Genomic DNA, 226,221 nt, shown 5'->3' on the forward strand with positions numbered 1-226,221 from the left:
CCCTTCTGGGCCGCGGTCCTGGTCGGCGCGGCCGCCTCCCTGGTGTTCGGCGTCCTGATCGGCGCCCCCACACTGCGGCTGCGCGGCGACTACCTCGCCATCGTGACCCTCGGCTTCGGCGAGATCTTCCGGATCACCGCCAACAACCTGGACGGCACCTCGGGCCCGGACGTCACCAACGGCTCCAACGGCATCTCGTCCATCCCCGACCTCAAGATCCTCGGCTTCGACCTCGGTGTCTCGCACGACATGGGCGGCTTCACCCTCGGCCGGTTCGCCAACTACTTCCTGCTGATGCTCGTCATCACGGCCGTCGTCGTCCTCGTCTTCCGGCGCAGCGGCGACTCCCGCATCGGCCGCGCCTGGGTCGCCATCCGCGAGGACGAGACCGCCGCGCTCGCCATGGGCATCAACGGCTTCCGCGTCAAGCTCATCGCGTTCGCCGTCGGCGCCTCGCTGGCCGGACTGGCCGGCACCGTCCAGGCGCACGTCACCTACACCGTCACGCCCGAGCAGTACCTGTTCGCCGGCACCACGCCGCCCAACTCCGCCTTCCTGCTCGCCGCGGTCGTGCTCGGCGGCATGGGCACCATCGCCGGCCCGCTCATCGGTGCGGCGCTGCTCTTCCTGATTCCCAACAAGCTCCAGTTCCTCGACGACTACCAGCTCCTCGCCTTCGGGCTCGCGCTCGTCCTGCTGATGCGCTTCCGCCCGGAGGGCCTCATCGCCAACCGGCGCCGCAAGCTGGAGTTCCACGAAGAGGACGAAGCGCCCGCAGTCCTGAGCAAGACAGGGGCCTGACCACCATGACCACCGACACCACCACCAAGGACACCGCACCGGGCGCCCCCGCCCCCGGCACCACCATCCTCGACGCGCGCGGTGTCACGATGCGCTTCGGCGGACTGACCGCCGTGAACGGCGTCGACCTCACCGTGAACAGCGGCGAGATCGTCGGCCTGATCGGCCCCAACGGCGCCGGCAAGACGACCTTCTTCAACTGCCTCACCGGCCTCTACATCCCGACCGAGGGCGAGGTCCGCTACAAGGGCCGGGTCCTGCCCGCCAAGTCCTTCAAGGTGACCGCCGCCGGCGTCGCCCGTACCTTCCAGAACATCCGCCTGTTCGCCAACATGACGGTCCTGGAGAACGTGCTCGTCGGCCGGCACACCCGCACCAAGGAGGGCTTCTGGTCGGCCGTGCTGCGCGGGCCCGGCTTCCACCGCGCGGAGAAGGCGTCCCGGGAACGCGCCCTGGAACTGCTGGAGTTCGTGGGCCTCGCGCCCAAGGCCGACCACCTCGCCCGCAACCTGCCCTACGGCGAACAGCGCAAGCTCGAGATCGCCCGCGCGCTCGCCAGCGAACCGGGGCTGCTGCTCCTGGACGAGCCGACCGCCGGCATGAACCCCCAGGAGACCCGGGCCACCGAGGAACTGGTCTTCGCCATCCGCGACCAGGGCATCGCCGTCCTCGTCATCGAGCACGACATGCGGTTCATCTTCAACCTCTGCGACCGCGTCGCCGTACTCGTCCAGGGCGAGAAGCTCGTCGAGGGCGACAGCGCCACGGTGCAGGGCGACGAACGCGTCGTCGCCGCCTACCTCGGCGAACCCCTCGCCGACGACCCCGGCGCCGCGGAGGCCGCCGAGGTGGAGGCCGCCGAAGCCGCGCAGGCCGAAGCCGCCCGGGCCGACACCACCACGGACACCGCGGCCGGCAAGGAGAACGACCGATGACCGCACTGCTCGAGGTCGAGGACCTCCGCGTCGCCTACGGCAAGATCGAGGCCGTCAAGGGCATCTCCTTCAAGGTCGACGCCGGCGAGGTGGTCACCCTCATCGGCACCAACGGCGCCGGCAAGACCACGACGCTGCGCACCCTGTCGGGGCTGCTCAAGCCGGTCGGCGGCCAGATCAAATTCGGCGGCAAGTCGCTCAAGAAGGTCCCCGCGCACCAGATCGTCTCGCTGGGCCTCGCCCACTCGCCCGAGGGGCGGCACATCTTCCCGCGCATGACGATCGAGGACAACCTGCGCCTCGGCGCCTTCCTGCGCAGCGACCGGCCGGGCATCGAGAAGGACATCCAGCGCGCCTACGACCTCTTCCCGATCCTCGGTGAACGCCGCAAGCAGGCCGCGGGCACCCTGTCCGGCGGTGAGCAGCAGATGCTCGCCATGGGCCGTGCCCTGATGTCCCAGCCCAAGCTGCTCATGCTCGACGAGCCCTCCATGGGCCTGTCGCCGATCATGATGCAGAAGATCATGGCGACGATCGCCGAGCTGAAGTCCCAGGGCACCACCATCCTGCTCGTCGAGCAGAACGCCCAGGCGGCCCTGTCGCTGGCCGACCACGGCCACGTCATGGAGGTCGGCAACATCGTCCTGTCCGGCAGCGGCCAGGACCTGCTGCACGACGAGTCGGTCCGCAAGGCCTACCTGGGCGAGGACTGACAGCCGCCACGCAGCACCGTACGGCTGAGGCCCGCGCCCCCCACACCGGGGACGCGGGCCTCACTCGTACGTCGGAGCCTCAGCCCTTGGACGCCTTCTTCTCCTCGGCGTCCTGAATGACCGCCTCCGCCACCTGCTGCATCGACATCCGCCGGTCCATCGACGTCTTCTGAATCCACCGGAAAGCCGCCGGCTCGGTCAGGCCGTACTCCGTCTGCAGCACCGACTTCGCCCGGTCCACCAGCTTGCGGGTCTCAAGCCGCAGACTGAGGTCGGCGACCTCCTTCTCCAGCGCCTTCAACTCCGTGAACCGCGACACGGCCATCTCGATCGCCGGCACCACGTCGCTCTTGCTGAACGGCTTCACCAGGTACGCCATGGCCCCGGCGTCCCGCGCCCGCTCCACCAGGTCGCGCTGCGAGAACGCGGTCAGCATCAACACCGGCGCGATGCTCTCCTCGGCGATCTTCTCGGCCGCGGAGATGCCGTCCATCTTGGGCATCTTCACGTCGAGGATCACCAGGTCGGGCTTGTGCTCCCGGGCCAGCTCCACGGCCTGCTCACCGTCACCGGCCTCACCGACGACGGAGTACCCCTCCTCCTCCAGCATCTCTTTGAGATCCAGCCGGATCAGGGCCTCGTCCTCGGCGATGACAACACGGGTCGTCAGCGGAGGAACGTGCGACTGGTCGTCGTCGGTCACGTCGGCGGGCTGGGGCGACTCGGGGGCGGTCACGTGAGCTCCTCGTTCGGGGCAGGGGTACTGCTGACAAGAGCCTACCTAGCTGCGGTAAGGTGTACGCGCGGAGGGTCGGGGGAAACCTTCGATTCCGCGGGCCCCGGTAGCCCAATTGGCAGCAGGCAATGGATTCAAAACCCATACAGTGTCGGTTCGAGTCCGACCCGGGGCACTTTTCCTTCGTTTCCAAGGTTGTCATCAGCAAGTGGATGTCCACGTTCTCGTGAACATCCATTTTTTGCTGCGCCTCGCAATTCCCACACTCGCAAAGTGGTCGCATGTACGACATGAGCACGCGCGAGCGAGCACTGGCACTGGTGGCACAAGGACATAGCCTCAACCCGGTCAGCAAGACGACCGGCATGTCCCGCGCTGCCATCCGCTCGTGGCAGGCGCGCATCGAGCCTCTGCCACGAATGCGGCAAACACTCCGCTCGCTGTGCGGCCCAACAGCCGAGCCGCCCCGGAACCAGGCGGCATACGCCTACCTGCCAGGCCTTTGTCTCGGAGATGGCTGCATCAGTCCCGGCGTGCGGTCGGGCTACTTCCTCCGGATCGCGTGCGCCGATGCGTGGCGCGGCCTCGTCGATGCGTGCGCTGCCGCCATCGAGGCCATCAACCCCAGCGGCAAGGCCCACCGGGTCCAGGCCGTCGGATACTCCTCTGTGGTCGGCTACACCCGCAAAGCCTCCGTGGCCCTCATGGACGTTCACGTCGGTCCCAAGTACTGATCACTTGGGACCGTCGTCCTCCCCGATGTGGTGCACCCGCACCAGATTGGTCGTGCCCGACACCCCGGGCGGGGAGCCGGCCGTGATGACCACGACGTCGCCCTTCTCGCAGCGTCCGTAGCGGGTCAGAAGCTCGTCCACCTGGTCGACCATCGCGTCCGTGGAGTCCACGTGCGGGCCGATGAAGGTCTCCACGCCCCAGGTGAGGCTCAGTTGCGAGCGGGTCGCCGGTTCCGGGGTGAAGGCGAGCAGCGGGATGGGTGAGCGGTAGCGGGAGAGGCGGCGGACGGTGTCGCCGGACTGGGTGAAGGCGACCAGGAACTTGGCGCCGAGGAAGTCGCCCATCTCGGCGGCGGCGCGGGCGACGGCACCGCCCTGGGTGCGGGGCTTGTTGCGTTCGGTCAGCGGGGGGAGTCCCTTGGCGAGGATGTCCTCCTCGGCCGCTTCGACGATGCGGGCCATGGTGCGCACGGTGTCGGTCGGGTGCTTGCCGACGCTGGTCTCGCCGGAGAGCATCACCGCGTCGGTGCCGTCGATGACCGCGTTGGCGACGTCGGAGGCCTCCGCGCGGGTCGGGCGGGCGTTGTCGATCATGGAGTCGAGCATCTGGGTGGCGACGATGACCGGTTTGGCGTTGCGTTTGGCGAGCTTGACGGCGCGCTTCTGGACGATCGGCACCTGTTCCAGGGGCATCTCGACGCCGAGGTCGCCCCGGGCGACCATGATCCCGTCGAAGGCCGCGACGATGTCCTCGATGTTCTCGACGGCCTGCGGCTTCTCGACCTTGGCGATGACGGGGAGGCGGCGGCCCTCCTCGTCCATGATGCGGTGCACGTCGAGGATGTCGCGTCCGCTGCGCACGAAGGAGAGCGCGACCACGTCGAAGCCGGCCCGCAGCGCCCAGCGCAGGTCGTCCTCGTCCTTCTTCGACAGGGCGGGCACGGACATCGCGACGCCGGGCAGGTTGAGGCCCTTGTGGTCGGAGACCATGCCGCCCTCGACCACCCGGGTGCGCACCCGCGGACCGTCGACGCCGGTCACCTCCAGGCAGACCTTGCCGTCGTCGACGAGGACGCGTTCACCGGGGGTGACGTCCTCGGCGAGGCCCGCGTAGGTGGTGCCGCAGGTGTGGCGGTCGCCCTCGACGCCCTCCTCGACGGTGATGGTGAAGCTGTCGCCGCGTTCAAGGAGTACGGGTCCTTCACCGAAGTGGCCGAGGCGGATCTTCGGACCCTGAAGGTCGGCGAGGGTGCCGACGCTGCGGCCGGTCTCGTCGGACGCCTTGCGGACACGGTGGTAGCGCTCTTCGTGTTCGGCGTGGGTGCCGTGGCTGAAATTGAAGCGGGCGATGTCCATTCCGGCGTCGACCAGGTCCTTGATCTGGTCGTACGAGTCGGTGGCGGGCCCAAGAGTGCAGACGATCTTTGCTCGGCGCATGGTTCGAGCCTATGACTTACTGCCGGGTAGCGAATTGGCCACGCATGACCACTCAACAGCCTTTGAGTAAAGGGTTATTGACAAGTGTTGAATTGTGCGCACCTCCGCTCCGATGAGCATTCGGATGGTCCGCCACCCCTTGACAGGAGGCATGTTCAGGACAGAATCTACGCGCGTTGCCACTGTCTGCACGGGTCCCCGAGGAGAGTCAGTCATGCCGTTGAACCGCCGGAAGTTCCTGAGCAGGTCCGCCGTGACGGGGGCGGGGGTCGCCCTGGCCGGCGCGGCGGCGGCTCCGGCGGCCGAGGCCGCGGCCCCCGCGCACCGGGGCCACGGCCGGCCCAAGCGGTACGCGCTCACCGTGCTCGGCACCACCGACCTGCACGGACACGTCTTCAACTGGGACTACTTCAAGGACGCCGAGTACACGGACGCGGCCGGCAACGCGCAGGGCCTGGGCCGGATCTCCACCCTGGTGAACCAGGTCCGCGAGGAGAAGGGCCGCCGCAACACCCTGCTGGTGGACGCGGGCGACACCATTCAGGGCACCCCGCTGACGTACTACTACGCGAAGGTGGACCCGATCACCGCCGAGGGCGGTCCGGTGCATCCGATGGCGCAGGCGATGAACGCCATCGGCTACGACGCGGTGGCGCTCGGCAATCACGAGTTCAACTACGGCATCGAGACGCTGCGCAGGTTCGAGGAGCAGTGCGACTTCCCGCTGCTCGGCGCGAACGCGGTCGACGCGAAGACCCTGAAGCCCGCCTTCCCGCCGTACTTCATGAAGACGTTCCGGGTGAAGGGCGCGCCGCCGGTGAAGGTGGCGGTGCTGGGGCTGACCAACCCGGGCATCGCGATCTGGGACAAGGCGTACGTGCAGGGGAAGCTGGCCTTCCCGGGCCTTGAGGAGCAGGCGGCCAAGTGGGTGCCGAAGCTGCGTTCGATGGGCGCGGACGTCGTGGTCGTCTCGGCGCACTCGGGCTCGTCGGGCACGTCCTCCTACGGTGACCAGGTCCCGTACGTCGAGAACGCGGCGGCCAACGTGGCGCGGCAGGTGCCGGGCATCGACGCGATCCTGGTCGGGCACGCGCACGAGGAGATCACCGAGCTGAAGGTCGTCAACGAGGAGACCGGGAGGACCGTCGTCCTCTCGGAGCCGCTGTGCTACGCCGAGCGGCTGACCCTGTTCGACTTCGAGCTGGTCTTCGAGCGGGGCCGCTGGCACGTCGAGTCGGTGAAGGCGTCGCTGCGCAACTCCAACGCGGTCGAGGACGACCCGGGGATCACGAAGCTGCTGGCGGACGAGCACGAGAAGGTGGTGGCCTACGTCAACCAGGTGGTGGGCACCGCCACCGAGACGCTGACCACGGTCGAGGCGCGGTACAAGGACGCCCCGATCATCGACCTGATCACCAAGGTGCAGGAGGACGTGGTCAAGGAGGCGCTGGCGGGCACGGAGTACGCCTCGCTGCCGGTCCTCGCGCAGGCGTCGCCGTTCTCGCGGACTTCCGAGATCCCGGCCGGCGACGTGACGATCCGGGACCTGTCGAGCCTGTACGTGTACGACAACACGCTGGTCGCGAAGTTGCTGACGGGCGCGCAGCTGCGGGCGTACCTGGAGTACTCGGCGGAGTACTACGTGCGGACGGCCGCCGGTGCGCCGGTGGACGTGGACAAGCTGACGAACGCGAACGGCCGTCCGGACTACAACTACGACTACGTGTCGGGGCTGGCGTACGAGATCGACGTGGCACAGGCGGCCGGTTCACGGATCAAGAATCTGACGTACGGCGGTGCTCCGCTGGAGGACGCCCAGCAGTTCGTGCTGGCGGTGAACAACTACCGGGCCAACGGCGGCGGCGCCTTCCCGCACGTGGCGTCGGCCAAGGAGCTGTGGTCGGAGTCGACGGAGATCCGCACCCGGATCGCGGAGTGGGCGACCGCGAAGGGTGTGCTGGACCCGAAGGACTTCGCGTCGGCGGACTGGTCGCTGACGCGCGACGGCGTACCCGTGTTCTGACGCACGGGGCCCGAGGCGGCCCTGGATCCCTAGATCCCGTCCACCAGGGGGGTGAGTGCCCGGTGGTGGCGCGCGGACGGGATCTGGGGCAGGCCGCCGTCCAGGCCGAAGGTGGTGAAGGCGGTGCGGGCGGGCAGCGGGTACGGCTCCCGGCCGGTGAGGTCGTTGAGGATGGTCGCGCTGCGCCAGGCGGCTAGGCCCAGGTCGGGCGTGCCGACCCCGTGGGTGTGCGTCTCGGCGTTCTGGACGTAGACGGAGCCGGTGACGGAGGGGTCGAGGACGAGGCGGTGGCGGTCGTCGACGCGGGGGCGTTCGGAGCTGTCGCGTCGCATGTAGGGGTCGAGCCCGGCGAGGAGGCGGCCGAGCGGGCGTTCGCGGTGGCCGGTGGCGAGGACGACGGCGTCGGTGGTGAGGCGCGAGCGGGTCTTCTGCTGCTCGTGCTCCAGGTGGAGTTCGACCTGGGTGGCGGCGATGCGTCCCGCGGTGCGGACGTGGACGCCGGGGGTGAGGGTGGTGTCGGGCCAGCCGCCGTCGAGGGTGCGCCGGTACAGCTCGTCGTGGATGGCGGCGGTGGTGTCGGCGTCGATGCCCTTGTGCAGCTGCCACTGGGCGGCGACGAGGCGGTCGCGGACCGGTTCGGCCAGGCCGTGGAAGTAGCGGGTGTAGTCGGGGGTGAAGTGTTCCAGGCCGAGCTTGGAGTACTCCATGGGGGCGAGGGCGCCGGTGCGGCCGAGCCAGTGCAGCCGCTCCCGTCCGGCGGGGCGGTGGCGGAGCAGGTCGAGGAAGACCTCGGCGCCGGACTGGCCGGTGCCGATGACGGTGACGTGTCCGGCGGCCAGGAGCGTGTCGCGGTGGCGGAGGTAGTCGGCGGCGTGGACGACGGGGACGGCGGGGTCCTCGACGAGGGGTCTGAGCGGGTCGGGGACGTGCGGTTCGGTGCCGACGCCGAGGACGACGTTCCTGGTGTGGGTGCGGCCGAGGGCCTCGGCCTCCCCGCCGGCGTCGAGCTGGGTGTAGTCGACCTCGAAGAGGTCGCGTTCGGGGTTCCAGCGCACCGCGTCGACCTGGTGGTGGAAGTGCAGGGCGGGCAGTCTCTCGGCGACCCAGCGGCAGTAGGCGTCGTACTCGGCGCGCTCGATGTGGAAGCGCTCGGCGAAGTAGAACGGGAAGAGGCGTTCTCTGGCCCTGAGGTGGTTGAGGAAGGTCCAGGGGCTCGCCGGGTCGACGAGGGTGACGAGGTCGGCGAGGAAGGGCACCTGGACGCGTGCGCCGTCGATGAGCAGGCCGGGGTGCCAGCGGAAGTCGGGGCGCTGGTCGTAGAAGACGGCGTCGAGGCCGGTGAGGGGGTCGGCGAGGGCCGCGAGGGAGAGGTTGAAGGGGCCGATGCCGATGCCGACGAGGTCGCGGGGGGCGTCGGGGGTGTGGGGTGCCGGGGTGTTCATCGCGGGACGTGTCCTTCCACGAGCGTCAGGAGCGCTGCGAGGTCGTCTGGGCGGGTGTGGGGGTTCAGGAGGGTCGTCTTGAGCCAGAGCCGGCCGTCGGCGCGGGCGCGGCCGAGGACGGCGCGGCCGGTGGTGAGCAGCGTGCGGCGTACGGCGGCGACGTCGTCGTCGGTGGCTCCGGCGGGCCGGAACAGGACCGTGCTGATGGTGGGCGGGGCGTGCAGTGCGAACCCGGGGTGGTTGTCGACCAGCGCGGCGAACTCCTGGGCGAGCGAGCAGACCGTGTCGACGAGGGCGCCCAGTCCGGCGCGGCCCAGGGTCTTGAGGGTGACGGCGGTCTTCAGGACGTCGGGGCGGCGGCTGGTGCGCGGGGAGCGCCCGAGGAGGTCGGGGAGGCCCGCGTCGGTGTCGTCGTCGGCGTTGAGGTAGTCGGCGCGGTGGTGGAGGGCGGCGAGGTCGTCGGTGTCGGTGACCGTGAGGAGTCCGGCGGGGATCGGCTGCCAGCCGAGCTTGTGCAGGTCCAGGGCGACGGTGTCGGCGGCCTCCAGTCCCGCGAGCCGGGCGCGGTGCCGGTCGCTGAACAGGAGGCCGGCGCCGTAGGCGGCGTCGACGTGGAGGCGGGCGCCGTGGGCGGCGCAGCGGGCGGCGATCTCGGGCAGCGGGTCGATGAGCCCGGCGTCGGTGGTGCCCGCGGTGGCGGCGACCAGGTGCGGGCCGGGGACCTGGGTGAGGGCCTCGTCGAGGGCGGCGGGGTCGAGGGTGCCGGCGGGGGCGGGGACGACGACGGGCTCGGGCAGGCCGAGCAGCCAGGCGGCGCGGGGCAGCGAGTGGTGGGCACCGGCGCCGTGGACCAGCCGCAGGCCCGCGCCGTGCCGCTCGCGGGCGAGCAGGACGGCGAGCTGGTTGGACTCGGTGCCGCCGGTGGTGACGAGGGCGTCGGCGGCGCCGGTCTCGCGGGCGAGGGCGCGGGTGACGAGGGCTTCCAGCGCGGAGGCGGCGGGTGCCTGGTCCCAGGAGTCGAGGGAGGGGTTGAGGACGCTCGCGGCGAGGTCGGCGGCGGCCGCGACGGCGAGCGGCGGGGCGTGCAAGTGGGCGGCGCACAGGGGTGGGCGGGGTCGGCGGCGCCCTCGGCGAGCGCGGTGACCAGGACGCGGAGCGCCTCGGGGTCGCCCCGGCCGGGCAGGATCTCACCGGCCGCGTCGGCCACCCGGGCGGCGACGGCGCCGGGGCCGCCGACGGGCAGCGGGCCGCCGCGTGCGGCCGTGCCGGCACGCAGGGCGTCGAGCACGGTGTCGAGCAGGGGCCGCAGGGCGTCGGTGCCGTGCGGGCCCGAGGCGAGGGGCGGCATGCCCATGAGCTGTCCTCCGGGCACGGGGGCTGGGGTTCCAGCTTCCACGCGCAGGGGCGTGTACGCCCGGACAGCTCAGTGATCACAACCCGAAAGGGGTATCCCGGTGGCTCTCCGCCGGGGACGCGGCCGGTCCCGCCGCGCCACGCGCGCGGGGACCGGCCGCGGCCGGGTCAGTCGGTGTTCGCCTCGCGGACCCGCAGTGCGCGCGCCAGGTCGTCGAGCTGGTCGGTGAGCTTGCGGCGCAGGGCGGGGATCGGTTCGGCGTCGGCGAGGCACTCCTGGCCCAGGCGCAGGGTGTCGGCGTCGACGGCGTGGGCGGGGAAGGCCCAGCGGCCGGCGGCGTCGGCCATGGCGGGGCCGCGGCGGGCGGCGAGCGCGACGGCCTCGGTGTAGTAGCGCGGTACGTAGTCCCGGACCAGATCGGCCTGTTCGGGCTGCCAGAAGCCCTGGGCGGTGGCGGTGAACAGGTAGTTGGAGAGGTCGTCGGAGGCGAACATGGCCTCCCAGGCGCGGGCCTTGGCCTCGGCGTCCGGCAGCGCGGCGCGGCAGCGGGCGGCGCCCTCCTGGCCGGTCGCGCTCGGGTCGCCCGCCAGCTCGGCGGCGATGGCCTCCTCGTCGGTGGCGCCGAGGACGGCGAGCCGGGTGAGGATGCGCCAGCGCAGCTCGGGGTCGAGTTCGGGGCCGCCGGGCACGGTGCCGTCGGCGAGCCAGGCGGCGATGGTGTCGGGGTGGGCGGCGGTGGCGATGCGGTGCCGTACGGCGATCAGGCGCAGCCCGGGGTGGTCGCCGTCCTCGGTGCGGCGGATGAGGTCGCGGCAGAGGTCGGCGAGGGTGTGCAGGGCGGCGGGCCGCTGCTCTGGGGTGGCGTAGCGGTCGGCGATCTGGCCGGCGGCGAAGGCGAGGACGCCGTCGACGAGCGCGAGGTCGGTCTCGTGCGGGAGGTGGGCGCGGGCGATGTCGAGGTAGGTGGCGGCGGGGAGTTCGCCGTCGCGGACGGCGTCCCTGAGGGCGTTCCAGACGACGGCGCGGGTGAGCGGGTCGGGCAGGCCGGACAGGCTCTCGCGGACGGTCCGGAAGGAGTCGGTGTCGAAGCGGATCTTGGCGTAGCTCAGGTCGCCGTCGTTGAGCACGACCAGGGCGGGGAGCTTGCCGATGGGCCGGGGCTCGGCCTGGGGGACGTCGATGTCGAGGCGCTCGCGCGGGGTGAGGCGGCCCTCGTGGTCCGGGTTCTGGTCGTAGAGGCCGACGGCGATGCGGTGGGGGCGCTCGCCGGTGCGCCGGACGGTGAGGGCACGGCTGCCGTTGTCGCCGGTGACGGCCGGGACGAGGGTGTCGACGCCGGTGGTGCGCAGCCAGGCGTCGGCCCAGGCGTGGACGTCGCGGTCGGTGGCGGCGGCCAGCGAGTCGATGAAGTCGGCGAGGGAGGCGTTGGCGAACTTGTGCCGCTCGAAGTGGATGTTGATGCCGGCCAGGAAGTCCTTCTCGCCGAGCCAGGCGACGAGCTGGCGCAGGGCGGAGGCGCCCTTGGCGTAGGAGATGCCGTCGAAGTTGAGGAGGGCGGAGGCGGTGTCCTGGACGTCCTCGGGGGCGACGGGGTGGGTGGAGGGGCGCTGGTCGGCGTCGTAGCCCCAGGCCTTGCGGGTGACGCCGAAGTCGGTCCAGGTGTCGGTGAAGCGGGTGGCCTCGGCGGTGGTCTGGTAGCCCATGTACTCGGCGAAGGACTCGTTCAGCCAGATGTCGTCCCACCAGCGCAGGGTGACGAGGTCGCCGAACCACATGTGGGCCATCTCGTGGGCGATGACCATGGCGCGGGTCTGCCGCTGGGTCTCGGTGACGGCGGACCGGAAGACGAACTCGTCGCGGAAGGTGACCAGGCCGGGGTTCTCCATCGCGCCGGCGTTGAACTCGGGGACGAACGCCTGGTCGTAGGAGTCGAAGGGGTAGGGCTCGTCGAACTTCTCGTGGTAGCGGTCGAAGCAGGCCCGGGTGACCTCGAGGAGTTCGTCGGCGTCGGTGTCCAGGTGCGGGGCGAGCGAGCGGCGGCAGTGGATGCCGAAGGGCAGGCCGCGGTGCTCGGTGCGCACGGAGTGCCAGGGTCCGGCGGCGACGGCGACGAGGTAGGTGGAGATCAGGGGGGTGGTGGCGGCCTTCCAGCGGCCGTCGCCGGTGTGTTCGGTGACGCCGTTGGCGAGGACGGTCCAGCCCTCGGGCGCGGTCACGGCGAGGTCGAAGACGGCCTTGAGGTCGGGCTGGTCGAAGGCGGCGTAGACACGCTGGACGTCGTCCAGGAAGAGCTGGGTGTAGACGTAGGTCTCGCCGTCGCTGGGGTCGGTGAAGCGGTGCATGCCCTCGCCGGTGCGGGAGTACCGCATGGCGGCGTCGACGCGCAGCTCGTGCTCGCCGGGCGCGAGGTTCTTCAGCGCCAGCCGGTTCTCGTCGAGCGCGGCCGGGTCCACGGGTTGTCCGTCCAGGGTGACGGCGCGCAGCTCCGCGGGCTTGACCTCGACGAACGTGTCCGTGCTGTCCGTGTCGCCGCGGACGGTGAACCGGATCACGGTCCGGGAGTCGAAGGTCTCGTCCCCACGGGTCAGATCGAGGTCGATCGCGTAGTGGTGGACGTCGAGGAGCCGGGAACGGGTCTGCGCTTCGTCGCGCGTCAGTACGGACATGCACGACATGCTGCCTGATGCGGTGGGCAGGGCACAGAGGCGGTTCGGTACGCGCGGTATGTCCGGTCCGCCGCGTCGGCCGTCGTACTCCCCCGGCGTGCGCCCCCGTGGGCGGGGGCGCGCCGGACCTCAGCCGGTGGCCGGTGCGCCGCCGTCGGCGCCGCTGCCCTCCGCGATGCGCTCGTGGTGGTGGATCACCTCGGCGACGATGAAGTTCAGGAACTTCTCGGCGAACGCCGGGTCGAGCTTGGCGCTCTCGGCGAGGGTGCGCAGCCGGGCGATCTGCTGGGCCTCGCGGGCCGGATCGGCGGGCGGCAGCCGGTGGCGGGCCTTGAGATGGCCGACCTGCTGGGTGCACTTGAAGCGCTCGGCGAGCATGTGGACGACGGCCGCGTCGATGTTGTCGATGCTGTCCCGCAGCCGGGCCAGCTCCTCGCGGACGGCGGGTTCGACGGCACCGGTACCGGTGTTGCTGGTGGTCATGGGCGCACACCCTACGGGCGGGGGCCCGGCCGTCGCAGACCGTCTCAGGCGCTGAACGCCGTACGGCCCTCGTACGGCTCGTACAGTGGGGGCAGGGTTCAGGAGGCAGGGTTCAGGCGTCTTGGGGGTCGGACGTGGCGAACGGCGGACCGGTCGAGCACGGGTTCCCGCACCTGGAGACGGTGCGGGCGGCCGTCACGGCGCTGTACCGGCGGCTGTCGTACGACACCGTCCGGACGTTCTCGGCCAGTGTGGCCCCGGTGGACGTGGCGTTCTGCGACACGGACGACCTGTACCTGGGCGCGCAGCGGGTGGCCCACGAGCTGGTGCGGCACTACCGGCTGCCCGACGCCCGCATGATCGTCTCCTTCCGCGAGATGACCCACGCGGCGAACGTGGAACTCACGGCGGGCCCGGAGTACTTCATCGAGCTGAACGACCGCTTCCGCACCCATCGCCGGGACATCGGCGCGGCCCTCGCGCACGAGGTGATGCACGTGTACCTGCACCGCCTCGACCTGGCCTTCCCTTCCACCCGGGACAACGAGATCCTCACCGACACGGCGACGACGTACCTGGGCGCCGGGTGGCTGCTCCTGGACGCCTACCGGGAGGACGCGGCGTCCTCGCAGAAGCTGGGGTACCTGACCCCGGAGGAGTTCGGTTACGTCCTGGCCAAGCGGGCGCTGGTGTTCGGCGAGGACCCGTCGGTGTGGTTCACGAGTCCGCAGGCCTACACGGCGTACGGCAAGGGGCTGGCCCGGGCGCGCCGGGACGAGCAGCAGCCGCCGCTCACCGCGGCCGGCTGGGCGGGCCGCCGCCGCTACGCCCGGGACCGCCGGCACGCGCAGGACCCGCACGCCGCCGGGGCGGCGGCGGACGGCGGCCCCTACTCCTTCACCGCCCAGCCGCCCGGACAGCTGCGGGTGTCGTTCCCCTGCCCGACCTGCCACCAGCGGATCAGGGTGCCGGTGCGGGGGCGGGTCCGGGCGCGGTGCGGGCTGTGCCGGACAGTGCTGGAGTGCGACACGTAAGTCGCCGCGCGGGGTGCGGGGGCGCTGCTTCAATGCCCTTATGACACAGGCCATCGAAGAACCGTGGGGCATCAGCGTGTTCGGCTCGGGGACGGTGCGGGCCGAGCCGGCGCTCGCTCGGGTGCGGCCGGCGGTGGACGTGCTGGAGCCGTCGCCGGAGCAGGCCTTCCGGCGGGCCGGGGAGGCCGTGGTCCGGCTGCGGGAGGTGTTGCGGGGGCACGGCGTGCCGGACGCCTCGGTGTCGGGTTCCCGGCTGGGCCTCAGCTCGGAGTACGACGGTCACGGCGGTGGCCGGAGGCTGCTCGGGTACCGGTGCCAGGCCTCGTACTCGGTGGAGACCGGGGCGCTGGACGACCTCGAGCTGCTGATCGCGGACGTGGTCGAGGCGGGCGCGCACCGGATCGACGGCGTGGAGTTCGACGTGCGCGACAGGCCGGCGCTGCTCGACGAGGCACGGCGCCGGGCGGTGGCCGCGGCCCGCCGCAAGGCCCAGGTGTACGCGGAGGCGGCGGACGCGCGGCTGGGGCCGGTGCTGCACATCCAGGACGTGGAGTCGGAGCCCGTCGCCGCGTTCCGTGCCTCCGTGGGCGGCGGCCCGCCCGGCGCGCTGGCTCCGGGCGCGGTGGAGGTGTCCGCCCGGGTCGTGCTGGGCTTCTCCCTGCGGCACTGACCGCCGCGCTCGGGCGCCTTCAGGAGGGCGCCTTCAGGTGGGCCGCACGATCCCCTGGGCGCGTGCGGCCGCCAGCCACTGGGGGAACTCGCCCACCAGCCGGTCGTACAGGTCGGCGTCGGTCACCTTCCGCGGGTCGCGGCCCGCGTGGAAGAACCCGGCGTTGTCGACCACCCGCTTGCCGGGCACCGCGAGTTCGTCCAGCTTGCGCAGGTACTCGAACTGGCGGCTGTCCGGGTCGCCGAAGCCGACGAACTGCCAGAACAGCGGCAGCGGCGCCGCCTTGCACAGGTACCGCTCGGCGGCGAGCCGGTTGATCGGACCGCCGTCGGTCTGGAAGACGACCAGGGCGGGATGGCGGGCGCCGCTGTCCAGGTAGTGGTCGATGACGGCGTCCATGGCCAGGTGGTAGCTGGTCTTGCCCATGTGTCCGAGACCGGCCACGATTCGCTCGATCCGGCCCTGGTGGTCGGCGAGCGCGATCTCGGTGACGGCGTCGACGTCGGTGGAGAAGAACACCACCGGCACGGTGCCGTCGTCGTCGAGGTGGGCGGACAGGCTCAGTACCCGGTCGGCGAGCGCCTGCACGCTCCCGTCCTTGTAGTACGGCTTCATCGAGCCGGAGTAGTCGACGACGAGGTAGACCGCGGCCCGGGTCCCCTCCATGCCGTGCTTGGTGAGCGACACCCCGGCGGTCTTGTACAGATCGACCAGCGCGGGCGCCGTCTCCCGCACCTTGGTGAGACTGATCGCGGTCATGCGGACTCCCCCCGTCACCGCTGCCTGCGGCATCCGGATGCCGAGGCTACGGCACGGCGCACCCCGCCGCTCGGCCGGTCCCCCGGCATTCGCTATTTTGTTCGCCGCCGTCCCCACCGGCTCACCGTCCGCCCGTCCCCGAGGAGCCGGCCCCGTGGATTCCGAGTCCACCGCCACCACCTGCTACCGCCATCCCGCGGTGGCGTGCCACGTCCGCTGCACCCGCTGCGAGCGCTACATCTGCCCGGACTGCATGCGGGAGGCGCCCGTCGGCCACCAGTGTCCCGAGTGTGTGAAGGAGGGGGCGCGGTCGGTACGGCAGGCCCGGACCCTCGTCGGGGGCAGGATCTCGACGACGCCCGTGGTGACGTACGTGCTGTTCGCGCTGAACGTGCTGACGTATCTGGCGGAGGTGGTGCGGCCGGGGCTGGTGGACCGGTTCGCCATGGTGGGTTCGCGGCTGGTCGCTCCGGACGGCACCCCCCTGGCCGGCGACGGCGTGTTCCTGACCTCCGGGCCCCTGCGGGTGGAAGGTGTCGCCGGCGGTGAGTGGGAGCGGATGCTCACCGGCGCGTTCCTGCACCAGTCGCCCTTCGAGGGCACGTTCGGGATCCTGCACATCACGGTGAACATGATCGTGCTGTGGCAGTTGGGGCGGGTGGTGGAGCTGATGCTCGGCCGGTTCCGTTTCGCCGTCCTGTATCTGTTGTCGGCGCTCGGCGGTTCCGTCCTGGAGCTGGTCCTCACCGACCCCGGGCAGGCCTCGGTCGGCGCGTCGGGTGCGGTCTTCGGGGTGGGGGCCGCGTACTACGTGCTGCACCGCCGGCTGGGCGCCGACACGGGGCGGGTCAACCGCTTCATGGCCGGACTGCTGCTGTGGCTGGTGGTCTCCGCCTGGTTCACCTCGTGGCAGGGTCATCTCGGCGGCCTGCTGGTGGGCGGTGCGCTGGCGCTGGCGCTGGCGTACGCGCCCCGTGACGGGCGCCGGGTGGCGGTGCAGGCCGGGGCGGGTGCCGCGCTGGTGGTGCTGCTGGCGGTGACGGCGGCGGTGCGGGTGTCCGAGCTGACGGGCGGGAGTATCCCGCTGTGAGTGGTTTCGCCCTGTGAGTGGTTCCCCTATGAGAGGTGTCCCCCTATGAAACGTGCCGGAGTGCTGCTCCTCGGGGCGCTTCCCGTGATCGCCGCGGGCGTGTACTTCGCCGTGCCGGACGACCCGGCGGACACCGCGGCCGCCGCCTCCTCGTCGTCCTCGGCCACCGCCCGGTCGACCCGCGACGACGCCAAGGACCGGGCCGAGAAGGAGCGGGAGGCGGACGACGCGCTCATCGCCGACCTGCCGCCGGGGCTCGCCGCACCGGCCAAGAAGGACCTGGCCCAGCAGCTGGTGTCCAGCGCCGAGAACTCGACCACGAAGTGGCGCACCGCCTACGGCAGCATCGAGGACGTCGGGGACGGCGACGGGTACACCGCGGGCATCATCGGCTTCTGCACCGGTACCCACGACCTGCTCATGCTGGTCGAGCGCTACACCGAGGCCCACCCGGACAACGGCCTGGCGGCGTACCTGCCCGCCCTGCGCGAGGTGGACGGCAGCGACTCGCACGAGGGCCTGGATCCCGGCTTCACGGCGGCCTGGCAGGCGGAGGCGGAGGTCCCGGCGTTCCGCGAGGCCCAGGAGGAGGAGCGCGACCGGGTCTACTTCGAACCGGCGGTGCGCCTGGCCAAGCTGGACGGTCTGGGCACGCTGGGCCAGTTCGTCTACTACGACGCGATGGTCTTCCACGGCCCCGACACGGACGCCGAGGGCTTCTACGGACTGCGCGAGCGGGCCATGGCGGAGGCGAGGACGCCGGGGCAGGGCGGCTCCGAGAAGGCCTACCTGGACACCTTCCTGGACGTCCGCGAGCAGGCCATGCGGGCCAAGCGGCCGGGCATCGACACCTCCCGCGTCGACACCGCCCAGCGCCGGTTCCTGACGGCCGGGAACATGAAGCTGGCGACGCCGCTGGTGTGGGAGATGTACGGGGACACCTACCGGGTGCCCTGAGCGTGCGACGGCGCCTGCCCATGGTCCGGTCGGGGACGGGGCAGGCGCCATCAGTGTTCCGCACGCCTTTGTGCGGGACGTTCTTCGGTTGTTCCGCCCGTGGGGACGGTTGTTGCGTCCGTCAGACCGTGAGAGCGCGGTCGGTCGGGCGGATCGGGGCCGGCAGTTCGCTGGCTCCGGTCAGGAAGCGGTCGGCGCCGCGCGCTGCCGAGCGGCCCTCGGCGATCGCCCAGACGATGAGCGACTGGCCGCGGCCGGCGTCACCGGCGACGAACACACCCGGCACATTGGTCTGGAAGTCGGCGTCCCGGGCGATGTTACCCCGTTCGTCGAGCTCCAGGCCGAACTGGTCGACGAGACCGTTCTCCCTGTCGGTGCCGGTGAAGCCCATGGCGAGGGTGACCAGCTGGGCCGGGATCTTCCGCTCGGTGCCCGGCTTCGACGTGAGCTTCCCGTCGACGAACTCGACCTCGCTCATGTGCAGCCACTGGACGTTGCCGTCCTCGTCGCCCTCGAAGTGGGTGGTGGAGACGGCGTAGACCCGCTCGCCGCCCTCCTCGTGGGCGCTGGTGACCTTGTACAGCATCGGGAAGGTCGGCCACGGCTGGCGCACCGCGTCCCGCTCCTCGCCCGGCCGGGGCATGATCTCCAGCTGGGTGACGGAGGCCGCGCCCTGGCGGTGGGCGGTGCCCACGCAGTCGGCGCCGGTGTCGCCGCCGCCGATGACGACGACGTGCTTGCCCTCGGCGGTGACGGGGGCGGTGACGTAGTCGCCCTCCTGGACCTTGTTGGACAGGGGCAGGTACTCCATCGCCTGGTAGACGCCCTTGAGTTCCCGGCCGGGTACCGGCAGGTCGCGGGCGGTGGTGGAGCCGGCGGCGATGACGACGGCGTCGTACCGCTTCCTCAGGTCGGTCGCCTTGAGGTCGCGGCCGATCTCGACGCCGGTGCGGAAGCGGGTGCCCTCCGCGCGCATCTGCTCTATGCGCCGGTTGATGTGCCGCTTCTCCATCTTGAACTCGGGGATGCCGTACCGGAGGAGGCCTCCGACGCGGTCCGCGCGCTCGTAGACGGCGACGGTGTGACCGGCCCGGGTGAGCTGCTGGGCGGCGGCCAGGCCCGCCGGGCCCGAGCCGATGACGGCGACGGTCTTGCCCGACAGGCGCTCGGGGATGCGCGGGGCGACGTCCCCCGTCTCCCACGCCTTGTCGATGATGGAGACCTCGACGTTCTTGATGGTGACCGGCGGCTGGTTGATGCCGAGCACGCACGCCGACTCGCACGGGGCCGGGCACAGGCGGCCGGTGAACTCCGGGAAGTTGTTGGTGGCGTGCAGGCGCTCGGACGCGGCCGACCAGTCCTCGCGGTAGGCGTAGTCGTTCCACTCGGGGATCAGGTTCCCGAGCGGGCAGCCGTTGTGGCAGAACGGGATGCCGCAGTCCATGCAGCGGCTGGCCTGCTTGCTGATGATCGGCAGCAGGGAGCCGGGGACGTAGACCTCGTTCCAGTCCTTGACGCGCTCGTCGACGGGGCGGGTCCTGGCGACCTCGCGTCCGTGGTTGAGGAAGCCCTTGGGATCAGCCATTGGTCGCCGCCTCCATCATCTTCTCGGTGGTCTCGGTCTCGGAGAGACCGGCTCGCTCGGCGGCGTCCTTGGCGGCGAGCACTGCCTGGTACGTGCTGGGGATGATCTTGCTGAAGCGCTCCACGGCGACGGTCCAGTCGGCGAGCAGCTTCCCGGCGACCGTCGACCCGGTCTCCTCGGCGTGGCGGCGCACCACGTCGTGCAGCCAGTCCTTGTCGGCGTCGTCCAGGGCCCGGACCGCGTCGGCGTTGCCGACGTTGACGTTGGCGCGGTCGAGGTCGACGACGTAGGCGATGCCGCCGGACATGCCGGCCGCGAAGTTGCGCCCGGTCTCGCCGAGGACGACCGCGTGGCCGCCGGTCATGTACTCGCAGCCGTGGTCGCCGACGCCCTCGGAGACGACCAGCGCGCCGGAGTTGCGGACGCAGAAGCGTTCGCCGACCTTGCCGCGCAGGAACATCTCGCCGCCGGTGGCGCCGTAGCCGATGGTGTTGCCGGCGATGGTGGAGTACTCGGCGAGGTGGTCGGCGCCCCGGTCGGGGCGGACGACGATCCGGCCGCCGGACAGGCCCTTGCCGACGTAGTCGTTGGCGTCGCCCTCCAGGCGCAGGGTGATGCCGCGCGGGACGAAGGCGCCGAAGGACTGCCCCGCGGAGCCGGTGAAGGTGATGTCGACGGTGTCGTCGGGCAGCCCGCCGCCGCCGAACTTCTTGGTCACCTCGTGGCCGAGCATGGTGCCGACCGTGCGGTTGATGTTGCGGATCGCGACCTGGGCGCGCACCGGGGCGGCCTGGGTGGCGTCCGCGGCGGCCAGCGCGTCGGAGGCGAGCTTGATCAGCTGGTTGTCGAGCGCCTTCTCCAGGCCGTGGTCCTGGGCGACGGCCCGGTGGCGCACCGCGCCCTCGGCCAGTGCGGGCACGTGGAACAGCGGCTCCAGGTCGAGGCCCTGCGCCTTCCAGTGGTCGACCGCGCGGGTCACGTCGAGGGTCTCGGCGTGGCCGACGGCCTCCTCGATGGTGCGGTAGCCCAGCTCGGCGAGGATCTCGCGGACCTCTTCGGCGATGAAGCGGAAGAAGTTCACGATGTACTCGGCCTTGCCGGAGAAGCGCTCCCTGAGGACCGGGTTCTGGGTGGCGATGCCGACCGGGCAGGTGTCCAGGTGGCAGACGCGCATCATGACGCAGCCGGAGACGACGAGCGGCGCGGTGGCGAAACCGAACTCCTCGGCGCCGAGCAGCGCGGCGATGACGACGTCGCGGCCGGTCTTGAGCTGGCCGTCGGTCTGGACGACGATGCGGTCGCGCAGGCCGTTGAGCAGCAGGGTCTGCTGGGTCTCGGCGAGACCCAGCTCCCAGGGGCCGCCCGCGTGCTTGAGCGAGGTGAGCGGGGAGGCACCGGTGCCGCCGTCGTGGCCGGAGATCAGCACCACGTCCGCGTGTGCCTTGGAGACACCCGCCGCGACCGTGCCGACGCCGACCTCGGAGACCAGCTTGACGTGAATCCGCGCCTGCGGGTTCGCGTTCTTCAGGTCGTGGATCAGCTGGGCCAGGTCCTCGATGGAGTAGATGTCGTGGTGCGGCGGCGGGGAGATCAGGCCGACGCCCGGGGTGGAGTGCCGGGTCTTGGCGACCCACGGGTAGACCTTGTGGCCGGGCAGCTGGCCGCCCTCGCCGGGCTTGGCGCCCTGGGCCATCTTGATCTGGATGTCGTCCGCGTTGACCAGGTACTCGGAGGTGACGCCGAAGCGGCCGGAGGCGACCTGCTTGATGCTGGACCGGCGCGCCGGGTCGTACAGGCGCTCCGGGTCCTCGCCGCCCTCACCGGTGTTGGACTTGGCGCCCAGCTGGTTCATGGCCATGGCGAGGGTCTCGTGCGCCTCCTGGGAGATGGAGCCGTACGACATGGCGCCGGTGGAGAAGCGCTTGACGATCTCGGAGACGGGCTCGACCTCGTCGAGGGGGATCGGCTGCCGGTCCGACGTGAAGCCGAACAGGCCGCGCAGCGTCATCAGCCGCTCGGACTGCTCGTTCACGCGCTCGGTGTACTTCTTGAAGATGTCGTACGTGCCGGAGCGCGTGGAGTGCTGGAGGCGGAAGACCGTCTCGGGGTCGAACAGGTGCGGCTCGCCCTCGCGGCGCCACTGGTACTCGCCGCCGATGTCCAGGGCGCGGTGGGCCGGCGCGATGCCGCTGGCCGGGTAGGCCTTGGCGTGGCGGGCGGCGACCTCCTTGGCGACGACGTCGATGCCGACGCCGCCGATCTTGGTGGCGGTGCCGTTGAAGTACTTGGCCACGAACTCCTCGTCCAGGCCGACGGCCTCGAAGACCTGGGCGCCGCGGTAGGAGGCGACGGTGGAGATGCCCATCTTGGACATGACCTTGAGGACGCCCTTGCCGAGGGCGTAGATCAGGTTGCGGATGGCCTGCTCGGGCTCGCCGTCGTCGGTCTGCAGGAAGGTGCCGGCCCGGACCAGGTCCTCGACGGACTCCATCGCGAGGTACGGGTTGACCGCGGCGGCGCCGAAGCCGATGAGCAGGGCGACGTGGTGGACCTCGCGGACGTCGCCGGCCTCGACGAGCAGGCCCACCTCGGTGCGCTGCTTGGTGCGGATGAGGTGGTGGTGGACGGCGGAGGTGAGCAGCAGCGAGGGGATCGGCGCGTGCTCGGCGTCCGAGTGGCGGTCGGACAGGACGATCAGCCGGGCGCCGTTCTCGATGGCGGCGTCGGCCTCGGCGCAGATCTCCTCGATGCGCGCGGCCAGCGCGTCGCCGCCGCCGTGCACCCGGTAGAGACCGGAGAGGGTCGCGGCCTTGAAGCCGGGCATGTCGCCGTCGGCGTTGATGTGGATGAGCTTGGCCAGCTCGTCGTTGTCGATCACCGGGAAGGGCAGCAGGACGCTGCGGCACGAGGCGGCCGTCGGGTCCAGCAGGTTGCCCTGCGGGCCGAGCGAGGAGCGCAGCGAGGTGACCAGTTCCTCGCGGATCGCGTCCAGCGGCGGGTTGGTGACCTGGGCGAAGAGCTGGGTGAAGTAGTCGAAGAGCAGCCGGGGCCGCTCGGAGAGCGCGGCGATCGGCGAGTCGGTACCCATGGAGCCGATCGGCTCGGCACCGGCCTTGGCCATCGGCGCGAGGATGACGCGCAGCTCCTCCTCGGTGTACCCGAAGGTCTGCTGGCGGCGGGTGACCGAGGCGTGGGTGTGCACGATGTGCTCGCGCTCGGGCAGGTCGGACAGCTCGATCTCGCCGGCTTCCATCCACTCGCCGTACGGCTGCTCGCCGGCGAGCTGGGCCTTGATCTCGTCGTCCTCGATGATGCGGTGCTCGGCGGTGTCCACGAGGAACATGCGGCCGGGCTGGAGGCGGCCCTTGCGGACGACCTTGGCGGGGTCGATGTCGAGGACGCCGACCTCGGAGCCGAGGACGACGAGGCCGTCGTCGGTGACCCAGTAGCGGCCGGGGCGCAGGCCGTTGCGGTCGAGGACCGCGCCGACCTGGGTGCCGTCGGTGAAGGTGACGCAGGCGGGGCCGTCCCAGGGCTCCATCATCGTGGAGTGGAACTGGTAGAAGGCGCGCCGGTCCGCGTCCATGGAGGCGTGGTTCTCCCACGCCTCCGGGATCATCATCAGCACGGAGTGCGGCAGTGAGCGCCCGCCGAGGTGGAGCAGTTCCAGGACCTCGTCGAAGGAGGCGGAGTCCGAGGCGTCCGGCGTACAGATCGGGAAGATCCGCTCCAGGTCCGCGGACGAGCCGCCGTGTCCGTCGTCGGCAGAGCCGAACAGGTCCGACGCCAGCTGGGACTCGCGGGCGCGCATCCAGTTGCGGTTGCCCTTGACCGTGTTGATCTCGCCGTTGTGCGCGACGAAGCGGTACGGGTGGGCGAGCGGCCAGGACGGGAAGGTGTTGGTGGAGAACCGGGAGTGCACGAGCGCGATCGCGGAGGCGAAGCGGCGGTCGGACAGGTCCGGGAAGAACGGCTCCAGCTGGCCGGTGGTCAGCATGCCCTTGTAGACGATGGTCCGCGCGGACAGCGACGGGAAGTAGACACCGGCCTCGCGCTCGGCGCGCTTGCGCAGCGCGAAGGCGTGGCGGTCCAGGGCGATGCCCTGCGAGGCGCCGTCGCTCACGAAGATCTGGCGGAAGACCGGCATGGTGGAGCGGGCGGTGGCGCCCAGCATCTGCGGGGCGACCGGGACCTCGCGCCAGCCGAGGACCGTGAGGCCCTCCTCGTCGGCGATCGTCTCGATGCGCGAGACGGCGTCCTCGGTGCCGTCGACCGGCAGGAAGGCGATGCCGACAGCGTAGGCCCCGGCCTCCGGCAGCTCGAATCCGGCCACCTCGCGGAAGAACGCGTCGGGCAGCTGGGAGAGGATGCCGGCGCCGTCGCCCGAGTCGGGCTCGGAGCCGGTGGCGCCGCGGTGTTCCAGGTTGCGCAGCACGGTGAGCGCCTGGTCGACCAGGGTGTGGGACGCCTCGCCGGTGAGGGTGGCGACGAAACCGACGCCGCACGCGTCGTGTTCGTTGCGGGGGTCGTACATACCCTGCGCGGCAGGGCGAGCATCCATGAAGGACCAGTTCTGGCCACTCTCGGAGTGCTGGGACGGCTGGCGCGGCGTACGCATCGGCTCTCCCGTCGTCGTCATCTGGCATGTGGCAAGTGCCGAGGGACGACGTTGGCCCTCTGCGGTGGGTGCATCAGTGGCTGAAAAATTTGGTGCAGGCTACATGATGGATTGGTTCTCGGTAAACGGGACAATCCGTTCCAGCATGCGGACACCGACGGGGTGCGGTGGGGGTTCCGCACCTGCGGTGGAAGCTATGGCGACCGGGGCGAACAGATCGATGTCCGTCGGTCCGAGGGGAGCGGAAGGGGCGTCGTCGCCCACTCCGCGCGTGCACGGCAGGCTTCATTGCCCACAGCGCTTACGGCTCATGCCCGGAGATTACGCGCTCGAAACCAGCAAGTAACGGGTACTTATGCGGCCCATCGCATAAGTACGAGCCGGTCTATCCTACGGCCGTTCCGAACAGGCTGCCCAGGAGATACGTCACACCGGCCGCCGCACCACCGAGGGCGAGCTGCCGCAGGCCGCTGTACCACCAGCTGCGGGCCGTGACCTTGGCGACCACCGCGCCGCACAGGAACAGCCCGGCCAGCGCGAGCAGCACGGCGGGCCACAGCGCGCCGGCGCCGAGCAGGAACGGCAGGACGGGGAGCAGGGCGCCCAGCGCGAAGGATCCGAACGAGGACACGGCCGCGACCGTCGGCGAGGGCAGGTCGGAGGGGTCGATGCCCAGCTCCTCGCGGGCGTGTATCTCCAGCGCCTGCTCGGGGTCACTGGACAGCTGGCGGGCCACCTCGCGGGCGAGCTCCGGCTCGACGCCGCGCGCCTCGTAGAGCGCGGCCAGCTCGGCCTCCTCGTCCGCCGGGTGCTTGCGCAGCTCGCGGCGCTCCACGTCCAGCTCGGCCTCGACCAGCTCGCGCTGGGAGGCGACGGAGGTGTACTCGCCCGCGGCCATGGAGAAGGCGCCGGCGGCCAGTCCGGCGAGCCCGCTGATCACCACGGTCTGCTGACTCGCCGTACCGCCGGCGACGCCGGTCATGAGGGCGAGGTTGGAGACCAGTCCGTCCATCGCGCCGAAGACGGCGGGGCGCAGCCAGCCCCCGTTCACGTCGCGGTGGGTGTGGTTGTCACGGTGCGCCTCGTGCAGCGCCGCCTCGGTCTCGATGATGGCCATGCGGGTTCCCCCGGGAAGCTAGTCTGGACTCATTCCACTTTTTAACAACACCCAATCTACGCCGATCATTTCCGTCCCGCCAGCAAGGAAAGGCTGGGCTTACCTGCGGTTTTACCTCCCCACACTCATCCGTGATCTTGCCCGCTCATATGTCGACCGGGTGACACGGGCCCCGGTTCGGCTGCGGTGCACACCGCACCGGGGACAGATGTGCGGAGGGAGAGGAGAGGCCGCATGGCATCCACCGCCTGCATTCCCCCGGCCCCCGCGCCGCAGGACGCCGTCGGGCTCCGCGACCGGGCCCGGGGCGCGCTGCTCGGACTGGCCGTCGGGGACGCCCTCGGGGCGCCGGCCGAGAACATGAAGCCCTCCGAGATCCGCGCCCGCTGGGGCCGCATCACGGGGTACGTGGCCGACCGGCCCGCCGGTACCGACGACACCGAGTACGCGATCTTCTCTGGCCTGCTGCTGGCCCGCCACGGCAGCGCGCTCACCCAGGCCCATGTGGAGGCGGCGTGGCACGAGTGGATCGCGGACCGCGAGGAGGGCCCGTTCCGGGGCGCGGGTTTCAGTGAACGCGGCACCCTGGAGAACCTGCGCCGGGGGCTCGCCGCCCCGATCTCCGCCCAGCACCGGCACGCCTGGAGCGACGGACTGGCCATGCGGGCCGCGCCGCACGGCGTGTTCGCGGCCGGGCGGCCCGCCGAGGCGGCCCGGCTGGCGGCGATCGACGGCTCGGTCAGCCACGAGGGCGAGGGCATCTACGGCGGCCAGGCGGTGGCGGCGGGCGTCGCGGCGGCGATGGCCGGGGCGTCGACCGTCGCGGTGGTGGCCTCCGCCCTGGCCGTCGTCCCGGACGACTCCTGGACGGCGCGCTGTCTGCGCCGCGCGCTGACGGCGGCCCACCGCGGCGAACGCGCGGTGCGGTCCGCGGTGGTCATCGGCGGCTACCCCTGGACCGACCTGGCCCCCGAGGCGGTCGCCCTCGCCTTCGGCGCGTACGCGGCGGCCGACGGCGACTTCACGGACGCCGTGCTGACGGCCGTCAACATGGGCCGCGACGCCGACACCACGGCCGCGGTGGCCGGCGCCCTGGCCGGCGCGACCCGCGGCGTCCACGCCATCCCGGCCGCCTGGGCGGACGCGATCGGCCCGGCCCGCGGCTCCTGCCTGCCGACGATGGCCGGACACCACGTGCTGGAGGTGGCGGACCTGTTGACCCGGGCGGCACGACTGGCTCCGCCGGACCCGGCGCGGGTGCGGGTTGCCCCGGTGCGGTTCGCCCGGCCCCCCGCGCGGTTGCCGTCCGACCCGGACCGCGTACCGCCGGGCACGGAGGCCCTGCCACCGGCCGCGGTGCCAACGCCGTCGAACACGGCAACAGCACCACCGGACCCCGAGGAAGCCCCCCGGGCCACGCAACGGGTGGCATACGCCCCGGAGCCCGTACCCGTCGGCGCGGAAGTCCTGCCACCAAACGCCAGGCCGGCACCGTCGGCACCGGCACCGGCACCACCGGACGCGGAACGGGCACACCGGAACGCGGGACGCGTACCGGCGGGCGCGGCCCAGGTGCCGGGCGATGCGCCGTGGGTGCCGGGAATCCCCGGACGAGCACCGCGGGAGGTGGCGGAGACGCCGGTCAGGGAGCCGGTGCGGGCGACGCGGGGTCCCGGGACGGCTGCACCCGCCGTCCCGGGCGGACCGCCCGCCGACACCCACCCCGGCGGCAGTCGGCCGCCGTCCGACCCGGCCGCGCACGCACCCGTCCCGGAGGCCCACGCGGCGGGGGCCAACGCGGCGGAGGCAGGGCCGTGAGCCGGGCTCGGGGCGCGGTCGGGGCGACGGGCACCACGGCGTACGTCGAAGGGCCCGGTGTGCCGGAGGCGAGCGGGACCAGGGGGAGCGGGCACCGGCCGGGAACCGAGCCGGGGACGGCCGCCGGGTCCCGTGCGGTGCCGCTCTCCGACCGCGTCGAGGGCCTCCTCCTCGGGCTCGCCGCGGGAGACGCCGCCGGCTGGCCCGCCGCCAGGCACCGGGCCGCCCGCATGCCGGAGTGGACGCGGCGGCTCACCCGCGAGCTGGACACCTTCGCCGAGCAGAACGCGACGACCACCCTTCCCGTCCCGATCGCCCTGAACCAGCCCCCGGAACCGCTGCTGCTCGGCCCCTCGGACGACGCCGAGTGGGCGGCGTTCGCCGCGGAGGCCCTTCTGCGGGCAGGCGACGACAGCGTGCTCGGGGACCTGAGCCGGGACCGCCGGATGCGCGCCGCGATCGACCTGACCTGGAACGCCGTCGCCAGCGAGGTCGCCGCCGCCACGGAACGCGCCCCGGAGGCCGAGTCCGCGGTGCTGCCGCTGCGCGCCCGCATCTCGGTGCGGGCCGGGCTCGGCAACCTCGCCACCGGGCTGCGTCCGCCCGCCACCGGCCACGACAACCCGCACTACTTCGACGACGCCGCCTGCGTGCGGGCCTGCGTCCTCGCCGTCGCCCACCCCGGCGCCCCGCGCCTCGCCGCCGACCTCGCCGAGTTCGACGCCCGCTACACCCAGGACGGCGACGGCGTGCACGGCGCGCGGGCCATGGCGGCGGCGCTGGCCCGCGCCCTGGACGGCGCCGACGTGGACGCCTGCGTGACGGCCGCGCTCGCCGAGCTCCCCGAGGGGACGGAGATCGGCCGCAACGCCCGCCAGGCCCTGGCCCTCGCCGCGGACGCGGAGAGCACCTTCGCCCTGGTCCCGCTCCTGGAGCACCGCATCGTCGACCACGTCTACAGCTACGGCATCGCCGCCGCCGAGACCGTCCCGGTCGCCCTCGCCCTGGCCACCGCCGCTGGGGGCCGCCTCGCGGAGGCGGTACCGGCGGCGGCCTGTCTGTCCAGGGTCGCGGACTCCGCCCCGGCGCTGGCCGGCGCCCTCACCGGCGCGCTCGGCGGCGGCGCGTCGATCCCCGTCTCCTGGCGGGACGCCTGCCGCATCCTGCCCGGCTGCGTACTGCCCCGGCTCACCGGCACCGACCTGGTCGAACTCGCCGGTCTCCTGCACGCCACGCAACCGTCCCGACCGGAAGGACGAGGCACCACGCCATGACCCCCCTGACCCCGGACCACAGCACCACCGCATCCCTCGACGAGCGCGTCACCGGCGCTCTCGTCGGCGCGGCCGTCGGCGACGCCCTCGGCGGCCCCGTCGAGGGCTACTCCCCCGAGCAGATCGTCGAACGCCACGGCGGCCGCGTGCACGGCGTCGTCGGTCCCTGGAACGGCGACACCTGGCGCACCGCACGGCCCATCGCCCCGTACCACAAGGGCGACGGGCACGTCACCGACGACACCCTGATGACGCACGCGCTGGTCCGGGTCTACGGCACGGTCCGCGACCACCTCGACGCCTACGCGGTCGCCGAGCACCTGGTGCCGGACCTGATCACGAACCCGCGCTGGATCCCGGAACTGGAGGCCGAGGCGCTGCCGCTCCAGCGCATCTTCCTCGCGGAGAAGTGGCTGGTCACGCGGATCCACTACGGACACGTGGACCCGCGCGAGGCGGGCACCGGCAACATCGTCAACTGCGGCGCCGCGATGTACATGGCCCCGGTCGGCCTGGTCAACGCGGCCCACCCCGCGGCCGCCTACGCCGAGGCGCTGGACGTCGCGGGCGCGCACCAGTCGTCGTACGGCCGGGAGGCGGCCGGTGTGTTCGCGGCGGCGGTGGCCGCGGCCTGCGCGCCGGGCGCGACCCCGGACTCGGTGGTCGCCGCCTGTCTGTCCCTGGCGAAGGACGGCACCCGGGCCGCGATCGAGGCCGTGTGCGAGGTGGCCTCGGGACACCCGGACTTCGAGTCGGCGCTGGCCCCGCTGCGTGCGGCGGTGACCCCGTACGACACGGTGGGCCCCGACTACCGTGCCCCTTCGCTCGGCGCCCGCCGGCCCTCGCGTCTGCACGCGATCGAGGAACTGCCCGTCGCGCTCGGCATGCTGCTCGTCTCCGGCGGCGACTTCCGGCACGCGGTCCTCGGCGCGGTCAACTACGGCCGCGACTGCGACTCCATCGCCACCATGGCGGGCGCGCTGGCCGGGGCGCTGGGATCACCGGTGCCGGAGGACTGGGCCAAGACCGTCGCGGAGGCGAGCCGTCTGGACCTGTGGGAACCGGCGGCTGCGCTCGCCTCGGTCGCGCGGGAGGTCTTCGCGCGTGACGTGCGGCGCCGCCGGGCCCACGAGGAGGCGTTCGCCGCGATCGGGGGCGCGGGATGCTCCGACTGACCTGGGTCCAGCCCGAGGACCTGATCGGCCACGAGCTGCGCCAGGCACGGCTGGACGGCCGCGACGCGGCGGCGGTCGCGGTCCGCTGGCGCGCGGCGGGCGGTGGCGGGGCGCCGGCCCGGGCGGGCGCCTCGCCGGGGCCCGCCTCCCCCCTCCTCCGCCGCCTGGCGGAAGACCTCCTGGACGAACTGGCCGGCCTGCCCAGTCCCCTGGCGGAGGCCGAGCCGACGGAGTTCGACCGGATCAGGGCACTGTGCCCCGACTGGCCGTCGCCCCGTCCCGCCGCCCCGGTGTCGCCCGCCCGGCTGGAGGCCGCCTGGCTCGGCCGCGCCGTCGGCTGTCTCCTCGGCAAACCCGTCGAGAAGCTCCCCCTCACCGGTGTCCGGCTGCTCGGCCGGGCCGCCGGCAACTGGCCCCCGACCGCGTACTTCACCGCCCGGGGCGTCCCCCGCGACCTGCTCACCGCATACCCGTGGAACCGCCGCTCCGCGCCGACCTCCCTCGCCGAGAACATCGACGGCATGCCGGAGGACGACGACCTCAACTACCCGCTGCTCGACCTTCTGCTCCTGCGGCGCCACGGCAGGGCCTTCACCACCGACGACGTGGCCCGCGTCTGGCTCGACGAACTCCCGCCCGGCCGCACCTTCACCGCCGAACGCGTCGCCCTGCGCAACCTCCTCACCGGCCTCGAACCCCCTGACACCGCCCGCCACCGCAACCCCTTCCGCGAGTGGATCGGCGCCCTGATCCGCGCCGACGTGCACGGCTGGACCAACCCGGGCGACCCGGGCGCCGCCGCCGAGCAGGCGCATCGCGACGCGACCCTCAGCCACACCGCCAACGGTGTCTACGCGGCCATGTTCGCGGCGGCCGTCATCGCCACCTCCGCCCCCGCCGACGCACCCGGCGTCCACGCCTGTCTGCGCGCCGGACTCGCGGTCGTACCCCCCGGTTCGCGCCTCGCCGGGGCCGTCCGGCACGCCGTACGGCTCGCGGGCGCGCACGACGACTTCGACACGGTCGTGGACCGGCTCCACGCCGTCCACTCCCCGGCCCACCACTGGGTGCACGCCATCCCCAACACCGCCTTGATCGCCGCCGCCCTCACCCACGCGGACGGCGACTTCACCGGCTCGGTCTCCCGCGTCGTCTCCGGCGGCTGGGACACCGACTCCAACGGCGCCACCGCGGGCGGCGTCGCCGGACTGCTCGCCGGCTCCCCCGCCGCGCTGCCCGAGCACTGGACGGCCCCGCTGAAGAACCGCCTCGCCACCTCCGTCGGCGGCTTCGACGGCACCGGCTTCGACACCCTCGCCCACCTCACCCACCGGGAGGCCACCCGCCCATGCCCGAGCCCGCCGCCCCCGCCGCCCCTCCCCTGACCGGCCTGCGCGTCCTCGACCTCGCCACCCTCTTCGCGGGACCGCTCGCCGCCACCATGCTCGGCGACTTCGGCGCCGAGGTGATCAAGGTCGAGCACCCCACCCGGCCCGACCCCTCCCGGGGACACGGTCCCTCGAAGGACGGTGTGGGCCTGTGGTGGAAGCTGCTGGGGCGCAACAAGCGCACGATCACCCTGGACCTGTCGAAACCCGCCGGGCGCACCACCCTGCTCCGTCTCGCCGCCACCGCCGACGTCGTCGTCGAGAACTTCCGGCCGGGCACCCTGGAGAAGTGGGACCTGGGCTGGGACGAGCTGTCCGCCGTCAACCCGCGCCTGGTCCTCGCCCGGGTCACCGGCTTCGGCCAGTTCGGACCGTACGCGCGCCGTCCCGGCTTCGGCACCCTCGCCGAGGCCATGAGCGGTTTCGCCGCGATGACCGGCGAGCCCGACGCGCCGCCGACGCTGCCGCCGTTCGGCCTCGCCGACTCGATCGCGGCGCTGGCGACGGCGTACGCCGTGATGACGGCGCTGGCCGCCCGGGAGCGCACCGGCGAGGGCCAGGTCGTCGACATGGCGATCATCGAGCCGATCCTGACCGTGCTGGGCCCGCAGCCCCTCTGGTACGACCAGCTCGGCCACGTCCAGCCGCGCACCGGCAACCGCTCGCAGAACAACGCCCCGCGCAACACCTACCGCACCGCCGACGGCACCTGGGTCGCCGTCTCCACCTCGGCCCAGTCGGTCGCCGAGCGGGTGATGCGGCTGGTGGGCCGCCCGGAGCTGATCGACGAGCCCTGGTTCGCGACGGGCGCCGACCGGGCCCGGCACTCCGACGTGCTGGACGCGGCGGTCGGCGACTGGATCGCCCGGCACTCCCGCGCCGACGTGCTCGCCGCGTTCGAGAAGGCCGAGGCGGCCGTCGCACCGGTCCAGGACGTGCGGGACGTGATGACCGACCCGCAGTACCGGGCCCTGGACACCCTCACCACGGTCGACGATCCCGAGCTGGGCCCGCTGCGCATGCAGAACGTCCTCTTCCGGCTCTCCGCCACCCCGGGCGCGATCCGCTGGGCGGGCCGCCCGCACGGCGCCGACACCGAGGAGGTGCTGACCGGGCTGGGGCTCACCCCGGCCGACGTCAAGGAGCTGCGTGAGGAGGGCGTCGTATGACCGCACCCCCGCTGACCTGGCTGTACGTGCCGGGAGACCGGCCCCCGGTGGTCGCCAAGGCGCTGGCCGCCGGTGCCGACGTGGTGGTCGTCGACCTGGAGGACGCGGTCGCCGCCGACCGCAAGGAGTACGCCCGTGACGCCACGGCCGAGCTGCTCACCGAGCCGCAGCCGGTGCCGGTGCACGTCCGCGTCAACGCCCTGGACGGTCCACTCGCCGCCGGGGACCTGGCCGCGCTGGCCGCGCTGCCGGGCCTGTCCGGGCTGCGGCTGCCCAAGGTGACGTCGCCGGAGCAGGTGACCGCCGTCGCCGCGCTCACCGGCGGACCACCGCTGTACGCCCTGCTGGAGACGGCCCTGGGGGTGGAGCGGGCCTACCGGATCGCCGCGGCCCATCCGGCACTGCGCGGGATCGCCCTCGGTGAGGCGGACCTCCGTGCCGATCTGGGCGTGCGCGGGGACACCGGCCTGGACTGGTCGCGCTCGCGGGTGGTCGTGGCCGCGCGGGCGGCGGGCCTGGCGCCGCCGTCCCAGACGGTGCATCCGGACACCCGGGACCTGGAGGGCCTGGCGGCGTCCTGCGCCCACGGCCGCGCCCTGGGCTTCCTGGGGCGGGCCGCGATCCATCCGCGCCAGCTGCCGATCATCGAGCGGGCCTATCTGCCCACCGAGCGGGAGCTGGAGGAGGCGGAGACGATCGTCAAGGCGGCCACGGTCCAGCCGGGTGCGCAGGCGCTGCCGGACGGCCGGTTCATCGACGCGGCGGTGGTGGCGACGGCCCGGCGGACGCTGTCGCTGGCCCGGCGGCCCACCCTGTCCTGAGCACCCGCCCCGGCATACGCCGAGGGCGCCCGGAGAGTCCCGGGCGCCCTCGGCGGCGTACCTGGCGGGCGGGTCAGCCCTTCTTGGCGGAGTCGGCGCCGTTCGTCACGCCCTCGGCGTCCTTCGCGTCGTCCGCGTCGTCTGCTTCGTCCACGTCTGCTTCGTCCGCGGCCGACGTGTCCTCCGCGGCCTCGGTGGCGCCGGTGGCATCGGTCTTCTCCGCGGCGTCCGCGTCGTTCTCGGTGTCCTTGGCGTCCTTGGCGTCCTTGTCCGCTGCGGACCTGGTGTCACCGGCGGCGGACTGCGCGCCCGGCTCCACCACGGCCTCCCGGCCCGGCCGCTTCCGTGCCGACAGCACGATGTAGAGCACGGCGAGCAGGAACACGAAGAGCGCGGTCCAGTTGTTCAGCCGGAGACCCAGGATGTGGTGGGCGTCGTCGACGCGCATGTACTCGATCCAGAAGCGGCCCGCGCAGTACGCCGCCACGTACAGGGCGAAGGCACGCCCGTGGCCGAGCTTGAAGCGGCGGTCGGCCCAGATGACGAGCAGCGCGACGCCGATGCACCAGAGCGACTCGTACAGGAACGTCGGGTGGTAGGTGCCCGGCACCCGTCCGTCGGCCGTCGAGGTGATCTCCACGGCCCACGGCAGGTCGGTCGCCTTGCCGTACAGCTCCTGGTTGAACCAGTTGCCCCAGCGGCCGATGGCCTGCGCGAGGGCGATGCCGGGGGCGACGGCGTCGGCGTAGGCGGGCATCGGCACGCCCCGGCGGCGGGCACCGATCCAGGCGCCCACCGCGCCGAACGCGATGGCGCCCCAGATGCCGAGGCCGCCCTCCCAGATCTTGAAGGCGTCGACCCAGTCACGGCCCTCGCTGAAGTACAGCTGGTAGTCCGTGATCACGTGGTAGAGGCGTCCGCCGATCAGGCCGAAGGGAACGGCCCAGACCGCGATGTCGGCCACCGTGCCCGGCCGCCCGCCCCGGGCGATCCAGCGCTTGTTGCCGAGCCAGACGGCAACGAAGACGCCGATGATGATGCAGAACGCGTAGCCGCGCAGCGGGATGGGACCGAGGTGCAGCACCCCGCGCGACGGGCTGGGAATGAAGGCAAGTTCCATGGCAGGGTCGACGCTACCGTGTCGGACGGGGGCCGCGGCGGGCAGCCCGGCTACGGGTCCGTAACGAGCGGGCGCGCTACTTGTTGGCGTCCTCCACCGTCTGCTTGAGCTTGGCCGGGGTCATGGAGCGGTCCTGGTAGATGTTCTTGCCGTCCAGGAGCACGGTCGGGGTGCCGCTGAAGCCGCCGTTCTGGAAGGCCTTGTTGGACTTCTCCACCCAGCTGTTGTGCTTGCCGTTCTTCACGCACTCCTGGAACAGGGTGGTGTCGAGGCCGTCGACCTTGCCCGCCAGGTCGAGCAGCTTGTCCTCGTCGGCGAAGGCGTCGTCGGTCTCCGGCGGCTGGTTGTCGTACAGCACGTCGTGGTACGGCGGGAACTTTCCGGCGTCCTGGGCGCAGGCCGCGGCGTTGGCGGCCTTGCGGGAGCCGGTGCCGCCCATGTTGCCGTCGATGATGGTCGCCAGGTGGTACTCGACCTTGAGCTGTCCGGCATCGGTCAGCTCGTGGATGGTGTCGCGGTACGCCAGCTCGAAGGCCTTGCAGGCCGGGCAGCGGAAGTCCTCCCAGACGGTGAGCGTGGACTTGGCGCTCTCCTCGCCGACCGGGATCGCGAGGCCGTCCTTGCCCTGCGCCCCCGAGGGGGCCACGACCGGGCCCGCGGACTCGCTGCCGTCGTCCTTGCCCGCGTTCGCCGCGACCACGCCGATCACCGCCGCGAGTCCCAGCACGCAGACCACGCTCGCGCCGACGATCAGCGCACGGCGGCGCTTGTCCCTGGACCTCTGCTTCTCGCGCTCGGCCGCCAGCTTCTCGCGGGCGCCGCGCTTTCCCTGTCGGTTCTTCTCGCTCACACCCGCAGAACGAACCGGGGAGGCGCAGCGCGCCTCCCCGGTCCCAGGTCCACTCGTACGAGGGACCTCGCTCACGTGCTCGTCCGGCGGTGCCCGTCCGTCACGTGCTGGTGCTCACGCCTGTCCGCGCACGCCCTTCGCCAGGTCGGCGGCGAGCGCGCGGACGCCCTCCAGGCCGGCCGCGTCGTCGGGCGCGTCCAGCATCCGCTTGACGAAGGCCGAACCGACGATCACGCCGTCGGCGAAGCCGGCCACCTCGGCGGCCTGGGCCGCGTTGGAGACGCCGAGGCCGACGCAGACCGGGGTGTCGGTGGTGGCGCGGGTGCGCCGCACCAGGTCCTCGGCCTGTGCGCCGACCGACTCGCGGGTGCCGGTGACACCCATGAGGGAGGCGGCGTAGACGAAGCCGCTGCCGACCGCGGTGATCTCGGCGAGCCGTGCGTCCCTGCTGCTGGGCGCGACCACGAAGACGGTGGCCAGCCCGTGCTTGTCGGCGTGTTCCCGCCACAGCGCCGACTCCTGGACCGGCAGGTCGGGCAGGATGCACCCGGCGCCGCCCGCCTCGGCCAGCTCGGCGGTGAAGCGCTCCACGCCGTAGCGGTCGATGGGGTTCCAGTACGTCATGACGAGGATCGGCTTGCCGGTGGCCTCGTGGGCCTCGCGGACCGTGCGCATCACGTCGGCGATCCGTACGCCGCCGCGCAGGGCGATGTCGTCGGCGGTCTGGATCACGGGGCCGTCGAGCACCGGGTCGCTGTGCGGCAGGCCCACCTCGACGACGTCGGCGCCGCCGTCGAGCGCGGCCTTGATCGCCGCGATGCCGCCGTCCACGGTCGGGAACCCGGCCGGGAGGTAGGCGATCAGGGCGGCGCGGCCCTCGGACCTGGCGGCCGCGAGGGTGTCGTTCAGCAGCCGTACGTTCCCGCTCACTTGGCGTCCCCCTCGATCTCCGCGGCGCCGGTCCCGTCGGCGGCGACCTCGGCGTCGGTGTCGTACAGCCCGAAGTAGCGGGCGGCGGTGTCCATGTCCTTGTCGCCGCGGCCGGACAGGTTGACCACGATCAGCCCGTCCCTGCCGAGCTCCTGGCCGACCTCCAGGGCACCGGCCAGCGCGTGGGCGCTCTCGATGGCCGGGATGATGCCCTCGGTGCGCGACAGCAGGCGCAGCGCCTGCATGGCGGCGTCGTCGGTGACCGCGCGGTACTCGCCGCGGCCGGAGTCCTTGAGGTAGGCGTGCTCCGGGCCGATGCCGGGGTAGTCCAGACCGGCCGAGATCGAGTACGGCTCGGTGATCTGGCCCTCGTCGTCCTGGAGGACGTAGGACCGGGAGCCGTGCAGGATGCCGGGCTCGCCCGCGGTCAGGGTGGCCGCGTGCTCGCCGGTCTCCACGCCGTGCCCGGCGGGCTCGCAGCCGATGAGGCGGACGTCCGCGTCGGGGATGAAGGCGTGGAAGAGGCCGATGGCGTTGGAGCCGCCGCCGACGCAGGCGATCGCGGCGTCGGGCAGGCGTCCGGCCTGCTCCAGGAGCTGGCGCCGGGCCTCGACGCCGATGACGCGGTGGAAGTCGCGGACCATCGCCGGGAAGGGGTGCGGACCGGCGACGGTGCCGAACAGGTAGTGGGTGCGGTCGACGTTGGCGACCCAGTCGCGGAAGGCCTCGTTGATCGCGTCCTTCAGCGTGCGGCTGCCGGACTTCACGGCGACGACCTCGGCGCCGAGCATGCGCATGCGGGCCACGTTGAGCGCCTGGCGGCGGGTGTCGATCTCGCCCATGTAGATGGTGCAGTCGAGGCCGAAGAGGGCGCAGGCGGTCGCCGTGGCCACGCCGTGCTGGCCCGCGCCGGTCTCGGCGATGACGCGGGTCTTGCCCATGCGCTTGGTGAGCAGGGCCTGACCGAGCACGTTGTTGATCTTGTGCGAGCCGGTGTGGTTCAGGTCCTCGCGCTTGAGGAAGATCCTGGCTCCGCCGGCTTCGGCGGCGAAACGGGGGACCTCGGTGAGGGAGGACGGGCGGCCCGTGTAGTGGACGAGCAGGTCGTCCAGCTCGCGGGCGAACTCCGGGTCGGTCTTGGCCTTGTCGTACTCGACGGCGACCTCGTCGACCGCCGCGACGAGGGCCTCGGGGATGAACTTGCCCCCGAAGGCGCCGAAGTAGCCCTCGGCGGAGGGGACTTGACCCTCCGGGTCGGGGATGAAGAAGTTGCTGGGCATGCGTGAACCTCACGGTGAGTGTCTGGTTTGGACTAATCGCCGTGGGGGCGGGGACCAATTGTCGGCTACCGGCTGTGGGTGGGCTGGTCGCGCCCACGCGACGGAGTCGCAAATTCAACGGGGCCCCGCGCCCCTATGGGGCGCGTGAGCCATCGCATGCCGTTGACCTGCCCCGGTTCGTCTCCGATGACGTACCGCACCCGGCGGCCGTGGACCCGGCGGGCGGGGGCGCGGCAGCCGCGGGGGCGGCAGCCGCGCGCCAGGCGCGCGTAGGGGTCCCGGGACGCCGGGATCAGCGGGAGCGTCATGGGGTCAGCCTACCGGGGGTCAGCCCCGGCCGTGGCGGAGCGCGGGATGTTCGCCGGCCGCCACCAGGTCGGAGACCGCCGTCTTCGGGTCGCGGCCGGTGACCAGGGACTCGCCGACCAGCACGGCGTCGGCGCCCTCGTTGGCGTAGGCGATGAGGTCGTGCGGGCCGCGGACGCCGGACTCGGCGACCTTGACGATGTGCGCGGGGATCTCCGGAGCGACCCGCTCGAACGTACCGCGGTCGACCTCGAGCGTCTTCAGGTTGCGCGCGTTGACGCCGATGACCTTGGCGCCCGCGTCCACGGCGCGCTCGACCTCGTCCTCGTCGTGCACCTCGACCAGCGGGGTGAGTCCGATGGACTCGGCGCGCTCGATCAGCGACTCCAGGGCCGGCTGCTCCAGGGCCGCGACGATCAGCAGCACGAGGTCGGCACCGTGGGCGCGGGCCTCCCACAGCTGGTACGAGGTGACGATGAAGTCCTTGCGCAGCACGGGGATGTCCACGCGCGCGCGTACCGAGTCCAGGTCGGCCAGCGAGCCGCCGAAGCGGCGCTCCTCGGTGAGGACGGAGATGACGGCGGCGCCGCCCGCCTCGTAGTCGGCGGCGAGCCCGGCCGGGTCGGCGATGGCCGCCAGCGCGCCCTTGGAGGGGCTGGAGCGCTTGACCTCGCAGATGACCTTGACGCCGTCGCCGCGCAGCGCGGCCACGCCGTCCTTGGCGGGGCGAGCCTTGGCCGCGCGCTCCTTGAGCTCGTCGAGGCTGACGCGCGCCTGCCGCTCCGCGAGGTCGGCACGGACTCCGTCGATGATCTCGTCGAGCACACTCACGCGAGCGGCCCCCTTTCAGACGGCAAAACGTGTGGTCACTGTGATGGTATCCGCAGCCGGGCACCGGTCCCGCATCCGGCCGATCCGGGTCCCACTACCTGGACGTTCCATAAATGATCAAGGGTGGAGCCAGCCACCGAACGGCAGGTTCCGGACAACGGTGAAGACCAGCAGCAACGTCCCCAGCGTCCACAGGTGGACCGGTCCGAGGTCGATGCGTACGGGACGGCCCCGGGCCGCGCGGATCACCCAGACGGTCCACAGGACGGCGAAGCCCAGATAGGCGAGGACGGCGGGCGCGTTGGCGTGCAGCGCGGCCGTCAGGTCGCCGTGGACGAAGGCGTGGGCGCTGCGCAGGCCGCCGCAGCCGGGACAGTAGACGCCCGTGAAGCGCAGCAGGGGGCAGACGGGGTAGTGGCCGGGCTCGTAGGGGTCCACGCTCCCCACGTAGGTGAGGGCCCCGGCGACGGCCGCGAGCACTCCGGCCGGGACGGCGAGGCGGAGGGCCGCGCCACGGGGCAGGGGGATGCTGGTCCGGCTGGGTTTCCCGCTCTCGACGTCCACGCCCGCATTCTGCCCCCGGTGGGGTCCACCCGCACGTGAGGGGCGGTCCCGGCACGGTGGTGCCGATCCGCCCCTCGGGAACTCCGTGCCCGGGTCAGCCCTTGGCGCCGGCCGGCGCGTGCTCGCCCGCGACCTGGTGCACGGGGTGGTTCTGCTTCGGCTGGCCGAGGCCCATCATCTTCATGATGTAGCCGACGACACCACCGAGGAGCACGACGGCCATGCCGGCCCAGAAGCCCCACGGCTGGGCCGCCACCATGAACATGCCCGCGATGCAGAAACCGATGAAGGCGATGATGACACCGGTCCAGGCGGCCGGGGTGTGACCGTGGCTGCTGCCCGCCATTGCTTGCTCCTCGTTGCTGTGTGCCAAGTCTGAGCAGGACGCTCGCACCCATTGTCCCGCACGGGGACACGCGCCGTGAGCGGGGGTGCTCCAGTGGGTGAACAGCGGTCAGGCGCTGGTGGGGTCCTCGCCCCGGTCGATGGCCTTCCACAGGTCCTCGGGGCGGTCCGGGTCGACGGTCTGCGGCCTGCGCCGCGGGGCGCCGCTCCGTTCGTAGCGTCCGGACATCGCGGGCCACTGGCGGCCGTAGCGCAGCGCGAGCAGTCCGGCCAGCAGGAGCAGGGCGCCGCCCACGGCCGCGACGTACGGCCAGGCGGTGTGGGAGAGCGCGTCGACGGTGGCCGAGGTGTCGCCCGCCGCCTTCGCGGCCTGGTCGTCGAGCGCGGAGCTGTCGGAGGCGCCGGCCAGGGCGGCGGCGACGGTGCCCGCGCCGCTCAGCGCGAGCAGCGCGGCGACGGCGAAGCGGCCGGCCCGGCGGACGGCGAAGACGGCGACGAGCGCGGCGAGGCCGACTATGGCGAGCGACGCGGGTACGCCCGTGACGTCGCTGCCCCTGGCGGTCAGGGTGAACGCGCCGCCGGCCACCGTCGCGGTGCCCTCCGCCCACTCCTGCCGGGTGGCGAGCAGGGCGACGGCGGCGCCGAGCGCGCCGCACAGCAGGGCGACGGCGAGGCTCCGGCGGCCGGCCCGGGCGGGTCCTGCGGCTGGGGTACGGGGGTGAGGAACGGCTGTCACGTACTCCACTATCGCCCGAACCCCGGGCGAACCGTCACCCGGGGTTCGCATTGGGGGCGTGAGAATCGCCCCACCGGTTCGACCGGCTGGCCCTATTGCGCCAGCCGGTTGGCCGTGTGTACGGCCCTCAGCACGGCCGCCGCCTTGTTGCGGCACTCGGTGTCCTCGGCGACCGGGTCGGAGTCGGCGACGACGCCCGCGCCCGCCTGGACGTAGGCGGTGCCGTCGCGCAGCAGGGCGGTACGGATGGCGATGGCGGTGTCGGAGTCGCCGGCGAAGTCGAGGTAGCCGACGCAGCCGCCGTACAGGCCGCGCCGGGAGGGTTCGAGTTCGTCGATGATCTGCAGGGCGCGCGGCTTGGGCGCGCCGGAGAGGGTGCCGGCCGGGAAGCAGGCGGTGAGCACGTCGAAGGCGGTGCGGTCCGGGGCGACCCGGCCGGTGACCGTCGAGACGATGTGCATGACGTGCGAGTACCGCTCGACGGACATGAAGTCGACGACCTCGACGGAGCCCGGTTCACAGACCCGGCCGAGGTCGTTGCGGCCGAGGTCGACGAGCATCAGGTGCTCGGCGCGCTCCTTGGGGTCGGCGAGCAGTTCGTCGGCGAGGGCCTGGTCCTCCTGCGGGGTGGCCCCGCGCGGCCGGGTGCCGGCGATGGGGTGCACCATGGCGCGTCCGTCCTCGACCTTGACCAGCGCCTCGGGGGACGAGCCGACGACGTCGAAGCCGTCGAGACGGAGCAGGTACATGTACGGGGAGGGGTTGGTGGCCCGCAGGACCCGGTACACGTCGAGCGCGCTCGCCGTGCAGGGCGTCTCGAAGCGCTGGGAGGGGACGACCTGGAAGGCCTCGCCCGCGCGGATGCGCTCCTTGATGTCCTCGACGGCGTCCTGGAAGTCGGGGCCGCCCCACAGCGCGGTGTACTCGGGCAGCTCGGAGGGCGGCAGCGCGGCCGGTGGCTGGGCGACGGCCCGCGAGAGGTCGGCCTCCATGACGTCCAGCCGGGCGATCGCGTCGGCGTAGGCCTCGTCGACGCCGGTCTCCAGGTCGTTGTGGTTGATCGCGTTGGCGATCAGCAGGACCGAGCCCTCCCAGTGGTCCATGACGGCGAGGTCGCTGGTGAGCAGCATGGTCAGCTCGGGCAGCTTCAGGTCGTCGCGCTCCCCCGGGCCGACCTTCTCCAGGCGGCGCACGATGTCGTAGCCCAGGTAGCCCACCATGCCGCCGGTGAAGGGCGGCAGGCCCAGGTCGTGGGCGAGGTCGCGCGGGGTGTGCAGGGCCTCGACGGTGGCGCGCAGGGCGGCGAGCGGGTCGCCGTCGGTGGGGACGCCTACGGGCGGGGTGCCCTGCCAGTGGGCCTGGCCGTCCTTCTCGGTGAGGGTGGCGGCGCTGCGGACGCCGACGAAGGAGTAACGGGACCAGCTCCGTCCGTTCTCCGCGGACTCCAGGAGGAAGGTGCCGGGGCGCTCGGCGGCGAGCTTTCGGTACAGCGCCACGGGGGTGTCGCCGTCGGCGAGGAGCTTGCGGCTCACCGGGATCACCCGGCGGTCGGCGGCCAGCTTGCGGAAGGTGTCGAGGTCCATGTCATGCGTGACGTCCATGGCGGCAGACCCTACTGACCCGCGCCGGGCGCGTCGGCGGCCGCGGCGTCCTCGGCGGCCCCGGATCCCTCGGCGAGGAGCACGTCGGTGTCGAAGCAGGTGCGGGTCCCGGTGTGGCAGGCGGCACCCACCTGGTCGACCTTGACGAGGACGGTGTCGGCGTCGCAGTCCAGGGCGACCGACTTCACCCACTGGAAGTGACCCGAGGTGTCGCCCTTGACCCAGTACTCCCGGCGGCTGCGCGACCAGTAGGTGCAGCGTCCGGTCGTCAGCGTGCGGTGCAGCGCCTCGTCGTCCATCCAGCCGAGCATCAGCACCTCTCCGGTGTCGTACTGCTGGGCGATGGCGGGCAGGAGGCCGTCGGCGCTGCGCTTGAGGCGGTCGGCGATCTCCGGGGCGAGCGGGCCGGGGCGCCGGGGGCTGCCACCGGTGGGGGAGCTGCTGGTCATGTGCCCATTGTGCCGCGCGGGAAGGACACGCCCCCGGGACGTCCATTGGGCGGACCCGGCCCGCCGCCGTAGGCTGACGGCATGTCGACTTTCGCCAAGCGTGAACGACTTCTGCTCGCGGATCTGCTGGAGACGGCGGGTCCGGACGCCCCCACCCTGTGCGAGGGCTGGCGGACCCGGGACCTGGCCGCGCACGTGGTGGTGCGCGAGCGGCGTCCGGACGCGGCCGGGGGCACCCTGATCAAGCCGCTGGCCTCCCGCCTCGACCGGGTGATGGAGGAGTACGGCGCCAAGCCCTACGAGGAGCTGCTCCAGCTGATCCGCACCGGCCCGCCCCGCTTCTCCCCGTTCCAGCTCAAGCAGGTCGACGAGGCGGCGAACACGGTCGAGTTCTACGTCCACACCGAGGACGTCCGCCGGGCCCAGGACGACTGGTCGCCGCGCGAGCTGGACCCGGTCTTCCAGGACGCCCTGTGGTCCCGCCTGGAGCGGGCCGCCCGGCTGATGGGCCGCGGCATCCCGACGGGCCTGGTGCTGCGCCGCCCGAACGGCCAGACGACGGTCGCCCACCGGGGTACGCCGGTGGTGACGGCGACGGGCGAGCCGTCCGAGCTGCTGCTATTCGCCTACGGCCGGCAGGACGCCGCGAAGGTGGAGCTGGCGGGCGAGGAGAACGCGATCGCCAAGCTGCGGGAGACGAAGCAGCTGGGCATCTGACCTCCGTCGCTCACTTCGGCAGCTCGGCCCGCCGTACGCCCGGCGCGCACAGGGCGACGACCCCGCCGAGGCCGCAGACCGCGGCGCTGACGGCGAAGACGGGGCCGGTGCCCCAGACGCCGATGGCGGCGGCCGACAGGGGCATGCTCAGCGGGGCGATGCCCAGGCTGACGATCCCGGAGACCGCCGTGACGCGGCCGAGGAGGGCGGGAGCGGACTGCGTCTGGAGCAGGGCCCCGCAGAGGGCGCCGCTGAGGCCCGCGAGCAGTCCGATGAGCAGCGCCGTCCCGACGGCCACCGGAAGGGCGGGTGCCTGCGCCAGCGCGCCGATCGCGACCGCGCCGGGGACGAGGGCGCCGGCGACGACGTACCCGGCGTGCGGCACGCGCCCCCGGACGGTCAGCAGCAGGGCGGCCGCCCCGGCGCCGGCCCCGAAACCGGCGAGTACCCAGCCCATGCCCGAGGCTCCCCAGCCGCGTTCGTCGGCGAGCAGGGTCAGGCCGATGTTGAGCGGGCCGACGAAGCCGAGGTCGCCGAGGGCGATGACCAGCATCAGCGGCCCGAGGACGCGGTGTCGGCGAATGTACCGGAGCCCGTCCCGCAGGTCGCGCCACGCCGTGCCGCCCTCGGCGGCCACCGCATCGTCGGGTGGCAGCTCGCGCATCCTCACGGAGACCAGCAGCGGTACGGACACGGCGATCAGCACACCGGCGAGGGCGAAGGCCGCCGCCGCGCCGCCGAGTGCCACGCCGAGACCGCCGAGCGGGGCGCCCACGACGGAGGACAGGCGGACGGCGAGGCCGCGCATGCCCTGGACGCGGGCGAGCTGGTCCTTGGCGGTGATGCGCGCGGGGAGCGCCCCCACGGCGGGCATGAAGAGGGCGTCCACCGCGCCGAAGACGAGGGCGAGTACGGCCAGGAGCCACAGTCCGGGGTCGGTGGCGAAGAGCAGTGCGGCCACCGTGAGGACCGCGGCGCAGCGTACGGCGTCGCTGCCGATGACGACCCGGCGCGGCCCCAGCCGGTCGACGACCACTCCCCCGCCGAGCATGAGCAGCGCGCGCGGCACCGCGCTCACGGCCGTGACGATCCCGGCCTCGGCGGGGCTGCCCTGCCGCACGGCGGCCCAGGACAACGCGAGGAAGAAGACGCTGTCGCCGAGCATGGACGCGGTGTAGGCACCGACCCAGCGCAGCACGTTGGCGTCCCGGTGGGCGGGGGCCGAGGCGGCAGCGGGTATGTGCGCGTCCGTCACGGGCGCGGCCGCCTCAGACACGGAAGGGGAATCCGTAGACGTGCAGGGCGACGTTCTCGCGCCCCTCGGTGTCGCCGGCGGCTTCGGCGGCCCGGCCCCGCTCGTCGTACTTCTTCGCCAGGGCGAGCAGTTCCTCGCCCAGTTCCTTCAGGTCGGCGGGCGTGAGGCGCAACTGTGACTCGTTGTCGGGGGCTGCGGAGTTCCACTCGGGGCCCCAGGTGGAGCGTTCGTCGAGGTAACGGCGGTACATGTCGGCACGCTGCTCGTGGAAGAGCCGGGTGGCGGCGAGGTGAGCGGCGGCCCGCTCGGGGGCGTCGCGGAAGTTCTCGTCGCGGATGCTGACCCCGTCCGAGGACGGCTGCCACCACCGCTCCCGGCCATCCGCGCTCTGCGGTTCGGCCTCCTCGACCAGCCCGTACTCGGCCAGCTTGCGCAGGTGGTAGCTGACCAGGGAGACGGCCTCGTCCACCTGCTCGGCAAGCTGCGACGCGGTCGCGGTGCGCGCCACGGCGAGGTTGCGGTAGAGCCGGCTGCGCAACGGGTGGGCGAGGGCCTTGAGGGTGCCCAGGTCGGTGATGGGGCGGTTCTCCTGACGCGGCATGCGGCCAGACTAGATTACGAAAGAAAAATTGCGCAATGGACGTTGCGCAATTTTGCTTTCCTGGTCCGAGGGAGGCGAAGCCCTCTCCCGACGCCTGACCGCTGCAAGCAGGAGCTTCGGCAAGTCCGCCCCCGTCACCAACGAGCGCCTGCTCGAACTACCGAACGGGATGCCCCGCCCCCCGCAGTGCTTCCTTCACCTCGCCGATCCGCAGGTCGCCGAAGTGGAAGACGGACGCCGCCAGTACCGCGTCCGCGCCCGCCTCGACCGCCGGGGCGAAGTGGGCGAGGCTGCCCGCGCCGCCGGACGCGATGACCGGGACACTCACGTGCTTGCGGACCGCCGCCAGCATCTCCAGGTCGTAGCCGTCCTTCGTGCCGTCCGCGTCCATCGAGTTGAGCAGGATCTCCCCCGCGCCCAGCTCGGCGGCCCGGTGCGCCCACTCCACGGCGTCGATGCCGGTGCCGCGCCGGCCGCCGTGGGTGGTCACCTCGAAGGTGCCCGCCTGGGTGCGCCGGGCGTCGACGGACAGCACCAGGACCTGGCGGCCGAAGCGCTCGGCGATCTCGCGGATCAGGTCGGGGCGGGCGATGGCGGCGGTGTTGACGCCCACCTTGTCCGCACCGGCCCGCAGCAGCTTGTCGACGTCCTCGGCGGTGCGCACCCCGCCGCCGACGGTCAGCGGGATGAACACCTGTTCGGCGGTGCGGCGCACCACGTCGTAGGTCGTCTCGCGGTCGCCCGACGAGGCGGTGATGTCCAGGAACGTCAGCTCGTCGGCGCCCTCGGCGTCGTACACCTTGGCCATCTCGACGGGGTCGCCCGCGTCGCGCAGGTTCTGGAAGTTGACGCCCTTGACGACCCGGCCGTTGTCCACGTCCAGGCAGGGGATGACTCGGACCGCCAGGGTCATGAATCCACGGCTCCTCTATACGCTTCCACTTCGACCGACACCAGGACCCGCGAGTCGATGAAGCCCTCCACGACCAGCAGGGTCGTAGCCGGGCGGACGGAGTCGAACAGCTCCTTGTGGGCGCGGCCCACCTCATCGACATCGCGTGAATGTGCCAGGTACACACGGGTCCGGATCACGGACTCGATGCCGAGCCCGAACTCGGCGATCGCGTCGGCGGCGGTGGCGAAGGCCACCTTGGTCTGTTCGTACGGGTCGCCCTCGCCGTAGAGCATGTCGCCCTTGAAGGCGGTGGTGCCCGCCACGATGACACGATCACCCGCCGCCACGGCGCGGGCGAAACCGAAGGACTCTTCCCAGGGACTCCCGCTCTGCACGCGCCGCACGGCTTCTGATGTCATGACACGGTGTCCGATTTCACGACGTAGCCTCCAGGGCTTCTTCCAGGGTGAACGCCTTCGCGTACAGGGCCTTCCCGACGATGGCCCCCTCGACACCGGCCGGGACGAGCCCGGCGATCGCGCGCAGGTCGTCCAGGGAGGAGACGCCGCCCGACGCCACGACCGGGCGGTCGGTGGCCGCGCAGACGTTCTTCAGAAGCTCCAGGTTGGGGCCCTGCAGGGTGCCGTCCTTGGCGATGTCGGTGACGACGTAGCGGGCGCAGCCCTCCTTGTTCAGGCGGTCCAGCGTCTCGTAGAGGTCGCCGCCGTCGCGGGTCCAGCCGCGGCCGCGGAGCGTGGTGCCCCGTACGTCCAGGCCGACCGCGATCTTGTCACCGTGCTCCGCGATGACCTTGGCGACCCACTCGGGGGTCTCCAGGGCGGCGGTGCCGAGGTTCACCCGGGTGCAGCCGGTGGCCAGGGCGGCGGCGAGGGTGTCGTCGTCGCGGATGCCGCCGGACAGCTCCACCTTGATGTCCATCGCCTTCGCGACCTCGGCGATCAGCGCGCGGTTGTCCCCGGTCCCGAACGCCGCGTCCAGGTCGACCAGGTGCAGCCACTCGGCGCCGGAGCGCTGCCAGGCGAGGGCGGCCTCCAGCGGGGACCCGTAGGAGGTCTCGGTGCCGGACTCGCCGTGCACGAGGCGAACGGCCCGGCCGTCGCGGACGTCGACGGCGGGGAGGAGTTCGAGCTTGCTCATCTCTACCGGGCTCATCTCTTCTACCGGGCTCATCTCTAGAGGGTTTCGATCCAGTTGGTGAGGAGCTGGGCTCCGGCGTCGCCGGACTTCTCGGGGTGGAACTGCGTGGCCCACAGTGCGCCGTTCTCCACGGCGGCCACGAAGGGCTTGCCGTGGGTGGCCCAGGTGACCCTGGGCTCGGCGATCAGCGGGTTGTGCGATTCCTGGGCCCACTCGTGGACGGCGTAGGAGTGCACGAAGTAGAAGCGGGCGTCGGCGTCCAGGCCGGCGAAGAGCTGGGAGTCGGCCGGTGACTCGACGGTGTTCCAGCCCATGTGGGGCACGACGTCGGCCTGGAGCGGTCCGACCGTGCCGGGCCACTCGTCCAGTCCCTCGGCCTCCACGTCGTGCTCGATGCCGCGCGAGAAGAGGATCTGCATGCCGACGCAGATGCCCATGACCGGGCGTCCGCCGGACAGCCTGCGGTCCACGATCCAGTCGCCGCGGGCGGCCTTCAGGCCGTCCATGCAGGCGGCGAAGGCGCCGACGCCGGGGACCAGCAGCCCGTCGGCGTTCATCGCCCTGTCGTAGTCGCGGGTGATCTCGACGTCGGCTCCCGCGCGCGCGAGGGCACGCTCGGCGGAACGGACGTTGCCGAAGCCGTAGTCGAAGACGACGACCCGCTTGGCACGAGAGGCGGCGGAGGTCGCGGCGGTCGCGGCGGTCAACTCCAGACCTCCAGCCTCAGGACGCCGGCGAGCAGACACATGCCGGCGCCGATGGAGAGCAGCACGATGAGGCCCTTGGGCATCTGCTGCTTGGCGAAGGAGTAGATGCCGCCGAGGAAGAAGAGGCCGACGACGATCAGTGCGGTGGACGTACCGTTCATGGGTTACAGCGCGCCCTTCGTGGAAGGCAGGATGCCGGCCGCGCGCGGGTCGCGCTCCGAGGCGTAGCGCAGGGCCCGGGCCAGCGCCTTGAACTGGCACTCCACGATGTGGTGCGCGTTGCGCCCGTAGGGCACGTGCACGTGCAGGGCGACCTGGGCCTGGGCGACGAAGGACTCCAGGATGTGCCGGGTCATCGTCACGTCGTACTCGCCGATCATCGGCGCCATGTTCTCGGGCTCGGTGTGCACGAGGTAGGGGCGGCCGGACAGGTCGACGGTGACCTGGGCGAGGGACTCGTCCAGCGGGACCGTGCAGTTGCCGAAGCGGTAGATGCCCACCTTGTCGCCGAGGGCCTGCTTGAAGGCGGCACCCAGCGCGAGGGCGGTGTCCTCGATGGTGTGGTGGGAGTCGATGTGCAGGTCGCCGTCGGTCTTCACGGTCAGATCGAACAGACCGTGCCGGCCGAGCTGGTCGAGCATGTGGTCGTAGAAGCCGACGCCGGTGGCGATGTCGGTCTTGCCGGTGCCGTCGAGGTCGATCTCGACGAGGACCGAGGTCTCCTTGGTGGTGCGCTCCACGCGCCCTACGCGGCTCATGTGTGCTGCTCCTTCTTGACTTCACGTACCGCGTCGAGGAACGCGTCGTTCTCCTGCGGAGTGCCGGCGGTGACCCGCAGCCACCCCGGTACGCCGTTGTCCCGGACCAGGACGCCCCGGTCGAGGATCTTCCGCCAGGTCGCGTGGGAGTCCGCGAACCGTCCGAACTGGACGAAGTTGGCGTCGGACTCGGTCACCTCGTAGCCGATGGCGCGCAGTTCGGCGACCAGCCGGTCCCGCTCGGTCTTCAGCTGCTCGACGTACTTCAGCAGCGTGTCCGTGTGCTCCAGGGCGGCCAGCGCGGTCGCCTGGGTGACGGCCGACAGGTGGTAGGGCAGCCGTACGAGCTGGACGGCGTCGACGACGGCCGGGTGCGCGGCGAGGTAGCCGAGGCGCAGGCCCGCCGCGCCGAACGCCTTCGACATGGTGCGGGAGACGACCAGGTTCGGCCGGCCGTCCAGCAGCGGCAGCAGCGAGGCGCCGTGGCTGAACTCGATGTACGCCTCGTCCACCACGACCATGGACGGCTTCGCCGCCTGGGCGGCCTCGTGGAGGGCGAGGACCGTCTCGGCGGGGACCGCGTTGCCGGTGGGGTTGTTGGGGGTGGTGACGAAGACGACGTCCGGGCGGTGCTCGGCGATCGCCTTCTCGGCGGCGGGCACGTCGATGGTGAAGTCCTCGTGGCGCGGCCCGGAGATCCAGCCGGTGCCGGTGCCGCGCGCGATGAGGCCGTGCATCGAGTACGACGGCTCGAAGCCGATCGCGGTGCGGCCCGGTCCGCCGAAGGTCTGCAGCAGCTGCTGGATGACCTCGTTGGAGCCGTTGGCCGCCCAGACGTTGCTCACGTCCAGGGGGTGCCCGGAGGTGTTCGTCAGGTACTCGGCGAGCTTCGTGCGCAGCTCGACCGCGTCCCGGTCCGGGTAGCGGTTGAGGTCGCGGGCGGCCTCGCGGACGCGCTCGGCGATCCGCTCGACCAGCGCGTCGGGCAGCGGGTAGGGGTTCTCGTTGGTGTTCAGCCGTACCGGCACGTCCAGCTGGGGCGCGCCGTAGGGGGACTTGCCGCGCAGCTCGTCCCGTACGGGGAGATCGTCGATGCCGAACGTCACTTGCTTTCCGGGACCTTCCACTCGAACCTCGCCTTGATCGCCGCGCCGTGCGCGGGCAGGTCCTCCGCCTCCGCCAGCGTCACCACGTGCCGCGCGATCTCGGCGAGCGCGTCGCGCGTGTAGTCGACGATGTGGATGCCGCGCAGGAAGGACTGCACGGACAGGCCGGAGGAGTGGCAGGCGCAGCCGCCGGTGGGCAGGACGTGGTTGGACCCGGCCGCGTAGTCGCCGAGCGAGACGGGCGCCCAGGGGCCGACGAAGACCGCGCCGGCGTTCTTGACGCGGTCGGCGACGGCGGCGGCGTCGGCGGTCTGGATCTCCAGGTGCTCCGCGCCGTAGGCGTCGACCACGCGCAGACCCTCGTCCAGGCCGTCGACGAGGACGATCGCGGACTGGCGGCCGGCGAGGGCCGGGCGGATCCGGTCCTCGATGTGCTTGGTGGCCTCGACCTGCGGCTGGAGCTCCTTCTCCACCGCCTCGGCCAGCTCCACGGAGTCGGTGACCAGGACGGCGGCGGCCAGCGGGTCGTGCTCGGCCTGGCTGATCAGGTCGGCGGCGACGTGCACCGGGTCGGCCGTCGAGTCCGCCAGGACGGCGATCTCGGTCGGGCCGGCCTCGGCGTCGATGCCGATCTTCCCGGTGAAGAAGCGCTTGGCGGCGGCGACCCAGATGTTGCCGGGGCCGGTGACCATGTTGGCGGGCGGGCAGGACTCGGTGCCGTAGGCGAACATCGCGACGGCGGTGGCACCGCCGGCCGCGTAGACCTCGTCGACGCCGAGCAGGGCGCAGGCGGCCAGGATGGTGGGGTGCGGGATGCCGCCGAACTCGGCCTGCGCGGGCGAGGCGAGCGCGATAGACCCGACCCCGGCCTCCTGCGCGGGCACCACGTTCATGATCACGGAGGACGGGTAGACCGACCGGCCGCCGGGCACGTAGAGCCCGACCCGCTCGACCGGCACCCACTTCTCGGTGACCGATCCGCCGGGCACGACCTGGGTGGTGTGCGTGGTGCGGCGCTGCTCGCGGTGGACGAGCCGGGCGCGCCGGATGGACTCCTCCAGGGCCGCGCGGACGGCCGGGTCGAGCTCCTCCAGCGCGCGCGTGAGCGCGTCCGCCGGGACCCGGACCTGCTCCAGCCGGACGCCGTCGAACTGCTCGGTGAAGTCGATCAGCGCCGCGTCCCCGCGATGATGCACGGCCTCGCAGATCGGACGCACCTTCTCCAGGGCGACCGAGACGTCGAAGTCGGCTCGGGGCAGCAGGTCGCGCAGGGCGGGGCCCTCGGGGAGGGCGTCGCCGCGCAGATCGATTCGGGAGATCACGGAACCAATTCTCTCAGACCCGCGTCCGGCCCGGTCCGCGCGTATCAATGGCTGATACAGAACGCGACGGACCGCACGGCCCACGGTGAACTCGCGCGATCCGTGCTCACTTTGAGTGTTCAGCCGGTCACACAGTGGGCATGAACGGTTGTACGAAGCGTGAGCGACCGGCGAGTAGGTGGGGAGGGAGTGAAGCACCGTGACCGAGGGGGCCGGCCATCGTGACGGAGAGCTGCCGGACGACCTGACCACGGCGGAGGCCGGCATGTGGCAGGCCTTCCGCAACGGCAGCGTGTACGACCTGAGCAGCGGCGACGCGCTCGTCGACGACCCGCACGGCGGGCATCCGTGGGGGCCGGAGCGGACCGTGCGGGCCCGCGTGGTGTGCTGGCTGCTTCTCGACGGTCCGCCCGCGCTCGCGGGCCGGGTGTCCTCGCTGCAGTTGGTGGGGGTGCGGATCGGCGACACGATGGATCTGGCGGGCGGCACGGTGGTGCCCTACGTCGAGCTGCGGCGCTGTCGCTTCGAGCGGGAGGTGCTGCTGCCGGAGACCCGGTTCACGACGGTGCGGCTGGTGGACTGCGCGGTGCCGCGCCTGGAGGCGGCCCGGCTGCACACCGAGGGCGACCTGCACCTGCCGCGCTCCCGCTTCCCGGGCGGCATCCGGCTCACGGACGCGCAGATAGGCACCGACCTGCTGCTCAACCAGGCGATCGTGCACCGGGACCGCAGCGGGCGTTCCATCGCCGCGGACGGCATGACGGTGGGGCAGGACCTCCAGGCCGAGATGCTGGAGTCGCACGGCGAGGTGAGCCTGCGCAGCGCCCAGGTCGGCGTCTCGCTCAGTCTGCGCGGCGCCCGGCTGCTCAACCCGTACACGCGGCACGCGCTGAACGCCCCGCAGCTGACGGTGGAGCGCACGCTGTACCTGACCCCGGCGGGCCTGGGCAGCCCGCTGCTGCGCGGCACCACGCCCGCGCAGGGCACCCGGATCCAGCGTTTCGAGTGCGAGGGCGGGGTGCGGCTCGACGACGGGCGGTTCGGCGACGCGCTCGACCTGGAGCACGCCCGGTTCACCTTCACCGACGACCAGGAGCTGTCGCTGCGCCGGGTGCAGACGCCCGAGCTGCGCTTCCTGGGCGAGCGTCCGGCGCGCGGGCGGGTGGTGCTCTCGGGGGCGCGGGTGGTCAACCTGATGGACCGGGCGGACAGCTGGCCGGGCCCCGGCCGGCTGCACATGGGCGGCTTCGCCTACGAGAACCTGGTGCCGCGCGGGCCGTTCCCACTGGCGAAGCGGCTGCGCTGGGTGGGCGCCGCGACCGCCGAGTACCACCCGGAGCCGTACGAGCGCCTGGCCGCCGTGCTGCGGGCCGGCGGCGAGGACGAGGACGCCCGCGAGGTGCTGCTCGCCAAGCACCGCAGGCGCCGCGAGAGCCTGCCGGTCGCCGCGAAGCTGGTGGGCTACGCCCAGGACTGGACGGTCGCCTACGGATACCGGCCGGGCCGGGCGGCGGTGTGGATGGCGGTCCTGTGGGCCGCCGGCTCCCTCGCCTTCGCCCGCACGGACCCGCCCCCGCTGAAGAGCGGCGAACACCCGGACTGGAACCCGGCTCTCTTCGCGCTCGACCTCCTCCTCCCGGTGATCGACCTGGGCCAGGCCGGCTCCTGGCAGCTCCACGGCGGCTGGCAGTGGCTGTCGACGGCCCTGGTCCTGCTGGGCTGGGTCCTGGCGACCACCGTGGCAGCGGGCGCCACCCGCCTGCTCCGCCGGAGCTGACCCCTCCGGGGACGGACACGGCTCGCCCACGGCGACGGGACCGGCCCTGAGCACCCGTCTCCCGGAACGGGCACGCGGTGCCGGGCGCGTGTCGCACGTCCCCCGCCACGGGCGGCGCGCCCCCAACCGCCACCGGAAGGCCGCCGACGGCGGGAGGAGCCGCCAGGGGCCACCCGCACAAGCGGTGCGGGTGGGAACCCGAACGGCCGATGGCGGAGCCGAGGCCGCACAACCATCCCGAACCCTCGGCCGTCGTACTGGCCATGCTGCGCGCGTTCCTGCGGACCGCGGCTGCCCGGACCCGCTCCCGGTCGCCACGGCCCGCCCCAGACGACGACGTGCTCCTCGACGCCCCCGACGACCGCCTCGCCCCGGCCCTCGTCGCCGCGGCCCACGGCGAGCACGGCCCCGCGGCACGCCTCCTCGCCGGTACCCGCGACCACGCCGAATGGGACCACCGCGACCGTTACGCGACCCGGCTCGCCGCTTTCGCGCGCTTCCGCTCCGAGTGGCTCGACACCTGGCGCACCACCGCCCCGGACGACCCCGACGCCCTGCTGGTCGGGGCCCGTCTGGCGGTCCACCGGCACTGGGACTCACCGGCCCGCACCGAACTCCTGCGCCAGGTGATCCCCGCCGTGGTCGCCGCCGCCGAGGCCGCCGGCCCCGCCGACCCGGTGCCGTGGCGGACCGCGCTGGACGCCGCACGGGGCGCGGGCGCCGGGCACGCCGAGTTCGAGCACCTGTGGGAGCAGGCCGTCCGCCGCTGCCCGCATCACTACGGCAGTCATGTCGCCGCCCTCGAGTACCTGGCGGCCGCCTCGCCCGACGCCCACGGCGAGTGCCTCGACTTCGCCGAGACGGCCGCCCAGGAGGCCCCCGACGAGGCGCTCGTACGGGCCCTGCCGCTGCACGCGGCCTTCACCTGTCTGACGGCCACGGCCACGCGCACCGGTACCGGCACCGGACGCCACACCGGCGGTGCGACCGCGACCGCCGTACGCGCCCACCGCCCCCGACTGGACGCCGCCGCCGACCGCGCGATCGCCCTCTCGGCGGCCCACCCGGCGGCCGATCCCTGGGCGGCGGAACTGCGGAACCTGCTCGTCTACGTCCTCGTACGCCTGGAACGGCACCAGGACGCGGCGGAGCAACTGCTGCTGACCGGTCCGTACGTCACGTCCTTCCCGTGGGACCGGGACACGGACGACCCGCTCGGCGGCTTCCTGCGGGTGCGCTCGGACGTCCGTGCGCGCCCCGGGGACACGCCCTCCGCGGCCGGTACGGCGGCTCCGGGGCGCCCGCGGAACGGGCGCGGCGAACGCGTCCGCCCCGGCGACCATTAGGCTTCTGCGTCGTGACCACCGTCCGGCTCCCCCTCTTCCCCCTGAACTCGGTCCTGTTCCCGGGGCTGGTGCTCCCGCTCAACATCTTCGAGGAGCGCTATCGCGCCATGATGCGCGAGTTGCTGAAGACTCCCGAGGACGAACCACGCCGGTTCGCCGTCGTGGCGATCCGCGACGGCTTCGAGGTGGCCCAGACCGCCCCCGGCCTGCCCGACCCCACGGCGACCCTCGAGCGCGGGCCGGCGGCCGGGTTCGGGGCCGACCCGCTCAAGGCGTTCCACAAGGTGGGCTGTGTCGCGGACGCGGCGACGGTCCGGGAGCGGGCCGACGGCACCTTCGAGGTGCTGGCGACCGGCACGACCCGGATGCGGCTGCTCTCGGTGGAGGCCTCGGGGCCGTTCCTGACGGCCGAGCTGGAGCCGCTGCCCGAGGAGCCGGGCGACGAGGCGGGCGCCCTGGCGGAGGGCGTGCTGCGGTCCTTCCGGCAGTACCAGAAGCGGCTGGCGGGGGCCCGCGAACGGTCACTGGCGACCGGCGCCGACCTGCCGGACGAACCGGGTGTGGTCTCCTACCTGGTCGCCGCCGCGATGATGCTGGACACGCCGACGAAGCAGCGCCTGCTCCAGGCCCCGGACACCGCCTCACGGCTGCGGGACGAGCTGAAACTCCTTCGCTCGGAGACCTCCATCATCCGTACGCTGCCGTCCCTGCCCGCGCAGGAACTGACGCGCGGCCCGACGAGTCTCAACTGAGGTACTGGCCCGCATGGCGAGGAAGCCGAACAAGCCCGGCAGGGCGAAGAAGCAGCAGTCGGGCGGCACGCCCGCGACGGTGGCGCTCACGGCAGCCGGGGTGACGTACGCGGTCCACTCCTACGAGCACGACCCGGCCCACCCGTCCTACGGCGAGGAGGCGGCGGAGGCCATGGGCGTGTCGCCGGAGCGGGTGTTCAAGACGCTGGTGGCGGAGGTCGACGGCGCCCTGACGGTCGCGGTGGTGCCGGTGGCGGGCCAGCTGGACCTCAAGGCGCTGGCGGCCGCGGTGGGCGGCAAGCGCGCGGCGATGGCCGACCCGGCCCTGGCCGAGCGCACCACGGGCTATGTGCGCGGCGGCATCTCCCCGCTGGGCCAGCGCAAGCGCCTGGCGACGGTCCTGGACGCGTCGGCCTCCGAGTACGCCACGATCTGTGTCTCGGCGGGGCGCCGCGGCCTGGAGGTCGAGCTGGCCCCCGACGACCTGGCCGCGCTCACGGACGCGGTGCTGGCGCCGATCGGGCGCGCCTGACCCCGGCCGGACGTGCGCGCCCTCTCGACGGACGTCCGGTTGTCGGCCAATCAGACAGGACCTGTCGAAGCGAACGCGCAAACGCCGCCGGCGCACCAAGAAGGGCCGGGCGAACCACGGCCGCCGGCCGGCCTAGGCCGACTTGTCCCCGTACGGCGCCGACGGGTACTGCCCCGGTGCCGGCCAGGGGTCGGGCTCCGGGTCCCGGGGCCCGAACAGGCCGGTCAGCCCCAGGTGGACCACCAGTGCCGCGAGCGGCCACGCCAGCAGCGCTCCCTTGGCGCCCAGCTTGAGCGGGGCGGAGAACGCCACCCCTTTGCCCACGTCCTTGGCGTGCGCGATCACGTCCTGCGTCGGCCCGAGCCACACCCCGAGCCACCACGCCAGCAGCGATCCGAGCAGACCGCCGACACCGAGGGCCACCACCAGCGGCACGCCGCCGCGCCGCCGCAGCAGGAACACCACGACCGCGCTGAGCGCCCCGAACGCCAGCGCGAGCAGCGTGAACGTTCCGTCGACGCCGATCGCCTGCTCGCCCTCCGAGTCCTTCAGGTAGACGACCCAGCTGTCGTCGAGGATCTGACCCACCAGCGGCACGCTCGGTGCCAGCTTCCACCACAGCACGCCCAGCAGCGCACCGGAGAGCGCGACCGCCAGCGCGGTCACGGCGGCCTGCCGCACTTCGGTCAACATCCCGGGGCCGTCCTGTTCGCCGTACGTGCCGTAAGGGTCGTGAGAACCGCCGGGCGCGGCTCCCGTCGCGTGTGCGCCGACGGGCGGCGGCACCGGCCCGCCCTGGTACGACGGGCGTTCGTTCGGCGGCGGTGGCGGGGTCAAGGGTGCGGTCACCGTGCCATCGTGCCAAACCCGCCTGTGCGGCGCGTCACCGGACGGCGGCCCGGCGGTACGCCCAGGTGGCCACGGCCAGCGAGATCACCCCGACCGCGGCGCACACGGCGAGGTCGCCGAGGACGAAGCCCCAGTCGGGCCGCTCGCCGAAGGTGCGCGCGAAGGCCTCCACCCCGTACGTGGAGGGCAGCAGGTCCCGGGCCAGGCGGACCACCTGCGGCATCCGCTCGGGCGGCAGCACGCCGAGCAGCAGCGCCGCCGACATGCCGAGCTGGCCGAGGAGGGTGGCGAACTCGGGCCGGGGGGCGAGCAGCCCCAGCGCCGCGCCCAGTCCGGCGAGGGCGGCGCCCGCCAGCGGGATCACGGCCACCAGCACCCACAGGTGGGTCATCGGCAGCCCGAACAGCAGACATCCGAACACCGCGGTCACCACGGTCCCGGGCACGGTGAAGGACGCGTAGGCGCCCGCCGCGCCCAGCACCACCGCGGCCGGCGGCACCGGCAGGGTCGCGTAGTGGTCGAGGCCGCCGCTGGCGCGCAGCTGGCCGAAGTACTGGGCGAGGAGGTTCAGGGCGACGAAGGCCACGACGAGCACCGCGGACCCGGCGACCACGGCCTGTGCCTCGCCACCGCCGTCGACGACGCCGCGCATGAGGATCATGATGCCGATGGACTGGAAGGTCGCCACGAACAGCAGCGGGATGCGCGCGACCCGAGCCCGGGACAGCTGCGCGCGGTACACGGCCACCAGGGAGGGCCACAGCCGTGCCTTCGGCCCCAGCTCGGCCGGGCCGGCCACGCGCCGCCCCTCGGTCGCCGGCGCGGCACCCCGCAGGGCATCGGCGGGTACGACACTCACGTCGCGCAGCTCCCCTTCGCTCGGGTCGTTCGAAGCGGTCGCCCCGGCGGGGGCGGTCGCCCCGACGGGTACGGATGCGGCGGCCGGTGTTCTCAGCGCTCGCGTGCTCACGTCCTCACCAGTCCCTGTCGCGCGGCGCCGCCCAGCGCCAGGTACACGTCCTCCAGGCTGGGCGTGGCCAGGGTGAAGTCGTCCAGGGCGGCGAAGGCGGCGCCGCCGGTGACGGTGGCGACGACCGCGCGGGCCTCCTCGGGGGCGAGCCGCAGGGTCCAGCGGCGTCCCGACTCGACGACGCGGTCGCGCAGGGCGGCGACCTCCGGGACGTTCAGCGGCGCGCTCTCGCGCCACACCAGGTCGACGCGGACCTCTCCGGCGACCTGCTCCTTGAGCCCGGCGGGCGTGTCGCAGGCGATCACGCGTCCCCGGTCGAGGACGGCGACCCGGTCGAGGACGGTCTCGGCCTCGATGACGTTGTGGGTGACGAGCAGCACGGTGGCGCCGTGCTCGGCGCGCCGCCGGTCGACGGCCGACCACACCGCGCGCCGGGCCACCGGGTCCATGCCGGTGGTCGGCTCGTCCAGGACGAGCAGCGGGCGCTCCCCCACCAGTGCGGCGGCGAAGCAGGCCAGGCGGCGCTGGCCGCCGGAGAGCTTCTTGATCGGGCGGGCGGCGAGCCCGGTCAGGCCCAGCTCCTCGAGCACGGCGTCCCGCTCGGCGCGGGCCCGGCGCGCCTCGAGGCCGCGCAGCCGCCCGGTGGTCTCGGCGGCGAGCGACACGGTCAGCTCGTCCAGGGCGCTGGACTCCTGCCCCAGGTAGGCGAGGATCCGCGCGGCCCGCTCCGGGTGGCGCACGATGTCGTGCCCGAGGATCTCCACGCTGCCGCCGTCGGGCCGCATCAGCCCGGTGAGCTGGCGGACGAGGGTGGACTTGCCGGCGCCGTTGGGTCCGAGCAGTCCGAAGATCTCACCGCGGCGGATGTCCAGGGTGACGTCGTCGGTGGCCCGCACCTCGGGAGTGGCGGGGACCCCGCGTCTGCCGCGCACCGCCGGATAGGTCTTGGTCAGTGCGCGCACCACGCACACGGCATCGCCACCGGGTCGAGGTGCCTGTGCCGCGCGCGTACTCACAAGGGAGGAGACTACGGGGTCGGTCCCCTCGGCCCGCTCCCGGGTCCGCCCATAAGTGTCGATTCAGCAGGTGTCGGTCCGGCCGGGGAGCGCCGCGGAGAGCAGGGAGACGCCGGGGCGTCTCACTCGGCGGCGGGCGTGCGTTCGGTCGCCGTGCGCACGTCGATCTCCCGCCAGAACCCGGCCCGGATGGCATACCGGTCGTGCTCGTCGATCTGGTCGTCCTTGTGCGCGAGCAGTCCGAAGCGGGCCGCGTAGCGCAGCAGCTCGCCGTCGACGCGGTGCGGGATGCGCGGGTACATCCCGGACAGCTTCTGCAGGTGGCCGTGGTCGCCGAGCCGTTCCAGCCAGCGCCGGGCGAAGACCTGCCCCACCTCGTACGGGTCGCCGCCGACCGTGGTGATGTCCTCCTCGCGGTCGGCCCAGCGCTGCTCGGCCGTGGTGAGCTGGGCCAGTGTCGGCAGCGTGGCGGCCTCGGAGGGCTCGGCGGCGGGCCGGTCGACCCAGCCCTTGTCGGAGGACCAGCGCAGGGTGGCGTTGGCGGGCTGCGGGGCGGGGTGGGCGCCGGGGGCGCGCAGGGCGGCGAGGTCCTTGGGGGTGGGTACGCCCTTGGCCGGCGGTACCCGTTCCTCGGCTCCGGCCGGTCCCGCGGCGGCCGTGGTGGGGTGTTCGGGCGTCTCGGCGGGACGCTGGGCGGCGGAGAGCGCGGACTCGGGCAGCGGCGCGGAGAGGATCGCGGCGATCTCGGGGCGGGGCACGGGCGGCGGCGCGCAGATGCCGCCGAGTTCCTTGGCGCGTACGGCCTTCGTGATCCACGTACGGTCCAGGACGCGGCGTTCGTCGGCCTCGGCGACCAGGTCCTCGGACTGGTTGTAGTCGCCGTCGGCGGCCTGCACGGCCCACAGATGGACGGCGACGCCGTGTTCCTTGGCGGCCATCATGCCGGGCAGCAGGTCGCCGTCGCCGGTGACCAGGACGACGTCGGAACAGGCGCGGTTGCGGGCCAGTTCGGTCAGTTCGGCGTGCATGGCGGCGTCCACGCCCTTCTGCGCCCAACGCCCGTCACTGCGGGTGAGCGCGCCGAGCCGGACGGTGACCCGGGGCATCACCCGCAGCCGACGGTGTTCGGGCTGCGGGACGCGGTCCGGGGCGCCGTCGAACCAGTAGATGCGCAGCAGGGGCTGTTGCGTGTCGGACTCGGCGCGGTCGCGCAACCCCTGGATGAGAGCGGCGTGATCGACGGTGATGCGGGAACGCGAGGGTTCCCCCGCCAGGAGACTCGCGGCGGCCCCCAGCAGATACCCGGCGTCCACCAGGACGATGCAGCGGTCCACGCGGTCCACCCTCTTTCCGGGAGGTTTGCTTCGGGCTTCCTTCGAGTCTGCCCGACCACGCGGAGGTTAACGGCCCGAACTCGATCTTCGGCGTGGCGTTTCGGCACCCCGCGACCGCTCGAACCGCGTCACGGACGGTAATTGCCCGATATGCGTTCTTTGTTGGCCTATGTGAATCTGGTTCCGGCCCTGGCCCCTAGATCCCCCTCAGGAGGTAGATCACCATGGCCAAGAACAAGAACAACCGTGATCGTAAGCACCCGCAGGCCGAGCGCTCCCCGCAGGCCGCCGAGTCGGCCGTACTGGAGCGCGAGGAGCAGCACTCCCCGCAGCTGACGACGCCCGGCGACGCGGCCTCCCGCAAGCGGAACAAGCGCTTCGGCCACAACTGACGACCACGACGAGGGGCGCACCCGGCAACCGGGGGCGCCCCTCGCCCGTTTCTCCGCTCAGCCGGCCAGGCAGGACGGCCCGAGCAGCACCTTCAGGTCGCCGAACAGCGCCGGATCGGGCTTCACCCGGTGCCGGTCCAGGCGCAGCACCGTCGTCTTCGTGGGCCCCTGGAGCTTGATCCGCACCTCGCTGTCGCCCCGGTGGTGGGTGAGGATCTCACCGAGCCTGCTGACCATCGGCGGCGTGATGCGGGTCGCCGGGATGGTGAGGACGACGGGCGCGTTGGTGCCCGCGTGGGACAGGTCGGGGATCATCAGCTCCATCGCGACCAGCCTGGGGATGTCCTCCCGCTTGTCGAGCCGCCCCTTGACGAACACCACGGCGTCCTCGACCAGTTGCGTGGACACCAGCTGATAGGTCGCCGGGAAGAACATGCACTCCAGGGAACCGGCGAGGTCCTCGACGGTGGCGATGGCCCAGGCGTTGCCCTGCTTGGTCATCTTGCGCTGGAGGCCCGAGATGATGCCGCCGATGGTGACGACCGCGCCGTCGCCGAAGTCACCGCCGGTGAGCTGGGAGATGCCCGCGTCGGCCTTGTCGGACAGCACGTGCTCCAGGCCGAAGAGCGGGTGGTCGGATACGTAGAGACCGAGCATCTCCCGCTCCTGGGCGAGCAGATAGGTCTTGTCCCACTCGTCCTCGCCGAACACCACGTCGAGTCCGAAACCGGGCTCCTCGCTCTGCTCGTCGCCCATGCCGCCGAAGAGGTCGAACTGGCCCTCGGCCTCCTTGCGCTTGACCGCGACCACGTTGTCGATCATCGGTTCGTACTGCGCGGTGAGGCCCTTGCGGGTGTGTCCCATCTCGTCGAAGGCGCCCGCCTTGATCAGCGACTCCGTCGTCCGCTTGTTGCAGACGACCGCCTCCACCTTGTCCAGGTAGTCGGGGAAGGACGCGTACTTCCCCTTGGCCTTGCGGCACTTGATGATCGACTCGACCACGTTGGTGCCGACGTTGCGCACGGCGGAGAGGCCGAAGAGGATCACGTCGTCGCCCTGCGCGGCGAAGTTCGACATGGACTCGTTGACGTTGGGCGGCAGCACCTTGATGCCCATGCGCCGGCACTCGTTCAGGTAGACGGCCGACTTGTCCTTGTCGTCCTTGACCGAGGTGAGCAGGGCGGCCATGTACTCGGCCGGGTAGTTCGCCTTCAGGTAGCCGGTCCAGTACGAGACCAGGCCGTACGCGGCCGAGTGCGCCTTGTTGAAGGCGTAGCCGGCGAAGGGGACCAGCACGTCCCACAGGGCCTGGATGGCCTCGTCGCTGTAGCCGTTCTTCCGGGCTCCGGCCTGGAAGAGGACGAAGTTCTTCGCCAGTTCGTCGGGCTTCTTCTTGCCCATCACGCGGCGCAGGATGTCGGCCTCGCCGAGCGAGTAGCCCGCGATGATCTGGGCGGCCTTCTGCACCTGCTCCTGGTAGACGATCAGGCCGTAGGTGACCGCGAGGACCTCCTGGAGGGGCTCCTCCAGCTCCTTGTGGATCGGCGTGATCTCCTGGAGGCCGTTCTTGCGCAGCGCGTAGTTGGTGTGCGAGTCCATGCCCATGGGGCCGGGGCGGTAGAGCGCGGAGACGGCGGAGATGTCCTCGAAGTTGTCGGGCTTCATCAGCCGCAGCAGGGAGCGCATCGGGCCGCCGTCGAACTGGAAGACGCCGAGGGTGTCGCCGCGCTGCAGCAGGTCGAAGGTCGTGGGGTCGTCCAGTGGCAGGGACAGCAGGTCGAGTTCGACGCCCTTGTTGGACTTCACCATCTTGACGGCGTCGTCCATGATCGTGAGGTTGCGCAGGCCGAGGAAGTCCATCTTCAGCAGGCCGAGCGACTCGCACTGCGGGTAGTCCCACTGCGTGATGGTCACGCCGTCCGTGTGCCGGACCCAGATCGGGGCGTGGTCGACGATGGGCTCGCTGGACATGATCACGCCGGCCGCGTGCACGCCCATCTGCCGGACCAGGCCCTCGACGCCCTTGGCGGTGTCGATGACCTTCTTGACGTCCGGCTCGCTCTCGTACATCGAGCGGATCTCGCCGGCCTCGCTGTAGCGCGGGTGCGTCGGGTCGGTGATGCCGTTGAGGTCGATGCCCTTGCCGAGGACGTCGGCGGGCATGGCCTTGGTGAGCCGGTCGCCCATCGCGTACGGGTAGCCGAGGACGCGCGCGGAGTCCTTGATGGCGTTCTTCGCCTTGATCTTGCCGTAGGTGCCGATCATGGCGACCTTGTCGGCGCCGTACTTCTCCGTCACGTACCTGATCACCTCGACGCGCCTGCGCTCGTCGAAGTCGATGTCGACGTCGGGCATGGAGACGCGCTCGGGGTTGAGGAAGCGCTCGAAGATCAGGCCGTGCGGGATGGGGTCGAGGTCGGTGATGCCCATCGCGTACGCCACGATCGAGCCGGCCGCGGAACCTCGGCCGGGACCGACCGCGATGCCCTGGTTCTTCGCCCACATGATGAAGTCGGCGACCACCAGGAAGTACCCCGGGAACCCCATCTGGATGATGACGTCCATCTCGTACTCGGCCTGCTTCTGGCGGTCCTCGGGGACCTGGCCCGAGAAGCGGCGCTCCATGCCGCGGCGGACCTCCTCCTGGAACCAGGTGATCTCCGTGAAGCCGTCGGGGATGTCGAACTTCGGCATGAGGTCGCGCTTCTCGAACATGCCGGTGGTGTCGATCATCTCGGCGATCAGGCGCGTGTTGGCGCAGCCCTGCTGCCAGGCGTCGGAGGAGTCGATGGCGTACATCTCGTCCGTCGACTTCAGGTAGTAACCGGTGCCGTCGAAGCGGAAGCGGTCCGGGTCGGAGAGGTTCTTGCCGGTCTGGATGCACAGCAGGGCGTCGTGGGCGGTCGCCTCGTGCGCGTAGGTGTAGTGCGAGTCGTTCGTCACCAGCGGCGGGATGCCGAGCTTCCGGCCGATCTCCAGGAGCCCGTCGCGGACCCGGTGCTCGATCTCGATGCCGTGGTCCATCAGCTCCAGGAAGTAGCGGTCCTTGCCGAAGATGTCCTGGTAGTCGGCGGCGGCCTTCAGGGCCTCGTCGAAGTGGCCGAGGCGCAGCCGGGTCTGCACCTCGCCGGAGGGGCAGCCGGTGGAGGCGACGATGCCCTCGGACCACTGGCTGATGGTCTCCTTGTCCATCCGCGGCCACTTCTGCAGCCAGCCCTCGGCGTAGGCGTCGGAGGAGAGGCGGAAGAGGTTGTGCAGACCCTTGCTGTTCGTCGCCCACATGGTCTTGTGGGTGTAACCGCCCGAACCCGAGACGTCGTCCCGCTTCTGGTGCGGCTGGCCCCACTGGATCTTGCGCTTGTTGCGCCGGGACTCGGGCGCGACGTACGCCTCGATCCCGATGATCGGGGTGACTCCGGCCTTCTTCGCGGAGTGGAAGAAGTCGTACGCCCCGTGCAGGTTGCCGTGGTCGGACATGGCGATGTGCGACATGCCCATCTCGTTGCACGCGTCGAACATGTCCTTGAGCCGCGCGGCACCGTCCAGCAGCGAGTACTGGGTGTGGACGTGCAGGTGCGTGAACGGCGGCTTTGACACGTGCGGCCTCCTGGGAAAACTGGGGACGACTGGCGGCGGTCGATCCGGGGGGTCAGCGTCGAAGTCTATGCCTCTCCACTGACACTCCGAGGGCCACCACGCGTACCTTCTGGGGCGGGCACTCCCGCTCCGGCTCGAACGTTGGCCCGAGTGGAGATCCGCTCCATCCGTGAGGCACCACCCGCACCAGGAGGCACCAGGCATGTCGGTCCCGCAGCTCAACGAGGAGCACCGCGGCGAGGAGATCCTCGCCGTCTTCGACACCGCCTTCGGCCAGCTGCTGGCCGCGGATCCCGCGGCGTTCCGCGTGAAGTTCCGGAAGATGGCGGCCTCGGCCTTCGCGTTCTACCGCGGCACCGCGGGTCTCTTTTACCGCGATTTGACCGAGGATCCGGACTTCGGTGACCAGCCGGGCGGCGCCTACCTGGACGAGCGGACCTCCCGGGTGTGGATCCACGGCGATCTCCACGCGGAGAACTTCGGCACGTACATGGACTCCACCGGCCGGCTGATCTTCAACGTCAACGACTTCGACGAGGCCTACGTCGGCCCCTTCACCTGGGACCTCAAGCGCTTCGCCGCCTCCGTCGCGCTGATCGGGTACGCGAAGGCGTTCAGCGACGAGCAGATCACCGAGCTGGTGCGGGTGTACGCGGGCGCGTACCGCGAGCGGATCCACGCCCTGGCCACCGGCGCCAAGAGCGACGAGGTGCCGCCCTTCACGCTGGACACCGCGGAGGGTCCGCTGCTCGGCGCGCTGCGGGTGGCCCGCTCGCTGACCCGCTTCGGGCTGCTGGACTCGATGACCGAGATCCGCGACTTCGAGCGCCGCTTCGCCCCCGGCGGCGGCTCCATCGAGCTGGACGCCGCCACGCGCTACAAGGTGCTCGCCGCCTTCGACGGCTACCTGGAGACGCTTCCCGAGTCCTCCCTGGCCCGTCCCGACTCCTACCGCGTGAAGGACGTCGTGGGCCGCCGGGGCATCGGCATCGGCTCGGCCGGCCTCCCCTCGTACAACATCCTGCTGGAGGGAAACAGCGACGCCCTGGAGAACGACGTCGTGATCTACATCAAGCAGGCCCAGACCCCGGCCGTCTCCCAGCACATCACCGACCAGGCGATCCGGGACTACTTCCAGCACGAGGGCCACCGCACGGTGATCTCCCAGCGCGCCCTCCAGGCGCACGCCGACCCGTGGCTGGGCTGGACCGAGCTGGACGGCGCCGGGCAGCTGGTCGCCGAGGTCTCGCCGTACGCCGTCGACCTGGACTGGGGCGACATCGACGACCCCGAGGAGATCGCCGAGGTCGTCGCCGACCTGGGCCGGGCCACCGCGACCATGCACGCGGCGGCCGACGACCAGTCCGGGGAGTCCCTGGTGCCGTTCTCCACCGAGCGGGCCATCGACGCGGCCATCGCGGCCGACGAGGAGGGCTTCGCGCCGCTGCTGGTCGACTTCGCGCACCGCTACGGCGCACGCGCCCGTGCCGACCACCAGACCTTCGTCGACCTGTTCCGCAACGGCCGGATCCCGGGTCTGTGACCATTCCGGTTCGGTAACCGTCGGCTGTCTCACAGGAACCCTTTAGGGGTCCCTTACCGGACCCCGTGCCACACTCTTCTACTGCTATGGACATATCCGGAACCCCGCTCAGAGCCGTACGCGCGGCGCTGTTCACGGCACTCGCCGTGACCCTCAGCACCGCGTCGCACGTGCTGCTGTCCGGGGTTCCGCTGCCGCTGCCCACGGTGGCCGCGGTCGCGGCCGCCGTGTTCCTGATCGCCTACGCCCTGGCCGGGCGGCGCGAGCGCGGCTTCGGGCGGATCGCCGCCCTGCTGATCCCGCTGGAGCTGGCCGCCGACACGGTCTTCACCACCGGCCAGCACGTCTGCTACGGCCGGGCGGGCGGCCCGGTCGCGGGCCCGCTGCGCTCGGTGGGCTTCGACGTGCTGTGCGGCGACGGGACCGGTGTCCACGCCGGGGTGACCGCGCCGCTGACCCGGGTGACCGGGGCCGAGACCGACCGGATGGCGTCGGTGCTCGCCCAGGCCGCCCCCGGCACCGCCTGGCTGCTCCTTGCCGCGCACGTCGGGGTCGGGCTGCTCGCGGCGGCCTGGCTGCGGCGCGGCGAGCGGGCGCTGGCCCAGCTGCTCGGCGCGGTGGCCGCGACCACCTTCCGGCCGCTGCTGCTCGCCGTCGCGGCCGTGGGCGTACACCGGGCCCCGGCGGTGCGCCGCCCGGTGCCCCCGGTCCGCCGCGCTGCCGGCGCCCGCGAGCGGATCCTCACGCACTCCCTGGGACGCCGCGGACCGCCGCGCCCGGTGGCCGCCCTCGTCTGACCCGGCACCGGCCGAGTCGCACGGGCACCACCGAGCACGGCAGTCCCCCATACGCACTTCCGCACACCCCCGTGTGCGCGTCCCCGGAGAGATCACCAACATGAGCAAGCGGAACAGCCAGGCGGCGAAGACGGCGGCCCGTGAGCGTCTGCGCCAGGAGCGCGAGCGCCAGGCCAAGCGCGACAAGGTCAGGCGACAGGTCATCGTGGCCGCCTCCATCGTCGGCGTACTGGCGATAGCCGGCGGCATCAGCTACGCCGTCGTGCAGGGCAACAAGCCGAGCGGCTGGGACAAGGCCGCCGAGGCGAAGGTGGTGGCCCCGGCCAACACCTCCGGCAAGGACGGCACCACCGTCGTCATGGGCGAGTCCAAGTCCGACAACGTCGTCCACCTCTACGAGGACCCGCGCTGCCCGGGCTGCGCGGCGATGGAGCAGAGCATCGGCGAGACCGTCAACAAGGGCATGGAGGACGGCGACTACAAGCTCTCCTTCACCGTCGGCACCTTCCTCGACGGCAACCTGGGCGGCGAGGGCTCCAAGAACGCGCTGAGCGCGCTGGGCGCCGCGCTGAACGTCGGCCCCGAGGCGTTCGTCGACTACAAGACCGCGCTCTACTCCACGAAGTACCACCCCGAGGAGTCGACCGACGACTTCGCCAAGGACGACTACCTGATCAAGGTGGCGGACTCGGTCGACGCCCTGAAGGGCAACAAGAAGTTCCAGGACGCCGTGGAGAAGGGCACCTACGACGCCTGGGCGATGCGGATGAGCAAGTCCTTCGACAAGGCCGAGGGCGTCCAGTCCACCCCGACCATCAAGATCAACGACAAGGTGGTCGAGACCCCGAGCACGCCCGACGCGTGGCAGAAGGCGCTGAAGGACGCAGGCGTCACCAAGTGACCCGGTGATCCCGCCGCCGGTCCCGGCTGCCGGTTCCCCGGTTGCCGGTTCCGGTGATCGCCGTCTGACGAGTGGGCGAACTTTTGCGAGTTCGCCCACTCGCGCGCGTACCGATCAGTAACCTGATCGGCCGTGACCAGTCGACACAGAGCCTCCGAGAACTCCCGCACCCCGAGCCGCCGTACGGTCGTCAAGGCCGCGGCGGCCGGTGCCGTCCTGGCCGCTCCGCTCGCCGCGGCGCTGCCCGCCGGTGCCGCCGACGCGGCCCCCGCCTTCCTGCACGGCGTCGCCTCCGGCGATCCACTGCCCGACGGCGTGCTGCTGTGGACCCGGGTGACACCGGTGCCCGAGGCCATACCGGGCTCCGGGACCGGCCCGGACACCGACGTGAGCTGGGTCGTCGCCACGGACAAGGACCTCACGAACGTGGTCGCCAAGGGGTCCGTCACCGCCACGGCCGCCGCCGACCACACCGTCAAGGCGGACGTCCGCGGTCTCGCGCCCGCCACGGACTACTGGTTCCGCTTCTCCGCCGGCCCCACCGACTCCCCCGTCGCCCGCACCCGCACCGCCCCCGCGCACGACGCGGCCGTCACCGGCCTGCGCTTCGGCGTGGTCTCCTGCGCCAACTGGGAGGCCGGGTACTTCTCCTCGTACCGCCATCTCGCGGCCCGCGGCGACCTGGACGCCTGGCTGCACCTGGGCGACTACATCTACGAGTACGGCACCGGCGAGTACGGCACCCGCGACACCGTCGTACGCCCGCACGCGCCGGCCCACGAGATCCTCACCCTCGCCGACTACCGGATCCGGCACGGCCGCTACAAGACCGACCCCGACCTGCAGGCCCTGCACGCCACGGCGCCGGTGGTGGCGATCTGGGACGACCACGAGATCGCCAACGACACCTGGTCGGGCGGCGCCGAGAACCACACCGAGGGCGCCGAGGGGACCTGGGCGGCACGTCGGAGTGCCGCCAAGCGGGCCTACTTCGAGTGGATGCCGGTGCGCCCGGCCATCGCCGGCACCACCTACCGGCGGCTGCGGTTCGGCAAGCTCGTCGACCTCTCGCTTCTCGACCTGCGCTCCTTCCGCTCGCAGCAGGTGGCGCTCGGCAACGGCGAGGTCGACGACCCGGACCGCACCCTCACCGGCCGGGCCCAGCTCGACTGGCTCAAGGCGGGTCTCGCCGCCTCCGACGCCACCTGGCGGCTGGTCGGCAACCCGGTGATGATCTCGCCGTTCGCGGTCGGCTCGCTCCCCGCGGCGCTGCTCGGGCCGCTCGCCGAGCTGCTCGGGCTGCCGAAGGAGGGCCTCGCCCTCAACACCGACCAGTGGGACGGCTACACCGCCGACCGGCGCGAACTGCTCGCCCACCTGCGCGCGCACGCGATCCGCAACACGGTGTTCCTGACCGGCGACATCCACATGGCCTGGGCCAACGACGTGCCGCACAACGCCGGGACCTATCCGCTGTCCGCCTCCGCGGCCACGGAGTTCGTCGTCACGTCGGTGACCTCCGACAACCTCGACGACATCGTGAAGGTTCCCGAGGGCACCGTCTCGGCGATCGCCGCGCCGGTGATCCGGGCCGCGAACCGGCACGTGCGCTGGGTCGACACGGACCGGCACGGCTACGGCGTGCTGGACATCACCGCGGACCGGGCGCAGATGGACTACTACGTGGTCTCCGACCGCACCGACCCGCGGGCCACCTCCGGGTGGACCCGCTCCTACCGCACCCGCAGCGGCACGCAGCGGGTCGAGCGCGTCTACTCCCCCGCCTGAGCCTCCTGGAGGGACTCGAGGAAGCCGAGCGCCACCCGCCAGGTGGCCTCGGCCGCCTCCGCGTCGTAGTCGTCCAGCTCCGGGTCGGTGTACAGGTGACCGGCGCCGGGATATCTGTGCACCTCGACGTCGGCGCCGATCCGGCCCATCTGGAGGTACCAGGCGCTGAGCCAGTCGTCCGTCTCGAAGGGGTCCGGCTCGGCCACGTGCAGCTGGACCGGCAGCTCGTCGACCGAGGCGCTCGGCGCGAGGTCCGAGGTGCCGTGCAGGAGCAGCAGCCCGCGCGCCCGGTGGTCGCCGAGGGCGAGGGTCTGGGCGATGGACGCGCCGAGCGAGAACCCGGCGTAGACCAGTCCCCGCTCGGAATAGGGCGCGGCGGCCAGCACGGCCCGCTTCAGCAGCTCCTCGCGGCCGATCCCGTCCTGATGGACCATGCCCTCCTCGACCGTGTCGAAGGTACGGCCCTCGAAAAGGTCCGGGGTCCACACCTGGTGCCCGGCGTCGCGCAGCCGGTCGGCGGCCTGCCGCACCGCGGGCCTCGGGCCGAGGGTCGAGTGAAAGAGCACGATGTTCATGAGGCCATGGTGCCAGCCGGGTGTGACGGGCCCGCGCGCGGCGATACCCCGGGCGGGAGATACCTCACAGGTTCACAGCACCGCGCGGCCGGTTACGTTCGAGGGATGGAGACGATACTCCGCCCGCTGATCGTGGTCGGCGGCTCAATACTGCTGACCGTGGTCATCGGCTGGGCCACCGACCTGTTGCTGCGCAAGGCCGACGGACGCCACCCCGAGACACCGCTGTGGGGGCTGCTGCGGCGCGCCCGCCTGCCCTACCAGATCGTGCTCTGCGCGGGCCTGCTCAGAGGGTCGTACGTCGAGGCCGGTGTGTTCCCCGACCACCGGACCGGGGTCGGCCGGACGCTGACGCTGGTACTGATCGGCTCGGCGGCCTGGCTGGTGGTCCGGATCGCCGCGGCGGTCGTCGAGACGTCCTACTCGCGGTACGCGCACGCGCACGCCGAGCGGGATCCGGCCCGGGTGCGCCGGGTGCGGACCCAGGTGTCGCTGATCATGCGGGTGGTCACGGCGATCGTCGGCGTGGTCGCGGTGTCGTCGATGCTGCTGACGTTCCCGGCGATGCGGGCGGCGGGCGCCTCGCTGCTGGCCTCGGCCGGCATCATCGGCATCGTCGCCGGTGTGGCGGCCCAGTCCACGCTGGGCAATCTGTTCGCCGGGTTCCAGATCGCCTTCGGCGACATGGTGCGCATGGGCGACACGGTCGTGGTGGACGGCGAGTGGGGCACCGTCGAGGAGATCACGCTGACGTACCTGACGGTGCGCACCTGGGACGAGCGCCGGATCACGATGCCGGTGTCGTACTTCACCTCGAAGCCGTTCGAGAACTGGTCGCGCGGCACCCCGCAGATGACCGGGACCGTCTTCTGGCACCTCGACCACTCGGCGCCGATGGACCTGATGCGCGAGCGCCTGCGCGACATCCTGCGCGAGTGCCCGGCCTGGGACGGACGCAACTACAACCTGACCGTCACGGACACCACCCCGACCACCATGGAGGTGCGGGCCCTGGTGACGGCGAAGGACGCGGACGACATCTGGACGGTGCGCGTCACGGTGCGCGAGGGGATGCTCCGCTGGCTGACCGACGAGCACCCGTACGCGCTGCCGCGGGTCAACACGGCCGACGCGGCCCTGCGCCCGGCCCACGAAGGCTTCCCGCACGCCCGGAGCTCCTCCGAGGAGGACTCCCGCCGCCCTTCCGGGACGGACTCCCGCCGCTTCCCGGGCCGGCCGGCCAAGAGCCTGTGACCGCGGGCCCGCACCCGCGGGTCAGCGCAGGCTGCGCACGTCCAGGTGGCGCAGGACCCGGTCGACGATCTCCGGGTCGGCGCCGGGTTCGCTGCGGGCGGCCAGCACCTCGTGCCGGGCGGCGCTCAGCATCTCGCCCTGGATGCGCCGGACGCGTTTGAACCGCCGGGCCCGCTGCTCCTGCGCCTCCCGTCGCTCCTCGTCCCCGAGGTCCGGGCTGATGCGTACGCCGATGTCGAAGGCGCGCCGCAGCATCTGCTCGGACAGCTCCTCCGGCAGCTCCTCCACCGACTCGATCTCCTTGAGCCGCTGCTTGGCCGCCCGGGCCGCCCTGAGGGCCAGGGCCCGCTCGAACTCCTGCTCCCGCTCGGTGTCCGCCCGTACCCCCAGCCTGCCCACCAGCCAGGGCAGCGTCAGCCCTTGCAGCAGCAGCGTGCCCATGATCACCCCGAACGCGATGAAGACGATCTCGTCCCGGTGCGGGAAGGGCGCCCCGTCGTCCGTCTCCAGCGGGATCGCCAGGGCCAGCGCGACCGAGGCCACGCCCCGCATCCCCGCCCACCACATGACCACCGTCTCACGCCAGCTCGTCGGGATGTCCTCGTCCTGGTCGCGCCTGGCGTGCAGCCGCTGGGTCAGCCAGGTGGCCGGCAGCAGGTACAGCAGCCGGACCAGGATGACGACGACGAGGATCGCCGCCGCCCAGCCGAGCAGTTCGGTCCACCGGCCGGAGGCGGTGCGGACGGCGTTGTGCAGTTCCAGTCCGATCAGGCCGAAGGCCACCCCGGTGACCAGGGTGTCGACCACGTCCCAGACGGTGTGGCCGCCGAGCCGGGTCATCACGTCGTCGGCGTCCGAGGCGTACTCGGCGAGGAACATGGCGGTGGTGAGCACGGCGAGCACGCCCGATCCGTGCAGTTCGTCGGCGGCGACGTAGCTCACGAACGGCACCAGCAGGGTCAGCCCGATCTGCAGCGTCGGGTCGCCCAGCACGCTCATGAGCTTGTTGGAGCCCCAGCCCAGGACGAGCCCGATCGCGACGGCGACGACGGCGGAGAGCACGAGGTCGAACCCGGCCCGCCACGGCGAGAAGGAGCCGCCGACCGCCGCGGCGATGGCCACGTGGTACAGGACGATGGCCGTCACGTCGTTGAAGAGTCCCTCGCCCTCCAGGATGGACACCAGGCGGCGTGGGAGCCCCAGTTGCCCGGCGACGGCGGTCGCGGCGACCGGGTCGGGCGGCGCCACCAGCGCGCCCAGCGCGAAGGCGGCGGCGATCGGCAGCCCCGGCACGATCGCGTGGGCCACGGAGGCCACGCAGACCATGGTGACGAAGACCAGCGCGACGGCCAGCAGGAAGATGGGGCGCTTGTTGGCCGCGAACTGCCGCCAGGACGTGCGCCGCACGGCGGCGTACAGCAACGGCGGCAGCAGTCCGGGCAGGATCAGTTCGGGCGGGATGTCGACGTTGGGCACGAAGTCGAGCAGCGCCAGGACGATGCCGAGGAGCGTCATCAGCACCGGGGCCGGCAGCCCGAGCCGGGCACCGATCGGGACGCTCAGCAGGGCCCCGAGCAACAGCATGAACAACAGGGCCAGCTGATCCACGGTCACCGCTCCGGTGGGGTCTAGGGGCTGTGGTCCGGCCGTTCCCACGGCGAACCCCAAGCCTGCCACGCCACCGGTCCCACCAGCCGGTTCGGCACCCCCGCTACAGGGAGCGCCGCATCGCGCGGTGGGGGATCCCGGCGTCGGGGAACTCGGGTCCGTACGCCTCGTACCCCAGTCGCTCGTAGAAACCCAGGGCGTGGGTCTGCGCGTGCAGGTCCACGGCGGTGAGTCCACGCGCGCGTGCGGCGGCCTCCATGGCCCGCACCAGCGTGGCCCCGACACCGAGGCCGCGGGCCGCCGCGGTCACCGCGAGGCGGCCCAGGGAGCCGACGGCCGGGTCGCCGTCGCCGTTCTTCGCGGCGGCGGCCGCGCCGTGCAGCAGCCGGCCGGTGCCGAGCGGCACGCCGTCCTCGCGGATGGCCAGGACGTGCACGGCGTCGGCGTCGTAGGCGTCGTACTCGATGTCCTCGGGGACCTTCTGCTCGGCGACGAAGACGTCCTTGCGCACCGCGAAGCAGGCCTCGCGGTCGGCGGGGTCCTCGGCGACGCGCACCTCGTAGGCCGGGGCCGGGCTCGGGGTGCTCATCCGTAGGTCTCCTCGCGGACCAGGTCCAGGGCCTGCTGAAGGTCCTCGGGGTAGTCGCTGGCGTACTCGACCCAGTCGCCGGTGCCTGGGTGCTCGAAACCGAGCCGCACGGCGTGCAGCCACTGGCGGGTCAGCCGCAGTCGCTTGGCGAGGGTGGGGTCCGCGCCGTAGGTCAGGTCGCCGACGCAGGGGTGGCGGTGGGCTGCCATGTGGACGCGGATCTGGTGGGTGCGGCCGGTCTCCAGCTTCACGTCGAGCAGGGAGGCCGCGCGGAAGGCCTCGATGAGGTCGTAGTGCGTGACGGAGGCCTTGCCCTCGGCGGTGACGGCCCACTTGTAGTCGTGCTGCGGGTGGCGGCCGATGGGGGCGTCGATGGTGCCGCTGGTCGGGTCGGGGTGGCCCTGCACGAGCGTGTGGTAGCGCTTGTCGACCGTGCGCTCCTTGAACTGGCGCTTGAGCGAGGTGTACGCGCGCTCCGACTTGGCCACCGCCATCAGGCCGGAGGTACCGACGTCGAGGCGGTGCACGATGCCCTGGCGCTCGGCGGCGCCGGAGGTGGAGATGCGGTACCCGGCGGCGGCCAGTCCGCCGATGACGGTCGGCCCGCTCCACCCCGGGGACGGGTGCGCCGCGACGCCCACCGGCTTCACGATGACGACCACGTCCTCGTCGTCGTGGACGATCTCCATGCCCTCGACGGGCTCGGCGACCACCTGCACGGGCGCGGGCGCCTGCGGCATCTCGACCTCGAGCCAGGCGCCGCCGTGGACGCGCTCGGACTTGCTGACCACCGATCCGTCGACCTGCACCTTGCCCGCCGCGGCGAGCTCCGCGGCCTTGGTACGGGAGAAGCCGAACATGCGGGAGATGGCGGCGTCGACGCGCTCGCCCTCCAGGCCGTCCGGCACGGGCAGGGTACGGATCTCGGGAATCGTGCTCACCCGTCGAGTATGCCGGACGGACCGGACACTCCCGAACGCGCGCCCGGTCCCTGTGGACAACCGGTCCCCGTGGACAACCGGCCCCTGTGGACCGCCGGACAGCCGGAGGTCAGTCCTTGTGGACGGTCCCGTCCGGATCCAGGCCCCGGAAGGAGAGGATCACGATCAGGATGCCGCCACAGACGATCGCCGAGTCGGCGAGGTTGAAGACGGCGAAGTGCTTGGGCGCGATGAAGTCCACGACCGCGCCCTCGAAGACCCCGGGGGCGCGGAAGATGCGGTCGGTGAGGTTGCCGAGGGCACCGCCGAGCAGCAGGCCGAGCGCGATCGCCCAGGGCAGGCTGTGCAGCTTGCGCGCGAGGCGGGCGATGACGACGATCACCGACGCCGCGATCACCGTGAAGATCACGGTGAAGGCCTCGCCGAAGCCGAAGGCCGCGCCCGCGTTGCGGATCGCCGCGAACCGCAGCCAGTCGCCGATGATCTCGATCGGCTCGTGGTGCTCCAGCTTGGCGACCACCAGCATCTTGCTGCCCAGGTCGAGCAGGTACGCGAACAGGGCGACCGCGAACAGCACGGCGACCCGCCGCTTGCCCCGGGGACGCTCAGGAGCCTGCTCATGCTCCTGCTCGTGCTCCCGCTCCTGTGCGGCGTCGGGCCGCTCCTGCCCCTCCCCCGCCGCGTCCGGGGTCTCCGGAGTACCGATGATGCGCTCCGCCTCTGCCACGTGAGTCCCTCAGCCTAGGTCCTTGACTGAGCACGAGGGTACGGCACACTTCCCGTCCCGGCTGCGGCTCAGTTCCGGCGCTCCTGCTTCTGCTTGCACTCGACGCACAGGGTGGCCCGCGGGAATGCCTGCATCCGCGCCTTGCCGATCGGGTTGCCGCAGTTCTCGCACAGGCCGTAGGTGCCCGCGTCCAGGCGTTCCAGGGCCCGCTCGGTCTGGGTGAGCACCTCGCGCGCGGTGGCGGCCAGCGCCAGTTCGTGCTCGCGCGTGATGTTCTTGCTGCCGGTGTCCGCCTCGTCGTCGCCCGCGCCGTCGCCGGAGTCACGCATCATGCCCTGCAGCGACCGCTCGGAGGAGTCGATCTCGGTGCGCAGCCGGTCCGCCTCGGACTGCAGCCCGCCGCGCGCCTCCTCGACCTCCTGCGGGGTCCAGGGTTCCTCGCCGGGCCGTACCGCGAGGTCGCCGGGGTCCGCGGCGGCGGTGCCGCGGGCCTTGGGAACAGCGGTCTTGGCCGCCGTGGCCGTGCCAGGAGTCTTCTTCGCAACCACCGTCGTGGCTCCCGTCTGCTCCGCGGCCTCGGCCGCGCCCACTTTCTTGGCCGTGCTCTTCTTCGCCGTGCTCTTCTTGGCCGTGCTCTTCTTGGCCGTGCTCTTCTTGGCCGTGCTCTTCTTCGCCGGGCTCGTCCTCGCCGCCGTCTTCTTCGCCGCGGTCTTCGTCGCCGGGTCCTGCTCCGCGGCGCTGTCCTCGGCGGCGCTCTGTTTCGCGGCCGTCGTCTTCTTCTTCGCCACCATGGCCGCGGCCCCTTCACATATTGTGATCTTGCGCGCGAATCGTGCTGGGACGATAAATCGACTCCGGTCCCGCGGCAACGGGGCACGCCGCCCGATTCGCCCGCCCACCGTGCGCCGCGCGGCGAGCATGCATGCGTTGTGCCCAGCTCCCCGCCCGGTAATCCGCCGGAACGCCGCCCGGGCCGTCCGTGCGGGGACCGGCCCCCGGACGGCGGCATTCGGGTCACGCCGAAACCGGTCGGCCGTTGTCCGCGCGGCGCCGTACACTGGGCGCAGCGGAAAGCATGGATGGGGACGAGTAGCGGCGTCAGCAGCCCAGAGCGACCCGGGGACGGTGTGAGCCCGGGGGCGAGCGCGACGTGAAGATCACCCCGGAGCCGCCGGAAGAAAGCCGTGGCAGCACAGCCGCGGCGAGTAGAACCGGCTCGCGACCCCAATGAGGGGGCTCACCGGAGCACACGACGCACCGGCGGGCCAAGGAGGGTGGTACCGCGGGAGCACGGCTCTCGTCCCTCCGACGGAAGGCAGCACGTCCGCCGGAGGAAGCTCGTTGAATACGCAGCCGCAGTACCGCCAGGTGCCCGCCCAGGTCGACCTGCCCGCGCTCGAACACGCGGTGCTCGACTTCTGGCGTGAGCAGAAGATCTTCGCCAAGAGCCTGGAGCAGTCCGAGGGCCGCCCCGAGTGGGTGTTCTACGAGGGCCCGCCCACCGCCAACGGCATGCCCGGCGCGCACCACATCGAGGCGCGCGTCTTCAAGGACGTCTTCCCCCGCTTCCGCACGATGCGCGGCTACCACGTGGGCCGCAAGGCCGGCTGGGACTGCCACGGCCTGCCGGTGGAGCTGGCCGTGGAGAAGGAGCTCGGCTTCTCCGGCAAGCAGGACATCGAGGCGTACGGCATCGCCGAGTTCAACGCGAAGTGCCGCGAGTCGGTGACCCGCCACACCGACGCCTTCGAAGAGCTCACGACCCGCATGGGCTACTGGGCCGACCTCCAGGACCCGTACCGCACGATGGACCCGGAGTACATCGAGTCCGTCTGGTGGTCGCTGAAGGAGATCTTCAACAAGGGCCTGCTGGTCCAGGACCACCGCGTCGCCCCCTGGTGCCCCCGCTGCGGTACCGGCCTGTCCGACCACGAGCTGGCCCAGGGCTACGAGACGGTCGTCGACCCGTCCGTCTACGTCCGCTTCCCGCTGACCTCCGGCCCGCTGGCCGGCGAGGCCGCGCTGGTCGTGTGGACGACGACCCCGTGGACGCTGGTCTCCAACACCGCGGTCGCCGCGCACCCCGACGTCACCTACGTCGTCGCCACGGACGGCGAGGAGAAGCTGGTCGTCGCCGAGCCGCTGGTCGGCAAGGCGCTCGGCGAGGGCTGGGAGACCACCGGGCAGTCCTTCACCGGCGCCGAGATGGAGCGCTGGACGTACCGGCGCCCCTTCGAGCTGGTCGAGTTCCCCGAGCCCGCGCACTACGTGGTCAACGCCGACTACGTCACCACCGAGGACGGCACCGGCCTCGTCCACCAGTCCCCCGCCTTCGGTGAGGACGACCTCAAGGTCTGCCGCGCGTACGGGCTGCCGGTGGTCAACCCGGTCCGCCCGGACGGCACCTTCGAGGAGGACGTCCCGCTGGTCGGCGGCGTCTTCTTCAAGAAGGCCGACGAGAAGCTGACCGAGGACCTGGAGACCCGGGGCCTGCTCTTCAAGCACATCCCGTACGAGCACAGCTACCCGCACTGCTGGCGCTGCCACACCGCGCTGCTCTACTACGCCCAGCCGTCCTGGTACATCCGCACCACCGCCGTCAAGGACCGCCTCCTCCAGGAGAACGAGAAGACCAACTGGTTCCCGGACGCGGTCAAGCACGGCCGGTACGGCGACTGGCTGAACAACAACATCGACTGGGCGCTCTCCCGCAACCGCTACTGGGGCACCCCGCTGCCGATCTGGCGGTGCGCGGAGGACCACCTCACGGTCGTCGGCTCCCGCGCGGAGCTGACCGAGCTGTCCGGCACCGACCAGTCGGCCCTGGACCCGCACCGTCCGTTCATCGACGACGTGACCTTCACCTGCACCCACGAGGGCTGCTCCCTCGAAGCGCTGCGCGTGCCCGAGGTGATCGACGCCTGGTACGACTCGGGCTCGATGCCGTTCGCGCAGTGGGGCTACCCGTACAAGAACAAGGAGCTGTTCGAGAGCCGCTACCCGGCACAGTTCATCTCCGAGGCCATCGACCAGACCCGCGGCTGGTTCTACACGCTGATGGCGATCGGCACCCTGGTCTTCGACAAGTCGTCCTACGAGAACGTGGTCTGCCTCGGCCACATCCTCGCCGAGGACGGCCGCAAGATGTCCAAGCACCTGGGCAACATCCTGCAGCCGATCCCGCTGATGGACCAGCACGGCGCCGACGCGGTCCGCTGGTTCATGGCGGCCGGCGGCTCCCCGTGGGCGGCCCGCCGGGTCGGCCACGGCACCATCCAGGAGGTCGTCCGCAAGACGCTCCTCACGTACTGGAACACGGTCGCCTTCCAGGCCCTGTACGCCCGCACCTCGCGTTGGGCGCCGAGCGAGGCGGACCCGGCCCCGGCCGACCGCCCGGTCCTGGACCGCTGGCTGCTCTCCGAGCTGCACGCGCTCACCGACCAGGTGACGCAGGCGCTGGACGCCTACGACACCCAGCGGGCCGGCAAGCTGCTGTCCGCGTTCGTCGACGACCTGTCCAACTGGTACGTGCGCCGCTCCCGCCGCCGCTTCTGGCAGGGCGACAAGGCCGCACTGCGCACGCTGCACGAGGTCGTCGAGACGGTCACCAGGCTGATGGCGCCGCTGACCCCGTTCATCACCGAGCGGGTCTGGCAGGACCTGGTCGTGCCCGTCACCCCGGGTTCCCCCGAGTCGGTCCACCTGTCCTCGTGGCCGGAGGCCGACCTGGCGGCGATCGACCCGGAGCTGTCGAAGCAGATGGTCCTGGTCCGCCGCCTGGTCGAGCTGGGCCGTGCCACGCGTGCGGAGTCGGGGGTCAAGACCCGGCAGCCGCTCAGCCGCGCGCTGATCGCGGTGGCGGGCTTCGGCACGCTCTCCCCGGAGCTGCACACCCAGATCACGGAGGAGCTGAACGTCGAGTCCCTCGCCTCGCTGAGCGAGGTCGGCGGCAGCCTCGTCGACACGACCGCGAAGGCCAACTTCCGGGCGCTGGGCAAGCGGTTCGGCAAGCGCGTGCAGGACGTGGCGAAGGCCGTCGCGGCAGCGGACGCCGCCGCGCTGTCCCTGGCGCTGCGCGAGGGCACGGCCTCGGTGGAGGTCGACGGCGAGACGATCACCCTCGCTCCCGACGAGGTGATCATCACGGAGACGCCGCGCGAGGGCTGGTCGGTCGCCTCCGACTCGGGCGCGACCGTGGCGCTCGACCTGGAGATCACGGAGGAACTGCGCCGCGCGGGCCTCGCCCGGGACGCGATCCGCCTGATCCAGGAGGCCCGCAAGAACAGCGGCCTCGACGTCGCCGACCGGATCGCCCTGCGCTGGACGGCCACGGACCCGGCGACGATCGCCGCCCTGACCGACCACGCCGGCCTGATCTCCGACGAGGTCCTGGCGACGGACTTCGCGCAGGGCGAGGCGGACGACACGTACGGGGCACCGTTCTCGGACGAGGGTCTTTCCCTGGTGTTCCGCCTGCGGAAGCAGTAACCGAGCAAACGACTGGGCCCGGCCCCCCTCTCTCTGAGGGGAGCCGGGCCTTCACGGCTGCGGGCAGTCGTGCCTCCCCCAGCGCCTGAACGGCCTGGGAGCCACCCCCGCCCGCACCGGCACACAAAAGCGGGCCCCGGGTCAAAAACCCGGGGCCCGCCCTGAACGTTGCCGAAGGCTACGCCGTACTACAGATCAGTTGTCGTCCTCGTCGATCAGGAACCCGCGCATCGGCGAAGGCGCCTGCCCCATCGGCGACGGCCCCTGCGGCCGCACCGGTGCCATCGGCTGGGTCATCGCCGGCGACATCTGCTGCTGGCCGCCGTAGGACGGGCCCGACTGGCCCGGACCGCTGCCCATCGACTGGTTGCCGCCGTAGGACGGGGCACTGGCGCCGGCCGGGGCCATCGAGGGCGCCGGGGACGGCGGCAGGGACGGCGCGGCGCTCGTCGGCGTGCGCGGCGGAGCGAGCGAGTCGTCCGCCTGCGTCTCCAACTGGCGCAGCTGGGACTCCAGGTACGACTTCAGTCGCGTCCGGTACTCGCGCTCGAAGCCGCGCAGGTCCTCGACCTTGCGCTCCAGCGTGGCGCGGGCGGACTCCAGGGAGCCCATCGCGACGCGGTGCTTCTCCTGCGCGTCCCGCTCCAGGGCGTCCGCCTTGGCACGGGCGTCCCGCTCCAGACCCTCGGCACGCGAACGAGCCTCGCCGACGATCTTGTTGGCCTCGGAACGGGCCTCCGCGATCGCCTGGTCGGCGGTCTGCTGGGCCAGCGAGAGCACGCGAGCGGCGCTGTCGCCACCGGGGCCGCCCTGACCGGGCATGCCGGGACCACCAGGGCCCTGCGGGCCGCCCATGGGGCCGCCCATCGGACCGGGACCCATCTGACCCTGCATCGGACCCGGACCCTGGCCCATCGGCCCCGGGCCCTGGCCCATCGGCCCCGGACCCTGGCCCATCGGGCCGGGACCCTGCGGGCCACCCTGTCCGCCGGGGCCGGCGGGCAGCTGCGGGGCACCGCTCGGCAGCTGGGGCGGACCACCCATGGGGCCACCCATCTGCTGCTGCGGCGGGCCCGATATGCCGGCGGGCACCGGAGCGCCGGGACCTCGCATGCCCTGCTGCGGCATACCACCCTGCTGCGGGGGATGCCCCTGGTGCTGCGGCGGCTGCTGATCCTGCGGAGGTTCCGGAGGCTTGCGCATGTTCTGCTGGTTCTGCGCGGCCGCACGCGTCGCCGCGGCCAGCTTGGCGCGCAGGTCCTCGTTCTCGCGGAGCAGTCGGGTCAGTTCGGCTTCGACCTCGTCGAGGAAGGCATCGACCTCGTCCTCGTCATAGCCTTCTCGGAGGCGGACGGTCGTGAACTGCTTGTTCCGCACGTCCTCGGGGGTCAACGGCATCTCTTCACCTCAACGTTGTCGTCGGCATTCGGCAAGCCCGTATCTCTCTCATCGATCACAGCCGGCTCACGATCGAGATCAGGATGTAGACGATGATCATCAGTACGAAGAAGGACAGGTCGAGCGCCACGCCCCCGAGACGCAGCGGCGGAATGAACCGCCGCAGAAGCTTCAACGGTGGATCGGTGACAGTGTAGGTGGCCTCCAGAACGACCACCATCGCCTTGCCGGGTTGCCACGAGCGGGCGAACTGGAAGACGTAGTCCATGACCAACCGGAAGATGAGCACGATGAGGAAGCACATCAGCGCGATGTAGACGACATCCAGGACCACGCTCATGACCTGTGCTTCCCTCTCCCCTGAACCATCTCTCGGACCCTGTCCCGGGCCCGCGTTCTTGCTCTGTACCGGTGGTGCGTCTCAGCTCTGGTTGAAGAACCCGCCCTCTGCGATGCGGGCCTTGTCCTCCGCCGTGACATCGACGTTAGCAGGAGACAGCAGGAACACCTTCTGCGTCACCCGCTCGATACTGCCGTGAAGACCAAACACCAAACCGGCCGCAAAGTCGACAAGTCGCTTCGCATCTGTGTCATCCATCTCAGTGAGATTCATGATCACCGGCGTGCCCTCACGGAAGTGTTCCCCGATGGTACGGGCCTCGTTGTAGGTCCGGGGGTGAAGTGTGGTGATCCGGTAGGGCTCTCGTTCGGACACGACCTTGGGCATGATGACCGGTGCGCTCTTTTCCAGGCTTGCGCGTTCTTGTGTGATGGACGCCACGGGCGCGATGCGCGCCGGGCGGCCGGATTCCGCCGCGAGCGAAGCGGAACGGGGCATCGGCTCGCGCTGCGCGGGCGGTTGCACGACTCGTACCTCTTCGTCCCTTTGGGACTGATGCGCACCATGCGACTGGTGCGCCGGTTCGTGGCGTCGGTGATCCCGCTCGGGTTCCGGGTCCAGTTCGGGTTCGAAGTCGTCGTCGGGGTCGAACCCCCGGCCGTCGTACCCATCGTCCTCCACGAGGCCGAGGTAGACCGCCATCTTGCGCATCGCGCCGGCCATGCTCTGAGTCCTCCGCTCTGTGGTGGATCTGCTGACGACTCCAAGTGCCTGCGATCCACGAGGTCGTTGCGTCCGCCTTTCGGCGGTAATGACCATATTTTCTGCTGTGGTCCGACTTCTTGGCGACGTTACCCGAGCCTGGGTCGGACTCCGAGTACCGCAGTGCCGACGCGTACATGTGTCGCTCCGGCGGCCACGGCCTGTTCGAGGTCCGCACTCATCCCCGCGGAGACCATGTTCGCAGCCGGATGGGTTCGGCGCACGTAGGTCGACAAATCCATGAGGTGCTCGAACGCCGCCCGTTGGCGTCCGGCGTACTCGCCGGTGAGCGGCGCCACGGTCATCAGTCCGTCGAGGCGCAGCCCCTCCGATCCGGCGACCAGGTCGGCCAACTCTTCGATTCCGGCGGGCGGGACACCGCCGCGCTCCCCACGCCCGCCCTCCTCCGCGTCCAGCGCCACCTGGAGGAGACAGCCCACTTCACGGCCGGTCCGTACGGCCTCCTTCGAGAGGGCCGTGACCAGCCGCGCGCGGTCCACGGACTGCACGACATCCGCGTAACCGACCACGGACCGGACCTTGTTGGTCTGCAACTGCCCGACGAAATGCCACGAAAGCGGCAGATCCGAGCAGGCGGCGGCCTTGGGTGCCGCGTCCTGGTCGCGGTTCTCCGCGACGTGGCGCACCCCGAGTTCCGAGAGAATGCGCACATCGTCCGCCGGGTAGGTCTTGGTGACCACGATGAGGGTCACGTCCTCCCGCGGGCGTCCGGCGGCCGCACACGCGGCGGTGATGCGCTCTTCCACTTTCGCCAGGTTCGCGGCGAGTTCGTGCTTACGGTCCGTCATGCCCCATCAGTCCAGCCACACATAGCCCGCGAGCCGCCCGGTGGTGCGGTCGCGTCGGTACGAGAAGTGGTCCGCCGACTCCCGGGTGCACACCGGCGACCGCGCCCGGTCGTGCACCCCGAGGCGCTCGAGCTGCGCGTGCACTCCGGCGCTCACGTCGAGGGCCGGAGTGCCCCAGCTGGTCTCGGCGTACGCCGCCGGCTCGACGGCGGCCACCTCGGCGCGCATCTCCTCGGGCACCTCGTAGCACCGGCCGCACACGGCGGGCCCGGTGCGGGCCACGATCCTGGCCGGGTCCGCGCCGAGTTCGGTCATGGCCCGTACGGCGGCGGTCACGACCCCGGCGACCAGTCCGGGCCGGCCCGCGTGGGCCGCGGCGGCGACACCGGAGACCGGGTCGGCGAGCAGGACGGGCACGCAGTCGGCGGTGAGGACGGCGAGGGCGAGGCCGCGTTCGGCGGTGACGACGGCGTCGACCCGCGGGACCGGCCGGTCCCCCCAAGGTGCGTCGACCACGGCGACGTCGGCCCCGTGCACCTGGTTCATCCAGACCACCCGGGACGGGTCGACCCCCAGTGACTTGGCCGCCAGCTCCCGGTTGGCCGTGACGGCGCCGGGGTCGTCGCCGACCGCGCCGCCGAGGTTGAGCTCCTCGTACGGAACGGCGCTCACTCCGCCCCACCTGTCGGTGAAGCCGAAGTGCGCGCCGTTCACGGTGTCGCGCTGTCCTATCACTTCAGGAAGTCCGGCACGTCCAGTTCCTCGGCCGCGCTGTCCGAGTAGGTCCGCGACGGCGGAACCGGCGGCGGGGAGACCGGCAGGTCGGCGACCGGCTCCGGCGCGGGCGCCTGCTCCGGCTCCTCCTTCGGCTTGACGCTGCCGAGCGAGCCGAAGGACGGGCGGCTCTCGGACGGCCGGGCCGGGGTGGGCTCCTCGCGCTTGGCCGAGGAGGACCCGAGGACGTTGTCCCGCTTGGACGGCGGCTGCCCCCCGTCGAAGCCGGCCGCGATCACGGTGACCCGCACCTCGTCGCCGAGGGCGTCGTCGATGACCGCGCCGAAGATGATGTTGGCCTCGGGGTGGGCGGCCTCGCTGACCAGCTGGGCGGCCTCGTTGATCTCGAACAGGCCGAGGTCCGAGCCGCCGGAGATGGAGAGCAGCACGCCGCGGGCGCCGTCGATGGACGCCTCGAGCAGCGGCGAGGAGATCGCCATCTCTGCGGCGGCCACCGCACGGTCGTCGCCGCGGGCCGAGCCGATGCCCATGAGGGCCGAACCCGCCTCGGACATGACCGACTTCACGTCGGCGAAGTCCAGGTTGATCAGGCCGGGGGTGGTGATGAGGTCGGTGATGCCCTGCACACCGGACAGCAGCACCTGGTCGGCGGACTTGAACGCGTCGAGCACGCTGACCTGGCGGTCCGAGATGGACAGCAGCCGGTCGTTGGGGATGACGATGAGGGTGTCGACCTCTTCACGGAGTTCCGCGATGCCGTCCTCGGCCTGGTTGGCCCGGCGCCGTCCCTCGAAGGTGAACGGGCGGGTGACCACGCCGATGGTGAGGGCGCCCAGCGAGCGGGCGATGTTGGCCACGACGGGCGCGCCGCCGGTGCCGGTGCCGCCGCCTTCACCGGCTGTCACGAAGACCATGTCGGCCCCCTTGAGGACCTCCTCGATCTCCTCGCGGTGGTCCTCGGCGGCCTTGCGGCCGACGGCCGGGTTGGCTCCGGCGCCGAGTCCGCGGGTGAGTTCGCGGCCGACGTCGAGCTTGACGTCGGCGTCGCTCATCAACAGCGCCTGTGCGTCGGTGTTGATGGCGATGAACTCGACGCCCTTGAGACCGACCTCGATCATCCGGTTGATGGCATTGACACCACCGCCGCCGACACCGATGACTTTGATGACTGCGAGGTAGTTCTGCGGTGCTGCCACGTCGAAGGCCTCTCGCCTCGAGTTACGTGTCGCCCGACCGCCGAAGCACTGATGCCCCCGCGATCCGACGACTGATGCCGATTGGGACGGTCCGTAGCGCCGACCCGAACCCTAACGCTGAAGTTTAGGGTTACCAGTGTGTCTGTTCCTTGGACTCTTCCGAACAGGACACTAAGTCGACAAGTGGCGCACGTTCAACGAACACGCCGAACCTCCCGTTTTTCTTTTCACCCTATGTGATCAGCCGTAGCGCTGCCCAACCAGGGTGCTGGCCTGCGCGTATACCCGTCAACTCCCGGATGACGCCGGGGCGGTGGGGACACTCACGTCGAAGTGCCGCGCGCCGGGCGTCGCTTTCATGAGCGCGGTGAGTGCGCGGGCTTTCTGCACACCCTGCTCACCGCTCCCCCACGACACGGTCCGCTCTCCGCTCAACTCCAGCGAGATGTCGTCGTAGGAACGGACCTTGACGAGCCGTGTGTCCCGGGCGACCTTGCCGGGGAGCCGGCCGGCCACCCGGACCGCCTCGCGCACCAGGCGGTCGTCGTCGAAGCGGCGCAGGCTCGCCGCGGCCGAGCCGGAACGGGCCGGTTCCAATTCCAGCGTGGGCACGCCTTTCGGGGGCTTGGAAACCGTGGCGAAACGGACGCCTTCATCGTCCACTTCCACGAAGTTTCGGCCCTTTTGCACAATCAGGACCGGAGTACGCTCCGTCACTTTCAGTCCGATTCCGTGCGGCCAGGAACGCTCCACGCCGACCTCGTCAATGCGGGGCAGTTTCCGGCGCAGTCGGGCCTCGACCGCCTCCGTGTCGACCGAGATCAGCGGGTCCCCGACCGGCACGTCGGCGGCCTCGCGCACCTGCGCGGGCGTCAGGACGTTCGTCCCCGAGACCGACACCCGCTCCAGGCGCGTCCAGTTCGAGCCGTAGAGCACCCAGACGGTGCCGCCCGCGACGAGCACGAGCGCCACGGCGAGGATGATGATCGTACGAAGGCGGGGCGGGCGGAACCGGCGTGCCGGGGGCGGGCCGGACGACTCCTGCTGGCGTGCACCGCGCTCGGCGGTGGTCGGTCCGGCCACGCTCCCCTGCCTTCCGTCAGACGTGTCTAGCGGCGCGCACGGGCGGCGATCGCCTCGTACACCATGCCGACGAGGAGGTCGTCGGCGTCCCGGCGGCCGAACTCGGCGGCGGCGCGGGACATCTCGTACAGCCGGTGCGGGTCGGCGAGCACGGGCAGGACGTTCTGCTGGAGCCACTCGGGCGTGAGGTCCGCGTCGTCGACCAGCAGTCCGCCGCCGGCCTTGACCACCGGCTGGGCGTTGAGCCGCTGTTCGCCGTTGCCGATGGGCAGCGGGACGTAGGCGGCCGGGAGCCCGACGGCGGAGAGTTCGGCGACGGTCATCGCGCCCGCGCGGCAGAGCATCATGTCGGCGGCGGCGTACGCGAGGTCCATCCGGTCCAGATAACTTACCGGGATGTACGGGGGCATTCCCGGCATCTGGTGGACCTGCGGCAGTTCGTTCTTGGGTCCGACCGCGTGCAGGATCTGGATCCCGGCCTGCTGGAGCCAGGGCGCGACCTGCTGGATGACCTCGTTGAGCCGGCGGGCGCCCTGCGAGCCGCCGGTGACCAGCAGCGTCGGCAGGTTGGGGTCGAGCCCGAACATCGCGCGGGCCTCGGGACGCGCGGCGGCCCGGTCGAGGGTGGCGATGGAGCGGCGCAGCGGGATGCCGATGTAGCGGGAGTTGCGCAGCTTGCTGTCGGGAGTGGAGACGGCGACCTGGGCGGCGTAGCGCGAGCCGATCTTGTTGGCCAGGCCGGGGCGGGCGTTGGCCTCGTGGACGACGATCGGCACGCCGAGCCGCTTGGCCGCGAGGTAGGCGGGCAGCGCCACGTAGCCGCCGAAGCCGGCCACGGCGTCCGCCTTGGTGCGCTCCAGGATCTGCTCGGCGGCCTTGATGGTGCCGCGCAGCCGGCCCGGGACGGTGATCAGCTCGGGGGTGGGCTTGCGCGGCAGCGGCACGGCCGGGATCAGCGCCAGCTCGTAACCCCGCTCGGGCACCAGGCGGGTCTCCAGGCCGCGTTCCGTGCCCAGGGCCGTGATCCCCACGGTCGGATCCTGCCTGCGCAGGGCGTCCGCGAGGGCGAGCGCGGGCTCGATGTGGCCCGCGGTTCCTCCGCCGGCGAGTACGACATGCACCGAAATTCACCGCTCTCCGGACGAGCGCGCCGCCGAGGCGCGCCGTCGCATCGTGTTCCAACTCCCAGGGCTCCGCTTGGCCGCGGGTCCCCTGGCTCCCCGCTTTCTACCAAAGCGAGGTTGCCGCAACGCAAGCGCCGCCCGCGCACCGGGTTCGTCACGCGCGAAGGCGATCAGCAGACCGATGGCGAACATGGTCGGCAACAGGGCGGAACCCCCGTAGGAGAACAGCGGGAGCGGGACACCGGCGATCGGGAGCAGCCCGAGGACCGCACCGATGTTGATCACGGCCTGGGCCGTGATCCAGGTGGTCACGCCTCCCGCGGCATACCTCACGAAGGGGTCCTCCGTGCGTCCGGCCACGCGGATACCCGCATAGCCTAGAGCCGCGAACAGGGCGAGCACCGACAGCGTCCCCGCCAGGCCCAGTTCCTCACCGGTGACGGCGAAGATGAAGTCGGTGTGCGCTTCGGGGAGTTGACCCCATTTCTCCACACTGGCACCGAGCCCGGAGCCGAACAGCCCGCCGGAGGCGAGGGCGTAGATGCCGTGCACGGCCTGCCAGCAGGAGTCGCCGGGGCCCGGGTCGGTGGCACCGAGGCAGTTGAGCCGGGCCATCCGGTTCGCGCTGGTCTTGATGAGGATGAAGCCGAGCAGCAGGGCGATCGAGAGCACGCCCGCGAACAGCCGGGTGGGCGCGCCGGCCAGCCACAGCAGGCCGAACAGGATCGCCGTGAGGATGATCGCGGTGCCCATGTCCCCGCCGATCATGATCAGCCCGAGCAGCATGAACGCGGCGGGCACCAGCGGCACCAGCATGTGCTTCCACTGGGTCAGCAGCTTCTTGTCGTGCTTGCGGGCGAGCAGGTCCGCGCCCCAGAGCACCAGGGCCAGCTTGCCGAACTCGCTGGGCTGGATCTGGAAGGAGCCGCCCAGCGAGATCCAGTTCTGGTTGCCGTTGACCGCGACTCCTATCCCCGGCACCTGGACCAGGATCATCAGGAAGACGGCACCGGCGAGGATCGGATAGGCCAGCGCCCGGTGCAGTTTGACCGGCATCCTCATCGCGGCGACCAGGAGACCCGCTCCGATGAGCGCCGCGAGGGCCTGCTTGCGGAAGAAGTACGAGCCGGGCAGCGACAGCTGGAGCGCGGTGATCTGGGACGCCGAGTAGACCATCACGAGGCCGAGCACGGTGATCAGCAGGCTGCCGCCGAAAATCAGGTAGTACGCGGTCAGCGGCCGGTCCCAGGCGCGGCGCAGCCGGTGGTAGAGGCCGAGCACGCCGTTCTCGTGTCCCGGTCCCGGTGTGGCCGGTCGCTTGACGGTCCGCTGCACGGGCGGACGTCCGGTGCGGCTCTGGGGACTACCGGGCATCACGGCCTCCGCTGTACGTCGGCATGGACCGTCCCACGCGTCCTCCCGAGTTCATCCGGCGGCAGGAGGCGGCCGGGTCAGGCGCCGAGTTCGCGAACGGCCTGCGCGAACGCGTCACCGCGCTGGTTGTAGTTGGTGAACATGTCCATGGAGGCGCAGGCCGGGGCCAGCAGCACCGTGTCGCCGGGCCGGGCGAGCCCCCGCGCCTCCTGAACGGCCTGGAGCATCGCACCAGTGTCGGTCCGGTCGAGGTCGACCACGGGTACTTCGGGGGCGTGTCGCGCCAGGGCTTCACGGATCAGCGCGCGGTCGGCGCCGATGAGGACGGCGCCGCGCAGCCGCTTCGCCGCGCCCGTGACCAGTTCGTCGAAGGTCGCGCCCTTGGCCAGCCCGCCGGCGATCCACACGATCGACTCGTAGGCCGCCAAGGACGCCTCGGTGGCGTGGGTGTTGGTGGCCTTGGAGTCGTCCACGTAGGCCACGCCGTCCACGTCGGCGACGTGCGCGATGCGGTGGGCGTCCGGTGTGAAGGCCCGCAGTCCGTCCCGTACGGCGGCGGCGGGGACGCCGAAGGCGCGGGCGAGGCCCGCGGCGGCAAGGGCGTTGGCGATGTTGTGCGGGGCCGGCGGGTTGACGTCGGAGACCTCGGCCAGCTCCTGGGCGTTCTTGTGCCGGTCCTCGACGAAGGCGCGGTCGACCAGGAGGCCCTCCACGACCCCGAGTTGGGAGGGGCCGGGGGTGCCGAGGGTGAAGCCGACGGCCCGACAGCCCTCCTCGACGTCGGCGGCGCGGACCAGCTCCTCGGTCGCCCTGTCCGCGACGTTGTAGACGCAGGCGACGCGATTGCCCTCGTAGATACGCCCCTTGTCGGCGGCGTAGGCCTCCATGGAGCCGTGCCAGTCGAGATGGTCCGGGGCGAGGTTGAGCACGGCCGCGGAGTGGGCGCGCAGGGAGGGCGCCCAGTGGAGCTGGTAGCTGGACAGCTCCACGGCGAGGACGTCGTACTCCTCCTCGCCGGTGACCACGTCCAGCAGGGAGACCCCGATGTTGCCCACGGCGGCGGTACGCAGACCTGCCGCCTTCAGGATCGACGCGAGCATCTGGACGGTGGTGGTCTTGCCGTTGGTGCCGGTGACGGCCAGCCAGGGCGCGGGCTTCCGGCCGTCCAGGCCGCGCAGCCGCCAGGCCAGCTCCACGTCGCCCCAGACCGGGACGCCGGCCTGCCCGGCCGCCGTGAACAGCGGCTTGGTGGGCTTCCAGCCCGGTGCGGTGACGATCAGCTCGGTGCCTTCGGGCAGGGTGTCGCCGTCGCCGAGGCGCACGGCGACCCCGAGCGACTCCAGCTCCGCCGCCTGCGTCCGGGCCCGCTCGTCGTCGCCGTCGTTCACGACGGTGACGTGTGCGCCGAGACCGTGCAGCACCTTGGCCGCCGGGACGCCGGAGACGCCGAGCCCGGCGACGGTGACGTGCTTGCCGCTGAATTCCGAAGGCACCGAGGAGGTCACTTGTCCGTTGCCCATCCCGCGTAGAAGAGGCCGAGTCCGACGATCACACAGATGCCCTGGATGATCCAGAAACGGACCACGACAAGGACCTCGGACCAGCCTTTGAGTTCGAAGTGGTGCTGGAGTGGCGCCATCCGGAAGACCCGCTTGCCGGTGAGGCGGAAGGAGCCGACCTGGATGACCACCGACATGGTGATCAGGACGAACAGGCCGCCGAGGATGGCCATCAGCAGTTCGGTGCGCGAGCAGATCGCCAGACCCGCGAGCACACCGCCGAGCGCGAGCGAACCGGTGTCGCCCATGAAGATCTTGGCCGGCGAGGTGTTCCACCACAGGAAGCCGAGGCAGGCGCCCATCAGCGCGGACGCGACCACCGCGAGGTCGAGCGGGTCTCTCACCTCGTAGCAGGCGCCCGGGTTGGTCAGGGTCAGCGCGTTGGCGCAGGACTCCTGGAACTGCCAGACGCCGATGAAGGTGTAGGCGCCGAAGACCAGGACGGAGGCGCCGGTGGCCAGGCCGTCCAGGCCGTCGGTCAGGTTCACGCCGTTCGACATCGCGAGGATCATGAACAGCGCCCAGATGACGAACAGCACCGGGCCGATGGTCCAGCCGAAGTCGGTGATGAACGACAGCTTCGTGGACGCCGGGGTGTTGCCCCGGTTGTCCGCGAACTGCAGGGCGAGCACCGCGAAGGCGATGCCGACGGTCAGCTGGCCGATCATCTTCGCCCTGGCCCGCAGGCCCAGCGAACGCCGCTTGACGATCTTGATGTAGTCGTCGAGGAAGCCGACCAGGCCCATGCCCACCATCAGGCCGAGCACCAGCAGACCGGAGAAGGTCGGCCCCGCGTCGATGTCCGGGTCCAGATAACTGGTGATGCCCTTGGCCAGGAAGTACGCGGCGACCGTGGCGAAGATGAAGGCGATGCCGCCCATGGTCGGCGTACCGCGCTTGCTGGCGTGCTCGCGCGGTCCGTCGTCGCGGATGTACTGGCCGTAGCCCTTGCGGGCGAGCAGCTTGATCAGCAGCGGGGTGCCGACCAGGGTCAGGAAGAGGCCAATGACTCCTGCGAACAGGATCTGCTTCATCATCGGGCGGCAACCTCACCCTCGGTGCCGGTCTCGAGCAGCGCCGTGGCGACGCTCTCCAGACCCACCGAACGGGACGCCTTCACGAGCACGACGTCCCCTGGGCGCAACTCGCTGCGCAACAGGTCGACCGCCGCCTGTGCGTCGGACACGTGCACCGACTCCTCACCCCACGAACCCTCGTTATATGCGCCCAGTTGCAGCCATTGGGCTTCCCTGCCCCCGACCGCGACGAGCTTGCTGACGTTGAGCCGGACGGCGAGCCGTCCGACCGCGTCGTGCTCGGCGAGCGCCTCGTCCCCGAGCTCGGCCATCTTGCCGAGCACCGCCCACGTACGACGCCCCTTGCCGATGGCCACGAGGGCACGCAGCGCGGCCTTCGTGGACTCGGGGTTCGCGTTGTAGGCGTCGTTGACGACCGTCACGCCGTCCGGGCGCTCGGTGACCTCCATCCGCCAGCGGGAGAGGGAGCCCGCCTCGGAGAGCGCGGTGGCGATCTCGTCTGCGGACATGCCCAACTCGTGGGCGACGGCGGCCGCGGCGAGCGCGTTCGACACGTGGTGCTCACCGTACAGGCGCATGGTCACATCGCTTGCACCGGAGGGTGTGTGAAGGCTGAAGGAAGGCTGTCCGGTGTCCGTGAGTCGCACGTTCTCGGCGGACACGTCCGCTTCGCCGGACTCTCCGAAAAGGATCACCTTCGCCTTCGTTCGGGCGGCCATGGCCCGTACGAGCGGGTCGTCCGCGTTGAGGATCGCGGCGCCGCCCTCCTCGGCCGGCGGCAGCGCCTCCACGAGCTCGCCCTTGGCCTGGGCGATCTGCTCCCGGCCGCCGAACTCGCCGATGTGCGCGGAACCGACGTTGAGGACGAGACCGATCTTCGGCGGGGTGAGTTCCGTGAGGTACCGGATGTGTCCGATGCCGCGGGCGCCCATCTCCAGGACGAGGAACCTGGTCTCGTCGGTGGCGGTGAGCGCGGTGAGCGGCAGCCCGATCTCGTTGTTGAGGGAGCCGGGCGTGAACACCGTGGGCGCCTTGCGGCGCAGTACCTGGGCGATCAGGTCCTTGGTGCTGGTCTTGCCGGCCGACCCGGTGAGGGCCACGAGGGTGGTGCCCAGGCGTCGCACGACGTGCCGGGCGAGGGCGCCGAGGGCGGCCTGGACGTCGTCCACGACGATCGCGGGCACGCCGACGGGGCGGGAGCCGAGAACGGCCACCGCACCCGCTTCGACGACCTGCGCGGCGAAGTCGTGGCCGTCCACCCGTTCGCCGACGAAGGCGACGAAGAGGCTGCCGGGCCCCGCTTCCCGGGAGTCCCGGACGACCGGCCCGGTGACCTCGGCGGACGCGTCCGGTATGTCGTGCATCCGCCCGCCGACGACTTCTGCGATCTCGGCGAGTGAGAGGGTGATCACAAGTTCGTCCCCTGGATCAGGATCAGGATCGGCTGGATCGTTCGGGATCTCGTCCCTCGGATCATTCGGGATTTCATCCCCGGGTCTTCTTGATGGCTTCGCGCAGCACCTGGCGGTCGTCGAAGGGACGGACGACCCCGGCGATGTCCTGGCCCTGCTCGTGGCCCTTGCCCGCCACCAGCACCGTGTCGCCGGGCTCGGCCCGGGCGACGGCGGCGGCGATCGCGGCGGCCCGGTCCTCGAAGACCTGCACCTCGCCGCGCTCGTGCGCGGGCACGGACGCCGCGCCCTGGAGCATGGTGGCGAGGATCGCGAGGGGGTCCTCGGAGCGGGGGTTGTCGGAGGTCAGTACGGCGGTGTCGGCGAACCGGGCCACGGCGGCGCCCATCGGCTCCCGCTTGGTGGTGTCCCGGTCGCCGCCGCAGCCGAGCACGGCGTGCAGCTTGCCCTCGGTGACCTTGCGCAGGGCCCGCAGGACGGACTCGACGGCGTCGGTCTTGTGGGCGTAGTCGACCACCGCGAAGTAGGGCTGGCCCTCGTCCACGCGCTCGAGGCGGCCCGGCACGCCCGGTACGGCGGCGACGCCGTCGGCGGCGCTCTGCGGGTCGAGCCCGGCGGCGGCCAGGGCGACGATCGCGGCGAGGGTGTTCGCCACGTTGAACGGTCCGGCCAGCGGCGACTTGGCGGCGATCCGCTCGCCCTTCGGCCCGAGCACGGTGAACGTGGAGTCCAGCGGGCCGACCTCGACCTCGTCGGCACGCCAGTCGGCGTCCGGGTGGCCCTCGGCGGAGTAGGTGACGACCGGGACGGTGGCCTCGTTGGCGAGGCGCCGCCCGTACTCGTCGTCGACGTTGACCACGCCGAGCTTGCTGCGCTCGGGGGTGAAGAGCTGCGCCTTGGCCTGGAAGTAGTCCTCCATGCCGGAGTGGAACTCCATGTGCTCCGGGCTGAGGTTGGTGAAGACCGCGATGTCGAAGACGCAGGCGTCGACGCGGCCGAGTACCAGGGCGTGGCTGGAGACCTCCATGGCGACCGCCTCGGTGCCGCGCTCGCGCATCACCGCGAACAGCGCCTGGAGGTCGGTGGCCTCGGGCGTGGTCCGCTCGGACTTGATGCGCTCGTCGCCGATGCGCATCTCGACCGTGCCGATCAGCCCGGTGGACTTCGCCGTGCGCAGGCCGCCCTCGACGAGGTAGGCGGTGGTGGTCTTGCCGGAGGTACCGGTGATGCCGATCTGGAGGAGGTCGCGGCCGGGGTGGCCGTAGATCGTGGCCGCCAGCTCGCCCATCCGCGCGCGCGGGTCGTCGACGACCAGCGCCGGCAGCCCGGTGGCGGCGACGCGCTCCGCGCCGGCCGGGTCGGTCAGCACGGCGGCGGCGCCGAGGCCCGCGGCCTGGGTGACGAAGTCGGCGCCGTGGGCGCGGGCTCCGGGCAGGGCGGCGTACAGGTCTCCGGGGCGGACGGCGCGCGAGTCGTGGGTGATGCCCGTGACCTCGGCGGAGCCGTCCGGCGCGGTGGTACCCAGCTGATCGGCGAGTTCCGCGAGGGGTGTGGCGGAGATCCGCACCGGCCGGGGCGGTCCCGGGTATGTCACGGGGTGGCCCTTCTGGGTGGTTTGGGACTGATCAGGGTGTGGCACGGCGGTGAGCGTACCGGGAGTACCCGCCTGGGGGCGAAGCGAGGGGGAAGGGCTGTTCTGGTTCCCGGGGTCGGGGGTGATCGTCGTCACGGGTGGTTCCTGGTGGCTCGGTACTGAATCGGCGCTGGCTCGGTACGGCTCGGTGCGAGGGGCGGTACGGCTCGGGGTTTGCTCAGGGTTTGAAGGTGACCGGGAGCCTCGCGGGGGCGGCCCCGGTCGGCGGGACCTGAAGGGTCTTCAGGGCGAACTCCATGACCTGCTTGTAGATGGGGCCGCAGATCTGGCCGCCGAAGTAGCTGCCCTCGGTGGCGTTCTGGATGGCGCAGTAGACGGTGACGCGGGGCTTGTCGGCAGGGGCGAACCCGGCGAACGACGAGGTGTAGCCGTGGTACTTGCCGGTGGCCGGATCCACCCGGTTGGCCGTGCCCGTCTTGCCCGCCACCCGGTAGCCGGGGATCCGGGCCTTGGTGCCGGTGCCCTCCTCGTCGTCGACGACGGACTCCAGCATCTGCGAGAGGGTCTTCGCGGTCTTCTCGCTGGTCACGCGGGTTTTCTTGGGTTCAGGGGCCGGAGTGAAACGTCCGTCGGCGCCCTTCGTGCCGCGGACCAGGGTGGGTTCGATGCGGACGCCGCCGTTGGCGACGGTCGAGTAGATGGAGGCCGCCTGGAGCGCGTTCACGGAGACGCCCTGGCCGAAAGGGATCGTGTACTGCTGCGAGGTCGACCACTGGCCGGGCGGCGCGAGGATGCCCTTGGTCTCGCCGGGGAAGCCGAGCCCGCTGTACTCGCCGAGGCCGAACTTGCGCAGGTAGGAGTGGAGCACCTGGTTGGCCTCGGCCTGGGTCTTGCCCAGCTCACCGGTGGCCATGATCGTGCCGATGTTGCTGGACTTGGCGAGCACGCCGTTGAGCGTGAGGTACCAGGTCGGGTGGTCGATGTCGTCCTTGAAGAGCCGGTCGCCGCGCTTGAGCCGGTTGGGGACGGTGATGTGGGTGCCCGGCGTGGCGACGTTCTCCTCCAGCACGGCCGCCATCGACAGCACCTTGGCGGTGGAGCCCGGTTCGAAGGCGTCCTGGAGCGCGGCGTTGCCCAGCGCCGCCGGGTCGGCGTGGGCGAGGTCGCCCGGGTCGAAGCCGGGCGAGTTGGCCATGGCGAGGATCTCGCCGGTGGTGGTGTCCTGGACGATGACGTAGCCGCCGTCCGCCTTGGACTTCTCCACCTGCTCGCTGATCGCGTGCTGCGCGGCCCACTGGATGTCGCGGTCGATGGTCAGCTCGACGTCGCTGCCCGGCACGGCGGGCGTCTCGGTGGAACCGGCGGTGGGCACCTGGCGCCCGCCGGACTGCGCGTAGCGGATCTTGCCGTCCTCGCCGGCCAGCGTCTTGTCGAGCTTCCGCTCCAGGCCCCCGCCGCCCTTGCCGTCGGCGCCGACCCAGCCGAGGATGCCGGCGGCGAGGTCGCCGCCCGGGTACACCCGCTTGCTGCTGGGGTCGGCGAAGACGCCCGCGAGCACGTTGACCGTGGACCTGTCGGTCTCCGCCTTCGTGGTGAGCGCGGTCTTCAGGTCCTTGATCTGGTTCCAGACCTGGGGGGTCTGCCGGCGCGCGAGGCGGACGTAGCGCAGTTCCTTGTTCTTCGGGCGGAGCACCTTGGCCAGCTGCTCCTGGTCCTGGCCGAGGATCGGCGCGAGGAGCGCCGCCGCCTGCTCGGGTCCGTCGCCGACCTTCAGCCGCTCACGGGTGAACATCGTGGGGTCGGCGGTGATGTCGTAGGAGTCCACGGTGCTCGCGAGGGCGACGCCGTTGCGGTCGGTGATGCCGCCGCGTTCGGCGGGCAGGGTGTGCACGACGTAGCGGTTCTGCTCGGCCTTCGCCGAGTAGGTGCCGGCGTCGACGGCCTGCACCTGGAGGAGCCGTACGACGAACGCGGCCAGCACCAGGGTCAGCGCGAGGCCGATCATGCGCAGCCGGGGGCGCGGGCTGCCCAGCCGGAAGGCGCGGGGCGCCGGCCGGGGCGGTCCCGGCCTGCGGGCCGGCCGGGCGCCTGGCCCCGGGCGGCGCCCGCCGCCGGGGCGGACGGGCCTCGCGGGTCCGGGCACCCGGCGGCGCGGCGGTTCCCTGTCGGACACTTCCGTCACCTGCCGGGAGTCGGGGTCGGGGTGGGCGTCGCCGCGGTGGTGGGGGTGGCGGCTGCGCCGGGTGTGGCCGCGGTGGTGGGCGTGGGGGCCGGGCCGGAGGGCTCGGTGTAGGGGGACGGCGTGACCGTGGACGCGCCGGCGGACGTCGAGGCCAGCGCCTCGGGAGCGAGGACGAGCGGGGTGGCCGCGGCGGGGGCGGGGCTGGGCGAGCCCTTGACCGTGCCGTCGGGGTCGAGGAAGGCGGGGTCGCCGCCGGGCACCATGCCCAGTTCGCGGGCGCGGCGCTGGAGGGCCTGGGGGGCGGAGTAGGAGTCGACGTCCCGCTGGAGCGCCTGTTCCTCGTCGGTGAGCTCCTTGGTCCGCTGCTTGAGGTCGTCCAGCTGGAAGGAGCCCTCGCTCAGGGCGGAGTTCAGCACGAGGAGCCCGATGAGGCCGCCGCCGAGGAGGGCGACGACCAGGAGGACGAACGGCGCCCGGGCCGCCTGGCCGCGGGGGCCGCCGATGGGCAGGAGCCGGGCCAGCCGGGCCGCCCTGCCCTTCAGTTCGGGTTTCCTGCTCACACGCCCTCCCCTAGGGGGTGTCGTCCGCGCCGGTGCCCGGCCTGCCTCGCTCGTTCCGCCCGAGGGACTCCCTTCACCCGAGGGACTCCCTGATGCGCTCGGCGCCGCGCAGCCGTGCCGGTGCCGCCCGCCGGTTCTCGGCGATCTCCTCCTCGGTGGGGAGTTCGGCACCGCGGGTGAGCACCTTGAGCCGCGGTGCGTACTGTTCGGGGACGACGGGCAGACCGGGCGGCGCGGTGTTGGCGGCACCGGCCGCGAACACCTGTTTGACCAGCCGGTCCTCCAGCGAGTGGTAGGACAGCACGGCGATCCGCCCGCCGACCGCGAGGGACTCGACGGCGGCCGGGATCGCCCGCTCCAGGACGGACAGCTCGCCGTTGACCTCGATGCGCAGGGCCTGGAAGGTGCGCTTGGCCGGGTTGCCGCCGGTGCGCTTGGCGGCCTGCGGCAGTGCGGCGCGGATCAGCTCCACCAGGCGGGCGCTGTTGGTGAACGGCTCCTTCTCGCGCTCGCGCACGACGGCGGACACGATCCGCTTGGCCTGCTTCTCCTCGCCGTACGCCCGCAGGATGCGGACGAGTTCGCCGGGCGGGTAGGTGTTGAGGACCTCGGCGGCGCTCATGCCGGTGCTCTGGTCCATCCGCATGTCGAGGGGGGCGTCCTGGGCGTAGGCGAAGCCGCGGTCGGCCTCGTCGAGCTGCATGGAGGAGACGCCGAGGTCGAACAGCACGCCCTGGACGCGGGGGACGCCGAGCCGGTCGAGCACGTCGGGCAGTTCGTCGTAGACGGCGTGCACGAGGGTGGCGCGTCCGCCGTACGGGGCGAGCCGCTCGCCGGACAGGCGCAGGGCCTCCTTGTCGCGGTCGAGGGCGACGAGCCGGGCCCCGGGGAAGCGTTCGAGGAGCGCCTCGCTGTGCCCGCCGAGTCCCAGCGTGCAGTCGACGACCACGGCTCCCGGCTCCTGGAGGGCGGGTGCCAGCAGGTCCAGACACCGCTGGAGCATCACCGGGACGTGTCGACTCTGGCTCAAGTGGGGCGGCCTCTCAGGTCCGGCGCGGCGTCACGCACTGCCGGGTCCCCTCCCGCTCGCATCTGAAGGGGAGGCCTGCCGGCGCCAAAAGCGTCGGCCGGCCGGGAGCGGGAGGAGGCCGAGCCGTACGTACGCGCCGCGCACGTGGGGAGATCTGGCGGGACGTCGCCCAGGTCTCCGGGGATTTCAGTCCAGCAGGGAGGACCTCGCCTCCCGCTTCGCGTCACTTTAGTCCACCGTGTCGCCCGGTCAATCAACCGGCCTGCGCGTCGCGGACACCGGTGTCAGCAAACCGGCATCGCACGGCTTTTCACTCGTACGGCCGCAATCCCGCCACCTTGTGGGTTGGCTCACAACAAGCCTCGATGACGTTCTTTGTCCCGCTTCACAGCGGGCCACGGGCCGGGACGGCCAGTAACGTCATGGATATGACGACTTCTGCATCGGTACCCGCCGCCTCCGAATCCGCCATAGCGGCCGACCACACCGTCACCGACCGGCTCGTCGAGGCGAACGAACGCTACGCCGCGGCGTTCGCCGACCCCGGCATGGACGCCCGCCCCGTACAGCGTGTCGCCGTGGTGGCCTGCATGGACGCACGCCTGGACCTGCACGCGGCGCTCGGCCTGAAGCTCGGCGACTGCCACACGATCCGCAACGCGGGCGGTGTCGTCACCGACGACGTGATCCGGTCCCTGACCATCAGCCAGCGGGCGCTCGGCACCCGCAGCGTGGCCCTCATCCACCACACGGGCTGCGGCATGGAGACCATCACCGAGGAGTTCCGGCACGACCTGGAGCTGGAGGTGGGCCAGCGTCCCGCGTGGGCGGTGGAGGCCTTCCGGGACGCCGACCAGGACGTGCGGCAGTCGATCGAGCGGGTGCGCACCTCGCCGTTCCTGCTGCACACCGAGGACGTGCGCGGTTTCGTCTTCGACGTGAAGACGGGCCTGCTGCGTGAGGTCGACCCCGCCTGACCGGGTCCGTGGCCCATCCCGACGATCCAGCCGCGCAAGCTCCGCAAAGGCCGTAAGGGCCGACATATCGCGGCCAGTTGTCCACAGGCGAGTGACACGAATCGGTAACGGCGGCAAGAATGCGGGAAGTGGTGTCGCGCGGAACTTTTTCCGGGCGGTGTCCGTGATTCGGGGTGGGCCGGTCCGCGGTGCGGGGCCGGCCGGCAAGTTGGGGTACCCCCACTTCCCAGGGAGTGTGGGGAAAGGCCGAGGAGGGCCGGGTGACGACCTATGACGATCAGGCGAGCCGTGGAGGCACCGCCGCGCGAGCGTACGGGAGCGTGGGGGAAGATCTGACCGCTGTGGTCGAGCGGGTCCGTGACTCGGTCGAGGACGTGATCGAGGGTAAGCCCGAGGTCGTACGGCTCTCGCTGACCGTGCTGCTGGCCGAGGGACACCTGCTGATCGAGGATGTGCCGGGGGTCGGCAAGACCATGCTGGCCAAGGCGCTGGCGCGGTCCATCGACTGTTCCGTGCGCCGGATCCAGTTCACTCCGGACCTGCTGCCCTCGGACATCACCGGGGTGTCGATCTGGGACCAGCAGCGGCGGGACTTCGAGTTCAAGCCGGGCGCGATCTTCGCGCAGGTGGTGATCGGCGACGAGATCAACCGCGCGTCGCCGAAGACCCAGTCGGCGCTGCTGGAGTCGATGGAGGAGCGTCAGGTCACCATCGACGGCCAGACCTACGAGCTGCCCAGTCCCTTCATGGTGGTGGCGACGCAGAACCCGGTCGAGATGGAGGGCACCTACCCGCTTCCGGAGGCCCAGCGGGACCGCTTCATGGCCCGGGTCTCCATCGGCTATCCGAGCCCGGAGGCCGAGTTGCAGATGCTCGACGTGCACGGCGGGGCCAGCCCGCTGGACGACCTCCAGCCGGTGGCGCACGCGCACGACATCCTGAAGCTGATCGAGGCGGTCCGCGGCGTCCACGTGGCCGATCCGGTCCGGCGGTACGCGGTGGACCTGGTCGCCGCCACCCGCACCCACCCGGACCTCAGACTCGGCGCCTCGCCGCGGGCCACGCTGCATCTGCTGCGCGCGGCGAAGGCGTCCGCCGCCCTGAGCGGACGGGACTACGCACTGCCGGACGACGTGCAGGCCCTCGCGGTCGCCGTCCTGGCCCACCGGCTGCTGCCGACCGCGCAGGCCCAGCTCAACCGCCGCACCGCCGAGCAGGTCGTCCAGGAGATCCTGCAGCGCACCGCGGTGCCCGCGGAGCCCCAGCAGCAGACGGGCTTCGGCGTGGGCCGCGGCACGTCGGCGTACGGTCAGCAGCCGCCGCGGAGGCTGTGATGGACACCGGGGGGACGGACCGGTCCGGGACCGACCGGGGCGAGGGCGACCGGGGCGAGGGCGGCGGCATCCGGACCGCCCTTTCCGGTCTGACCACCCGCGGGCGCTCCTTCCTGGCCGCCGGCATCGCGGCCGCGGTCTGCGCGTACGTCCTGGGCCAGAGCGATCTGCTGCGCGTCGGGCTGCTCCTGGGTGCCCTCCCCCTGGTGTGCGCGGCCGTGCTCCACCGCACCCGCTACCGGGTCGCGGGCAGTCGCCGGCTCTCCCCCGGGCGGGTACCCGCGGGCAGCGAGGCCAGGGTGCATCTGCGCGTCGACAACGTCTCCCGGCTGCCCACCGGTCTGCTGATGCTCCAGGACCGGGTGCCCTACGTACTCGGTCCGCGCCCCCGCTTCGTGCTCGACCGGGTGGAGCCGGGCGGTCGCCGCGAGGTGTCCTACCGGGTCCGCTCCGACCTGCGCGGCCGCTTCCCGCTGGGCCCGCTGCAGCTGCGCCTGACCGACCCGTTCGGCCTGTGCGAGCTGACCCGCTCCTTCTCGACGTACGACACCCTGACGGTGATCCCGCGGGTGGAGGCGCTGCCGCCGGTACGGCTGAGCGGTGAGGCGAAGGGGTACGGCGAGGGACGGCAGCGCTCGCTCGCCCTGGCCGGTGACGACGACGTGATCCCGCGCGGGTACCGCTACGGCGACGACCTGCGCCGCGTGCACTGGCGCTCCACCGCGCGCTACGGCGAGCTGATGGTGCGCCGCGAGGAGCAGCCGCAGCGGGCGCGCTGCACGGTGCTGCTCGACACCCGGGTGGTGGCCTTCGAGGGCGCGGGCCCCGACTCGGCCTTCGAGTGGGCGGTGTCGGGCGCGGCGTCCGTGCTGGTGCACATGCTGGAGCGGGGTTTCTCCGTCCGGCTGCTCACCGGCAACGGCGACGCGGTGCCGGGCGAGGGCGCCGACGGCTTCGCGGGCGCGAGCCAGGGGACGGCCGACGCGGCGGGACTGATGATGGACACCCTCGCCGTGATCGACCACTCCGACGACACGGGTCTGTCGCGGGCGTACGACATGCTGCGCGGCGGGAACGAGGGGCTGCTGGTGGCGTTCTTCGGCGACCTGGACGAGGAGCAGGCCACGGCGGTGGCGAAGATGCGGCAGCGGGGCGGCGGCGCCGTCGCCTTCGTCCTGGACAGCGAGACGTGGGCCCGGGAACCGGCCGACGTGCCCGGCCCGCCGGCCGGGAGCGACGAACGGCTGCGGATGCTCCGCGAGGCGGGCTGGACCGCCGTGGCGGTCCCCCGGGGTGCCACCGTGGAGGAAGTGTGGCGCCTGGCCGACCGCGAACGCACCACCTTCGCGGCGCCGGCCGGCGGAGAGGGGGCGCGATGAGCGGGCGGGCGCGGTTGGCGGTGTGTGCCTGGGCGGCCACGTTGATGGCGGCTTGTGCGCTGTTGCCGTTGGTCGAACCGGCCACGTGGATCCTGCAGGCGGCGGTGCTGCTGGCGGTGCAGTCGGGGGTGGGCGCGGTGGCGCGACGGGTGCCGCTGGCGCGCCCGCTGACCATCGCGGTGCAGGCCGTGGTCACGCTGGTACTGCTGACCCTGGTCTTCGCCCGGCAGCAGGCGCTCGCCGGGCTGCTCCCCGGCCCACAGGCCTTCCAGCGCTTCGCCGACCTGCTCCAGCAGGGCGGCGACGACATCGCCCGGTACGCGATCCCGGCGCCGCTGGAGTCCGACGGCATCCGGCTGATGCTGGTCGGCGGCGTCCTGGTGATCGGGCTGCTGGTGGACACCCTCGCGGTGACCTTCCGCAGTGCCGCCCCGGCCGGCCTGCCCCTGCTCGCCCTCTACTCGGTGGCCGCGGGGCTGTCCGAGGGCGGCGCCGACTGGCTCTGGTTCCTGGTCGCGGCGGTCGGCTATCTGATGCTGCTCCTGGCCGAGGGACGTGACCGGCTCTCGCAGTGGGGCCGCGTCTTCGGCGGCTCCGCGCGCGCACCGGGCCCGGAGCAGGGGCGCGCCCTGGCCCCGGTCCGCACCGGACGGCGCATCGGCGCCTTCGCGCTGGGCATCGCACTGGTGGTGCCGCTAGCCCTGCCCGCGATGGACGGCGGGCTGCTGGACGGCGCCGGCGGCGGCGTGGGCTCCGGCACCGGTGGCGGCGGCACGATCTCCGCGGTGAACCCGCTGGTCTCCCTGCGGGACAGTCTGAACGTCGACGAGGACCGCCAGGTCCTGTCCGTCCAGACGGACTCCGAGGACCTGTCCGACCTGTACCTGCGCATCGTGTCCCTGGACGACTTCGACGGCACCACCTGGAAGCCGTCCAAGCGGCGCATCACCGCCGTGCCGGACGGCACCTTCCCCACCCCGGCCGGCCTCGGCCCCGACATCAGGCGCACGGAGACCCGGGCCCTGGTCTCGGCCGCCGACTGGTACGCCCAGGACTGGCTGCCGATGCCCTACCCGCCCAGCGGCGTGCGCGTCGCGGGCAACTGGCGCTTCGAACCCGTCGGCATGACGCTGGTCGGCGACCACGGCCAGAACACCCGCGGGCTGAAGTACGAGGTACGCAGCCTGAACGTGCAGCCGACGGCGGAGCAGCTCGCCGCGGCGCCGCCGCCGTCGCCGGCCCTCACGCGCGAGTACACGGAGCTCCCGGACTCGCTGCCCGACGTGGTCTCCCGGACCGCCCGCGAGGTCACCGCCGGCGCCGCGAACCCCTACGAGCAGGCGGTCGAGCTCCAGGAGTACTTCGCGGTCAACGGCGGCTTCGAGTACGACACCCAGGTCAAGGTCGGCAGCGGCTCGGAGGCGATCGCCCGGTTCCTGAAGGACAAGGAGGGCTTCTGCGTCCACTTCTCCTTCGCCATGGCGGCGATGGCCCGTTCCCTGGGCATTCCGGCCAGGGTCGCGGTCGGCTTCGCGCCGGGCTCCCCGCAGGCGGACGGCTCGGTGTCGGTGGGGCTGCGGGACGCGCACGCGTGGCCCGAGGTGTATTTCGAGGGCGTGGGCTGGACCCGCTTCGAGCCGACGCCGACGCGTGGCTCGACCCCGTCGTACACCATCACGGAACGGCCGGGCAGCTCGGTGCCGGACCCGGCCCTGCCGTCGCAGAGCGCGGAGTCGGAGCCGTCGGCGGCGCCCTCGAAGAGCGACACCTGCTCCCCGCAGGACAAGAAGCTGAATGCCTGCCCCAACGAGTCCGCGGTGGCCGTGCCCGTCGTCGGCGGCGACGGACCTAAGTGGTACGCGCTGCTGGCCTGGGCGCTGGCCGGGCTCGTGGTGCTGCTGCTCCCGCTCGCACCGATGCTGTGGCGGCTGCGCGCCCGGGCGGTACGGCTCGGGGCGCACGGCCGCGGTGCGGCGGACGTCGGCCCGCACACCCTCGCGGTGTGGCAGGAGCTGACCGACGCCGCGTGGGACCTCGGCATCCTGCCCCAGGAGTCGCAGACCCCGCGCAGGGCGGCGGCCCGCATCGTCCGGCTGGGCCGGCTCGAGCCGGCGGCGGCACAGGCGGTGCACCGGGTCGCGGACGCCGTGGAGCAGGTCCTCTACGCGCCCCGCCCGCGCCCGACGGCGGGGCTGGCGGAGGACGTCCGGCTGGCGACCGCCGGGCTGCGGTCCACGGCCGGCCGCGGAACGCGGCTGCGCGCACGGTTCGCCCCGCGTTCGGCCATCCGGGTGACGTGGACGGTGTCGGCCCGGTGGGCGGCCCTGAAGCGGCGGGCCGCGGCGGCCCGGCCGGAGTGGCGCAGGACGTCGGACCAGCAGGGCTGAGCCGGCCGAGGCGCCGGTCAGGGGCGCCGGCCCGCGGTGGGGTCGGCGCCCCTGACCGGCGCCTCGGCCGGTGGTGTCCCGGTCGGTGGTGTCCCGGTCGGTGTCTCGGGTCAGCACCCGGGTCGCTGTCTCGGCCCGTCGGCGGCGCTCATGGGTACGCGTGAGGGGGTGACCACCCGGACGGTGGTCACCCCCTCACGCGCATGTCGTGGTGAGCGGCTGCTCGGACGGCGCTACTACTGGCCGCCCTGCTGCTCGTCCCTGCGGCGCTGCCAGCGCTCGTCGATGCGGTCCATCATCGAGCGTTTCTGTCGTCCTTGGCGGCGGGCCGCCTGCGGTCCGGCACCGGCCGCCGGCTGCTGCTCGCCCGGTTTCGGGGCCTTGCGCCAGCCGGTCACGGCGAGCACCGCGCACCCCAGCATGACCAGGAAGCCCACCACACTGAGCCACACCTGCTGGGCGACCATACCGGCCATGAGGAGCGCAATACCTACGAGGAAGCCCGCGACCGCCTGGTAGACCCGTCGCCGGGTGTACGTACGCAGCCCGCTTCCCTCGAGCGCTGTCGCGAACTTGGGATCTTCGGCGTACAGCGCTCGCTCCATCTGCTCGAGCATGCGCTGCTCGTGCTCCGAGAGCGGCACGGAGTCCTCCTCATCGTGCAGTCGCCGGGGCGACCCGGGGGGTCCCTTCAGGATAGGCAGGGAATCGCCCCCGTGAAACCCGCCCCTCTGCGCCAATTGACCAACCGGACTCCGTCATGGCCGTACCGGCTCGCTGAGGTTCCCATTCCCCAGCGGCCGACCCGTCATGCCGGGCCGTCTCCCTCGATCATACGGCGACTGCCCCCCGTTCGGGGGGCCTGTGGCGTACTCCATCCGCAGTCGCGTCCCTGATCAGCGCCTTACCCCACCGGGCGCTCAGGCCTCGTCGGCCCCTCGCGTCTCGCCGAGCACATGGAGCTGGGTGGCCACGGAGTGGAACGCGGTGAGTTCGGCCGCCGCGGCCTCCAGCTTCAGCAGGGCGTCCATGGCACCGGGCTCGGTGTCCACGAGCACGCCGGGAACGAGGTCGGCGAAGACCCGTACGCCGTGCACGGCACCGATCCGGAGCCCGGCGGCCTCGACCAGCCCGGTGAGCTGCTCGGCGGTGAACCGGCGCGGCACCGGGTCACCCGTGCCCCAGCGGCCGTCCGGGTCGTCCAGGGCCTGCCGGGCCTCCGTGAAGTGGCCGGCGAGGGCGCGGGCGAGCACGGCCCCGCCCAGGCCGGCGGCGAGCACGCTGAGGACGCCGTCCTCGCGCAGCGCCGCCACCGCGTTGCGGACGCCCTCCGCGGGGTCGTCGACGTACTCCAGGACGCCGTGGCACAGCACCGCGTCGTAGCCGCCGCGCTCGACCACGTCGAACAGGCCGCCGGCATCGCCCTGGACGCCCCGCACCCGATCGGCGACACCGGCCTCGGCGGCGCGGCGCTCCAGGGCGAACAGGGCGTTGGGGCTGGGGTCCACGACGGTGACGCGGTGGCCGAGCCCGGCCACGGGCACCGCGAAGTTGCCGCTGCCGCCGCCGGTGTCGAGGACGTCCAGCGTGGGCCGGCCCGTTGCCTTCACCCGGCGGTCCAGGGCGTCCTGGAGGACGTCCCAGACGACGGCGGTGCGCAGGGCGGCCCGGGAACGAGAGGGCTCGGAGCGCGGAGCCGCCGTGTGCGGTCGGGGGTGGGAGGCGGGCGGGCGCATCGGGTCCGACACGGCAGTTGACTCCTCGGCGCGGCACCGCCCCGGACACGGGCGGAGCGAACGGGCTGCCGCCCCCGCCCGGTGCGGGGAGGGGGAGGCTTCAGGCGTCTCCCACCCTATTGCCTCCGATGCGCCCGTCGGGCACCCCGCTCGTCACCCGCTCATCCCGCGTCCGGCAGGTCCCTGCCCGGGTGACCGGCGTCGGAGCGGCGGGGCCGCTCGGCGCCCGGTGGGTCCGCGTCGGGGCGGGGCTGGGGCAGGACCGGCTGGAGGACCAGCATCCGCTCCACGAGGCGCAGGAACATCGCCACGTCGCGTATCAGGTCGTCGGCGTCCCGGCTGCCCGCCGCGCCCTGGATGCCCGCCTCGGCCCGTGCCCGGCGCCGCGCGCCGGAGGCGAACAGGGCGCTCCAGTCGGCCAGCTCGGGCGCGATCTCGGGCAGCACCTCCCAGGCGCTGCGGATGCGGGCCCGGGCCCGCGGGCTGGTCTCGGGGCGGCCGCGGGCGGCCAGCACGGCGGCGGCGGTGCGCAGGGCGGCGAGGTGGGCCGTCGCGTAACGCTCGTTCGGCGTTTCGAGGGCGGTGGCCTCCTCCAGTCCGGCCCGCGCCTGGGCGAGCAGGTCGAGGGCGGCGGGCGGGGCGGTCGTCCGGCGGAGCACGGGGTGCACGTCGCTCGCCGGTCCGGTCAGTGAGGGTGCAGGGCCGGCTGCGCGGGGCCGCCGGGCGGCGGCTGCGGACGAGTGGGCCATGACGATCCTCCTGTCGTCTCCGTGACGGCACGCTCCGGGCAGGAGGTGCCGTATGTGCCCATCGTGAGGTATGGCACTGACAATCCGTTCTGACCTGGACTTTTAATTCGATCGGCCGTTCGGTTCGGGGTGTGCGCGGGCCTGCGGTGACGTCGCCGCCCGGGGTGCTGTGAGAATCGGGACCATGGAAAGCAGCAGCACCGCCTCGCAGAGCGGCAGCCGTCGCGAGGCCACCCGGCAGAAGCTCTACGAGGCGGCGGTCACCCTCATCGCCGAGCAGGGCTTCTCCGCCACCACCGTGGACGAGATCGCCGAGCGGGCCGGGGTCGCGAAGGGCACGGTCTACTACAACTTCGCCAGCAAGTCCGTCCTCTTCGAGGAGCTGCTGCGGCACGGTGTCGGGCTCCTGGCCGCCTCGCTGCGGCAGGCCGCGGAACGGACCGCCCGGGAGGGCCGCGGCCGGGTCGACGCCCTGGACGCGATGATCCGCGCCGGGCTCGTCTTCATCGACCGCTACCCGGCCTTCACCCAGCTGTACGTGGCCGAGCTGTGGCGCACCAACCGGGCCTGGCAGTCCACGCTGCTGGTGGTCCGGCAGGAGGCCGTGGCCGTGGTGGAGGGCGTCCTGCGCGAAGGCGTGGCGAGCGGTGAGTTCAGTGCGGAGATCGACGTGCCGCTGACCGCCGCCGCACTGGTCGGCATGGTCCTGGTGGCGGCGCTGGACTGGAAGGCGTTCCAGCCGGAGCGCTCACTCGACGACGTGCACGCCGCGCTCTCACGACTGCTCCAGGGACGCGTGAGCGGCGGCGGCTGACCGGCCGGGGCTGACCGGCCGGAGCTGAGCGGCCGGGCCCAGGATGCCGGGCTAGCGGCCGGAGCCGACCCGGCCGGCGCGGGTGGTGCACGAAGAACGCCGGTCCGCCGTGGCCGCGTCCCCCGCGGGCCGCCGTCGGACCGGCGCCTTCTCCTGCTCCCCCGTACGTCCCCTCGTCGGGACCTCCGTCACCGGTCGTCCCTTCGGGCTCCCCCGTGTCTCGCTCCCGCCGACCCGGGCCGGCGGAAGGAGCGGATCGCGGGCCCGGCTCCGTTCCGGCGCCCCGTGCCGCCGGTGCCGGAGCCGTGCCCCTCTCCGTGTCTCCACTCTCTCGTTCCCGCAGGTCGGGGCCCATCCGCGCGCGTACTCATCTGCGGCACTAGGTACAGCTACTCAGCCCTGCGCACCCGGCCCCACGGCGCGGCGCCGCCGACCGGTCACCTGGACGTCCGTTCCGGTGCTCAGCCCTCGCAGGGGGGTGCGGGTGGCGGCGGATAAAGTCCCTGGCATGGCACGGATTGCGGTGATCGGCGCCGGGATGGGCGCGATGGCGGCGGCCGCCCGGCTGGCCGTCGCGGGCCACCGGGTGGTGGTGTACGAGCGGACGCGGACCTACGGCGGAGCCCTGGGCCGGTTCGAGCGGGACGGGTTCCGCTTCGACACCGGCCCCGGCGTGCTCCCGCTGCCCGCGGTCTGGCGCGATCTGTTCGTGAAGACCGGCAAGGAGCCGCTGGAGTCGCGCGTCGAGCTGGTCCAGGTCGACCCGTCGTCCCGGCACGTGTTCGCGGACGGCACGGAGGTCGCGCTGCCGAACGCCTCGCGGGCGGGTGTCGTCGCCGCCCTGGACGCGACGCTCGGTGCGGGCGCCGGGCGGCGCTGGGGCGACTTCCTGGTGCGGGCCCGGGAGACCTGGGACCGCACCCGCCGCCCGCTCCTGGAGGAGCCCCTGTGGCCCAACTGGCGGGTGCTGGCCCAGCGCGAGCCCTATCCGGCGGTCCCGCACAAGCGGCTGCTGCGCACCCGCCGGGCCGGCACGCTCGCCGAGGTCGGCGCGTGGGAGCTGCGCGACGCCCGGCTCGCCGCCCTGCTGGAGGGGCAGGCGCTCGCGTACGGCCTGGATCCCCGCACCGCCCCGGCGAACGCCGCGGTCCTGCCGTACATGGAGTACGCGTTCGGTGTCTGGTACGTGCGCGGCGGCGGTCTGCGGGAGCTGGCGCGGGCGGTGTACGAGCGGTGCCTGGCCCGCCGGGTCGAGTTCCGCTTCGGGGCCGAGGTCACCGGGATCGTCGAGAAGGACGGCCGGGTGGCGGGCGTGGAGCTGGCCGAAGGGGACGTGGCGGAGGCCGAGTTCGTCGTCTCCGGCGTGGCGCCGGGCGTGCTGGACCGCCTGTGCGGTGGAGCGCCGGTGCGCGGCGGGGACGAGGTGCCCCCGCAGCGCGGTGGGGCGAGCCGGCTGACGGTGCTGCTGGCACTGCGCGGCAGCCGTCCGGAGGGCACGGCGCACCGGACGGTGGTGCACGCGGCGGACCGTGAGGCGGAGTTGGACCGTCTGTTCGGCGCCGCCGACGGGATGGCCGCGCGGCCGACCGTCACCGTCCTGCGACCCGACGATCCGGCGCTGGTGCCCGACGCGGACCACGAGGCGGTGACGCTCAGCGCGGCGGTGCCCGCCCTGGGCGGCGCGTCGGAGCGGGCCACGGCCGAGCAGTCCGCCCGGCGGGCCGAGCAGCTGATCGACGTCGCCGGGCGGGCGGTACCGGGTCTGCGCGACCGCCTCCTGTGGCACGAGGTGCGCACCCCGGCCGAGGTCGCGGCGGACACCGGTACGGCGGACGGCGCGATTCCGGTGCCGTCGCTGGCGGGCGCCGACGGACGGCTGCTGCACCCGGCGAACGGCACGCGCACGGACGGTCTGTTCACCGTCGGCGGCTGGTCACACCCCGGCGGGGGTCTGCCGCACGCGGGGATGTCGGGCGCGCTGGTCGCCGGACTGGTGGTGGAGGGGCCGGAGTTCCGCGGCTCCCAGTGACCGGCCGGGTCCCTCAGAAGCGGTACTGCTCGTCGTAGCCCTGGCCCTGGCCCTGTGTCTGGCCGTTGCCCTGGTAGGGGTAGGGCTGCTGCTCGGGCGGGAGTTCGCCGCCGTAGGGGTCGTCGGTGCTGCGCTGCTGCGGCACCCACACGCCGCCGGCCGGGGTCTCGCCGCCGTAGCCGCCGGGCGCGCCGGTGGCGTACTGGTCCTGCCCGTAGCCCTGGCCCTGCTGGCCGTACTGCTGCTGCCCGCCGGTCGTGTCGTAGCCGCCCGTGTCGTACGCCCCGCCGCCGTAGGTGTGGGTGCCGATGTACGGGTCGGAGTAGGCGGCGTACTGCTGCTGGGCGCCGGTGTCGTAGCCGTAGCCCTGCTGCTGCCCGTAGCCCGAGTAGTCGTAGGCGTAGGTCTGGTCGGCGTCCGGTGCGGCCGCCGCCGGCTGCTGGCCGGTGCCGTACCCGGAGTCGGCGTACACGCCGTACGAGCCGGTGTCGTCCGGCATGGGCTGCGGCGCGTACACGGCGGTGCTCTCCGCGGCCGTGGGGTCGGCGGGGCGGGCCGGGGTGAAGACGTCGTCGCGGTCGTAGTCCTCGTGCCCGTACTGACCGGTGGCGTCCTGGCCCGGGGCGTGGCTCTGGGCGTGCGCGTCGTAGCCGTCGTGCCGGTCCTGGCCGCCCTCGGCGGGATCGAGCCCGGGGGCATCCAACGCCGGTTCCTGGCGGCCGCGTTCGGGGCGCCCGCGTTTGCCGACGAGGCTCGCCGGGGCGTTGACCGCCCAGCCGGCCTCGAAGCCGCGGCGGAACGACAGGGTGACGTAGGTCTGGCCGACCGCGAAGGCGGCGGCGCCGAGACCGATGACGAGCACGTTCGACATCAGCACGCCGGCGACGACGCCGACGAAGCCGCCGAAGGCCAGCAGCCGCCAGCGCAGCCGCGCCTTGTACTGCAGCAGCACCTCGCCGAGCAGCCACAGCGCGACGCCGCCGAACGCGATGTAGAGGACCGTCCAGCCCATGTACGCCCCTCTCCCAGTGGCCGTTACGCAGTGTGTCGCAAATACGTGCGGCCGGTCTAGGCCCGCGGTGGGTGGTGCAGGCCCAGGTTCTCGTAGATTTCCAGCGTCGCCGTGGAGTTGTTGAGCGTGATGAAGTGCAGTCCGGGCACTCCCTCGGCCAGCAGCCGTGCGCAGAACTCCGTTGCGAACTCGATGCCGATCGAGCGTACAGCCGCCGGATCGTCCTTTGCTGTGAGGATCCGCTCTTTCAGCTCCGCCGGGAACGAGGCGTTGCTGAGCTTGGGCAACCTCTCCAGCATCTTCACACTGGTCACCGGCATGACCTCGGGGATGACCGGGGTCGCGCAGCCTGCCGCGGCGACCCGGTCGCGCAGCCGGAGGTAGGAGTCGGGCTGGAAGAACATCTGCGTGATGGCGTAGTCGGCGCCGGCCCGGCACTTGTCGACGAAGCGTGTGACGTCCGTGTCCCAGTCGGCGGAGCGCGGGTGCATCTCGGGGAAGGCCGCGACGCCGACGCAGAAGTCGCCCGACTCCTTGATGAGCCTGACCAGTTCGGCCGCGTACGTCAGGCCCTCGGGGTGCGCGACCCAGTCGGCGTTCGGGTCGCCGGGCGGATCGCCGCGCACGGCCAGCATGTTGCGGATCCCGGCGTCGGCGTACTGGCCGATGATGTTGCGCAGCTCGGCGACGGAGTGGTCGACGGCGGTCAGGTGGGCCACCGGGGTCAGCGTGGTGTCGGCGACGATCTGCTGGGTCTCACGGACCGTGCCCGCGCGCGTGGAGCCGCCGGCGCCGTAGGTCACGGAGACGAAGTCCGGGGCCACGGCCTCGACCCGCCGCAGGGCGCTCCAGAGGTTCTTCTCGCCCTTGGGCGTCTTCGGCGCCGAGAACTCGAACGAGTACGTCGTCTTGCCGGTGGCGAGGATGTCACGCACCGTGCGGGCGCGATCCGTCCTCGTGCTTGCGGTTCCGAGGGCCATATGGGCAGGTTAGCCAGGGTGCGGCGGTCACCCAACCGGATGCGGGACTTTTGTCCACATTGTCGAGTTGTTGTCCACCCTTTGGACACCTGCCCGCCTGCCCGCCTGCCCGCCTGCCCGACTGCCCGCCTGCCCGCCTGCCCGACTGCCCGCCTGGGGGCGACTTCCTGCGGCGACGTGCGGCTACCCGTGTGCCGGGGCCTGCCGCAGGCGCTCGGCGAACTCGGCCGCCGCCGCGCCCGGGTCCTCGGCGGCGGTGATCGCACGCACGACGACCACGCGCCGGGCGCCCGCCTCCAGCACCTCGTCCAGGTTGCCGAGGTCGATGCCGCCGATCGCGAACCAGGGGCGGTCGGTGCCCAGCGCGGCCGTGCGGCGGACCAGGTCGAGGCCGGGTGCGTGGCGGCCGGGCTTGGTGGGGGTCGGCCAGCACGGACCGGTGCAGAAGTAGTCCACGCCCTCCTGGGCCGCGGCGGCGGCGGCCTCGGACTCGGCGTGCGTGGAACGGCCGATCAGCACGTCGTCGCCGAGGATCGCGCGGGCGGCGGGCACCGGCAGGTCGCCCTGGCCGAGGTGGAGCACGTCGGCGCGGGCGGCGTGGGCGACGTCCGCGCGGTCGTTGACCGCGAGGAGCTTGCCGTGGCGGGCGCAGGCGTCGGCGAGGACCGCCAGGTGCTCCAGTTCCTCCGCCGCCTCCATTCCCTTGTCCCGCAGCTGCACGATGTCCACGCCGCCGGCGAGTACGGCGTCCAGGAACTCGGGCAGGTCGCCCTGGCTCCGGCGGGCGTCCGTGCACAGGTAGAGCCGGGCGTCGGCGAGCCGGGCGTCGGCGAGCCGGGCGCGGGCGGCGGTCGGGGCGGTGTCGGGCATGCGGGTGTCCCCCGGGTCGTTCGGTGGCGTGGGCCCACGACGGGCCCCGCGATGGTGGCGTACGGGCACGGCGCCCGGCGTGCGTGGCCCGCACGCCGGGCGGTGTGGCGGATCGGTGGTGCCGGATCGGTGATGGGGTCAGACGGCGAGCGCCTGGGCGCGGCGCTTCACCTCCGTACCGCGATTCTCACTGAGCGCCTGGGCGGGGGTGCCCGGCAGGCTCGGGTCGGGCGTGAAGAGCCACTCCAGCATCTCCTCGGCCGTGAAGCCGTCGTCCCGCAGCAGCGTCAGGGTCCCGACCAGGCCCTTGACGACCTTGTCCTCGTCGATGAAGGCCGCGGGGATGTGCAGCGCGCGGTTCTCACCGCGGCGTACGGCGATGAGCTGGCCCTCCTTGATCAGCTGGCGTACCCGGGTCACCTCGACGCCGAGCATCTCGGCGATGTCGGGAACGGTGAGCCAGGCGGGCACGAGAGCATCGGTCTTTGCGTCAATCTCGGTCACGCCTCCAGCCTGCCACCTGGCACTGACAGTCGGAAACCTGGCTACGCCGTGGCCGCCGTCGCCGCCTTCAGCGGCTTCGCCGGGTCGGCCAGCAGGTCCGGGTCCATCGGCGTACCCGCCTGGATCAGGCGCCTGCCCTGCGCCAGGTCGCGGGGGCGGCCCACCGCGAGCAGGGCGACCAGGCGGCCCTCGCGCAGCCAGCAGACCGTCCACGCCGGGCTCGCGGGGTCGCCGCGCCACACGGTGGTGTCGGCGGCGGTGTGGTGACCGGCGTACTGGACGAAGCGGCCGAACTGCTCGGACCAGAAGTAGGGCACCGGATCGTAGGCCGCCGGGGCCTCGCCGCCCGGGGAGCCGACGATGTCGGCGGCGACCGCGCGCGGGCCCTGGAGGGCGTTGTCCCAGTGGTGCACCAGCAGCCGCTCGCCGTAGCGGGCGGAGGGGAAGGAGGCGCAGTCGCCGACCGCGTGGACGTCCGGCGCGGAGGTGCGCAGGCGGTCGTCGGCCAGGACCTCGCCGTGCGCACCGAGGGCGATGCCGGACGCGGCGAGCCAGCCGGTGGCCGGGCGGGCGCCGATGCCGACGACGACCGCGTCGGCGGTCAGCCGGGTTCCGTCGTCGAGCACGACCCGGCCGGACTCGCCGGGGCCGCCGGACTCGACGCGCGCCACGCGCGCGCGGGTGCGCAGTTCCGCCCCGGCGTCCGCGTACCAGCCGGTCATCGGCGCGGCGACCTCGGCGGGCAGCGCGTCGGCCAGCGGCCGGTCGGCGGCCTCCACCACGGTCACCGCGCAGCCCGCCTCGCGCGCGGCGGTGGCGAACTCGGCGCCGATCCAGCCCGCGCCGACGACCACGACGTCATGCTGCCGGGCGAGCACCGGCCGCAGCCGTTCCGCGTCGTCCAGGGTGCGCAGCAGGTGCACGCCGGGCACGCCCTCGGCGCCGGGGAGCCGGACCGGTTCGGCGCCGGTCGCAAGGACGAGGACGTCGTACGGCACGGGCCCCTCGGAGGTGTCCAGGACGTGCTCCGCGGGGCGGACGCCCAGGGCCTCGCAGCCCAGCCGCAGGGTGATGCCGAGCGCCTCGAAGTCGACGTCGAAGGCGGAGCCCTCCGCGGTGCCGAGCAGGACGGCCTTGGACAGCGGGGGACGGTCGTACGGCTGGTGCGGCTCCGCACCGATCAGGGTCACCGGGCCGGCGAAGCCCTGTTCCCGCAGGGCGACCGCGGTTTGTACGCCCGCCATCCCGGCGCCCACCACGACCGCGCGGCGCTCCGCGTCCGCCGCCGGTCCCTGTCCCCGTTCCCGCGTCTGCTCGCTCACCTGATCACCATAGACACCCGGCGTTTCGCCGGTCGGTGCCCGTGCGCGGTGAGCTGCTCCACCACGCTGGTCCCGCTGCCCGGCTGCGACTCCCACTCCCAGGTCTCGTCCAGTCGCACGCGCCCGTCCGGCAGTTCGACGACGGTGGAGACGCAGTGCCCCGACGACGTGCTGCCGTCGGTCTTGAGCTGCACGTACCGGAAGTCGAGGCGGTCGCCCTCCCGGGTGCCCACCAGCCGCCCGCGGACGACGTCACCCCCCTCGTACTCGGCCCACACGGCGCCGTCCTGCTCGTGGTAGGTGAACCGGGTCCGGGTGCCCACCTGGCCGGGCGCCTGGTCGGCGACGGGGGCGAGGACGAGACCGTCGAGTGAACGCGCCACGGGTGGAGGCTCCCTTACACGTGCGTTGCGCTGCGGGCTAGGGTGGCCAACGTAAGGCACTCGCGGGAGCCCGGACGCACCGGGCTGAGAGGGAGGCTGGCGGCCTCCGACCGTACGAACCTGATCCGGGTCATGCCGGCGAAGGGAGGGGCTGGACGCCCATGTCGTCTCCGTTGTCGTCTCCATCACACACACCTCCGCACACGCCTCGTACGCCTCGCACACCCGACGTGCTCGTCGTCGGCGGCGGCATCATCGGCCTCGTCACCGCCTGGCGGGCCGCGCGGCGCGGGCTGGTCACCGCGCTCGTGGATCCCGAGCCCGGCGGCGGGGCGGCCCAGGTGGCGGCCGGGATGCTGGCCGCCGTCACGGAGCTGCACTACGGCGAGGAGACGCTGCTCGCGCTGAACCTCGCCTCGGCCCGCCGCTACCCGGAGTTCGCGGCCGAGCTGACCGAGCTGACCGGTCACGACCTCGGCTACCGGCGCTGCGGCACCCTCGCCGTCGCGCTGGACGCCGACGACCGCGCCCACCTGCGCGAACTGCACGCGCTCCAGCAGCGCTCCGGCCTGGAGTCCGAGTGGCTGTCGGGGCGCGAGTGCCGACGTCTGGAGCCGATGCTCGCGCCGGGCGTGCGCGGGGGGCTCCGGGTGGACGGCGACCACCAGATCGACCCCCGCCGCCTCGCCCACGCGCTGGTGGCCGCCTGTGAACACGCGGGCGTGGTCTTCCACCGGGTGTGGGCCGAGCGGCTCACCGTCGGACGCGGGGAGCGGGCCACGGGCGTCGTCACCGCCGACGGCACCGCCCTGGAGGCCGGGCAGGTGGTGCTGGCCGGGGGCAGCCTGAGCGGGCGGCTCGACGGCGTGCCGGAGGCCGTACTGCCGCCGGTGCGGCCGGTGAAGGGGCAGGTACTGCGGCTGACCATGCCGCGGACGCCCGGGCCGCTGCTGAACCGGACCGTGCGCGCCGTGGTGCGCGGCAACCACGTCTACCTGGTGCCCCGGGAGAGCGGCGAACTGGTCGTCGGCGCCACCAGCGAGGAGCTGGGCTGGGACACGACGGTCACCGCGGGCGGTGTCTACGAGCTGCTGCGCGACGCGCACGAGCTGGTCCCCGGCATCACGGAGCTGCCCCTGACGGAGACCCGCGCGGGTCTGCGCCCAGGTTCCCCGGACAACGCGCCGCTGCTCGGCCCGACCGCGCTGGACGGCCTGCTGCTGGCCACCGGTCACCACCGCAACGGCGTCCTGCTCACCCCCGTCACCGGCGACGTCATGGCGGACGCCCTGACCGGCGGGGAGCTGCCGGAGGAGGCCCGTCCCTTCAGCCCGCGGCGCTTCAGTGCCGCCCCCGCACTCTCGGAGCAGCCCGCATGAACATCTCCGTCAACGGCGAGCCGCGCGAGGTGGCTCCCGGCACCGCCCTGGACGCGCTGGTGGGCACGCTCACCGCGGCCCCGTCCGGAGTGGCCGCCGCCCTGAACGAGACCGTGGTCCCGCGCGCGGTGTGGTCCGCCACCGCCCTGGCCGACGGCGACCGTGTCGAGATCCTCACCGCCGTCCAAGGAGGCTGACCATGGCCGACGATCCCTTCGTCCTCGGCGGCACGACGTACGCGTCCCGCCTGATCATGGGTACGGGCGGGGCGCCCAGCCTGGACGTGCTGGAGCGCGCGCTGGTGGCCTCCGGGACGGAACTGACGACCGTCGCGATGCGCCGGGTGAACGCCTCGGTGCACGGCTCGGTGCTGTCCGTGCTGGAGCGGCTCGGCATCCGGGTGCTGCCGAACACGGCAGGCTGCTTCACCGCCGGGGAGGCGGTACTCACCGCCCGCCTGGCGCGCGAGGCGCTCGGCACGGACCTGGTCAAGCTGGAGGTCGTCGCCGACGAGCGCACCCTGCTGCCGGACCCGGTCGAGCTGCTGGACGCGGCGGAGACGCTGGTCGACGACGGGTTCACCGTACTGCCGTACACCAACGACGACCCGGTGCTCGCGCGGAAGCTGGAGGACGCCGGGTGCGCGGCGATCATGCCACTGGGCTCGCCGATCGGGTCCGGGCTCGGGATCCGCAACCCGCACAACTTCCAGCTGATCGTGGAGCACGCGCGCGTGCCGGTGATCCTGGACGCCGGGGCCGGTACGGCCTCGGACGTGGCGCTGGCGATGGAGCTGGGGTGCGCGGGTGTGATGCTGGCCTCGGCGGTGACGCGGGCGCAGGAGCCGGTGCTGATGGCCTCCGCGATGCGCTCCGCGGTGGAGGCGGGGAGGCTGGCTCGGCGGGCCGGGCGGATTCCGCGGCGGCATTTCGCCGAGGCGTCGTCTCCTGCGGAGGGCTTGGCGGTGCTGGATCCGGAGCGGCCCGCTTTTGAGTGACCCGGCGCTCGTCCGGGGTCTTCTCCTCCACCCGCGCACCGCCCGTTCCCAGTCGGGCAGGAAGTGGACCACTCGCGTGGGGGTGCGCCGCCGGCGGCGGCGCTGGGTGCGTGGGAAGCGTCACAGATGCGCTGCAGTCCCGGTCCGATTCCGTTCGGCGACGCGGGGTGTCCGTGGTGGCTCGTAGACTCACCTGCGTGGACACGACCCTTCAGGACCCTCTCGTCGGGCAGGTGCTCGACGGCCGGTACCGCGTCGAGGCGCGGATCGCGGTCGGCGGGATGGCCACGGTCTACCGGGCCGTGGACACCCGCCTGGACCGCGTGCTCGCGCTGAAGGTGATGCACCCGACGCTCGCGACCGACGCCACCTTCGTCGAGCGGTTCATCCGCGAGGCCAAGTCGGTGGCCCGGCTCGACCACCCCAATGTCGTCCAGGTCTTCGACCAGGGGGCCGAGGGGGCGTACGTCTACCTGGCGATGGAGTACATCGCGGGCTGCACCCTGCGGGACGTGCTGCGCGAGCGCGGGGCGCTGAGGCCGCGGGCCGCGCTGGACATCCTGGAGCCGGTCCTCGCCGCGCTCGGCGCCGCGCACCGGGCGGGGTTCGTGCACCGGGACATGAAGCCGGAGAACGTGCTGATAGGTGACGACGGCCGGGTCAAGGTCGCCGACTTCGGCCTGGTCCGCGCCGTGGACACCGTGACCAGCACCACCGGTGCCGTCCTCGGCACCGTCTCCTACCTGGCGCCCGAGCAGATCGAGCACGGCACCGCCGATCCCAGGGTCGACGTGTACGCGTGCGGTGTCGTGCTGTACGAGATGCTGACCGGCGCCAAGCCGCACGACGGTGACTCTCCCGCGGCGGTGCTCTACAAGCACCTCCACGAGGACGTGCCGCCGCCGTCGGCCGCCGTGCCGGAGCTGGCGTACGAGCTGGACGAACTGGTCGCCGCGGCGACCGCGCGCAACCCGGAGATCCGGCCGCACGACGCCGTGGCGCTGCTGGCGCGGGCCCGCGAGGCGCGTGAGTCGCTGAGCGCGGATCAGCTGGACGCGGTGCCGCCGCAGGCGCTCGCCGCGGAGCACGACAACGCCGACGACCGCACGAGCGTGATCCCGCGCGCGCTGACCATGCCCCGGCCGCTGCCGGTCAACGAGGACGACGAGTCCGCCGGCCCGGACGGCCGCTTCGCCTCGGACGGCGTCAACCGCACCAGCCGGCTGGCCGCTCCCCCGCCTGCCCCCTCCCCGTCCCGCCGGCTGCGGCTGCGCCGTGGGCCGCTGACGATCGTCGTGGCCGTCCTGCTGGTGCTCGGGGTCGGCACGGGCGTCTGGTACATCAACTCCGGCCAGTTCACCAAGGTGCCGCCACTGCTGTCCAAGACCGAGGCGCAGGCCCGGGACCGGCTGGACGACGCCGGTCTGGACGTCGGCAAGGTGCGGCACGCCTACAGCGACACCGTGGAGCGCGGCAAGGTCATCAGCACCGACCCCGGGGTGGGCGACCGCATCCGGAAGAACGACTCCGTGACCCTCACGGTCTCCGACGGCCCCGACACCGTGAAGCTGCCGGACGTGACGGGCTACAGGCTGGACAAGGCCCGGACGCTGCTGGAGGACGAGGGGCTGGAGCCGGGCATGGTGACCCGGGCGTTCAGCGGCGAGGTGGCCAAGGGCTTCGTGATCTCCACCAAGCCCGGGTCGGGCACCACGGTGCGCGCCGGCTCCGCGGTCGCCCTGGTCGTCAGCAAGGGCAGCCCGGTCGACGTCCCGGACGTCACGGGCGACGACCTGGACGAGGCGCGGGCGGAGCTGGAGGGGGCCGGCCTGAAGGTGAAGATCGCCGACGAGCGGGTGAACTCGGAGTACGACAGCGGCCAGGTGGCAAGGCAGACGCCGGAGCCGGGCGGCCGGGCCGCCGAGGGGGACACGGTGACCCTCACGGTGTCCAAGGGCCCCCGGATGATCGAGGTCCCGGACGTGGTCGGCGACAGCGTGGACGACGCCAAGCGGAAGCTCCAGGACGCGGGCTTCGAGGTGGACGAGGACCGAGGACTGCTCGGGCTGTTCGGCGACACCGTGAAGAAGCAGTCCGTGGACGGCGGGGACACGGCTCCCGAGGGGTCGACGGTCACCATCACGATCCGCTGACCCGGCGTCCGGCCCCGCGCCGGACGCCGGAGCGGACGCCGCGCGCGGCAAGCGGCCGATCAGGCCGGACACCTGGTCGACGGGCCGGCTCAGGGCGGCGCCGGTGCAGACGTACCCTGAGCCGGGGTCCGTCCACACGTCCTGGCATCCTTGGTGCCGACATGAGCACCGCATCCTCCTCCCCCCTGCCGCGCAATCCCGTAGGCGGTCACGTCCCGGTGGCCGGCGGACTGCACTCCGTCGGGCTGTCCTACGCCCGTGAGCTGAAGGCGGAGACCGTGCAGGTCTTCGTCGCCAACCCGCGCGGCTGGGCCACCCCGGCCGGCAACCCGAAGCAGGACGAGGCCTTCCGCGAGGCCTGCGCGGCCGGATCGGTCCCGGCGTACGTGCACGCGCCGTACCTGATCAACTTCGGCTCGCACACCGAGGCGACGGTGGAGCGGTCGGTTCAGTCGCTGCGGCACTCGCTGCGGCGCGGGCGGGCCATCGGGGCGCTCGGCGTGGTGGTGCACACCGGGAGCGCTACCGGCGGACGGGAGAGGTCGGTGGCGCTGAAGCAGGTGCGCGAGCACCTGCTGCCGCTGCTCGACGAACTGACCCACGACGACGACCCGTACCTGCTGCTGGAGTCGACGGCCGGCCAGGGCGCCTCCCTGTGCTCGCGGACCTGGGACTTCGGGCCGTACTTCGAGGCGCTGGACGCCCATCCGAAGCTGGGCGTGTGCCTGGACACCTGCCACATCTTCGCGGCCGGCCACGACCTGACCGGACCGTCCGGCATGCACCAGACCCTCGATCTGCTGGTGGACACCGTCGGCGAGGGCCGGCTGCGGCTGATCCACGCCAACGACTCCAAGGACGTGGCCGGCGCGCACAAGGACCGGCACGAGAACATCGGCGCCGGTCACATCGGCGAGGACCCGTTCCGCGCGCTGATGACGCACCCGGCGACCGAGGGCGTGCCGCTGGTCATCGAGACGCCCGGCGGCAAGGAGGGACACGCGGCGGACGTGGCGCGGCTGAAGAGGCTGCGCGACGGCTGACCGAGGGTGGCCGTACGGCGGGTCACGGCTCGGGGCCGTCCCCGGGCTCCTCCTGGTAGGAGTAGCGCTGCTCCCGCCAGGGGTCGCCGATGTTGTGGTAGCCGCGCTCCTCCCAGAAGCCGCGCCGGTCGGCGGTCATGTACTCGATGCCGCGCACCCACTTCGGGCCCTTCCAGGCGTACAGGTGGGGCACGACCAGCCGCAGCGGGAAGCCGTGCTCGGCGGTGAGCAGCTCGCCGTCCTTGTGGGTGGCGAAGAGGGTGCGCTCGGCGGCGAAGTCGGACAGCCTGAGGTTGGAGCTGAAGCCGTACTCGGCCCACACCATCACGTGGGTGACGGCGGGCGCGGGCGGGGCCAGCCGAAGGATCGTGGTGGCCGGGACGCCGCCCCACTCGGCACCGAGCATGCTGAACTTCGTGACGCAGTGCAGGTCGGCGACGACCGTGGTGTAGGGCAGGGCGCTGAACTCGTCGTGGGTCCAGCCGTGCTTCTCGTCGTCGGTGGTGGCGCCGAAGACCCGGAACTCCCAGCGCTCGGGGCGGAACTTGGGAACGGGTCCGTAGTGCGTGACGGGCCAGCCACGCTGCAGCCGCTGCCCGGGCGGGAGCTCGAACCGCGACGCTCCTTGCGAACCGTCTTCTCCCGATCCGTGTTCCACCGGCTGACCCATGCCTCCATCCTGACAGACCCGGGCCGATGCCCCTGACCCACCTCACTTACATTCGGGCAAAAGCCGCCGATGCCCGCCAAACCGACTAAGCCTGTACTTACTTACTAAGTCAAGACTTACTGGACGATCTTCGATGCCGGTGCAATCATGCCGCGCAACACGCCTGTTCCCGTTCGAAGGAGCGTCAAGCGATGCAGGGCGACCCGGAAGTCATCGAGTTCCTCAATGAGCAGCTGACCGCCGAGCTCACGGCCATCAACCAGTACTTCCTGCACGCGAAGCTGCAGGACCACAAGGGCTGGACCAAGCTCGCGAAGTACACGCGCGCGGAGTCCTTCGACGAGATGCGCCACGCCGAGGTGCTCACCGACCGCATCCTGCTCCTGGACGGCCTGCCGAACTACCAGCGGCTCTTCCACGTGCGGGTCGGCCAGAGCGTGACCGAGATGTTCCAGGCCGACCGGGAGATCGAGCTGGAGGCGATCGACCGGCTGCGCCGGGGCATCGAGGTGATGCGGGCCAAGCACGACGTCACGTCGGCCAATGTCTTCGAGGCGATCCTCGCCGACGAGGAGCACCACATCGACTACCTGGAGACCCAGCTCGACCTGATCGAGAAGCTGGGCGAGTCGCTCTACCTGTCGACGGTCATCGAGCAGACCCAGCCGGACCCGTCGGGACCGGGCTCCCTCTAGGGGGCCGGAGGTGCGGCTAGGCCGCCTCGGGAAGCTCCGAGAGGACCGGGGCGCCCTGGTCGGCCAGCTGCCGACGGGGGCAGGCGCCGCGCCCGAGCAGGGCCTGGATGCGCCGTACGCAGCCGCCGCAGTCGGTGCCCGCCTTGCAGGCGGAGGCGATCTGCCGGGGCGTGCACGCGCCGGCCTCCGCGTGGCTCTTCACCTGTTCCTCGGTGACACCGAAGCAGCTGCAGACGAACACGCGGTTCACCTCCCGGGCGGGGTACAAGGTCGTGCCGTACCGACGACCGGAGGGCCCGACTGATCGGTGAGGCAAACCTAACCTTACCCATCACGCAAGGCCGGCAAAAGTGGGAGGGGCGCGGATCCCGTGTGACCCGCGCCCCATTTCACCCGCCCGCCCGGGGCGGACCGTCACTGGTCCCGGTACATCTCCGCCACCAGGAACGCCAGGTCGAGCGACTGGCTGCGGTTGAGCCGCGGGTCGCAGGCCGTCTCGTAGCGCTGGTGCAGGTCGTCGACGAAGATCTCGTCGCCGCCGCCCACGCACTCGGTGACGTCGTCGCCGGTCAGCTCCACGTGGATGCCGCCCGGGTGGGTGCCGAGCGACTTGTGCACCTCGAAGAAGCCCTTGACCTCGTCGAGCACGTCGTCGAAGCGGCGGGTCTTGTGACCGGAGGCCGCCTCGTAGGTGTTGCCGTGCATCGGGTCGGTGATCCAGGCGACGGTGGCGCCGGACGCGGTGACCTTCTCCACCAGCTCCGGGAGCTTGTCGCGGATCTTGTCCGCGCCCATCCGGACGATGAAGGTCAGCCGCCCGGGCTCGCGCTCGGGGTCGAGACGCTCGATGTACTGCAGCGCCTCCTCGGCCGTCGTCGTCGGGCCGAGCTTGATGCCGATCGGGTTGCGGATCCGCGAGGCGAACTCGATGTGCGCGTGGTCCAGCTGCCGGGTGCGCTCACCGATCCACACCATGTGACCGGAGACGTCGTAGAGCTGCCCGGTGCGCGAGTCGACGCGGGTGAGGGCCGACTCGTAGTCGAGCAGCAGCGCCTCGTGCGAGGAGAAGAACTCGACGGTCTGGAACTCGGCCGGGTCCGTCCCGCAGGCCCGCATGAAGTTCAGCGCGTTGTCGATCTCCCGGGCGAGCTGCTCGTAGCGCTGGCCGGAGGGGGAGGACTTCACGAAGTCCTGGTTCCAGGCGTGCACCTGGCGCAGGTCGGCGTAGCCGCCGGTGGTGAAGGCGCGCACCAGGTTCAGCGTGGAGGCCGAGGCGTGGTACATGCGCTTGAGCCGCTCGGGGTCCGGGACCCGGGCCGCCTCGGTGAAGTCGAAGCCGTTGACGGAGTCGCCGCGGTAGGTCGGCAGCGTCACGCCGTCGCGCGTCTCCGTCGGCTTGGAACGGGGCTTGGAGTACTGGCCCGCGATCCGGCCGACCTTCACCACGGGCACGGACGCGGCGTAGGTGAGGACGGCGCCCATCTGGAGAAGGGTCTTGAGCTTGGCCCTGATGTGCTCGGCGGACACCGCGTCGAACGACTCGGCGCAGTCGCCGCCCTGGAGGACGAACGCCTCCCCCCGGGCGACCGCGGCCATGCGGGCACGCAGCTGGTCGCACTCTCCGGCGAACACGAGCGGCGGATACGATTCGAGCTCGGCGATCACATCGCGCAGAGCCTCGGCATCCGGGTACTCGGGCTGCTGCGCCGCGGGCAGGCTTCGCCATGTCGCCTGAGCGGCGACGCTTCGGGAATCAGCGTTCACGGTCACGCGCCCAACATTACGCGGTCGACCGGGGCGTCCAGCGCCACGCCCAGTCCGTGAGACGGGCGCACCCCGTCGTCGGGGTGCGCCCGACGACCCGCGAGTGCGGGGAGCAATCAGCGCCCATCTGCGGCAGTGCCGGGCCATCCCCGCTCGGGCCGGGAGCACGGCTGGAACAACGACACGGTGGGCTTCGGCAAACGCCTCATGGTGTAGCGTCCGTGCCATGTTCGCGCACCCGACCCAGAACTGGTGGTGGACCGCTCATCCGGCGGCCCACTGACTGCGCGCGACTCAAGACTCGCGAAGGCCGCCCGAGGGGCGGCCTTCGGTGTTTTCGAGACCGGGTCCGTTCCTCTCCGACAACCGAGAAGGACCCGGACCATGACAGCGCTCGACGGCCTCCTGGCCGACCCCCGCCCGTTCGCCCTGCTCCGCCGCCGCGCCCCGGGCCACGACCACGACCTGGTGGAACTGCTGCTCGGCCCGGTCACGGAGCACGACAGACTCGCCGACCTGCCCGACGAGGGGCTGGCGCTCGTCCCCTTCCGGCAGATCCGCGAGCGCGGCTTCGACGTACGCGACGACGGCACCCCCCTGCTGATGCTCACCCCCGAGGAGCGCCACGGCATCCCGCTCGCCGAGGTGCTGGCGCAGCTGCCCGCGCACGAGGTCCAGGTCGAGCGCGGCGGCTTCGACGTCGGTGACGAGGAGTACGCGCGGATCGTCGGCCGGGTGCTCGACGAGGAGATCGGGCGCGGCGAGGGCGCCAACTTCGTGATCCGGCGGACGTACGAGGGGCGGATCCCGGGTTTCGGGCGGGCCGACGCACTGGCCCTGTTCCGGCGGCTCCTCGAGAGCGAGCGGGGCGCGTACTGGACGTTCGTCGTGCACACCGGGGACCGCACACTGGTGGGCGCCAGCCCTGAGGTGCACGTGCGGATGTACGGGGGCACTGTCGTCATGAACCCGATCAGCGGGACGTACCGCTATCCCGCCGAGGGGCCGACGCCCGAGCACCTGCTCGACTTCCTCGCCGACGGCAAGGAGATCGAGGAGCTGTCGATGGTCGTCGACGAGGAACTGAAGATGATGTGCACCGTCGGCGACATGGGCGGGGTGGTCGTCGGCCCGCGGCTCAAGGAGATGGCGCACCTCGCGCACACCGAGTACGAGCTGCGCGGCAAGTCGTCCCTGGACGCGCGGGAGGTGCTGCGGGAGACCATGTTCGCGGCGACGGTCACCGGCTCGCCGGTGCAGAACGCCTGCCGGGTCATCGAGCGGCACGAGACCGGGGGGCGGGGCTACTACGCGGGCGCGCTGGCGCTGCTCGGGCGGGACCCGGGTGACGGGCCGGGGCTGCCGGGCCCCCAGATCCTCGACTCCCCCATCCTGATCCGCACCGCCGACATCGACGCCGCCGGGCGGCTGCGGGTGCCGGTCGGCGCCACACTGGTGCGCGGCTCGGACCCGGCGGGCGAGGTCGCGGAGACCCACGCCAAGGCGGCCGGCGTGCTGGCCGCGCTGGGCGTACGCCCGTCCCGGCCGCGGACGGAGGCCGGGCGTCCGCGGCTGGCCGACGACCCCCGGGTGCGGGCCGCGCTGGACGGGCGCCGCGCCTCGCTGGCCCCGTTCTGGCTGCGGATGCAGGAGCCGTCGGCCGCGCTGTCCGGGCACGCCCTGGTCGTCGACGCGGAGGACACCTTCACGGCGATGCTCGCGCACGTGCTGCGCTCCTCGGGGCTCGCGGTGAGCGTACGGCGGTACGACGAACCGGGGCTGCGCGAGGCGGTGCTCGGGCACGAGGGCGGCCCGGTGGTGCTGGGGCCGGGTCCCGGCGACCCCTCCGACCCGGCCGACCCGAAGATGCGTTTCCTGCGGTCCCTGACCGCCCAGGTGCTCGGGGCGAACCGGCACGGCGTCCTCGGCGTCTGCCTGGGCCACGAGCTGATCGCGGCGGAGCTGGGGCTGGACATCGTCCGCAAGGAGGTGCCGTACCAGGGTGCGCAGACCGGGATCGACCTGTTCGGGCGGCCGGAGACGGTCGGCTTCTACAACAGCTTCACCGCGCGCTGCGACGACGCGGCGGCCGTCGGGCTGGCCGCGCGCGGCGTCGAGGTGAGCCGCTCGGCGGGCGGCGAGGTGCACGCGCTGCGGGGGCCGGGATTCGCGGGCGTGCAGTTCCACCCGGAGTCGGTGCTGACGCTGAACGGCACGGCGATCGTCCGGGAGCTGGCCGGTCAGCTGCGCGGGACGAGCACGTTCTCCGAGCGGCGCCCCTCCCGGTAGTCGAGGACGTTGCGCACCGTCGTGTCGACGATCTGACCGACGGCGTCCGCGGTGTAGTACGCCTGGTGGGAGGTGACCAGGACGTTCGGGAAGGTGACGAGGCGGGCCAGGGTGTCGTCGTCGACGGCCTCCAGGGACTTGTCGAGGAAGAACAGGCCCGCCTCCGCCTCGTACACGTCCAGGCCCACGCCCGCGAAGCGGCCCGCGCGCAGTTCGCCGACGAGGGCCGCGGTGTCGATCAGGCCGCCGCGGCTGGAGTTGATCAGGATGGCGTCGTCGCGCATCGCCTTCAGCGCGGCGGCGTCGATCAGGTGCCGGGTCTCGGCCATCAGCGGGACGTGCAGGGTGATCAGGTCGGAGCGGGCGAGCAGCTCGTCCTTCGGGACGTAGCGCATGCCCAGCTCCGCGCAGGCCGGGTTCTGGGCGACGTCCCAGCCGAGCAGGCGCATGCCGAAGCCGTGGGCGATCCGGGCGAAGGCCTCGCCGATCTTGCCGGTGCCGAGGACGCCGGCGGTGCGGCCGTGCAGGTCCCGGCCCATCAGTCCGTCGAGGCGGAAGTCGAAGTCGCGGGTGCGGATGGAGGCGCGCACGATCCGCCGGTTGACGGCCATGGCGAGGGCCCAGGCGAACTCGGCGACCGAGTGGGGCGAGTAGTACGACACCCGGGCCACGGTCATGCCGAGCCGCTCGGCCGTGTCCAGGTCGACGTTGTTGAAGCCGGTGGAGCGCTGGGCCACCATCCGGGTGCCGCCGGCCGCGAGGATCTCCAGGACGTCCGCGCCGAGGTCGGCGTTGACGGACGTGGAGACGATCTCGTGGCCGGCCGCGATGGGGGCGGTGTCCTCGTTGAGGAAGACGTCCAGGCAGCGGACGTCCTCGTGGTCGCCGAAGGCCCGCTCGAGCAGGGGCTTCTCGTCGGCCTGGACGCCGAAGGCCAGGATCTCCATGACCGCTCCCGTCGTGGGTGGGCTCCGGGCCGAATATACGGCTCTCGGCCCACCCCCGCCGGTCAGCGGCAGGTACCTCGGCGGTCAGCCGAAGAAGACACCGACCTCCTCGTACAGCGCCGGGTCGACGGTCTTCAGCCGGGCCGTGGCCTCGGCGATCGGGACGCGGACGATGTCCGTGCCGCGCAGGGCGACCATCTTGCCGAAGTCCCCGTCGTGCACGCAGTCGACGGCGTGCAGGCCGAAACGGGTGGCGAGCCAGCGGTCGAAGGCGCTGGGGGTGCCCCCGCGCTGGACGTGACCGAGGACGGTGGTGCGGGCCTCCTTGCCGGTGCGTTTCTCGATCTGCTTGGCCAGCCACTCGCCGACCCCGGACAGCCGGACGTGCCCGTAGGAGTCCAGCGACTCGTCCTTGAGCACCATGTCGCCGTCGCGCGGCATCGCGCCCTCGGCGACGACCACGATCGGGGCGTAGGAGGCCCGGAACCGGGAGGTCACCCAGGCGCACACCTGTTCGACGTCGAAGCGCTGCTCGGGGATGAGGATGACGTTGGCGCCGCCGGCCAGGCCGGAGTGGAGGGCGATCCAGCCGGCGTGCCGGCCCATGACCTCGACGACCAGGACGCGCATGTGGGACTCGGCGGTGGTGTGCAGCCGGTCGATGGCCTCGGTGGCGATGCCGACGGCGGTGTCGAAGCCGAAGGTGTAGTCGGTGGCGGACAGGTCGTTGTCGATGGTCTTGGGGACGCCGACGCAGGGCACGCCGTACTCGTCCGCGAGGCGGGTGGCGACGCCGAGGGTGTCCTCGCCGCCGATGGTGATGAGGGCCTCGACGCCGAGTGCGGCGAGGTTGTCCTTGATGCGCCGGATGCCGTCCCGCTGCTGGAGCGGGTTGGTGCGCGAGGAGCCGAGGACGGTGCCGCCGCGGGGCAGGATGCCGCGGACGGCCGGGATGTCGAGCGGGACGGTGTCGCCCTCCAGGGGGCCGCGCCAGCCGTCCCGGAAGCCGGTGAAGTCGTAGCCGTACTCCTGGACGCCCTTGCGGACGACGGCCCGGATGACGGCGTTGAGCCCGGGGCAGTCGCCGCCTCCGGTCAGTACTCCGACCTTCATCGCACAACCCCTTTGCCAGGGTGGGTGGTTGAGGCCACTGTCCCGCGTGGGGTCAGGCGTCGTCCAGACCCCGTTCTATCGCGTACCGCACCAGCTCGACCCGGTTGTGCAGCTGGAGCTTGCCGAGAGTGTTCTGGACGTGGTTCTGGACGGTGCGGTGGGAGATGACGAGCCGTTCGGCGATCTGCTTGTAGCTCAGGCCCTTGGCGACCAGACGCAGCACCTCGGTCTCCCGGTCGGTGAGCCGGGGCGCGCCGGGGTCGTCGGTGCCCCCGGCGGGCGCGGGTTCGGAGGCCAGGCGGCGGTACTCGCCGAGGACCAGCCCGGCGAGCCCCGGGGTGAAGACCGGGTCGCCGGCGGCCGTGCGGCGCACCGCGTCCCTCAGCTCCTCGGTGGAGGCCGACTTCAGCAGGTAGCCGGTCGCGCCGGACTTGACCGCCTCCAGTACGTCGGCGTGCTCCCCGCTCGCCGAGAGGACGAGGACGCGCAGCTTCGGGTCGGCGCCGACGACCTCCTTGCAGACCTGGACGCCGGGCTTGCCGGGCAGGTTGAGGTCGAGCACGAGGACGTCGGGGGCGGCGGCCCGGGCGCGGCGCACCGCCTGGTCGCCGTCGCTCGCGGTGGCGACCACGTCGAAGCCGGACTCGGCGAGGTCCCGGGCGACCGCGTCGCGCCACATCGGGTGGTCGTCGACCACCATGACCTTGATCGGCTCCTGCCGCTCGGTGCCCTGCGGCTCGGCGTGGTGCCGTTCGGGGCCGTGTCGTTCACCCATGGTCCGCTGCCTTCCCCCGCGCGGTGGTACCCGCGTTCTGCTTCGGTGCCTTCAGTTCGACCTCCGTGCCCTGTCCGGGCACCGAGATCAGCTCGGCCGTGCCGCCGAGGTCGCGCAGCCGGCCGCGGATCGACAGGGCCACGCCGAGCCGTCCCTCGCCCTCGGCCTCGGCGAGCCGCCCCGGCGGGATGCCCGGCCCCTCGTCGCGGACGGTGACGATCACCTCGTCCGGTTCGTCCTCGACCAGGATCCAGGCGCGCGCCCGCTCGCCGACGTGCTCGCGGACATTGTCCAGCGCGGCGCCCACGGCGGCGGCCAGCTCCCGCGCGGCGCCCGGGGGCAGAAGGACCGGGGCGCCCGGCTCGGCGAGGTTCACCAGGGAGCCGGCGTACGGGGCGAGCAGCGCGCGCAGGTCGACGGGAGTGTCCGGGTCGGCCCCCTCCCGTTCCTCGACCACCCGTACGACCGCGCCGTCGGCGGCGTCCTCGGACACGCGGGAGACGGGCACCAGGCCGCCGGAGACCAGGGTGCGCAGGGCCACCTCCTGCTCACCGGCCAGCCGGCCCAGTTCGGCCGCCTCGCCGCCGATGACGGCACCCCGGCGCTGCACCATCGCCAGTACCTGGAGGACGCCGTCGTGGATGTCCCGGGCCAGCCGTTCGCGTTCCCTGGTCGCCGCCTCGATCTCCAGGGCGCGCGCGAGGGTGCGCTCGGAGGCGCGGGCGACCTCGACGACGTAGCCGATCGCGATGGAGGCGACCCAGACGAGGACGACGTTGTGCACGGTGTCGCGGGCCGGCGTGCCGCGTTCGACCAGGTTGGCGACGGCGACGAGGGTGGAGGCCACGGCGGCCCAGCGCCAGCCGCCCTTGACGGCGAAGGCCAGCACGGACCCGGCGGTCCATATCGACGGCAGGGTCGGGCCGCCGTCCGCGACGCGGTCGTGGGCGTCGGCGAAGGGTGTGAGCAGGATGCCGGCCAGCGCGACGGTGAGGTCGGCGGTCAGGAACCGCTTGGTGCAGCTCGCCGCGTTGGCGAGCCTGGGCAGGGTGGCCAGGGTCCAGACGAAGAGGAACGCGTAGTAGGCGACGGCGAGCCAGGGGCGGGCGAAGCCGGAGTAGGCGGTGGCGAAGAAGCCGATCGCGTACAGCATGGTGAGCACGCGGTAGCCGGCGAGCGCGCGCCACAGCGGCTGCTCGACCGACATCCTCATGACTCTCTCGCGCCTGGCCATGTCCCCCCTCCCCGGGCCGCCGTGCCGGTGCCCGGACTACGTGCCGGCCCGGTCCTTCCCGGCCCTGGCCGCCTTGGCACCCTTGGCCGCCTTGTCGCCCTTGGCCGCTTTCTCCGCCTTCGCCGCCTCCGCGAGCTGCCGCTTCATGGCGGTCGCGTACACGTCGACGTACTCCTGGCCGGAGAGCTTCATGATCTCGTACATGACCTCGTCGGTCACCGCGCGGAGCACGAAACGGTCGTGCTCCATGCCCTGGTAGCGGGAGAAGTCCAGCGGCTTGCCGATGCGGATGCCGGGCCGCATCAGCTTCGGCATCACCTGGCCGGGCGGCTGGATCTTCTCGGTGTCGATCATGGCGACCGGGACGACGGGCGCGCCGGCGGCGAGGGCCACCCGCGCGAGGCCGCCCGGCTTGCCGCGGTAGAGGCGGCCGTCCGGGGAGCGGGTGCCCTCGGGATAGATCCCGAACAGCTCGCCGCGCTCCAGGACCTCTGTGCCGCTCTTGATGGCGGCCTCCCCCGCGCCGCGCGCGCCGGAGCGGTCCACCGGGAGCTGGCCCACGCCCTTGAAGAAGGCGGCGGTCAGCCGGCCCTTGACCCCGGGGGTGTTGAAGTACTCGGCCTTGGCGATGAAGGTCACCTTGCGGTCGAGGACGGCCGGCAGGAAGAACGAGTCGGAGAACGACAGGTGGTTGCTCGCCAGAATGGCCGGACCGTCGGCCGGGATGTGCTCCAGGCCCTCCACCCAGGGCCGGAAGGCGAGCTTCAGCGACCCCCCGACGGTGACCTTCATCGCGCCGTACAACAACCCAGTGCCTCCCGTATGTGTGGGTCAGACCTTATCCCGGGACACCGTCAATGGCCCCGACGGCCCTGGTCGGTGTCCGTGCGGTCGCGTACGGTGAAAGACCCGCGAGTACCCCTGACGACAGGAGACCGAGACGTGTCGGTCCTGCCCGGAGCCGAGCCGTTCCGCCACGAGGGCGGTGAGGTCGGCGTCCTCCTCTGTCACGGTTTCACCGGTTCCCCGCAGTCGCTGCGGCCCTGGGCGCGGTACCTTGCCGCGCGCGGCCTGACCGTGGCGCTGCCGCTGCTGCCCGGGCACGGCACGCGCTGGCAGGACATGCAGGTCACCGGGTGGCAGGACTGGTACGCGGAGGTGGACCGCGAGCTGCGCGCCCTGCGTGAGCGCTGCGAGCGCGTCTTCGTGGCCGGTCTGTCCATGGGCGGCGCGCTGGCGCTGCGGCTGGCCGCCAAGCACGGGGACGCGGTGTCGGGCGTCGTCGTCGTCAACCCGGCGAACAGGATGCACGGCGTCGCCCAGCACGCCCTTCCGGTCCTGCGCCACCTGGTGCCCGCGACGAAGGGCATCGCCAGCGACATCGCCAAGCCGCACAGCGCGGAGCTGGGGTACGACCGGGTGCCGCTGCACTCGGCCCACTCGCTGCGCGCCTTCTTCCGTCTCGCCGACGGCGACCTGCCGCAGGTGACGCAGCCGCTGCTGTTGCTGCGCAGCCCGCGGGACCATGTGGTGCCGCCGGCCGACTCGGCGCGGATCCTGGGCCGGGTGTCGTCTACGGACGTGACGGAGGTCCTGCTGGAACAGAGCTACCACGTGGCGACGTTGGACCACGATGCGGACCGGATCTTCGCGGAGAGCGTCGCGTTCATCGGCCGGCTCGCGCCCGGTTCCGTCGGGGAACCGGAGCCCGGTCTCGGCAAGGAAGGGACGACCGCAGGTGGCTGAGCACGACTCCGACCGCGAGGACCGCGAAGAGCGCGAGGAGCGGGACCTGGAGCATCGCGAGGGACGGGAGCGCGCGGCCGACGGCGGGCCGGGGGCGCAGGACGCGCCTTTCGACGAGGACGCCGCCTGGGCCTCGATCGTCGCCGGGTACGGGGAGGAGCCCCCGGACCCGCCGGGCGCGAAGCCGTTCAAGTCGGTCGAGGACCTGGCGCTGCTCGAGCCCGAGGTGAACGACGAGAAGCACTCGGCGGACCGGCCCTCCTCGGACCGGCCGCTGGGGAGTTCCGTCGCGTTCGCGCCCGGCATCGGTCCCCGCGACCACACGCCCGCCGAGCCGTCCGACGACGACTTCGACGCGGACGACGAGGGCCACTTCGTGCCGCCCGAGCCGCCGCCGCTGCCCGAGACCGACCCCACCTCGAAGTTCGCCTGGCTGGGCGTGGTCGGCGGCCCGGTGCTGCTCCTGCTGGCGGTGGTGCTCGGCTGGGACATGACCTGGTGGCTGACGACCCTGAGCCTCGGCGGTTTCCTGGGCGGCTTCGCCACCCTGGTCGTGCGGATGCGGACCGGTGACGAGGACGACGACGATCCGGGGCGGGGCGCGGTGGTGTAGTCGACCGGGCGGCCGGCCGGGCCCGGGGTCAGGCGGTCGCGGGCACGCGGAGGGCGGTCAGGACCGGGAGGTGGTCCGTGGCCGCCCTCAGGTCGTCCTCGGCCACCCCGGCCAGTCCCGACGGCACCCCGCAGCCCAGTACCTCGACGCCCTCGGTGACGAAGACCGCGTCGATACGGCGGTCCGGAGCGGTGGCGGGGAAGGTGTACTCGCCGCCCCAGGGCGCGGCGGTCCAGCAGTCGCGCAGCCCGTCGCCGAGCCGCCGGAAGGTGCGGCCGCCGGGGCGCTCGTTCAGGTCGCCGCCCGCCACGGCGTGCTTCACGCCGAGGGCGGCCAGGTGGTCGAGGAGCAGCCCGGCCTGTTCGTGGCGCTCGGCCGCGTCCAGGGACAGGTGGGTGCTGAGTACGCCGATACGGGCGCCGCCGAACCGGACCACGGCGGTGGCGAGGCCCCGGCGGTGCCGGCCGGGGGTGAGCGGGAGCAGCACGTCCTCGGTGCGCTCCACGGTGGCCCGCAGGGAGCAGAGCAGCGCGGGGCCGGCGGCGGTGCCGCCGCCGGAGAGCAGGACCAGGTCGGCGGCGGCGGCGAGCCGGGTGATCTTCTTGCGCCAGCGGAAGAGGCGGGGGGCCTCCTGGAGGAGGACCAGGTCGGGCGCGCAGGCCTTGACGACGCGGGCGAGGGCGTCGGTGTCGTCGCGCAGCGAGCGGATGTTGTAGCTCAGGACGCGGATGACCGCGGAACCGTCGGGTTCGGTGCGGGAGTTGGGGAGCGCCGGGAGGGATGTTGCCATGCCGTCAATTTACGGGAACGCATGATCAGGCGCTGCAAGGGTCGGGGCGCGGGGTTCGTGGGCGACTGCCGGTTCGTCGTGGCTGGTCGCGCCCGCGGGGCGGAGCCCCGAATGGACTCCGCCCCGCGCCCCTCGGGTGAGCGCAGCTCCCGACGTCGGGAAGTGATCGTCACATGATCGGGTCGGGTTCTCTCGCCAGGTCGGCGGCGCCTACCAGGCCGGCCTTGTTGCCGAGCTGGGCGGCGATCACGTCGGCGACCGGGCGCCAGTTGCCGCCGACCAGCCAGCGCTTGTAGGACTTGCGGATCGGGTCGAGGACCAGGTCGCCCTCGTCCGAGAGGCCGCCGCCGACGATGAAGGCGGACGGGTCGAACAGCGAGGCCAGGTCGGCGAGGCCGGCGCCGGCCCAGCGGGCCAGCTCCCGGTAGGAGTCGACGGCGACCGGGCAGCCCTGGCGGGCGGCGACCGAGATGTGCTTGCCCTCGATGCCGTCGGGGGTGCCGTCCCCGAGCGCGAGCAGCACCTCGGCGCGCTCGGGGGTGGCGTTGGCGCGCTGCTTGGCGTACCTCACCAGCGCCCGGCCCGACGCGTACTGCTCCCAGCAGCCCTGCGAGCCGCAGCCGCACAGCAGCCCGTCGGGCACCATGCGGATGTGGCCGAACTCGGCGGCCACGCCGAAGTGACCGCGGCGCAGCTTGTTGCCGATGATGATGCCGCCGCCGAGGCCGGTGCCGAGGGTGATGCAGATGACGTTGCGGTGGCCCTTGCCGCCGCCGAACTTGTACTCGCCCCAGGCCGCGGCGTTGGCGTCGTTCTCCACCACGACCGGGAGGCCGACGCGGGCCTCGACCTTCTCCTTGAGCGGCTCCTGGCGCCAGTCGATGTTCGGCGCGAAGTAGACCGTGGAACGCTGGCGGTTGACGTATCCGGCGGCACCGATGCCGACGCCGACGATCTCGTGCCCCACGCGTGCGCCCTCCACCGCGGAGGCGATGGCGTCCACGATGGCCTCGGGTGTGGTGGGGGTCGGCACCTTGTGGGTCGAGAGGATGTTGCCTTCCTCGTCGACCACGCCGGCCGCGATCTTCGTGCCGCCGATGTCGACGCCGATGGTGAGTCCCATGAATCCCTCAGTTCGGTCGAGCCCCGCTAAGGGCAACCGTACCCGAGGCGGGGCTCAGTCCAGGTCGATGCGCTGCCCCGGGCCGGTGCCCCCGTCGCCCTCGTCGCGGCCGTCGGTGTCGCGTTCGTCCAGGTCACGGGGGTCGCTCGGGTCCTTGGGCGCGGGGTCCCCGGTGGTCCAGCGGCGTTCCTGGTTCTGGACGGCGGAGCGGTAGGCGGCGAGCAGTTCACCGCCGGCGGCGGCGAGGTGGTCGAACAGGTCCGGGTTGCGCTCGATGACCGGTTCGACGGCGGCCTTGGCCTGCTGGACGACCTGCCGGACCACCTGCTGGGCGGCTGGTCCGGCGACCTGGCCGAGCAGCGGGGACTGGAGACCGGACAGCTTGTCCGCGACGGTGTCGACGAGCCGGCGCAGCTCCTCGGCGGCAGAGCCGGGCGGCGGCCCGTACGCGGCCCGGCGGCGGGCCTTCTCGGCCTCCAGGTCCTCGGCACACGCGGTCGCCCAGGCGTCGGCGTCGCTTGCCCGCGGCTCCTGTGCCGCCCCGCGCGTCTCGTCGGTCGCTCGCGTCTCGTCGACCGCGTCGGCCTCGTCGGGGCGGGGGGCCTCGGACGGCGGGAGCTCTTCGCTCATGACGGACTCCTGACTACGGTTCGTCCTTACGACGTTACCCGAACGGGCCCGTGCTCCGGGGGTCCCGTCGGGTCATCGCCCCCGCGGCCACAGGTCCGGGTCGGGCGCGAACCGGACGGCGAGCGTGCCGTCGCGCAGGGCGGCCCCGTCGACGGTGCAGCGGCGCAGCGCCGACGGCAGCGGGACGGTGCGGCGGAACGGCCCGGCGGCGACGGCCAGTTCGTCGCCGCGGCGGACCAGGTCGAGCTCCTCGCGTACGGCGCCGGGCAGCGGGATGTGCCAGACCAGCACGCCGTCCTCGGCCAGCCGGTCGGTGACGGGCCACTCGACCGGGGCGGCGTCCGGGTTGACGCCCGGCACGTCGAGGGCCGCGAGGTCGTCCGTGCCGCGCGGGTCGTGGCCGAGATGGGCGACGGCGCGGACGTCGTACGCCCCCCGCCACTCCTCCAGGGTCTTGCGCTGCTGGGCGAGGGGGCCGCTGAGCCAGCTGTCCGCCGGGGCGTCCTCGGGCAGCACCCGGTTGGCGACCAGCAGCTCGGTGCGCAGGCCGCGCAGCGCCAGGCCGAGGGTGGTGGCGCGGACGGCGTCGGCTCCGGCCGGTCCGGGCTCGGCGACCAGCCGGACGGCGGTGTCCGGGTCGGCCAGGACGGCCTCGGCGGCGGCGAGCTCCAGGTCCCAGCGGGCGGTGGCCTCGTACAGCGCCTCGGTCGGCATGGGGACGCCGGCGAGCCGGCCGAGGACCGGGCGCAGGGCGCGGGCGGCCTGCCGCTCGGGCGGGAGCAGGCGGCGCAGGCCGCGGCGCAGTTCCTCGGGTGCGGCGAGCAGGGCGAGGGCGCGCGGGGCGGGCGGGAGGTCGACGACGAGGAGGTCGTGCGCCTCGGCGAGGGCCGCCTCGCGCAGGGCGCGCAGCAGGGCGAGGTCGTCGGCTCCGGGCAGGGGGGTGAGTTCCTCGGGGTCGAGGTGGGAGGCGCCGAGGAGGTCGAGCGCGGAGGCGGCACGGTCCTGGAGGGCGGCGAGGGCGTCCCGGAAGCCCTGGGCGGCGTCGGGGCGCCAGGCGGTGAGGCCGGGTTCGACGGGGGTCGGCGCCGGGCCGGTGCGCACGCCGAGCGCGGCGCCGAGGGTGTCGTCGCGGTCGGTGCCGAGGAGGAGGGTGCGGGTGCCCTGCCGGGCGGCGGTGAGCGCGGTGGCGGCGGCGACAGTGGTACGGCCGGTGCCGCCGGGGCCCGTGATCAGGAGGGTGCGCATGGGGGTGAACGGTACCTGGGGGCTCCGCCGGTTGGGCTCTGGACCGGCGCTGGGGTGAGCGTGGGTTCGCGGGCCAGCGCCGGCCGGGTGCCGCTGCGCCCACCCGTGCCGCCCTGCGGCACGATTGCCCGCAGCTACGGCGGCGTCGGCTGCCTGCGGCTGTGCTACTTCGACTCGACTCGCTTTTTCAGGCCTGCCAGGGCTCGGTCGATGATGACCTTCTCCGCCTTGCGCTTGATCATGCCGAGCATCGGGATCTTGACGTCCACCGTGAGCCGGTAGGTGACCTCCGTGCCGGTGCCCGCCGGGCGGAGCAGGTAGGTGCCGTCGAGGGAGCGCAGCATCTGGGACTTCACCAGCGTCCAGGACACCTCGTGCTCGCCGGTCCAGGTGTACCCCAGCGTCTGGTCGTCCTTGATCGCCCCGGCGTCCATGACGAGCCGGACCTGCTCGGCACGCCCCTGCTCGTCGGTCGCGAGGACCTGTGCCTCCTTCACCTCGCCGGTCCAGTCCGGATAGCGGGCGAAGTCGGCGATCACCGCCATGACGTCGGCCGGTGCCGCCTCGATGGTGATGCTCGAGCTGGTGTGTTCCGCCATCGCCGTGGCTCCTCCGGATGCGGGCCGCTACTGAGGTCGTCGTGCGCCCGTCGCGCGCACGTGTGTGCCGCGTGAAGGCTATCGCGCACGGGGAGGGCTCATGCCACCACCCACCTGCGCGGCCGGACCGCACCCGGTCACCACTCCAGCGCCCACGGCCGCCCCGTCGACGCGAAGTGACCGACGTTCACGCATTCGGTCGCCCCGACGCGCATCCGCCGGGCCAGCGGCTGGTGCACGTGCCCGAACAGGGAGTAGCGGGGGCGGGTGCGGCGGATCGCGTCCAGCAGCGCGAGGCTGCCCCGCTCGAAGCGCCGGGCCACCGTGTCGTAGACCAGTTCCGGCACCTGGGGCGGGATGTGGGTGCACAGCACGTCCACCTCGCCGACGGCCTCGATCTTCGCGGCGTACTCCTCGTCGCTGATCTCGTACGGCGTGTTCATCGGGGTCCGCAGGCCGCCGCCGACGAAGCCGAAGACGCGGCCGCCGATCTCCACCCGCTGCCCGTCGAGCACCGTGGTGCCGGGCCCGGCGTACTCGGGCCACAGCGGGGGCACGTCGACGTTGCCGTAGGTGGCGTACGTCGGGGTGGGGAAGGCGGCGAACAGCTCCGCGTACTGCTTGCGCACCGCCCGCTCGATCAGCTCGCGCGGCTCCCCGCCGGCCTCCGCCCACAGCCGCCTGCCGAAGTCCCGGGCCTCGTCGAAGCGGCGGGCGGTGCGCAGCGCGACGATGCGGTCGGCGTTCGCGACGCCGAACAGGTCGGGGAAGATGCCGCGCGAGTGGTCGGCGTAGTCGAGGAAGAGGACCAGGTCCCCGAGGCAGATCAGGGCGTCGGCGCCGTCGCCGGCCCTGGCCAGGTCGCGGACGTTGCCGTGGACGTCGCTGACCACGTGGACGCGCGTGCTCGTGTTACGGGGCGGTGTGGGTGCCATGGCGATCAAGCGTAAGCAGCGCGCGCGTGCTGTGAACAGTGGCGGTCGGACCTGCGGTTACTGGCTGGTCCGTTGATCCGTCGACTACTGTGCGCAAAGCAAACCCCATCCGTGTGACGCAGCGAACATCTCCCGGGGACCCCCTGTCGGAGAACGCATACCGGCGGGTAACGTCCGGGCAGTCCAGTCGTGCTCTGGATTTCAACATGTGAATCCCGCATGAGTCTTCCCGAGCGCCAGCCCGAACCTTGGACCGCACGGTCGCATCACACAACGTCGTGGCGCCGGCGCCCTATGAGGAGCAGCAGTCTTGCGCGAGTTCAGCCTTCCGGCCTTGTACGAGGTCCCCGCGGACGGAAACCTGACCGACATCGTCCGCAGAAACGCCGCGCAGCATCCCGACGTCGCCGTCATCGCCCGCAAGGTGGCCGGCGTCTGGCAGGACGTGACCGCGCGCGTTTTCCTCGCCGAGGTGCACTCCGCCGCCAAGGGTCTCATCGCCTCCGGTGTCCAGCCGGGCGACCGGGTCGGCCTGATGTCCCGCACGCGCTACGAGTGGACGCTGCTGGACTTCGCCATCTGGAGCGCGGGCGCGATCACCGTGCCGGTGTACGAGACCAGCTCGCCGGAGCAGGTGCAGTGGATCCTCAGCGACTCGGGCGCCACGGCGTGCGTGGTGGAGTCGGCCGGGCACGCCGCCGCCGTCGAGTCGGTGCGCGAGCAGCTGCCCGCCCTCAAGAACGTCTGGCAGATCGACGCCGGCGCCGTTGAGGAGCTGGGGCGCCTGGGCCAGGACGTCACGGACCGGACCGTCGAGGAGCGCGGCTCGATCGCGAAGGCCGACGATCCCGCGACCATCGTCTACACCTCGGGCACCACGGGCCGCCCCAAGGGCTGCGTCCTCACCCACCGCAGCTTCTTCGCCGAGTGCGGCAACGTGGTGGAACGGCTGCGGCCGCTCTTCCGCACCGGTGAGTGCTCGGTCCTCCTCTTCCTCCCGCTCGCCCACGTCTTCGGACGCCTGGTCCAGGTCGCGCCGATGATCGCCCCGATCAAGCTGGGCAACGTCCCCGACATCAAGAACCTCACCGACGAGCTGGCCGCCTTCCGGCCCACGCTGATCCTCGGCGTACCGCGCGTCTTCGAGAAGGTGTACAACTCGGCGCGCGCCAAGGCCCAGGCGGACGGCAAGGGCAAGATCTTCGACAGGGCCGCCGACACCGCGATCGCGTACAGCAAGGCCCTGGACACGCCGTCGGGCCCGTCCGTCGGCCTGCGGATCAAGCACAAGGTCTTCGACAAGCTCGTCTACAGCAAGCTCCGCACGGTCCTCGGCGGGCGCGGCGAGTACGCCATCTCCGGCGGCGCCCCGCTCGGCGAGCGGCTGGGTCACTTCTTCCGCGGCATCGGCTTCACGGTCCTGGAGGGCTACGGCCTGACCGAGTCCTGCGCGGCCACCGCGTTCAACCCCTGGGACCGGCAGAAGATCGGCACGGTCGGCCAGCCGCTGCCCGGCTCGGTGGTGCGCATCGCGGACGACGGCGAGGTGCTGCTGCACGGCGAGCACCTGTTCAAGGAGTACTGGAACAACCCGGACGCGACCGCGGAGGCGCTGGCCGACGGCTGGTTCCACACCGGTGACATCGGCACCCTCGACGAGGACGGCTACCTGCGGATCACCGGCCGCAAGAAGGAGATCATCGTCACCGCCGGCGGCAAGAACGTCGCCCCGGCCGTCATGGAGGACCGCATCCGCGCGCACGCGCTGGTCGCGGAGTGCATGGTGGTCGGCGACGGGCGGCCCTTCGTGGGCGCGCTGGTCACCCTGGACGAGGAGTTCCTGGGCCGCTGGTGCGCGGAGCACGGGAAGCCGGCCGGTTCCACGGCGGTGTCGCTGCGGGAGGACGCGGAGCTGCTGGCCGCGATCCAGGACGCGATCGACGACGGGAACGCGGCGGTGTCCAAGGCGGAGTCGGTGCGGAAGTTCCGGGTGCTGGGGGCGCAGTTCACCGAGGAGTCGGGGCATCTGACGCCTTCGCTGAAGCTGAAGCGGAATGTCGTGGCGAAGGACTACGCGGACGAGATCGAGGCGATCTACGCCAAGTAGCCGGACGGGCCCTGCCCCTTGACGGCATGCACCAACCCCTGCTTCAAAGGGCTCCGGGTGTCACAGCAACGCCTTCAGGTGCTCTGCCAGCAGGTCCCAGCGCCATTTCTCCTCGACCCAGGCCCTGCCCCGCTCGCCCATCCGGCGGCGTAGCTGCGGGTCGGCGAGGAGGGTGGTGATGCGGTCGGCGGACTCGTTCGGCTCCTCGCCCCGGACCACCCAGCCCGTCTCGCCGTCGAGTACCGCGTCGGGGGCGCCGCCCGAGTCGCCGGCGACGACGGGCAGGCCGGTCGCGGAGGCCTCCAGGTAGACGATGCCGAGGCCCTCCACGTCGAGGCCGCCCCGGCGGGTGCGGCAGGGCATGGCGAAGACGTCCCCGGCGCCGTAGTGCGCGGGCAGTTCGGACCAGGGCACGGCGCCGGTGAAGTGGACGGAGGCGGCGACGCCGGTCTCCTCGGCGAGGCGGCGCAGGTCCTTCTCGTAGGGGCCGCCGCCGACGATCAGCAGGACGGCGTCCGGCTCGGCGGCCAGGACGCGCGGCATGGCCCGGATCAGGGTGTCCTGGCCCTTGCGCGGGACCAGGCGGGAGACGCAGACCACGACGGGGCGGTCGGTGAGGCCGAGACGGGCGCGCACCTCGTCGCCGCCGCTGGCCGGGTGGAAGGTCTTCTCGTCGACGCCGGGCGGCAGTTGCACCATCCGGGCGGCGGCCTCGGGCGTGAGCGCGCCCGCGATCCGGGAGCGCGTGTACTCGCCGAGGTAGGTGATCGTGTCCGTCGACTCCCCGATCCGGCGCAGCAGTTGCCGGGCGGCGGGCAGCTGGGCCCAGCCCGCCTCGTGGCCGTGGGTGGTGGCGACGAGGCGCTCGGCGCCCGCCTTGCGCAGGGCCGGGGCCATCAGGCCGAGGGGCGCGGCCGCCCCGAACCACACCGACGTGCAGCCGTGCTCGCGCAGCAGCCCCACCGCCCGCCGGGTGGCGCCCGGCGTCGGCAGCAGCATCGTCGTGCGGTCCCGTACGACGGTGAAGGGCTGCTCGGCGTCGAAGGCGGCGGTGGCCTCGATGCCCTCGCGGCTCCGCTTCCAGGTGGAGGCGTGGACGACCAGCCGCTCGGGATCCAGGCGCAGCGCCATGTTGTGCAGGAAGGCCTGGATGCCGCCCGGACGGGGCGGGAAGTCGTTCGTCACGATCAAGGTCTTGCGCACGCCGCCGACCCTACCGAACCGGCCTCGGGGTGCCGGGCCCCGGCCGCGTCCTGTGGCACGCCCACAGGTGTCCGGGTCATCATGGCCGCACCTGGCGAGACATGCAGGTGCAGGCAGGTGCGGGCAGGGGCAGGCGGGCGCGGACGGGCAGGGAGCACGTGGAGACGAGGGACGCGGGGCGGTCACGGGTGTGGCTGCTGACGGCCTGGGGCGCCACGCGGCTGGTGCTGCTGCTGTTCGTGCTGAAGGTCGTGGCCTTCCCGGGTCCGGACGTCACGAGCGACGTGTCCGTCATCTACCGGGACTGGGCCGACGTCCTGCGCACCGGAACGTTTCCGCTGGACGACGTCACCTGGCAGTATCCGCCGGCGGCGGCCTTCGCGGTCCTCTCCCCGGGACTGCTGCCCTTTCTGGAGTACGCGACGGCGTTCTTCGTCCTGGCGTGGGTCACGGACGCGGTCGTCCTGGCGCTGCTGTGGCACGCGGGGCGGGGGGCGGGGCGTTCGCGGCGCGGGGCGTGGGTGTGGGTGGCGGGCGTGCCGCTGCTCGGTCCCACGGTCTACGCCCGCTACGACGTGATGGTCACGGCCGTCGCGGTGGCCGCGCTGCTCGCCGCCGGGCGGCATCCGCGGGTGGCGGGGGCCCTGGCGGCGGTCGGGGCGCTGCTGAAGGTGTGGCCTGCGCTGGTGCTCGTCGGGATGCGGGGGCGCGGGCCGTGGGTCGCCGCCGCGGTGAGCGGGGCCGGGCTGGCCGCGCTGTTCGCCGTGTCGATGCCGGGGGCGTTCGCGTTCCTGACGTTCCAGCGCGAGCGGGGCGTCGAGGTGGAGTCGCTGGGCTCGCTGGTCTTCCACGTCGCCCGGCACTTCGGCTGGGAGGGCGGGGTGCTGCTGAACTACGGCTCGATGGAGTTCCTGGGCCCGCAGGTGGACACGGTGGGCACGGTCTCGCTGGGGCTGAGCGTGGTGGCGTTCGGCTGGCTGCTGCTGTGGCGGGTGCGGGCCTCGCGGTCGGCGTCCCACCGGTTCGCGGCGCACACGGCGGCGGACGCGGCCTTCGTGGCGGTGCTGATGTTCACGGTGACCAGCCGGGTGATCAGCCCGCAGTACCTGGTGTGGCTGGTGGGCCTCGGTGCGGTCTGCCGGTGCTTCCGGGCGAGCCGGATGCGGGTGCCGGTCGCCCTGGTGCTGGCGGCGACCCCGCTGACGGCGCTGGAGTTCCCGCTCCTGTTCGCGGACGTGGTGGCGAGCACCCCCTTCGGCATCACGCTCCTGTTCGTCCGCAACGGCCTGCTGGTGGCCGCCGCCCTCCTCGCCGCCCGCGCACTGTGGCGTGGCACGGTGCGCCGCGGGACCCCGGCCGGAGGGCCCGCCCGCCTCGGCCGAGCCACGTCCGCGGACACGCCCGCCGGAACGCCCTGAGGCCCTCCGGCACCATCCCAGCCACCCCACACCCCACCCACACCCGCCGCCTCGGCACCCGCGCCCCGTACCGGAACACGCCACGGCACCCGCGCCCCGTACCGGGACACGCCTCGGCACCCGCGCCGCCCGGAGCCGGCCGGAGAGCCCCGCGGCTCACCCGAGCTGTGCCCGCAGATACGTCCGCCAGCGTGCCGTGAAGTCGGTCGGTGTCGTTCCGAGCACCTCGTGGAGCGCGTCCTCGATCGCGCCGGCGCGCTCGGCGTGGGCGCCCACGGAGCGGTAGAACGCGTCCAGCCGGTCCTCGCCCCACTGCTCGGCGATCATCCGGCAGGCCAGCCAGCCGCCCTCGTAGGCGCGGGCCAGCGCCTCCGCGTCGGCGGTGAAGCCGAAGTCCTCGTCCGTCGGCAGCCGCGCGGGCACCCGGCCCTCGGCGACCGCGTCGGCGAGTTCCGGGGCGGCCTGGGCGGCGGTGCGTCCGCTGCCGCGGTAGCCCACCCAGTCGGCGTAGCCCTCGGAGAGCCACAGCGGGGTGGCGGAGGTGGTGTCGGCGCGGGTGGCGACATGGGTCGTCTCGTGGGTGAGCACGACCTGCTTGCCGAGGCTGCCGAGCAGCCCGTACGCGTCGGGGTTGACGATGATCCGGTCCGCGGGGGCGTGTTCCCGGCCGCCCGTCTCCCCGGTGGTGACCGCGGCGATGCCCCGGTAGGACGAGGCCGGGGACCCGAGCAGCCCCGCCATGCCCTCCACCGACCGGGGGACGACCACGACCACCCGGCGGGACCAGTCGCCGTCCCAGGCGTCCGAGACGGCCGGCACCGCCCGGTCGGCCAGGTCGGCGAAGCGGCGCAGCATCGCGGTGGACTGCCCGACGCCGAGGACGAGGCTGTGCGTGCCGCGCACGACCCGGACCGCGCCCTGGTCCCAGGGCTGCTGGCCGGACTCCTTGGCGGGGCGGTCGGATTCGACGGCCCAGGTCCCGGCCGTGCCGTCCCGGCTCAGCCGCACGGTGCGGCCGGTGGAGACCGGGCCCCGGTCGTAGCCCTCGACGCGGTAGCGCAGCTCGACGTCGGCGGTGGCGGTGTCGCCGGTGCGCTCCACGTCCCGCACCCGGTAGGACCAGGCCGCCAGCGGGATCGCGCTCAGGTTGCCGAACCCGGTGCCGGTGCCGGTACGCCCGTAGGCGGCCACGTCGTGGGCGAGGACGGCCGCCGCCCGCCGGTCGAGGATCCGCTGGACGTCGGCCCGGGCGGGGTCGGCCGCGGTCCGGCCGCCGCAGGCCACCAGCGCGACCAGCAGCAGGCACAGCGCCACCACCGAGGACCCCGACACCCGCCTTCGACCAGCCACCTTCCCGATCGTACGGGCGCGGGACCGCGGAAGGCACCGGGCGATGCGGACGCGGTGGACGCGGCGGGCCGGAGGGGCCGTGGGGTCACACCCTGGTGACCGAGGAGATCGGCATCATGCCCACCGGGTCGTAGCGCACGGGCGCGCCGGGGTAGGGCGCGTGGATCACCCGGCCGTTGCCCGCGTACATGCCGATGTGGCTGGCGTCGTCGCGGTAGGCGACCAGGTCGCCGGGGCGCGCCTCGGCCAGGGACACGCGCCGCCCGGCGCCGGACTGCGCCTGGGAGGTGCGCGGGATGCCCACCCCGGCCTGCGCGTAGGCCCACTGGGTCAGGCCCGAGCAGTCGAAGCCGGAGGGGCCGTTGGCGCCCCAGACGTAGGGCTTGCCGAGGGCGGAGCGGGCCGCGGCGAAGGCGGCCGCGGCCCGGCCGGAGGCGGGGGCCGCGGCACCGGCGAGGGCGGTCAGGTCCTCGCGGCCCGAACGGGACCCGCGCCCGTAGGCGGCGCGCTCGTCGTCCGGGAGGGCGGCGAGCAGTGCGCGGGCCTTGGCCAGCTTGCGCTCCACGGTCTTCTTGTGGGCGGCGACGGCCTTGCGGCCCTTCTCCAGCTCGGCGAGTTTGCGGGCCGCCTCCGCCCGGTCCTGGGCGAGGTCGCGCATGGCCTGCTGGAGTTCCCTCAGCTCACCCGCCTGGCGGGTGGTGATCCGGTCGAGCACGGAGGCCCGGTCGAGGTAGTCGTCCGGTTCGGCGGACAGCAGCAGCGCCAGTGACGGGTCGATGCCGCCGGAGCGGTACTGGGCCCCGGCCAGCGAACCGAGCGCGTCCCGCATGGTGTTGACGCGCTGCTGCTGCCGGGCGATGGAGTCCTGTGCGGTGGAGACCTCCTCGCGCAGCGTCTCGGTGCGCGCGTCGGCCTTGTTGTAGGCCTCGGTCGCCTGCTCCGCCTCGGTGTGGAGCCGGTCCACCTCCGCCCGCCGGTCGTCGTGCGGGGCGGCCGCGGCCGGTACGGCGCCCAGGAGTGCGGCGGCCACGGAGAGCAGGCCGACGGCGGCGGTGGAGCCACGGTCGAACCCGGATGGTGCAAGGCGGCGATGGGACCCCACGGGAAGCCGCACTCCTTCCGCTGGCGGACAGGGAAACGCGGCAGACAGTAACCCCCCGGCGGGGCACCGGCCAACGACCTCCGGCGCCGCGCAACGCGACGCCCCGCCGCTGACGCAGGTCACCGGCGGGGCGGGGGGTCACAGGGCCCGGACGTGATTCGCCCGAACGGGCGGCACGGCGGGGGCGACTTCGGGTGGCGCGGGTCGTCCGGGCCGGGCCCGGACACGGGGCACGGTCAGACCCGTACGCCGAACATGAACGGACCGCCGATGGTGCTCATCGACTCGTAGCGGACGTTCGTGCCGGTGCGCGGCGCGTGCAGGACCTGGCCGTTGCCGGCGTAGAGGCCGACGTGGTGCAGGTCGCCGAAGAAGAAGACGAGGTCGCCGACCTGCAGCTGGCTCATCGAGGAGATGCGGGTGCCGGCTCCGGTCTGCGCCTGGGAGGTGCGCGGGATGCCGACGCCGGCCTGGGCGTACGCCCAGGAGGTCAGGCCCGAGCAGTCGAAGGAGGACGGGCCGGTGGCACCGTAGACGTACGGCGTGCCTATCTTGCTCTGGGCGGCGGCGAAGGCCGCGGCGGCCCGGCCGGAGGCGGGGGTGGACTTGCCGCCGGTGAGGACCTGGCGCTCGCTGGCACGGTTGGAGCGCTGCTCCTCGTCCTGGAGGGCGGCCTTCTCCTGCGCGGTGAGCGTGTTGAGCAGCTTCTGCGCGGAGGAGAGCTTGCCCTGGACTTCCTTCTTCTTGTTGCCCAGTTCGGTGCGGGTGGCCGAGAGGTCCTTGAGCTTCTCGGAGGCCTCGGACCGCTGCTGCGCCAGGTCGCGCTGCTTGGTCTGGATCTTCTTCAGCGCCTCGACCTGCTGACCGCTCAGCTGGTCGAGGGTGGAGGCCTTGTCCAGGTAGTTGTCCGGGTCGGCGGACAGGAAGAGCTGCAGGGAGGGGTCGATGCCGCCGGAGCGGTACTGGGCGCTGGCCATCGAACCGAGGCCGTCGCGCAGCTCGTTGAGCTCCTCCTGGCCGCGGGCGACGTTGTCCTGGATGGTGGAGATCTCCTTCTGGAGCTTCTCCTGCTTCTCCTTGGCGCCGTTGTACTTCTCGGTGGCCTGCTCGGCCTCCTCGTAGAGCTTGTCGACCTTGGCCTTGACCTCGTCCTTGCTCGGCTTCTCGCTCGGGGCGGCGTTGGCGGCCTGGGAGCTGAGAGCGACAGCGGCGGCGGCAGCGGTGGTGAGCACGGTCACGCGCGTACGGCTCGGCTGCTTGGGACGACGGTGGGACGCCACGGAGACGAGCTCCTTCTTGAGAGGGATCACCCGTTCGAGGGTTCGAAGAGTGACCCTAGTGACCCACTCGTGATCAGTTCAAATCCTCCGCCGAAAAATCACGGTTACGCACCGCGTTTTTCGCCGCAACTCACCTGCAGTGACACCCTTCTGACGCTACGTTGCGTGACGGTTCCGTCAATTCGGGCATAGAGCGCCTACGTTACGGTTGGTACGGAAGTGAAGAGAAGTGGCCGGAAGCCGACGGCCGGCTAGGAAAGCCGCTTGAGAAGCACCGCGGACGCCACCGGGCGTGCGCCCGCGCGCGCCACGCCGTCGGCGACCTCGCGGTCGGTGGAGACGACGATGACCGGCCGGCCCGGCGGCTCGGCCCGCACCAGCTGCCGGATCAGCTCGTCGGCGGTGACACCGGGCTTGGAGAACAGCACGCGTACTCCGCGCGGCGGCGCGAGCAGCACCGGCGCGACGAGTTCGGCCCCGTCGAAGACGCAGGTCATCTCGGCGCCGGTCTGCGCGGCGAGCTGGGAGAGCTGGCCGAGCAGCCGCAGCCGCTGCTTCTCCAGGGGCATCTGCGGATAGCCGGTCTTGGTGACGTTGTAGCCGTCCACGACCAGGTGCGCCTGGGGCAGCGCCAGCAACTGGTCGAGGATCGCCGGGTCGTTCTCGGACAGGGCCCGGTTGGCGATGTCCTTCGGCGTCATCCGGCCGGGCTCGACCGCGTCCACGGTCTCGGCGGGCCGCACGGACACCGGGGGCAGTGCCAGCTCGCGGCGCAGCCCCTGGGTGGCGTCGAGGAGGGTGTCGAGCAGCAGCCGTACGCGCATGTCCTCGACGCTGCGCCCCTCCCGGGCGGCCTTGCGGGTGGCCTCCAGGGCCGCCTCGGCCTCCCCCAGGCGGGCCTTGAGCCGCCGGGTCTCGCTCTCGGCCGCGGACACCTGGGTCTGCCCCTCGGCCCGTACGGCGTCCAGCTCGGCCTGGATCTTGCGCAGCGCCGCCTCGCCGCGCTTGACGTCGCTGAGGGCGGAGCGCAGCTTGCGGTGCAGCGACTCGGTCTCCCGCTTCGCCCCGTCCAGCTCGGCGCGCAGCCGCTCGGTCTCGGTCCTGGTGTGCTCCCGGGCCCGGGCCAGCTCCTCGTGCAGCCGCTCCAGCTCCGCGCGGCTCTGCTCGTCGGCGCGCTCGGCGTCCGCGCGCTGCGCCTCCTCACCGGCGGCGGTGACCAGCTTCACCCAGCCGTGCGGGCGCAGGACGTAGGCCGCGGCGGCCACGTCCAGCGGGTCGGCGGCCGGCAGCGCGGACCCGGCGTCCAGCGCGTCCGCCAGCTCGGGCTGGGTGTCGCGGAACTTCTCGCCGATGCGCCGGCGGAAGAGCGGGTCGGTCTCCACGGCGGCGGCCATGGCGTTGCCGGCGAACTTGGCCCGGCGGTTCGGGGCGAACCTGGCGTACTGCCTCAGCTGCGCGGGCAGCTCGCCGAGGGTGAGCGAGCCGAAGCCGTCGGACACGATCTGCACGACCCGGCGGCGCACGCCGTCGGGCAGCGGGCGGTCGAGCACCTCAGCGGCGCCGTCGCCCGGCCCCCCGCCGTGTGTCTCCACCATCCGTCACCCCAATGTCTCAGGGCGATCCCGGGCCGGAATCGCCTGGTGCGGGGCCGCTCCCCTCAGGAGGCGGCACCCGGCCTGTCCACGAGTTCCACCTGGTCCACGGCGTTGCACCAGCGGCACCGCACCGACTCGACGGTCTCACTGAGCACCTCGCGCTCCTCGACCGTCGGCTCACCGGCCAGGTCGAGGTGCACGTACTCGACGACCTTCGAGGCCCGGGTCACGTCGAAGCGGGTGAGGTTGCCGCAGAGGGTGCAGCGCCACCGCGTCGTGTCGGTCGGCAGGGGAACCGTCATCGTGGCTGTTCGCTCTCTTCCAGTGTCGGCGACGCGCCGGGCTCCCCCGGTGCGTGTGGCACGTAACCCTACGGCCTGGCGGGTACCCGACGCCCGCGTGTCCACGGCGGCGAGGCGCTATGAGCCCTCGTGCCCGTTACGTCATGCTCTGTGTCCATGATCGGCAACTGGAGCACGGCGGTCCGCAGAACGGTCACGGCGGTCAGGAGGCTCGCCCCGGCCCGCCCGTCCCGGCGCCGGACGGCGCCCGTGACGTACACACTGATCACGCTGTGCTGTGTGCTGTTCCTGATCAGCCCGGCTGCGGGCCTGAATCCGGTGTACGGCACCGGGGAGGAGGTGCTGGCGGCGCAGCGCGCCTACTTCCGGCGCTGGGGCGTGATCCCCGCAGAACTGTTCGAGGACTCCCCCGGTTCGGCGCTCACCCCGGCCACGGCGCTGTTCGTCCACGGCAGCTGGGTGCATCTGCTGGGCAACATGCTCTTCCTCTACGTCTTCGGCGCCATGACCGAGGAGCGGATGGGCCGGCTCCAGTTCGCCCTGTTCTACCTCGGCTGCGGCTACCTGGCCCTGGTGGGCTACGCGGGTGCCAACGCCCACTCCCAGGAGTCCCTGGTCGGCGCCTCGGGGGCGATCTCCGCGGTCCTCGGCGCCTTCCTGTTCCTCTTCCCGCGGGCCCGCGTGACCAGTCTGCTGCCCTTCCTCTTCTTCCTGCCGCTGCGCTTCCCGGCCTGGGTCGTGCTGCCGTTCTGGGTTTCCCTGCAGTGGCTGGCGGCGGGGCGGGCCGGTGACGGTCCCGGGGTGGCGTACCTCGCGCACCTGGTGGGCTTCGGTCTCGGCTTCGCCTTCGCCTGGGTGCGGTTCGGGCGTACGACTAGAGTTGGTGGCGTTCCAGTGGCGGCGCCCGAGGGAGAGAACCAGCCGTGATCAGCGCGATCGTCCTCATCAAGACCAGCGTGGACCGCATTCCCGAGATCGCGGAGCAGATCGCGGCGCTGGAGAGCGTCAGCGAGGTCTTCTCCGTCACCGGCACCTACGACCTGATCGCCATGGTGCGGGTGAGCCGGCACGAGGACCTGGCCGAGGTCATCCCCGGCCGGATCAGCAAGATCCCGGGCGTGGAGGGCACGGACACCCACGTGGCGTTCCGCACGTACTCCCAGCACGACCTGGAGGCGGCGTTCGCGATCGGCCTGGACAACTGAGACGCCGGCGAGTGGGAAGCGCCCCCGAAGGGGCGCGGGGAACTGCGCGACCAGCCACGGCGGACCGGCACTGATCCGACAACGGGCAGATGCAGATGAAGGCTTCTTCATCCAGGGCTCATCCGGCCCACCGGATACCCCGCGCAGAATCCACCGCATGGTCTTCTCCCGCCGGATGGCGGCCCTCGCGGCCGTCGTCCTCATCCCGCTCGGCATCGCCGCGACCAGCTTCGCCCTGACCGACAGCCCGCAGGAACCCAAGGTTCCGGCCAGGGTGGAGCTGGAGAGCGGCTCCCCCACCCCGGGGCCGGCCTCCTCCTCGCCCGAGCCGACGCCCAGCGACCAGGTGGTGACGCGGCCGCCGGTCACCGACGGCCCTTCGGATGACGACGATGACGACGACCGGGGCCGGGACGCCGGGGACTCCGCAGACGACGCAGCCGGGGACGACGGACCCGGCGACGGGTGAGCGCGAGCGCCGCCGGATCTCGGCCCGGGTCCGCATCCTGCTGTGGCTGCTGCTCGTGATGGCGGTCGCGCTGGCCTCGGTGGCGGCGACCACCCGCTCGATCCTGCTGCGCGACACCGACCAGCGGATCAACGGTCTGCTCGCACAGGAGGCGGGCGAGTTCGCCAACTTCGAGGAACAGGGCTTCGATCCGGAGACGGGCCGTCCGTTCGCCGACCCGGGCCGGCTGCTGCGGGTCTTCCTGGAGCGGCAGTACGCCGACCTGGACGAGGAACTGGTCGGCCTGGTGGGCGAGGTGGGCAGCCGGCCCACGCAGATCATCCAGCAGCGCGAGATCCCGGTCGGCCGGCCCCTGCACGAGGACGCCGACGCCCGGCGCCGCATCTACGCCTCCCCCGACTCCTCCGGCACCCTGGACCGGCCCGAGGGCGAGATCCGCTGGGCCAAGGTCACCGTGGCCCGCTACGGCGGCGAACCGGCGGCCGCGTTCGTGGTCGCCTTCCACCCGGGGCGTGAACAGGCGCGCGCGGACGCGGTGTTCCGCGTCCTGCTCGCCATCTCCGGCGTCGCCCTGCTGATGACGACCGGCATCGCCTGGGTGGTCGCGGGCCGCATCCTCAAACCGGTGCGGCTGGTGCGCACGACCGCCGCCCAGCTCACCGAGCAGGACCTGACCCGGCGCATCCCGGTGCACGGCCACGACGACGTGGCGGCCCTCGCCGAGACCTTCAACGCCATGCTGGACCGGCTGGAGCGCGCCTTCGCCGCCCAGCGCAGGTTCGTCGACGACGCGGGCCACGAGCTGCGCACCCCGATCACCATCGTGCGCGGCCACCTGGAGCTGATGGGCGACGATCCGGCCGAGCGCGAGGAGACCGTCCGCCTCGTCACCGACGAACTGGACCGGATGAGCCGCATCGTCGAGGACCTGCTGCTGCTCGCCAAGGCCGAACGCCCCGACTTCGTCACCCCCGAGCCGGTGCAGCTCGCCGAACTCACCGCCGACGTCTACGTCAAGGCCCGCACCCTCGGCGACCGTGAGTGGGTGCTGGACGGGGTCGCCGACCGGGAGGCCCGGCTCGATCCCCAGCGGATCACCCAGGCCATGGTGCAGCTCGCGCAGAACGCGGTACAGCACACCACGGCCGGTCAGCGGGTCCGCATAGGCTCCCGCGCCGACGGCTCCCGGATCGAGCTGTACGTCGCCGACTCGGGACCCGGCGTCCAGCCGCAGGACGCCGAGGTGATCTTCGAGCGGTTCCGCCGCGGCACGGCCCGCCGCGGGGTGCGCGGCACGGGCGCCGGGCTCGGGCTGTCCATCGTGCGGGCGATCGCCGAGGGCCACGGCGGCCGGGTCGGCCTGCGCACCACCGAGGGCGGCGGCGCCACCTTCGTACTCACTCTGGAAGAGGCACGACCATGAACCGCATCCTCATCGTCGAGGACGAGGAACGCATCGCCTCCTTCGTCCAGAAGGGCCTGCGCGCCAACGGCTTCACCACCACCGCGGTCGCCGACGGCGACGCCGCCTACGAGTACGCCCTCACCGGCGGTTTCGACCTCGTCGTCCTGGACATCGGCCTGCCCGGCCGGGACGGCTTCACGGTGCTGCGCGAGCTGCGCGAGGCCCGGGTGACGACCCCGGTGATCGTGCTGACCGCACGGGACTCGGTACGGGACACGGTGGCCGGTCTGGAGGGCGGCGCCGACGACTGGATGACCAAGCCGTTCCGCTTCGAGGAGCTGCTCGCCCGGGTCCGGCTGCGCCTGCGTACGGCGGCCAGGGCGCCGGAGGTGACGGTGCTGAGGTCGGGGACGCTCAGCCTCGACCTGCGTACCCGCCGCGCCCGCGCCGAGGGGCGCACCGTGGACCTGACGGCCCGTGAGTTCGTGCTCCTGGAGCTGTTCCTGCGCCACCCGGGGCAGGTACTGTCCCGCGAGCAGATCCTGTCGCACGTGTGGGGCTACGACTTCGACCCGGGCTCCAACATCGTGGACGTGTACGTGCGGGCCCTGCGCAAGAAGCTCGGCGCCCAGCGGGTGGAGACCGTGCGCGGGATGGGGTACCGGCTGCCGACCTGGTGAAGTTTCCTTCATGTGACCCTCATTGAGGGCTCACCGCGCCCGTGGACGCTCGAGGCGTGACGTTGAACCTCCGCCTCGCGGCGGCCCTGTGCGCGGCGCTGTCCCTGTGCGCGCTGCTGGCGGTCCCCGCCAACTTCCCCGCCCTGGGCGGCGACGCGCGCCTCACCCTCGCCGTGTTCGCGCTGGCCACCTGCGCCTGGATCGGTACGCCGATCGACGACACGTACATCGCGCTGGGTGCCGGGCTCGCGCTGACGGCGACCGGTGTGATCAGCAGCGACACGCTGTTCGGCACCCTCGGTGAGGACACGGTGTGGCTGCTGATCTGCGCCTTCGTGCTGGCGGCCGCGGTCGCCCGGACCGGGCTCGCGGGGCGGGCGGCGGCGTTCCTGGTGGGCGGGGCGCGCACGGTGCGGCAGCTGGTGCACCTGACGACGGCCGCGCTGGTCGTCACGGCCTTCGCGGTGCCGGCCACCTCGGGCCGGGCGGCGCTCGCACTGCCGGTGTTCCTCGCCCTCGCCAAGGCGCTCGCCGACCGGAAACGACTGGTCGTGATGCTGGCGCTGCTGTTCCCGACCGTGATCCTGCTGTCGGCGGTGGCGACCCTGATCGGTGCGGGTGCGCATCTGATCGCGGTGTCGGTGCTGTGGGAGGCGACCGGGGACCGGATCGGCTTCACCCAGTGGCTGCTGCTCGGCCTGCCGCTGGCGGTGGCCTCCTCCCACCTCGCCGCCGAGACGGTCCTGCTGACGACCACGCGCCGGGCGGACCGCGCGGGGCCCGTCCGCGTCACCGCCGAGGAGATGCAGCGGCACAGCGACAGCCCGGTCACCGGCCCCTGGACGCAGGCCGAGAAGCGCTGCGCGCTGCTGCTGGCCACGGTGGTGGCCCTGTGGTGCAGCGAACCCCTGCACCGGGTCTCCCCCGCCGTGGTGGCGCTGATCGGCGCGGTCGTCGCCTCCTCCCCCGCGCTGGGCACCGTACGGCTCAAGGACGCGCTGAGGACCGTGCCGTGGTCGCTGCTGCTGTTCATGGCGGCGACGATGGCGATGGGCGTCGCGCTGGCCGACTCCGGTGCGGCGGGGTGGCTGGTGTCGGGCCTGCCCGCGGACGTCGCCCCGGCCGCCTTCCTCGGCGTGGTGGTCGCGGTGAGCACGGCGGCCCACCTGGTCCTCCAGTCCCGTTCCGCCCGCTCCTCCGTGCTGGTCCCGCTGGTGATCGCCGCGGCCGTCGGCGCCGGGGTCAACCCGGTCGCCGCCGCGCTCGCCTCGACGGCGGCGGCCGGGTTCTGCCACACGCTCCCGGCCTCCGCCAAGCCGGTCACGCTCTTCGCCGACGTGCCCGGCGTCCCCACGTACACCCCGCGCGACCTGCTGCGGCTGTCCGCCGTACTGGCGCCGCTGACCGCCCTGCTCGTGCTGTTCTTCGCCGCCGCGGTCTGGCCGCTGCTCGGCGTGCCCGTGACCCGCTGAAGGAGCCCTCCATGTCTTCTCCGTCCCCTGTGCTGAACCGTGTGGTCGTGGCCCCCAGCGGATTCAAGGAGTCCCTGTCCGCCCGGGCCGCCGCCGACGCCATCGCGGCGGGCGTCCGCCGGGTGCTGCCGGACGCCGAGATCGACCGGATCCCGCTCGTGGACGGCGGCGAGGGCACCGCCGTGGCGCTGGCGGAGGCGACCGGTGGGCGGCTGGTGGCGCTGGCCGCCACCGGTCCGGTCGGCGACCGGGTCGGCACCCACTTCGCGCTGCTCGGCACCCGGGACACGGCGGTGGTGGAGATGGCGGCCGTCGCGGGCCTGTCCCTGGTCCCCCGCGCCCTGCGCGACCCCGGCGCCACCACCACGTACGGCGTCGGCGAGCTGATCCGCTCCGCCCTCGACAGCGGGGTGCGGCGCGTCCTGGTCGGCTGCGGCGACTCCGGGACGTCGGACGGGGGCGCGGGCGCGCTCCAGGCGCTCGGGGCCCGGCTGCTGGACGCCGACGGCTTCGAACTCGGCCCCGGTGGCCGGGAGCTGAACCGCCTCGTCCGCGTCGACCCGTCCGGTCTCGACGCCCGGCTGAAGGACACCGAGCTGCTCGTCGCCTGCAACCCGTACAACGTGCTGTGCGGCGAGCGGGGCGTGGCCCGGGTGTTCGGCCCGCAGAAGGGGGCGACGCCCGCGCGGGTCGAGGAGTTGTCGGCCGGGCTGGAGAACTGGGCGCGCGTCCTCACCCGCGACCTCGGCGTCGTCGGCACCGACCTGCGCACGGGGTCCGGCACCGGCGCCTCCGGCGGTCTCGGCGCGGGGCTCGCCGCCGTCGGGGCCCGGCTGCTGCCCCGCTTCGACGTGCTCCTCGGCCATGTCGACCTGGACGCCCGCCTCGCCCGGGCCGACCTGGTGCTCACCGCCGAGGGCGCCCTGGACCACCAGACGCCGCGCGGCAAGGTCCCGGCCGAGGTGGCCCGCCGCGCCAAGCTCTCCGGCAGGCCCGTCCTCGCCCTGGCGGGGACGCTCGGCGAGGGCGCGCACGACGTGCCGGGGGTGGACGCCTGTCACGGGATCATGCCGGCGCCGATGGCCCTGGCGGACGCCTTGCTGCGCGCCTCCGAGCTCCTCACGGACGCCACGGAACGGGCGCTGCGGATGGTGCTGCTGGGGGCCCGGTTGCCGGCCGGGTCGGCTCAGGCGGCGGTGCCGGTCACCGGCGCCGTGCCGCCGGACGCCGTGTCGGGCACGCAGCGGCCGTCCTCGGTGCGGTAGTTCCAGCGGGCGCCGTCGCTCACCAGTTCCCGGACGGCGTTCACGAACCGCTCCACGTGCTCGTCCGGGGTGCCCGCGCCGAAGCTGACGCGGATGGCGTTGAGGGACTTCTCGCCGGGCGCCGCCTCGGGCGCGCCGCACTCGCCCTGCGTCTGCGGGTCACTGCCGAGCAGGGTGCGCAGCAGCGGGTGGGCGCAGAACAGGCCGTCGCGCACGCCGATGCCGTACTCGGCGGAGAGCGCGGCGGCGAAGTGCGAGCTGTTCCAGCCCGCGACGACGAAGGAGAGCACCCCGACGCGCGGCGCGTCGTCGCCGAAGAGGGAGAGGACGCGCACCTCGGGCACCCCGGCGAGGCCCTCGCGCACCGTCCGGATCAGGTGCTCCTCACGGGCGACCAGCGTGTCGAACCCGGCCTCGGTGAGCGCCTTGCAGGCGGAGGCGATCGCGTAGGCGCCGATGACGTTGGGCGATCCGGCCTCGTGCCGGGCGGCGCTGTCGTGCCACTGGACGTCCACGCCGCCGTCCGGGCGCCGGGAGACGCTGCGGCTGGCTCCGCCGCCGGCCAGGTACGGCTCCGCCTCGCGCAGCCAGTCGGCGCGGCCGGCCAGCACGCCGGAGCCGAAGGGCGCGTACAGCTTGTGCCCGGAGAAGGCGACCCAGTCCACGTCCAGGTCGCGCACGCTCACCGGGTGGTGCGGGGCGAGCTGGGCGGCGTCCAGCACGATCCGGGCGCCGTGCGCGTGCGCGGCGGCGGCCAGTTCCCGCACCGGCCACAGCTCGCCGGTGACGTTGGAGGCGCCGGTGACACAGACCAGGGCGGGCCCGTACGGCTCGCGGGCGGCGAGGGCGCGCTCCAGGGTCTCGACGGCCTGTGCGGGGGTGCGCGGGGCGTCCAGACAGGTCACGTCGGCGTCGCGCCAGGGCAGCAGCGAGGCGTGGTGCTCGGTCTCGAAGACGAAGACCCGGCAGTGCGCGGGCAGCGCGGCGGCCAGCAGGTTCAGCGAGTCGGTGGTGGACCGGGTGAAGACGACCTGGTCGTCGTCCCGGCAGCCGAGGAACCCGGCGACGGTCCCGCGGGCGTTTTCGAACAGGTCGGTCGACAGCTGCGAGAGGTACCCGGCACCCCGGTGGACGCTGCCGTAGTACGGGGCGTAGGCGGCCACGTCGTCCCAGACCCGCTGGAGCGCGGGCGCGCTGGCGGCGTAGTCGAGCGCGGCGTAGGTGACCTCCCCGCCGGTGACGAGCGGGACGGTGACGTCCCGGCCCAGGACGGGCAGCGGGGTGGCGACAGCGGTGGGTACGGACATGGCGGACTCCCGTGAGGACCAGCGCGCGGCAGGGCGCTGTGAAAGAGAAGAAAAGGGGGTGCGGAGGCGGGGCTCTGCGGCCAAGGGCCTGTCCCTCGGCCCGGCCCGGGGCCGCGGGGGCATGAAGCACCGCGTGGGGGCGTCGGGCCGGTCCGAGGGACAGGCCCTATCGCATTCGCCGGTTCACGGGAGACTCCCTCGGACGACCCAGGACCCCTGGTTCCGCGAGGGGTCCGCGCTTGCCGTGGACCTTGCTGTCCACGACCTGGTCTTCACCCGGGGCACCCCGCCACGGACGGAGGGTTGCCGGACAGTCGGCCGGGGCCTCATGACTGTCACTCATGACCTGTCGAAAAACCTAGGGGAAATGATCGGCGTCCCGCAACCCGGGTCCGGATCGCGGGACGCACGTCACATGTACCGCCGTACTGCCGTACCGCCGTACTGCCGTACCGCCGTACTGCCGTACTGCCGTACCGCCGTACTGCCGCTCAGGCGTTGCTGACGGCCACCCAACGCTCCAGCACCCGCCGGGCCGCCCCGGAGTCGATCGCCTCGGCCGCCCGGTCCATCCCGGCCCGCAGCCGCTCGGACAGCGCCCCCTCACCGGGTTCCAGGGCCTCCAGGGCCGCCGCGGAGTTCAGCAGGACCGCGTCCCGCACCGGGCCCTTCTCGCCGGCCAGCAGGCGGCGGGCGACGTCGGCGTTGTAGGAGGCGTCGGCCCCGCGCAGCGCCTCGACCGGCACCAGTTCGATGCCGACGTCCCGCGGGTCGAAGGTCTCCTCGGTCACCCGGCCGTCGCGCACGACCCAGACCCTGGAGGTGGAGGTCGTGGTCAGCTCGTCGAGTCCGTCGTCGCCGCGGAAGACCAGCGACGAGTGGCCGCGCTCGGCGAAGACACCGGCGACGATCGGTGCCATCCGGGCGTGCGCGACACCGACCGCCTGGGCCTTCACGCGGGCGGGGTTGGTCAGCGGGCCCAGGAAGTTGAACACCGTACGGATTCCGAGCTGGCCGCGGGCCGTCGCCACGTGGCGCAGCGCCGGGTGGAACTTCACGGCGAAGCAGAAGGTGATGCCGGCTTCCTCGGCGACCTCCGCCACCCGCTGCGGCGTCAGCTCCAGGTTGACCCCGAGCTTCTCCAGGACGTCGGAGGCCCCGGACGCCGAGGAGGCGGCCCGGTTGCCGTGCTTGACGACCTTCGCCCCGGCGCCGGCCAGGACGATCGCCGACATGGTGGAGATGTTGACCGTCTTGGCGCCGTCGCCGCCGGTGCCGACGATGTCGACGGTCTTCCCCGGCACCTCGATCACGTTGGCGTGTTCGTACATGGTGCGGACCAGTCCGGAGATCTCCTCGACCGTCTCACCCTTGAACCGCAGGCCCACCGCGAACCCGGCGATCTGCACGTCGGTCGCCTCGCCGCGCATGATCACGTCCAGCGCCCAGGCGGTGTCGTCCGCGCTCAGGTCGCGGCCGTCCAGCAGTCCGTTCAGCAGGGCGGGCCAGGAGCGGTCCGCCGTGGTGTCGCCTCCAGCGGGGGTCACAGCGCTCATAGCCGCTCCTGAATCGTGTGTGTCGTCGACGGGGATCGTGCTCCCACCCTATCCAGCCCCGGGCACGGCGAAGGGCCCCGTCCGCAGACCGGAACGGGGCCCTTCGACCGTGGTGTGGCGACGCTGGAGGGTCAGTGGTGGCCGTGGCCGCTCGTGATCTCCTTGTACTCCTCGACGGTCGGCTTCGGAATCTGCGACTCCTCGCCGTAGTACGACTCGCTGAGCTTGGCACGGAGCTTCTGCGTGCCGCTCACCTTGCGCTCGACGCCGTTCTCGTCGACCGTCGGGCCGATCTCGGCCGGCGCGTACTGCTCGTGCGCCGTGAGCGTGTGCAGCTGCTCCTGGCTGAGCGGCTCGTGCACCTCGATGAACTCACCGTGCGGCAGGCGCTTGATGATGCCGGACTCGCGTCCGTGCAGCACCTTTTCCTTGTCCCGGCGCTGGAGGCCGAGGCAGATCCGCTTGGTGGCGATGAAGGCGACGACCGGACCGACGAAGAACGCGATGCGGACGAACCAGGTGATCGCGTTGATCGACAGGTGGAAGTGCGTGGCCCACAGGTCGTTGCCGCCACCGATCAGCAGCACGAAGTAGACGGTCAGCCAGGCGACACCGAAGGCCGTACGGGTCGGGGCGTTGCGCGGGCGGTCCAGGATGTGGTGCTCGCGCTTGTCGCCGGTGACCCAGGACTCGATGAACGGGTAGACCGCGATCGCCGCCAGGACCAGCGGGAAGATCAGCAGCGGGATGAACACGCCCAGGACGAGTGTGTGGCCCCAGAAGTTGATCTCCCAGCCGGGCATCACCCGGATCAGGCCCTCGGAGAAGCCCATGTACCAGTCCGGCTGGGCGCCGGTGGAGACCTGGTCGGGCCGGTAGGGCCCGATGGCCCAGATCGGGTTGATCGTGGCGATGGCCGACACCACGGAGATCACACCGAAGACCAGGAAGAAGAAGCCTCCGGCCTTCGCCGTGTACACCGGCAGCAGCGGCATGCCGACGACGTTCTTGTTGGTCTTGCCGGGACCCGCGAACTGCGTGTGCTTGTGGTAGAAGACCAGGATCAGGTGGCCCACCAGCAGCCCGAGCATGATGCCCGGCAGCAGCAGGATGTGGATCGAGTAGAACCGGGACACGAAGTCGTGACCGGGGAACTCCCCGCCGAACAGGAAGAACGAGATGTACGTGCCGACGATCGGCACGGACAGGATCGCGCCCTCCATGAAGCGGATACCGGTGCCCGACAGCAGGTCGTCCGGGAGCGAGTAACCGGTGAAGCCGGTGAACATGCCGAGGACGAGCAGCAGGAAGCCGAACAGCCAGTTGACCTCGCGCGGCTTGCGGAACGCGCCGGTGAAGAAGACGCGCATCATGTGCACGAACATGCCGGCCAGGAAGATCAGCGCGGCCCAGTGGTGGATCTGCCGGATCAGCAGTCCGCCGCGGACGTCGAAGCTGATGTCCAGAGTGGAGGCGTACGCCTCACTCATCATCTGGCCCTGCAGCGGCACGTACGAGCCGTGGTACTCGACCTCGGCCATCGACGGGTGGAAGAACAGCGTCAGGTACACACCCGTGAGGATGATGATGATGAAGCTGTAGAGGCAGACCTCACCCAGCATGAACGACCAGTGGTCGGGGAAGATCTTGCGCATGTTGGCCTTGGCCAGGGAGTAGATCCCCAGCCGGCCGTCGGCCCAGTCGGCGACGCGCTCGCCGGCCGGTGACTTCCCGCGTGAGCGGGGCGCTTCGTTGGCTGCAGTACTCATCCGCGCTCCCAGAAAGCAGGACCGACGGGCTCTTCGAAGTCGCCGAGCGCTTCGAGGTAACCCTCGTCGTTCACGCCGATGCGCAGCTGCGGCAGGGCGTGACCGGCGGGACCGAAGATGACCCGGGCGCCGTCGGCAAGGTCGAAGGTGGACTGGTGGCAGGGGCAGAGCGCGTGGTGCGTCTGCTGCTCGTACAGGGAGATCGGGCAACCGACGTGGGTGCAGATCTTCGAGTACGCCACGATGCCCTCGTGCGACCACTCGAGCTCGCGCTTGTCCTTGATGGAGTCCGGCTCCAGCCGGATGATCATCAGGGCCGCCTTGGCGATCTCGTTCTGGAAGTTCTCGTCGTGCTCCTCCAGGCCCTCGGGCATGGCGAAGGTGAGCGAGCCCACCGTGACGTCGGAGGGACGCAGCGGCTCGTTGGTGTTCTGGTTGACGAGCAGCTTGCCCTTGGACCACAGGGTGTGGCGGAGCTTGGTCCCGGGCAGCGGGCCGAGGTCGCGCAGCAGGACGACGCCGGAGAGCGGCACCAGGGTGAGCGCGCCCAGCATCGTGTTGCGGATCAGCTTGCGGCGCCCGATCACGGACTCCTTGGCGCCCTGCTTGAAGTCCGCGTGGACCTTGGCACGGACCTCGGGGGGCGCCTCGATCGGGTGACGCTCGTCGGCGACCTCCTCGTCGGACATCAGGGTGCGGGCCCAGTGGACCGCGCCCGCGCCGATGGCGAACAGCGCGACGCCGAGCGTCATGCCGAGCGCGAAGTTCAGCGCACTGATGTGACCGAGCGGGAAGATGTAGACCGACTTGTCGACGTCGATCGCCACGAACGCGGCGATGAAGGCGATGGTGGCCAGCATCGACAGCGTGAACAGCAGGGCGACCGTGCGCTCGGAGCGCTTGGCGGCCCGCTCGTCCACGTCCTGGACCCGCGGCTCGTGGGGCGGCAGCCCCGGGTCGGCGAACGGGTTCGTCTCGTCCGCGGGCCGGGCGGCAGCGCCGTGCGGGCGGTGCTCTGCCGGCAGGTTCTCTTCTGGAATGTCTTGGCTACTCATGACTTCTTGGCCTTTGCGGTCCGAGCGGCGACCCAGACGGCGACGGCGATCAGCGCGCCCAGTCCGAACACCCAGGCGAACAGACCCTCACTGACCGGGCCGAGTCCGCCGAGGCTGAGACCACCGGGGCTCTCGGTGTCGTCACCGTTGACCGCGTCCAGGTAGGCGATGATGTCCTTCTTGTTCTGCTCCGACAGCGTGGTGTCGGGGAAGGAGGGCATGTTCTGCGGGCCGGTCTGCATGGCCTCGTAGATGTGCTTCGGGTCGACACCCTCGAGGCTCGGCGCGTACTTGCCGTGCGTCAGGGCGCCGCCCTTGCCGGTGAAGTTGTGGCACTGCGCGCAGTTGGTGCGGAACAGCTCACCGCCCTTGGCGATGTCCGCGCCCTCGGGGCCGTACTTCTCCTCCGAGGGGATGGCCGGACCGGCGCCCAGCGACGCGATGTAGGCCGCGAGCTGGTCGATCTCCGCCTGGGAGTAGATGACCTTCTTCTTCGGGACCTGCGCGCCGGGCTGCTGGGCCGGCATGCGGCCGGTGCCCACCTGGAAGTCGACGGCCGCGGCGCCTACGCCGACCAGGCTCGGACCGTCACTGGTGCCCTGCCCTCCGGTGCCGTGGCAACTGGCACAGCCGACGGCGTAGAGCTTCTTGCCCTCGTCGATGGCGAGGGACTGGGCGGATTCATCGGCCTGCGCCTTGCTCGCGGGTGCGAACGCGGCGTACAGCCCCCCTGTGCATGCCAGCGCGAGGAGTAGGACGACGAGGGCCGCCAGCGGATGGCGTCGTCGTGCGGAGAGCTTTTTCACGGATTACCCCGGTGTCAGGATCTTCTGCGTCGATGCTGTCGATGCTTCTGGTGTTGCGCGGGTGCGCGCCGCGACTACTTGATCAGGTAGATCGTGGCGAACAGGCCGATCCAGACCACATCGACGAAGTGCCAGTAGTAGGACACGACGATGGCGGCGGTCGCCTGCTCGTGGGTGAACCTCCGGGCCGCGTAGGTGCGGCCGAGGACCAGCAGGAAGGCGATGAGGCCGCCCGTCACGTGCAGTCCGTGGAAGCCGGTGGTCAGGTAGAACGCCGAACCGTACGGGTCGGACGAGAGCGAGATGCCCTCGTGCTTGACCAGCTCGGTGTACTCGAACACCTGACCGCCGATGAAGATCGCACCCATCACGAAGGTGACGATGAACCACATCCGGAGCTTCTTCACGTCACCGCGCTCGGCCGCGAACACGCCGAGCTGGCAGGTGAGGGAGGAGAGCACCAGGATCGTGGTGTTCGTCGCGGAGAACGGGATGTTCAGCGCTTCGGCCTTCTCGGACCAGAAGTCCGGGCCGGTCACCGATCGCAGGGTGAAGTACATCGCGAAGAGGGCCGCGAAGAACATCAGCTCGGAACTCAACCAGATGATGGTTCCGACGCTGGTGAGGTTCGGCCGGTTGACCGACGGGTGCGCGTGCCCGGTTTCTACTGTCGTTGCTGTCGCCACGACCGACATTATGTCGGTCGCTTATCCCGCCCTCACCCCGGGGGGTGCCGTTCGGTGTGTTCCCCCTGCTGGTACGGCCCGGATGGCCCATCGAACGGCCCGTCGGAGGCCTGTCGAAGGCCTGTCCGAACCAGTGCTGACGGGACGTTCGAGGGAGTAGCATCCGCCCCAACGGGCTACGACAGCCTTCACCGGTCTCACCGCGTATCGGAGGAAGCATGCAGGCGACCGCCACGGTGCTGGTCTACAGCGACGACTCCAACACCCGCGAACAGGTGCGGCTCGCGACCGGCCGCCGGCCGGCTCCGGACGTGCCCGTGGTCGAGTTCGTGGAGTGCGCCACCCCGGCCGCCGTGCTCAAGGAGCTGGACCGGGGCGGGATCGACGTCTGCGTCCTGGACGGCGAGGCCGTGCCCATGGGCGGCATGGGCATGTGCCGCCAGATCAAGGACGAGGTCTTCCAGTGCCCGCCGGTGCTGCTGCTCATCGCCCGGCCGCAGGACGCGTGGCTGGCCACGTGGAGCCGCGCGGAGGCGGCTGTGACGCTGCCGGTGGAGCCGGTGGAGTTCGCGTCGGCGCTGGCCTCGCTGCTGCGGGAGAAGCGGCTGCAGGGCGTCTAGGGGCGCCTTCCGGCTCGTTCGGCTGCGTCGTTGGGCGGCTGCGGGCCGGTGGGGGTCGATCGCGCCCACGCGGCGGAGCCGCACATCGACTCAGCCCCGCGCCCCGGGCGGCGCTGCCCCGGACGGCGTCTTCATGCGCTCTCCGGTCGCAGACGGGCTTGCTCCGCCGTACCGGACGCGTTGCCCGTGCCGCCCGTCAGGGCGCTGCCCGTGCGCCACTTCGCCCAGTCCATGTTCCAGTCGCCGAAGCCGTTGCCGAAGGGTTCCATCGTCTCGCCGCCCGAGTTGACGACCTCGACGAGGTCGCCCTCCTGGACCGCGTTGAAGAACCACTCCGCGTTGTCGGTGCTCATGCCGACGCAGCCGTGGCTGACGTTGGCGATGCCCTGGGAGCCGACGGACCAGGGGGCGGCGTGCACGTACTCGCCGCTCCAGGTCACCCGGGTGGCCCAGTAGACCGGCAGGTCGTACGACTCCGAGGAGCCCTCGGCGATGCCGACGGTGCTGCTGCGCATGCGTACGAAGGATTCCTTGCCGAGGACGACCTTGACGCCGTTGCGGGTGTCGAAGCCGGGTTTGCCGGTGGTGACCGGGATCTCCCGGATCGCCTCGCCGTCCTGGTAGACCGTCAGCGTGTGCGCGCCGGCGTCGGTGACGGCCACGACGCGGTCGTCCGTGGTGATCTTCAGGGGCTTGGCCCTGCCGCCCCACATCCGGTCGCCGATCTTGATGCCGTCCAGGGTGCTGTGGACCTTGATGGTGGCGTGGGCGGGCCAGTACTCCTGGGGCCGGTAGTGGAGCTTCTTGTCGTCCACCCAGTACCAGGCGCCCCGCACCGCGGGGGTGGAGTCGACCTTCAGGGCGCGCTCCACTATGGCCCGCTGCGCCGGGTCCTGGACCGGCTGGCTCAGTTCCGCGGTGATGGGCTGACCGACGCCGTACGCGCCCGCCTTGGGCCCGAAGGCGACGTCCAGGGTCTTCTTCGCGCCGGGCTTGCCGGTCTCGAAGGCGAGCACCTTGCGGCCGGGCGCGCCGTCCCCGTCCTCGGTGCTGACGCGCACCGTGTAGCTGGCGTTGGCCGCCAGCGGCGAGGTGCTGTGCCAGCGGGCGCCGTCGGCGGACAGCTCGCCGGCGACGTGGCGCCCGGTCGCGTCCATGGCCGTGACGTCCGTGATGCGCCCGTCGGCGCCCTCGGCGACCACCTCCAGGGGTTTGTCCGGGTCGGCCTTCTTCCCGGCGTCCGTGGGGCCGTTGAAGGAGATCTGGCCGGCCGCGTCGTAGGGCGTGGCGGACAGCGGGTTGTCGTCGTCGCCGAGGCAGGCGGTGACGCTCGCGCCGAGGGCGATCACCAGCAGGGTGCAGCCGACGACCGTACGCCCCCGCGCCTGGAAGTGAACCGTGTTGCTCATGGCCTCACGCTAGGGAGAGACGTCAACGGCGGCGCGGTGGGTAAGCCGGAAGAGTGAGAGACGGTACGGCAGACGAAGGGGCCCGGACGCTCCTCGCGGAGTGTCCGGGCCCCTTCGGGCTCGACGCGTGCTACTGGGTGCGGTTCTCACCGCGGTAGTACTCGAAGACCCAGCCGAACAGGCCGACCATGAGGATCGGTGCCGAGAAGTACATGACCCACCAGCCGACGGCGATGCCCAGGAAGGCGAGGGCGCCACCGACGGCGAGGGACAGCGGCTGCCAGCTGTGCGGGCTGAAGAACCCGACCTCGCCGGCCTCGTCCGCGACGTCCGCCTCCATGTCGTCCTGCGCACCCGCGTCGACCCGCCGCGCCGTGAAGGCGAGGTAGAAGCCGATCATGATGGCCAGGCCGAAGGCCAGGAACAGCGCCGTGGTACCGGCCGGCTCCTTGGACCAGTAGCCGTAGACAACCGCCACGGCGAGGATGAAGACGCTCAACCAGATGAACATCTTGCCCTGGATCTTCACTTCCCGGCCTCCTTGCCGCCGGCGAGGGCCTTCTCACCGTGGCCGACGTTCTCCAGCTGGTCGATCGCGGAGATCTCGGGGTGGTGCAGGTCGAAGGCGGGGGATTCACTGCGGATGCGCGGCAGCGTGAGGAAGTTGTGCCGCGGCGGCGGGCAGGAGGTCGCCCACTCCAGCGAACGGCCGTAGCCCCACGGGTCGTCCACCTCGATCTTCTTGCCGTACTTGGCGGTCTTCCAGATGTTGTAGAAGAACGGCAGTATCGACATGCCGAGCAGGAACGAGCTGATCGTCGAGATCGTGTTCAGGGCGGTGAAGCCGTCGGCCGCCAGGTAGTCGGCGTAACGACGCGGCATGCCCTCGGCGCCCAGCCAGTGCTGGACCAGGAACGTGCCGTGGAAGCCGACGAACAGCGTCCAGAAGGTGATCTTGCCCAGGCGCTCGTCCAGCATCTTGCCGGTGAACTTCGGCCACCAGAAGTGGAAGCCGGCGAACATCGCGAACACCACGGTGCCGAAGACCACGTAGTGGAAGTGCGCCACCACGAAGTACGAGTCGGAGACGTGGAAGTCCAGCGGCGGCGAGGCGAGGATGACACCGGTCAGACCACCGAAGAGGAAGGTGATCAGGAAGCCGGTGGACCACAGCATCGGTGTCTCGAAGGACAACGAGCCCTTCCACATGGTGCCGATCCAGTTGAAGAACTTCACACCGGTCGGGACCGCGATCAGGAAGGTCATGAAGGAGAAGAACGGCAACAGCACGCCGCCCGTGACGTACATGTGGTGGGCCCACACCGTCACCGACAGACCCGCGATCGCGATCGTCGCGCCGATCAGACCCATGTAGCCGAAGATCGGCTTGCGGGAGAAGACCGGGATGATCTCACTGACGATGCCGAAGAACGGCAGCGCGATGATGTACACCTCTGGATGCCCGAAGAACCAGAACAAGTGTTGCCACAGCAGGGCCCCGCCGTTGGACGAGTCGAAGATGTGGGCACCGAACTTGCGGTCGGCCTCCAGCGCGAACAGGGCCGCGGCCAGCACCGGGAAGGCCAGCAGGACCAGCACACCGGTCAGCAGCACGTTCCAGGTGAAGATCGGCATGCGGAACATGGTCATGCCGGGCGCGCGCATGCAGATGATCGTGGTGATGAAGTTGACCGAGCCGAGGATGGTGCCGAAGCCGGAGAAGGCCAGACCCATGATCCACAGGTCGCCGCCGATGCCGGGCGAGTGCACCGCGTCGGACAGCGGCGAGTAGGCGAACCAGCCGAAGTCGGCCGCGCCCTGCGGGGTCAGGAACCCGCCCACCGCGATGGTCGAGCCGAACAGGTACAGCCAGTAGGCGAACATGTTCAGCCGCGGGAACGCCACGTCCGGCGCGCCGATCTGCAGCGGCATGATCCAGTTCGCGAAGCCCGCGAACAGCGGCGTCGCGAACATCAGCAGCATGATCGTGCCGTGCATCGTGAACGCCTGGTTGAACTGCTCGTTCGACATGATCTGCAGACCAGGTCGAGCCAGCTCGGCGCGCATGAAGAGCGCCATCACGCCGCCGATCACGAAGAACGCGAACGACGTCACCAGGTACATCGTGCCGATCGTCTTGTGGTCAGTGGTCGTGAGCCACTTGATCACGACGTTGCCGGGCTGCTTGCGCCGTACCGGCAGCTCGTTCTCGTACGAGTCCTCCGCTGCCGAGGCACCCTGGGGTTCGTTGAGGATGCTCACAGGTTGTTCGTCTCCCGGTTCTTCTCGTGGCTCGTCTGAGCGATGCCCGCGGGAACGTAACCGGTCTGCCCCTTCTTCGCGAGGTCCTGGAGGTGCTGCTCGTAGCGCTCCGGGGAGACGACCTTGACGTTGAACAGCATCCGGGAGTGGTCCACGCCGCACAGCTCGGCGCACTTGCCCAGGAAGGTCCCCTCCTTGTTGGGGGTGGCCTCGAAGGCGTTGGTGTGGCCCGGAATCACGTCCTGCTTCATGAGGAACGGCACCACCCAGAAGGAGTGGATGACGTCACGCGAGGTCAGGACGAAGCGGACCGTCTTGCCCTTGGGGAGCCAGAGGGTCGGGCCGGGGTTGCCGGTCTGCGGGTTCCGCGTGCCGGGGGTACCGCAGTCGTAGACACCGCCGGCGTCGGCCGGGAAGTCCTCGATGAACCGGTCCGGGATACCGGCCAGTTCCTTGGAGGTCTTGGCGTCGCCGGTGGAGCCCGGGACGTCCTCGATGTGGTTGAAGCACCAGCTCCACTGGAAGCCGACCACGTTGACCGTGAGGTCGGGCTTCTTGTTGAGGCTCATGAGATCGGACTCGTCACGCGCGGTGAAGTAGAACAGCACCGAGACGATGACGAGCGGAACCATGGTGTACAGCGCCTCGATGGGCAGGTTGTACCTGGTCTGCGGAGGGACCTCGACCTTGGTGCGGCTGCGCCGGTGGAAGAAGACACTCCACAGGATCAGGCCCCACACCAGCACGCCGGTGGCCAGCGCGGCTGCCCATGAGCCCTGCCACAGGGAGAGGATCCGCGGAGCCTCTTCCGTGGTGGGGGTGGGCATGCCGAGGCGGGGGAAGTCCTCGTATGTGCAACCGGTGGCGGTCGCCAGGACCAGGCCCGCGGTCAGTGCCTGCAGCAGCTTCCGCCGCATCGGGCGCCGCGGCGAGCGGTCGGAGCCGTTGGGACTCACGTAGCGCCTTCCCGAGAGTCTCGCCCGCGCGGTTGGCTGCGGCCTGCCTTCTCGCGGGTCGGTCGCCGCCCTGCGTCGGGCAGGGGTTTGATGTTTATGCGGACCAAACCCTAGCCGACGCCCTCCGGGGGGTCGCGGGGAGGGTGGCATACGCGCCGGGGGTCACTCTTTAAGGGTGGGACGGGGGCCTACGGGGGCGGGGCCTGGGGTTGTTCGGCGGCTGACGGTTCGTCGTGGTTGGTCGCGCAGTTGTCCGCGCCCCTTTGCGGCGCTCTCCCACCGGACGTTCTAGCGTTGTTGCGTGGCCTACTTCGATGCTGCTTCCGCTGCTCCCCTTCATCCCGTTGCCCGGCAGGCGCTGTTGGCGTCCCTCGACGAGGGGTGGGCCGATCCCGCTCGGCTGTACCGCGAAGGGCGGCGGGCGCGGTTGCTGCTCGATGCCGCCCGGGAGGCGGCGGCCGAGTGCGTGGGGTGCCGGCCGGACGAGTTGGTGTTCACTCCTTCGGGGACGCGGGCGGTGCATTCGGGAGTGGCGGGGGCGCTGGCCGGTCGGCGGCGCGTCGGACGCCACCTGATCGTGTCAGCCGTCGAACACTCCTCCGTGCTCCATGCGGCCGAGACGCACGAGGCGGACGGCGGGAGTCTCACGCAGGTGGGCGTGGACCGCGCGGGCGCGGTGGATCCCGCGGGGTACGCGGCGGCCCTGCGCGAGGACACGGCCCTGGCCTGTCTCCAGTCGGCCAACCACGAGGTGGGCACCGAGCAGCCGGTGTCCCGGGTGGCGGAGGCCTGCCGGGCCGCCGGTGTGCCGCTGCTGGTGGACGCGGCCCAGTCGCTGGGCTGGGGCCGGGTCGAGGGCGACTGGTCGTTGCTGACCGGCAGCGCCCACAAGTGGGGCGGGCCCTCGGGTGTGGGACTGCTCGCCGTGCGCAAGGGCGTCCGGTTCGCGCCGCAAGGGCCCGGGGACGAACGGGAGTCGGGGCGGGCGCCCGGGTTCGAGAACCTGCCGGCGATCGTGGCCGCCGCGGCGTCGCTGCGGGCGGTGCGGGCCGAGGCCGCGGAGGAGGCGGCCCGGCTGCGGGAGCTGACCGAGCGGATCCGGTCCCGGGTGCCGGAGCTGGTGCCGGACGTGGAGGTGGTCGGCGATCCCTCGCACCGGCTGCCCGGGGTCGTCACCTTCTCGTGTCTCTATGTCGACGGGGAGACCTTGCTGCACGAGCTGGACCGCGCCGGTTTCTCCGTGTCGTCCGGATCGTCCTGCACGAGCAGCACGCTGACGCCGAGCCACGTCCTGCGGGCGATGGGGGTGCTCAGCGAGGGCAACGTCCGGGTTTCGCTGCCGCCGGGGACCCCGGCCGAGGACGTCCAGCGGTTCCTGGAGGTGCTCCCGGGCACGGTGGCCGCGGTGCGCGAGAAGCTGGGGGCGCCGGTCGCGACGGGGAACGTCCGCGCGACCGGCCCCGGCCTCGTCGTGGACGCGCTGGGCCGGCGCTGCCCCATTCCGGTGATCGAACTGGCCAAGGTCATCGGCGACGTCCCCGTCGGCGGCATCGTCCGCGTCCTCTCCGACGACGAGGCGGCCCGCCTGGACATCCCGGCGTGGTGCGAGATGCGGGGGCAGGAGTACGTGGGCGAGGAGCAGGCGGAAGAGGGAACGGCATACCTGGTCCGCCGGATCAGGTAGGCACGCCGGGGGCGCGGGGCCGTGTCGATGTGCGGCTCCGCCGCGTGGGCGCGAACAACCAACGACGCACCCGCACCCGACAGCGCTCCTCGCGAGGCGACCGAGCAGTCGCAACCCCCGCTTCAGCCCAGGTGCGCCTGAACCTCCCCCGCGGCCTCGTCCCCGTACGCCTTCGTGAACCGCTCCATGAAGTGCCCGCGCCGCAGCTGGTACTCCTGCGTACCGACCGTCTCGATGACGAGCGTCGCCAGCATGCACCCGATCTGCGCCGCCCGCTCGAGCGAGACGTCCCAGGCCAGCCCCGACAGGAACCCCGCCCGGAAGGCGTCGCCGACGCCCGTGGGGTCGGCCTTGCGCTCCTCGTCGGGGACGCCGACCTCGATGGCCTCCTCACCGACGCGCTCGATGCGCACGCCCCGCGCGCCGAGGGTGGTGACGCGGTGGCCGACGCGGTCGAGGATCTCGGCGTCGCTCCAGCCGGTCTTGGTCTCGATGAGCCCCTTCTCGTACTCGTTGGAGAAGAGGTAGGTCGCCCCGTCCAGCAGTATCCGGATCTCGTCGCCGTTCATCCGGGCGATCTGCTGGGAGAAGTCCGCGGCGAAGGGGATGGACCGGGTACGGCACTCCTCGGTGTGCCGGAGCATCGCCTCCGGGTCGTCGGCGCCGATGGAGACCAGGTCGAGGCCGCCCACCCGGTCGGCGACGGTCTTCAGCTCGATGAGGCGGGCCTCGCTCATCGCGCCCGTGTAGAAGGAGCCGATCTGGTTGTGGTCGGCGTCGGTGGTGCAGACGAAGCGGGCGGTGTGCAGGGTCTCGGAGATGCGGACCGACCCGGTGTCGACTCCGTGCCGGTCCAGCCAGGCCCGGTACTCGTCGAAGTCCGCACCGGCCGCGCCGACCAGGACCGGACGGGTGCCGAGCTGACCCATGCCGAAGGCGATGTTCGCGGCGACGCCGCCCCGGCGTACGTCCAGCTGGTCGACCAGGAAGGAGAGCGAGACCGTGTGCAGCTGGTCCGCGACGAGCTGGTCCGAGAAGCGGCCGGGGAAGGTCATGAGGTGGTCGGTGGCGATGGAGCCGGTGACTGCGATGCGCACGGCGTGGACTCTCTCCTGAGGGGAGGCGGGTTGACGGTTCACGCTACCCGGCGGCGCCGCCAGGCTGAAGCAGGCGAAACTACCCGGTAGTACAACTTTCTTCGCGGGGCGGGACGTGCCTACGGTTCTGTTATGACGAACCTGAGGACCGTCGACCCCGCTCCGGCCGACCTGGACGGTGACCTGGCCTCGCTGCGCGGTGACTGCGCCCGGATGACACCGCGCTGGTCGGCGCCTGCCGACGTCTCCGCCCGGCCGGTGCCCCTCGCCCTCATCCACGGCGTCCGGGTGCCGCCGGCCTCGGCCCGGCTGCTGGACGCGATGTCCGACTACGGCGACTGAGCGCCCCCGGTCGGCCGTACGGCCGTTCGGGCGACGCGCGCCGTCGCCGGGAACCGGATCCCGCCCCACCGCGTCCCATCGCTGTCCCCAGTAACAGCCGAAGGAGCGATGCGGTGAACACCGAGCGACCCGACAACGACGACGCCGCCGACGAGGCCGGCGGCGGGCGTCCCGCGCGGCGGCGCCCCCGGGCGGTCGCGGTCGCGTCGGTCGCCGCCGCCGTGCTGCTGGTCGGGGCCGGCGGTGCCTATGTGGCCACGTCCGCCGCCGACGGTGACCCGGACGGCGGTACGGCGTCCGGGGCCTCGGGCGACGGCACTCCCCCGCCGCTCCCCCTCGACGACCACGGTGCGTCCGCCCCGGAGGGCGGCTCGAACGGCATCGCGCCGGGCGAGCCCGACCCGTACGGCGTCACCTACCGCGCCGACGGGCCGCTCCCCGAGGGCCCCGGTTCGGCGCCCGTGTACCGGGCGAAGGGCGACGTCACCGAGGCCGAGGTGGCCCGGCTGGCCGAGGCACTGGGCGTCGAGGGCGCACCCCGTACCCAGGGCGAGGCGTGGAGGGTCGGCAACGCGAAGGACGGTTCCGGGCCGCTGCTCACGGTGAGCCGTCGGGCGCCGGGCACCTGGACCTTCCACCGCTACGCACCCGGCACCGACAACTGCAGGAAGGGGCCCGTCTGCAAGGCTTCCCCCGCCGACGGGAACCCGGTGGGCGAGGCGGCCGCGAAGAAGGCGGCGGCGCCGGTGCTGAAGGCGCTGGGCCAGGACGACGCCAAGCTGGACGCGAGCCAGGTCATGGGCGCCGGACGGGCCGTGAACGCGGAACCCGAGGTGGGCGGGCTGCCCTCGTACGGCTGGACGACGGGGATCGTCGTCGGGGCCCGCGGCGAGGTGGTCGGCGGCAGCGGCCGGATGAAGGCACCGGTCAAGGGGGACACGTACCCCGTCCTGAACGCGGAGGAGACGCTGGCGCTGCTGAACGCGCCGGGTGCCGGATCCGGCGCGGACGCCGGTGGCGCCGGTGGTGTCGGGGGCATCGGCGGCTGCGCGAGTCCCGTACCGCATCAGGACGGGGCGGACACGCCCTGCGGGCCGCCGACCGGTGCTCCGGAGCAGCCCGGGACGGGGAAGAGGCAGACCGTCACGGTCGAGGACGCGGTGTTCGGGCTGGCCGCGCATCCGGTACGGGGGCAGCAGACGCTGGTGCCGTCCTGGCTCTTCGAGGTGCGGGCGCCGGGGGCGCGGGACGCGGTGACGGTCACGTATCCGGCGGTCGAGCCGAGGTTCCTCACCACGGCGTCCCCCGCCACGCCGCCCACCTCCCCGTCGGCCCCGGACGAGCCGGCCGCCGGGCCCGGGGAGCCGCGGGACGTCCGCGTGAGCGGCTACACGGCCGCCGACGGCGAGCTGACCGTGCACTTCACGGGCGGGGTGTGCTCCGACTACGAGGCGAAGGCGAAGGAGAGCGGCGGGAAGGTGACCGTCACGGTGACCGAGACCCCGCACCCGGACCAGGTCTGCATCCTGATCGCCAAGGAGTACGAGCGGACGGTGCCGCTGGACGAGCCGCTCGGCGACCGGACGGTCGTGGGCTCGGACGGCGAGGACGTCCCGGTGCACAAGCCGGGCGCCCGGCTGCCGGCTCCGTCCGGGGCGCGGTGACGCCGCACCCGAGGGGTGACGAAAGGGCGGTGGCCCGGGGACGAACCCCGGGCCACCGCCCTTCTCGCGCACGCGAACGCGGCGCGACCGTGCCTGCCGGCCGTCAGCTGAAGGAGTCGCCGCAGGCGCAGGAGCCGGTCGCGTTCGGGTTGTCGATCGTGAAGCCCTGCTTCTCGATGGTGTCCACGAAGTCGACGGTGGCGCCGCCCAGGTACGGGGCGCTCATGCGGTCGGTGGTGACCTTCACGCCACCGAAGTCCTTGACCACGTCACCGTCGAGCGAACGCTCGTCGAAGAAGAGCTGGTAACGCAGGCCGGAGCAGCCGCCGGGCTGGACGGCGACGCGCAGCGCCAGGTCGTCACGGCCTTCCTGGTCGAGCAGGGCCTTGACCTTGGCCGCGGCGGCGTCGGTCAGGATGATGCCGTCGGTGACGGTGGTGGTCTCGTCCGATACGGACATCTACATCTCTCCCGGGTTGTACGGAGACTGCTTGCCGACGGTTCCAACCGGCGGGACCGCGGATTCATTCCGGGACGGGCCCGTGTCTTGTCCCTCGGCCTTCCCTTCATGCTCGCACACGCCACGGGGAGCGGACAGCGCCTGTGGACGGAGCCTGCGCACGGCCGCCGCGAGGGCGCCGTGCGGGGCGCCGTGCGGGGCCGCTCGGGCACCGGGATTCATGTCACACCGACACTATGGCCATCGTCAAAGTGACGTGAACCGGTTATGATATATAGCGTCAGTTCGACGAAAAGGGTCGACGAGAGTAGAAAGGGTGCGTGTCGTGACCACCGCCCAAACCCAGGAGCTCGACGTACAGCCGACGCCCCTCGCCCTGCTGCTGCTCGGCCGCGAGGCCGACCCGAGGAGCGAGCGCGGTGTGGAGTGTCCCGGTGACCTGCCCTCGCCCTCCGACCCGGACCTGGTCGAACGCGCCCGTGCGGCCAAGGAGAAGCTCGGTGACAAGGTCTTCGTGCTCGGCCACCACTACCAGCGCGACGAGGTCATCCAGTTCGCCGACGTCACGGGCGACTCCTTCAAGCTGGCCCGGGACGCGGCGGCGCGCCCGGAGGCCGAGTACATCGTCTTCTGCGGTGTGCACTTCATGGCGGAGTCGGCCGACATCCTGACCTCCGACGACCAGAAGGTGGTCCTGCCCGACCTCGCGGCCGGGTGCTCCATGGCCGACATGGCCACCGCCGAACAGGTCGCCGAGTGCTGGGACGTGCTGACCGAGGCCGGGATCGCCGGGCAGGTCGTGCCCGTGTCGTACATGAACTCGTCGGCGGACATCAAGGCGTTCACCGGCAAGCACGGCGGCACCATCTGCACCTCCTCCAACGCCGAGCGCGCCCTGAACTGGGCGTTCGAGCAGGGCGAGAAGGTCCTCTTCCTGCCCGACCAGCACCTGGGCCGCAACACGGCGGTGCGGGACCTGGGCATGTCCCTGGAGGACTGCGTCGTCTACAACCCGCACCGGCCGAACGGCGGGCTGACGGCCGAGGAGCTGCGCGATGCGAAGATGATCCTGTGGCGGGGCCACTGCTCGGTGCACGGCCGCTTCAGCCTCGACTCGGTCAACGACGTGCGCGAGCGCATACCGGGCGTGAACGTCCTGGTGCACCCGGAGTGCAAGCACGAGGTCGTCGCCGCCGCGGACTACGTCGGCTCGACCGAGTACATCATCAAGGCCCTGGAGGCGGCCCCGGCCGGATCCAAGTGGGCCATCGGGACCGAGCTGAACCTGGTCCGCCGCCTGGCGAACCGTTTCGCCGCCGAGGACAAGGAGATCGTCTTCCTCGACAAGACGGTCTGCTTCTGCTCGACCATGAACCGCATCGACCTCCCCCACCTGGTCTGGACGCTGGAGTCCCTCGCCGAGGGCACCCTGGTCAACCGCATCGAGGTGGACCAGGAGACGGCGGCGTTCGCGAAGCTGGCCCTGGAGCGGATGCTGGCGCTGCCGTAACCCGGCCGGTCCGGGCGGGCGGAAGCCCACGGTCGCGTGTCAGTGCGCTGCCGTAGGCTTCCCGCCACCCGCACACCGACTGGGAGGATCCAGAGCATTGTCCGGCCTGCCCCCTTTCCCGCTGCCCTTCCACTCGACCCCCTCCATATCGACCGCGCGACCCCGGACGCTGCGGGAACTCGAGATGATGCGGTGCAGCGCCCACATCCGGTCGAAGCCGGGATGGTCCGACAAGATGCACGACCCCGGCATCCTCGCCAGGTGGACGCGCGAGGCGGCCGCCCAGGGCCTGACCGAGGCGCAGGTCCGTTACGTGCTCGCCGAACTCGCGCACTACGCGGCGCTGCGGGACGCCCGGACCGGCGCCGAGGTGTCCGCCGTCGACGGGGTGTGGCAGTCGGACTCGCTGATCGACGACGGACTCCGCTCCCGGCTGGCCGAGGCGGTCCGGGTCCTGGAGGAGGTCCCCGAGGAGGAGCGGGACTGGCACCCCGGGTCCGGGGGCCAGGTACTGGACCTGGTCCACCCCTCCCTGTTCTGCCTGGTGCGGGGGGTGAGCGGCGCACCCGAGCGGGTCTGGCCGAACCCGGCGAACAGCTACTCGAAGTACGAGTTCTCGGAGAAGTTCCAGTGGCTACCCACGGACGTGGACGTCAGCGACGACGGCGGCGTCACCTTCGGTTCCTACGTGAACAACGTCCACCCCGAGGACCATCGCGAACTGGCGTCCGTCCTGCCCGACCTGTTCTCGCGCATGCTCCCGCTGCTGGAGAACGTGCTCACCGACCTGCGCCATCCGCGTCCCCTGCGGATCGAGGCCGATCCCTACGGGTGGTACGACGAGTCGGAGGAGCCGGAGGAACCCGACGAGGACTCCTTCAGCGACGAGGCGGCCTACGAAGAGGCCGTGCAGGCCTGGGAAGAGGCCACCGACGACTGGTGGGACAACCGCCGGCCGACCGTCCCGGACGCCCCGGAGTTCTCCGCGCCCGAGACGCCCGGCGACACGGCACGCGTCGACCTGCGCGGCCGCCGTCTCCAGGTCGTCGTCAAGCTCGCCACCATCCACCTCACCCCGGACAGGCCCGAGTACTCCGGCGGTTCCTGGCACGTCGAGGGGATGCTGAACGAGCGGATCGTCTCGACCGGCATCTACTACTGGGACAGCGAGAACATCACCGAGAGCCGGCTGGCCTTCCGGACGGCGCTCAGCGAGCCGCGCTACGAGCAGAGCGACCACACCGGCATGCGCGAGGTCTACGGCCTGGAGAACGAGGGCGCGCTGAACCAGCTGCTGGGGTCGGCGTCGACTCCGGCGGGCCGCTGTCTGGCGTTCCCGAACGTCCTGCAGCACCGCGTCGGTGAATTCCGCCTCGCGGACGCCACCCGCCCGGGCCACCGCAAGATCCTCGCGTTCTTCCTGATCGACCCCTCGGAGCGGATCGTCTCGACCTCCGACGTGCCGCCCCAGCAGCCCTGGGCCGACACCTCGACCATGACGCTCGAAGAGGCCGAGGGCCACCGCGAAGAGCTCATGCGGGAGCGCAAGTTCTTCGTCGACGAGCACAACGAGCAGCTCTACGAGCGGGAGTTCTCCCTCTGCGAGCACTGAGGAGCCGCGAGGCCGACCGCGCCCCGCGATCCGCGCCCGCTCGACGCGAAGGGGCGCTCCCGTGAGACCTCACGGGAGCGCCCCTTCGCCGTACCGACGGGGTGTCAGACCTGGGCCGGCTCCGGTTCCGGAGAGGGCTTCGGCTGCTCGGGCAGGCCCTTCTTCGCGGCCCGCTTCTTGGCGCGGCGCTCCTTGCGGAGCTCCAGCATCGCGTAGAGCGTCGGGACCAGGAGGAGGGTCAGCAGGGTCGACGTGATCAGGCCGCCGATCACCACCACCGCGAGCGGCTGGGCGATGAAGCCGCCCTCGCCGGTGACGCCCAGCGCCATCGGGAGGAGGGCGAAGATCGTCGCCAGGGCCGTCATGAGGATGGGGCGGAGGCGGTGCCGACCGCCCTCGACGACGGCCTCGACGACGCCGTAGCCCTGCTTGCGGTACTGGTTGATCAGGTCGATCAGCACGATCGCGTTGGTGACCACGATGCCGATCAGCATCAGCATGCCGATCATCGCCGGGACGCCCATCGGGGTGCCCGTGGCGATCAGCAGGCCGATCGCGCCGGTCGCCGCGAACGGGATGGACACCAGCAGGATCAGCGGCTGGGCCAGCGACCGGAAGGTGCCCACCAGCAGCATGAAGACGATGGCGATCGCCGCGAGCATGGCCAGGCCCAGGTTGACGAAGGCCTCGTCCTGGTCCGCGGTGACGCCGCCGATCTCGGCGGTGGCGCCGGCCGGCAGGTCCAGGCCGTCGATCTTCGACTGGAGGTCCGCGCCGACCGCGCCGGTGTTGTCACCGGTCGGCTTGGCGGTGACGGTCGCCGCGCGCTGGCCGTCGATGCGGGTCATCGAGACCGGGCCGTCCACCAGCTGCACGGTGGCGATGTCGCCGAGCTTGGCCGCGCCCAGGTTCAGCGCCTTCAGCTCGGCCATCGTCCGGGCGGGCTGCGCCGACTTGATGACGACGTCGCGCTCGGTGTCGTCCAGGGTCGCCTTGGCCGCCGGGGTGCCGCGCACCGCCTGGGCGACGGCCGCGCCGAGCGTCTGGTCGGTGAATCCGGCGTCGGCGGCCTTCGCGTTGGCCTTGACCGAGATGCGCGGGACGCTCTGCGCCAGGTCGCTGGTGACGTCGGTGACGTCGTCGAGGTCGGCGACGGTCTTGCGGACCTGCTCGGCGGCGTCGCGGAGCTCCTGCGCGTCGGCCGCCTTGACGACGACGCTCAGGTCCTGGCTGCCGAAGCCGTCACCGGCAGCGATGGTGGTGGTGCCGATGCCGTCGCCGAGCTCGGCCAGCCCGTCCTCGATGTGGTCCTGGACGTCGTCGGCGTTCGCCGCGTCCTCCAGCATCAGCTGGTACGAGGCCTGGTTGGTGTCCGTGCCGCCGCCGAAGGCGGCCATGAACCCGGACGAGCCGATGGTGACCTGGTAGTCCTTGACGCCCTCGGTGTCGCCGAGCAGCTTCTCGACCTTCTTCACCTGCTCGTCGGTGGCGCCGAGGCTGGTGCCGGGCTTCAGCTCCTGCTTGACGCTGAGGACCTTCTGCTCGCCCTGGTCGAAGAAGTTGGTCTTCAGCAGCGGCGCCATGCCGAAGGTGCCGACCAGCACGACGATCGCGATGGCCACGCTGGTCAGACGGCGGCGGGTGGCGAAGCGCAGCACGGGGACGTAGAAGCGCTGGAGGCGGCTCTTGGCCTCCTTCTCCTCGGCGAGGCGGCGGGCCTCGGCCGCGTCCTCGGGGGTGCCCTTCGGGGGCCGCAGGAACCAGTACGACAGGACCGGGACGACCGTCAGCGACACCAGCAGGGACGCCAGCAGCGCCGCGGTGACGGTGAGGCTGAAGGAGCCGAACAGCTCGCCGACCATGCCGCCGACCAGACCGATCGGCAGGAACACGGCGACCGTGGTGAGCGTGGACGAGGTGACCGCTCCGGCGACCTCGCGGACGGCGCCCAGGATGGCGTCCTTGCGCTCCTCGCCGTAGCCGAGGTGCCGCTTGATGTTCTCCAGGACCACGATCGAGTCGTCGACGACGCGGCCGATGGCGATGGTCAGCGCGCCCAGCGTCAGCATGTTGAGCGACAGGTCGCGCGTCCACAGGACGATCAGCGCCAGCACCACCGACAGCGGGATGGAGACCGCGGTGACCAGGGTGGAGCGAATCGACGCGAGGAAGACCAGGATGACCAGGACGGCGAAGAGCAGACCGAGCCCGCCCTCCGTGGTCAGGCCGGAGATGGCCTTGGAGACCGCCGGGCCCTGGTCGCTGACGACGGTGAGGGTCGCGCCGGAGCCGAGCTGCTCGCGCAGGTCGGGGAGCTTGTCCTCGACGGCGTTCGAGATGGAGACAGCGCTGCCGTCGTGGTCCATCGTCACGGCGACGGCGAGGGACGGCTCGCCGTTGGTGCGGGTCAGGGAGTCGGCCTTGGCCTCCTCCTCCTTGACGGTGGCGACGTCGCCGAGGCGGACCGGCTCGTCGACGCCCTCGCCGGTGACCATGAGGTCCTGGATCTGCTTCAGCGAGGTGAAGCCGCCCCCGACCTGGACGGTGCGGTTGGCGCCGCCCTCGTCGAAGGAACCGGCCGGGACGGTCGCGCCGCCCGCCTGGAGGGACTGGGCGAGCGCCTGCGGGCCCACCTTGGCCGCGGCCAGCTTCGCCGGGTCCGGCGTGACGGTGACCTGGACGTCGCGGACGCCGTCGACCACGACCTGGGCGACGCCGTCGATGTCCTTCAGCTCGGAGACGACCGTCTTGTCGAGCTGGTCGGCCAGCGCCTGCTGGTCCTTGTCCGAGGTCACGGCGAGGACGACGGTCGGGATGTCGTCCGTCGAGCCGGAGATGACCTGCGGGTCCACGTCGTCCGGGAGCTGGGCGCGGGCCCGGTTCACGGCCTGCTGGACGTCGGCGACGAGCTGCTGGGTGTTCGGGCCGTAGTCGAAGGACGCCATGAGGACGGCGTTGCCCTCACTGGCCGTGGAGGTGACGCCCGAGATCCCGTCGACGGCCTCGAGGCTGTCCTCGATCGGCTCGACGACCTGCTTCTCGACCACGTCCGGCGAGGCGCCCTGGTACGGAGCCAGCACGGACACCATGGGCAGTTCGATGGTGGGCAGCAGCTGCTGCTTGAGCTGGGGGATGGCGATCGCGCCGAATACGAGCGCGACGATCGACATCAGGCCTATCAGGGCCCGTTGCGCGAGGCTGAATCTCGACAGCCAGGACATGGATCAGGGTCTCTCTTCTGTGGCCGGGCGGGGGACGGGGCACATGGCAGCGCCGGGCGCGGGCACACAGGTGAGTGCCCACCCCAACACCCTGGGCCATGGGCGGCCCCGTATCCCTAGGCCCCAGGTCCATTTCCTTATCCCGGGCCTACTCCCTCCGCAGTACACGCGGGTAGAGGTCAGTCCACCCTTGGACGGACCAGCCCGGATTCGTAGGCGATGACGACCAGCTGGGCCCGGTCGCGGGCGCCCAGCTTGGCCATGGCCCGGTTGACGTGGGTCTTCACGGTGAGCGGGCTGACCTCGAGGCGCTCGGCGATCTCGTCGTTGGAGTGCCCGCCGGCCACCTGGACCAGGACCTCGCGCTCGCGCACGGTCAGCGACTCGAGACGTTCGGCGCGGGCCGGGTCGCGGTCCTCGTCGGCGGTGTCCTGCTGGGCGAGGAAGCGGGCGATCAGCCCCTTGGTGGCGGTCGGCGACAGCAGCGCCTCGCCCCCGGCCGCGACCCGGATCGCGCTGAGCAGTTCCTCGGGCTCGGATCCCTTGCCGAGGAAGCCGGAGGCCCCGGCCCGCAGCGACTGCACCACGTAGTCGTCGACCTCGAAGGTGGTCAGTATGACCACGCGGACGTGGGCGAGGGACGGGTCGGCGCTGATCATGCGGGTGGCGGCGAGACCGTCCGTGCCGGGCATCCGGATGTCCATCAGCACCACGTCGGCCCGCTGCTCGGCGGCCAGCCGGGCCGCCTCCGCGCCGTCGGACGCCTCCCCCACCACCTCCATGTCGGGCTCGGAGTCGACCAGCACCCGGAAGGCACTGCGCAGCAGCGCCTGGTCGTCGGCGAGCAGGACACGGATCGTCATACGGGGTCCTTGGTGGCATCGATGCGGTTCTTGACCGGAAGGATCGCATGCACGCGGAAACCGCCTCCGTAGCGGGGACCGGTGGTGAGGGTGCCGCGCACGGCGGTGACGCGCTCGCGCATGCCGAGCAGCCCGTGTCCGCCGCCCTCGGTGGTGCCGTCGGGGGCCTCTCCCTCGGCGGTGCCGTCGTCCAGCACGGTCACCTCGATGTCCGTCCCCACCCGCACGACGCTGACCTCGGCCCTCGCCTGCCGTCCCGCGTGCTTCTGCACGTTGGTCAGCGCCTCCTGGATGATGCGGTAGGCGGCCAGGTCGACGGCGGCGGGCAGCTCGGTGCCCTGGTCGGTGCGGGCCAGCTCGACCCGCAGTCCGGCGTGGTGGAAGGTGCCGACGAGTTCGTCGAGGCGGGCGAGGCCCGGGGCGGGCTCGGTCGGCGCCTCCGGGTCGCCCGACTGGCGGAGCAGGCCGACGGTGGCCCGCAGCTCGTCCAGCGCGGAGCGGCTGGCCTCCCGTACGTGGGCGAGCGCCTCCTTGGCCTGGTCGGGCCGCTTGTCCATGACGTGCGAGGCGACCCCGGCCTGCACGTTGACCAGGGCGATGTGGTGGGCGACCACGTCGTGCAGGTCGCGGGCGATGCGCAGCCGTTCCTCGGCGACGCGGCGGCGCGCCTCCTCCTCCCGGGTGCGCTCGGCCTTCTCCGCCCGGTCCCGGATGGCCTGCACGAAGGCGCGGCGGCTGCGGACGGCGTCCCCGGCGGTGGCGCCGATGCCGGTCCAGGCGAAGACGGCGAGGTTCTCCTGCGCGTACCAGGGCAGGGGGCCGGCCAGCATGGCGGCGCCGGTGAGCACGGTCATGGTGAGCAGGCCGACCCTCCAGGTGGTGGGCCGGTCGGTGGAGGCGGCGACGGTGTAGAGGGCGATGACGGCGGCCATGACGACCGGCGCGCGCGGGTCGCCGGTGACGCTCTCGACGACGGAGACGCAGCCCGTGACGACGAGGACCGCCATCGGCTGGCGGCGCCGGAAGGCGAGCGCGGCGGCGCCGGCGGTCATCAGGGCGAGGCTGAGCGCGTCGGGGGTGCGCAGCCCCCAGCTGACGCCCTCCGGGCCGTGCGGGTCCACGAAGGAGCCGGCGACCATGCACACCAGGACGACGACCGCGAGGGCGGTGTCCATGGTGGAGGGGTGGGCGCCGAAGACGCAGCGGGCTCTCGCGAGGGTGCTCACGGTTTTTTACGGTAGCCGGAGTCGGGGTGTCTGATGAGTGGGCCCTCGTGCAGTGGGCGACGACTGGGAGGCTGCGCCCCCCAGACCCCCTGCTTCGGCCTGGACGGCCTCGTCCTCGAACGCCGGACGGGCTGGATGGAGCGGACCGCGTTCGTCAGGTGCCGCCCGGGATGAGGCCGTCGTCGCTCAGGAGCTCCTGGACCTCCTCCAGGGTGGCGTCCGGGGACGGCAGGATGAGGTCGGACGGCTCCAGGGAGTCGTCCGGGAGGGGCTCGCCCAGTTCGCGCACCTTGGCCAGGAGGGCCTGGAGGGTCGCGCGGAAGCCGGGGCCGTCGCCGTTCTCCATCTCGGACAGGAGTTCGTCGTCCAGCTTGTTCAGCTCACCGAGCCGGCCGTCGGCCAGCGTCAGCTGTCCCTCCCCCATGATCCGTACGATCATGTCGGCCCTCCTAGCCGTGGGCTACTGCTTGTCGAAGCGCGGGGTGTCCTGCGGCTGCTGCTGGGACTGCGACGGGGCCTGGTCCTGTCCCTGGCCGCCCTCGATGGCCTGGCGGTCGGAGGTGGAGCCCCCGGCCAGCTCGGCCTTCATCCGCTGCAGTTCCAGCTCTACATCCGTACCACCGGAGAGCCGGTCCAGCTCGGCCTGGATGTCGTCCTTGTGCATGCCGGACTGGTCGTCGAGGGCGCCGGAGGCGAGCAGCTCGTCGATGGCACCGGCCCGGGCCTGGAGCTGGGCGGTCTTGTCCTCGGCCCGCTGGATGGCCAGGCCGACGTCGCCCATCTCCTCGGAGATGCCGGAGAACGCCTCGCCGATGCGGGTCTGCGCCTGGGCCGCCGTGTAGGTGGCCTTGATGGTCTCCTTCTTCGTGCGGAAGGCGTCCACCTTGGCCTGGAGGCGCTGGGCCGCAAGGGTGAGCTTCTCCTCCTCGCCCTGGAGGGTGGCGTGCTGCGTCTCCAGGTCGGTGACCTGCTGCTGGAGCGCGGCGCGCCGGGAGAGCGCCTCGCGGGCCAGGTCCTCGCGACCCAGCGCCAGCGCCTTGCGGCCCTGGTCCTCCAGCTTGCCCGACTGGGACTGGAGCTGGTTGAGCTGCAGCTCCAGGCGCTTGCGGCTGGTCGCCACGTCGGCGACGCCGCGGCGCACCTTCTGCAGCAGCTCCAGCTGTTTCTGGTACGAGTAATCGAGGGTTTCGCGCGGGTCCTCGGCCCGGTCAAGGGCCTTGTTGGCCTTCGCGCGGAAGATCATCCCCATACGCTTCATGACACCGCTCATGGGCTTCGCGCGCCCCCTTCTGACCGACTCCAGCTCCAGCGACTGCAACAGAACCCACAGTACGGGCCCTGCATCCATTACCGCACTGTTCGGGGACGGATGCGCTCATCCCCAAGGACGACTGCGTACGTTCCCGGTCCGGCGTAGGGAGTAGGTGCTCCCCGGGGGTGTCCGGTATGCACCGGCGCCCGAGGCCGTACACAACGTCCCCTCTGTCCTTTTACAGACGACCGGCGTTGCCGGATCGTTCCCCACCGGACTGGGGTCCACACCCCGGGACCCCGTACCCTTGGGTTTTGTGTTCCGTAGCCGTGCCAAGGATGAGAAGGCCCAGAGCGCCGTCAGCGCGCAGGTGACCGACTCCAGTCAGCCCCGTGACCCGCAGGCCCCGAAGGGAAGGCCCACGCCCAAGCGCAGTGCGGCCCAGTCCCAGCGCCGCAGCGTCGCCAATACGCCGATGACGCGCAAGGACGCCTCCAAGCGCCAGCGCGAGGAGCGGCGGACCGCGATGGCCCGGCAGCGCGAGGCCCTCGCGAAGGGCGACGAGCGGTACCTGCCGGCCCGTGACAAGGGCCCGGTCCGCAAGTTCGCCCGCGACTTCGTCGACTCGCGGTTCAACATCGCGGAGTACTTCCTGCCGATGGCCGTGATCATCCTCGTGCTGAGCATGATCCGGGTGGCCTCGCTGCAGAACGTCGCGCTGCTGCTGTGGCTGGTCGTGATCGTGCTGATCGTGGTGGACTCGATCGTCACCGGCTTCCGGCTGAAGAAGCGGCTCGCCGAGCGCTTCCCGGACGAGCGCCGCCGCGGTGCGGTCGCGTACGCGCTGATGCGCTCGCTCCAGATGCGCCGGCTGCGGCTGCCCAAGCCCCAGGTCAAGCGTGGGGAGCGGCCCTGAGCACGACGCCGTTCACCGAGGGCGCGGCCGAGGCCTGGACGGCGGGACTGTCCGGGCTTCGCAACGTCGTACGGCAGGAGCTGGTGGCCCGGCAGCTGGACGAGCAGATAGCGGGGCGTTTCGCGGTGGGCCGGCGGCTGCGCGTGCTCGACGTCGGGATGGGCCAGGGCACCCAGGCGCTGCGACTGGCCCGGGCCGGGCACCAGGTGACCGGCGTGGAGCGGGACGCGACGATGATCGCCGCCGCGCGCGACGCCCTGGCCGGCCAGCCCGAGGGCATCCGGGAGCGGATGCGGATCGTCGAGGGTGACGGCCGGGACACCGGCGTGCACTTCCTGCCGGGCAGCTTCGACGTGGTGCTGTGCCACGGCGTGCTCATGTACGTCGAGGAGCCCGATCCACTGCTGGCGGGGCTGGCCCGGATGCTCGCGCCCGGCGGCCTGCTGTCCCTCGTGGTGCGCAACGGCGACGCGCTCGCGCTGCGCCCGGGCCTGCACGGCGACTGGTCGGGCGCGCTGGCCGCATTCGACACCACGAACTACCGCAACCGCCTGGGCCTAGACGTCCGCGCGGACCGGCTGGCGACGCTGACGGCGAAGCTCGCGGGCATCGGCGCGCCGCTGCACACCTGGTACGGCGTCCGGGTCTTCACGGACACGGCGCCCGACGGAGCCGCGCCCCCCGCCGGCCTCGAGGCCCTGCTGGCCGCCGAGGAGCGGGCCGGCCGGACGGACCCGTACCGCTCGGTCGCGGCGCTGCTGCATCTGTGCGGGGTGCGCGGCTAGCCGTCGCCCCACCGGCCCGGCACCACCACCCGCCCGGCCGCGGCGCCCGTTCGGGTGTGCACCGGGCGCCGGGCGCCGGGGGCCCGGTGAGACTCGGGCCATGGACACTTCCCGCACCCGTCTGCGCCGTCTGCGCCGTCTGCTCGCTCCGGTGGCCGTACCGGCCTGCGCCGCCCTGCTGCTCGCGACCGGCTGTTCCGACGCCGGTCCGGGGGCCGACCGTGGTTCGGGGAGCGCGCGGGAGGGCGACACGGCGCAGGCCGCGGCGCCGCGCGCGGCCAGTGAGCTGGAGGCCGCCTACGAGCGGGTGATCAAGGACGTACTGCCGTCGGTCGTACAGATCCAGGCGGGCGACTCCCTGGGGTCGGGGGTCGTGTACGACGACAAGGGGCACATCGTCACCAACGCGCACGTCGTCGGGGACGGCAGGTCCTTCCGGGTGACGACGGCCCGCGCCGAGGGCGTCCTGACCGCGAAGCTGGTCTCCTCCTACCCGGAGCAGGATCTGGCGGTCATCAAGCTGGACAAGGTGCCCGAGGGCATGAAGGCGGCCCGCTTCGCGGACTCCGCGAAGGTCGAGGTCGGGCAGATCGTGCTGGCGATGGGCTCGCCGCTCGGCCTGTCCTCCAGCGTGACGCAGGGCATCGTGTCGGGAACCGGGCGGACCGTGACGGAGGGCAGCAGCGGGGGCGGCACGGGCGCGACCATCGCCAACATGGTGCAGACGTCGGCGGCCATCAACCCGGGCAACAGCGGGGGCGCCCTGGTGAACCTGGACGGGCAGGTGATCGGCATCCCGACGCTGGCGGCGACCGACCCGGGCCTCGGCGACAGCGCGGCGCCCGGCATCGGCTTCGCGATCCCTGCGTCGATGGTGTCGACGGTGGCGGGGCAGATCGTCAAGGACGGCAAGGTCACCGACTCGGGCCGGGCCGCACTGGGCATCACCGCCCGTACGGTCGTCGACGACGACTACCGCCCGGCCGGGGTGGCCGTCGTCGAGGTGAGCGACGGCGGGGCCGCCGACGACGCCGGGCTGCGCCCCGGGGACGTCCTCGTCAGGCTCGGGGACACGGACATCACCACCATCACGTCGCTGTCCGAGGCGCTGGCGTCGATGCGGCCGGGCGACCGGACGAAGGTGACGTACACCCGGGACGGCAAGGAGCACACCGCCGAGGTGACGCTCGGCGAGCAGTGACGGGGGCGGAGCCGCGGCGCGGTGCTCGCCCGCGCGGGCCCGTAGCAGCACCGCGCTGCCCCGCCCCCGGGCCTCAGGCCTCGGTCCCCGCCTCGGCCTCGGCATCGGCCTCCGCCTCCTCGGCGTGCAGGCTCATCGGGCCGTAGATCTCGGTGGAGTCCTCGAAGAGCCGCACCTGGTCGGTGCCGCCCGCCCGGAGGTCCTTCCACTGCTCCCCGATCCAGGACTCGGCGTCCCCTTGCGTGGTGAACTCCTCGGGCTGCACCGCGGGCTGGACCTCCGTCCCGTCGGCCGCCTCGAACCGCCACGTCCATGCCGCCATGTCCGCCTCCAAGATGTGAGCACATGCAGAGTGGAAGCCGGACCTTGATCCGCCTCCGCCCGCAGCCTATGCGCTGAACCGGGCGCGCCGTAGAAGGCCCGGGGAGAAGGCCCCGGAGGAGGGCCCCGGGGACGGGAACGGTCGCGGCACCCGCCCCTCGGGGGGACTCGGGCGCGCATGTCGCCGGGTGACCGGCGAAAATCGGTGCGTGGACGTGACTCTGCTCGGCACCGGTGCCCCCGCGGGACTCCCCCGCCCCGACTGTCCCTGCGCGGCCTGTGCCGCGGCGCAGGGCGAGGACGCGCGTGCGGCGACCGCGCTGCTGGTGGACGGCGCGCTGCTGCTCGACCTGACGCCCGGCGCCGCGTTCGCCGCCGCGAGGGCCGGGCACTCCCTGGCCGGGGTACGGCAGGTACTGCTCTCCCACCCGCACGACGGTCCCGCGGTGGAGGTGCCGGCCGGGCTGCCGCAGCCGGGCCGGGTGCCGGACGGGCGGGAGCTGGCGCTGCTGACGGGGCACCGGGTGCGGGCGGTGGCGCTGGACGCGCCGGGCACGGGTTACGCCGTGACGGGACCCGACGGCCGGCGGCTCCTCTACGTGCCGCCGGGCGGCGCCCCGGCGGGCCTGGAGGAGCCCGCGGAGCCCTACGACCTGGTCCTCGCGGACGTCGTGGGACGGCCGGACGCGCTGGCGCGGCTGCGGGCGGTGGGAGCGGCGGGCCCGACCACGGACGTCGTCGCCGTCCACCTGGACCACGACGTGCCGCCGGGCCGGGAGCTGGCGCGGCGGCTCGCGGCAGCGGGCGCACGGGCGGTGCCGGACGGCACGACGCTGGCGGTGGGCTCGTACGAGGACGTACCCGACGTACCGCGGCGCACCCTGGTCCTGGGCGGCGCGCGGTCGGGCAAGTCGGTGGAGGCGGAACGCCGCCTCGAACCCTTCCCCGACGTCCTCTACGTGGCCACCGGAGGCTCCCGGAACGGCGACACCGAATGGGCGGCCCGGGTCGGCGCGCACCGGGAACGCCGCCCCGGTTCCTGGCGGACCGCCGAGACCTGCGACCTGGTCCCCCTCCTGAAGGACCAGGGCCCGCCCCTCCTCGTCGACTGCCTGTCCCTGTGGCTGACGGACGCGATGGACGCGGTCGGCGCGTGGGACGACGCGGAGTGGGCCGACGGCGGCGAACGGGCGCTCCGGGACCGGGTGCGGGAACTGACGGAGGCGGTCCGCACCACCCGCCGCACACTGGTGGCGGTGTCGAACGAGGTCGGCTCGGGCATCGTCCCGGCCACGGCGTCCGGCCGCCGCTACCGTGATGAACTCGGCCGCCTGAACGCGGCGTTCGCGGCCGAGTGCGAGCAGGTGCTGCTGGTGGTGGCGGGCCAGGCGCTGGTACTACGGGGCTGAACCGTCCTTGCGCGCGACGACGCGGTGGCCCCGGGCACCCGTGAGGACCGTGCAGCCCTGGGCGACGAGTTCGGCGGCCAGCCCGACGGGGTGGACGGGCGTCAGGCGCCGCGGGTCGGCCACGTCGACGAGCAGATGCCCGCCGGGCCGCAGCACCCGCAGCGCGGCCCGCAGCTCCGCCCGGGGGTCCGGAACGCGCTCCAGATACTGGAAGAGGCTCACGACGTCGTAGCGTTCCCGCAGCCGGGCCGCGATGTGCCGGTCCGTCAACCGGCCGACGAAGGCCTCCTCGACCCGCTCCACGGCGCGGGCCCGCAGCACGCGGTGGGTGGCGTCCAGCCCGTCGAACGCGGTGTACGGGAAGTACGTACGGGCGGTCCGGGGGAAGTCGGCGTCCCCGGTGCCGACGTCCAGCCAGCTCTCGGGCTCGGGACAGTGGCGGGACAGGGCACGGGCGGCCAGCCGGTGTCTGAGCCGGGCACCGGCCCGGACCAGGGGATGCTCGGGGCCGGGGGTGAGCGGCGGATTCCGGAAGACGTGCCGGCAGTCCGCGCACCGCTCGACCGGGGACCGGTGGGGTGCTCCCTGCCGCGGCCCGGCACCGCGCGGCCGGGTCCGCAGCCGCCGGGAGCCGCACCAGGGGCAGTCCTCGCGGTACGGCCCGTACGGGGGGACGGGAGGCACCGAAGGGGCGGAGGTTGCGGACACGGGCGGCTCCCGACACGAGACGTACGCGGGCATGTGAGGCATTCCTGGCAAAACGTTACGTAGGTGAGCGCGATCCGGGGCGCAACGACGCCGCCCGGACGTGCTGTCCACGGGCCCTCCTTGGTGTTCGACCGGGGCCGGTACTGTTCGGCGAATGAGCTCGCTGAATCTCGACGACTTCACCGACCTGATCGAGCGCCCCGACGGCGGGGTACGTCGCGACGCTGAGGCGCGCCGGGAGCGTCAGGCCGTCCCGCCCGGATCGCTGGGCCGCCTCGACGACCTGGGCGAGTGGCTGTCGGCGGCCCAGTCCGCCGTCCCGGTACGCCCGGTCGTACGTCCCCGGGTGGTGCTCTTCGCCGGCGATCACAAGGTCGCCGAGCTGGGCGTGTCGGCGCGGCCCGCGGGCGGTGCCGGTGAGCTGGTGCGCGAGGTCCTGGAGGGCGGCCGGCCGGTGTCGGTGCTCGCCAGGCGCCTGGACGTGCCCGTGCGCGTCGTCGACATGGCCCTGGACTGCGACCCGGAGAAGCTGCCTGCCGAGGTCGCCGGGCACCGGGTGCGCCGGGCCGGGGGACGCATCGACATCGAGGACGCGCTGACCCTCGAGGAGGCGGAGGCCGCCTTCCGGGCCGGGATGGCGGTGGCCGACGAGGAGGCCGACTCGGGCACCGACCTGGTGGTGCTGGGCGACGTGAGCGTGGGCGGTACGACGGCGGCGGGGACGCTGGTGGCCGCGCTGTGCGGGACGGACGCGTCGGTCGTGACCGGCCGGGGCGGGCTGCCGATCGACGACCTGGCCTGGATGCGCAAGTGCGCGGCGATCCGCGACGCGCTGCGCCGCGCGCGTCCGGTCCTCGGCGACCAGTTGCAGCTCCTCGCCACGGTCGGCGGCGCGGACCTCACCGCCATGACGGGCTTCCTGCTGCAGAGCGCGGTGCGGAAGGTGCCGGTGATCCTTGACGGTGTCGTGACGGCCGCGTGCGCGCTGGTCGGGCAGCGGGTCGCCTTCCGGGCACCGGACTGGTGGCTGGCGGCGCACGACAGCGGGGAGCCGGGCCAGGCCAAGGCGCTGGACCGGATGGCGATGGAACCGCTGCTGTCCCAGGGCGTGAAGGTGGGCGAGGGCGCGGGTGGATTGCTGGCGCTGCCGTTGGTCCAGGCGGCGGCGTCCTTGGCGGCGGAGCTGCCGGAGGTCTCCGACGGTGAGGCCGTGACCGGGGGCGGGTGAACGCGGTTCGGCCGACCGGGGTGGTCCGGTTCCCGGCGTGGGTCGCGCGCCCGGCGTTGCACCCGGCGCCCGGGGCGGGTGCGGGCGCGAGGGGGACACGGCCCGGCGTAGCGGGGTGCCTCCCCCAGCGCCTGAACGGCCTGGGAGGTACCCCCACCGCCCACCCGTGCCGCCCCAGCGGCACGACTGCCCTCAGTGGCGGCGGCGGGCGGCGACTGCCCGCAGCGGCGGCGGCGGGCGGCGACTGCCCTCAGTGGCGGCGGCGGGCGGCGACTGCCCGGCCCAGGGGCCGTCACCGGGGGTCCGGGCGCCCGCCGATCCAGTCCTGGACGACGCGGCGCGGCCCCGACCAGCGGCGGTCGTGGCGGTCGGCGCGCAGCCGGGCCCGTGCGCGGGCCCGCGGCCGCCGGGCGTAGAACCGGCGGGCCCACGGAGACCCCGGCCGGGCCAGACGCACCGCGCCGATCAGGGCGATCAAGGGCACGATGACCCCGAAGACCGCCAGCCGCGCCTTGCCCTTGGCCAGGGCGAGGAGGGAGAACAGGAAGTTCCCCGCGACCGTCGCGATGACGTTCGTACGGTCCTGCAACTCGTCCTGGGACATGCCGTCGACGCCGAACGGCGTGAAGCCCGCGAGGACCAGCCCGACCAGGGCCGCGGTGACCACCACGACCTCCACGCTCTTGCGCCCGGCCTCGCTCCAGTACACGTCGTCGAGGTGCAGGATCAGTGCGAACTCGTCCAGGACCAGCCCCACCCCGATACCGAAGACCACCGCCGCCAGCGCCGACCAGACCCCGTGCCGGCCCCCCGCGACCGCGCCGAAGCCGCCGACGACGGTGAGCACCACCCCCGGCACGACGTGGTGGATGTGCACCCCGCCCGCCTTGACGTTCCCGAAGGGCCCCTTGCCCGCCCGGATCAGGCGGGTGACGACCCGGGTGATCGTGAACGTCAGCACGAACGCCGCCAGCGCGAGGAGCAGCGGCAGCTTGCCCGGCTCCATGATGTTGCGCTGCCACCAATCTCCCATATGCGCACTTTATCCCCCGCGCCCGCCCGCACCCCGCCGACCGCCGGGTAGTCTGCGCCGGTGCTCAGGACCCCCTCCCCCCACGGCCTCCGCTTCGCCTTCGGCACCCTCACCGTGCTCCCGGTCAGGGTGACCCGCTGGGACCGGGACGCCGCGCGCGGCGGCATGCTGTGCGCGCCGCTGGCCGGACTGGCGGTGGGCGTCGCCGCGGCGGGCCTCGGGCTCCTGCTGCTCGCCCTGGGCGCGGGGAGCCTGCTCGCCGCCGTCGCCACGGCCGCCGTCCCCGCCGTACTCACGCGTGGACTGCACCTGGACGGACTGGCCGACACCGCCGACGGGCTGGGCAGCGGCAAGCCCGCCGAGGACGCCCTGCGGATCATGAAGCAGTCGGACATCGGACCGTTCGGCGTGCTCACTCTGCTGTTCGTGGTCCTCGCCCAAGTGGCCGCCCTGGCGCAGGCCTACGACGGCTCGTGGGCGCGGGGCACGCTCGCCGCCGTGGTGTCGGCGACCGCCGCCCGGCTGGCACTCACGACGGCGGCCCGGACCGGAGTGCCCGCCGCCCGCCCGGAGGGCCTGGGCGCGGCGGTCGCCGGGGTGGTCCCGGCCGGCGGGGCGCTGGCCGCGACGGCGGTCGTGACCGTGGCCGGTGCGGCGGCGGGCGCGTACCTGGGCCCGTACCACGCGCTGCGCACGGCACTCGCCGTGCTCTGCGCCGCCGCGGTGGCCGAACTCCTGCTGCGCCACTGCGTCCGCCGCTTCGGCGGCGTCACGGGCGACGTCTTCGGCGGTGTCGCGGAGACGGCGGCCACGACCGCCCTGATCGTGCTGGTCCTGGGCTGAGCCCGAGAACCGGGACCGGCGTTCAGCAGGCCTCCCGCCACGCCCCCAGTTCGTACTTCTTCAGCATCGAACTGAGCCGCAGCTCGCGCGAGTCGGCGCAGAAGCGCTCGGTCGGCAGTTCGTACTCGACGTGGAAGACCGCCTTGTCCGCGTCGACGAACGGCTGGTTGTCGGCGCACTCGCCGTACTGGGCGCACTGTTCGTTGACGGCGAAGTCGAAGTCGTCGACCAGTTCCGGGATCTGGTCCAGGTCGTTCTTCAGCCCGACGGCCATCCCGCGGTCGTGGGCGAGCTTCGCGATGAGCCGGTTGTAGCGGAGCTGGTCGTCGCCGGTGAGCGGGAAGCCGGTCTCGTTCTTGTAGCCGTCCATGTTGTCCGGCTCGACCGCGTCGAAGCCCTTCTCGCGGCACATGTCGAGGCGTTCGGCCATCAGCGGCTCCAGGACGTCCGTCGCGCGGATGTCCAGCCACCGCTCGCCGTCCCAGCCGTTGCCCTTGCCCAGCACTTCCTCGGGGAACGCGTCGGCGTCGGGCCGGAAGTCCTCCCAGGCGCCGGTGGAGACGTAGCAGATGACCTTGCGCCCGTCGTCGTGCAGGCCGGCGACCGTGGCCCTGCCGTGGTCGAAGCCGTCGATGTCGTAGACCGGTACGTCGACGGAGGTGTCGAGCCTGCCGCTGAGCTGCCACTGCCAGGCGGTGCCGGGCGTCGGCCGCCAGTGGCCGGCGGCCCCGCCGTCACCGGCCCCGCCGTCACCGCCGTCGCCGCCGGGGGCCGACGTGCAGCCGGCAAGCAGCAGCAGGAGAAGGGCTGTCGGCAGGACCGGGCGTCTCACGGGAAGTGCTCCAGAGTGCGGGAGGGGTGGGCGGCATGCCCCCGGAATGATCTCCCACCCGCACAGTCGCGAGGAAACCACGGCCCCGCGGGAGGGAGCGCGGCCGGGCGCGAGCGTAGGCTCGTGCCGAGTGTTCGCCTGCCCAGGCGAGGACCGCATCGCAGGAGGGATCTAGGGTCGGATGTCGGGCCCGGTCGACCCACCCGCATTCGGCCACACCAGACTTCATACGGAAGCGAGATTTCACCACCGTGACTGCTCTCACTCTCTCCACCGCCGCGGCGCCCGGCCTGCGGGCCGACGCGATCGTGATCGGCGTCGCCAAGGGCGCAGGCGGCCCGTCCGTCGCTCCGGGCGCCGAGGCCGTGGACAAGGCGTACGACGGCCGGCTCGCCGGCGTCCTGGAGACCCTGGGCGCCTCCGGTGCCGAGGGCGAGGTGACGAAGCTGCCCGCTCCGTCCGGCTTCAAGGCGCCCGTCGTGGTGGCGGTGGGCCTCGGTGCCGAGCCCGAGAAGGACGCCGGTTTCGACCCCGAGGCGCTGCGCCGGGCCGCGGGCGCGGCCGCCCGCGCCCTGGCCGGCGCCAAGAAGGCCGCCTTCGCCCTGCCGCTCACCGAGGCCGCCGACGCCGGTGTCGTCGCCGAGGGCGTGCTGCTCGGCGCGTACTCCTTCGACGCGTACAAGGAGTCGGCCAAGGAGGCCAAGGGCGCCAAGGCGAAGGCCAACGGCAACGGCAAGGCCCCGCTGGCGGAGGCCGCGCTGCTCGGCGGCAAGCCCCGCGACAAGGCGTACAAGGCCGCGATCGAGCGTGCCGCGGCCGTCGCCGAGGAGCTGAACCGCGCCCGCGACCTGGTCAACACCCCGCCGAACGACCTCGACCCGGAGGCCTTCGCGGCGGTGGCGCAGACGGCCGCCAAGGAGCACGGCATCAAGGTGCAGGTGCTCGACGAGAAGGCGCTCGCCAAGGGCGGCTACGGCGGCATCCTGGGCGTCGGCGCCGGTTCGGCGTCGGGTCCGCGGCTGGTGAAGCTGTCGTACACCTCGCCCAAGGCGACGAAGTCGCTCGCCTTCGTCGGCAAGGGCATCACGTACGACTCGGGCGGCATCTCGCTGAAGCCGGCCGGCCACAACGAGACGATGAAGTGCGACATGGCCGGTGCCGCCGCCGTGTTCGCGGCCGTGGTCGCCGCCGCGCGGCTCGGCCTGGAGGTCAACGTGACCGGCTGGCTTGCGCTGGCCGAGAACATGCCGTCGGGCTCCGCGACGCGCCCGGGCGACGTGCTGCGCATGTACAGCGGCAAGACGGTGGAGGTGCTCAACACCGACGCGGAGGGCCGGCTGGTGCTCGCCGACGCGCTGTGGGCGGCCTCGCAGGACAAGCCGGACGCGATCATCGACGTGGCGACGCTGACGGGCGCGATGATGCTGGCGCTGGGCAGCCGCACGTACGGGATCATGGCGAACGACGACGCGTTCCGCTCCGCGGTGCACGAGGCGGCGGAGGAGTCCGGCGAGCCGGCGTGGCCGATGCCGCTGCCGGAGCACCTGCGCAAGGGCATGGACTCGCCGACCGCGGACATCGCGAACATGGGTGAGCGGATGGGCGGCGGTCTGGTGGCCGGACTGTTCCTGCGGGAGTTCGTCGGCGAGGGCATCACCTGGGCGCACCTGGACATCGCGGGTCCGGCCTTCAACGAGGGCGGGCCGTTCGGGTACACGCCGAAGGGCGGTACCGGGACGGCGGTCCGGACGCTGGTACGGGTTGCCGAGCTGGCGGCCGCGGGTGAGCTGGGCTGAGGGCGCCTGAGGGGTTCGGGGCGCGGGTGACTGCGCGGCTGCGGGCCGGTCGTGGCTTGTCGCGCAGTTCCCCGCGCCCCCTGGTCGGCTGTCCTGGCGTCGGCCAAGCAGAACCGCACGCCGGTGGGGCCGCGGATCGGGAGACCGTCACAGTTCGGGCGGGGAGCCGGTCATAGTGTGGGGGACGAGCTTGAACGTGGGGCGTCTCACACCCCGGCCCCACGTCTCGTTCGCCTCTCACAAGTGCGAAGATGGAGCCCGGCAGGACAGGGCCCACCCAAGGGCCGAGAACAATGAGCGGCCGGACACCAGCCGCCGACCGGTCACTGGAGACCGGCCGTGGCGCACATGCATGGAGGACGTGACGTGGCGAACGACGCCAGCACCGTTTTCGACCTAGTGATCCTCGGCGGTGGCAGCGGTGGTTACGCCGCGGCGCTGCGCGGGGCACAGCTGGGCCTGGACGTCGCCCTGATCGAGAAGAACAAGCTCGGCGGCACCTGCCTGCACAACGGTTGCATTCCCACCAAGGCCCTGCTCCACGCGGGCGAGGTCGCCGACCAGTCCCGCGAGAGCGAGCAGTTCGGCGTCAAGACGTCCTTCGAGGGCGTCGACATGGCCGGCGTGCACAAGTACAAGGACGAGGTGATCGCCGGCCTGTACAAGGGGCTGCAGGGTCTGGTCGCCTCCCGCAAGATCACCTACATCGAGGGTGAGGGCCGGCTCTCCTCCCCCACCTCCGTCGATGTCAACGGCCAGCGTGTCCAGGGCCGCCACGTCCTGCTGGCGACCGGCTCCGTGCCGAAGACCCTGCCGGGCCTGGAGATCGACGGCAACCGGATCATCTCCTCGGACCACGCCCTCACGCTGGACCGCGTGCCGAAGTCCGCGATCGTGCTGGGCGGCGGCGTCATCGGCGTCGAGTTCGCCTCCGCGTGGAAGTCCTTCGGCTCCGAGGTCACGGTCATCGAGGGCCTCAAGCACCTCGTCCCGGTCGAGGACGAGAACAGCTCCAAGCTCCTGGAGCGCGCCTTCCGCAAGCGGGGCATCAAGTTCAACCTGGGCACCTTCTTCCAGAAGGCCGAGTACACCCAGGACGGCGTCAAGGTCACCCTCGCCGACGGCAAGGAGTTCGAGGCCGAGGTCCTGCTCGTCGCCATCGGCCGCGGCCCGGTCTCGCAGGGCCTGGGCTACGAGGAGAACGGCGTCGCGACGGACCGCGGCTTCGTCCTCGTGGACGAGTACATGCGGACCAACGTCCCGACCATCTCCGCCGTCGGTGACCTCGTTCCCACCCTCCAGCTCGCGCACGTCGGCTTCGCCGAGGGCATCCTGGTGGCGGAGCGGCTCGCCGGACTGAAGACCGTGCCGGTCGACTACGACGGCGTGCCGCGGGTGACGTACTGCCACCCGGAGGTCGCCTCCGTCGGTCTCACCGAGGCCAAGGCCAAGGAGGTCTACGGCGCGGACAAGGTCGTCTCCATCAAGTTCCCCCTCGGTGGCAACGGCAAGAGCCGCATCCTGAAGACCGCGGGCGAGATCAAGCTGGTCCAGGTCAAGGACGGTGCCGTGGTCGGCGTCCACATGGTCGGCGACCGCATGGGCGAGCAGGTCGGCGAGGCGCAGCTGATCTACAACTGGGAGGCGCTGCCGGCCGAGGTGGCCCAGCTCATCCACGCCCACCCGACGCAGAACGAGGCGCTCGGCGAAGCCCACCTGGCGCTGGCCGGCAAGCCGCTCCACATGCACGACTGACCGCTTCGGTCTTCGGGCGCGACGACACAGACTTCCGCAATTTCGTAAGGAGCAACCGAAACCATGGCGGTTTCCGTAACCCTTCCGGCGCTCGGCGAGAGCGTCACCGAGGGCACCGTCACCCGCTGGCTGAAGGCCGAGGGTGAGCGCGTCGAGGCCGACGAGCCGTTGCTCGAGGTCTCGACCGACAAGGTCGACACCGAGATCCCGGCCCCCGCCTCGGGCGTGCTGTCCTCCATCAAGGTCGCCGAGGACGAGACCGTCGAGGTCGGCGCCGAGCTGGCGCTGATCGACGACGGCAGCGGCGCCCCCGCCGCCGCTCCGGCCCCGCAGGCCGAGCAGGTCGCCGAGCCGGCTCCCGAGCCCGCCCCGGCCGCCCCCTCCACCGAGCAGGCCGCCCCGGCGCCCGCTCCCACCGCCGACGCCGCTGCCGGCGGCTCCGCGGAGGGCACGGACGTGGTCCTGCCCGCGCTCGGCGAGTCCGTCACCGAGGGCACCGTCACCCGCTGGCTGAAGTCGGTCGGTGACAGCGTCGAGGAGGACGAGCCGCTGCTCGAGGTCTCGACCGACAAGGTCGACACCGAGATCCCGGCGCCCGCCTCCGGCACCCTGCTGGAGATCGTGGTCGGCGAGGACGAGACGGCCGAGGTCGGCGCCAAGCTCGCCGTCATCGGTGCGGCGGGTGCCGCCCCGGCGGCTGCCCCGGCGGCCCCCGCCGCCCCGGCCCAGCCCGAGCCCACCCCGGCTCCGGCGGCCCCGGCTCCCGCGCAGGCCGCTCCGGCTCCCGCCCCGCAGGCGCCGCCGGCTCCGGCCCCGCAGCCCGCAGCCCCGGCGCCCGCGCCGGCCCCGGCCGCCGCTCCGGCTGCCCCGGCCGCCGCCCAGCCGGTGGACGACGGCGCCTACGTCACCCCGCTGGTGCGCAAGCTCGCCGCCGAGAACGGCGTCGACCTGTCCACCGTCAAGGGCACCGGCGTCGGCGGCCGTATCCGCAAGCAGGACGTCGCCGCCGCAGCCGAGGCCGCGAAGGCGGCCGCTGCGGCTCCGGCCGCCGCCCCCGCCGCGCCCGCCGCGAAGAAGGCCCCCGTCCTGGAGGCCTCCCCGCTGCGTGGCCAGACCGTCAAGATGCCGCGCATCCGCAAGGTCATCGGCGACAACATGGTCAAGGCGCTGCACGAGCAGGCCCAGCTGTCGTCGGTCGTCGAGGTCGACGTCACCCGTCTGATGAAGCTGCGCGCCCGTGCCAAGGACGCGTTCGCGGCACGCGAGGGCGTCAAGCTCTCCCCGATGCCGTTCTTCGTCAAGGCCGCGGCCCAGGCCCTCAAGGCCCACGCCCCGGTCAACGCCAAGATCAACGAGGCCGAGGGGACCATCACCTACTTCGACACCGAGAACATCGGTATCGCGGTGGACTCCGAGAAGGGCCTGATGACCCCGGTCATCAGGAACGCCGGTGATCTGAACCTGGCCGGCATCGCCAAGGCGACCGCCGACCTGGCGGGCAAGGTGCGGGCCAGCAGGATCAGCCCGGACGAGCTGGCCGGTGCGACCTTCACCATCAGCAACACCGGTTCGCGCGGCGCGCTGTTCGACACGATCATCGTGCCGCCGGGCCAGGTCGCCATCCTCGGCATCGGTGCCACGGTCAAGCGTCCGGCCGTCATCGAGACGGAGGACGGCCCGGTCATCGGCGTCCGCGACATGACGTACCTGACCCTGTCCTACGACCACCGTCTGGTGGACGGCGCCGACGCCGCCCGCTACCTGACGGCGGTCAAGGCGATCCTGGAGGCGGGCGAGTTCGAGGTCGAGCTCGGCCTGTAGTCACCCTCGCCAGTGGGCCTGTACGGTGCCCCCGCCCGGACGTTTCCGGGCGGGGGCATCGCCGTGTTTGGACCGGGGCACGCTGTGTAAGTCTCGTCTCACCTGCGTCAAAGCGCCCCCGTGCGCCCTTCCCGCCCCCCGGGACGGCCGTATTGTCTAAACGTCAGTCCCCCAGGGGGCCGAAGGGGCCCTCTCCCGAAGGAGCTCTCATGACCGCGCCCGTCGTCCACTCGCTGCGCGAACAGATCCGCGAGCACATCCTGGAAGGGATCATCAGCGGGCGCTGGCAGCCGGGCGAGCGGATCGTGGAGCGGCGGATCGCGACCGAGCTGGAGGTCAGCCAGACGCCGGTGCGGGAGGCACTGCGGGAGCTGGAGTCGCTGCGGCTGATCGAGTCGGCGCCGAACAAGGGCGTGCGGGTGCGCAACCTGACCGCCGCCGACCTGGAGGAGAGCTACCCCGTCCGGGCCGGCCTGGAGGCGATCGCGGCGGAGCTGGCGGCGGACCGGCTCGCCCTGGACTGCTCGGCCCTGGAACCGCACGTCGCCGCGCTGTACGAGGCCGACCGGGTCTCCGACGGCACCGGTCAGGTGCGGCACACGGTGGGCTTCCACCGGGAGCTGGTGCGGGCGGCGGGCAACTCCGTGCTGCTGCACACGTGGGAGGGGCTGGGGATCGAGGTGTTCACGGCGCTGTCGATACGGTGGCTGGGGACGGTGCAGCAGTCGTACGCGGAGGAGCACGAGGAGCTGGTCGCGGCCTTCCGCCGCCGGGACCCCCGCATCCCGGAGATCGTCAAGTCCCACGTCCTGGGCTGCGCCCCCCGCGCCTAGTCTCTTTCCCGTCCCTGGGGGCTCCGCCCCCAGGCCCCGTTTTCGCTCGGTTCCCCACGCCACCCCGAAGGAACGACGCACCCGAGCCGCACCGCGCTCACCTGCACAAACCCCCAACCTCAAGGTCACCCCGTGCCACCGCCGAAGGCACCCCGTGCCGACTTTCTCGTGATCAAGAGGTTTTGCTCCTCAACCCTTTGATCGATCATCGATCAGGGAGTTAGAGTCAGCTTTGGACTCCCACCGGAGCCCAGCCCTGTCCTGCCAAAGACCTAGGGCACCCCGAACCCTTGCCGATGAGGGAACCCCCTTCGACTGAGGAAGGCGGCGACATGACGACCGACCCGAAAGCCATCCAGCCGAGCGAGCTCGACCAGCTCCCGGACCGCGACCCCGAGGAGACCGCCGAGTGGCAGGCCTCCCTGGACGCCGTCACCCAGGCGGCCGGGCCGCACCGTGCCGCGTACCTGATGCGCCGCACGCTGGAGCGCGCCGAGGACGCGGGCCTGGCGCTGCCGAAGCTGCTGGAGACCGACTACGTCAACTCCATCCCGACCGCCGACGAGCCCACCGTGGACGGCGACGAGGCGATGGAGCAGCGGATCACCGCCTGGAACCGCTGGAACGCGGCGGCGATGGTGACCCGCGGCAGCAAGTACGGCGTCGGCGGCCACATCGCCACCTTCGCCTCCGCCGCCTGGCTCTACGAGACCGGCTTCAACCACTTCTTCAAGGGCAAGGAGGGTGACGGCTCCGGCGACCAGCTCTACATCCAGGGCCACGCCTCCCCCGGCATCTACGCCCGCGCCTTCCTCGACGGCCGCCTGAACGAGGAGCAGCTGGACAACTTCCGCCGCGAGGCCGGCGGCAACGGCCTGCCGTCCTACCCGCACCCGCGCCGTCTGCCCTGGCTGTGGGAGTTCCCCACCGTCTCCATGGGCCTCGGCCCGATCTCCGCGATCTACCAGGCACGGTTCAACCGCTATCTGACCAGCCGCGGCATCAAGGACCTGACCAACTCCCACGTGTGGGCGTTCCTCGGTGACGGCGAGATGGACGAGCCGGAGTCCACCACCGCGCTCACCCTCGCCTCCCGCGAGGGCCTGGACAACCTGACCTTCGTCATCAACTGCAACCTGCAGCGCCTCGACGGTCCGGTCCGCGCCAACTTCAAGATCGTGCAGGAGCTGGAGGCCCAGTTCCGCGGCGCCGGCTGGAACGTGATCAAGTCGCTGTGGGGCACGGCCTGGGACGAGCTGTTCCAGCTCGACACCACCGGCGCGCTCGTACGCCGCCTGCGCGAGGTACCGGACGCGCAGGTGCAGACGTACCAGACGCGCGACGCCGCCTACATCCGCGAGGACTTCTTCAACAAGGACCCGCAGCTCGCCGAGATGGCGAAGCTCCTGTCCGACGACAAGATCCTCGACTGCTTCCACTTCTCCCGCGGCGGTCACGAGTCCCGCAAGGTGTACGCCGCCTACCGTGCCGCGCTCGCCCACAAGGGCGCGCCGACCGTGATCCTGGCCCAGACGGTCAAGGGCCACACCCTCGGCCGCGGCTTCGCGTCGAAGAACGCCAACCACCAGATGAAGAAGCTCTCGGTGGACGAGTTCAAGGACATGCGCGACCTGCTCGGCCTGCCGATCGCGGACAGCGCCTTCGTCGACGGCGTGGTCCCCTACGGCCACCCCGGCGCCGACTCCCCCGAGGTGCGCTACCTCCAGGAGCGCCGCGTCGCCCTCGGCGGTCCCGCCCCGGCCCGCCGCGTGCACCCCCTCGCACCGCTGCCCGCGCCCGCCGACAAGGCCTTCGCGGCCTTCGACAAGGGCTCCGGCACGCAGAACGTGGCCACCACCATGGCGTTCGTCCGGCTGGTCAAGGACCTGGTCCGGGACAAGGAGACCGGCAAGCGCTGGGTGCCGATCGTCCCCGACGAGGCCCGCACCTTCGGCATGGAGAGCCTCTTCCCGTCCCTGGGCATCTACTCGCCCAAGGGCCAGACGTACGAGCCGGTCGACCGCGACCAGCTGATGTACTACAAGGAAGCCAAGAACGGCCAGATCCTCAACGAGGGCATCACCGAGGCCGGCTCGATGGCCGACTTCATCGCCGCGTCCACCGCGTACGCGACGCACGGCGAGGCGATGATCCCGTTCTACATCTTCTACTCGATGTTCGGCTGGCAGCGCACGGCCGACCAGATGTGGCAGCTCGGCGACCAGCTCGGCCGCGGCTTCCTGGTCGGCGCCACCGCGGGCCGCACCACCCTCACCGGTGAGGGCCTCCAGCACGCGGACGGCCACTCCCCGGCCATCGCGGCGACCAACCCCGCGGCCCTCTCCTACGACCCGGCGTTCGCGTACGAGATCGCGACGATCGTCAAGGACGGTCTGCGCCGCATGTACGGCGAGGCGGCCCCGGGCGAGGACCCGAACGTCTTCTACTACCTGACGGTCTACAACGAGCCGATGCCGCAGCCGGCCAAGCCGTCCGGGGTGGACGAGGGCATCGTCAAGGGCCTCTACCGCTTCAACACGGCGGAGACGGCGGGCCTGGCCCCGGCGGCGAACGCCCCGCGCATCCAGCTCCTCGGCTCCGGCACGGCGATCCACTGGACGCTCAAGGCGCAGCGGCTGCTCGCCGAGGAGTGGGGTGTGGCCGCCGACGTGTGGTCCGCGACCTCCTGGACGGAGCTGCGCCGGGACGCCATGGACGCCGACGCGGCGCTGCTGCGCGGCGAGGACCGGGTGCCGTACGTCCGCCGGGCGCTCCAGGGCGCCGAGGGCCCGGTGCTCGCGGTCTCCGACTACATGCGCCAGGTACCGGACCAGATCGCGCAGTGGGTCGAGCAGGACTGGTCCTCGCTGGGCGCCGACGGCTTCGGCCTGTCGGACACGCGTGACGCCGCCCGCCGCCACTTCGGCGTGGACGCCGAGTCCATCGTGGTCGCGGCCCTGGCCCAGCTCGCCCGGCGCGGCGAGGTCAAGGCGACGGCCGTGAAGGAGGCGCGCGAGCGCTACGGCCTGTAGAGGTCCCGAGTCACGACGAACGGAAGGCCCCCGCCCCGGCGGGGGCCTTCCGCGCCTCCTGCATCATGTGGGGATGCGCGCTGCCCGCCTCATCAAGATGGTGCTGCTCCTCCAGTCCCGCCCGAGCATGACCGCCGCCGAGCTGGCCCGGGAGCTGGAGGTGTCGGAGCGGACCGTGACCAGGGACGCGCAGGCGCTGTCGGAGGCGGGCGTGCCGGTGTACGCGGAGCGGGGCCGGGCCGGGGGCTACCGCCTGGTCGGCGGCTACCGCACCCGGCTGACCGGGCTGGCCCGGGGCGAGGCGGAGGCGCTGTTCCTGTCCGGGGTCCCCGGGGCACTGCGCGAGATGGGCCTGGAGGACGCGGCCTCGGCGGCCCGCCTGAAGGTGTCGGCGGCCCTGCTCCCCTCCCTGCGGGACGCCTCCCGTACGGCGGCCCAGCGCTTCCACCTGGACGCGCCGAACTGGTTCCGCGAACCGGAGACCCCCGACCTGCTGCCCGCGGTGGCGGACGCGGTCTGGGACGACCGCGGCGTCGCCGCGCGCTACCGGCGCGGGACGGACGAGGTCGTCCGGGAGCTGGAGCCGTACGGGCTCGTGCTGAAGGCCGGGGTGTGGTACCTGTGCGCGCGGGTGGCGGGCGACGGGCCCTTCCGTGTGTACCGCATCGACCGGTTCACGGCGGTGGAGGCGGGCGGGGCGCGTTTCGTCCGGGACGAGAGCTTCGACCTGCCCGCGTTCTGGGCCGAGCGGGCCGAGCAGTTCGCGCGGTCGATCCTGCGGGCCGAGGTCGTGGTGCGGCTGTCGGAGCGGGGGGTGCGGGGACTGCCCTACGCGGTCGACGCGCTGTCGGCGCGGGAGGCGCTGGGGGCCGCGGACGGGCCGGACGCGGACGGCTGGGTGACGGTGACGCTGCCGGTGGAGTCGGAGGAGGTCGCGCATGCGCAGCTCAGGGGGCTCGGGCCGGAGGTGGAGGTGCTGGCGCCGGCAGCGCTGCGGGAGCGCTTCGCGCGGGATGCGCGGCGGTTGGCGGGGTTGTACGGGGGGTGAGTGCGGGGTGCCGCGGACCGGCGTGGTCCGGTTGACCGGGGGTCGCGTGACCCGGCGTGGTTGTGGTGCCCGGGGTGGGTGCGGGCGCGAGGGGGCCCCACAGGCCGCCGCAGGCACCCGCAGGCACCCGCAGGCACCCGCAGGCACCCGCACATAACGATCCGCCGCACTCCACGTGCGCCGCCCCCGCCCAGGGCCGATGCTGGACCCGTGATGGACGAGACGGAGTTCTGGGAGCTGATCGACGCCGCCCGGCAGCGCGCCGACGGCGATCCCGAGGACCAGGCCGACCTGCTCGTGGAGCGGCTGCTCGGCATGGACCCGGACCTGGTGCTCGACTTCGCCCGCCACTTCGAGGCCCGTTACAACCGCGCCTGCACCTGGGACCTGTGGGGTGCCGCCTGGTTGCTGCTCGGCGGGGCGAGCGACGACGCCTTCGACTTCTTCCGTTGCTGGCTGATCGGCCAGGGCCGCGAGGTGTACGAGGGCGCGGTGCACGAGCCCGACTCGCTCGCCGAGCTGCTGGACGACTTCGACGAGGAGCTGGACGGCGACGGCGAGGAGCTTGGCTACGCGGCCGACGAGGCCTACGAGCAGCTCACCGGCACCGTCGCCCCGGACCTGGGCATCGCGCCCGCGCCCCCCGAACCGCTGGGCGCACCGATCGACCTGGAGAACGACCGCGCCCTCGCCGAACGCCTGCCCCGCCTGTGGGCGAGGTTCGGACCCGGGTGAGACGCGGACTGGGGCGCACCGCCCGCCGGGGCGGTCACGCCCTGCCCTGGAGGTGCGCCGCAGTGTCCCTGATGTCCGCGAGGCGGGCGGTGAGGGCCGCGCCCGGGCAGCTGGTCTGGTAGCCGTCGTCGTGGCCCGCGACGGCGGGCAGCCTGGCGGTGGCCCCTGCGGCGTAGCGGCTGAGGCCGTTGCTGGAGACCAGGGCGACCTTCGCACGCGGGTCGGTGCCGGTCTCGCCGAGCTTCCAGGCGGCAACGGCGGCGATGGCGTCGGTCAGCTCATCCGGCACGGGCACCCCGGCGGTGTAGGTGCCGAGGGCGGCGATCCCGGTGGTGCGGTGGTTGAAGCCCTGGGTGTGGGCGCCGGTGACGGGCCGGTCGATGCCGCCGGCGCGGCCCTCGTAGACGGTGCCGCAGCGGTCGACGACGAAGTTGTAACCGATGTCGTCCCAGTCCCGGGCGCCGGTCTGGCCCTGGTACACCCCGCGGAGGATGGCCGGCACGTCGGCGCAGTCGTAGCCGTTGGGCGTGTCCGTGTGGTGGACGAAGACGGCGACCACCTTGTCGTCGTAGCGGGGGGCGGGCTGGGCGCGGGCGGCGTCGCCCAGCCAGACCGACCGGGGCACGATGTCGGGCCGGGGCGCGGCGTACCGGTCGGTGGCGGCGGCCGGAACGGCATCCGCGTCGGCGTCGGCCGCCCGCTCCACACCGTCCGCGCACAGGAAGAGCGCGGCGACGGCGGCCAGCCCGGGCAGGGCGCCGAGCAGCGCCCGCGCGGCGGCCGGCAGACGCACGGCGCCGGATATGCGGGCGGGCCGGCGCTTCCGGGCCCGGCGCGGCCCTCCGAAGACTCGCATGGTCCCACTGTCCGGCGGATCCGCTCTGTCCGCGATGTGTGCTGTGCCACCCGGTGGAACCATCGTTCCGGTGCACGGCGTTTCACCGTTGACCGGCCCGCACACACTCGCTCGCACAGGTGGCCGTTTCCGGACAGTCGTGCGCACCAGGCTGATCACCGGCCCGGTACGGCACGTACTGAGGGTCCCGGGCCCGGCAGAAAGGCGGTTCGCGTGGACCTGCTCGACATCGTGCTGGCGCTGGTCGTGCTGGCCTACGCGGCCTCCGGCTACCGGCGCGGCCTGGTGGCCGGCTGTGTGTCGCTGGCCGGCTTCGTGGGCGGCGCGGCGCTCGGCGTGTGGGTCCTGCCGTGGGTGATGGACCTGGTGGAGCGGGGCTCGACGGCGGCGACGGCGGTCGCGGTGGTCACGGTGCTGCTGCCGGCGATGGCGGGCCACGAACTGGCGGGACGCCTCGCGCTGCGGCTGCGCGGCGAGATGACCGCGGGCCCGCTCCGGGTGGCCGACGGGATCGGCGGCGCGGTGGCGAACTCGGCGGCGGCGCTGATCGTGGCCTGGGTGGCGGCGAGCGTGCTCGCGGCCTCCTCGTCCTCGCTGCTCACCTCGGCGATCCGGGACTCGACGCTGCTGGGCGCGGTGCAGCGGGTGATGCCGGACACCACCCCGGCGTGGTTCTCCCGGGCGACGTCCGCACTGGCCGACGCGGGGTTCCCGCAGGTCTTCAACCCGTTCGAGAACGAGTCGGCCGCCGAGGTCGCCGAACCCTCCGGCGACAGCGTGACGGCGGCGGCCACCCGCGCGGCCAAACTCAGCACGGTGAAGGTGGAGGGCGTGACCGGCGTCCAGGGCCGGGAGGGCAGCGGCTTCGTGTACGCGCCGGAGCACGTGATGACCAACGCCCACGTGGTGGCCGGCATCGACGACCCGAGTGTGCGGGTGGGCGGGGTGGGCCCGGCGTACGAGGCGCGGGTGGTGCTGTTCGACCCGGACAAGGACGTGGCGGTGCTGTACGTCCCGGACCTGAGCGCGCCGGTGCTGCGGTTCGACGAGGAGGCCGCGCGCGGCGACGCCGCGGTGGTGGCGGGCTATCCGCAGAACGGCGACCTGGATCTGCGGGCGGCGACGGTGGCCAACCGGATCCGCGCCACCGGCCAGAACATCTACAACGACGAGAGCGTGACCCGGGAGATCTACTCGGTCCGTTCCACGGTCCGCCCCGGCAACTCGGGCGGCCCGCTGCTGACCACCGACGGCCGGGTGTACGGGGTGGTGTTCGCCCGTTCCACCTCCGACGCGGAGACCGGCTACGTGCTGACGGCGGCCGAGGTGGCCCCCGAGGCACGCGACGCGGCGGACGCCACGCGGGCGGTGGACACGGGCGAGCCGGTCACGTCGTGACCACGCTCACGCACTGAGCACCGTCACGCCGTGAGCGCGGTCAGCGTCTGTCCCATCAGCACGTCGTCGATGTACTGGCCGTCGAGGTGGAACTCCTCGGGCTGCACGCCCTCGACGACGAAGCCCTCCGACTCGTAGAGGCCCCGGGCGGCCGTGTTGTGACCGAGGACCCGCAGGGTGATGCGGCGGAAGCCCTCGTGCCGGGCCTCCTCGACGGCGGCCCGGACCAGTGCCCGCCCCACGCCGTGGCCGCGGGCCGCGCCGGCGACGGCGAGGCCGCGGATCTGGCGGACGTGGGCGTTGGAGGCCAGCGGGGTGGGAAATCCGAGCCGGACATAGCCGACGACGGCGCCGTCGAGTTCGGCGACCAGGTGGGCGTCGGGCCCGCAGGTGTCACGGAAGAAGGGGTCGTCCGGTCCCGGCGGGGGCGAGACGGCGTGCAGGTAGGACCAGGTCTCGAGGTCGATCCGGTGCAGCGGGTGCTCGTCCTCGGACCTGGCGCGGCGTATGTGCGGGGCTGGCATGGCGATCACTGTACGACGCGGTGCCGGGGACCGGTCCGGCGTTTTTCCGGGGCTACCCGGCAGGATGGGCCTGGCGGACGGGCACCGGGCCGGCGGCCACACGGATGACGGACACATGGACGACGACACATGGGTGGCAGGCACATGGGTGGCAGGCACATGGAGCGTGGGCACATGGACGGCGGACACACGGACGGCGGACACATGGACAACGGGCACACGAACGGCGGAGACATGAACGGCGGGCACACGAACGGCGGGCACATGAACGGACACAGGAACGGCGGACACACGAACGGCGGACGCCCGGCCGGGGACCGTTCCCGCATCGCGGTGGCCGGAGCGTCCGGGCTGATCGGCGGCGCCCTGACGCGGTCCCTGACCGCGGACGGACACCGGGTGGTGCGCCTGGTCCGGCACGCGCCCGAGGGCCCGGACGAGGTCCGGTGGGACCCCGAGAACGGGCGGGTGGACGCCGCCGGGCTGGAAGGCTGCGACGCGGTGGTCAATCTGGCCGGGGCCGGGGTGGGCGACCGCCGCTGGACCGACGCGTACAAGACCGTCATCCGCAGCAGCCGGGTGCACGGCACGACGGCGCTCGCGGAGGCCGTCGCCGCGCTGGAGCGGCCGCCGCGGGTCTTCGTGAACGGCAGTGCGATGGGCTACTACGGGGAGACCGGCGACCGGCCCGTGGACGAGAGCGCGCCGCCGGGCGAGGGGTTCCTGCCGGGCCTGTGCGTGGAGTGGGAGGCCGCGGCGGCCCCCGCGCAGAAGGCGGGCGTGCGGACGGTGTTCACGCGCACCGGCCTGGTCGTGGCGCGCCGGGGCGGCGCCTGGGGACGGCTCTTCCCGCTCTTCCGGGCGGGGCTCGGCGGGCGGCTGGGCGACGGGTCGCAGTACTGGTCCTTCGTCGCGCTGCACGACGAGGTGGCCGCGATCCGGCACCTTTTGGACCGTGACGACCTCTCCGGCCCCTTCAACCTGACCGCCCCGCAGCCCGTGACGAACCGTGAGGTGACGGTGGCCATGGGCCGGGTGCTGCACCGCCCGGCGCCGTTCGCGGTGCCCGCGCCGGTCCTGCGCGCCGCGCTCGGCGAGATGGCGGGCGACGTCCTCGGCAGCGCCCGGGTCCTCCCGGCCCGCCTCGTGGAGTCGGGCTTCCGCTTCGCGTTCCCGGAGATCGACGGGGCGATCCGCGCGGCGCTGTGATCCACGCGCCGCCGCCCGGACCGCGCAGTCCGGTTCTCGACCGCACGCCGACACATCCGAACGCACCCCGACGCGCACCGACCGCACCGACCGCACCGACCGCTCGATAGTCATATCGCGCCCACATGCGACCGCTGTGCGACCGTGTGCTGCCCCCGGGCGATTCCCGTTGACCGTTTCGCGCCCTAACCTCGTCTCGAACTCGGGTATTCCTCAAGCCTGTTGGGGGCATGACGTCTCCAGCGGCCGCGCAACCTCGAGGAGGGGCACGTGCTTGAGCCCGCGTACCAGGCGGACGTCGTCGTCGTGGGGGCCGGGATCGCCGGACTCGCCGCGGCGCAACGGCTGACCAGCGCAGGAGTGACGACCACGGTCCTGGAGGCCGCCCATGCGGTGGGCGGCCGGATGGCCACCGAGAAGGTCGACGGTTTCCGGCTCGACAGAATCGGACAGCTGCTGTCCACGGCGTATCCCGAACTGCGCCGCACCCCCGGGCTCGACGGCCTCGCGCTGCTGCCCTTCGCCCCCGGGGTCCTGCTGCACAGCGAGGGCCGCCACCATCACGCGGGCGCGCCGTCGGGCGTACGGAGCGCACGGGGCGCACTCCATGCGGTGCGCGCCCTCGCAAGCGCCCCCCGCTCGATACCCGCGCCCCGGCGCGCGGCGAACGCGCCCGGTACGTCCGGCCGGCCCGCCGTACCGCCCCGCACCCGTGCCGGCGCCCCGCTCGGCACCGCCGTCGACCAGGCCCGGCTCGGTGCCGCGCTGGCCCGGCTCGCGCACACGCCGGCCGAACGGCTACTGGCCCGGCCGGAACTGCCCGCCGCGCGGGCGCTGGCGGCCCGCGGGCTGCCGGCCCGCACGATCGACGGCTTCCTGCGTCCCCTGCTCGCCGCCCTGTTGTACGACCCGGACCTGACGACGTCCAGCCGGTGCGCGGACCTCGCGCTGCGCGCCTTCGCCGGCGGACGGCTCGCGCTGCCCGAGGGCGGCGCCGAGGCCCTGCCGGAGCACATGGCGCGGTCGCTGCCGCCGGGCACCGTGCACACCGGAGTCCGTGTCACGGCGGTCGCGACCAACGCGGTGACCACCGCGGAGCACGGCGTCATCCGTTGCCGGGCCGTGCTCGTGGCGACGGACGCCCGCGCCGCGGCCGGACTGTTGCCGGGCCTGCGGGTGCCGGACTTCCACCCGGCGACGGTGGTCCACCACACGACCGACGAGCCGCCGACGACCGGCGCGGCCCTGCTGCTCGACGCCGACCGGGGCGGCCCGGTGGCCCACACGGCGCAGGTCAGTCAGGTGGACCCGTCCCGCGCGCCGGCCGGCCGCACCCTCGTCTCGTCGACGGTCCTCGGCCCTCCCCCGCCCGACCTCGACACGGCCGTCCGCATTCACCTGTCCCGCCTCTACGGCACCCCGACCACCCGCTGGGAGACCCTCGCCGTGCACCACACGCCCGAGGCGGTGCCCGCGATGCGCCCGCCGCACGATCCACGCAGGCCGGTACGGCTGCTGGCCGGGCTGTACGTGTGCGGCGACCACCGCGACACCAGCACCCCCCAGGGCGCCCTGCACTCGGGCCGCCGGGCCTCGGCGGCGATCCTGAGGGACCTCGGCGCGGGCCGGCCGATGCACTCGGCGGAGCCGACGGCGACGGCCCACGCGGCCTGAGTCCCGTCCGGACCGGCGCTACCCCAGGGCGGCCACCTTGTCCCGGTACCCCCGGACCGGGGCGGCGTCCCGGTACGGCTCGAGGCGGCGCTCGAAGTCGCGGACGTACTCCGCGGCCCGCACCGAGCGCATCTCGGCCGCCTGCCCCGCCGCCTCGGCGGCCAGCTGGCAGGCCTGGTCGAGCTCGCCGAGGCCGAGCCGGGCGGTGGCGAGGACGACCCGGCAGAACAGCCGGCTGCGGGCGTAGACGGGGGCGCGCAGTTGCAGCGAGCGTTCCGCGTGCTGGGCGGCGGCGCGGAACTGCTGGAGGTCGCGGTGGCAGTGCCCGAACTCGTCGGCGAGCTGGGCCTCGTCGAAGAAGCGCGCCCAGTGCGGTACCTCGTCACCGGGCCGGGCGGCCTCCAGCGCCCGCTCGGCCCGTACGAGGGCGGCGGTGCAGGCCCGCACCTCGCCGAGCAGTCCGTGCGCCCGCGCCTCGGCGGCGTGCAGCAGGGTCTGCACGACCGGCGGCGCGGAGGTCCCCACGCCCTGCTGCGCCACCCGCGCGAGCTGTACTGCCTCGCGCCCGTGGCCCAGGTAGACGGCCTGCCGGCTCATGGTGACCAGCACGTACGAGCCGTACGCCCGGTCCCCGGCCGCCTGCGACAGTCGCAGCGCCTGCACGAAGTAGCGCTGGGCGAGTCCGTGCGCGGCGATGTCGTACGAGGTCCAGCCGGCGAGCCGGGTCAGGTCGGCGGCGGCGGCGAAGAGGCGGCGGCCGGTCTGCTCGCCGTAGGTGCCGCGCAGCATCGGCTCCAGCTCGTGCTCCAGATAGCGCACGAGGGCCTGGCGTGCGTGTCCGCCGCCGTACCGGTCGTCGAGGCTGCGGAACAGCTCGCCGACGGAGCGCAGTGCGGCGAGGTCGCCCCCGCCGACCTTCTGGCCGGGGCCGCGCTCGGCCGGGGCCCGGCGCCTGGACGGGTCGAGCGGGACGGCGAGCCGCGGGGTCGCGGGGCGGCCCTGCGCGGGAATGCGGACGGGCACCTCGACGCGGGCCACCTTCTCGTCGGGGCGGCCGATCAGCCAGTCGCGGCTGGGCACGACGAGCCCGGCCGGGGTGAAGGAGATCTTCCGCAGCTCGGCGCGGCTGCCGGAGTCCTTGCGCCACAGCCCGCCGACGATGTCGACCGCCTCCTCCGGGCTCCCGGCGAACTCCAGGCCCGCGTAGACGGGCGCGCAGGCGTCCAGGCCGAGGTCCTGGGCGGTCAGGCGGCGGCCCAGGCGCCGGGTGAAGACCTCGGCGATCAGGGCCGGGGTGGTGCCGCGGGGCTGTTGACCGCGCAGCCACCGGGTGACGGACGTCTTGTCATATCTCAGGTCCAGGCCGTGTTCGAGTCCGAGCTGGTCGACGCGACGCGCGAGACCCGCGTTCGAGAACCCCGCTTCGGCGATGAGCGCGGCGAGCTGGCGGTTGGGGGTGCGCTGCGCGGGTCGTTCCGTCATGGTGCGGTGCGGTCTCCTGCCTTCCGGGCGTTCGATTGCCCGGAGCGCCTGTGAGCAGCCCTTATGGCCTCGTGAACGGCGCGAATGTAGCGGAGAGTAAGCACCCGATCGCACAATTCGCCCGGCATTCATCCGATCGTGTGAGAATTGCCCGCCCGGCTGACGACGCGCGGGCGGTCGTACAGTGGCGTGGGCACGCTTCGTGCCTTACGACCTTGCAGGGAGGCACGTGCCGTGAGTGAGCTGCGCTTCGTCCGGATGGGGTTCGGTGCCGATCGCGTCGAGTACCAGGAGGCGTGGGACGAACAGCGCCGGGTGCACGCCGCGCGGTTCGTCGACGAGGTCCCCGACACCGTGCTGCTCCTCGAACACCCGCCGGTCTACACCGCCGGCCGGCGCACCGAGGACAGCGAGCGTCCGCTGGACGGCACCCCGGTGATCGACGTGGACCGCGGCGGCAAGATCACCTGGCACGGCCCGGGCCAGCTGGTGGGCTACCCCATCCAGAAGCTGCCGCGTCCGGTCGACGTGGTGGCCCACGTCCGCCGCCTGGAGGAGGCCCTGATCCGCACCTGCGCGGAGTTCGGCCTGGAGACCTCCCGGGTGGAGGGCCGCAGCGGGGTCTGGATCCTCGGCGACCCGATCGAGCGGCGTCCCGCGCTCGGCGGACTCTCCCTGGACTTCGATCCGCGCCTGACGGACGACGAGTTCGACCCCCGCCTCAACGGCCCCGACTACGCCCCGTCCAACGCGGGCCAGCGCCGCGAGGACCGCAAGATCGCCGCGATCGGCATCCGGGTGGCCAAGGGCGTCACGATGCACGGCTTCGCGCTGAACGTGAACCCCGACAACAAGTGGTTCGACAAGATCATCCCCTGCGGCATCCGCGACGCGGGCGTCGCGTCCCTGGCAGGCGAACTCGGCCGCGACGTGACCATCGAGGAGGTCCTCCCGGTGGTGGAACGCCACCTGCGCGACGTCCTGGAGAACGCGGAGCTGAAGCCGAGGGAGATCGAGAAGACCCCCGCCTGAATCCCCCGGGACGCAAAGCCGGGCCGGCGGCACGAAATCCAGCGCCGGGGGCATAAAACCAGCCCGTCCGGCGTTTGAGGACGAGGCCGTTCAGGCCGAAGCGGGGGTCCGGGGGCGGCAGCCCCCGGCAAGGCCAGCACCAACGCCGACCAACAAATCAACGGGCGTACCCTGAAGAACGCCGAAGAATCAAACGCTAGGGAGCCGGTCGTGTCCGCAGTCGCACCCGACGGACGCAAGATGCTGCGCCTGGAGGTCCGCAACAGCCAGACCCCCATCGAGCGCAAGCCCGAGTGGATCAAGACCCGGGCGAAAATGGGCCCCGAGTACACCAAGATGCAGAACCTGGTGAAGAGCGAGGGCCTGCACACGGTCTGCCAGGAAGCCGGCTGTCCCAACATCTACGAATGCTGGGAGGACCGCGAGGCGACCTTCCTCATCGGCGGCGACCAGTGCACCCGGCGCTGCGACTTCTGCCAGATCGACACCGGCAAGCCCGAGGCGCTCGACCGCGACGAGCCGCGCCGCGTCGGCGAGTCCGTGGTCACCATGGACCTGAACTACGCCACCATCACCGGCGTCGCCCGCGACGACCTCCCCGACGGCGGCGCGTGGCTGTACGCGGAGACGGTGCGCCAGATCCACCAGCAGACCGCCGCCCGCGAGGCCGGCCGCACCAAGGTCGAGCTGCTGGCCCCCGACTTCAACGCCGTTCCGGAGCTGCTCCGGGAGGTCTTCGAGTCCCGCCCCGAGGTCTTCGCGCACAACGTCGAGACCGTCCCGCGGATCTTCAAGCGCATCCGCCCGGGCTTCCGCTACGAGCGCTCCCTGAAGGTCATCACGGACGCCCGCGACTTCGGCCTGATCACCAAGTCGAACCTGATCCTCGGCATGGGCGAGACCCGTGAGGAGATCAGCGAGGCGCTGAAGCAGCTGCACGAGGCCGGCTGCGAGCTGATCACCATCACGCAGTACCTGCGTCCGTCCGTGCGCCACCACCCCGTGGAGCGCTGGGTCAAGCCGCAGGAGTTCGTGGAGCTGAAGGAGGAGGCCGAGCAGATCGGCTTCTCCGGCGTGATGTCGGGCCCGCTGGTCCGCTCGTCGTACCGGGCCGGACGGCTCTACGGCATGGCCATGGAGCAGCGCCGCTCCGCCACTGTGTGAATTCCCGCACAAGTCACTACTGGTCAGTAATGGCCGATACGCCGCGGCCCCGACCGTCCTCGCTGATGAGGACACCGGTCGGGGCCGCGAGCCCGTTCCAGGACCGGGCGACGCGGCTTCATGTGCGTTTGACCGGCGGGTCACGCCCTGGTAACACCAATCAGTGACCCTGGAATCACAGCACGTACACCGCCACGTACACCCGTCTCCGTACCCGGAGCCGTACCGAGGGGGGACCTCCACGATGCAGGCCGCGCCCGTTCGCCCCACCACCGTCCGTGCCACCGCCATCCCGTCCTTCGCCACCGCCCTGCGGGCCGTCGAGTCGCTGCTGATGAGCGGCGGTCAGCGCACCGCCCGGCGCAACGCCTGGAACTCCGTCCTGGAGGACCGCCGCCGCGCCAAGGACCGGATCGAGACCGAGCGCGCGCTGCGCCAGTCCGTCGCCGGCCGTCCCTGACCGCGTCCCGCCTCTCCCCCGACGGGCACGGCCGGGCACTGCCGTCGTCGGCGCTTTCGGGGGCACGTAGACTTCGTGCCATGGCGAGGAAGGAACCTGCAGCGGACGCTGCGAATCCCGGGCGACTGAAGCAGATCGCTCTGACCTACAAGATGACCCGCAAGGCCGACAAGAAGATCGGTCTTGTGCTCGCGGGTGTCGGCATCGTCGTCTTCGGTGTCCTCCTCGCGATCGGTTTCTGGATCGGTCACCCCATCTATCTCGGCATCCTGGGCCTGCTGCTCGCCTTCCTCGCGACGGCGATCGTCTTCGGGCGCCGGGCCGAGCGGGCGGCCTTCGGCCAGATGGAGGGACAGCCCGGCGCCGCGGCGGCCGTGCTGGACAACATCGGCCGGGGCTGGACGACGACTCCGGCGGTGGCGATGAACCGCAACCAGGACGTGGTGCACCGCGCGGTCGGCAAGGCCGGCATCGTGCTGGTCGCGGAGGGCAACCCGAACCGGGTGAAGTCCCTGCTCGCGGCCGAGAAGAAGAAGATGAACCGCATCGTCGCCGACGTCCCCGTGCACGACCTGCTCGTGGGCACCGGCGAGGGGCAGGTCGAGCTGAAGAAGCTGCGCACGACCATGCTCAAGCTCCCCCGCGTCCTGAGCGGCCCGCAGGTCACCGTGACCAACGACCGGCTGCGCGCCCTGGGCGACCTGATGAGCAACATGCCGCTGCCCAAGGGCCCCATGCCGAAGGGCATGCGGATGCCCAGGGGCGGCAACCCCAAGCAGCGCTGACCCGCACCGACCCGTAGGACTTGAAACGCCGGTACGGCGACGGGGGCGGCCCGACCACTCGGGCCGCCCCCGTCGCCGTACCGGCGTCGTGGCGCGTGGGTGTCAGATCCGGACTTCCACGGTGCGCGCCAGCCGGTCGTGCAGGCCCCGGCCGTCGCGGTCCCAGATCAGGGCCGGGAGCGCGAGGCACAGCAGGACCGAGCGCAGCAGGGCGCGCAGGGGGCTGGGGCGGCCCGTGGCGATGTCCACGACCCGCAGGCCGAACAGCCGCTTGCCCGGGGTGAAGCCGACCGTGCCAACGGTCAGCACGTTGAGCACGAAGAAGATCAGCAGGGCCCAGTTGCTCGCCGTCTGCCCGTAGCTGCCCGTGATCAGGCCGTATGCGATCAGGGAGCACAGGGCCCAGTCGACGGCCAGCGCGCCGAGCCGCCTGCCCGGGCGGGCGATCGAACCCGGTCCCTCCTCGGGCAGGCCGAGCTGTTCGCCGCGGTGTCCGAGATCGGCGCCGGCCTCTTCCACGGCCGCGCGAGGACCGGAGAGCCACGATCCGATTGCTTGCCTGTTGTCCACCCGAACACGGTACTGCGCCCGTATACGTACCGGGAACGGCGGGGTGTGCGGGCCCCCGATCCGACCTAGGCTGGGGAGGGAGCCGGTTAACTTCTGCGAAACAAATGGGTCACGCCCGAGAAATCACCCGTCCCTAGGGTCGAGGAAGCGTGTGCCACCCGCACTGGCCGCACGAACGATCTACCAACCCGGCGGGACGGTCGGGAGTAGGAGGAGCTGGATGTTCCAGAACGCCGACGACGTCAAGAAGTTCATCGCGGACGAGGACGTCAAGTTCGTCGATGTCCGGTTCTGCGACCTGCCGGGCGTCATGCAGCACTTCACGCTGCCCGCCGAGGCGTTCGACCCCGACGACGAGCAGGCCTTCGACGGATCCTCGATCCGCGGCTTCCAGGCCATCCACGAGTCGGACATGTCGCTGCGCCCGGACCTGTCCACCGCGCGCGTCGACCCGTTCCGCCGGGACAAGACCCTCAACATCAACTTCTTCATCCACGACCCGATCACGGGCGAGCAGTACTCCCGCGACCCGCGGAACGTGGCGAAGAAGGCCGAGGCGTACCTGGCCTCCACGGGCATCGCCGACACGGCGTTCTTCGGCCCCGAGGCCGAGTTCTACGTCTTCGACTCGGTGCGCTTCGCCACCCGGGAGAACGAGTCCTTCTACCACATCGACTCCGAGGCCGGCGCCTGGAACACCGGTGCGATCGAGGACAACCGCGGTTACAAGGTCCGCTACAAGGGCGGCTACTTCCCGGTCCCGCCGGTCGACCACTTCGCCGACCTGCGCGCCGAGATCTCCCTGGAGCTGGAGCGGTCCGGCCTGAAGGTCGAGCGCCAGCACCACGAGGTGGGCACCGCCGGGCAGGCGGAGATCAACTACAAGTTCAACACGCTGCTCGCCGCCGCGGACGACCTCCAGCTCTTCAAGTACATCGTGAAGAACGTGGCCTGGAAGAACGGCAAGACGGCGACCTTCATGCCGAAGCCGATCTTCGGCGACAACGGCTCGGGCATGCACGTCCACCAGTCGCTGTGGTCGGGCGGCGAGCCGCTCTTCTACGACGAGCAGGGCTACGCCGGCCTGTCGGACACCGCCCGCTACTACATCGGCGGCATCCTCAAGCACGCCCCGTCGCTGCTGGCCTTCACCAACCCGACGGTGAACTCGTACCACCGCCTGGTGCCGGGCTTCGAGGCGCCGGTGAACCTGGTGTACTCGCAGCGCAACCGCTCGGCCGCGATGCGGATCCCGATCACGGGCTCGAACCCGAAGGCCAAGCGCGTCGAGTTCCGCGCCCCGGACGCCTCCGGCAACCCGTACCTGGCCTTCTCGGCGCTGCTGCTCGCGGGCCTGGACGGCATCAAGAACAAGATCGAGCCGGCCGAGCCGATCGACAAGGACCTCTACGAGCTGGCTCCCGAGGAGCACGCGAACGTGGCGCAGGTCCCGACCTCCCTCGGCGCGGTCCTCGACCGTCTGGAGGCCGACCACGAGTTCCTGCTCCAGGGCGACGTGTTCACGCCGGACCTGATCGAGACGTGGATCGACTTCAAGCGCGCCAACGAGATCGCCCCGCTGCAGCTGCGTCCGCACCCGCACGAGTTCGAGCTGTACTTCGACGTGTGATCGACCCGGCCGTCCCGCCGGCCGTCCGGCGCCCCCGTCCCTCCACGAGAGGGCGGGGGCGCTGTCGTACGTGGCCGAAAACCCTTCCCAGGGTGCGGGCGGGCCGGGATCATGTCTACTGACACGGTTGTTCGAGTCAGGTTGACGTCGGGGGGACGGGGAGAGTGCCCGAGATGCCGCATCGCGACGACGAGGAGCGCGAGTACGACCTGAGGTGGGCGGAGGGTGCCGAGCACAAGGAGCCCTCGGCGCGCGCCCGGATGCTCGCCGCGCGCTGGAAGGAGAACCCGCCCGGTCCGGTCCCCTTCCGCGCCGACCCCGACCACGTGGGCTCCCGGCGCCGGTCGTCGTGGGTGTCCACCGCCGTGGTGCTCGGCTGTGTGGCCGCGGTGATCGTGCTGCTCGGTTACCTCAACTTCCGGGCGCCCTACTAGGCCGTGTCCGACACGCCCCGGTACTGCCGCCCGCCCGCCCCGGACCGCCGCCCCTCAGCGGAACGCCTCGACGTTGCGGGCGGCCCAGTCGGCGAAGGGCCGCGGGGCCCGGCCCAGGACGCGCTCGATGTCCGGGCTGACGCGCAGCTCGGCCGGGCTCGGGGAGCCGAGGATGTCGAGGGTGTCGTCGGCGAGTTCCGCCGGCATGCTGCGGGCCATGGCGGTCCTGGCCTCCTCCCGGGTCAGCTCGTGGAAGGCCACGGGCGAGCCCAGTGCGGCGGCGATGGCCTCCGTCTGCCCGCGCGGGGTGATCACCTCCGGTCCGGTCAGCTCGTAGGCGCCGCCGGTGTGCCGGTCCTCCAGCAGGCAGGCCGCCGCCACCGCGGCGATGTCCGCCGGGTCGACTACCGGCACTCCGACGTCGCCGAAGGGCGCGGCGACGGCCCGTTGCGCACGGACGGACTCGGCCCACCACAGCGCGTTGGAGGCGAAGCCGCCGGGCCGCAGGAGGGCCCATTCCAGGCCGGACTCGCGCACCGTGTCCTCCAGCTCGCGCATCGCGATCCGCGTCCCCCCGAAGGGCCTGGTCACCACGCCGAGTGTGGAGAGCAGGACGACGCGGCGGACGCCGCTCCGCGCGGCTTCGCCGATGAGGTCGGCCGGGTTGGCGCCGACGGCGTGCAGGTCGCCGGACAGCAGCAGGAACAGCGACTTCGCCCCGGCCAGCGCGGGCCGCAGCCCGGCCGGCTCGGCGAGGTCGGCCACCAGGTGGCGGACTCCGTCCGGCACCGCCGCCGGGTGCCGCGACACCGCCGTCACCTGCTCGCCCGCCGCTGCCAGCGCCCGCGTCAGCGGCCGGCCGATGTTCCCGGTGGCCCCGGTCACCACGATCATGATCAGCTCCTTTTCGGATGTCCTCTGTGGATCTTCACGCTAGGAGCACCGGCTAACTTTTGGTAAGGGCATACCTGAAGGTAAGCTCATGACATGACAGAAGGTTTGCAGCCCGGACGGGTCGAGACCGGCGCACGGTATGACGTGTTTCACACCGACTGCCTGGCGCGGGACATGGTCGACCACGTGACCAGCAGGTGGGGCATCTGGGTGCTGATCGCCCTGCGGCGCAACGACCTCCGGTTCTACGAACTGCGCGAGAGCATCCAGGGCATCAGCGAGAAGATGCTGGCCCAGACCCTGCGCGTCCTGGTCGAGGACGGCCTGGTCTGGCGGGAGGTGGAGCCGACGACGCCGCCCCGGGTCACGTACGGGCTGAGCGAGTTCGGCCGGGACATCGGCGAGCCCCTGACGGAGCTGTTCGACCGCATCACCCGACGGCTGGTACCGCTCGACGCCGTCTAGCCTCCGGGGCGCCGGGTGCACACTGGACAGCGGGACGAGTGCCCGACTGCGAGGTGGTACAGATGCAGAGCCGCTTCCGGAGTGACCGGCGGTTGACCGTGCGCATGGGGATCACCCTGTTCCTGCTCGGCCTGTTGTACGTGGGCTTCGTCGCCGCGCTGATCGCGCTGCTGAAGTCCTGGGTCCTGGTCGTGGTGATCGTGGCGCTGGTGCTCGGGGCGCAGTACTGGTTCTCCGACCGGATCGCCCTGTTCGCGATGCGGGGCCGGGTGGTGGAGCGCGAGGAGTATCCGGAGCTGCACGGGGTGGTGGACCGGCTGGCGGCGATGGCCGACATGCCGAAGCCGGTGGTCGCGGTGTCGGAGATGGAGATGCCGAACGCCTTCGCCACCGGCCGCAATCCGGACAACGCGGTGGTCTGTGTCACGACCGGGCTGCTGCGGCGGCTGGAGCCCGCGGAGCTGGAGGGGGTACTGGCCCACGAGCTGTCGCACGTGGCGCACAAGGACGTCGCGGTGATCACGGTGGCGTCGTTCCTGGGCGTGATCGCGGGGCTGATCGTGCGGTTCGCCTTCTACTCCCAGCTCTTCGGCGGGCGGCGGGACCAGAACACGATGGCGGTCCTGGCGGTCGTGATGGGGGTCTCGGCAGCCGTGTACGCGCTCAGCTTCCTGCTGATCCGGGCGCTGTCCCGGTACCGGGAGCTGGCGGCCGACCGGGCCGCGGCCCTGCTCACCGGGCGCCCCTCGGCCCTGGCGGCGGCCCTCACCAAGGTCACCGGCGACATCGCCCGCATCCCGACCAAGGACCTGCGCACGGCCCAGGCCTTCAACGCCTTCTACTTCACCCCGGCCTTCGGCAGCGACCCCGGCCTCGGCCGGTTCTTCGCCACCCACCCCAGCCTGGAGCAGCGCCTCGACCAGCTGGGCCGGATCTCCGCCGAGCTGGGCGAGGCACCGGCCCCCGGCAGGGCCTGAGGCGCGGGCATGGGACTGCTGGACATCCTGCTCGGCCGCTCCAGGGCCGTGGGCCCGGATCTGGACCGGCTCTTCGCGCTGCCCTCGGCGGCGGTGGGCCTGGAGGCCGCGGCCGGGTTCCGGCCCACCGGGCAGGGGGCGGTGTGCTTCGCGACGGTCGAGGGCGCCGCCTTCGAGCGCACGCACCGCGAGATCCGCGCCCTGCTGGACGCGGACGCCGGCCGGACCCCGGTGGATCTCACCCACGACTCCTACGGCTACTCCTGGCTCGTCTCGCGGCGCTCCCCGGGCGAGCTGCCCCTTCTGGTGAACGACCTGCACGCGGTGAACAGCACCCTGGAGGCGGGCGGGTTCGGCCCGCGGCTGCTGTGCTCCCTGGCCGGTTTCGTGGACGACGACGGGCGGCGGCTCGCCCTCGTCTACCTCTACAAGCGCGGCACGTTCTACCCCTTCGCACCCCAGCCCGGCGACCGGCGGCAGCGGGACAACGCGCTGGAGCTGCGGATCCGGGCGGTGCTCGCCGAGGAGCTGCCGGTGGAGGGCGACCTGGGCCGCTGGTTCCCGGTGTGGGGCGCGCCCGGACTCTGACCGCCGCGGGCCGCCGCCTGTCAGTGCGGCCGCCGCCTGTCAGTGGGGTCGGGCACGATGTCCGTACCGAGGACGCTACGGACGTGACGACGGGCGGAGGCCCCATGGGTGACGGCGGACGACAGCACATCGGGACGGCCGAGCGGCGGCAGCGGCTGGCCCTGCGGCACCTGCTGGCGGGGGCCGCGCGGGCGGGGAGTCCCGAGGAGGTCGCCGGATCGCTGGTGGCGCTGCACGGCACGGACCCGGCGGCGGTGCACCTGGCCGTGGGCGCGCGGCTGGCGGACGCGGCGAAGACCGTGGTCGAGACGGAGCGGGCGCTGTACGAGGACGGGGCGCTGGTCCGGATGCACGGCATGCGGCACACGGTGTTCGTGTTCCCCACCGAGCTGACGGCGGTCGTGCACGCCTCCACCGGCCGCACCGTCGCCGCCCGGGAGCGGGCCAGACTGCTCAAGAACATGGCGCAGGCAGGCGCCCCGGACGCCGCCTGGCTGGCCGAGGTGGAGGAGTCGGCGCTGGCCGCGCTGGCCCGGCGCGGCCAGGCCACGGCGGCCGAACTGGCCCGCGACGAGCCGCGGCTCAAGGAGCAGTACGTCTACGCGGCCGGGAAGAGCTACGAGGGAGTGCACACCGTCTCCACCCAACTGCTGAGGGTGCTGGGCGTGGAGGGCAAGGTGGTGCGGGGGCGGCCGCTGGGCTCGTGGACGTCCAGCCAGTTCCGCTGGGCACCGGCGCCCGAGCATCCCGAGCTGGACCCGGGCGAGGCCCGGGCCGAGCTGTTGCGCCGGTGGCTGACGGCATGCGGTCCGGCGACCGAGGACGACCTCAAGTGGTGGACCGGGTGGCGGGTGACGGAGGTGCGCCGCGCGCTGACCGCGATCAACGCGGAGGCGGTCTCGCTGGACGAGGGCACGGGGTACGTCGTCTCCGGTGACACCGGCCCGGTCGCCGGGCCCGCCGAGCCGTGGGCGGCACTGCTGCCCGCGCTGGATCCCACCGCGATGGGCTGGCAGCGGCGGGACTGGTACCTCGCCCCCGAGCTGCGGCCGATGCTCTTCGACCGCAGCGGCAACGTCGGACCGACCGTGTGGTGGAACGGCCGCGTGGTCGGGGGCTGGGCCCAGCGGGCCGACGGCGGGATCGTCTGGCGGATCCTGGACGACGACGGCCTCGGTCGCGAGGCGGAGAGCGCGATCGCGGCCGAGGCGGAGCGCCTGGCGTCCTGGGTGGGCACGGCCCGGATCACCCCCCGCTTCCGGACGCCGCTGGAACGGGAGCTGTCGGCGTAGGCAGGTCGTCGAACGCCGGGCGCCCTCGGCGCAGAAGGGCACCCGGCGTCCGGCTCACCGCGAGTACCGCATCAACGCCCGCACCATGTGGCACGTGGTGTCCGACGGCGGGTGGACCCCGATGGTCAGGGCGGCGCTCCGTATCCTCTCGTTGCGCGCCTGGTTGGGCAGGTAGACGCCGGAGTCGAGCAGGGCGATGGCGAGCCGCATCGCCTTGAGCCGGCGGTTGTGCGTCACGTACCACTCGCGGGGGCGGCCCGCCGGCAGCGGACGCTTCTCCACGGGTTCGTACGGCAGGTCGAGCAGGACGGGCCGCTTGGCGGTGGACTGGGTGGGCAACGGCTTCGGCTTCAGTGCGGCAGCGGGCACAGGCATCCTCCTGTCGCGGTCAGGGCGCCGTCCGGACCACCCGGCGACACCCTCGAACACTGCTTCTATTTTACCGCCCACCACTGACAAAAGCCCCTGCCCACAAGGCCTTTCGGGGCCGCTGGGACCCACGTGGTGAACGAGTTTCGGCACCCTCCGGCTACCGTGTCCGGCATGGAGATCTGGATCAATCCGGCCTGTTCGAAGTGCCGCAGCGCCATCAGCCTGCTCGACGCGGAGGGGGCCGACTACACCGTCCGCCGCTACCTGGAGGACGTACCGAGCGCGGACGAGATCCGCGAGGTGCTCACCCGGCTCGGACTCGAACCGTGGGACATCACCCGTACCCAGGAGGCGGTCGCCAAGGAACTGGGGCTGAAGGACTGGCCCCGTGACGAGGCGTCGCGCGACCGCTGGATCACCGCGCTCACGGAACACCCGAAGCTGATCCAGCGCCCGATCATCACGGCGGACGACGGAACGGCCGTGGTGGGCCGCACCGACGAGGCGGTCCGGGACGCCCTGTCCCGCTAGGGCCTGTCTCACCCGTGTGACGCAGGTTACGCGCGCGCATCGACGCGACCGGTGAGTAACTCCGTTCGGTATCTCGTACATAGCGGCGTACGCTCCCCTACCTCTTCAGGAGGCGCGCATGTCGCGCAGGAGAACTCTCGGTACGCAGAAGAAGATCGCGCTACTGGTCGGCGCCGCCGCGGTGGCCGGCGGCGGCGCCTTCTTCGCGGCGAACGCGTCGAACGCCGCGCAGACCACCCAGGAGGCGCGGACGAAGGCCGCCCAGGACTCGGGGGTCTGCCGGGGCCTGGCCACCGCGCTCGGCAACAACCAGCGGTTCATCGAGGGCCAGCGGGCCAACCCCGACGCGCAGTCGCAGGCCCGGATCGAGAACCGCGAGGCCGTCGTCGCGGAGATCGAGCGCAAGCAGGCGGCGTCCGGGTGCGCGGTCGGGGAGTCGGCTCAGGACCCCCAGGCCGCGCAGCCGCCGCAGTCCGGGCAGGACACCGGTGACCAGGCCGGTGACCAGGCGGGTGGCCAGGCCGGTGACCAGGCGGGTGGCCAGGCCGATGACCAGGCCGGAGGCGCCGCGCAGACCGGCGAGCAGGTCTGCGCCGGTTCCACCGTCACCCTCTCCGGCGAGGGCGGCGCGCCCGCCGCCTCCAGCAACCAGTTCCCGGTGGGCACGAAGCTCAGGGTGACCAACCTCGACAACGACAAGTCCACGACCGTGGAGGTGAACTCGGTCTCGGGAAGCTGCGCGCTGCTGAACAACGCGGCGTTCGAACAGGTCCGGGAGGAGGGCAAGTTCCTGATCCGGCGGGCACTGATCGAGAAGGTCGGCTGAGGCTCAGCCGGCGGGCGCGGTGAGGAAGTCGCCGAGGCGGCGGCCGAGGCCGGGCGGCGCGCACTGGGGCAGCGCGTGGTGGGACACGTCCGGCAGGACGGCCGTCTCCACGTGCGGCAGCAGGGCCCGCGCCCGGGCCGCCACCTCGGCGGCGTCGTGCGTCCTGCTGTTCCCGGCCAGGAGCAGCAGGACCGGCACCGGGAGTGCGCGCAGCGCCGCCGGGGCCGGGCGCGGTCCGGTGACCGGCCTGCGCTCCGGGAAGCCGACGGCGGCCTCCTGGAGGGCCAGCCAGTCCGCGTCGAGCGGGGTCGCACCGGTCTCCCACTCCAGGAAGGCCCGGACCCGGCGGGGCGTGGGCCGCAGCAGCATCGGCAGCGCGCGCAGCAGGTAGGCCGCCTTGAACCCGGCGAAGCACTGGGTCGGGTCCAGGAGGAACAGGCGGCGTACCCGGCCGGGGGCGTGCAGGGCGTGGTGCAGGGCGATCCAGGCGCCGTAGGAGTGCCCGCCGAGGTCGGTCTCCGGGATGCCCAGACCGTCGAGGAGGGCGTCCAGCCAGCCGGTCAGGCCGGCGACCGTACGGGGGTGGCGGTCGCCGGCCGGCGTGCTGCGGCCCGGCGCGCCGATCAGGTCGACGGCGTGGACGCGGTGGGTGCGGGACAGCTCGGCGGCCTGGGCGTACCAGGACGCGGAGGTCGCCGCACCGCCGCCCGGCAGCAGCACGAGGGGGCGGCCGTCGGCCGGGCCGGTCACCTGGACGTGCGTCTCGCCGAAGGGGGTGGGGACGGTCACCGACCCGGTCCCCGCGGGCCACTTGGCCAGGACCTTGTCGTAGGCGTCGTGGAAACGGCCGGCGTCGTACGGACCGCGAGCGCTCATGAGCGGTGCCCCCTGTCTCGCTTGCTCCCTGTTCCTGGCTCTCCGGTATTATCTCGTCGAACGAGATACTTGTCGAGCGAGGCGATCGCCGTGGCGGCGGAAGAGACCGAAGGGAGTGCCCGCATGTCCGACCAGGGACCGGAGCTGGAGCTCGTCCACCTCCTTCGCGCGGTCACCGTCGAACTGGGCGCGCACAGCGCGCGGTTCGCACAGCGCAACGGCATGCACCCCACCGACGTCCGCGCACTCGTCGCGCTCATGGACGCCGCACGGGCGGGCGAGGCGACGACCGCCGGGCAGCTGGGCGCCGCCCTCGGGCTGAACTCCGCGGGCACGACGGCGCTGGTCGACCGGCTGGAGCGGGCCGGTCACGTGCGCCGGGTGCGCGACGAACGGGACCGGCGCCGGGTCACCGTCGAGGTGGACGAGCGGGCCGTCGCACTGGGCTGGTCCCACTTCGGACCGCTGATCGGACGGGTGGTGGAACTGCTGCGCGGATACGACGAGCGGGAACTGGCGGCGATCAGGGGCTTCCTGACCGGTGTGCGGGAGGCGGCCGGGGACGACGGGCGTGAGCCGCACCACAACGAGCCCGGGTAACACGGGGTTCACATACGGGCAACGGTCGGGAAATCGCCCGTTGGCACGCTGCACGGCAGTAGACGCGGCACCCCTGCCGCCCCAGCACCGCCGCACCCGCACGTGCGCCCGGACCCACCCCGAAGGATGTGGCCCCGTGACCTTCAAGGCCGAGTACATCTGGATCGACGGCACCGAGCCGACGGCCAAGCTCCGTTCCAAGACGAAGATCATCGCGGCTGCCCCCGCCGGTCCGGACGCCCTCCCGGTCTGGGGGTTCGACGGCTCCTCCACGAACCAGGCCGAGGGCAACTCCTCGGACTGCGTGCTCAAGCCGGTCTTCTCCTGCCCCGACCCGATCCGCGGCGGCGACGACATCCTGGTGCTGTGCGAGGTCCTGGACACGGACCTGACCCCGCACCCGAGCAACACCCGCGCCGCGCTGGCCGAGCTGTCCGAGCGCTTCGCCGCGCAGGAGCCGATCTTCGGCATCGAGCAGGAGTACACCTTCTTCAAGGGCGCCCGCCCGCTCGGCTTCCCCGAGGGCGGCTTCCCGGCCGCGCAGGGCGGCTACTACTGCGGCGTCGGCTCGGACGAGATCTTCGGCCGCGACGTCGTCGAGGCCCACCTGGAGAACTGCCTGAAGGCCGGACTCGGCATCTCCGGCATCAACGCCGAGGTCATGCCCGGCCAGTGGGAGTTCCAGGTCGGTCCGCTGGCCCCGCTGGAGGTCTCCGACCAGCTGTGGGTGGCCCGCTGGCTGCTCTACCGCACCGCCGAGGACTTCGAGGTCTCCGCCACCCTCGACCCCAAGCCGGTCAAGGGCGACTGGAACGGCGCGGGCGCGCACACCAACTTCTCCACCAGGGCGATGCGTGAGGGTTACGACGCGATCATCACCGCCGCCGAGTCGCTCGGCGAGGGCTCCAAGCCGATGGACCACGTCAAGCACTACGGCGCCGGCATCGACGACCGCCTCACCGGCCTGCACGAGACCGCCCCGTGGAACGAGTACTCCTACGGCGTCTCCGACCGCGGCGCCTCGGTGCGCATCCCGTGGCAGGTCGAGAAGGACGGCAAGGGCTACATCGAGGACCGCCGCCCCAACGCCAACGTCGACCCGTACGTCGTGACGCGGCTCCTCGTCGACACCTGCTGCACGGCGCTGGAGAAGGCCGGCCAGGTCTGATCCCCGGGCCGCCGCGGCCCCCGGCCGCGTTGTCAGTGGGGCGTGCGAGGGTGGCGTCATGGAGAACGACGGGGACCTCGCCATCAGGGTCGAGACGGAGAACTGGCAGACGCACACCCGGATCCGGGCGGCCGGGCTGCGGGAGCTGGTGGCGCGCATCGGCCCGGCCGGCGACCGCTTCCTGGTGGTGCAGCGGATACCGGACGTCCCCGACGTGTTCGCGCAGGTGTGGCACGAGGAGGGTGAGGACGGCGGGGGCTACCGGCTGGAGCACCGGGCCGCGGCGGACGCGTTCTTCGGCACCGACCTCGACGACCCCCACCGCGTGGCCGGCCTCCTGACCGGCTGGGCACGTCAGGAGGCCGGCTGGGACGCGGGCGTCGACTGGGAGCCGATTCCCGTCCCGCCGCGGGACGAGGTCCCCGACCTGCCGGACGGGGTCCGCGAGCAGGTCGAGCGACGGGTGCGCGAGCGGCTCCGCTGCGGCTACGACAGCCGGACGACGCTGTCCGAGATCGCGGAGGAGCACCTCGTCGGCGGTGAGTACGGCGCACGACCGGTCTCCCCGGCCCAGGCCCGGCAGTTGGTGGACCGGCTGTGGCTGGAGCGGCTGGCCGAGCAGGATGCCTGGGGCGAGGAGCCCACCGACCCGGACCGCCTCACCCGGGTCTTCGAGGCCCTGGACGCGGCCGGTGTCACCGCCCGGGAGAACTTCGCCTGCTGCCGAGGCTGCGGCACCGCGGAGATAGGGGCGGAGCGCGAGGGCGCCCGGGGCTTCGTCTTCTTCCACCAGCAGAGCACCGAGGCCGCCGCCGAGGGGCACGGGCTCATGCTGTACTACGGCGGTTTCGACGGCTCCGAGGAGACGACCGCGGCCGTCGGACACGAGGTCGTGGCGGCCTTCGCGGGGTCCGCGCTGTCCACGGAGTGGAACGGCGATCCGGGCCGGGCCATCACCGTCGCCCCGCTGGACTGGCGCAAACGGCTGGTGGGATGACCGCTCGGGCAGCCGGTTCCGGCCAGTCGGCGTCCACGCACTGAGAGGAGTCTCCTCTCCCCCGCCGCCGTCTGCTTCAATGGGCCCATGGCCAGCTTCCGGAAGTACGCAGCGACGGGTCGCCACGACCTCGAGCCCTTCTGGCCTTCCCGTCAGCACGACGACTTCGACCGGGTGTGTTGCCGCGCGACGATCGCGCCGGCCCGCTAGAGAGCCACACCTCCCAGGCCTTCCGCGCCTGCCGCCGGTGCGCACGACGTACGTCCCGCGACGCGCCCGACCACGAACTCGCGCCCGTCGCCCCTCCCGACGAACCTCTCGCGCGAAAGAGCTGACGTCTCATGGCGACCACCCGTTCCCTGTCCACCGTCACCCTCGACTCCTCCACCCACCCCCACACCGCAGGAACCGCCGCCTCCGCCCTTCCGGGCGGTGGTGCTTCCCGGCACCGGCTGCGCGCCGTGGACCGGGACGAGCTGGTGGACGTCCCGGACCTGCTGCCGCCGGGCGCGACCTGGCTGCCCGCGCCCCCGCACACGCTGCCCGCGCTGCCCGGCCGCCCGCCGATGGTCGGCTACCTGGTGCTCGTCCCCGCCGACCAGCAGCCGCCGTTCCGCCCCGTGGGCGTGGCCGGACCGTCGCTCGCGGACGGCGAGGACCCACTGGTCCGGATCGACCCCGTGCGACGCACCGCCGCCGTGGACGGACGTGAACTGGACCTGACCTACCTGGAGTTCGAACTCCTCGCACACCTCGTCGGGCATCCGCACCGGGTGCACACCCGCGACCAGCTGGTCACCACGGTGTGGGGCTACGGCCACGTGGGCGACGGCCGCACCGTCGACGTGCACGTGGCCCGGCTGCGCCGGAAGCTCGGCGCGGAGCACCGGCGGACGATCCAGACCGTGCGGCGCGTCGGCTACAAGTACACGCCGCCCACCGGCCACTGAGCCCCGCCGCACCGCCCCACCGCCCCTCTGCCCACGGCAGAGCGGCGTTCCCTCCGTCCCCCGCACCCGGCACAGTGACGGCATGAGGCTACTGGTGCTGGGCGGTACGGAGTTCGTGGGGCGGGCCGTGGTCGAGGCGGCGCTCGGCCGCGGCTGGGAGGTGACCGTCCTGCACCGCGGACGGCACGCCCCGCCCCCCGGAGCGCGGGCGCTGCACGGCGACCGCACCGCGCCCGACGGGCTCGCCGCCCTGGCCGGGGGCACGTGGGACGCCGTCGTCGACACCTGGTCGACGGCGCCCCGCGCGGTGCGGGACGCGGCGCGGCTGCTGCACGGCCGCGCCGGACGGTACGTGTACGTGTCGAGCTGCTCGGTGTACGCCTGGGCCCCGCCCGCCGGGTACACCGAGGACGCCCCGCTCGTCGAGGGCGCCTCGGCGGACGCCGGGCAGAGCGACTACGCCCGGGACAAGCGGGGTGCCGAGCTGGCCGTCCTGGACGCCTTCGGCGCGGACCGCTCGGTGCTGGTGCGGGCCGGGCTGATCCTCGGCCCGTACGAGAACATCGGCCGGCTGCCGTGGTGGCTGAACCGCACGGCCCGCGGCGGCCCCGTCCTCGCACCCGGCCCGCGGGACCTGCCCCTGCAGTACGTCGACGTCCGCGACCTCGCCGCCTGGGTGCTCGGCGCGGTGGAGCGGGAGCTGGGCGGACCGTACAACCTGGCCTCCCCGCCGGGGCACACCACCATGGGTGCCCTGCTCGGCGCCTGCGCGAAGGTCACCGGCGGCGCGGCGCGGCTGCGCTGGACCGCCCCCGAGACCGTCCTCGCCGCCGGTGTCGAGCCGTGGGGGCAGCTGCCGGTGTGGACACCCCCGGGCAGCGACCTGCACGCCGCCCTGCAGAGCGCGGACGTCTCCCGGGCCCTGGCGACGGGCCTGGCCTGCCGCCCGGCCGCCGACACCGTGGCCGACACCTGGACCTGGCTGCGGGAGCTCGGCGGCCCGGCGCCCCTCCGCCCGGACCGCCCGCCGGTCGGCCTGGACCCGGAGACGGAGGCGAAGGTCCTCGCCGCCGACGCCATCGACACCACCGACGCCGCCACCGACGCCGGGCCCGGCGCGGGTGGGGGTGTATCTGACACCACCCCCTGATCGGGGTGCCCGGCCCCGTGACCCGCGCCGGTCGCCTCGGCGAGACTGATGCCATGAGCATCGAGACGAAGAGCAGCACACGGCGGCCACCGGCACGGGAGCGGGCGCGGAACGTCGCGCTGTCGGGCGCGCGAGGACTGGCACTGATCTTCATCTCCCTGCCCGGCGCGGTGGTCTGCTTCTGTTTCGCCCTCGTCTCCATCGCCCTGATCCCGATCGGCGTCGGCATCGTCACCACACCGTGGGTGCTGGCGGGGGTACGGGCGTTCGCGGACCGGCGGCGGCTGCTCGCCGCCGAGTGGGGCGGGGTGCGGATCCCGCGGGCGTACCGGCCGCTGCCCGAGGACGCCAATCCGTGGGCCCGCACCTTCGGGATGCTGCGTGACCCGGCGACCTGGCGGGACATCGGGTGGCTGCCGGTCGACATGACGGCGGGCTTCGTCACGGCGCTGGTCGCCTTCGCCCTGCCGCTCTACCCGCTGGAGGGCTTCGCCATCGCGGCCGGGCTGTGGCGGGTGCTGCCCGACGGGTACTGGTACGGCTTCGTCAAGGTCACCGACCAGACCTCCGCCTTCTACGCCGCCGGGCTGGGCGCCGTACTCCTCCTCGCCGCCCTCTGGCTCACCCCGCTGCTGCTGCGCGCCCACTTCCGGCTCACCGGCGCCGTCCTCGGCTCCGGCCAGGGCGAACTCGCCGAGCGGGTGCGGGTACTGACCGAGACGCGGCGCGACGCCGTCGACACCTCCGCCGCCGAACTGCGCCGCATCGAGCGGGACCTGCACGACGGGGCGCAGGCCCGGCTGGTCGCCATGGGCATGGACCTGGGCACCATCGAGGCGCTGCTGGAGAAGGACCCGGAGAAGGCCAGGGAACTGCTCGCACAGGCCCGGCGGTCCTCCGCCGACGCCCTGACCGAGCTGCGCGAACTGGTGCGCGGCATCCACCCGCCGGTGCTCGCCGAACGCGGCCTGGGCGACGCGGTACGGGCCCTGGCACTGCGGCTGCCCGTCACCGTCGAGGTGGAGGTGGACCTGCCCGGCCGCGCCGAGGCACCCGTGGAGTCGGCCGCGTACTTCGCGGTCAGCGAGATCCTCACCAACGCCGTGAAGCACTCCGGCGCCGACCGGATCTGGATCGACATCCACCACGGCGAGGGGCTGCTGCGCGTCTCCGTCACCGACAACGGCAAGGGCGGTGCGTCGATCGCGGCGGGCTCGGGCCTGGCCGGGGTGGAGCGCCGACTCGGTACATTCGACGGCGTCCTGGCCGTCAGCTCGCCCGCGGGCGGCCCCAC

Annotated in this window: 203 protein-coding genes, 1 tRNA gene, 2 pseudogenes and 2 riboswitches (2 of these 208 cut by a window edge); of the genes and pseudogenes, 92 read left to right on the top strand and 114 right to left on the bottom strand. The window is 72.4% G+C overall.

All coding sequences use genetic code 11. The annotated features are described in order from the left end of the window. The 3 genes in view from C4J65_RS06910 to C4J65_RS06920 are tightly spaced (at most 5 nt apart) and all read left to right on the top strand, a layout consistent with a single transcriptional unit that may run on beyond the window. Positions 1-801, top strand: partial view of a branched-chain amino acid ABC transporter permease gene (locus C4J65_RS06910; protein ID WP_115741599.1) — the end only. Its footprint begins 1,029 nt before the window's first position; 801 of the gene's 1,830 nt are visible here — the last part of the coding sequence; the start codon falls outside the window, past its left edge; its stop codon occupies positions 799-801. A 5-nt stretch (positions 802-806) separates the two neighbouring features. Continuing rightward, on the top strand, positions 807-1,736 hold the full coding sequence (locus C4J65_RS06915) for an ABC transporter ATP-binding protein (RefSeq protein WP_115741600.1): 930 nt from the start codon (positions 807-809) through the stop codon (positions 1,734-1,736). Further along, on the top strand, positions 1,733-2,449 hold the full coding sequence (locus C4J65_RS06920) for an ABC transporter ATP-binding protein (protein WP_109031890.1): 717 nt from the start codon (positions 1,733-1,735) through the stop codon (positions 2,447-2,449). The genes C4J65_RS06915 and C4J65_RS06920 overlap by 4 nt, the downstream gene beginning before the upstream one ends. A 79-nt stretch (positions 2,450-2,528) precedes the next feature. On the opposite strand, the gene C4J65_RS06925 is transcribed toward C4J65_RS06920, so the two are convergent. Beyond that, on the bottom strand, positions 2,529-3,185 hold the full coding sequence (locus C4J65_RS06925) for a response regulator (RefSeq protein WP_115741601.1): 657 nt from the start codon (positions 3,183-3,185) through the stop codon (positions 2,529-2,531). 100 nt (positions 3,186-3,285) lie between these two features. On the opposite strand from C4J65_RS06925, the gene C4J65_RS06930 reads away from it, so the two are divergent. After that, a tRNA-Leu gene (locus tag C4J65_RS06930) sits at positions 3,286-3,360 on the top strand. Between the two features lie 106 nt (positions 3,361-3,466). Further along, entirely contained in the window at positions 3,467-3,919 is a 453-nt protein-coding gene (locus tag C4J65_RS06935) for a hypothetical protein (protein ID WP_346265867.1), read from the top strand. Here C4J65_RS06935 and pyk read toward each other — a convergent pair whose 3' ends face one another. After that, a complete protein-coding gene (gene pyk / locus C4J65_RS06940) occupies positions 3,920-5,356 on the bottom strand; it encodes a pyruvate kinase (RefSeq protein WP_115741602.1) in 1,437 nt (478 codons plus the stop codon). 214 nt (positions 5,357-5,570) lie between these two features. Here pyk and C4J65_RS06945 point away from each other — a divergent pair, with 214 nt between their 5' ends. Beyond that, complete coding sequence (locus C4J65_RS06945) at positions 5,571-7,379, top strand: 5'-nucleotidase C-terminal domain-containing protein (RefSeq protein ID WP_115741603.1); 1,809 nt, start codon at positions 5,571-5,573, stop codon at positions 7,377-7,379. A 29-nt stretch (positions 7,380-7,408) separates the two neighbouring features. Here the strand turns inward: C4J65_RS06945 and C4J65_RS06950 are convergent, their stop codons facing one another. The 4 genes and pseudogenes from C4J65_RS06950 to C4J65_RS06965 all read right to left on the bottom strand — a co-directional run bounded on the left by C4J65_RS06950 (position 7,409) and on the right by C4J65_RS06965 (position 13,324). Beyond that, positions 7,409-8,821, bottom strand: coding sequence for a SidA/IucD/PvdA family monooxygenase (locus C4J65_RS06950; RefSeq protein ID WP_115741604.1), 1,413 nt, complete (start codon positions 8,819-8,821; stop codon positions 7,409-7,411). Continuing rightward, positions 8,818-10,175: pseudogene (locus C4J65_RS06955) on the bottom strand (aminotransferase class V-fold PLP-dependent enzyme). The gene C4J65_RS06950 and the pseudogene C4J65_RS06955 overlap by 4 nt, the downstream one beginning before the upstream one ends. Positions 10,176-10,342: 167 nt before the next feature. Next, complete coding sequence (gene pepN / locus C4J65_RS06960) at positions 10,343-12,841, bottom strand: aminopeptidase N (protein WP_162833063.1); 2,499 nt, start codon at positions 12,839-12,841, stop codon at positions 10,343-10,345. Between the two features lie 129 nt (positions 12,842-12,970). Then, on the bottom strand, positions 12,971-13,324 hold the full coding sequence (locus C4J65_RS06965) for a chorismate mutase (RefSeq protein WP_115741606.1): 354 nt from the start codon (positions 13,322-13,324) through the stop codon (positions 12,971-12,973). Positions 13,325-13,458: 134 nt separating this feature from the next. Between C4J65_RS06965 and C4J65_RS06970 the strand changes: the two genes are divergently transcribed. Continuing rightward, positions 13,459-14,358, top strand: a complete 900-nt coding sequence (locus C4J65_RS06970; RefSeq protein ID WP_115741607.1) for a hypothetical protein — start codon at positions 13,459-13,461, stop codon at positions 14,356-14,358. 40 nt (positions 14,359-14,398) lie between these two features. Next, complete coding sequence (locus C4J65_RS06975; protein ID WP_162833064.1) at positions 14,399-15,028, top strand: SIMPL domain-containing protein; 630 nt, start codon at positions 14,399-14,401, stop codon at positions 15,026-15,028. 33 nt (positions 15,029-15,061) lie between these two features. On the opposite strand, the gene C4J65_RS06980 is transcribed toward C4J65_RS06975, so the two are convergent. Then, positions 15,062-15,787: a VWA domain-containing protein gene (locus C4J65_RS06980; RefSeq protein WP_162833065.1), complete on the bottom strand. Its 726-nt coding sequence runs from the start codon at positions 15,785-15,787 to the stop codon at positions 15,062-15,064. A 154-nt stretch (positions 15,788-15,941) separates the two neighbouring features. Here C4J65_RS06980 and C4J65_RS06985 point away from each other — a divergent pair, with 154 nt between their 5' ends. Next, positions 15,942-16,877: a rhomboid family intramembrane serine protease gene (locus tag C4J65_RS06985; protein WP_115741609.1), complete on the top strand. Its 936-nt coding sequence runs from the start codon at positions 15,942-15,944 to the stop codon at positions 16,875-16,877. 45 nt (positions 16,878-16,922) lie between these two features. Next, entirely contained in the window at positions 16,923-17,834 is a 912-nt protein-coding gene (locus C4J65_RS06990; RefSeq protein WP_115741610.1) for a chitosanase, read from the top strand. A gap of 121 nt (positions 17,835-17,955) precedes the next feature. On the opposite strand, the gene C4J65_RS06995 is transcribed toward C4J65_RS06990, so the two are convergent. The 3 genes from C4J65_RS06995 to C4J65_RS07005 all read right to left on the bottom strand — a co-directional run bounded on the left by C4J65_RS06995 (position 17,956) and on the right by C4J65_RS07005 (position 25,154). Next, positions 17,956-19,419 carry a glutamate synthase subunit beta gene (locus C4J65_RS06995; RefSeq protein WP_115741611.1) on the bottom strand — a complete coding sequence of 488 codons (1,464 nt, stop codon included), beginning with the start codon at positions 19,417-19,419 and terminating at the stop codon, positions 17,956-17,958. Next, complete coding sequence (gltB, locus tag C4J65_RS07000; RefSeq protein ID WP_240330382.1) at positions 19,412-24,037, bottom strand: glutamate synthase large subunit; 4,626 nt, start codon at positions 24,035-24,037, stop codon at positions 19,412-19,414. The genes C4J65_RS06995 and gltB overlap by 8 nt, the downstream gene beginning before the upstream one ends. Before the next feature lie 385 nt (positions 24,038-24,422). Continuing rightward, positions 24,423-25,154 (bottom strand): VIT1/CCC1 transporter family protein, encoded by a 732-nt coding sequence (locus C4J65_RS07005; protein WP_007448368.1) that lies wholly within the window; start codon positions 25,152-25,154, stop codon positions 24,423-24,425. 234 nt (positions 25,155-25,388) lie between these two features. On the opposite strand from C4J65_RS07005, the pseudogene C4J65_RS07010 reads away from it, so the two are divergent. The 6 genes and pseudogenes from C4J65_RS07010 to C4J65_RS07035 form a co-directional block, all read left to right on the top strand. Continuing rightward, a pseudogene (locus tag C4J65_RS07010) lies at positions 25,389-26,375 on the top strand (ADP-ribosylglycohydrolase family protein); the annotation flags it as partial. 593 nt (positions 26,376-26,968) lie between these two features. Next, a complete protein-coding gene (locus tag C4J65_RS07015) occupies positions 26,969-28,246 on the top strand; it encodes an ADP-ribosylglycohydrolase family protein (RefSeq protein ID WP_115741613.1) in 1,278 nt (425 codons plus the stop codon). Continuing rightward, positions 28,243-29,421, top strand: coding sequence for an ADP-ribosylglycohydrolase family protein (locus tag C4J65_RS07020; RefSeq protein WP_115741614.1), 1,179 nt, complete (start codon positions 28,243-28,245; stop codon positions 29,419-29,421). The genes C4J65_RS07015 and C4J65_RS07020 overlap by 4 nt, the downstream gene beginning before the upstream one ends. After that, positions 29,409-30,806 carry an ADP-ribosylglycohydrolase family protein gene (locus tag C4J65_RS07025; RefSeq protein WP_115741615.1) on the top strand — a complete coding sequence of 466 codons (1,398 nt, stop codon included), beginning with the start codon at positions 29,409-29,411 and terminating at the stop codon, positions 30,804-30,806. Before C4J65_RS07020 ends, C4J65_RS07025 begins: the two co-directional genes overlap by 13 nt. Continuing rightward, positions 30,770-31,978 (top strand): CoA transferase, encoded by a 1,209-nt coding sequence (locus tag C4J65_RS07030; protein ID WP_115741616.1) that lies wholly within the window; start codon positions 30,770-30,772, stop codon positions 31,976-31,978. The genes C4J65_RS07025 and C4J65_RS07030 overlap by 37 nt, the downstream gene beginning before the upstream one ends. Next, complete coding sequence (locus tag C4J65_RS07035) at positions 31,975-32,799, top strand: CoA ester lyase (RefSeq protein ID WP_115741617.1); 825 nt, start codon at positions 31,975-31,977, stop codon at positions 32,797-32,799. Before C4J65_RS07030 ends, C4J65_RS07035 begins: the two co-directional genes overlap by 4 nt. Before the next feature lie 73 nt (positions 32,800-32,872). On the opposite strand, the gene lgt is transcribed toward C4J65_RS07035, so the two are convergent. From lgt to hisI, 10 genes are all read right to left on the bottom strand, one after another. Beyond that, complete coding sequence (gene lgt / locus C4J65_RS07040; protein ID WP_115741618.1) at positions 32,873-33,919, bottom strand: prolipoprotein diacylglyceryl transferase; 1,047 nt, start codon at positions 33,917-33,919, stop codon at positions 32,873-32,875. A 76-nt stretch (positions 33,920-33,995) separates the two neighbouring features. Continuing rightward, positions 33,996-34,769 carry a thioredoxin domain-containing protein gene (locus C4J65_RS07045; RefSeq protein WP_115741619.1) on the bottom strand — a complete coding sequence of 258 codons (774 nt, stop codon included), beginning with the start codon at positions 34,767-34,769 and terminating at the stop codon, positions 33,996-33,998. Positions 34,770-34,883: 114 nt separating this feature from the next. After that, entirely contained in the window at positions 34,884-35,699 is an 816-nt protein-coding gene (trpA, locus tag C4J65_RS07050; RefSeq protein WP_115741620.1) for a tryptophan synthase subunit alpha, read from the bottom strand. Further along, entirely contained in the window at positions 35,696-36,979 is a 1,284-nt protein-coding gene (gene trpB, locus C4J65_RS07055) for a tryptophan synthase subunit beta (protein ID WP_115741621.1), read from the bottom strand. The genes trpA and trpB overlap by 4 nt, the downstream gene beginning before the upstream one ends. A gap of 327 nt (positions 36,980-37,306) precedes the next feature. Next, positions 37,307-38,116, bottom strand: coding sequence for an indole-3-glycerol phosphate synthase TrpC (gene trpC / locus C4J65_RS07065; RefSeq protein WP_030866604.1), 810 nt, complete (start codon positions 38,114-38,116; stop codon positions 37,307-37,309). A 117-nt stretch (positions 38,117-38,233) separates the two neighbouring features. After that, positions 38,234-38,680: a DUF2752 domain-containing protein gene (locus C4J65_RS07070; protein WP_115741622.1), complete on the bottom strand. Its 447-nt coding sequence runs from the start codon at positions 38,678-38,680 to the stop codon at positions 38,234-38,236. A gap of 94 nt (positions 38,681-38,774) precedes the next feature. Next, positions 38,775-39,026, bottom strand: coding sequence for an HGxxPAAW family protein (locus C4J65_RS07075; RefSeq protein WP_115741623.1), 252 nt, complete (start codon positions 39,024-39,026; stop codon positions 38,775-38,777). 108 nt (positions 39,027-39,134) lie between these two features. Beyond that, on the bottom strand, positions 39,135-39,770 hold the full coding sequence (locus C4J65_RS07080) for a TIGR02234 family membrane protein (protein ID WP_115741624.1): 636 nt from the start codon (positions 39,768-39,770) through the stop codon (positions 39,135-39,137). An 83-nt stretch (positions 39,771-39,853) separates the two neighbouring features. Beyond that, entirely contained in the window at positions 39,854-41,362 is a 1,509-nt protein-coding gene (locus C4J65_RS07085; protein ID WP_115741625.1) for an anthranilate synthase component I, read from the bottom strand. 11 nt (positions 41,363-41,373) lie between these two features. Beyond that, positions 41,374-41,811 carry a phosphoribosyl-AMP cyclohydrolase gene (hisI, locus tag C4J65_RS07090; RefSeq protein ID WP_115741626.1) on the bottom strand — a complete coding sequence of 146 codons (438 nt, stop codon included), beginning with the start codon at positions 41,809-41,811 and terminating at the stop codon, positions 41,374-41,376. Positions 41,812-41,892: 81 nt separating this feature from the next. On the opposite strand from hisI, the gene C4J65_RS07095 reads away from it, so the two are divergent. Further along, positions 41,893-42,528: a TIGR03085 family metal-binding protein gene (locus tag C4J65_RS07095; protein WP_115741627.1), complete on the top strand. Its 636-nt coding sequence runs from the start codon at positions 41,893-41,895 to the stop codon at positions 42,526-42,528. A gap of 10 nt (positions 42,529-42,538) precedes the next feature. Here the strand turns inward: C4J65_RS07095 and C4J65_RS07100 are convergent, their stop codons facing one another. The 10 genes from C4J65_RS07100 to hisD all read right to left on the bottom strand — a co-directional run bounded on the left by C4J65_RS07100 (position 42,539) and on the right by hisD (position 50,330). Continuing rightward, positions 42,539-43,804, bottom strand: a complete 1,266-nt coding sequence (locus C4J65_RS07100) for an MFS transporter (RefSeq protein ID WP_115741628.1) — start codon at positions 43,802-43,804, stop codon at positions 42,539-42,541. Beyond that, positions 43,797-44,384 carry a helix-turn-helix domain-containing protein gene (locus C4J65_RS07105; RefSeq protein ID WP_115741629.1) on the bottom strand — a complete coding sequence of 196 codons (588 nt, stop codon included), beginning with the start codon at positions 44,382-44,384 and terminating at the stop codon, positions 43,797-43,799. Before C4J65_RS07105 ends, C4J65_RS07100 begins: the two co-directional genes overlap by 8 nt. Positions 44,385-44,541: 157 nt before the next feature. Next, positions 44,542-45,297, bottom strand: a complete 756-nt coding sequence (gene hisF / locus C4J65_RS07110) for an imidazole glycerol phosphate synthase subunit HisF (protein ID WP_115741630.1) — start codon at positions 45,295-45,297, stop codon at positions 44,542-44,544. Then, the gene (locus tag C4J65_RS07115) at positions 45,294-45,698 is read right to left on the bottom strand and encodes a RidA family protein (protein WP_115741631.1); all 405 of its coding nucleotides are present in this window, start codon (positions 45,696-45,698) and stop codon (positions 45,294-45,296) included. Before C4J65_RS07115 ends, hisF begins: the two co-directional genes overlap by 4 nt. Positions 45,699-45,714: 16 nt before the next feature. Continuing rightward, entirely contained in the window at positions 45,715-46,437 is a 723-nt protein-coding gene (gene priA, locus C4J65_RS07120; RefSeq protein ID WP_115741632.1) for a bifunctional 1-(5-phosphoribosyl)-5-((5-phosphoribosylamino)methylideneamino)imidazole-4-carboxamide isomerase/phosphoribosylanthranilate isomerase PriA, read from the bottom strand. A gap of 35 nt (positions 46,438-46,472) precedes the next feature. Then, positions 46,473-47,144, bottom strand: coding sequence for an imidazole glycerol phosphate synthase subunit HisH (gene hisH / locus C4J65_RS07125; protein WP_115741633.1), 672 nt, complete (start codon positions 47,142-47,144; stop codon positions 46,473-46,475). Beyond that, positions 47,141-47,305: a hypothetical protein gene (locus tag C4J65_RS36290; RefSeq protein WP_003976764.1), complete on the bottom strand. Its 165-nt coding sequence runs from the start codon at positions 47,303-47,305 to the stop codon at positions 47,141-47,143. The genes hisH and C4J65_RS36290 overlap by 4 nt, the downstream gene beginning before the upstream one ends. A gap of 3 nt (positions 47,306-47,308) precedes the next feature. Further along, complete coding sequence (hisB, locus tag C4J65_RS07130) at positions 47,309-47,902, bottom strand: imidazoleglycerol-phosphate dehydratase HisB (RefSeq protein ID WP_030186039.1); 594 nt, start codon at positions 47,900-47,902, stop codon at positions 47,309-47,311. Next, entirely contained in the window at positions 47,899-49,008 is a 1,110-nt protein-coding gene (locus C4J65_RS07135) for a histidinol-phosphate transaminase (RefSeq protein ID WP_115741634.1), read from the bottom strand. The genes hisB and C4J65_RS07135 overlap by 4 nt, the downstream gene beginning before the upstream one ends. Further along, on the bottom strand, positions 49,005-50,330 hold the full coding sequence (hisD, locus tag C4J65_RS07140; RefSeq protein WP_115741635.1) for a histidinol dehydrogenase: 1,326 nt from the start codon (positions 50,328-50,330) through the stop codon (positions 49,005-49,007). Before hisD ends, C4J65_RS07135 begins: the two co-directional genes overlap by 4 nt. A 199-nt stretch (positions 50,331-50,529) precedes the next feature. On the opposite strand from hisD, the gene C4J65_RS07145 reads away from it, so the two are divergent. The 4 genes from C4J65_RS07145 to ybaK all read left to right on the top strand — a co-directional run bounded on the left by C4J65_RS07145 (position 50,530) and on the right by ybaK (position 54,737). Next, positions 50,530-52,107, top strand: coding sequence for an oxidoreductase (locus tag C4J65_RS07145; RefSeq protein WP_115741636.1), 1,578 nt, complete (start codon positions 50,530-50,532; stop codon positions 52,105-52,107). A 209-nt stretch (positions 52,108-52,316) separates the two neighbouring features. After that, positions 52,317-53,453: a hypothetical protein gene (locus C4J65_RS07150; protein ID WP_115741637.1), complete on the top strand. Its 1,137-nt coding sequence runs from the start codon at positions 52,317-52,319 to the stop codon at positions 53,451-53,453. An 11-nt stretch (positions 53,454-53,464) separates the two neighbouring features. After that, positions 53,465-54,205, top strand: a complete 741-nt coding sequence (locus C4J65_RS07155; RefSeq protein WP_115741638.1) for an LON peptidase substrate-binding domain-containing protein — start codon at positions 53,465-53,467, stop codon at positions 54,203-54,205. Positions 54,206-54,218: 13 nt separating this feature from the next. Beyond that, a complete protein-coding gene (ybaK, locus tag C4J65_RS07160; protein ID WP_115741639.1) occupies positions 54,219-54,737 on the top strand; it encodes a Cys-tRNA(Pro) deacylase in 519 nt (172 codons plus the stop codon). Positions 54,738-54,869: 132 nt separating this feature from the next. On the opposite strand, the gene C4J65_RS07165 is transcribed toward ybaK, so the two are convergent. The 4 genes from C4J65_RS07165 to C4J65_RS07180 form a co-directional block, all read right to left on the bottom strand. Further along, on the bottom strand, positions 54,870-55,586 hold the full coding sequence (locus C4J65_RS07165) for an AAA family ATPase (protein ID WP_115741640.1): 717 nt from the start codon (positions 55,584-55,586) through the stop codon (positions 54,870-54,872). Between the two features lie 34 nt (positions 55,587-55,620). Continuing rightward, positions 55,621-56,445: an ABC transporter permease gene (locus C4J65_RS07170; protein ID WP_115741641.1), complete on the bottom strand. Its 825-nt coding sequence runs from the start codon at positions 56,443-56,445 to the stop codon at positions 55,621-55,623. 107 nt (positions 56,446-56,552) lie between these two features. Next, a complete protein-coding gene (locus C4J65_RS07175) occupies positions 56,553-57,527 on the bottom strand; it encodes an ABC transporter ATP-binding protein (RefSeq protein WP_115741642.1) in 975 nt (324 codons plus the stop codon). A 167-nt stretch (positions 57,528-57,694) separates the two neighbouring features. Then, a complete protein-coding gene (locus C4J65_RS07180; RefSeq protein WP_115746329.1) occupies positions 57,695-58,906 on the bottom strand; it encodes an NYN domain-containing protein in 1,212 nt (403 codons plus the stop codon). Positions 58,907-59,130: 224 nt separating this feature from the next. Here C4J65_RS07180 and C4J65_RS36295 point away from each other — a divergent pair, with 224 nt between their 5' ends. Further along, positions 59,131-59,298, top strand: coding sequence for a hypothetical protein (locus C4J65_RS36295; RefSeq protein ID WP_115741643.1), 168 nt, complete (start codon positions 59,131-59,133; stop codon positions 59,296-59,298). Positions 59,299-59,355: 57 nt separating this feature from the next. Here C4J65_RS36295 and dnaE read toward each other — a convergent pair whose 3' ends face one another. Then, positions 59,356-62,895, bottom strand: a complete 3,540-nt coding sequence (gene dnaE / locus C4J65_RS07190) for a DNA polymerase III subunit alpha (RefSeq protein WP_115741644.1) — start codon at positions 62,893-62,895, stop codon at positions 59,356-59,358. 202 nt (positions 62,896-63,097) lie between these two features. On the opposite strand from dnaE, the gene C4J65_RS07195 reads away from it, so the two are divergent. The 4 genes from C4J65_RS07195 (at position 63,098) to C4J65_RS07210 (ending at position 67,924) form a co-directional block, all read left to right on the top strand. Next, complete coding sequence (locus tag C4J65_RS07195) at positions 63,098-64,438, top strand: DUF2252 domain-containing protein (RefSeq protein ID WP_115741645.1); 1,341 nt, start codon at positions 63,098-63,100, stop codon at positions 64,436-64,438. Between the two features lie 86 nt (positions 64,439-64,524). Beyond that, on the top strand, positions 64,525-65,235 hold the full coding sequence (locus tag C4J65_RS07200; protein ID WP_115741646.1) for a hypothetical protein: 711 nt from the start codon (positions 64,525-64,527) through the stop codon (positions 65,233-65,235). Between the two features lie 100 nt (positions 65,236-65,335). Next, complete coding sequence (locus C4J65_RS07205; protein ID WP_115741647.1) at positions 65,336-66,136, top strand: DsbA family protein; 801 nt, start codon at positions 65,336-65,338, stop codon at positions 66,134-66,136. 132 nt (positions 66,137-66,268) lie between these two features. Further along, entirely contained in the window at positions 66,269-67,924 is a 1,656-nt protein-coding gene (locus C4J65_RS07210) for an alkaline phosphatase D family protein (protein WP_115741648.1), read from the top strand. Here C4J65_RS07210 and C4J65_RS07215 read toward each other — a convergent pair. Beyond that, entirely contained in the window at positions 67,909-68,499 is a 591-nt protein-coding gene (locus C4J65_RS07215; RefSeq protein WP_115741649.1) for a dienelactone hydrolase family protein, read from the bottom strand. The genes C4J65_RS07210 and C4J65_RS07215 overlap by 16 nt on opposite strands. A 105-nt stretch (positions 68,500-68,604) precedes the next feature. On the opposite strand from C4J65_RS07215, the gene C4J65_RS07220 reads away from it, so the two are divergent. Further along, the gene (locus C4J65_RS07220; protein WP_115741650.1) at positions 68,605-69,753 is read left to right on the top strand and encodes a mechanosensitive ion channel domain-containing protein; all 1,149 of its coding nucleotides are present in this window, start codon (positions 68,605-68,607) and stop codon (positions 69,751-69,753) included. A 21-nt stretch (positions 69,754-69,774) separates the two neighbouring features. On the opposite strand, the gene C4J65_RS07225 is transcribed toward C4J65_RS07220, so the two are convergent. From C4J65_RS07225 to C4J65_RS07245, 5 genes are all read right to left on the bottom strand, one after another. Beyond that, positions 69,775-71,361: a Na+/H+ antiporter gene (locus C4J65_RS07225; RefSeq protein ID WP_115746330.1), complete on the bottom strand. Its 1,587-nt coding sequence runs from the start codon at positions 71,359-71,361 to the stop codon at positions 69,775-69,777. A 103-nt stretch (positions 71,362-71,464) separates the two neighbouring features. Beyond that, complete coding sequence (locus C4J65_RS07230) at positions 71,465-71,950, bottom strand: GNAT family N-acetyltransferase (protein WP_115741651.1); 486 nt, start codon at positions 71,948-71,950, stop codon at positions 71,465-71,467. Continuing rightward, positions 71,947-72,891 carry an RluA family pseudouridine synthase gene (locus C4J65_RS07235; protein ID WP_115741652.1) on the bottom strand — a complete coding sequence of 315 codons (945 nt, stop codon included), beginning with the start codon at positions 72,889-72,891 and terminating at the stop codon, positions 71,947-71,949. The genes C4J65_RS07230 and C4J65_RS07235 overlap by 4 nt, the downstream gene beginning before the upstream one ends. A 109-nt stretch (positions 72,892-73,000) precedes the next feature. Further along, positions 73,001-73,618: a signal peptidase II gene (gene lspA, locus C4J65_RS07240; protein WP_115741653.1), complete on the bottom strand. Its 618-nt coding sequence runs from the start codon at positions 73,616-73,618 to the stop codon at positions 73,001-73,003. A 68-nt stretch (positions 73,619-73,686) separates the two neighbouring features. Beyond that, entirely contained in the window at positions 73,687-74,409 is a 723-nt protein-coding gene (locus C4J65_RS07245) for a TraR/DksA family transcriptional regulator (protein ID WP_115741654.1), read from the bottom strand. Between the two features lie 550 nt (positions 74,410-74,959). Here C4J65_RS07245 and ileS point away from each other — a divergent pair. Further along, positions 74,960-78,106: an isoleucine--tRNA ligase gene (gene ileS / locus C4J65_RS07250; protein WP_115741655.1), complete on the top strand. Its 3,147-nt coding sequence runs from the start codon at positions 74,960-74,962 to the stop codon at positions 78,104-78,106. A 195-nt stretch (positions 78,107-78,301) separates the two neighbouring features. Here ileS and divIVA read toward each other — a convergent pair whose 3' ends face one another. The 16 genes from divIVA to rsmH form a co-directional block, all read right to left on the bottom strand. Next, complete coding sequence (gene divIVA, locus C4J65_RS07255; protein WP_115741656.1) at positions 78,302-79,504, bottom strand: apical growth/hyphal branching protein DivIVA; 1,203 nt, start codon at positions 79,502-79,504, stop codon at positions 78,302-78,304. Positions 79,505-79,559: 55 nt separating this feature from the next. Continuing rightward, positions 79,560-79,844 (bottom strand): YggT family protein, encoded by a 285-nt coding sequence (locus C4J65_RS07260; RefSeq protein WP_007448661.1) that lies wholly within the window; start codon positions 79,842-79,844, stop codon positions 79,560-79,562. Between the two features lie 81 nt (positions 79,845-79,925). Beyond that, positions 79,926-80,567, bottom strand: coding sequence for a cell division protein SepF (gene sepF / locus C4J65_RS07265; RefSeq protein WP_115741657.1), 642 nt, complete (start codon positions 80,565-80,567; stop codon positions 79,926-79,928). Positions 80,568-80,695: 128 nt separating this feature from the next. After that, entirely contained in the window at positions 80,696-81,415 is a 720-nt protein-coding gene (locus tag C4J65_RS07270; RefSeq protein WP_115741658.1) for a YggS family pyridoxal phosphate-dependent enzyme, read from the bottom strand. A 6-nt stretch (positions 81,416-81,421) separates the two neighbouring features. Then, on the bottom strand, positions 81,422-82,150 hold the full coding sequence (gene pgeF, locus C4J65_RS07275; protein ID WP_115741659.1) for a peptidoglycan editing factor PgeF: 729 nt from the start codon (positions 82,148-82,150) through the stop codon (positions 81,422-81,424). After that, positions 82,147-83,346, bottom strand: a complete 1,200-nt coding sequence (gene ftsZ / locus C4J65_RS07280) for a cell division protein FtsZ (protein ID WP_109031829.1) — start codon at positions 83,344-83,346, stop codon at positions 82,147-82,149. Before ftsZ ends, pgeF begins: the two co-directional genes overlap by 4 nt. A gap of 288 nt (positions 83,347-83,634) precedes the next feature. Next, positions 83,635-84,429, bottom strand: a complete 795-nt coding sequence (ftsQ, locus tag C4J65_RS07290; RefSeq protein ID WP_115741661.1) for a cell division protein FtsQ — start codon at positions 84,427-84,429, stop codon at positions 83,635-83,637. Positions 84,430-84,455: 26 nt separating this feature from the next. After that, positions 84,456-85,550, bottom strand: coding sequence for an undecaprenyldiphospho-muramoylpentapeptide beta-N-acetylglucosaminyltransferase (gene murG, locus C4J65_RS07295; protein WP_115741662.1), 1,095 nt, complete (start codon positions 85,548-85,550; stop codon positions 84,456-84,458). A 6-nt stretch (positions 85,551-85,556) separates the two neighbouring features. Beyond that, positions 85,557-86,927: a putative lipid II flippase FtsW gene (gene ftsW, locus C4J65_RS07300; protein ID WP_115741663.1), complete on the bottom strand. Its 1,371-nt coding sequence runs from the start codon at positions 86,925-86,927 to the stop codon at positions 85,557-85,559. Between the two features lie 77 nt (positions 86,928-87,004). Next, a complete protein-coding gene (gene murD / locus C4J65_RS07305) occupies positions 87,005-88,420 on the bottom strand; it encodes a UDP-N-acetylmuramoyl-L-alanine--D-glutamate ligase (RefSeq protein WP_115746331.1) in 1,416 nt (471 codons plus the stop codon). 8 nt (positions 88,421-88,428) lie between these two features. Continuing rightward, entirely contained in the window at positions 88,429-89,520 is a 1,092-nt protein-coding gene (mraY, locus tag C4J65_RS07310; protein WP_115741664.1) for a phospho-N-acetylmuramoyl-pentapeptide-transferase, read from the bottom strand. Continuing rightward, positions 89,520-90,935, bottom strand: coding sequence for a UDP-N-acetylmuramoyl-tripeptide--D-alanyl-D-alanine ligase (gene murF / locus C4J65_RS07315; RefSeq protein ID WP_115741665.1), 1,416 nt, complete (start codon positions 90,933-90,935; stop codon positions 89,520-89,522). The genes mraY and murF overlap by 1 nt, the downstream gene beginning before the upstream one ends. A 73-nt stretch (positions 90,936-91,008) precedes the next feature. Then, positions 91,009-92,529, bottom strand: coding sequence for a UDP-N-acetylmuramoyl-L-alanyl-D-glutamate--2,6-diaminopimelate ligase (locus tag C4J65_RS07320; RefSeq protein ID WP_115741666.1), 1,521 nt, complete (start codon positions 92,527-92,529; stop codon positions 91,009-91,011). A gap of 217 nt (positions 92,530-92,746) precedes the next feature. Continuing rightward, positions 92,747-94,711 (bottom strand): cell division protein FtsI, encoded by a 1,965-nt coding sequence (gene ftsI, locus C4J65_RS07325; RefSeq protein ID WP_115741667.1) that lies wholly within the window; start codon positions 94,709-94,711, stop codon positions 92,747-92,749. Beyond that, positions 94,708-95,271 carry a septum formation initiator family protein gene (locus C4J65_RS07330; protein WP_115741668.1) on the bottom strand — a complete coding sequence of 188 codons (564 nt, stop codon included), beginning with the start codon at positions 95,269-95,271 and terminating at the stop codon, positions 94,708-94,710. Before C4J65_RS07330 ends, ftsI begins: the two co-directional genes overlap by 4 nt. A 73-nt stretch (positions 95,272-95,344) precedes the next feature. Continuing rightward, positions 95,345-96,301, bottom strand: coding sequence for a 16S rRNA (cytosine(1402)-N(4))-methyltransferase RsmH (gene rsmH / locus C4J65_RS07335; RefSeq protein ID WP_115741669.1), 957 nt, complete (start codon positions 96,299-96,301; stop codon positions 95,345-95,347). A gap of 422 nt (positions 96,302-96,723) precedes the next feature. Here rsmH and C4J65_RS07340 point away from each other — a divergent pair, with 422 nt between their 5' ends. The 4 genes from C4J65_RS07340 (at position 96,724) to C4J65_RS07355 (ending at position 102,378) form a co-directional block, all read left to right on the top strand. Continuing rightward, complete coding sequence (locus tag C4J65_RS07340; protein ID WP_162833066.1) at positions 96,724-97,278, top strand: carbonic anhydrase; 555 nt, start codon at positions 96,724-96,726, stop codon at positions 97,276-97,278. A 320-nt stretch (positions 97,279-97,598) separates the two neighbouring features. Next, positions 97,599-98,612 (top strand): MoxR family ATPase, encoded by a 1,014-nt coding sequence (locus C4J65_RS07345; RefSeq protein WP_115741671.1) that lies wholly within the window; start codon positions 97,599-97,601, stop codon positions 98,610-98,612. Further along, positions 98,612-99,991: a DUF58 domain-containing protein gene (locus C4J65_RS07350; protein WP_162833067.1), complete on the top strand. Its 1,380-nt coding sequence runs from the start codon at positions 98,612-98,614 to the stop codon at positions 99,989-99,991. The genes C4J65_RS07345 and C4J65_RS07350 overlap by 1 nt, the downstream gene beginning before the upstream one ends. After that, the gene (locus C4J65_RS07355; protein WP_115741673.1) at positions 99,988-102,378 is read left to right on the top strand and encodes a DUF3488 and transglutaminase-like domain-containing protein; all 2,391 of its coding nucleotides are present in this window, start codon (positions 99,988-99,990) and stop codon (positions 102,376-102,378) included. The genes C4J65_RS07350 and C4J65_RS07355 overlap by 4 nt, the downstream gene beginning before the upstream one ends. A 236-nt stretch (positions 102,379-102,614) precedes the next feature. Here the strand turns inward: C4J65_RS07355 and C4J65_RS07360 are convergent, their stop codons facing one another. The 3 genes from C4J65_RS07360 to C4J65_RS35995 all read right to left on the bottom strand — a co-directional run bounded on the left by C4J65_RS07360 (position 102,615) and on the right by C4J65_RS35995 (position 104,863). Then, positions 102,615-103,022: a spore wall synthesis complex protein gene (locus tag C4J65_RS07360; RefSeq protein WP_052841604.1), complete on the bottom strand. Its 408-nt coding sequence runs from the start codon at positions 103,020-103,022 to the stop codon at positions 102,615-102,617. A gap of 276 nt (positions 103,023-103,298) precedes the next feature. Beyond that, positions 103,299-104,126 carry a methyltransferase gene (locus C4J65_RS07365; protein WP_205350966.1) on the bottom strand — a complete coding sequence of 276 codons (828 nt, stop codon included), beginning with the start codon at positions 104,124-104,126 and terminating at the stop codon, positions 103,299-103,301. 149 nt (positions 104,127-104,275) lie between these two features. Then, complete coding sequence (locus tag C4J65_RS35995; protein WP_162833068.1) at positions 104,276-104,863, bottom strand: SAV_6107 family HEPN domain-containing protein; 588 nt, start codon at positions 104,861-104,863, stop codon at positions 104,276-104,278. Positions 104,864-105,047: 184 nt separating this feature from the next. Here C4J65_RS35995 and C4J65_RS07375 point away from each other — a divergent pair, with 184 nt between their 5' ends. Both C4J65_RS07375 and C4J65_RS07380 read left to right on the top strand, forming a co-directional pair. Then, a complete protein-coding gene (locus C4J65_RS07375; protein ID WP_115741674.1) occupies positions 105,048-105,677 on the top strand; it encodes a TetR/AcrR family transcriptional regulator in 630 nt (209 codons plus the stop codon). 508 nt (positions 105,678-106,185) lie between these two features. After that, positions 106,186-107,706 carry an NAD(P)/FAD-dependent oxidoreductase gene (locus C4J65_RS07380; RefSeq protein ID WP_115741675.1) on the top strand — a complete coding sequence of 507 codons (1,521 nt, stop codon included), beginning with the start codon at positions 106,186-106,188 and terminating at the stop codon, positions 107,704-107,706. A gap of 13 nt (positions 107,707-107,719) precedes the next feature. Here the strand turns inward: C4J65_RS07380 and C4J65_RS07385 are convergent, their stop codons facing one another. The 6 genes from C4J65_RS07385 to C4J65_RS07410 all read right to left on the bottom strand — a co-directional run bounded on the left by C4J65_RS07385 (position 107,720) and on the right by C4J65_RS07410 (position 112,777). Next, a complete protein-coding gene (locus C4J65_RS07385; RefSeq protein WP_115741676.1) occupies positions 107,720-108,718 on the bottom strand; it encodes a hypothetical protein in 999 nt (332 codons plus the stop codon). Positions 108,719-108,774: 56 nt separating this feature from the next. Next, entirely contained in the window at positions 108,775-109,698 is a 924-nt protein-coding gene (gene metF, locus C4J65_RS07390) for a methylenetetrahydrofolate reductase [NAD(P)H] (protein WP_115741677.1), read from the bottom strand. Between the two features lie 183 nt (positions 109,699-109,881). Continuing rightward, entirely contained in the window at positions 109,882-110,568 is a 687-nt protein-coding gene (gene thiE, locus C4J65_RS07395; protein ID WP_115741678.1) for a thiamine phosphate synthase, read from the bottom strand. Between the two features lie 138 nt (positions 110,569-110,706). Continuing rightward, a complete protein-coding gene (locus C4J65_RS07400; RefSeq protein WP_087809829.1) occupies positions 110,707-111,072 on the bottom strand; it encodes an Rv2175c family DNA-binding protein in 366 nt (121 codons plus the stop codon). Positions 111,073-111,113: 41 nt separating this feature from the next. Then, complete coding sequence (locus tag C4J65_RS07405) at positions 111,114-112,394, bottom strand: FAD-dependent oxidoreductase (protein ID WP_115741679.1); 1,281 nt, start codon at positions 112,392-112,394, stop codon at positions 111,114-111,116. Further along, a complete protein-coding gene (locus tag C4J65_RS07410) occupies positions 112,391-112,777 on the bottom strand; it encodes a hypothetical protein (RefSeq protein ID WP_115741680.1) in 387 nt (128 codons plus the stop codon). Before C4J65_RS07410 ends, C4J65_RS07405 begins: the two co-directional genes overlap by 4 nt. A gap of 52 nt (positions 112,778-112,829) precedes the next feature. Beyond that, positions 112,830-112,941, top strand: a riboswitch (TPP riboswitch). Between C4J65_RS07410 and thiO the strand changes: the two genes are divergently transcribed. From thiO to C4J65_RS07435, 5 genes are all read left to right on the top strand, one after another. Beyond that, positions 112,939-114,156: a glycine oxidase ThiO gene (thiO, locus tag C4J65_RS07415; RefSeq protein WP_115741681.1), complete on the top strand. Its 1,218-nt coding sequence runs from the start codon at positions 112,939-112,941 to the stop codon at positions 114,154-114,156. It overlaps the preceding riboswitch by 3 nt. Continuing rightward, positions 114,153-114,353, top strand: coding sequence for a sulfur carrier protein ThiS (gene thiS / locus C4J65_RS07420; protein ID WP_115741682.1), 201 nt, complete (start codon positions 114,153-114,155; stop codon positions 114,351-114,353). Before thiO ends, thiS begins: the two co-directional genes overlap by 4 nt. Positions 114,354-114,355: 2 nt before the next feature. Continuing rightward, on the top strand, positions 114,356-115,153 hold the full coding sequence (locus C4J65_RS07425) for a thiazole synthase (protein ID WP_115741683.1): 798 nt from the start codon (positions 114,356-114,358) through the stop codon (positions 115,151-115,153). A 197-nt stretch (positions 115,154-115,350) separates the two neighbouring features. Further along, entirely contained in the window at positions 115,351-117,306 is a 1,956-nt protein-coding gene (pknB, locus tag C4J65_RS07430; protein WP_162833069.1) for a Stk1 family PASTA domain-containing Ser/Thr kinase, read from the top strand. A 161-nt stretch (positions 117,307-117,467) separates the two neighbouring features. Then, positions 117,468-118,349 (top strand): deoxyribonuclease IV, encoded by an 882-nt coding sequence (locus C4J65_RS07435; protein ID WP_115741685.1) that lies wholly within the window; start codon positions 117,468-117,470, stop codon positions 118,347-118,349. A gap of 22 nt (positions 118,350-118,371) precedes the next feature. Here the strand turns inward: C4J65_RS07435 and C4J65_RS07440 are convergent, their stop codons facing one another. Next, on the bottom strand, positions 118,372-119,019 hold the full coding sequence (locus tag C4J65_RS07440) for a sulfite oxidase-like oxidoreductase (protein ID WP_115741686.1): 648 nt from the start codon (positions 119,017-119,019) through the stop codon (positions 118,372-118,374). A gap of 191 nt (positions 119,020-119,210) precedes the next feature. On the opposite strand from C4J65_RS07440, the gene bfr reads away from it, so the two are divergent. Beyond that, complete coding sequence (gene bfr, locus C4J65_RS07445) at positions 119,211-119,714, top strand: bacterioferritin (protein WP_115741687.1); 504 nt, start codon at positions 119,211-119,213, stop codon at positions 119,712-119,714. Positions 119,715-119,730: 16 nt separating this feature from the next. On the opposite strand, the gene C4J65_RS07450 is transcribed toward bfr, so the two are convergent. Continuing rightward, positions 119,731-119,964 carry a (2Fe-2S)-binding protein gene (locus tag C4J65_RS07450; protein WP_164883559.1) on the bottom strand — a complete coding sequence of 78 codons (234 nt, stop codon included), beginning with the start codon at positions 119,962-119,964 and terminating at the stop codon, positions 119,731-119,733. A 164-nt stretch (positions 119,965-120,128) separates the two neighbouring features. Further along, positions 120,129-121,484 carry a 3-deoxy-7-phosphoheptulonate synthase class II gene (locus C4J65_RS07455; protein ID WP_115741688.1) on the bottom strand — a complete coding sequence of 452 codons (1,356 nt, stop codon included), beginning with the start codon at positions 121,482-121,484 and terminating at the stop codon, positions 120,129-120,131. Between the two features lie 378 nt (positions 121,485-121,862). Here C4J65_RS07455 and C4J65_RS07465 point away from each other — a divergent pair, with 378 nt between their 5' ends. Further along, positions 121,863-123,767, top strand: a complete 1,905-nt coding sequence (locus C4J65_RS07465; protein WP_115741690.1) for an anthranilate synthase family protein — start codon at positions 121,863-121,865, stop codon at positions 123,765-123,767. On the opposite strand, the gene C4J65_RS07470 is transcribed toward C4J65_RS07465, so the two are convergent. The 5 genes from C4J65_RS07470 to C4J65_RS07490 all read right to left on the bottom strand — a co-directional run bounded on the left by C4J65_RS07470 (position 123,719) and on the right by C4J65_RS07490 (position 128,628). Then, the gene (locus tag C4J65_RS07470) at positions 123,719-124,714 is read right to left on the bottom strand and encodes a 2-hydroxyacid dehydrogenase (RefSeq protein ID WP_115741691.1); all 996 of its coding nucleotides are present in this window, start codon (positions 124,712-124,714) and stop codon (positions 123,719-123,721) included. The genes C4J65_RS07465 and C4J65_RS07470 overlap by 49 nt on opposite strands. Before the next feature lie 84 nt (positions 124,715-124,798). Further along, entirely contained in the window at positions 124,799-125,827 is a 1,029-nt protein-coding gene (locus tag C4J65_RS07475; RefSeq protein ID WP_115741692.1) for a 6-phosphofructokinase, read from the bottom strand. 52 nt (positions 125,828-125,879) lie between these two features. Beyond that, the gene (locus C4J65_RS07480) at positions 125,880-126,602 is read right to left on the bottom strand and encodes a response regulator transcription factor (RefSeq protein ID WP_162833070.1); all 723 of its coding nucleotides are present in this window, start codon (positions 126,600-126,602) and stop codon (positions 125,880-125,882) included. Next, a complete protein-coding gene (locus tag C4J65_RS07485; protein WP_115741693.1) occupies positions 126,595-127,836 on the bottom strand; it encodes a DUF5931 domain-containing protein in 1,242 nt (413 codons plus the stop codon). The genes C4J65_RS07480 and C4J65_RS07485 overlap by 8 nt, the downstream gene beginning before the upstream one ends. Positions 127,837-127,872: 36 nt before the next feature. Beyond that, positions 127,873-128,628 carry a lysophospholipid acyltransferase family protein gene (locus tag C4J65_RS07490; protein WP_205350967.1) on the bottom strand — a complete coding sequence of 252 codons (756 nt, stop codon included), beginning with the start codon at positions 128,626-128,628 and terminating at the stop codon, positions 127,873-127,875. Positions 128,629-128,778: 150 nt separating this feature from the next. On the opposite strand from C4J65_RS07490, the gene C4J65_RS07495 reads away from it, so the two are divergent. Then, positions 128,779-129,582, top strand: coding sequence for an alpha/beta fold hydrolase (locus C4J65_RS07495; protein ID WP_115741695.1), 804 nt, complete (start codon positions 128,779-128,781; stop codon positions 129,580-129,582). Next, positions 129,575-130,195: a hypothetical protein gene (locus C4J65_RS07500; protein WP_115741696.1), complete on the top strand. Its 621-nt coding sequence runs from the start codon at positions 129,575-129,577 to the stop codon at positions 130,193-130,195. Before C4J65_RS07495 ends, C4J65_RS07500 begins: the two co-directional genes overlap by 8 nt. Before the next feature lie 28 nt (positions 130,196-130,223). On the opposite strand, the gene C4J65_RS07505 is transcribed toward C4J65_RS07500, so the two are convergent. The 6 genes from C4J65_RS07505 to C4J65_RS07530 all read right to left on the bottom strand — a co-directional run bounded on the left by C4J65_RS07505 (position 130,224) and on the right by C4J65_RS07530 (position 135,517). After that, the gene (locus C4J65_RS07505) at positions 130,224-130,985 is read right to left on the bottom strand and encodes an endonuclease/exonuclease/phosphatase family protein (protein ID WP_115741697.1); all 762 of its coding nucleotides are present in this window, start codon (positions 130,983-130,985) and stop codon (positions 130,224-130,226) included. A gap of 169 nt (positions 130,986-131,154) precedes the next feature. Further along, on the bottom strand, positions 131,155-132,108 hold the full coding sequence (locus tag C4J65_RS07510) for an ROK family glucokinase (protein WP_007448618.1): 954 nt from the start codon (positions 132,106-132,108) through the stop codon (positions 131,155-131,157). Between the two features lie 54 nt (positions 132,109-132,162). Continuing rightward, on the bottom strand, positions 132,163-132,738 hold the full coding sequence (locus C4J65_RS07515) for a carbon catabolit repression protein (RefSeq protein ID WP_115741698.1): 576 nt from the start codon (positions 132,736-132,738) through the stop codon (positions 132,163-132,165). Positions 132,739-132,810: 72 nt separating this feature from the next. Then, entirely contained in the window at positions 132,811-133,983 is a 1,173-nt protein-coding gene (locus C4J65_RS07520) for an ArsA-related P-loop ATPase (RefSeq protein WP_115741699.1), read from the bottom strand. A gap of 164 nt (positions 133,984-134,147) precedes the next feature. Further along, complete coding sequence (locus C4J65_RS07525; protein WP_115741700.1) at positions 134,148-134,582, bottom strand: SRPBCC family protein; 435 nt, start codon at positions 134,580-134,582, stop codon at positions 134,148-134,150. 137 nt (positions 134,583-134,719) lie between these two features. Continuing rightward, the gene (locus tag C4J65_RS07530; RefSeq protein ID WP_115741701.1) at positions 134,720-135,517 is read right to left on the bottom strand and encodes a metallophosphoesterase; all 798 of its coding nucleotides are present in this window, start codon (positions 135,515-135,517) and stop codon (positions 134,720-134,722) included. 310 nt (positions 135,518-135,827) lie between these two features. Between C4J65_RS07530 and C4J65_RS07535 the strand changes: the two genes are divergently transcribed. Next, positions 135,828-137,624 carry an AMP-dependent synthetase/ligase gene (locus C4J65_RS07535; protein ID WP_115741702.1) on the top strand — a complete coding sequence of 599 codons (1,797 nt, stop codon included), beginning with the start codon at positions 135,828-135,830 and terminating at the stop codon, positions 137,622-137,624. 60 nt (positions 137,625-137,684) lie between these two features. Here C4J65_RS07535 and C4J65_RS07540 read toward each other — a convergent pair whose 3' ends face one another. Beyond that, positions 137,685-138,827: a glycosyltransferase family 4 protein gene (locus tag C4J65_RS07540; RefSeq protein WP_115741703.1), complete on the bottom strand. Its 1,143-nt coding sequence runs from the start codon at positions 138,825-138,827 to the stop codon at positions 137,685-137,687. Positions 138,828-138,985: 158 nt separating this feature from the next. Here C4J65_RS07540 and C4J65_RS07545 point away from each other — a divergent pair, with 158 nt between their 5' ends. Further along, positions 138,986-140,245 (top strand): glycosyltransferase 87 family protein, encoded by a 1,260-nt coding sequence (locus C4J65_RS07545; RefSeq protein ID WP_115741704.1) that lies wholly within the window; start codon positions 138,986-138,988, stop codon positions 140,243-140,245. 156 nt (positions 140,246-140,401) lie between these two features. Here the strand turns inward: C4J65_RS07545 and C4J65_RS07550 are convergent, their stop codons facing one another. The 5 genes from C4J65_RS07550 to C4J65_RS07570 form a co-directional block, all read right to left on the bottom strand. Further along, a complete protein-coding gene (locus tag C4J65_RS07550) occupies positions 140,402-141,595 on the bottom strand; it encodes a hypothetical protein (RefSeq protein WP_162833071.1) in 1,194 nt (397 codons plus the stop codon). An 85-nt stretch (positions 141,596-141,680) separates the two neighbouring features. Next, positions 141,681-142,697 carry a C40 family peptidase gene (locus C4J65_RS07555; protein WP_115741705.1) on the bottom strand — a complete coding sequence of 339 codons (1,017 nt, stop codon included), beginning with the start codon at positions 142,695-142,697 and terminating at the stop codon, positions 141,681-141,683. A 236-nt stretch (positions 142,698-142,933) separates the two neighbouring features. Continuing rightward, a complete protein-coding gene (locus C4J65_RS07560) occupies positions 142,934-143,977 on the bottom strand; it encodes a C40 family peptidase (RefSeq protein ID WP_115746336.1) in 1,044 nt (347 codons plus the stop codon). Positions 143,978-144,228: 251 nt separating this feature from the next. Further along, positions 144,229-145,572, bottom strand: coding sequence for an NYN domain-containing protein (locus C4J65_RS07565; protein ID WP_115741706.1), 1,344 nt, complete (start codon positions 145,570-145,572; stop codon positions 144,229-144,231). Between the two features lie 62 nt (positions 145,573-145,634). Next, positions 145,635-145,874, bottom strand: a complete 240-nt coding sequence (locus C4J65_RS07570; RefSeq protein WP_003976677.1) for a hypothetical protein — start codon at positions 145,872-145,874, stop codon at positions 145,635-145,637. Between the two features lie 156 nt (positions 145,875-146,030). On the opposite strand from C4J65_RS07570, the gene C4J65_RS07575 reads away from it, so the two are divergent. The 7 genes from C4J65_RS07575 (at position 146,031) to C4J65_RS07605 (ending at position 152,370) form a co-directional block, all read left to right on the top strand. Continuing rightward, positions 146,031-146,801, top strand: a complete 771-nt coding sequence (locus tag C4J65_RS07575; RefSeq protein ID WP_115741707.1) for a rhomboid family intramembrane serine protease — start codon at positions 146,031-146,033, stop codon at positions 146,799-146,801. Continuing rightward, positions 146,798-147,079: an Lrp/AsnC ligand binding domain-containing protein gene (locus C4J65_RS07580; protein WP_031035777.1), complete on the top strand. Its 282-nt coding sequence runs from the start codon at positions 146,798-146,800 to the stop codon at positions 147,077-147,079. The genes C4J65_RS07575 and C4J65_RS07580 overlap by 4 nt, the downstream gene beginning before the upstream one ends. A gap of 157 nt (positions 147,080-147,236) precedes the next feature. Beyond that, complete coding sequence (locus tag C4J65_RS07585) at positions 147,237-147,548, top strand: small secreted hydrophilic protein (RefSeq protein WP_115741708.1); 312 nt, start codon at positions 147,237-147,239, stop codon at positions 147,546-147,548. Between the two features lie 58 nt (positions 147,549-147,606). Then, the gene (locus tag C4J65_RS07590; protein WP_115746337.1) at positions 147,607-148,971 is read left to right on the top strand and encodes a HAMP domain-containing sensor histidine kinase; all 1,365 of its coding nucleotides are present in this window, start codon (positions 147,607-147,609) and stop codon (positions 148,969-148,971) included. Further along, on the top strand, positions 148,968-149,633 hold the full coding sequence (locus tag C4J65_RS07595; RefSeq protein WP_115741709.1) for a response regulator transcription factor: 666 nt from the start codon (positions 148,968-148,970) through the stop codon (positions 149,631-149,633). Before C4J65_RS07590 ends, C4J65_RS07595 begins: the two co-directional genes overlap by 4 nt. Positions 149,634-149,689: 56 nt before the next feature. Next, a complete protein-coding gene (locus C4J65_RS07600) occupies positions 149,690-151,105 on the top strand; it encodes an SLC13 family permease (protein ID WP_162833072.1) in 1,416 nt (471 codons plus the stop codon). Positions 151,106-151,116: 11 nt separating this feature from the next. Further along, positions 151,117-152,370: a glycerate kinase gene (locus C4J65_RS07605; RefSeq protein ID WP_115741710.1), complete on the top strand. Its 1,254-nt coding sequence runs from the start codon at positions 151,117-151,119 to the stop codon at positions 152,368-152,370. On the opposite strand, the gene C4J65_RS07610 is transcribed toward C4J65_RS07605, so the two are convergent. The 6 genes from C4J65_RS07610 to C4J65_RS07635 all read right to left on the bottom strand — a co-directional run bounded on the left by C4J65_RS07610 (position 152,292) and on the right by C4J65_RS07635 (position 159,558). Further along, positions 152,292-153,677 carry an aminotransferase class V-fold PLP-dependent enzyme gene (locus tag C4J65_RS07610; RefSeq protein ID WP_115741711.1) on the bottom strand — a complete coding sequence of 462 codons (1,386 nt, stop codon included), beginning with the start codon at positions 153,675-153,677 and terminating at the stop codon, positions 152,292-152,294. The genes C4J65_RS07605 and C4J65_RS07610 overlap by 79 nt on opposite strands. 230 nt (positions 153,678-153,907) lie before the next feature. Then, a riboswitch (SAM riboswitch) is annotated at positions 153,908-154,024 on the bottom strand. 144 nt (positions 154,025-154,168) lie between these two features. Further along, entirely contained in the window at positions 154,169-155,233 is a 1,065-nt protein-coding gene (gene trpD / locus C4J65_RS07615; RefSeq protein WP_115741712.1) for an anthranilate phosphoribosyltransferase, read from the bottom strand. A gap of 131 nt (positions 155,234-155,364) precedes the next feature. Continuing rightward, entirely contained in the window at positions 155,365-157,002 is a 1,638-nt protein-coding gene (locus C4J65_RS07620; protein WP_115741713.1) for a cytochrome bc complex cytochrome b subunit, read from the bottom strand. Next, positions 156,999-158,057, bottom strand: coding sequence for a Rieske 2Fe-2S domain-containing protein (locus C4J65_RS07625; protein ID WP_115741714.1), 1,059 nt, complete (start codon positions 158,055-158,057; stop codon positions 156,999-157,001). Before C4J65_RS07625 ends, C4J65_RS07620 begins: the two co-directional genes overlap by 4 nt. Beyond that, entirely contained in the window at positions 158,054-158,863 is an 810-nt protein-coding gene (locus C4J65_RS07630) for a c-type cytochrome (RefSeq protein WP_003976665.1), read from the bottom strand. The genes C4J65_RS07625 and C4J65_RS07630 overlap by 4 nt, the downstream gene beginning before the upstream one ends. 74 nt (positions 158,864-158,937) lie before the next feature. Further along, positions 158,938-159,558 (bottom strand): heme-copper oxidase subunit III, encoded by a 621-nt coding sequence (locus tag C4J65_RS07635; RefSeq protein WP_115741715.1) that lies wholly within the window; start codon positions 159,556-159,558, stop codon positions 158,938-158,940. A 209-nt stretch (positions 159,559-159,767) separates the two neighbouring features. Between C4J65_RS07635 and C4J65_RS07640 the strand changes: the two genes are divergently transcribed. After that, positions 159,768-160,169 (top strand): hypothetical protein, encoded by a 402-nt coding sequence (locus tag C4J65_RS07640; protein ID WP_115741716.1) that lies wholly within the window; start codon positions 159,768-159,770, stop codon positions 160,167-160,169. Positions 160,170-160,300: 131 nt separating this feature from the next. On the opposite strand, the gene C4J65_RS07645 is transcribed toward C4J65_RS07640, so the two are convergent. The 4 genes from C4J65_RS07645 to coxB all read right to left on the bottom strand — a co-directional run bounded on the left by C4J65_RS07645 (position 160,301) and on the right by coxB (position 164,796). After that, positions 160,301-161,578 carry an Ig-like domain-containing protein gene (locus C4J65_RS07645; RefSeq protein ID WP_115741717.1) on the bottom strand — a complete coding sequence of 426 codons (1,278 nt, stop codon included), beginning with the start codon at positions 161,576-161,578 and terminating at the stop codon, positions 160,301-160,303. Between the two features lie 130 nt (positions 161,579-161,708). Beyond that, complete coding sequence (locus tag C4J65_RS07650) at positions 161,709-162,107, bottom strand: cytochrome c oxidase subunit 4 (RefSeq protein WP_003976661.1); 399 nt, start codon at positions 162,105-162,107, stop codon at positions 161,709-161,711. Continuing rightward, positions 162,104-163,840, bottom strand: a complete 1,737-nt coding sequence (ctaD, locus tag C4J65_RS07655) for a cytochrome c oxidase subunit I (protein WP_003976660.1) — start codon at positions 163,838-163,840, stop codon at positions 162,104-162,106. Before ctaD ends, C4J65_RS07650 begins: the two co-directional genes overlap by 4 nt. After that, on the bottom strand, positions 163,837-164,796 hold the full coding sequence (coxB, locus tag C4J65_RS07660) for a cytochrome c oxidase subunit II (RefSeq protein ID WP_115741718.1): 960 nt from the start codon (positions 164,794-164,796) through the stop codon (positions 163,837-163,839). Before coxB ends, ctaD begins: the two co-directional genes overlap by 4 nt. Positions 164,797-165,097: 301 nt before the next feature. On the opposite strand from coxB, the gene C4J65_RS07665 reads away from it, so the two are divergent. Further along, entirely contained in the window at positions 165,098-166,480 is a 1,383-nt protein-coding gene (locus C4J65_RS07665; protein ID WP_115741719.1) for a cysteine desulfurase/sulfurtransferase TusA family protein, read from the top strand. A 122-nt stretch (positions 166,481-166,602) separates the two neighbouring features. Here C4J65_RS07665 and C4J65_RS07670 read toward each other — a convergent pair whose 3' ends face one another. Next, positions 166,603-167,577 (bottom strand): carbohydrate kinase family protein, encoded by a 975-nt coding sequence (locus C4J65_RS07670; RefSeq protein WP_115741720.1) that lies wholly within the window; start codon positions 167,575-167,577, stop codon positions 166,603-166,605. A gap of 132 nt (positions 167,578-167,709) precedes the next feature. Between C4J65_RS07670 and C4J65_RS07675 the strand changes: the two genes are divergently transcribed. Both C4J65_RS07675 and C4J65_RS07680 read left to right on the top strand, forming a co-directional pair. Continuing rightward, the gene (locus tag C4J65_RS07675; protein ID WP_115741721.1) at positions 167,710-167,919 is read left to right on the top strand and encodes a hypothetical protein; all 210 of its coding nucleotides are present in this window, start codon (positions 167,710-167,712) and stop codon (positions 167,917-167,919) included. Between the two features lie 113 nt (positions 167,920-168,032). Beyond that, on the top strand, positions 168,033-169,583 hold the full coding sequence (locus C4J65_RS07680; protein WP_115741722.1) for a hypothetical protein: 1,551 nt from the start codon (positions 168,033-168,035) through the stop codon (positions 169,581-169,583). 103 nt (positions 169,584-169,686) lie between these two features. Here C4J65_RS07680 and C4J65_RS07685 read toward each other — a convergent pair whose 3' ends face one another. Further along, positions 169,687-170,043 (bottom strand): iron-sulfur cluster assembly accessory protein, encoded by a 357-nt coding sequence (locus tag C4J65_RS07685; protein WP_003976654.1) that lies wholly within the window; start codon positions 170,041-170,043, stop codon positions 169,687-169,689. A 325-nt stretch (positions 170,044-170,368) separates the two neighbouring features. Here C4J65_RS07685 and nadA point away from each other — a divergent pair, with 325 nt between their 5' ends. Both nadA and C4J65_RS07700 read left to right on the top strand, forming a co-directional pair. Beyond that, positions 170,369-171,553: a quinolinate synthase NadA gene (gene nadA, locus C4J65_RS07695; protein ID WP_115746339.1), complete on the top strand. Its 1,185-nt coding sequence runs from the start codon at positions 170,369-170,371 to the stop codon at positions 171,551-171,553. 97 nt (positions 171,554-171,650) lie between these two features. Further along, complete coding sequence (locus tag C4J65_RS07700; RefSeq protein WP_115741724.1) at positions 171,651-173,165, top strand: DUF4246 domain-containing protein; 1,515 nt, start codon at positions 171,651-171,653, stop codon at positions 173,163-173,165. Between the two features lie 104 nt (positions 173,166-173,269). On the opposite strand, the gene C4J65_RS07705 is transcribed toward C4J65_RS07700, so the two are convergent. The 5 genes from C4J65_RS07705 to C4J65_RS07725 form a co-directional block, all read right to left on the bottom strand. After that, entirely contained in the window at positions 173,270-176,386 is a 3,117-nt protein-coding gene (locus C4J65_RS07705; protein WP_115741725.1) for an efflux RND transporter permease subunit, read from the bottom strand. 179 nt (positions 176,387-176,565) lie between these two features. After that, entirely contained in the window at positions 176,566-177,249 is a 684-nt protein-coding gene (locus C4J65_RS07710; RefSeq protein ID WP_115741726.1) for a response regulator transcription factor, read from the bottom strand. Beyond that, positions 177,246-178,475, bottom strand: a complete 1,230-nt coding sequence (locus tag C4J65_RS07715) for a histidine kinase (RefSeq protein WP_115741727.1) — start codon at positions 178,473-178,475, stop codon at positions 177,246-177,248. Before C4J65_RS07715 ends, C4J65_RS07710 begins: the two co-directional genes overlap by 4 nt. A 154-nt stretch (positions 178,476-178,629) precedes the next feature. After that, positions 178,630-178,914: a hypothetical protein gene (locus C4J65_RS07720; RefSeq protein ID WP_115741728.1), complete on the bottom strand. Its 285-nt coding sequence runs from the start codon at positions 178,912-178,914 to the stop codon at positions 178,630-178,632. Between the two features lie 21 nt (positions 178,915-178,935). Continuing rightward, complete coding sequence (locus C4J65_RS07725; RefSeq protein WP_271415493.1) at positions 178,936-179,733, bottom strand: PspA/IM30 family protein; 798 nt, start codon at positions 179,731-179,733, stop codon at positions 178,936-178,938. A gap of 271 nt (positions 179,734-180,004) precedes the next feature. Here C4J65_RS07725 and C4J65_RS07730 point away from each other — a divergent pair, with 271 nt between their 5' ends. The 3 genes from C4J65_RS07730 (at position 180,005) to C4J65_RS07740 (ending at position 182,629) form a co-directional block, all read left to right on the top strand. Further along, the gene (locus C4J65_RS07730) at positions 180,005-180,643 is read left to right on the top strand and encodes a DUF3043 domain-containing protein (RefSeq protein WP_115746340.1); all 639 of its coding nucleotides are present in this window, start codon (positions 180,005-180,007) and stop codon (positions 180,641-180,643) included. 83 nt (positions 180,644-180,726) lie between these two features. Continuing rightward, the gene (locus C4J65_RS07735; protein WP_115741730.1) at positions 180,727-181,428 is read left to right on the top strand and encodes a methyltransferase domain-containing protein; all 702 of its coding nucleotides are present in this window, start codon (positions 180,727-180,729) and stop codon (positions 181,426-181,428) included. A 100-nt stretch (positions 181,429-181,528) separates the two neighbouring features. Further along, on the top strand, positions 181,529-182,629 hold the full coding sequence (locus C4J65_RS07740) for a trypsin-like peptidase domain-containing protein (RefSeq protein WP_115741731.1): 1,101 nt from the start codon (positions 181,529-181,531) through the stop codon (positions 182,627-182,629). Between the two features lie 73 nt (positions 182,630-182,702). On the opposite strand, the gene C4J65_RS07745 is transcribed toward C4J65_RS07740, so the two are convergent. Then, positions 182,703-182,951, bottom strand: a complete 249-nt coding sequence (locus tag C4J65_RS07745) for a hypothetical protein (protein WP_115746341.1) — start codon at positions 182,949-182,951, stop codon at positions 182,703-182,705. Positions 182,952-183,159: 208 nt separating this feature from the next. Here C4J65_RS07745 and C4J65_RS07750 point away from each other — a divergent pair, with 208 nt between their 5' ends. After that, positions 183,160-184,359 carry a bifunctional adenosylcobinamide kinase/adenosylcobinamide-phosphate guanylyltransferase gene (locus C4J65_RS07750; protein WP_115741732.1) on the top strand — a complete coding sequence of 400 codons (1,200 nt, stop codon included), beginning with the start codon at positions 183,160-183,162 and terminating at the stop codon, positions 184,357-184,359. Here C4J65_RS07750 and C4J65_RS07755 read toward each other — a convergent pair. Beyond that, complete coding sequence (locus tag C4J65_RS07755; RefSeq protein ID WP_162833073.1) at positions 184,348-185,109, bottom strand: class I SAM-dependent methyltransferase; 762 nt, start codon at positions 185,107-185,109, stop codon at positions 184,348-184,350. The two genes, C4J65_RS07750 and C4J65_RS07755, sit on opposite strands and share 12 nt — an antisense overlap. 112 nt (positions 185,110-185,221) lie before the next feature. On the opposite strand from C4J65_RS07755, the gene cobT reads away from it, so the two are divergent. Beyond that, positions 185,222-186,295, top strand: coding sequence for a nicotinate-nucleotide--dimethylbenzimidazole phosphoribosyltransferase (gene cobT, locus C4J65_RS07760; protein WP_115741734.1), 1,074 nt, complete (start codon positions 185,222-185,224; stop codon positions 186,293-186,295). A 292-nt stretch (positions 186,296-186,587) separates the two neighbouring features. Here cobT and C4J65_RS07765 read toward each other — a convergent pair whose 3' ends face one another. Beyond that, positions 186,588-187,328, bottom strand: a complete 741-nt coding sequence (locus C4J65_RS07765) for a hypothetical protein (protein WP_115741735.1) — start codon at positions 187,326-187,328, stop codon at positions 186,588-186,590. 60 nt (positions 187,329-187,388) lie between these two features. On the opposite strand from C4J65_RS07765, the gene C4J65_RS07770 reads away from it, so the two are divergent. Continuing rightward, positions 187,389-188,171, top strand: coding sequence for an adenosylcobinamide-GDP ribazoletransferase (locus tag C4J65_RS07770; RefSeq protein WP_115741736.1), 783 nt, complete (start codon positions 187,389-187,391; stop codon positions 188,169-188,171). A gap of 22 nt (positions 188,172-188,193) precedes the next feature. On the opposite strand, the gene C4J65_RS07775 is transcribed toward C4J65_RS07770, so the two are convergent. Beyond that, the gene (locus C4J65_RS07775) at positions 188,194-189,003 is read right to left on the bottom strand and encodes an endo alpha-1,4 polygalactosaminidase (protein ID WP_115741737.1); all 810 of its coding nucleotides are present in this window, start codon (positions 189,001-189,003) and stop codon (positions 188,194-188,196) included. A 251-nt stretch (positions 189,004-189,254) separates the two neighbouring features. Between C4J65_RS07775 and C4J65_RS07780 the strand changes: the two genes are divergently transcribed. The 7 genes from C4J65_RS07780 to C4J65_RS07810 all read left to right on the top strand — a co-directional run bounded on the left by C4J65_RS07780 (position 189,255) and on the right by C4J65_RS07810 (position 200,023). Then, positions 189,255-190,799 carry a leucyl aminopeptidase gene (locus C4J65_RS07780; protein WP_115741738.1) on the top strand — a complete coding sequence of 515 codons (1,545 nt, stop codon included), beginning with the start codon at positions 189,255-189,257 and terminating at the stop codon, positions 190,797-190,799. Between the two features lie 366 nt (positions 190,800-191,165). Further along, on the top strand, positions 191,166-192,554 hold the full coding sequence (gene lpdA, locus C4J65_RS07785) for a dihydrolipoyl dehydrogenase (RefSeq protein WP_162833074.1): 1,389 nt from the start codon (positions 191,166-191,168) through the stop codon (positions 192,552-192,554). Positions 192,555-192,617: 63 nt separating this feature from the next. Next, positions 192,618-194,375: a 2-oxoglutarate dehydrogenase, E2 component, dihydrolipoamide succinyltransferase gene (gene sucB, locus C4J65_RS07790; RefSeq protein WP_115741739.1), complete on the top strand. Its 1,758-nt coding sequence runs from the start codon at positions 192,618-192,620 to the stop codon at positions 194,373-194,375. Positions 194,376-194,584: 209 nt separating this feature from the next. Then, on the top strand, positions 194,585-195,208 hold the full coding sequence (locus tag C4J65_RS07795; RefSeq protein ID WP_052839895.1) for a GntR family transcriptional regulator: 624 nt from the start codon (positions 194,585-194,587) through the stop codon (positions 195,206-195,208). Between the two features lie 332 nt (positions 195,209-195,540). Continuing rightward, positions 195,541-198,240: a pyruvate dehydrogenase (acetyl-transferring), homodimeric type gene (gene aceE, locus C4J65_RS07800; protein WP_115741740.1), complete on the top strand. Its 2,700-nt coding sequence runs from the start codon at positions 195,541-195,543 to the stop codon at positions 198,238-198,240. 73 nt (positions 198,241-198,313) lie between these two features. Next, a complete protein-coding gene (locus tag C4J65_RS07805; protein ID WP_115741741.1) occupies positions 198,314-199,288 on the top strand; it encodes a YafY family protein in 975 nt (324 codons plus the stop codon). Positions 199,289-199,501: 213 nt separating this feature from the next. After that, complete coding sequence (locus tag C4J65_RS07810; RefSeq protein WP_115741742.1) at positions 199,502-200,023, top strand: DUF4240 domain-containing protein; 522 nt, start codon at positions 199,502-199,504, stop codon at positions 200,021-200,023. 34 nt (positions 200,024-200,057) lie between these two features. Here C4J65_RS07810 and C4J65_RS07815 read toward each other — a convergent pair whose 3' ends face one another. Further along, complete coding sequence (locus C4J65_RS07815) at positions 200,058-200,984, bottom strand: peptidoglycan recognition protein (protein ID WP_115741743.1); 927 nt, start codon at positions 200,982-200,984, stop codon at positions 200,058-200,060. A 108-nt stretch (positions 200,985-201,092) separates the two neighbouring features. Between C4J65_RS07815 and C4J65_RS07820 the strand changes: the two genes are divergently transcribed. After that, the gene (locus C4J65_RS07820; RefSeq protein WP_115741744.1) at positions 201,093-202,277 is read left to right on the top strand and encodes a MarP family serine protease; all 1,185 of its coding nucleotides are present in this window, start codon (positions 201,093-201,095) and stop codon (positions 202,275-202,277) included. 23 nt (positions 202,278-202,300) lie between these two features. Here the strand turns inward: C4J65_RS07820 and C4J65_RS07825 are convergent, their stop codons facing one another. Next, positions 202,301-202,801: a GNAT family N-acetyltransferase gene (locus C4J65_RS07825; RefSeq protein ID WP_205350969.1), complete on the bottom strand. Its 501-nt coding sequence runs from the start codon at positions 202,799-202,801 to the stop codon at positions 202,301-202,303. 174 nt (positions 202,802-202,975) lie between these two features. On the opposite strand from C4J65_RS07825, the gene C4J65_RS07830 reads away from it, so the two are divergent. Together C4J65_RS07830 and C4J65_RS07835 are read left to right on the top strand one after the other, a co-directional pair. Further along, positions 202,976-204,010, top strand: a complete 1,035-nt coding sequence (locus tag C4J65_RS07830) for a TIGR01777 family oxidoreductase (protein WP_240330383.1) — start codon at positions 202,976-202,978, stop codon at positions 204,008-204,010. A gap of 270 nt (positions 204,011-204,280) precedes the next feature. Beyond that, positions 204,281-205,684: an NAD(P)/FAD-dependent oxidoreductase gene (locus C4J65_RS07835; protein WP_115741747.1), complete on the top strand. Its 1,404-nt coding sequence runs from the start codon at positions 204,281-204,283 to the stop codon at positions 205,682-205,684. 18 nt (positions 205,685-205,702) lie between these two features. On the opposite strand, the gene C4J65_RS07840 is transcribed toward C4J65_RS07835, so the two are convergent. Beyond that, positions 205,703-207,166 (bottom strand): regulator, encoded by a 1,464-nt coding sequence (locus C4J65_RS07840; RefSeq protein WP_115741748.1) that lies wholly within the window; start codon positions 207,164-207,166, stop codon positions 205,703-205,705. A gap of 234 nt (positions 207,167-207,400) precedes the next feature. On the opposite strand from C4J65_RS07840, the gene lipB reads away from it, so the two are divergent. From lipB to C4J65_RS07860, 4 genes are all read left to right on the top strand, one after another. Continuing rightward, positions 207,401-208,198 carry a lipoyl(octanoyl) transferase LipB gene (lipB, locus tag C4J65_RS07845; protein ID WP_115741749.1) on the top strand — a complete coding sequence of 266 codons (798 nt, stop codon included), beginning with the start codon at positions 207,401-207,403 and terminating at the stop codon, positions 208,196-208,198. A gap of 210 nt (positions 208,199-208,408) precedes the next feature. Next, complete coding sequence (gene lipA, locus C4J65_RS07850) at positions 208,409-209,362, top strand: lipoyl synthase (protein ID WP_115741750.1); 954 nt, start codon at positions 208,409-208,411, stop codon at positions 209,360-209,362. Between the two features lie 244 nt (positions 209,363-209,606). Then, positions 209,607-209,822, top strand: a complete 216-nt coding sequence (locus C4J65_RS07855; protein ID WP_115741751.1) for a hypothetical protein — start codon at positions 209,607-209,609, stop codon at positions 209,820-209,822. Positions 209,823-209,902: 80 nt separating this feature from the next. Continuing rightward, positions 209,903-210,607 (top strand): DUF4191 domain-containing protein, encoded by a 705-nt coding sequence (locus C4J65_RS07860; protein ID WP_003976619.1) that lies wholly within the window; start codon positions 209,903-209,905, stop codon positions 210,605-210,607. Between the two features lie 102 nt (positions 210,608-210,709). Here C4J65_RS07860 and C4J65_RS07865 read toward each other — a convergent pair whose 3' ends face one another. Next, on the bottom strand, positions 210,710-211,177 hold the full coding sequence (locus C4J65_RS07865) for an RDD family protein (protein WP_115741752.1): 468 nt from the start codon (positions 211,175-211,177) through the stop codon (positions 210,710-210,712). Positions 211,178-211,397: 220 nt separating this feature from the next. Between C4J65_RS07865 and glnA the strand changes: the two genes are divergently transcribed. Both glnA and C4J65_RS07875 read left to right on the top strand, forming a co-directional pair. After that, positions 211,398-212,807: a type I glutamate--ammonia ligase gene (gene glnA / locus C4J65_RS07870; RefSeq protein WP_115741753.1), complete on the top strand. Its 1,410-nt coding sequence runs from the start codon at positions 211,398-211,400 to the stop codon at positions 212,805-212,807. A 173-nt stretch (positions 212,808-212,980) separates the two neighbouring features. Next, positions 212,981-213,241: a hypothetical protein gene (locus tag C4J65_RS07875; RefSeq protein WP_205350970.1), complete on the top strand. Its 261-nt coding sequence runs from the start codon at positions 212,981-212,983 to the stop codon at positions 213,239-213,241. A gap of 54 nt (positions 213,242-213,295) precedes the next feature. Here C4J65_RS07875 and C4J65_RS07880 read toward each other — a convergent pair whose 3' ends face one another. After that, positions 213,296-214,135 carry an NAD(P)H-binding protein gene (locus C4J65_RS07880; protein ID WP_115741755.1) on the bottom strand — a complete coding sequence of 280 codons (840 nt, stop codon included), beginning with the start codon at positions 214,133-214,135 and terminating at the stop codon, positions 213,296-213,298. 93 nt (positions 214,136-214,228) lie between these two features. Between C4J65_RS07880 and C4J65_RS07885 the strand changes: the two genes are divergently transcribed. From C4J65_RS07885 to C4J65_RS07900, 4 genes are all read left to right on the top strand, one after another. Beyond that, positions 214,229-214,600, top strand: a complete 372-nt coding sequence (locus C4J65_RS07885) for a helix-turn-helix domain-containing protein (protein ID WP_115741756.1) — start codon at positions 214,229-214,231, stop codon at positions 214,598-214,600. 62 nt (positions 214,601-214,662) lie between these two features. Further along, positions 214,663-215,577, top strand: coding sequence for a zinc metalloprotease HtpX (htpX, locus tag C4J65_RS07890; protein ID WP_115746343.1), 915 nt, complete (start codon positions 214,663-214,665; stop codon positions 215,575-215,577). Positions 215,578-215,586: 9 nt separating this feature from the next. Beyond that, positions 215,587-216,165 (top strand): hypothetical protein, encoded by a 579-nt coding sequence (locus C4J65_RS07895; RefSeq protein ID WP_115741757.1) that lies wholly within the window; start codon positions 215,587-215,589, stop codon positions 216,163-216,165. 104 nt (positions 216,166-216,269) lie between these two features. After that, on the top strand, positions 216,270-217,457 hold the full coding sequence (locus tag C4J65_RS07900; protein WP_115741758.1) for a winged helix DNA-binding domain-containing protein: 1,188 nt from the start codon (positions 216,270-216,272) through the stop codon (positions 217,455-217,457). Positions 217,458-217,511: 54 nt separating this feature from the next. Here C4J65_RS07900 and C4J65_RS07905 read toward each other — a convergent pair whose 3' ends face one another. Beyond that, positions 217,512-217,826: a hypothetical protein gene (locus tag C4J65_RS07905; protein WP_003976610.1), complete on the bottom strand. Its 315-nt coding sequence runs from the start codon at positions 217,824-217,826 to the stop codon at positions 217,512-217,514. Between the two features lie 174 nt (positions 217,827-218,000). Here C4J65_RS07905 and C4J65_RS07910 point away from each other — a divergent pair, with 174 nt between their 5' ends. Beyond that, on the top strand, positions 218,001-218,360 hold the full coding sequence (locus C4J65_RS07910; protein WP_115741759.1) for an arsenate reductase family protein: 360 nt from the start codon (positions 218,001-218,003) through the stop codon (positions 218,358-218,360). A gap of 118 nt (positions 218,361-218,478) precedes the next feature. Next, positions 218,479-219,186 carry a hypothetical protein gene (locus C4J65_RS07915; RefSeq protein WP_115741760.1) on the top strand — a complete coding sequence of 236 codons (708 nt, stop codon included), beginning with the start codon at positions 218,479-218,481 and terminating at the stop codon, positions 219,184-219,186. 3 nt (positions 219,187-219,189) lie between these two features. Here C4J65_RS07915 and C4J65_RS07920 read toward each other — a convergent pair whose 3' ends face one another. Further along, entirely contained in the window at positions 219,190-220,062 is an 873-nt protein-coding gene (locus C4J65_RS07920; protein ID WP_115741761.1) for an alpha/beta hydrolase family protein, read from the bottom strand. A 123-nt stretch (positions 220,063-220,185) separates the two neighbouring features. Between C4J65_RS07920 and C4J65_RS07925 the strand changes: the two genes are divergently transcribed. From C4J65_RS07925 to C4J65_RS07955, 6 genes are all read left to right on the top strand, one after another. Next, positions 220,186-220,662, top strand: a complete 477-nt coding sequence (locus C4J65_RS07925) for a MarR family transcriptional regulator (RefSeq protein WP_115741762.1) — start codon at positions 220,186-220,188, stop codon at positions 220,660-220,662. 136 nt (positions 220,663-220,798) lie between these two features. Beyond that, positions 220,799-221,830: a glutamine synthetase gene (gene glnII / locus C4J65_RS07930; RefSeq protein ID WP_115741763.1), complete on the top strand. Its 1,032-nt coding sequence runs from the start codon at positions 220,799-220,801 to the stop codon at positions 221,828-221,830. 58 nt (positions 221,831-221,888) lie between these two features. After that, on the top strand, positions 221,889-222,827 hold the full coding sequence (locus tag C4J65_RS07935; RefSeq protein ID WP_115741764.1) for a hypothetical protein: 939 nt from the start codon (positions 221,889-221,891) through the stop codon (positions 222,825-222,827). 341 nt (positions 222,828-223,168) lie between these two features. Further along, complete coding sequence (locus C4J65_RS07945) at positions 223,169-223,777, top strand: winged helix-turn-helix domain-containing protein (protein ID WP_115741765.1); 609 nt, start codon at positions 223,169-223,171, stop codon at positions 223,775-223,777. 82 nt (positions 223,778-223,859) lie between these two features. Continuing rightward, positions 223,860-224,927: an SDR family oxidoreductase gene (locus C4J65_RS07950; protein ID WP_115741766.1), complete on the top strand. Its 1,068-nt coding sequence runs from the start codon at positions 223,860-223,862 to the stop codon at positions 224,925-224,927. A gap of 53 nt (positions 224,928-224,980) precedes the next feature. Next, positions 224,981-226,221 carry the 5' portion of a sensor histidine kinase gene (locus C4J65_RS07955; RefSeq protein WP_115741767.1) on the top strand. Its footprint extends 37 nt past the window's final position, so 1,241 of the gene's 1,278 nt are visible here — the first part of the coding sequence; it begins with the start codon at positions 224,981-224,983; its stop codon lies beyond the right edge, outside the window.

It is taken from the genome of Streptomyces sp. CB09001, from assembly GCF_003369795.1.
Lineage (GTDB): Bacteria > Actinomycetota > Actinomycetes > Streptomycetales > Streptomycetaceae > Streptomyces.

What these genes read in the sequence shown, in the direction of transcription:
- C4J65_RS06915 (WP_115741600.1), top strand. Translation starts at nt 807, where the DNA reads ATGACCACCGACACCACCACCAAGGACACCGCACCGGGCGCCCCCGCC.
- C4J65_RS06920 (WP_109031890.1), top strand. Translation starts at nt 1,733, where the DNA reads ATGACCGCACTGCTCGAGGTCGAGGACCTCCGCGTCGCCTACGGCAAG.
- C4J65_RS06935 (WP_346265867.1), top strand. Translation starts at nt 3,467, where the DNA reads ATGTACGACATGAGCACGCGCGAGCGAGCACTGGCACTGGTGGCACAA.
- pyk (WP_115741602.1), bottom strand. Translation starts at nt 5,356, where the DNA reads ATGCGCCGAGCAAAGATCGTCTGCACTCTTGGGCCCGCCACCGACTCG.
- C4J65_RS06945 (WP_115741603.1), top strand. Translation starts at nt 5,571, where the DNA reads ATGCCGTTGAACCGCCGGAAGTTCCTGAGCAGGTCCGCCGTGACGGGG.
- C4J65_RS06950 (WP_115741604.1), bottom strand. Translation starts at nt 8,821, where the DNA reads ATGAACACCCCGGCACCCCACACCCCCGACGCCCCCCGCGACCTCGTC.
- pepN (WP_162833063.1), bottom strand. Translation starts at nt 12,841, where the DNA reads ATGTCCGTACTGACGCGCGACGAAGCGCAGACCCGTTCCCGGCTCCTC.
- C4J65_RS06965 (WP_115741606.1), bottom strand. Translation starts at nt 13,324, where the DNA reads ATGACCACCAGCAACACCGGTACCGGTGCCGTCGAACCCGCCGTCCGC.
- C4J65_RS06975 (WP_162833064.1), top strand. Translation starts at nt 14,399, where the DNA reads ATGACACAGGCCATCGAAGAACCGTGGGGCATCAGCGTGTTCGGCTCG.
- C4J65_RS06980 (WP_162833065.1), bottom strand. Translation starts at nt 15,787, where the DNA reads ATGACCGCGATCAGTCTCACCAAGGTGCGGGAGACGGCGCCCGCGCTG.
- C4J65_RS06990 (WP_115741610.1), top strand. Translation starts at nt 16,923, where the DNA reads ATGAAACGTGCCGGAGTGCTGCTCCTCGGGGCGCTTCCCGTGATCGCC.
- C4J65_RS06995 (WP_115741611.1), bottom strand. Translation starts at nt 19,419, where the DNA reads ATGGCTGATCCCAAGGGCTTCCTCAACCACGGACGCGAGGTCGCCAGG.
- gltB (WP_240330382.1), bottom strand. Translation starts at nt 24,037, where the DNA reads ATGCGTACGCCGCGCCAGCCGTCCCAGCACTCCGAGAGTGGCCAGAAC.
- C4J65_RS07005 (WP_007448368.1), bottom strand. Translation starts at nt 25,154, where the DNA reads ATGGCCATCATCGAGACCGAGGCGGCGCTGCACGAGGCGCACCGTGAC.
- C4J65_RS07020 (WP_115741614.1), top strand. Translation starts at nt 28,243, where the DNA reads ATGACCCCCCTGACCCCGGACCACAGCACCACCGCATCCCTCGACGAG.
- C4J65_RS07025 (WP_115741615.1), top strand. Translation starts at nt 29,409, where the DNA reads ATGCTCCGACTGACCTGGGTCCAGCCCGAGGACCTGATCGGCCACGAG.
- C4J65_RS07030 (WP_115741616.1), top strand. Translation starts at nt 30,770, where the DNA reads ATGCCCGAGCCCGCCGCCCCCGCCGCCCCTCCCCTGACCGGCCTGCGC.
- C4J65_RS07035 (WP_115741617.1), top strand. Translation starts at nt 31,975, where the DNA reads ATGACCGCACCCCCGCTGACCTGGCTGTACGTGCCGGGAGACCGGCCC.
- lgt (WP_115741618.1), bottom strand. Translation starts at nt 33,919, where the DNA reads ATGGAACTTGCCTTCATTCCCAGCCCGTCGCGCGGGGTGCTGCACCTC.
- trpB (WP_115741621.1), bottom strand. Translation starts at nt 36,979, where the DNA reads ATGCCCAGCAACTTCTTCATCCCCGACCCGGAGGGTCAAGTCCCCTCC.
- C4J65_RS07075 (WP_115741623.1), bottom strand. Translation starts at nt 39,026, where the DNA reads ATGGCGGGCAGCAGCCACGGTCACACCCCGGCCGCCTGGACCGGTGTC.
- C4J65_RS07085 (WP_115741625.1), bottom strand. Translation starts at nt 41,362, where the DNA reads ATGGACGTCACGCATGACATGGACCTCGACACCTTCCGCAAGCTGGCC.
- hisI (WP_115741626.1), bottom strand. Translation starts at nt 41,811, where the DNA reads ATGACCAGCAGCTCCCCCACCGGTGGCAGCCCCCGGCGCCCCGGCCCG.
- C4J65_RS07095 (WP_115741627.1), top strand. Translation starts at nt 41,893, where the DNA reads ATGTCGACTTTCGCCAAGCGTGAACGACTTCTGCTCGCGGATCTGCTG.
- C4J65_RS07105 (WP_115741629.1), bottom strand. Translation starts at nt 44,384, where the DNA reads ATGCCGCGTCAGGAGAACCGCCCCATCACCGACCTGGGCACCCTCAAG.
- hisF (WP_115741630.1), bottom strand. Translation starts at nt 45,297, where the DNA reads ATGACCCTGGCGGTCCGAGTCATCCCCTGCCTGGACGTGGACAACGGC.
- C4J65_RS07115 (WP_115741631.1), bottom strand. Translation starts at nt 45,698, where the DNA reads ATGACATCAGAAGCCGTGCGGCGCGTGCAGAGCGGGAGTCCCTGGGAA.
- priA (WP_115741632.1), bottom strand. Translation starts at nt 46,437, where the DNA reads ATGAGCAAGCTCGAACTCCTCCCCGCCGTCGACGTCCGCGACGGCCGG.
- C4J65_RS36290 (WP_003976764.1), bottom strand. Translation starts at nt 47,305, where the DNA reads ATGAACGGTACGTCCACCGCACTGATCGTCGTCGGCCTCTTCTTCCTC.
- hisB (WP_030186039.1), bottom strand. Translation starts at nt 47,902, where the DNA reads ATGAGCCGCGTAGGGCGCGTGGAGCGCACCACCAAGGAGACCTCGGTC.
- C4J65_RS07150 (WP_115741637.1), top strand. Translation starts at nt 52,317, where the DNA reads ATGGCGGAGCCGAGGCCGCACAACCATCCCGAACCCTCGGCCGTCGTA.
- ybaK (WP_115741639.1), top strand. Translation starts at nt 54,219, where the DNA reads ATGGCGAGGAAGCCGAACAAGCCCGGCAGGGCGAAGAAGCAGCAGTCG.
- C4J65_RS36295 (WP_115741643.1), top strand. Translation starts at nt 59,131, where the DNA reads ATGGCCAAGAACAAGAACAACCGTGATCGTAAGCACCCGCAGGCCGAG.
- C4J65_RS07195 (WP_115741645.1), top strand. Translation starts at nt 63,098, where the DNA reads ATGTCGGTCCCGCAGCTCAACGAGGAGCACCGCGGCGAGGAGATCCTC.
- C4J65_RS07200 (WP_115741646.1), top strand. Translation starts at nt 64,525, where the DNA reads ATGGACATATCCGGAACCCCGCTCAGAGCCGTACGCGCGGCGCTGTTC.
- C4J65_RS07205 (WP_115741647.1), top strand. Translation starts at nt 65,336, where the DNA reads ATGAGCAAGCGGAACAGCCAGGCGGCGAAGACGGCGGCCCGTGAGCGT.
- C4J65_RS07215 (WP_115741649.1), bottom strand. Translation starts at nt 68,499, where the DNA reads ATGAACATCGTGCTCTTTCACTCGACCCTCGGCCCGAGGCCCGCGGTG.
- C4J65_RS07220 (WP_115741650.1), top strand. Translation starts at nt 68,605, where the DNA reads ATGGAGACGATACTCCGCCCGCTGATCGTGGTCGGCGGCTCAATACTG.
- C4J65_RS07230 (WP_115741651.1), bottom strand. Translation starts at nt 71,950, where the DNA reads ATGAGCACCCCGAGCCCGGCCCCGGCCTACGAGGTGCGCGTCGCCGAG.
- C4J65_RS07245 (WP_115741654.1), bottom strand. Translation starts at nt 74,409, where the DNA reads ATGGTGGCGAAGAAGAAGACGACGGCCGCGAAACAGAGCGCCGCCGAG.
- divIVA (WP_115741656.1), bottom strand. Translation starts at nt 79,504, where the DNA reads ATGCCGTTGACCCCCGAGGACGTGCGGAACAAGCAGTTCACGACCGTC.
- C4J65_RS07260 (WP_007448661.1), bottom strand. Translation starts at nt 79,844, where the DNA reads ATGAGCGTGGTCCTGGATGTCGTCTACATCGCGCTGATGTGCTTCCTC.
- sepF (WP_115741657.1), bottom strand. Translation starts at nt 80,567, where the DNA reads ATGGCCGGCGCGATGCGCAAGATGGCGGTCTACCTCGGCCTCGTGGAG.
- C4J65_RS07270 (WP_115741658.1), bottom strand. Translation starts at nt 81,415, where the DNA reads ATGACGGACCGTAAGCACGAACTCGCCGCGAACCTGGCGAAAGTGGAA.
- ftsW (WP_115741663.1), bottom strand. Translation starts at nt 86,927, where the DNA reads ATGCCCGGTAGTCCCCAGAGCCGCACCGGACGTCCGCCCGTGCAGCGG.
- mraY (WP_115741664.1), bottom strand. Translation starts at nt 89,520, where the DNA reads ATGAAGCAGATCCTGTTCGCAGGAGTCATTGGCCTCTTCCTGACCCTG.
- C4J65_RS07340 (WP_162833066.1), top strand. Translation starts at nt 96,724, where the DNA reads ATGGATATGACGACTTCTGCATCGGTACCCGCCGCCTCCGAATCCGCC.
- C4J65_RS07350 (WP_162833067.1), top strand. Translation starts at nt 98,612, where the DNA reads ATGGACACCGGGGGGACGGACCGGTCCGGGACCGACCGGGGCGAGGGC.
- C4J65_RS07355 (WP_115741673.1), top strand. Translation starts at nt 99,988, where the DNA reads ATGAGCGGGCGGGCGCGGTTGGCGGTGTGTGCCTGGGCGGCCACGTTG.
- C4J65_RS35995 (WP_162833068.1), bottom strand. Translation starts at nt 104,863, where the DNA reads ATGGCCCACTCGTCCGCAGCCGCCGCCCGGCGGCCCCGCGCAGCCGGC.
- C4J65_RS07375 (WP_115741674.1), top strand. Translation starts at nt 105,048, where the DNA reads ATGGAAAGCAGCAGCACCGCCTCGCAGAGCGGCAGCCGTCGCGAGGCC.
- C4J65_RS07380 (WP_115741675.1), top strand. Translation starts at nt 106,186, where the DNA reads ATGGCACGGATTGCGGTGATCGGCGCCGGGATGGGCGCGATGGCGGCG.
- C4J65_RS07385 (WP_115741676.1), bottom strand. Translation starts at nt 108,718, where the DNA reads ATGGGCTGGACGGTCCTCTACATCGCGTTCGGCGGCGTCGCGCTGTGG.
- metF (WP_115741677.1), bottom strand. Translation starts at nt 109,698, where the DNA reads ATGGCCCTCGGAACCGCAAGCACGAGGACGGATCGCGCCCGCACGGTG.
- thiE (WP_115741678.1), bottom strand. Translation starts at nt 110,568, where the DNA reads ATGCCCGACACCGCCCCGACCGCCGCCCGCGCCCGGCTCGCCGACGCC.
- thiO (WP_115741681.1), top strand. Translation starts at nt 112,939, where the DNA reads ATGTCGTCTCCGTTGTCGTCTCCATCACACACACCTCCGCACACGCCT.
- thiS (WP_115741682.1), top strand. Translation starts at nt 114,153, where the DNA reads ATGAACATCTCCGTCAACGGCGAGCCGCGCGAGGTGGCTCCCGGCACC.
- C4J65_RS07425 (WP_115741683.1), top strand. Translation starts at nt 114,356, where the DNA reads ATGGCCGACGATCCCTTCGTCCTCGGCGGCACGACGTACGCGTCCCGC.
- C4J65_RS07435 (WP_115741685.1), top strand. Translation starts at nt 117,468, where the DNA reads ATGAGCACCGCATCCTCCTCCCCCCTGCCGCGCAATCCCGTAGGCGGT.
- C4J65_RS07440 (WP_115741686.1), bottom strand. Translation starts at nt 119,019, where the DNA reads ATGGGTCAGCCGGTGGAACACGGATCGGGAGAAGACGGTTCGCAAGGA.
- bfr (WP_115741687.1), top strand. Translation starts at nt 119,211, where the DNA reads ATGCAGGGCGACCCGGAAGTCATCGAGTTCCTCAATGAGCAGCTGACC.
- C4J65_RS07465 (WP_115741690.1), top strand. Translation starts at nt 121,863, where the DNA reads ATGACAGCGCTCGACGGCCTCCTGGCCGACCCCCGCCCGTTCGCCCTG.
- C4J65_RS07470 (WP_115741691.1), bottom strand. Translation starts at nt 124,714, where the DNA reads ATGGAGATCCTGGCCTTCGGCGTCCAGGCCGACGAGAAGCCCCTGCTC.
- C4J65_RS07475 (WP_115741692.1), bottom strand. Translation starts at nt 125,827, where the DNA reads ATGAAGGTCGGAGTACTGACCGGAGGCGGCGACTGCCCCGGGCTCAAC.
- C4J65_RS07480 (WP_162833070.1), bottom strand. Translation starts at nt 126,602, where the DNA reads ATGGGTGAACGACACGGCCCCGAACGGCACCACGCCGAGCCGCAGGGC.
- C4J65_RS07485 (WP_115741693.1), bottom strand. Translation starts at nt 127,836, where the DNA reads ATGGCCAGGCGCGAGAGAGTCATGAGGATGTCGGTCGAGCAGCCGCTG.
- C4J65_RS07490 (WP_205350967.1), bottom strand. Translation starts at nt 128,628, where the DNA reads ATGAAGGTCACCGTCGGGGGGTCGCTGAAGCTCGCCTTCCGGCCCTGG.
- C4J65_RS07505 (WP_115741697.1), bottom strand. Translation starts at nt 130,985, where the DNA reads ATGGCAACATCCCTCCCGGCGCTCCCCAACTCCCGCACCGAACCCGAC.
- C4J65_RS07510 (WP_007448618.1), bottom strand. Translation starts at nt 132,108, where the DNA reads ATGGGACTCACCATCGGCGTCGACATCGGCGGCACGAAGATCGCGGCC.
- C4J65_RS07515 (WP_115741698.1), bottom strand. Translation starts at nt 132,738, where the DNA reads ATGAGCGAAGAGCTCCCGCCGTCCGAGGCCCCCCGCCCCGACGAGGCC.
- C4J65_RS07520 (WP_115741699.1), bottom strand. Translation starts at nt 133,983, where the DNA reads ATGCGCACCCTCCTGATCACGGGCCCCGGCGGCACCGGCCGTACCACT.
- C4J65_RS07525 (WP_115741700.1), bottom strand. Translation starts at nt 134,582, where the DNA reads ATGGCGGAACACACCAGCTCGAGCATCACCATCGAGGCGGCACCGGCC.
- C4J65_RS07530 (WP_115741701.1), bottom strand. Translation starts at nt 135,517, where the DNA reads ATGGCACCCACACCGCCCCGTAACACGAGCACGCGCGTCCACGTGGTC.
- C4J65_RS07565 (WP_115741706.1), bottom strand. Translation starts at nt 145,572, where the DNA reads ATGGTGGAGACACACGGCGGGGGGCCGGGCGACGGCGCCGCTGAGGTG.
- C4J65_RS07570 (WP_003976677.1), bottom strand. Translation starts at nt 145,874, where the DNA reads ATGACGGTTCCCCTGCCGACCGACACGACGCGGTGGCGCTGCACCCTC.
- C4J65_RS07575 (WP_115741707.1), top strand. Translation starts at nt 146,031, where the DNA reads ATGATCGGCAACTGGAGCACGGCGGTCCGCAGAACGGTCACGGCGGTC.
- C4J65_RS07585 (WP_115741708.1), top strand. Translation starts at nt 147,237, where the DNA reads ATGGTCTTCTCCCGCCGGATGGCGGCCCTCGCGGCCGTCGTCCTCATC.
- C4J65_RS07590 (WP_115746337.1), top strand. Translation starts at nt 147,607, where the DNA reads ATGGCGGTCGCGCTGGCCTCGGTGGCGGCGACCACCCGCTCGATCCTG.
- C4J65_RS07595 (WP_115741709.1), top strand. Translation starts at nt 148,968, where the DNA reads ATGAACCGCATCCTCATCGTCGAGGACGAGGAACGCATCGCCTCCTTC.
- C4J65_RS07605 (WP_115741710.1), top strand. Translation starts at nt 151,117, where the DNA reads ATGTCTTCTCCGTCCCCTGTGCTGAACCGTGTGGTCGTGGCCCCCAGC.
- C4J65_RS07610 (WP_115741711.1), bottom strand. Translation starts at nt 153,677, where the DNA reads ATGTCCGTACCCACCGCTGTCGCCACCCCGCTGCCCGTCCTGGGCCGG.
- trpD (WP_115741712.1), bottom strand. Translation starts at nt 155,233, where the DNA reads ATGAGCGCTGTGACCCCCGCTGGAGGCGACACCACGGCGGACCGCTCC.
- C4J65_RS07620 (WP_115741713.1), bottom strand. Translation starts at nt 157,002, where the DNA reads ATGAGTACTGCAGCCAACGAAGCGCCCCGCTCACGCGGGAAGTCACCG.
- C4J65_RS07625 (WP_115741714.1), bottom strand. Translation starts at nt 158,057, where the DNA reads ATGAGTAGCCAAGACATTCCAGAAGAGAACCTGCCGGCAGAGCACCGC.
- C4J65_RS07635 (WP_115741715.1), bottom strand. Translation starts at nt 159,558, where the DNA reads ATGTCGGTCGTGGCGACAGCAACGACAGTAGAAACCGGGCACGCGCAC.
- C4J65_RS07640 (WP_115741716.1), top strand. Translation starts at nt 159,768, where the DNA reads ATGCAGGCGACCGCCACGGTGCTGGTCTACAGCGACGACTCCAACACC.
- C4J65_RS07645 (WP_115741717.1), bottom strand. Translation starts at nt 161,578, where the DNA reads ATGAGCAACACGGTTCACTTCCAGGCGCGGGGGCGTACGGTCGTCGGC.
- C4J65_RS07675 (WP_115741721.1), top strand. Translation starts at nt 167,710, where the DNA reads ATGACGAACCTGAGGACCGTCGACCCCGCTCCGGCCGACCTGGACGGT.
- C4J65_RS07685 (WP_003976654.1), bottom strand. Translation starts at nt 170,043, where the DNA reads ATGTCCGTATCGGACGAGACCACCACCGTCACCGACGGCATCATCCTG.
- C4J65_RS07705 (WP_115741725.1), bottom strand. Translation starts at nt 176,386, where the DNA reads ATGTCCTGGCTGTCGAGATTCAGCCTCGCGCAACGGGCCCTGATAGGC.
- C4J65_RS07710 (WP_115741726.1), bottom strand. Translation starts at nt 177,249, where the DNA reads ATGACGATCCGTGTCCTGCTCGCCGACGACCAGGCGCTGCTGCGCAGT.
- C4J65_RS07720 (WP_115741728.1), bottom strand. Translation starts at nt 178,914, where the DNA reads ATGATCGTACGGATCATGGGGGAGGGACAGCTGACGCTGGCCGACGGC.
- C4J65_RS07725 (WP_271415493.1), bottom strand. Translation starts at nt 179,733, where the DNA reads ATGAAGCGTATGGGGATGATCTTCCGCGCGAAGGCCAACAAGGCCCTT.
- C4J65_RS07740 (WP_115741731.1), top strand. Translation starts at nt 181,529, where the DNA reads ATGGACACTTCCCGCACCCGTCTGCGCCGTCTGCGCCGTCTGCTCGCT.
- C4J65_RS07745 (WP_115746341.1), bottom strand. Translation starts at nt 182,951, where the DNA reads ATGGCGGCATGGACGTGGCGGTTCGAGGCGGCCGACGGGACGGAGGTC.
- C4J65_RS07755 (WP_162833073.1), bottom strand. Translation starts at nt 185,109, where the DNA reads ATGCCTCACATGCCCGCGTACGTCTCGTGTCGGGAGCCGCCCGTGTCC.
- cobT (WP_115741734.1), top strand. Translation starts at nt 185,222, where the DNA reads ATGAGCTCGCTGAATCTCGACGACTTCACCGACCTGATCGAGCGCCCC.
- C4J65_RS07765 (WP_115741735.1), bottom strand. Translation starts at nt 187,328, where the DNA reads ATGGGAGATTGGTGGCAGCGCAACATCATGGAGCCGGGCAAGCTGCCG.
- sucB (WP_115741739.1), top strand. Translation starts at nt 192,618, where the DNA reads ATGGCGGTTTCCGTAACCCTTCCGGCGCTCGGCGAGAGCGTCACCGAG.
- C4J65_RS07795 (WP_052839895.1), top strand. Translation starts at nt 194,585, where the DNA reads ATGACCGCGCCCGTCGTCCACTCGCTGCGCGAACAGATCCGCGAGCAC.
- aceE (WP_115741740.1), top strand. Translation starts at nt 195,541, where the DNA reads ATGACGACCGACCCGAAAGCCATCCAGCCGAGCGAGCTCGACCAGCTC.
- C4J65_RS07805 (WP_115741741.1), top strand. Translation starts at nt 198,314, where the DNA reads ATGCGCGCTGCCCGCCTCATCAAGATGGTGCTGCTCCTCCAGTCCCGC.
- C4J65_RS07810 (WP_115741742.1), top strand. Translation starts at nt 199,502, where the DNA reads ATGGACGAGACGGAGTTCTGGGAGCTGATCGACGCCGCCCGGCAGCGC.
- C4J65_RS07825 (WP_205350969.1), bottom strand. Translation starts at nt 202,801, where the DNA reads ATGCCAGCCCCGCACATACGCCGCGCCAGGTCCGAGGACGAGCACCCG.
- C4J65_RS07830 (WP_240330383.1), top strand. Translation starts at nt 202,976, where the DNA reads ATGGACGGCGGACACACGGACGGCGGACACATGGACAACGGGCACACG.
- C4J65_RS07840 (WP_115741748.1), bottom strand. Translation starts at nt 207,166, where the DNA reads ATGACGGAACGACCCGCGCAGCGCACCCCCAACCGCCAGCTCGCCGCG.
- C4J65_RS07855 (WP_115741751.1), top strand. Translation starts at nt 209,607, where the DNA reads ATGCAGGCCGCGCCCGTTCGCCCCACCACCGTCCGTGCCACCGCCATC.
- C4J65_RS07860 (WP_003976619.1), top strand. Translation starts at nt 209,903, where the DNA reads ATGGCGAGGAAGGAACCTGCAGCGGACGCTGCGAATCCCGGGCGACTG.
- glnA (WP_115741753.1), top strand. Translation starts at nt 211,398, where the DNA reads ATGTTCCAGAACGCCGACGACGTCAAGAAGTTCATCGCGGACGAGGAC.
- C4J65_RS07875 (WP_205350970.1), top strand. Translation starts at nt 212,981, where the DNA reads ATGCCGCATCGCGACGACGAGGAGCGCGAGTACGACCTGAGGTGGGCG.
- C4J65_RS07880 (WP_115741755.1), bottom strand. Translation starts at nt 214,135, where the DNA reads ATGATCGTGGTGACCGGGGCCACCGGGAACATCGGCCGGCCGCTGACG.
- C4J65_RS07885 (WP_115741756.1), top strand. Translation starts at nt 214,229, where the DNA reads ATGACAGAAGGTTTGCAGCCCGGACGGGTCGAGACCGGCGCACGGTAT.
- htpX (WP_115746343.1), top strand. Translation starts at nt 214,663, where the DNA reads ATGCAGAGCCGCTTCCGGAGTGACCGGCGGTTGACCGTGCGCATGGGG.
- C4J65_RS07895 (WP_115741757.1), top strand. Translation starts at nt 215,587, where the DNA reads ATGGGACTGCTGGACATCCTGCTCGGCCGCTCCAGGGCCGTGGGCCCG.
- C4J65_RS07900 (WP_115741758.1), top strand. Translation starts at nt 216,270, where the DNA reads ATGGGTGACGGCGGACGACAGCACATCGGGACGGCCGAGCGGCGGCAG.
- C4J65_RS07910 (WP_115741759.1), top strand. Translation starts at nt 218,001, where the DNA reads ATGGAGATCTGGATCAATCCGGCCTGTTCGAAGTGCCGCAGCGCCATC.
- C4J65_RS07915 (WP_115741760.1), top strand. Translation starts at nt 218,479, where the DNA reads ATGTCGCGCAGGAGAACTCTCGGTACGCAGAAGAAGATCGCGCTACTG.
- C4J65_RS07920 (WP_115741761.1), bottom strand. Translation starts at nt 220,062, where the DNA reads ATGAGCGCTCGCGGTCCGTACGACGCCGGCCGTTTCCACGACGCCTAC.
- C4J65_RS07925 (WP_115741762.1), top strand. Translation starts at nt 220,186, where the DNA reads ATGTCCGACCAGGGACCGGAGCTGGAGCTCGTCCACCTCCTTCGCGCG.
- C4J65_RS07935 (WP_115741764.1), top strand. Translation starts at nt 221,889, where the DNA reads ATGGAGAACGACGGGGACCTCGCCATCAGGGTCGAGACGGAGAACTGG.
- C4J65_RS07945 (WP_115741765.1), top strand. Translation starts at nt 223,169, where the DNA reads ATGGCGACCACCCGTTCCCTGTCCACCGTCACCCTCGACTCCTCCACC.
- C4J65_RS07950 (WP_115741766.1), top strand. Translation starts at nt 223,860, where the DNA reads ATGAGGCTACTGGTGCTGGGCGGTACGGAGTTCGTGGGGCGGGCCGTG.